At 60.9% G+C, this 230,686-nt stretch carries 203 protein-coding genes, 1 tRNA gene, 1 other RNA gene, 4 pseudogenes and 1 riboswitch (1 of these 210 running past the window's edge); of the genes and pseudogenes, 97 read left to right on the top strand and 112 right to left on the bottom strand.

Annotation, left to right across the window (positions count from 1 at the left end):
• Positions 1-24 precede the first annotated feature (24 nt).
• The 11 genes from C4J90_RS18425 to C4J90_RS18475 form a co-directional block, all read right to left on the bottom strand.
• A complete protein-coding gene (locus C4J90_RS18425) occupies positions 25-375 on the bottom strand; it encodes a flagellar protein FlaG (protein ID WP_124363788.1) in 351 nt (116 codons plus the stop codon).
• Between the two features lie 74 nt (positions 376-449).
• Positions 450-1,868, bottom strand: a complete 1,419-nt coding sequence (locus tag C4J90_RS18430; protein WP_124363789.1) for a flagellin — start codon at positions 1,866-1,868, stop codon at positions 450-452.
• A gap of 263 nt (positions 1,869-2,131) precedes the next feature.
• Positions 2,132-3,061: a ketoacyl-ACP synthase III gene (locus C4J90_RS18435; RefSeq protein ID WP_124420526.1), complete on the bottom strand. Its 930-nt coding sequence runs from the start codon at positions 3,059-3,061 to the stop codon at positions 2,132-2,134.
• 279 nt (positions 3,062-3,340) lie between these two features.
• On the bottom strand, positions 3,341-4,942 hold the full coding sequence (locus C4J90_RS18440; protein ID WP_124420527.1) for a flagellar hook-associated protein 3: 1,602 nt from the start codon (positions 4,940-4,942) through the stop codon (positions 3,341-3,343).
• Positions 4,943-4,956: 14 nt separating this feature from the next.
• Positions 4,957-7,002, bottom strand: a complete 2,046-nt coding sequence (gene flgK / locus C4J90_RS18445; protein ID WP_124420528.1) for a flagellar hook-associated protein FlgK — start codon at positions 7,000-7,002, stop codon at positions 4,957-4,959.
• 10 nt (positions 7,003-7,012) lie between these two features.
• The gene (flgJ, locus tag C4J90_RS18450) at positions 7,013-8,278 is read right to left on the bottom strand and encodes a flagellar assembly peptidoglycan hydrolase FlgJ (RefSeq protein WP_124363793.1); all 1,266 of its coding nucleotides are present in this window, start codon (positions 8,276-8,278) and stop codon (positions 7,013-7,015) included.
• A gap of 4 nt (positions 8,279-8,282) precedes the next feature.
• Entirely contained in the window at positions 8,283-9,392 is a 1,110-nt protein-coding gene (locus C4J90_RS18455) for a flagellar basal body P-ring protein FlgI (protein ID WP_372237507.1), read from the bottom strand.
• Positions 9,393-9,398: 6 nt separating this feature from the next.
• Positions 9,399-10,094 (bottom strand): flagellar basal body L-ring protein FlgH, encoded by a 696-nt coding sequence (flgH, locus tag C4J90_RS18460; protein ID WP_124363795.1) that lies wholly within the window; start codon positions 10,092-10,094, stop codon positions 9,399-9,401.
• A gap of 52 nt (positions 10,095-10,146) precedes the next feature.
• A complete protein-coding gene (gene flgG, locus C4J90_RS18465) occupies positions 10,147-10,932 on the bottom strand; it encodes a flagellar basal-body rod protein FlgG (protein WP_057721328.1) in 786 nt (261 codons plus the stop codon).
• 70 nt (positions 10,933-11,002) lie between these two features.
• Entirely contained in the window at positions 11,003-11,743 is a 741-nt protein-coding gene (locus C4J90_RS18470) for a flagellar basal body rod protein FlgF (protein WP_124363796.1), read from the bottom strand.
• A gap of 328 nt (positions 11,744-12,071) precedes the next feature.
• Positions 12,072-13,634 carry a sigma-54-dependent transcriptional regulator gene (locus tag C4J90_RS18475; protein WP_124363797.1) on the bottom strand — a complete coding sequence of 521 codons (1,563 nt, stop codon included), beginning with the start codon at positions 13,632-13,634 and terminating at the stop codon, positions 12,072-12,074.
• 257 nt (positions 13,635-13,891) lie between these two features.
• Between C4J90_RS18475 and phhA the strand changes: the two genes are divergently transcribed.
• The 3 genes from phhA (at position 13,892) to C4J90_RS18490 (ending at position 16,343) form a co-directional block, all read left to right on the top strand.
• Positions 13,892-14,710 carry a phenylalanine 4-monooxygenase gene (phhA, locus tag C4J90_RS18480; RefSeq protein WP_124420529.1) on the top strand — a complete coding sequence of 273 codons (819 nt, stop codon included), beginning with the start codon at positions 13,892-13,894 and terminating at the stop codon, positions 14,708-14,710.
• An 83-nt stretch (positions 14,711-14,793) separates the two neighbouring features.
• Complete coding sequence (locus tag C4J90_RS18485) at positions 14,794-15,150, top strand: 4a-hydroxytetrahydrobiopterin dehydratase (protein ID WP_124363799.1); 357 nt, start codon at positions 14,794-14,796, stop codon at positions 15,148-15,150.
• A complete protein-coding gene (locus tag C4J90_RS18490; RefSeq protein ID WP_124420530.1) occupies positions 15,150-16,343 on the top strand; it encodes an amino acid aminotransferase in 1,194 nt (397 codons plus the stop codon). Before C4J90_RS18485 ends, C4J90_RS18490 begins: the two co-directional genes overlap by 1 nt.
• Positions 16,344-16,469: 126 nt before the next feature.
• Here C4J90_RS18490 and C4J90_RS18495 read toward each other — a convergent pair whose 3' ends face one another.
• Entirely contained in the window at positions 16,470-17,279 is an 810-nt protein-coding gene (locus tag C4J90_RS18495) for a UDP-2,3-diacylglucosamine diphosphatase (protein WP_124363801.1), read from the bottom strand.
• Positions 17,280-17,421: 142 nt separating this feature from the next.
• Between C4J90_RS18495 and C4J90_RS18500 the strand changes: the two genes are divergently transcribed.
• On the top strand, positions 17,422-18,303 hold the full coding sequence (locus tag C4J90_RS18500) for a DMT family transporter (protein ID WP_124420531.1): 882 nt from the start codon (positions 17,422-17,424) through the stop codon (positions 18,301-18,303).
• A gap of 2 nt (positions 18,304-18,305) precedes the next feature.
• Here the strand turns inward: C4J90_RS18500 and C4J90_RS18505 are convergent, their stop codons facing one another.
• Positions 18,306-18,593, bottom strand: coding sequence for a SelT/SelW/SelH family protein (locus C4J90_RS18505; protein WP_124363804.1), 288 nt, complete (start codon positions 18,591-18,593; stop codon positions 18,306-18,308).
• 83 nt (positions 18,594-18,676) lie between these two features.
• Here C4J90_RS18505 and C4J90_RS18510 point away from each other — a divergent pair, with 83 nt between their 5' ends.
• The gene (locus C4J90_RS18510; RefSeq protein ID WP_124421234.1) at positions 18,677-20,866 is read left to right on the top strand and encodes a patatin-like phospholipase family protein; all 2,190 of its coding nucleotides are present in this window, start codon (positions 18,677-18,679) and stop codon (positions 20,864-20,866) included.
• Between the two features lie 131 nt (positions 20,867-20,997).
• Here C4J90_RS18510 and C4J90_RS18515 read toward each other — a convergent pair whose 3' ends face one another.
• Entirely contained in the window at positions 20,998-21,432 is a 435-nt protein-coding gene (locus tag C4J90_RS18515) for a MarR family transcriptional regulator (protein WP_065884521.1), read from the bottom strand.
• A 121-nt stretch (positions 21,433-21,553) separates the two neighbouring features.
• Entirely contained in the window at positions 21,554-23,680 is a 2,127-nt protein-coding gene (gene recQ, locus C4J90_RS18520) for a DNA helicase RecQ (protein WP_124363805.1), read from the bottom strand.
• A gap of 277 nt (positions 23,681-23,957) precedes the next feature.
• On the opposite strand from recQ, the gene C4J90_RS18525 reads away from it, so the two are divergent.
• The 3 genes from C4J90_RS18525 (at position 23,958) to C4J90_RS18535 (ending at position 28,537) form a co-directional block, all read left to right on the top strand.
• Positions 23,958-24,545 carry a YecA family protein gene (locus C4J90_RS18525; protein ID WP_124363806.1) on the top strand — a complete coding sequence of 196 codons (588 nt, stop codon included), beginning with the start codon at positions 23,958-23,960 and terminating at the stop codon, positions 24,543-24,545.
• Positions 24,546-24,565: 20 nt separating this feature from the next.
• Positions 24,566-24,949, top strand: a complete 384-nt coding sequence (locus tag C4J90_RS18530) for a YbaN family protein (RefSeq protein WP_124363807.1) — start codon at positions 24,566-24,568, stop codon at positions 24,947-24,949.
• 117 nt (positions 24,950-25,066) lie between these two features.
• Complete coding sequence (locus tag C4J90_RS18535; RefSeq protein WP_124420532.1) at positions 25,067-28,537, top strand: hybrid sensor histidine kinase/response regulator; 3,471 nt, start codon at positions 25,067-25,069, stop codon at positions 28,535-28,537.
• A 696-nt stretch (positions 28,538-29,233) separates the two neighbouring features.
• Here C4J90_RS18535 and rmuC read toward each other — a convergent pair.
• Together rmuC and C4J90_RS18545 are read right to left on the bottom strand one after the other, a co-directional pair.
• The gene (gene rmuC / locus C4J90_RS18540; protein ID WP_164485291.1) at positions 29,234-30,598 is read right to left on the bottom strand and encodes a DNA recombination protein RmuC; all 1,365 of its coding nucleotides are present in this window, start codon (positions 30,596-30,598) and stop codon (positions 29,234-29,236) included.
• A 175-nt stretch (positions 30,599-30,773) separates the two neighbouring features.
• Complete coding sequence (locus tag C4J90_RS18545) at positions 30,774-31,097, bottom strand: sel1 repeat family protein (RefSeq protein ID WP_124363809.1); 324 nt, start codon at positions 31,095-31,097, stop codon at positions 30,774-30,776.
• 846 nt (positions 31,098-31,943) lie between these two features.
• On the opposite strand from C4J90_RS18545, the gene C4J90_RS18555 reads away from it, so the two are divergent.
• From C4J90_RS18555 to C4J90_RS18565, 3 genes are all read left to right on the top strand, one after another.
• Entirely contained in the window at positions 31,944-32,168 is a 225-nt protein-coding gene (locus C4J90_RS18555; protein ID WP_010208698.1) for a hypothetical protein, read from the top strand.
• A 275-nt stretch (positions 32,169-32,443) separates the two neighbouring features.
• Positions 32,444-32,926 carry a hypothetical protein gene (locus C4J90_RS18560; protein ID WP_124367866.1) on the top strand — a complete coding sequence of 161 codons (483 nt, stop codon included), beginning with the start codon at positions 32,444-32,446 and terminating at the stop codon, positions 32,924-32,926.
• A 145-nt stretch (positions 32,927-33,071) separates the two neighbouring features.
• Complete coding sequence (locus C4J90_RS18565) at positions 33,072-34,349, top strand: OmpP1/FadL family transporter (RefSeq protein ID WP_124363811.1); 1,278 nt, start codon at positions 33,072-33,074, stop codon at positions 34,347-34,349.
• A gap of 65 nt (positions 34,350-34,414) precedes the next feature.
• On the opposite strand, the gene C4J90_RS18570 is transcribed toward C4J90_RS18565, so the two are convergent.
• The 13 genes from C4J90_RS18570 to cobO form a co-directional block, all read right to left on the bottom strand.
• Positions 34,415-34,966 (bottom strand): glutathione peroxidase, encoded by a 552-nt coding sequence (locus tag C4J90_RS18570; protein ID WP_124420533.1) that lies wholly within the window; start codon positions 34,964-34,966, stop codon positions 34,415-34,417.
• Positions 34,967-35,116: 150 nt separating this feature from the next.
• The gene (locus C4J90_RS18575; protein WP_124367868.1) at positions 35,117-36,325 is read right to left on the bottom strand and encodes an MFS transporter; all 1,209 of its coding nucleotides are present in this window, start codon (positions 36,323-36,325) and stop codon (positions 35,117-35,119) included.
• A gap of 54 nt (positions 36,326-36,379) precedes the next feature.
• The gene (locus C4J90_RS18580) at positions 36,380-36,784 is read right to left on the bottom strand and encodes a MarR family winged helix-turn-helix transcriptional regulator (RefSeq protein WP_124407835.1); all 405 of its coding nucleotides are present in this window, start codon (positions 36,782-36,784) and stop codon (positions 36,380-36,382) included.
• Positions 36,785-36,826: 42 nt separating this feature from the next.
• A complete protein-coding gene (locus C4J90_RS18585) occupies positions 36,827-37,555 on the bottom strand; it encodes an adenosylcobinamide-GDP ribazoletransferase (RefSeq protein ID WP_124420534.1) in 729 nt (242 codons plus the stop codon).
• Positions 37,556-37,557: 2 nt separating this feature from the next.
• The gene (gene cobC / locus C4J90_RS18590) at positions 37,558-38,133 is read right to left on the bottom strand and encodes an alpha-ribazole phosphatase family protein (RefSeq protein WP_124420535.1); all 576 of its coding nucleotides are present in this window, start codon (positions 38,131-38,133) and stop codon (positions 37,558-37,560) included.
• Positions 38,130-39,185 carry a nicotinate-nucleotide--dimethylbenzimidazole phosphoribosyltransferase gene (gene cobT, locus C4J90_RS18595; protein WP_124420536.1) on the bottom strand — a complete coding sequence of 352 codons (1,056 nt, stop codon included), beginning with the start codon at positions 39,183-39,185 and terminating at the stop codon, positions 38,130-38,132. The genes cobC and cobT overlap by 4 nt, the downstream gene beginning before the upstream one ends.
• On the bottom strand, positions 39,182-39,703 hold the full coding sequence (cobU, locus tag C4J90_RS18600; RefSeq protein ID WP_124415257.1) for a bifunctional adenosylcobinamide kinase/adenosylcobinamide-phosphate guanylyltransferase: 522 nt from the start codon (positions 39,701-39,703) through the stop codon (positions 39,182-39,184). The genes cobT and cobU overlap by 4 nt, the downstream gene beginning before the upstream one ends.
• A gap of 28 nt (positions 39,704-39,731) precedes the next feature.
• Positions 39,732-41,183 (bottom strand): cobyric acid synthase, encoded by a 1,452-nt coding sequence (locus C4J90_RS18605; RefSeq protein WP_124420537.1) that lies wholly within the window; start codon positions 41,181-41,183, stop codon positions 39,732-39,734.
• On the bottom strand, positions 41,180-42,169 hold the full coding sequence (gene cobD, locus C4J90_RS18610; RefSeq protein WP_124420538.1) for a threonine-phosphate decarboxylase CobD: 990 nt from the start codon (positions 42,167-42,169) through the stop codon (positions 41,180-41,182). Before cobD ends, C4J90_RS18605 begins: the two co-directional genes overlap by 4 nt.
• Positions 42,162-43,070 (bottom strand): adenosylcobinamide-phosphate synthase CbiB, encoded by a 909-nt coding sequence (cbiB, locus tag C4J90_RS18615; protein WP_124420539.1) that lies wholly within the window; start codon positions 43,068-43,070, stop codon positions 42,162-42,164. The genes cobD and cbiB overlap by 8 nt, the downstream gene beginning before the upstream one ends.
• Positions 43,067-43,717: a 5,6-dimethylbenzimidazole synthase gene (gene bluB / locus C4J90_RS18620; protein WP_124420540.1), complete on the bottom strand. Its 651-nt coding sequence runs from the start codon at positions 43,715-43,717 to the stop codon at positions 43,067-43,069. The genes cbiB and bluB overlap by 4 nt, the downstream gene beginning before the upstream one ends.
• Positions 43,714-45,096 (bottom strand): cobyrinate a,c-diamide synthase, encoded by a 1,383-nt coding sequence (locus tag C4J90_RS18625; protein WP_124420541.1) that lies wholly within the window; start codon positions 45,094-45,096, stop codon positions 43,714-43,716. The genes bluB and C4J90_RS18625 overlap by 4 nt, the downstream gene beginning before the upstream one ends.
• Positions 45,093-45,704, bottom strand: coding sequence for a cob(I)yrinic acid a,c-diamide adenosyltransferase (gene cobO / locus C4J90_RS18630; RefSeq protein ID WP_124363824.1), 612 nt, complete (start codon positions 45,702-45,704; stop codon positions 45,093-45,095). The genes C4J90_RS18625 and cobO overlap by 4 nt, the downstream gene beginning before the upstream one ends.
• A gap of 78 nt (positions 45,705-45,782) precedes the next feature.
• A riboswitch (cobalamin riboswitch) is annotated at positions 45,783-46,036 on the bottom strand.
• 99 nt (positions 46,037-46,135) lie between these two features.
• On the opposite strand from cobO, the gene C4J90_RS18635 reads away from it, so the two are divergent.
• Positions 46,136-47,449, top strand: coding sequence for a sorbosone dehydrogenase family protein (locus C4J90_RS18635; protein WP_124420542.1), 1,314 nt, complete (start codon positions 46,136-46,138; stop codon positions 47,447-47,449).
• Between the two features lie 134 nt (positions 47,450-47,583).
• Here C4J90_RS18635 and C4J90_RS18640 read toward each other — a convergent pair whose 3' ends face one another.
• The 5 genes from C4J90_RS18640 to C4J90_RS18660 all read right to left on the bottom strand — a co-directional run bounded on the left by C4J90_RS18640 (position 47,584) and on the right by C4J90_RS18660 (position 52,187).
• Complete coding sequence (locus C4J90_RS18640) at positions 47,584-48,123, bottom strand: C40 family peptidase (RefSeq protein ID WP_124363826.1); 540 nt, start codon at positions 48,121-48,123, stop codon at positions 47,584-47,586.
• A gap of 144 nt (positions 48,124-48,267) precedes the next feature.
• Entirely contained in the window at positions 48,268-48,897 is a 630-nt protein-coding gene (locus C4J90_RS18645; RefSeq protein ID WP_124420543.1) for a C40 family peptidase, read from the bottom strand.
• Positions 48,898-49,110: 213 nt separating this feature from the next.
• A complete protein-coding gene (hda, locus tag C4J90_RS18650; RefSeq protein WP_124363828.1) occupies positions 49,111-49,815 on the bottom strand; it encodes a DnaA regulatory inactivator Hda in 705 nt (234 codons plus the stop codon).
• Between the two features lie 205 nt (positions 49,816-50,020).
• A complete protein-coding gene (locus C4J90_RS18655; RefSeq protein ID WP_124363829.1) occupies positions 50,021-51,094 on the bottom strand; it encodes an AI-2E family transporter in 1,074 nt (357 codons plus the stop codon).
• A 52-nt stretch (positions 51,095-51,146) separates the two neighbouring features.
• Positions 51,147-52,187 carry a DUF2066 domain-containing protein gene (locus tag C4J90_RS18660; RefSeq protein ID WP_124420544.1) on the bottom strand — a complete coding sequence of 347 codons (1,041 nt, stop codon included), beginning with the start codon at positions 52,185-52,187 and terminating at the stop codon, positions 51,147-51,149.
• Between the two features lie 340 nt (positions 52,188-52,527).
• On the opposite strand from C4J90_RS18660, the gene purM reads away from it, so the two are divergent.
• The 7 genes from purM (at position 52,528) to C4J90_RS18695 (ending at position 60,951) form a co-directional block, all read left to right on the top strand.
• On the top strand, positions 52,528-53,586 hold the full coding sequence (gene purM / locus C4J90_RS18665) for a phosphoribosylformylglycinamidine cyclo-ligase (protein WP_124363831.1): 1,059 nt from the start codon (positions 52,528-52,530) through the stop codon (positions 53,584-53,586).
• The gene (gene purN, locus C4J90_RS18670) at positions 53,586-54,236 is read left to right on the top strand and encodes a phosphoribosylglycinamide formyltransferase (protein WP_124371449.1); all 651 of its coding nucleotides are present in this window, start codon (positions 53,586-53,588) and stop codon (positions 54,234-54,236) included. The genes purM and purN overlap by 1 nt, the downstream gene beginning before the upstream one ends.
• A gap of 8 nt (positions 54,237-54,244) precedes the next feature.
• Positions 54,245-54,958: a DUF3108 domain-containing protein gene (locus C4J90_RS18675; protein ID WP_124363833.1), complete on the top strand. Its 714-nt coding sequence runs from the start codon at positions 54,245-54,247 to the stop codon at positions 54,956-54,958.
• A 353-nt stretch (positions 54,959-55,311) separates the two neighbouring features.
• Positions 55,312-55,500, top strand: a complete 189-nt coding sequence (locus C4J90_RS18680) for a hypothetical protein (RefSeq protein ID WP_124420545.1) — start codon at positions 55,312-55,314, stop codon at positions 55,498-55,500.
• Positions 55,501-55,698: 198 nt separating this feature from the next.
• On the top strand, positions 55,699-57,624 hold the full coding sequence (locus C4J90_RS18685) for an IucA/IucC family siderophore biosynthesis protein (RefSeq protein ID WP_124415265.1): 1,926 nt from the start codon (positions 55,699-55,701) through the stop codon (positions 57,622-57,624).
• On the top strand, positions 57,614-58,840 hold the full coding sequence (locus C4J90_RS18690; protein WP_124404893.1) for an MFS transporter: 1,227 nt from the start codon (positions 57,614-57,616) through the stop codon (positions 58,838-58,840). The genes C4J90_RS18685 and C4J90_RS18690 overlap by 11 nt, the downstream gene beginning before the upstream one ends.
• On the top strand, positions 58,837-60,951 hold the full coding sequence (locus C4J90_RS18695) for a TonB-dependent receptor (RefSeq protein ID WP_124415267.1): 2,115 nt from the start codon (positions 58,837-58,839) through the stop codon (positions 60,949-60,951). The genes C4J90_RS18690 and C4J90_RS18695 overlap by 4 nt, the downstream gene beginning before the upstream one ends.
• A 66-nt stretch (positions 60,952-61,017) precedes the next feature.
• Here C4J90_RS18695 and C4J90_RS18700 read toward each other — a convergent pair whose 3' ends face one another.
• The 7 genes from C4J90_RS18700 to C4J90_RS18730 form a co-directional block, all read right to left on the bottom strand.
• A complete protein-coding gene (locus C4J90_RS18700) occupies positions 61,018-61,563 on the bottom strand; it encodes a DUF2058 domain-containing protein (protein ID WP_014719402.1) in 546 nt (181 codons plus the stop codon).
• A gap of 25 nt (positions 61,564-61,588) precedes the next feature.
• Positions 61,589-62,422 (bottom strand): nucleoside triphosphate pyrophosphohydrolase, encoded by an 834-nt coding sequence (gene mazG / locus C4J90_RS18705; RefSeq protein WP_124420546.1) that lies wholly within the window; start codon positions 62,420-62,422, stop codon positions 61,589-61,591.
• A gap of 154 nt (positions 62,423-62,576) precedes the next feature.
• Positions 62,577-64,820, bottom strand: coding sequence for a GTP diphosphokinase (gene relA, locus C4J90_RS18710; protein WP_124363838.1), 2,244 nt, complete (start codon positions 64,818-64,820; stop codon positions 62,577-62,579).
• A 119-nt stretch (positions 64,821-64,939) separates the two neighbouring features.
• Complete coding sequence (gene rlmD, locus C4J90_RS18715; protein ID WP_124415268.1) at positions 64,940-66,292, bottom strand: 23S rRNA (uracil(1939)-C(5))-methyltransferase RlmD; 1,353 nt, start codon at positions 66,290-66,292, stop codon at positions 64,940-64,942.
• Positions 66,292-67,194: a cysteine synthase CysM gene (gene cysM, locus C4J90_RS18720; protein WP_124371454.1), complete on the bottom strand. Its 903-nt coding sequence runs from the start codon at positions 67,192-67,194 to the stop codon at positions 66,292-66,294. Before cysM ends, rlmD begins: the two co-directional genes overlap by 1 nt.
• Before the next feature lie 236 nt (positions 67,195-67,430).
• Complete coding sequence (locus tag C4J90_RS18725) at positions 67,431-68,030, bottom strand: tRNA-uridine aminocarboxypropyltransferase (protein WP_124415269.1); 600 nt, start codon at positions 68,028-68,030, stop codon at positions 67,431-67,433.
• Positions 68,031-68,035: 5 nt separating this feature from the next.
• Positions 68,036-68,929: a LysR family transcriptional regulator gene (locus C4J90_RS18730; RefSeq protein WP_124371456.1), complete on the bottom strand. Its 894-nt coding sequence runs from the start codon at positions 68,927-68,929 to the stop codon at positions 68,036-68,038.
• Between the two features lie 152 nt (positions 68,930-69,081).
• On the opposite strand from C4J90_RS18730, the gene speB reads away from it, so the two are divergent.
• From speB to C4J90_RS18750, 4 genes are read left to right on the top strand one after another with little or no spacing between them, the layout of a single operon-like run.
• Positions 69,082-70,032 (top strand): agmatinase, encoded by a 951-nt coding sequence (gene speB / locus C4J90_RS18735; RefSeq protein WP_124420547.1) that lies wholly within the window; start codon positions 69,082-69,084, stop codon positions 70,030-70,032.
• On the top strand, positions 70,032-70,454 hold the full coding sequence (locus C4J90_RS18740; RefSeq protein WP_124415270.1) for a nuclear transport factor 2 family protein: 423 nt from the start codon (positions 70,032-70,034) through the stop codon (positions 70,452-70,454). The genes speB and C4J90_RS18740 overlap by 1 nt, the downstream gene beginning before the upstream one ends.
• A 21-nt stretch (positions 70,455-70,475) precedes the next feature.
• Positions 70,476-72,047: a cytosine permease gene (locus C4J90_RS18745; RefSeq protein WP_124415271.1), complete on the top strand. Its 1,572-nt coding sequence runs from the start codon at positions 70,476-70,478 to the stop codon at positions 72,045-72,047.
• Between the two features lie 23 nt (positions 72,048-72,070).
• A complete protein-coding gene (locus tag C4J90_RS18750; RefSeq protein ID WP_124420548.1) occupies positions 72,071-73,453 on the top strand; it encodes a sodium:solute symporter in 1,383 nt (460 codons plus the stop codon).
• A 67-nt stretch (positions 73,454-73,520) separates the two neighbouring features.
• Here C4J90_RS18750 and C4J90_RS18755 read toward each other — a convergent pair whose 3' ends face one another.
• From C4J90_RS18755 to C4J90_RS18760, 3 genes are all read right to left on the bottom strand, one after another.
• The gene (locus C4J90_RS18755; RefSeq protein WP_124420549.1) at positions 73,521-75,599 is read right to left on the bottom strand and encodes an FAD-dependent oxidoreductase; all 2,079 of its coding nucleotides are present in this window, start codon (positions 75,597-75,599) and stop codon (positions 73,521-73,523) included.
• A gap of 397 nt (positions 75,600-75,996) precedes the next feature.
• On the bottom strand, positions 75,997-76,119 hold the full coding sequence (locus C4J90_RS27195) for a PA1414 family protein (protein WP_017737772.1): 123 nt from the start codon (positions 76,117-76,119) through the stop codon (positions 75,997-75,999).
• Positions 76,120-76,262: 143 nt separating this feature from the next.
• On the bottom strand, positions 76,263-77,156 hold the full coding sequence (locus C4J90_RS18760; RefSeq protein ID WP_124363846.1) for a LysR family transcriptional regulator: 894 nt from the start codon (positions 77,154-77,156) through the stop codon (positions 76,263-76,265).
• 103 nt (positions 77,157-77,259) lie between these two features.
• Between C4J90_RS18760 and C4J90_RS18765 the strand changes: the two genes are divergently transcribed.
• Positions 77,260-78,459, top strand: a complete 1,200-nt coding sequence (locus tag C4J90_RS18765) for an MFS transporter (protein WP_124420550.1) — start codon at positions 77,260-77,262, stop codon at positions 78,457-78,459.
• Here C4J90_RS18765 and C4J90_RS18770 read toward each other — a convergent pair.
• The 3 genes from C4J90_RS18770 to C4J90_RS18780 form a co-directional block, all read right to left on the bottom strand.
• Complete coding sequence (locus tag C4J90_RS18770) at positions 78,371-79,813, bottom strand: NCS1 family nucleobase:cation symporter-1 (RefSeq protein WP_124420551.1); 1,443 nt, start codon at positions 79,811-79,813, stop codon at positions 78,371-78,373. The two genes, C4J90_RS18765 and C4J90_RS18770, sit on opposite strands and share 89 nt — an antisense overlap.
• Before the next feature lie 197 nt (positions 79,814-80,010).
• Entirely contained in the window at positions 80,011-80,409 is a 399-nt protein-coding gene (locus C4J90_RS18775) for a DUF2177 family protein (protein WP_124363849.1), read from the bottom strand.
• Between the two features lie 53 nt (positions 80,410-80,462).
• Entirely contained in the window at positions 80,463-81,299 is an 837-nt protein-coding gene (locus C4J90_RS18780; protein WP_057721276.1) for a S1 RNA-binding domain-containing protein, read from the bottom strand.
• A gap of 324 nt (positions 81,300-81,623) precedes the next feature.
• On the opposite strand from C4J90_RS18780, the gene C4J90_RS18785 reads away from it, so the two are divergent.
• The 3 genes from C4J90_RS18785 (at position 81,624) to C4J90_RS18795 (ending at position 83,668) form a co-directional block, all read left to right on the top strand.
• The gene (locus tag C4J90_RS18785; RefSeq protein ID WP_003193095.1) at positions 81,624-81,803 is read left to right on the top strand and encodes a hypothetical protein; all 180 of its coding nucleotides are present in this window, start codon (positions 81,624-81,626) and stop codon (positions 81,801-81,803) included.
• Between the two features lie 205 nt (positions 81,804-82,008).
• Positions 82,009-82,731: a TorF family putative porin gene (locus C4J90_RS18790; protein WP_124363851.1), complete on the top strand. Its 723-nt coding sequence runs from the start codon at positions 82,009-82,011 to the stop codon at positions 82,729-82,731.
• Between the two features lie 67 nt (positions 82,732-82,798).
• The gene (locus tag C4J90_RS18795; RefSeq protein WP_124420552.1) at positions 82,799-83,668 is read left to right on the top strand and encodes a DUF6279 family lipoprotein; all 870 of its coding nucleotides are present in this window, start codon (positions 82,799-82,801) and stop codon (positions 83,666-83,668) included.
• A gap of 41 nt (positions 83,669-83,709) precedes the next feature.
• Here the strand turns inward: C4J90_RS18795 and C4J90_RS18800 are convergent, their stop codons facing one another.
• A complete protein-coding gene (locus tag C4J90_RS18800; RefSeq protein WP_124363853.1) occupies positions 83,710-84,111 on the bottom strand; it encodes a transcriptional regulator in 402 nt (133 codons plus the stop codon).
• Positions 84,112-84,267: 156 nt separating this feature from the next.
• On the opposite strand from C4J90_RS18800, the gene C4J90_RS18805 reads away from it, so the two are divergent.
• Entirely contained in the window at positions 84,268-84,540 is a 273-nt protein-coding gene (locus C4J90_RS18805) for a hypothetical protein (RefSeq protein ID WP_124371465.1), read from the top strand.
• 115 nt (positions 84,541-84,655) lie between these two features.
• Here the strand turns inward: C4J90_RS18805 and C4J90_RS18810 are convergent, their stop codons facing one another.
• Positions 84,656-86,002 (bottom strand): DEAD/DEAH box helicase, encoded by a 1,347-nt coding sequence (locus C4J90_RS18810; protein ID WP_124363855.1) that lies wholly within the window; start codon positions 86,000-86,002, stop codon positions 84,656-84,658.
• A 140-nt stretch (positions 86,003-86,142) separates the two neighbouring features.
• Positions 86,143-86,904: a methyltransferase domain-containing protein gene (locus tag C4J90_RS18815; RefSeq protein WP_124420553.1), complete on the bottom strand. Its 762-nt coding sequence runs from the start codon at positions 86,902-86,904 to the stop codon at positions 86,143-86,145.
• Positions 86,905-87,011: 107 nt separating this feature from the next.
• Between C4J90_RS18815 and C4J90_RS18820 the strand changes: the two genes are divergently transcribed.
• Entirely contained in the window at positions 87,012-87,824 is an 813-nt protein-coding gene (locus C4J90_RS18820; protein ID WP_124420554.1) for a DUF1206 domain-containing protein, read from the top strand.
• A 138-nt stretch (positions 87,825-87,962) separates the two neighbouring features.
• Positions 87,963-89,024: an SDR family oxidoreductase gene (locus C4J90_RS18825; protein WP_124420555.1), complete on the top strand. Its 1,062-nt coding sequence runs from the start codon at positions 87,963-87,965 to the stop codon at positions 89,022-89,024.
• Positions 89,025-89,028: 4 nt separating this feature from the next.
• Here C4J90_RS18825 and C4J90_RS18830 read toward each other — a convergent pair whose 3' ends face one another.
• Entirely contained in the window at positions 89,029-89,394 is a 366-nt protein-coding gene (locus C4J90_RS18830) for a histone-like nucleoid-structuring protein, MvaT/MvaU family (RefSeq protein ID WP_124363859.1), read from the bottom strand.
• Positions 89,395-89,735: 341 nt separating this feature from the next.
• Between C4J90_RS18830 and C4J90_RS18835 the strand changes: the two genes are divergently transcribed.
• Positions 89,736-90,053 carry a hypothetical protein gene (locus tag C4J90_RS18835; RefSeq protein ID WP_124420556.1) on the top strand — a complete coding sequence of 106 codons (318 nt, stop codon included), beginning with the start codon at positions 89,736-89,738 and terminating at the stop codon, positions 90,051-90,053.
• Here the strand turns inward: C4J90_RS18835 and C4J90_RS18840 are convergent.
• From C4J90_RS18840 to C4J90_RS18850, 3 genes are all read right to left on the bottom strand, one after another.
• Positions 90,046-90,909, bottom strand: a complete 864-nt coding sequence (locus tag C4J90_RS18840) for a carboxylate/amino acid/amine transporter (protein ID WP_124363861.1) — start codon at positions 90,907-90,909, stop codon at positions 90,046-90,048. The two genes, C4J90_RS18835 and C4J90_RS18840, sit on opposite strands and share 8 nt — an antisense overlap.
• A 203-nt stretch (positions 90,910-91,112) precedes the next feature.
• Positions 91,113-91,712 (bottom strand): FMN-dependent NADH-azoreductase, encoded by a 600-nt coding sequence (locus C4J90_RS18845; RefSeq protein WP_124420557.1) that lies wholly within the window; start codon positions 91,710-91,712, stop codon positions 91,113-91,115.
• Positions 91,713-91,863: 151 nt separating this feature from the next.
• On the bottom strand, positions 91,864-92,178 hold the full coding sequence (locus C4J90_RS18850; protein WP_124420558.1) for a 3-phosphoglycerate kinase: 315 nt from the start codon (positions 92,176-92,178) through the stop codon (positions 91,864-91,866).
• 49 nt (positions 92,179-92,227) lie between these two features.
• Here C4J90_RS18850 and C4J90_RS18855 point away from each other — a divergent pair, with 49 nt between their 5' ends.
• The 4 genes and pseudogenes from C4J90_RS18855 (at position 92,228) to C4J90_RS18870 (ending at position 95,933) form a co-directional block, all read left to right on the top strand.
• A complete protein-coding gene (locus C4J90_RS18855; protein WP_124363864.1) occupies positions 92,228-93,151 on the top strand; it encodes a LysR family transcriptional regulator in 924 nt (307 codons plus the stop codon).
• 29 nt (positions 93,152-93,180) lie between these two features.
• Positions 93,181-93,439 (top strand): annotated as a pseudogene (locus C4J90_RS18860) (alpha/beta fold hydrolase); the annotation flags it as partial.
• A 3-nt stretch (positions 93,440-93,442) separates the two neighbouring features.
• Positions 93,443-94,006 carry a peptidylprolyl isomerase gene (locus C4J90_RS18865; protein WP_124420559.1) on the top strand — a complete coding sequence of 188 codons (564 nt, stop codon included), beginning with the start codon at positions 93,443-93,445 and terminating at the stop codon, positions 94,004-94,006.
• Between the two features lie 94 nt (positions 94,007-94,100).
• On the top strand, positions 94,101-95,933 hold the full coding sequence (locus C4J90_RS18870; RefSeq protein WP_124420560.1) for an ABC transporter ATP-binding protein: 1,833 nt from the start codon (positions 94,101-94,103) through the stop codon (positions 95,931-95,933).
• 28 nt (positions 95,934-95,961) lie between these two features.
• Here the strand turns inward: C4J90_RS18870 and C4J90_RS18875 are convergent, their stop codons facing one another.
• Positions 95,962-97,086, bottom strand: coding sequence for a GNAT family N-acetyltransferase (locus C4J90_RS18875; RefSeq protein ID WP_124420561.1), 1,125 nt, complete (start codon positions 97,084-97,086; stop codon positions 95,962-95,964).
• 282 nt (positions 97,087-97,368) lie between these two features.
• On the opposite strand from C4J90_RS18875, the gene C4J90_RS18880 reads away from it, so the two are divergent.
• A complete protein-coding gene (locus tag C4J90_RS18880) occupies positions 97,369-98,691 on the top strand; it encodes a putative porin (RefSeq protein ID WP_124363868.1) in 1,323 nt (440 codons plus the stop codon).
• A 31-nt stretch (positions 98,692-98,722) separates the two neighbouring features.
• Here C4J90_RS18880 and C4J90_RS18885 read toward each other — a convergent pair whose 3' ends face one another.
• The 5 genes from C4J90_RS18885 to C4J90_RS18905 form a co-directional block, all read right to left on the bottom strand.
• Positions 98,723-98,956, bottom strand: coding sequence for an anti-sigma factor (locus C4J90_RS18885; RefSeq protein ID WP_124363869.1), 234 nt, complete (start codon positions 98,954-98,956; stop codon positions 98,723-98,725).
• Positions 98,950-99,564 (bottom strand): RNA polymerase sigma factor, encoded by a 615-nt coding sequence (locus C4J90_RS18890; protein WP_124363870.1) that lies wholly within the window; start codon positions 99,562-99,564, stop codon positions 98,950-98,952. Before C4J90_RS18890 ends, C4J90_RS18885 begins: the two co-directional genes overlap by 7 nt.
• A 26-nt stretch (positions 99,565-99,590) precedes the next feature.
• A complete protein-coding gene (locus C4J90_RS18895; protein WP_124363871.1) occupies positions 99,591-100,712 on the bottom strand; it encodes a beta-ketoacyl-ACP synthase III in 1,122 nt (373 codons plus the stop codon).
• 296 nt (positions 100,713-101,008) lie between these two features.
• A complete protein-coding gene (gene hrpA / locus C4J90_RS18900) occupies positions 101,009-104,920 on the bottom strand; it encodes an ATP-dependent RNA helicase HrpA (RefSeq protein WP_124420562.1) in 3,912 nt (1,303 codons plus the stop codon).
• 340 nt (positions 104,921-105,260) lie between these two features.
• Positions 105,261-105,461, bottom strand: a complete 201-nt coding sequence (locus C4J90_RS18905; RefSeq protein ID WP_124420563.1) for a hypothetical protein — start codon at positions 105,459-105,461, stop codon at positions 105,261-105,263.
• Here C4J90_RS18905 and C4J90_RS18910 point away from each other — a divergent pair.
• Positions 105,429-106,490, top strand: coding sequence for a hypothetical protein (locus C4J90_RS18910; RefSeq protein ID WP_124420564.1), 1,062 nt, complete (start codon positions 105,429-105,431; stop codon positions 106,488-106,490). The two genes, C4J90_RS18905 and C4J90_RS18910, sit on opposite strands and share 33 nt — an antisense overlap.
• 133 nt (positions 106,491-106,623) lie before the next feature.
• Here the strand turns inward: C4J90_RS18910 and aceK are convergent, their stop codons facing one another.
• Complete coding sequence (gene aceK, locus C4J90_RS18915; RefSeq protein WP_124420565.1) at positions 106,624-108,354, bottom strand: bifunctional isocitrate dehydrogenase kinase/phosphatase; 1,731 nt, start codon at positions 108,352-108,354, stop codon at positions 106,624-106,626.
• Positions 108,355-108,507: 153 nt separating this feature from the next.
• Between aceK and C4J90_RS18920 the strand changes: the two genes are divergently transcribed.
• Positions 108,508-109,392 carry a DMT family transporter gene (locus C4J90_RS18920; protein WP_124363875.1) on the top strand — a complete coding sequence of 295 codons (885 nt, stop codon included), beginning with the start codon at positions 108,508-108,510 and terminating at the stop codon, positions 109,390-109,392.
• 32 nt (positions 109,393-109,424) lie between these two features.
• On the opposite strand, the gene C4J90_RS18925 is transcribed toward C4J90_RS18920, so the two are convergent.
• Positions 109,425-110,285, bottom strand: a complete 861-nt coding sequence (locus tag C4J90_RS18925; protein WP_124363876.1) for a DMT family transporter — start codon at positions 110,283-110,285, stop codon at positions 109,425-109,427.
• 423 nt (positions 110,286-110,708) lie between these two features.
• On the opposite strand from C4J90_RS18925, the gene C4J90_RS18930 reads away from it, so the two are divergent.
• Together C4J90_RS18930 and C4J90_RS18935 are read left to right on the top strand one after the other, a co-directional pair.
• Positions 110,709-111,500, top strand: a complete 792-nt coding sequence (locus C4J90_RS18930) for a CPBP family intramembrane glutamic endopeptidase (RefSeq protein ID WP_124363877.1) — start codon at positions 110,709-110,711, stop codon at positions 111,498-111,500.
• 95 nt (positions 111,501-111,595) lie between these two features.
• Positions 111,596-113,161 carry a PAS domain-containing methyl-accepting chemotaxis protein gene (locus tag C4J90_RS18935; protein ID WP_124363878.1) on the top strand — a complete coding sequence of 522 codons (1,566 nt, stop codon included), beginning with the start codon at positions 111,596-111,598 and terminating at the stop codon, positions 113,159-113,161.
• 95 nt (positions 113,162-113,256) lie between these two features.
• Here C4J90_RS18935 and C4J90_RS18940 read toward each other — a convergent pair whose 3' ends face one another.
• Positions 113,257-113,949 (bottom strand): alpha/beta family hydrolase, encoded by a 693-nt coding sequence (locus tag C4J90_RS18940; protein ID WP_124420566.1) that lies wholly within the window; start codon positions 113,947-113,949, stop codon positions 113,257-113,259.
• A gap of 79 nt (positions 113,950-114,028) precedes the next feature.
• Between C4J90_RS18940 and ccoN (C4J90_RS18945) the strand changes: the two genes are divergently transcribed.
• The 16 genes from ccoN (C4J90_RS18945) to hemN all read left to right on the top strand — a co-directional run bounded on the left by ccoN (C4J90_RS18945) (position 114,029) and on the right by hemN (position 128,758).
• The gene (gene ccoN, locus C4J90_RS18945; RefSeq protein ID WP_124363880.1) at positions 114,029-115,453 is read left to right on the top strand and encodes a cytochrome-c oxidase, cbb3-type subunit I; all 1,425 of its coding nucleotides are present in this window, start codon (positions 114,029-114,031) and stop codon (positions 115,451-115,453) included.
• 10 nt (positions 115,454-115,463) lie between these two features.
• Positions 115,464-116,072 carry a cytochrome-c oxidase, cbb3-type subunit II gene (ccoO, locus tag C4J90_RS18950; protein ID WP_124363881.1) on the top strand — a complete coding sequence of 203 codons (609 nt, stop codon included), beginning with the start codon at positions 115,464-115,466 and terminating at the stop codon, positions 116,070-116,072.
• A 3-nt stretch (positions 116,073-116,075) separates the two neighbouring features.
• Positions 116,076-116,276: a cbb3-type cytochrome c oxidase subunit 3 gene (locus C4J90_RS18955; RefSeq protein WP_124363882.1), complete on the top strand. Its 201-nt coding sequence runs from the start codon at positions 116,076-116,078 to the stop codon at positions 116,274-116,276.
• Positions 116,273-117,187 carry a cytochrome-c oxidase, cbb3-type subunit III gene (gene ccoP, locus C4J90_RS18960; RefSeq protein WP_124420567.1) on the top strand — a complete coding sequence of 305 codons (915 nt, stop codon included), beginning with the start codon at positions 116,273-116,275 and terminating at the stop codon, positions 117,185-117,187. The genes C4J90_RS18955 and ccoP (C4J90_RS18960) overlap by 4 nt, the downstream gene beginning before the upstream one ends.
• 391 nt (positions 117,188-117,578) lie before the next feature.
• A complete protein-coding gene (gene ccoN, locus C4J90_RS18965) occupies positions 117,579-119,021 on the top strand; it encodes a cytochrome-c oxidase, cbb3-type subunit I (protein ID WP_124363884.1) in 1,443 nt (480 codons plus the stop codon).
• Positions 119,021-119,629 carry a cytochrome-c oxidase, cbb3-type subunit II gene (gene ccoO, locus C4J90_RS18970; protein WP_124363885.1) on the top strand — a complete coding sequence of 203 codons (609 nt, stop codon included), beginning with the start codon at positions 119,021-119,023 and terminating at the stop codon, positions 119,627-119,629. The genes ccoN (C4J90_RS18965) and ccoO (C4J90_RS18970) overlap by 1 nt, the downstream gene beginning before the upstream one ends.
• A gap of 5 nt (positions 119,630-119,634) precedes the next feature.
• Positions 119,635-119,820: a CcoQ/FixQ family Cbb3-type cytochrome c oxidase assembly chaperone gene (locus tag C4J90_RS18975; protein ID WP_003193169.1), complete on the top strand. Its 186-nt coding sequence runs from the start codon at positions 119,635-119,637 to the stop codon at positions 119,818-119,820.
• Complete coding sequence (gene ccoP, locus C4J90_RS18980; RefSeq protein WP_124371487.1) at positions 119,817-120,794, top strand: cytochrome-c oxidase, cbb3-type subunit III; 978 nt, start codon at positions 119,817-119,819, stop codon at positions 120,792-120,794. The genes C4J90_RS18975 and ccoP (C4J90_RS18980) overlap by 4 nt, the downstream gene beginning before the upstream one ends.
• Positions 120,795-120,964: 170 nt before the next feature.
• A complete protein-coding gene (locus C4J90_RS18985; RefSeq protein WP_124363887.1) occupies positions 120,965-121,219 on the top strand; it encodes a type II toxin-antitoxin system Phd/YefM family antitoxin in 255 nt (84 codons plus the stop codon).
• Complete coding sequence (locus C4J90_RS18990; RefSeq protein ID WP_124371488.1) at positions 121,219-121,629, top strand: type II toxin-antitoxin system VapC family toxin; 411 nt, start codon at positions 121,219-121,221, stop codon at positions 121,627-121,629. Before C4J90_RS18985 ends, C4J90_RS18990 begins: the two co-directional genes overlap by 1 nt.
• Positions 121,630-121,835: 206 nt before the next feature.
• The gene (ccoG, locus tag C4J90_RS18995) at positions 121,836-123,239 is read left to right on the top strand and encodes a cytochrome c oxidase accessory protein CcoG (protein WP_124363889.1); all 1,404 of its coding nucleotides are present in this window, start codon (positions 121,836-121,838) and stop codon (positions 123,237-123,239) included.
• Between the two features lie 15 nt (positions 123,240-123,254).
• A complete protein-coding gene (locus tag C4J90_RS19000; protein WP_124415295.1) occupies positions 123,255-123,794 on the top strand; it encodes a FixH family protein in 540 nt (179 codons plus the stop codon).
• A gap of 123 nt (positions 123,795-123,917) precedes the next feature.
• A complete protein-coding gene (locus C4J90_RS19005; RefSeq protein WP_124420568.1) occupies positions 123,918-126,362 on the top strand; it encodes a heavy metal translocating P-type ATPase in 2,445 nt (814 codons plus the stop codon).
• 22 nt (positions 126,363-126,384) lie between these two features.
• The gene (ccoS, locus tag C4J90_RS19010) at positions 126,385-126,597 is read left to right on the top strand and encodes a cbb3-type cytochrome oxidase assembly protein CcoS (protein ID WP_124420569.1); all 213 of its coding nucleotides are present in this window, start codon (positions 126,385-126,387) and stop codon (positions 126,595-126,597) included.
• Entirely contained in the window at positions 126,590-127,273 is a 684-nt protein-coding gene (locus C4J90_RS19015) for a sulfite exporter TauE/SafE family protein (protein ID WP_124420570.1), read from the top strand. The genes ccoS and C4J90_RS19015 overlap by 8 nt, the downstream gene beginning before the upstream one ends.
• 102 nt (positions 127,274-127,375) lie before the next feature.
• Complete coding sequence (gene hemN, locus C4J90_RS19020; RefSeq protein ID WP_124420571.1) at positions 127,376-128,758, top strand: oxygen-independent coproporphyrinogen III oxidase; 1,383 nt, start codon at positions 127,376-127,378, stop codon at positions 128,756-128,758.
• Here the strand turns inward: hemN and C4J90_RS19025 are convergent, their stop codons facing one another.
• Positions 128,759-129,226, bottom strand: coding sequence for a hypothetical protein (locus C4J90_RS19025; RefSeq protein ID WP_124415299.1), 468 nt, complete (start codon positions 129,224-129,226; stop codon positions 128,759-128,761).
• Between the two features lie 151 nt (positions 129,227-129,377).
• Between C4J90_RS19025 and fnr the strand changes: the two genes are divergently transcribed.
• Together fnr and C4J90_RS19035 are read left to right on the top strand one after the other, a co-directional pair.
• Positions 129,378-130,112 (top strand): fumarate/nitrate reduction transcriptional regulator Fnr, encoded by a 735-nt coding sequence (gene fnr, locus C4J90_RS19030; RefSeq protein ID WP_124363895.1) that lies wholly within the window; start codon positions 129,378-129,380, stop codon positions 130,110-130,112.
• Positions 130,113-130,190: 78 nt separating this feature from the next.
• A complete protein-coding gene (locus tag C4J90_RS19035; protein WP_124363896.1) occupies positions 130,191-130,739 on the top strand; it encodes an adenine phosphoribosyltransferase in 549 nt (182 codons plus the stop codon).
• Between the two features lie 180 nt (positions 130,740-130,919).
• On the opposite strand, the gene recR is transcribed toward C4J90_RS19035, so the two are convergent.
• From recR to C4J90_RS19100, 13 genes are all read right to left on the bottom strand, one after another.
• Entirely contained in the window at positions 130,920-131,522 is a 603-nt protein-coding gene (recR, locus tag C4J90_RS19040) for a recombination mediator RecR (RefSeq protein ID WP_124363897.1), read from the bottom strand.
• Positions 131,523-131,588: 66 nt separating this feature from the next.
• Complete coding sequence (locus tag C4J90_RS19045) at positions 131,589-132,623, bottom strand: NADP-dependent oxidoreductase (RefSeq protein WP_124415300.1); 1,035 nt, start codon at positions 132,621-132,623, stop codon at positions 131,589-131,591.
• Between the two features lie 133 nt (positions 132,624-132,756).
• Positions 132,757-133,095, bottom strand: coding sequence for a YbaB/EbfC family nucleoid-associated protein (locus tag C4J90_RS19050; RefSeq protein ID WP_124363899.1), 339 nt, complete (start codon positions 133,093-133,095; stop codon positions 132,757-132,759).
• 43 nt (positions 133,096-133,138) lie between these two features.
• Positions 133,139-135,202: a DNA polymerase III subunit gamma/tau gene (gene dnaX / locus C4J90_RS19055; protein WP_124420572.1), complete on the bottom strand. Its 2,064-nt coding sequence runs from the start codon at positions 135,200-135,202 to the stop codon at positions 133,139-133,141.
• 96 nt (positions 135,203-135,298) lie between these two features.
• Entirely contained in the window at positions 135,299-135,889 is a 591-nt protein-coding gene (locus C4J90_RS19060) for a hypothetical protein (protein WP_124363901.1), read from the bottom strand.
• A gap of 1 nt (position 135,890) precedes the next feature.
• Positions 135,891-136,937 carry an N-acetylmuramidase family protein gene (locus tag C4J90_RS19065; RefSeq protein WP_124420573.1) on the bottom strand — a complete coding sequence of 349 codons (1,047 nt, stop codon included), beginning with the start codon at positions 136,935-136,937 and terminating at the stop codon, positions 135,891-135,893.
• A gap of 156 nt (positions 136,938-137,093) precedes the next feature.
• Positions 137,094-139,055 carry an AAA family ATPase gene (locus tag C4J90_RS19070; RefSeq protein WP_124420574.1) on the bottom strand — a complete coding sequence of 654 codons (1,962 nt, stop codon included), beginning with the start codon at positions 139,053-139,055 and terminating at the stop codon, positions 137,094-137,096.
• Positions 139,056-139,203: 148 nt separating this feature from the next.
• Positions 139,204-139,300: signal recognition particle sRNA small type (gene ffs, locus C4J90_RS19075), an RNA gene on the bottom strand.
• A gap of 224 nt (positions 139,301-139,524) precedes the next feature.
• Positions 139,525-140,691: a putative zinc-binding metallopeptidase gene (locus tag C4J90_RS19080; RefSeq protein ID WP_124420575.1), complete on the bottom strand. Its 1,167-nt coding sequence runs from the start codon at positions 140,689-140,691 to the stop codon at positions 139,525-139,527.
• A gap of 164 nt (positions 140,692-140,855) precedes the next feature.
• Positions 140,856-143,213, bottom strand: a complete 2,358-nt coding sequence (ligA, locus tag C4J90_RS19085) for an NAD-dependent DNA ligase LigA (RefSeq protein WP_124420576.1) — start codon at positions 143,211-143,213, stop codon at positions 140,856-140,858.
• Between the two features lie 87 nt (positions 143,214-143,300).
• Positions 143,301-144,164 carry a cell division protein ZipA gene (zipA, locus tag C4J90_RS19090; protein ID WP_124420577.1) on the bottom strand — a complete coding sequence of 288 codons (864 nt, stop codon included), beginning with the start codon at positions 144,162-144,164 and terminating at the stop codon, positions 143,301-143,303.
• Positions 144,165-144,510: 346 nt separating this feature from the next.
• A complete protein-coding gene (smc, locus tag C4J90_RS19095) occupies positions 144,511-147,999 on the bottom strand; it encodes a chromosome segregation protein SMC (RefSeq protein ID WP_124420578.1) in 3,489 nt (1,162 codons plus the stop codon).
• A gap of 2 nt (positions 148,000-148,001) precedes the next feature.
• Positions 148,002-148,661 (bottom strand): GntR family transcriptional regulator, encoded by a 660-nt coding sequence (locus tag C4J90_RS19100; protein WP_124363911.1) that lies wholly within the window; start codon positions 148,659-148,661, stop codon positions 148,002-148,004.
• 280 nt (positions 148,662-148,941) lie between these two features.
• Here C4J90_RS19100 and xdhA point away from each other — a divergent pair, with 280 nt between their 5' ends.
• The 4 genes from xdhA (at position 148,942) to guaD (ending at position 155,056) form a co-directional block, all read left to right on the top strand.
• Positions 148,942-150,390, top strand: coding sequence for a xanthine dehydrogenase small subunit (gene xdhA / locus C4J90_RS19105; RefSeq protein WP_124420579.1), 1,449 nt, complete (start codon positions 148,942-148,944; stop codon positions 150,388-150,390).
• Positions 150,383-152,773, top strand: a complete 2,391-nt coding sequence (gene xdhB / locus C4J90_RS19110; RefSeq protein ID WP_124420580.1) for a xanthine dehydrogenase molybdopterin binding subunit — start codon at positions 150,383-150,385, stop codon at positions 152,771-152,773. Before xdhA ends, xdhB begins: the two co-directional genes overlap by 8 nt.
• Positions 152,774-152,901: 128 nt before the next feature.
• Positions 152,902-153,744, top strand: a complete 843-nt coding sequence (xdhC, locus tag C4J90_RS19115; protein WP_124420581.1) for a xanthine dehydrogenase accessory protein XdhC — start codon at positions 152,902-152,904, stop codon at positions 153,742-153,744.
• Between the two features lie 7 nt (positions 153,745-153,751).
• The gene (gene guaD, locus C4J90_RS19120; protein WP_124410537.1) at positions 153,752-155,056 is read left to right on the top strand and encodes a guanine deaminase; all 1,305 of its coding nucleotides are present in this window, start codon (positions 153,752-153,754) and stop codon (positions 155,054-155,056) included.
• Positions 155,057-155,196: 140 nt separating this feature from the next.
• Here the strand turns inward: guaD and C4J90_RS19125 are convergent, their stop codons facing one another.
• Positions 155,197-155,961 carry a GntR family transcriptional regulator gene (locus tag C4J90_RS19125; protein ID WP_124415313.1) on the bottom strand — a complete coding sequence of 255 codons (765 nt, stop codon included), beginning with the start codon at positions 155,959-155,961 and terminating at the stop codon, positions 155,197-155,199.
• Between the two features lie 329 nt (positions 155,962-156,290).
• On the opposite strand from C4J90_RS19125, the gene C4J90_RS19135 reads away from it, so the two are divergent.
• The gene (locus C4J90_RS19135; RefSeq protein ID WP_124415314.1) at positions 156,291-157,481 is read left to right on the top strand and encodes a benzoate/H(+) symporter BenE family transporter; all 1,191 of its coding nucleotides are present in this window, start codon (positions 156,291-156,293) and stop codon (positions 157,479-157,481) included.
• Positions 157,482-157,518: 37 nt separating this feature from the next.
• Here the strand turns inward: C4J90_RS19135 and C4J90_RS19140 are convergent, their stop codons facing one another.
• Positions 157,519-157,863, bottom strand: a complete 345-nt coding sequence (locus C4J90_RS19140; RefSeq protein WP_010208515.1) for a YggL family protein — start codon at positions 157,861-157,863, stop codon at positions 157,519-157,521.
• 236 nt (positions 157,864-158,099) lie between these two features.
• Here C4J90_RS19140 and dacB point away from each other — a divergent pair, with 236 nt between their 5' ends.
• Positions 158,100-159,560 carry a D-alanyl-D-alanine carboxypeptidase/D-alanyl-D-alanine-endopeptidase gene (gene dacB / locus C4J90_RS19145; protein ID WP_124363919.1) on the top strand — a complete coding sequence of 487 codons (1,461 nt, stop codon included), beginning with the start codon at positions 158,100-158,102 and terminating at the stop codon, positions 159,558-159,560.
• Between the two features lie 2 nt (positions 159,561-159,562).
• On the opposite strand, the gene C4J90_RS19150 is transcribed toward dacB, so the two are convergent.
• Both C4J90_RS19150 and rlmKL read right to left on the bottom strand, forming a co-directional pair.
• Positions 159,563-161,950, bottom strand: a complete 2,388-nt coding sequence (locus C4J90_RS19150) for a GGDEF domain-containing protein (protein ID WP_124415315.1) — start codon at positions 161,948-161,950, stop codon at positions 159,563-159,565.
• Between the two features lie 131 nt (positions 161,951-162,081).
• Entirely contained in the window at positions 162,082-164,346 is a 2,265-nt protein-coding gene (gene rlmKL / locus C4J90_RS19155; protein WP_124415316.1) for a bifunctional 23S rRNA (guanine(2069)-N(7))-methyltransferase RlmK/23S rRNA (guanine(2445)-N(2))-methyltransferase RlmL, read from the bottom strand.
• A gap of 532 nt (positions 164,347-164,878) precedes the next feature.
• Here rlmKL and rmf point away from each other — a divergent pair.
• Complete coding sequence (gene rmf, locus C4J90_RS19160) at positions 164,879-165,094, top strand: ribosome modulation factor (RefSeq protein WP_002553055.1); 216 nt, start codon at positions 164,879-164,881, stop codon at positions 165,092-165,094.
• A 132-nt stretch (positions 165,095-165,226) separates the two neighbouring features.
• Here rmf and C4J90_RS19165 read toward each other — a convergent pair whose 3' ends face one another.
• The 5 genes and pseudogenes from C4J90_RS19165 to C4J90_RS19185 form a co-directional block, all read right to left on the bottom strand.
• The gene (locus C4J90_RS19165) at positions 165,227-166,246 is read right to left on the bottom strand and encodes a quinone-dependent dihydroorotate dehydrogenase (RefSeq protein ID WP_124420583.1); all 1,020 of its coding nucleotides are present in this window, start codon (positions 166,244-166,246) and stop codon (positions 165,227-165,229) included.
• A gap of 85 nt (positions 166,247-166,331) precedes the next feature.
• A complete protein-coding gene (locus tag C4J90_RS19170) occupies positions 166,332-166,766 on the bottom strand; it encodes a transglycosylase SLT domain-containing protein (RefSeq protein WP_124363923.1) in 435 nt (144 codons plus the stop codon).
• Positions 166,767-166,785: 19 nt separating this feature from the next.
• A complete protein-coding gene (locus tag C4J90_RS19175) occupies positions 166,786-167,172 on the bottom strand; it encodes a winged helix-turn-helix domain-containing protein (protein WP_124363924.1) in 387 nt (128 codons plus the stop codon).
• A 161-nt stretch (positions 167,173-167,333) separates the two neighbouring features.
• Positions 167,334-167,555: a FliM/FliN family flagellar motor switch protein gene (locus tag C4J90_RS19180; RefSeq protein ID WP_124363925.1), complete on the bottom strand. Its 222-nt coding sequence runs from the start codon at positions 167,553-167,555 to the stop codon at positions 167,334-167,336.
• 107 nt (positions 167,556-167,662) lie between these two features.
• Positions 167,663-168,499, bottom strand: a pseudogene (locus C4J90_RS19185) (secretin N-terminal domain-containing protein); the annotation flags it as partial.
• A gap of 237 nt (positions 168,500-168,736) precedes the next feature.
• On the opposite strand from C4J90_RS19185, the gene C4J90_RS19190 reads away from it, so the two are divergent.
• From C4J90_RS19190 to cobA, 8 genes are all read left to right on the top strand, one after another.
• Entirely contained in the window at positions 168,737-169,963 is a 1,227-nt protein-coding gene (locus tag C4J90_RS19190) for a CmpA/NrtA family ABC transporter substrate-binding protein (protein ID WP_124420584.1), read from the top strand.
• 13 nt (positions 169,964-169,976) lie between these two features.
• Positions 169,977-170,552, top strand: coding sequence for an ANTAR domain-containing response regulator (locus C4J90_RS19195; protein WP_057721200.1), 576 nt, complete (start codon positions 169,977-169,979; stop codon positions 170,550-170,552).
• A 144-nt stretch (positions 170,553-170,696) separates the two neighbouring features.
• Entirely contained in the window at positions 170,697-171,908 is a 1,212-nt protein-coding gene (locus tag C4J90_RS19200) for a NarK/NasA family nitrate transporter (RefSeq protein WP_124420585.1), read from the top strand.
• Positions 171,908-173,578: a bifunctional protein-serine/threonine kinase/phosphatase gene (locus tag C4J90_RS19205; protein WP_124420586.1), complete on the top strand. Its 1,671-nt coding sequence runs from the start codon at positions 171,908-171,910 to the stop codon at positions 173,576-173,578. Before C4J90_RS19200 ends, C4J90_RS19205 begins: the two co-directional genes overlap by 1 nt.
• Before the next feature lie 224 nt (positions 173,579-173,802).
• The gene (gene nirB / locus C4J90_RS19210) at positions 173,803-176,256 is read left to right on the top strand and encodes a nitrite reductase large subunit NirB (protein WP_124420587.1); all 2,454 of its coding nucleotides are present in this window, start codon (positions 173,803-173,805) and stop codon (positions 176,254-176,256) included.
• Complete coding sequence (gene nirD / locus C4J90_RS19215; RefSeq protein WP_057721197.1) at positions 176,253-176,570, top strand: nitrite reductase small subunit NirD; 318 nt, start codon at positions 176,253-176,255, stop codon at positions 176,568-176,570. The genes nirB and nirD overlap by 4 nt, the downstream gene beginning before the upstream one ends.
• Complete coding sequence (locus C4J90_RS19220; RefSeq protein ID WP_124420588.1) at positions 176,570-179,278, top strand: nitrate reductase; 2,709 nt, start codon at positions 176,570-176,572, stop codon at positions 179,276-179,278. Before nirD ends, C4J90_RS19220 begins: the two co-directional genes overlap by 1 nt.
• 9 nt (positions 179,279-179,287) lie before the next feature.
• The gene (cobA, locus tag C4J90_RS19225) at positions 179,288-180,031 is read left to right on the top strand and encodes a uroporphyrinogen-III C-methyltransferase (protein WP_124420589.1); all 744 of its coding nucleotides are present in this window, start codon (positions 179,288-179,290) and stop codon (positions 180,029-180,031) included.
• A 60-nt stretch (positions 180,032-180,091) separates the two neighbouring features.
• Here the strand turns inward: cobA and C4J90_RS19230 are convergent, their stop codons facing one another.
• The 8 genes from C4J90_RS19230 to ppsA form a co-directional block, all read right to left on the bottom strand.
• Positions 180,092-181,072, bottom strand: a complete 981-nt coding sequence (locus C4J90_RS19230; RefSeq protein WP_124371519.1) for an OmpA family protein — start codon at positions 181,070-181,072, stop codon at positions 180,092-180,094.
• 107 nt (positions 181,073-181,179) lie between these two features.
• Entirely contained in the window at positions 181,180-181,770 is a 591-nt protein-coding gene (gene sigX, locus C4J90_RS19235; RefSeq protein ID WP_003193286.1) for an RNA polymerase sigma factor SigX, read from the bottom strand.
• An 87-nt stretch (positions 181,771-181,857) separates the two neighbouring features.
• A complete protein-coding gene (locus C4J90_RS19240; RefSeq protein WP_003193288.1) occupies positions 181,858-182,682 on the bottom strand; it encodes a mechanosensitive ion channel domain-containing protein in 825 nt (274 codons plus the stop codon).
• A gap of 2 nt (positions 182,683-182,684) precedes the next feature.
• Positions 182,685-182,930, bottom strand: a complete 246-nt coding sequence (locus tag C4J90_RS19245) for a CrfX protein (protein WP_124367959.1) — start codon at positions 182,928-182,930, stop codon at positions 182,685-182,687.
• Between the two features lie 86 nt (positions 182,931-183,016).
• Entirely contained in the window at positions 183,017-184,012 is a 996-nt protein-coding gene (locus C4J90_RS19250) for a zinc transporter ZntB (RefSeq protein ID WP_124415324.1), read from the bottom strand.
• A 24-nt stretch (positions 184,013-184,036) separates the two neighbouring features.
• Positions 184,037-184,528, bottom strand: a complete 492-nt coding sequence (rraA, locus tag C4J90_RS19255; protein WP_124363934.1) for a ribonuclease E activity regulator RraA — start codon at positions 184,526-184,528, stop codon at positions 184,037-184,039.
• Positions 184,529-184,758: 230 nt separating this feature from the next.
• Positions 184,759-185,748, bottom strand: a complete 990-nt coding sequence (locus C4J90_RS19260) for an alpha/beta fold hydrolase (protein WP_124363935.1) — start codon at positions 185,746-185,748, stop codon at positions 184,759-184,761.
• Between the two features lie 106 nt (positions 185,749-185,854).
• A complete protein-coding gene (ppsA, locus tag C4J90_RS19265; RefSeq protein ID WP_124363936.1) occupies positions 185,855-188,230 on the bottom strand; it encodes a phosphoenolpyruvate synthase in 2,376 nt (791 codons plus the stop codon).
• Positions 188,231-188,408: 178 nt separating this feature from the next.
• Between ppsA and C4J90_RS19270 the strand changes: the two genes are divergently transcribed.
• Positions 188,409-189,227 carry a pyruvate, water dikinase regulatory protein gene (locus tag C4J90_RS19270; protein WP_003193298.1) on the top strand — a complete coding sequence of 273 codons (819 nt, stop codon included), beginning with the start codon at positions 188,409-188,411 and terminating at the stop codon, positions 189,225-189,227.
• Between the two features lie 110 nt (positions 189,228-189,337).
• Here C4J90_RS19270 and C4J90_RS19275 read toward each other — a convergent pair whose 3' ends face one another.
• Positions 189,338-190,762, bottom strand: coding sequence for a PLP-dependent aminotransferase family protein (locus C4J90_RS19275; RefSeq protein ID WP_124363937.1), 1,425 nt, complete (start codon positions 190,760-190,762; stop codon positions 189,338-189,340).
• 160 nt (positions 190,763-190,922) lie between these two features.
• Here C4J90_RS19275 and C4J90_RS19280 point away from each other — a divergent pair, with 160 nt between their 5' ends.
• Genes C4J90_RS19280 through C4J90_RS19300 form a run of 5 tightly spaced genes read left to right on the top strand, consistent with a single transcriptional unit; the run spans position 190,923 to position 196,395 of the window.
• The gene (locus C4J90_RS19280; protein WP_164484591.1) at positions 190,923-191,816 is read left to right on the top strand and encodes a DMT family transporter; all 894 of its coding nucleotides are present in this window, start codon (positions 190,923-190,925) and stop codon (positions 191,814-191,816) included.
• A gap of 23 nt (positions 191,817-191,839) precedes the next feature.
• Entirely contained in the window at positions 191,840-193,702 is a 1,863-nt protein-coding gene (gene moeB / locus C4J90_RS19285) for a molybdopterin-synthase adenylyltransferase MoeB (protein WP_124420590.1), read from the top strand.
• A gap of 14 nt (positions 193,703-193,716) precedes the next feature.
• Positions 193,717-194,631 (top strand): PLP-dependent cysteine synthase family protein, encoded by a 915-nt coding sequence (locus C4J90_RS19290; RefSeq protein WP_124363940.1) that lies wholly within the window; start codon positions 193,717-193,719, stop codon positions 194,629-194,631.
• Between the two features lie 37 nt (positions 194,632-194,668).
• Positions 194,669-195,661 carry a serine O-acetyltransferase gene (locus tag C4J90_RS19295; protein WP_124415328.1) on the top strand — a complete coding sequence of 331 codons (993 nt, stop codon included), beginning with the start codon at positions 194,669-194,671 and terminating at the stop codon, positions 195,659-195,661.
• A gap of 2 nt (positions 195,662-195,663) precedes the next feature.
• The gene (locus C4J90_RS19300) at positions 195,664-196,395 is read left to right on the top strand and encodes an alanyl-tRNA editing protein (RefSeq protein ID WP_124415329.1); all 732 of its coding nucleotides are present in this window, start codon (positions 195,664-195,666) and stop codon (positions 196,393-196,395) included.
• Positions 196,396-196,557: 162 nt separating this feature from the next.
• Here C4J90_RS19300 and prpD read toward each other — a convergent pair whose 3' ends face one another.
• The 6 genes from prpD to C4J90_RS19330 form a co-directional block, all read right to left on the bottom strand.
• Positions 196,558-198,042, bottom strand: coding sequence for a 2-methylcitrate dehydratase (gene prpD, locus C4J90_RS19305; RefSeq protein ID WP_124420591.1), 1,485 nt, complete (start codon positions 198,040-198,042; stop codon positions 196,558-196,560).
• Between the two features lie 199 nt (positions 198,043-198,241).
• Positions 198,242-199,432, bottom strand: a complete 1,191-nt coding sequence (gene prpF / locus C4J90_RS19310) for a 2-methylaconitate cis-trans isomerase PrpF (RefSeq protein ID WP_124420592.1) — start codon at positions 199,430-199,432, stop codon at positions 198,242-198,244.
• A 10-nt stretch (positions 199,433-199,442) separates the two neighbouring features.
• Positions 199,443-202,037 (bottom strand): Fe/S-dependent 2-methylisocitrate dehydratase AcnD, encoded by a 2,595-nt coding sequence (acnD, locus tag C4J90_RS19315; protein ID WP_124420593.1) that lies wholly within the window; start codon positions 202,035-202,037, stop codon positions 199,443-199,445.
• Positions 202,038-202,229: 192 nt separating this feature from the next.
• Complete coding sequence (prpC, locus tag C4J90_RS19320; RefSeq protein WP_124420594.1) at positions 202,230-203,357, bottom strand: 2-methylcitrate synthase; 1,128 nt, start codon at positions 203,355-203,357, stop codon at positions 202,230-202,232.
• Positions 203,358-203,399: 42 nt separating this feature from the next.
• Positions 203,400-204,293, bottom strand: a complete 894-nt coding sequence (prpB, locus tag C4J90_RS19325; protein ID WP_124363946.1) for a methylisocitrate lyase — start codon at positions 204,291-204,293, stop codon at positions 203,400-203,402.
• 13 nt (positions 204,294-204,306) lie between these two features.
• Positions 204,307-205,005, bottom strand: coding sequence for a GntR family transcriptional regulator (locus C4J90_RS19330; protein WP_124363947.1), 699 nt, complete (start codon positions 205,003-205,005; stop codon positions 204,307-204,309).
• A gap of 266 nt (positions 205,006-205,271) precedes the next feature.
• On the opposite strand from C4J90_RS19330, the gene C4J90_RS19335 reads away from it, so the two are divergent.
• The 6 genes from C4J90_RS19335 to C4J90_RS19360 all read left to right on the top strand — a co-directional run bounded on the left by C4J90_RS19335 (position 205,272) and on the right by C4J90_RS19360 (position 210,659).
• On the top strand, positions 205,272-205,808 hold the full coding sequence (locus C4J90_RS19335; protein ID WP_124363948.1) for an ATP-dependent zinc protease: 537 nt from the start codon (positions 205,272-205,274) through the stop codon (positions 205,806-205,808).
• 5 nt (positions 205,809-205,813) lie between these two features.
• Positions 205,814-207,346 (top strand): inactive transglutaminase family protein, encoded by a 1,533-nt coding sequence (locus C4J90_RS19340; protein WP_124363949.1) that lies wholly within the window; start codon positions 205,814-205,816, stop codon positions 207,344-207,346.
• Positions 207,346-208,332, top strand: a complete 987-nt coding sequence (locus C4J90_RS19345) for an alpha-L-glutamate ligase-like protein (RefSeq protein ID WP_124363950.1) — start codon at positions 207,346-207,348, stop codon at positions 208,330-208,332. Before C4J90_RS19340 ends, C4J90_RS19345 begins: the two co-directional genes overlap by 1 nt.
• A gap of 101 nt (positions 208,333-208,433) precedes the next feature.
• A complete protein-coding gene (gene pabB / locus C4J90_RS19350; protein WP_124420595.1) occupies positions 208,434-209,777 on the top strand; it encodes an aminodeoxychorismate synthase component I in 1,344 nt (447 codons plus the stop codon).
• 223 nt (positions 209,778-210,000) lie between these two features.
• Positions 210,001-210,303: a type II toxin-antitoxin system HigB family toxin gene (locus C4J90_RS19355; RefSeq protein ID WP_124420596.1), complete on the top strand. Its 303-nt coding sequence runs from the start codon at positions 210,001-210,003 to the stop codon at positions 210,301-210,303.
• Positions 210,303-210,659 (top strand): type II toxin-antitoxin system HigA family antitoxin, encoded by a 357-nt coding sequence (locus C4J90_RS19360; RefSeq protein ID WP_124415336.1) that lies wholly within the window; start codon positions 210,303-210,305, stop codon positions 210,657-210,659. The genes C4J90_RS19355 and C4J90_RS19360 overlap by 1 nt, the downstream gene beginning before the upstream one ends.
• A gap of 66 nt (positions 210,660-210,725) precedes the next feature.
• On the opposite strand, the gene thrH is transcribed toward C4J90_RS19360, so the two are convergent.
• Positions 210,726-211,343 carry a bifunctional phosphoserine phosphatase/homoserine phosphotransferase ThrH gene (thrH, locus tag C4J90_RS19365; protein WP_124363954.1) on the bottom strand — a complete coding sequence of 206 codons (618 nt, stop codon included), beginning with the start codon at positions 211,341-211,343 and terminating at the stop codon, positions 210,726-210,728.
• Positions 211,344-211,493: 150 nt separating this feature from the next.
• Between thrH and C4J90_RS19370 the strand changes: the two genes are divergently transcribed.
• From C4J90_RS19370 to C4J90_RS19380, 3 genes are all read left to right on the top strand, one after another.
• Entirely contained in the window at positions 211,494-212,234 is a 741-nt protein-coding gene (locus tag C4J90_RS19370; RefSeq protein WP_124420597.1) for a phosphoadenylyl-sulfate reductase, read from the top strand.
• Positions 212,235-212,695: 461 nt separating this feature from the next.
• Positions 212,696-214,225 carry an NCS1 family nucleobase:cation symporter-1 gene (locus tag C4J90_RS19375; protein WP_124420598.1) on the top strand — a complete coding sequence of 510 codons (1,530 nt, stop codon included), beginning with the start codon at positions 212,696-212,698 and terminating at the stop codon, positions 214,223-214,225.
• Between the two features lie 13 nt (positions 214,226-214,238).
• Complete coding sequence (locus C4J90_RS19380) at positions 214,239-214,967, top strand: aspartate/glutamate racemase family protein (RefSeq protein ID WP_124363957.1); 729 nt, start codon at positions 214,239-214,241, stop codon at positions 214,965-214,967.
• 110 nt (positions 214,968-215,077) lie between these two features.
• Here C4J90_RS19380 and C4J90_RS19385 read toward each other — a convergent pair whose 3' ends face one another.
• A complete protein-coding gene (locus C4J90_RS19385; protein ID WP_124415339.1) occupies positions 215,078-216,007 on the bottom strand; it encodes a LysR family transcriptional regulator in 930 nt (309 codons plus the stop codon).
• Between the two features lie 105 nt (positions 216,008-216,112).
• On the opposite strand from C4J90_RS19385, the gene C4J90_RS19390 reads away from it, so the two are divergent.
• Positions 216,113-216,859: a 3-oxoacyl-ACP reductase family protein gene (locus C4J90_RS19390; protein WP_124363959.1), complete on the top strand. Its 747-nt coding sequence runs from the start codon at positions 216,113-216,115 to the stop codon at positions 216,857-216,859.
• A gap of 130 nt (positions 216,860-216,989) precedes the next feature.
• Here C4J90_RS19390 and C4J90_RS19395 read toward each other — a convergent pair whose 3' ends face one another.
• Positions 216,990-217,676: an HAD-IA family hydrolase gene (locus tag C4J90_RS19395; RefSeq protein WP_124420599.1), complete on the bottom strand. Its 687-nt coding sequence runs from the start codon at positions 217,674-217,676 to the stop codon at positions 216,990-216,992.
• A gap of 226 nt (positions 217,677-217,902) precedes the next feature.
• Here C4J90_RS19395 and C4J90_RS19400 point away from each other — a divergent pair.
• The 4 genes and pseudogenes from C4J90_RS19400 to C4J90_RS19415 form a co-directional block, all read left to right on the top strand.
• Positions 217,903-218,154: pseudogene (locus C4J90_RS19400) on the top strand (type II toxin-antitoxin system RelE/ParE family toxin); the annotation flags it as partial.
• A complete protein-coding gene (locus tag C4J90_RS19405; RefSeq protein ID WP_164485268.1) occupies positions 218,108-218,464 on the top strand; it encodes a helix-turn-helix domain-containing protein in 357 nt (118 codons plus the stop codon). The pseudogene C4J90_RS19400 and the gene C4J90_RS19405, both read left to right, overlap by 47 nt.
• A gap of 100 nt (positions 218,465-218,564) precedes the next feature.
• Positions 218,565-219,143, top strand: coding sequence for a DUF4337 domain-containing protein (locus tag C4J90_RS19410; protein WP_124420601.1), 579 nt, complete (start codon positions 218,565-218,567; stop codon positions 219,141-219,143).
• A 144-nt stretch (positions 219,144-219,287) separates the two neighbouring features.
• Positions 219,288-219,623, top strand: coding sequence for a hypothetical protein (locus C4J90_RS19415; RefSeq protein WP_124363964.1), 336 nt, complete (start codon positions 219,288-219,290; stop codon positions 219,621-219,623).
• Between the two features lie 171 nt (positions 219,624-219,794).
• Here the strand turns inward: C4J90_RS19415 and C4J90_RS19420 are convergent, their stop codons facing one another.
• From C4J90_RS19420 to C4J90_RS19435, 4 genes and pseudogenes are all read right to left on the bottom strand, one after another.
• Positions 219,795-220,094, bottom strand: a complete 300-nt coding sequence (locus tag C4J90_RS19420) for an Ada metal-binding domain-containing protein (protein WP_124420602.1) — start codon at positions 220,092-220,094, stop codon at positions 219,795-219,797.
• Positions 220,091-221,235, bottom strand: a pseudogene (gene ada / locus C4J90_RS19425) (bifunctional DNA-binding transcriptional regulator/O6-methylguanine-DNA methyltransferase Ada). The gene C4J90_RS19420 and the pseudogene ada overlap by 4 nt, the downstream one beginning before the upstream one ends.
• A gap of 99 nt (positions 221,236-221,334) precedes the next feature.
• Positions 221,335-222,051, bottom strand: a complete 717-nt coding sequence (locus tag C4J90_RS19430; RefSeq protein ID WP_124365197.1) for a 2OG-Fe(II) oxygenase — start codon at positions 222,049-222,051, stop codon at positions 221,335-221,337.
• 226 nt (positions 222,052-222,277) lie between these two features.
• A tRNA-Ser gene (locus tag C4J90_RS19435) sits at positions 222,278-222,367 on the bottom strand.
• Between the two features lie 319 nt (positions 222,368-222,686).
• Between C4J90_RS19435 and C4J90_RS19440 the strand changes: the two genes are divergently transcribed.
• The 3 genes from C4J90_RS19440 to C4J90_RS19450 all read left to right on the top strand — a co-directional run bounded on the left by C4J90_RS19440 (position 222,687) and on the right by C4J90_RS19450 (position 225,438).
• The gene (locus C4J90_RS19440) at positions 222,687-223,379 is read left to right on the top strand and encodes a crotonase/enoyl-CoA hydratase family protein (protein WP_124367986.1); all 693 of its coding nucleotides are present in this window, start codon (positions 222,687-222,689) and stop codon (positions 223,377-223,379) included.
• 213 nt (positions 223,380-223,592) lie between these two features.
• Positions 223,593-224,315, top strand: a complete 723-nt coding sequence (locus C4J90_RS19445) for a 1-acyl-sn-glycerol-3-phosphate acyltransferase (RefSeq protein ID WP_124420603.1) — start codon at positions 223,593-223,595, stop codon at positions 224,313-224,315.
• Positions 224,316-224,466: 151 nt separating this feature from the next.
• On the top strand, positions 224,467-225,438 hold the full coding sequence (locus C4J90_RS19450; protein WP_124404985.1) for a magnesium and cobalt transport protein CorA: 972 nt from the start codon (positions 224,467-224,469) through the stop codon (positions 225,436-225,438).
• On the opposite strand, the gene C4J90_RS19455 is transcribed toward C4J90_RS19450, so the two are convergent.
• The 3 genes from C4J90_RS19455 to C4J90_RS19465 all read right to left on the bottom strand — a co-directional run bounded on the left by C4J90_RS19455 (position 225,416) and on the right by C4J90_RS19465 (position 229,605).
• Complete coding sequence (locus C4J90_RS19455; protein WP_124420604.1) at positions 225,416-226,147, bottom strand: amidotransferase; 732 nt, start codon at positions 226,145-226,147, stop codon at positions 225,416-225,418. The two genes, C4J90_RS19450 and C4J90_RS19455, sit on opposite strands and share 23 nt — an antisense overlap.
• An 87-nt stretch (positions 226,148-226,234) precedes the next feature.
• Complete coding sequence (locus tag C4J90_RS19460; RefSeq protein WP_124420605.1) at positions 226,235-228,382, bottom strand: 3-hydroxyacyl-CoA dehydrogenase NAD-binding domain-containing protein; 2,148 nt, start codon at positions 228,380-228,382, stop codon at positions 226,235-226,237.
• Between the two features lie 17 nt (positions 228,383-228,399).
• Positions 228,400-229,605: an acetyl-CoA C-acetyltransferase gene (locus tag C4J90_RS19465; RefSeq protein ID WP_124420606.1), complete on the bottom strand. Its 1,206-nt coding sequence runs from the start codon at positions 229,603-229,605 to the stop codon at positions 228,400-228,402.
• Between the two features lie 646 nt (positions 229,606-230,251).
• Here C4J90_RS19465 and C4J90_RS19470 point away from each other — a divergent pair.
• A protein-coding gene (locus C4J90_RS19470; RefSeq protein ID WP_124420607.1) for a cytochrome c crosses the window boundary here: on the top strand, positions 230,252-230,686 show its 5' portion. The gene runs 372 nt beyond the window's last position; only the first 435 of its 807 coding nucleotides appear in the window; its start codon is at positions 230,252-230,254; its stop codon lies beyond the right edge, outside the window.

Consider the following 230,686-nt stretch of genomic DNA (forward strand, 5'->3'; position numbering starts at 1 on the left):
GACAGCAACAAGTTTCATGCCAGCTCACGCCTTGTCGTCAAACAGCACGTGGCTGGCACTGGACAAGCTTTGCGCCAGCTTCAGGGCTGTTTCCGAAGGGATCTGGCGAATCACCTCACCGGTGTCGGTGGCAATGACCTTGACCACAACCCTGTGAGTGGAATCATCAATAGTAAAATCCAGATTGCGCTGGGCCGCTTGTACGAATTCTTTGATATCAGTGACCGCTTTTTCCAGATCGCCCGGACGGGCTGTATCCGTGGTTGGCGCGGCCGGCTCAACCTTGCTTTTGTCTTTATCTGTAACCACAGGTGCCAAGGCGCTTTGAGGCGCGAGCGGCGGATAAGACGAGTTCAAATTCACGTTCATGTCCATGCCCAATCTCCTCTGATCGGAAAAGACGAAAGGGCACGTAAACGCGCCCTTCCGTCAGTTACCAAGCGCTGTGATTACTGAAGCAGCTTCAGTACAGCCGATGGCAGCTGGTTGGCCTGCGACAGGATCGCGGTGGAAGCCGATTGCAGGGTTTGTTGCTTGGTCAGTTCAGCGGCTTCGGAAGCGAAGTCGACGTCCTGGAGCGTACTACGGGCAGCCGTGCTGTTTTTCTGAATGTTGGACAGGTTGTCTACAGTGCTGGTCAGACGGTTCTGCACAGCGCCCAGGCCCGAACGGGAGCTGGAGATGGTAGCGATGGCCTGGTCGATCACGGAAACAGCGTTCTGTGCCTTGGTGGCATCGGTCACGTCGGTCTGCGATACGGAGGTCTTGGCCGAAGCTGCCGAGGTGGCGGCACCGAACACGCCGGTTACACCAGCGCCTTCCAGGGAGTAGCCCTTGGAGGAGTTCATGTTCACCGCACCGGTGGCGATCAGGCCGTCAGCCAGGGCGACGCCTGTGCCGAAAGCGCCGGCGCCATCTTTGGTGGCGACGGTGATGGTGCCCGCAGCGGTCGAAGCGCTGAACGACAGGTTTTCACCGGTATCGGATTTAACCGACAGGGTCTGTTTGGCTTCATCGTAGTTAACGCTGATACCCAGTTTGGCGGAGTTCGACTTCAGTTGATCAGCCAGACTGGCGGTATCTTTTACGCCAACGAACGTGGTGGCTTGGCCGCCAACGGTCATGGTGAACGAAGCTGGAGCAGCCGCAGCGCCAGCGCCTACTACGAACTGAGCTTCGGTGCTGGCGGTAGCGCTCAGGCCACCGACGGCGCCGTTCAGTTGAGCGGCAATGGTTTTAGCCGCTGCGCCAGCACCCACAGTGATGCTGGAAGTCTGGCCATTACCGGTAACAGCGATTGCGCCGCCAGCGACACCTGTGGTGCTTGGGGCGATACCCAGGCTGTTGATCTGCTGCGAACCAATGTTGTTGGCTGCAACGTTCTCCAGGCTCAGGCCGATGGTTTCGTTAGCGTTGGCGCCAACCTGGATGGACTTGGTACCGTACGAACCGTCCAGCAGCTTCTGGCCACCGAAGGTAGTGGTTTGTGCGATACGGGTCAGTTCCGAAGTCAGAGCCTGGTATTCGTCGTTGTTCGACTTACGGTCGTCGTTGCTCAGGGAGCCAGTCGCCGAAGACAGAGCCAGGGTACGCATTTTTTGCAGAATGTCGGTCGAAGCCTGCATTGCGCCTTCAGCGGTCTGCGCGATGGAGATACCATCGTTGGCGTTCTTGATTGCTTGACCCAGGCCGTTGATCTGGCTGGTCATACGGGTAGCGATACCCAGGTCAGCTGCGCCGTCTTTAGCGCTGTTGATACGCAGGCCGGAAGACAGGCGCTGCATGGAAGTGGCCAGGGCGCCGCCGGCTTTGTTCAGGTTGCCCTGAGTAGTGATCGAAGCAATGTTGGTGTTTACTGTTAAAGCCATGACGAAATCCTCGATGGATGGATACTGCGGCTTCCGGCCCTGGCAACCGCCGGGTGTGGCCTGAGAACCTACGTAATAGTTATCGTCGTGGTAGCCGGTTGCTTGAGGGTTTTTTTGATTTTTTTTACTAGCCCTGTGCCAGCCCTTGCATTTCAAGGGGTTACCACTGCCCAAAACCCAGGGTTTATTGGTTTTTCTGGCGCCAAATAAAAAACGCCGATGATCTTTCGATCATCGGCGTTTTGTTATGCGCCCTTAAAGGGTCATGGGCGATAGAGAATCGCCGAGCCCCAGGACAGGCCCACGCCAAAACCGCTGATCGCCACGCGCTTCCAGGTGGCGTCCATCACGTGCTTTTCCAGCAGCAACGGAATGCTCGAGGACACGGTATTGCCGGTCTCGACCATGTCCTTGATGAACTTGTCCACCGGCGCATCTTCGAAACGCCGCGCCACGGCGTCGACAATCGCCGCACTGCCCTGGTGAATGCAGAACGCATCGATGTCATCGGCCTTGAGGTCCGACTCATCCAGCAGCTCGTGCAGATGCGCCGGCACCTTGAGCAAGGCGAAGTTGAAGACCTGGCGGCCGTTCATGAAGAACACACCATCGCTGACCTTCAGGTGCGGCGCACCGGAACCGTCGGTGCCGAACTTGGATTTGCCCAGCAACCACGGCGCGTCTTCGCCCATCCAGGTGGCGGTGGCGGCGTCGCCGAACAGCATGGTGGTGTTGCGGTCTTCCGGGTCGACGATCTTCGAATACGGGTCGGCGGTGATCAGCAGGCCGTTTTTCAGGCCGGTGGCTTCCATGAAGCCCTTCATTGCGTAGATGCCGTACACGTAACCGGAGCAGCCCAGGGAAATATCGAAGGCGGCCACGTGGGTTGGCAGGCCCAGTTTGTCCTGGACGATGGCGGCGGTGTGGGGCAGCCCTTCTTCATCGCCGTTCTGGGTGACGACAATCACAGCATCGATGGACTCGCGCTTCAAGTCCGGGTTGTTGGCAAACAACGCGTTGACCGCCTCGACACACAGATCGGAAGTTTCCTGCGTGGCTTCCTTGCGCGGCAGGAATGCCGAACCGATCTTGCCAATGATGAACTCTTCATCCTTGGCGAACCTGGCACCCTGGGCGTAGTTATCGATACCGTCCGCCGGCACGTAACTGGCGATGCTTTTTATGCCAATCATTGTGGCTTCCCAATACTAAATAGCTGGAGAACACCCCAGGGCCTGCGCCCGAAGTGCTGACAATAAAGGGGGATGCCCCCATAAAAAATTCGCTGAGCGCCGCGCAGAACGACGGCGGGGCGACTTATCCTTTTTACACAATACAGTGAAGATGCGCTTTATGACTCACAGGTCACTCAATTTTCCATGCATCGGTACGAAATCTGCAAACCCGTCAGCTGCAAAAATGACAACGGCCCAGCCCGTTTCCGGGATGAGCCGCTGATCTACCGCCTGAAATCACATCTTATTGAACAAGCTCAACTGGGAAATTTTAACGAAGGCCAGTTGCGAAGCCTGCAGCATAGTCTGCTGCAGCGTGAGGTTGATCGCCGCCTCGCCCATGTCGATGTTGGCCAGGTCACTCATGGTGCTGGTATTGGCGATACCCACACTGGCGTTTTCACTGGCCTGGATATCCAGGGCGTTTTCCCGCGCACCGATGGAGCCCCGTACGTTCGTGATCTGCGAACTCGAATTGGCGAGGTTGCTGATGGACGCATTCAGAACGTCCTTGAGCTTGATCGTCGCTGCAGGATTACCGTCCGCCGGCACCTCCAGGGCTTTGCGCAATTGACCGAGAGTATCCAGCGCATTCTGGGTTTTCTGGGTATTGGCCCCGACCGAAAACTGATCACCCGGCTGCGGTGGCCCGGCGCTGACATCAAAGGTCACTCCAGCCGCCGTCACCGCGGTACCACCGCCAGTGTCGCCGGTGGTGATTGCCTTGCTATCGGCGGTGTATGGCTGGGCGTACACCTCATAGGCGGTCGCACTGGTGAACTTGATCAGCGCCCCGCTGTTGGTGGGGAAGGTGCTGGCATAGTTGGCCTGATTAGAGACACGGGCGCCTGTCAATTGCACGGTGGACGCATTGCTCGGCGTCCGCGAGACGCTGAAGGTATCCGGTTTGGCTTCAAGGCTGAAGGACCGATCCTTGACCAGCGCATCGGAGTCGGCGCCTGGAGCGACATCCCCCAGACTCAAGGTGATGTCGAACTTCACCCCACGCAATGCCACGCTGGAGCTGCCTTCCTTGGTGGCGTCGAACGTGCCGTTGCCTGGGATCTCCGACGTCACGTCATTGCCGTTCTTATCGGCCACTTTGTATTGGGTGCTGCTGGTGAACGTCAGCTTGTATGGCTGGCCATCAGCAAACGTATTCGAATAATCGGCGCTCGACGTCACCAGCCCGGCCGACAACGCAACTTTGTTGTCGTTGACCGTCGGCGGCACCGTCTGCGGCACCGGCGCTTGCCACACGGCCTGGGTACGGCTGGAGTTGGCTGCGCCTTCCAGGAGGGTTTTACCAGTATCACCGGCGCTGACCGTCAGCGTATTGGAAACCTGCAAGCTCAGCGGGGTCTCGTCGCCCTGATAGCTGTAGGTGCCGTCATTGTTACGTGTGTACGGCGGCGTCTGGGTCTTGGAGCCGGAAAACAGGTAATTGCCCGAAGAGTCCTTGCTGTTAAGCAGGCCCAGTACCTGGTCTTCAATGGCACCTACCTCGCTGGCGATCGATCGCCGATCAGCATCGCTGACCGAACCACCGGCACGCAGGGCCAATTCAGTGGCGCGCTGCATGGCGTCATTGATCGAGCTCAGCACGCTTTCCTCGTTGGTCAGCGAGTTCTTCAAACTGGTGATGTTGCCGTTGAACTGCCCCAACATGTCTTTCTGCTGTTGCAGCAACAACAACCGCGCCGCCGCCACCGGGTCATCCGCCGCGGTTTGCACGCGCACGCCGGAGCTGGCCTGATCCTGCGCCTTGACCACGCTGGAGTAGTTATCCGAATACTTGGCGGAACTGGTTTCGAAATATTGAGCGGTAGAAATACGCATCGTCCCAGACTCCCTTAAAGACTATTGATCAGCGTGCTGAAGGTTTCTTGCGCAGCCTTGATGATCTGCGACGACGCCGTGTAGTACTGCTGGAACTTGATCATGTCGCCCGCCTCTTCATCCAGGTTGACCTGAGACACCGAGTTGCGTGCGTCCTGGTTGGCCTTGAGCAATGCTCCGGTGGCGGTGGTGTCGGTATTGGCCGAGGCAGCCTTGGCGCCCACGGTCGAGACCAGGCGGCTGTTGGCCGCCACCAGGCTCAAGCCGCCGCCAGTGCCGTCGGACAGGCCGACCGTGGTTTTGGTCTGCAGCTCAAGCAGGGCCTGGGCATTACGGTTATCCGATCTGCCCGAGGCGTTGAAGGAAAACGTGGTGCTGTCGCCATCGGCTGGCGAACCGCCGACAGTGGTGTCGAACTTGAAGCTCTTGGCCGGCACCAGCAGCGTGCCGTTGGCATCGCGCATCGGTACGTCGACGGTGATCTTGTTGCCCTGGCCCGGCACGATGGTGCCGGTACCGATCGGATTGCCCTGGGCATCGTTGAGCGTGTAGCCCTGGGTGCCGTCAGCCGCAGGCTTGCCGAACACCATCTTCACCGGCATCGAATGTTCAATGCCGGTACGCAGCTGCGCGGTGTTGGCGCCATCGTGAATATCGATCGGCAGGGTCAGGGTCGGCGGGGTAAAAGTGCCGGTGCCCTGGTTGGTCTTGCTGCCCTCGCCCAGCAATGGCCCGGCGAACGCGATTTTATTGGCGTCCGTCAACGCGGTGCCGATGTTGGCAGCGCCAGTGGCCGTTGGGCTGACTTTGAAACTGTCGCCCGCCGCGATCGGCCCCTTGCCATCCAGCGCCAGCGTGAAGCCGTCGATCACCGGTGGCGGCGTGGTCGTGGTGTCGAACGCGCCCATGGCCTTGCCGTCGGAACGCATGACGGTGTAGTTGTTGCCGCTGGTAAAGGTGACTTTATAGTCGTAGGTCGACAGCTTGCTGGTGTCGGCAATGCTCACGTTCAAATTGCCCGAGCCAGTGCCGTTGCCCATCGAGCCCTGACTGCGCTGGGCAATCGCGGCCGCGCTGTTGATGTCCTTGAACAGCGACGAACCGAAATCACCGTTCAGGTCCAGGCCCTGGCCCAGTTGGCTGTTGACCGTATCGGCGGTCGCCATGGCGATGCGCCCCAGGTCATTGATGGCCGGCATCAGGGCGTCGCTGCGGTAACGCAACAAACCGCCGATGCTGCCGCCACTGAGCACGTTGCCCAGGTCGATCGCCGTACCGCCGCCGGCATTGAGCTGGATGGTGTACTGGCTTGGATCGTTGCTGCTCGATACCGCCGAAATCGTGTTGGACTGATCGCCCAATACCAGGGATTGGCCGGTGCCGGTGCTGACGCTGAACACGCCGTTCTTTTCACTGGTGGTCACGCCGACCAGTTCATTGAGCGAACGCACTGCCTCGTTACGCGCATCCAGCAGGTTGGCCGGGGCGCTGTTGCTGGAGCCTTGGGCCAGGGTGATCTGCTTGTTGAGGGAAGCAATCGAGGAGGTCAACTGGTTGACCTGATCGCTCATGGTGCCCAACTGGCCGTTGATCGACTGTTTTTGCTCGTTCAACTGGCTGGAGATCGAGTTGAAACGGTTGCTCAGGGTCTGGGCGCTGGTCAGCAGCACTTGCCGGGCGGCCACATCGCTGGGGTTGGCCGACGCGGTCTGCACCGCGGAGAAGAACGCGCTGAGTACCGAAGACATGCCGGTGGTCTTGTCCGACAGGGTCTTGTCGATGGCGCTGGCCTGGCTGGCATACGCCTTGGCATCGTTGTTGAGCGCCGTGCTGTTCTGGTAGGCCGCGTCGAGGAATTCGTTATACACCCGGCGCACATCGGCCAGGGTCGTGCCGCTGCCGATGTACACGCCGCCGTAAGGGTTGTTGGCATTGGCATTCTGCGTGGTCTGCTGACGCGAATAACCCGAGGTGTTGGCGTTGGCGATGTTATTACTCAGGACCGACAACGATCCTTGAGCGGCATTGAGCCCTGACATCCCGATACTGAGCAAACTCATGGTTCAGACCTTATAAATGTGTGGTTGCGCCAGCGGCAGCGTAGTTCTGGTAACTGTTCATGTTTTTGGCGATCTGCGAAATCTTGCTGGCATAGGCCGGATCGGTTGCATAACCGGCCTTTTGCAACTCGCGTACAAACTGTTCCGGGTTATCGGCTGATTTCACAACTTCTTTATAGCGATCATTGCTTTGCAGCAGGGTCACGAGGTCATGGAAGCTGTCCTGATAGGAGCTGTAGGAGCGGAACTGCGCCGTCTCCTTGACCATCGCGCCGTCGCGAAACTCGCTGGTGATCGCGCGCGCCTGGCCGCCCTGCCAGCTCTGGCCGGCCTTGATGCCGAACAGGTTGTGGCTGCTGCTGCCGTCCTCGGCGCGCATCACTGATTTGCCCCAACCGGTTTCCAGGGCGGCCTGGGCCACCAGGTACTTCGGATCGATACCGATACGCGCGGCGGCGGCCTTGGCCATCGGCAGCATGGTGGCGACGAATTCATCCTGCGAGCTGAAGGCTTTTTTCGCCGGCGCCAGCGGTGGCTGGGCGATGGCGCGGCCGTAGACCTGCATCTTGCCGCTCGGCACGGCAACGCTGCGGGCGGTGCTGTTGACCACGTTGTCGTCGGCGGCACTGTTGCGCAGTGGCGCGCTGGTAGTTTGCGCAGCGACCGGCGTGCTCGGCACAATGCCGGCGAGCAGGCGATCGGTCAGCTTGCTTGGCAAGGCGATACGGCGCTGGTTCATCAGTTCCATATCGTTGGCATGCGCACTGGCGCCTTCGGGCACCGCCACGCGGTAGGCCCACAACGGGCGTTGGCCGTTGGAGCGACCCAACGGGCCTTGCGCCTGGGTGCCGGCGGCGATTTCCGTCGGCACGTCGGCTTTTTTCGCCGGGGCATCGGCTGCCGGGCCCTGCAAGGTGGCCGCCTGGGCGTCCACCGGTTTGTTCTTCTGCATCTGGCGCATCAGCACGTCGGCCAAGCCGATACCACCGCCTTCGCGGGACATCGACACTGCCAATTGCTGGTCGTACATTTCCTGGTACTGCTTGGCCGCCGGGGTGTTCATCGGGTTGTCCTTGCCCAGGGCCTCGGTGGCTGAGCGCATGGACTTGAGCATCTCACTGAGGAACAACGACTCGAACTCCTGCGCGACTTTGCGCATGTTGCCTTCGCTGTTCTTGTCGGCGCCGACCTTGAGCTGGTTAAGCCGGTTCAGGTCGGAGTAAGACCCCGAGTCCGCCGTGCTGCTGATCCCGCTCTTGCGCATATCCATGACCATGGCCTCAGATCACGATCAGGTCGGCTTGCAACGCGCCGGCCTGTTTCAGGGCTTCGAGGATCGCCATCAAGTCGCCAGGGGCCGCGCCCACTTGGTTCACCGCACGGACGATCTCGTCCAGGGTGGTACCGGGGCCGAACTTGAACATCGGCTTGGCTTCCTGCTGGGCATTGACCCGCGAACGCGGGACTACCGCCGTCTGGCCGTTGGACAGCGGCCCCGGCTGGCTGACAATCGGGTCTTCGGTAATGGTCACAGTCAGGCTGCCGTGGGTCACCGCCGCCGGCGAGACCTTGACGTTCTGGCCGATCACGATGGTGCCGGTGCGCGAGTTGATGATGACTTTGGCCACTGCCTGGCCGGGGTCGACCTCCAGGTTTTCCAGGATCGACAGGTAGTCCACGCGCTGGCTGGGATCCAGGGGCGCGGTCACGCGCACCGAACCGCCATCGATGGCCTGGGCGACGCCTGGGCCGAGCATGTCGTTGATCTTGTCGACCACGCGTTTGGCGGTGGTGAAGTCGGAACGGTTGAGGTTCAGGGTCAGGCTGTTGCCCTGGTTGAAACCACTCGGCACGGTGCGTTCAACCGTAGCGCCACCGGGAATGCGCCCGGCCGACGGTACGTTGACAGTGATCTTCGAACCGTCGCGGCCCTCGGCGTCGAACCCGCCCACCACCAGGTTGCCCTGGGCGATGGCGTAGACGTTGCCGTCGATACCTTTGAGCGGCGTCATCAGCAACGTACCGCCCCGCAGGCTCTTGGAGTTGCCCATGGACGACACGGTAATGTCCACCACCTGCCCCGGCTTGGCGAACGCCGGCAAGTCGGCACTGATCGACACCGCCGCGACGTTCTTCAACTGCACGTTGCCCGAGCCTGGCGGTACTTTGATGCCGAACTGCGACAGCATGTTGTTGAAGGTTTGCAGCGTGAACGGGGTCTGGGTGGTCTGGTCACCCGTGCCATTGAGCCCCACCACCAGGCCATAACCGATCAACTGGTTACTGCGCACGCCGGAAATGCTGGCGATGTCTTTCAGGCGTTCGGCCTGGGCGACGGCGCTCAGGCACAGCAACACGACCGCCGCCATCAACTGCTTGAAGTTCAAAATGGCCACCTAGAAAGGGAACAGCGGGCTAAGGAAGAAACGGTCGAACCAGCCCGGCTGGCTTGCATCAGCAAACGAACCTGTACCCGAGTAGGTAATCCGTGCATCGGCAATCCGCGTCGACGGCACGGTGTTGTCGGTGGAAATATCATCGGCACGCACCATGCCGGCAATGCGCACCAACTCGTCGCCGGTATTGAGGGTCATCCACTTTTCACCGCGTACGGCGATGATGCCGTTGGGCAACACGTCGGCCACGGTCACGGTGATCGAGCCGGTCAGGCTGTTGCCCTGCCCCGCCGCGCTCTTGCCGTTGGTGGCGCGGTCGCCGCTGTAGCCGGCACTGAGGCTCAGGTCACCGTCACCCAACGGGTTATTGGTGGTCAGACCACCGCCGAACAGCGACGTCAGGCCGATACCGGTCTTGCTGGTCTTGCCGATCTGAGAGTTGGCGTTCTTGCTCGCCTGGGTCTTCTCGTTCAGGGTGATGGTGATGATGTCACCGACCCGGAACGCCTTGCGGTCGCTGTACAGGTTCTGCTCGAAACCGGCCTGATAGATCGAGCCATTGTTGGCCGCCGCCGGCAACGGCGTGCGCGGCAACACCGGCGCGTAGTACGGGTCATTGGGTTTCGGCGACGGGGCGACACAGCCCGCAAGCACGGCGATCCCACTCAATGCCAGAACAGAAACAATGCGATTCATGACCCTAACCTCACGGTGTTGCAGGCGCTTTCAAGGGCGCCCCATAGACTGATTACAGATTCTGCGTTACGAACGAAAGCATCTGGTCGGCGGTGGAAATCACCTTGGAGTTCATCTCGTAGGCACGCTGGGTGGTGATCATGTTGACCATCTCCTCAACCGTGCTGACGTTGGAGGTTTCCAGGGTGCTTTGCAGCGTGGTGCCGAAACCGTTCAGGCCAGGGGTGCCGATTTGCGGCGCGCCGCTGGAAGCGGTTTCGAGGAACAGGTTGTTGCCCATGGCCTGCAGGCCGGCCGGGTTGATGAAGTCGGCGGTTTGCAGGTTGCCTATCACTTGCGACGCAGGGTTGCCGGCCACGGTGATGGACACGGTGCCGTCGTTGCCGACGGTGAAGGTCTTGGCGTCTGCCGGCACCACCACGGCTGGCTCCAGGGCAAAACCATTGGCGGTCACGATCTGGCCGTTGGAGTCCAAGTGGAAGGTACCGTCACGGGTGTAGGACGTAGTGCCATCCGGTTGCAGGATCTGGAAGAAGCCACGGCCGTTGATCGCCATGTCCAGCGGCTGGCCGGTCTGTTGCAGGTTACCGGCGCTGAAGTTTTTCTGGGTGCCGACGATCTGCACACCGGTACCCAGTTGCAGGCCCGACGGCAGTTCGCTGTCCTGGGTCGACTGGGCGCCCGGCTGGCGCTTGATCTGATAGAGCAAGTCCTGGAATTCGGCGCGATCACGTTTGAAACCCGTGGTCGACACGTTCGCCAGGTTGTTGGAAATGGTGGTCAGGTTAGTGTCCTGGGCGGACAGGCCTGTCTTGGCAACCCATAGAGCCGGAAGCATGCTGTTCTCCTTCGTGCGCCTGTTTGTTGGCGCCGTGCTGCGCTGTTTATTTAAAAGCCAATCAAGGCTGTTAGCTCATCTGCAAGACGCGGGTCATGGCCTGGTCATCTTCTTTGGCGGTGTTCATCATCTTGATGTGCAGCTCGAACTGCTTGGAGAGCGCCAGTACCGCGGTCATTTCCTCAACCGCATTGACGTTGCTCGCCTGCAGGAAGCCCGAGGTCAGCTTGACGTTCGCGTCGGCCTGGGCCGGCTGGCCATCCTTGGTGTGGATGGTGCCGTCCAAACCTTTGTTCATGTTCTTGAGGTCGGGCTGGACCAGCTTGATACGGTCCACTTCGGCCATCACCCGCGGGCCTTCGCCCATGGCGCGGATGCTGATGGTGCCGTCGGCACCCACTTCTATTTTCTGCTGGGGCGGCACGGCAATCGGGCCGCCGTTGCCCATGATCGGCATACCGTTGCCGGCCCGCAGCACACCGAGCGCATCCACGTTCATGCTGGCGCTGCGCACGTAGGCTTCGCTGCCATCCGGGGTTTGCACGGCCATCCAGCCGTCGCCGCTGACGGCCACGTCCAGGTCACGTCCGGTTTCGATCATCGCGCCGGGCGTGAAGTCGGTGGCCGGCCGTTCGGTCAGGGCAAAAGCCCGCGCCGGAAAGCTGTCACCGAACACCGGCATCGACCGCGCCTGCTCCAGGTCACGCTGGAAACCGTTGGTGGAAATGTTCGCCAGATTGTTGGCATGGGCCTTCTGCGCCAGAGCATTCTGGCTGGCGCCGGTCATTGCCACGTAAAGGTACTTGTCCACGCTCTATCCTCTTTCTGACGGACGCTTGCCGTCCACCGCTGTACTGATGAGGCTTAAGCAATTTGCGAACCAACTTTTCAAAATTGGCTAAAGCGCAGGCGGGACGGGGGTTTGCGGGTATGCGGCAAGATTTAGAGCGTGGATGAGAGTCGAAAAAACGGCGGACTACTGCCGCTCACGGCAAGCCTCGGCCTTGTAGACGACACAAATCCAATGTGGGAGGGGGCTTGCTCCCGATGGCGGTGGGTCAGTTCATCATTCTGTGGCTGACACACCGCTATCGGGAGCAAGCCCCCTCCCACAGTTTTGGACCAATTTGTGCCAGTTGTTATTTGCCAGCCTTGAGGATTTCGTAATCGCGCAGTTTGTTGGCGATGGTGGTGTGGGATACGTCCAGGCGCTTGCCCAACTGCCGGCTGCTGGGATGCTCGGCATACAGCGCTTCGAGCACGGCCTTTTCAAACCGCCCGACGATGGCGTCCAACCCGCCTTCCAGCGAGAAATCACCAAGCGGCTGGCGCACGCCGTAATCCGGCAAGCGAATATGCTCAAGCTTGACCGTCCCGCCCTCGCACAGCGAAACCGCCTGGAACAGCACGTTTTCCAACTGCCGCACATTGCCCGGCCAGTGATAGTGGCTGAGTTTGTCCATCGCGGCCGGCGCCAATTTGGGCAGTGGGCAACCGATCTGCCGACTGGCTTGATCGAGGAAGTGCTCGACCAATGGCCCGAGGCCGTCCAGGCATTCGCGCAAGGGCGGGATATGCAGCGACAGTACGTTCAAGCGGTGATACAGGTCCTGGCGAAATTCGCCACGGGCGCACAGTTCGGACAAATCGACCTGGGTCGCGCAGATCACCCGCACGTCGAGGTACACCTCTTCATCACTGCCGACGCGACGAAAGCACCCGTCCTGCAGAAAGCGCAGCAGTTTTACCTGCAGGCGTGCACTCATTTCCCCCACCCCATCGAGAAACAACGTGCCGCCCGCGGTCAGTTCCAGCAGCCCGAGCTTGCCTTCGGCCCGGGCGCCTTCGAATGCGCCCGGGCCGTAGCCGAACAGCTCGGTTTCGGCCATCGATTCAGGCAAGCCCGCACAGTTGAGCGCCATCAATGGCGACTGGCCGCGCGGGCTGGCGAGGTGACAGGCACGGGCCAGCAGTTCCTTGCCGGTTCCGGTTTCGCCTTCTATTAATAGCGGTGCATCCAGCGGCGCCATGCGCCGGGCTTCGCGCACCACGGCGGCCATCACCTTGGAACTCTGGAAGATGCTGTCGAAGCCGCGCAGTTCCTGCTTGCGCACGTTGTAGATACGCTCGCCCACCCGGTCGGCGCGGTGCAGGGTCAACACTGCGCCGGCCATGGCTTCGCTGTCATCGTGTTCGGAAGATTGCAGCGGCGCGATATCCGCCAGGAACACATCGCCCTTGACCTTGACCCGCAGCCCGTTGATCCGCGACTTGCTGGCGCGCACCAGTTCCGGCAAGTCGAAGTCTTCGGCGTAGCGCGACAGGGGAATGCCCGGCACTTCGTCCACCCGCACCCCGAGCAACTGCGCCGCCGCACGGTTGGCCGCAACGATGGAGCCGCCCATGTCGATGGACAGCACCGGAAACTCCAGGGCCCCCAGCAGCGCATTGAGTTCCATGTGCCGACGCTCGCTGGGCATCAGCCCTACCCTTTTCACGCCGAATACCCCGGCGATCGCCTCGAACTGCGGGCGCAACGCCTGGAACTGCATGTTCACCAGGTTTGGGCAGAACAGGTAGATGGCATTGCCATGCTCGCCGCCGACCTCGCCCTTGGCGACGTTCACGCCGTACTCCACCAGCAGGTTGAGGATGTCCCGCAGGATGCCGATGCGGTTCTGGCAATGCACTTTGATACGCATGAAAAGGCCCGAAAAGTGGGTAGGCGCCGCGTCTTTTTGCTGCTGGGCGCAGATAGTCGTCAAGATTATGTGACAGCTCGGGCGCTTTTCCCAGCCCAAGGCAACGACGAGCGCCGCATCCGTAACGAATAGTTTACAAAATTCGGTATTTTTTCCTACTCAAAGGCCTTTGAAGTCGCTGAAAACCTGCGCTGCGCGGGTTATCAATAGACACACAGCAGGACATAACAAGAACGAATGCCTAGCAGGAGAACCGTATGAAGCAGACGCACTACGTGGCCCGCGAGCCCGATGCGCAAGGTTTTATCCACTACCCGCCGGAAGAACACGCGGTGTGGAACACCCTTATCACACGCCAGTTGAAAGTGATCGAGGGCCGTGCCTGCCAGGAATACCTGGACGGCATCGACAAGCTTGGCCTGCCCTTGGATCGCATCCCACAGTTGGGCGAGATCAACAAAGTGCTGGCCGACACCACCGGCTGGCAAGTCGCCCGCGTGCCGGCGCTGATCCCCTTCCAGACCTTCTTCGAATTGCTTGCCAGCAAGCAGTTTCCGGTAGCGACCTTCATTCGTACCCGTGAGGAACTGGACTACCTGCAAGAGCCGGATATTTTCCACGAGATCTTTGGCCACTGCCCGCTGCTGACCAACCCCTGGTTCGCCGAATTCACCCACACCTACGGCAAGCTCGGCCTGGCGGCCACCAAGGAGCAACGGGTGTACCTGGCGCGCCTGTATTGGATGACCATCGAGTTTGGCTTGGTGGATACCCCAGAAGGCCGGCGCATCTACGGTGGCGGTATTCTGTCATCACCCAAGGAAAGCGTGTATTGCCTGTCGGACGAGCCTGAACACCAGGCCTTCGACCCGCTGGAGGCGATGCGCACGCCGTATCGCATCGACATCCTGCAGCCGCTGTACTTCGTGCTGCCCGAGCTCAAGCGCCTGTTCGACGTGGCGCAGGAAGACATCATGGGCATGGTCGAGCGCGGTATGCAGTTGGGCCTGCACGCCCCGCTCTTTACCCCAAAAGCAGCCGCCAAAGCCCAAAGCTGCGTAAACCTTACATTTTGACGCCAGGTGAGTCTGTTCCCTGGCCCCGCGTTGCTTTAGGGTGACGCCACTGACCTTCAATCATTCGAATTCAGGACACCTTCATGACCACTTTGAACCAAGCCCATTGCGAAGCCTGCCGCGCCGACGCCCCGCAAGTCAGCGATGAAGAACTGCCGGTGCTGATCAAACAGATCCCGGACTGGAACATCGAAGTGCGCGACGGTGTGATGCAATTGGAAAAGGTTTTCCTGTTCAAGAACTTCAAGTTCGCCCTGGCCTTCACTAACGCCGTGGGTGAAATCTCCGAAGCCGAAGGCCATCACCCTGGCCTGCTCACCGAATGGGGCAAAGTCACCGTGACCTGGTGGAGCCACTCCATCAAGGGCCTGCACCGCAACGACTTCATCATGGCCGCGCGCACCGATGAAGTGGCCAACAGCGCCGAGGGCCGCAAGTAATGCATTTCGATGCGATTGGCCGCGTGCCGGGCGACCCGATCCTCGGGCTGATGGACCTGTATGCCCAGGATGCCAACCCGAACAAGTTCGATTTGGGCGTGGGCGTCTACAAGGACGACCAAGGCCTGACGCCGATTCCGCACTCGGTAAAACTCGCCGAGCAACGCCTGGTCGATAGGCAAACCACCAAGACCTACATCGGCGGTCACGGCGATGCTGCGTTCGGCGCACTGATCAGCGCACTGGTGCTTGGCGCCGATTCGGCGCTGCTGCGTGAACAGCGTGCCGGCGCTACCCAGACGCCAGGTGGCACCGGGGCCCTGCGCCTGAGCGCCGATTTTATCGCCCACAACCTGCCCGGCCGTGGCGTGTGGCTGAGCGACCCGACCTGGCCGATCCATGAAACCATTTTCGCCAAAGCCGGGCTGAAGGTCAGTCACTACCCTTATGTGGGCAGCGACAATCGCCTGGATGTGGCGGCGATGCTTGCCACCCTGTCCGGCGTGCCCGAGGGCGACGTGGTCTTGCTGCACGCCTGCTGCCATAACCCGACCGGCTTCGACCTGTCCCAGGATGACTGGCGCCAGGTGCTGCAGATCGTACGCGAGCGTCAACTGCTACCGCTGATCGATTTTGCCTACCAAGGCTTTGGCGACGGCCTGGAGCAGGACGCCTGGGCGGTGCGCCTGTTCGCCGCCGAACTGCCGGAAGTGTTGATCACCAGTTCGTGCTCGAAAAACTTTGGCTTGTACCGCGACCGCGTTGGCGCCTTGATCGTGTGTGCGGCCGATGCGCAAAAGCTTACGGATGTGCGCAGTCAACTGGCCAATATCGCGCGTAATCTGTGGTCAACGCCGCCGGATCATGGCGCCGCCGTGGTCGCGACCATCCTCGGCGATGCCGAGCTGAAACAGCAGTGGAGCGATGAAGTCGAGGCAATGCGTTCGCGCATCGCGCAGTTGCGCGCCGGGCTGGTGGACGCGCTGGCACCCCACGGCCTGGCCGAGCGCTATGCGCATATCGGGACGCAGCGTGGGATGTTTTCCTATACCGGGTTGAGTGCCGAACAGGTCCAGCAACTGCGTGAAAAGCACAGTGTGTATATGGTCAGTACGGGACGGGCCAACGTGGCGGGGGTGGACGCCACGCGCTTGACGCTGCTGGCCCAGGCCATCGTCGATGTCTCCAACTGAATAAACCGGGAACTAAATGTGGGAGGGGGCTTGCCCCCGATGGCGGTGGATCAGCTAGAGATAAGCTGGCTGACATTCCGCTATCGGGAGCAAGCCCCCTCCCACATTTTGACCGAGTCAGGACCTTCAGCTCGTGACCATCTCGGCCTTCAACTGCGCGTCCCTGGCCTGCGCATCCGCCAGCCGATACAACTCGATATGCCCATCCCAGTGCTCGATCAGCGCCGTGCACGACTCCACCCAATCGCCGCAATTGAGGTAATCCACCTCCCCTACCTTGCGGATTTCGGCATGGTGAATATGCCCGCACACCACCCCGTGCAACTCCCGCTTGGTCACTTCGTGGGCGATGGCCTCTTCGAAATCGCTGATAAAACTCACGGCGGTTTTCACCTTGTGTTTCAGGTAAGCCGAGAGCGACCAATACCCGTAGCCATAGCGCGCTCGCCAGTGATTGAGCCAGCGGTTCAAGGTAAGGGTAAACTCGTAGGCCGAGTCGCCCAGGAAGGCGAGCCAGCGGTGATAACGGGTGATCACATCGAACTGATCGCCATGGATTACCAGCAGATGGCGACCGTCGGCGGTCACGTGCACGGCCTCGTCCACTAGTTGGATATTGCCCAGGATCAGCTTGGAATAACGCCTTAGAAACTCGTCATGGTTGCCGGTAACGTAGATCACCTCGGTGCCGCGTTTGGCCATGGTCAGCAGGCGGCGAATGACGTTGGTGTGGGCTTGCGGCCAATACATGCCGCCACGCATTTTCCAGCCATCGATAATGTCGCCGACCAGATACACCTTGTCGGCGTGGTAGCCCTTGAGAAAGTGCGACAAGTGCTCAGCCTGGCAATCCCGAGTGCCCAGGTGCACATCGGAAATCCACAGGGTACGCACCCGTTGCTTGCGGCTGGGCTTGGCGAATTCGGCACGGGTCATGGGGGTCCCTCGACGCTGTTTTCGCGAGCTTGCGCCCCGGCAGTGAATAGCCCATGACAGCTGTGCTTCAGTCTGATGACAGCGCATTCGCCACCAGGCGTTGTAGACTGCGCGCCTGTTACCCCTTGATTCAAGGATCGCAATGACTCCCCGCTCAGCCCTCGGCGCCCTGCATATCGGTGCATTGATGTTTGGCCTCACCGGTGTATTCGGCAAACTGGCGGCCGCCTCACCGTCCATCATCGTATTCGGGCGGGCCGCATTTGCGGTGATTGCCCTGGCGGTCTTCGCGCGCTTTGCCAGCAATGCGCCCTGGAAAAACCTGCAGATGCGCGACTGGCACCGCCTGCTGGTCAGCGGCGTGCTGCTTGCCGCGCACTGGGTGACATTCTTCATCGCGGTCAAGGTCGCCGGGGTGGCGGTGGCAACGTTGGGGTTTGCCGCCTTCCCGGCCTTCACGGTGATCCTTGAAGGGCTGATCTTCCGCGAGCGGATTCGCGCCAATGAAATGGTGCTGGTAGCGCTGGTCAGCATCGGCCTGGTTCTGGTGACCCCGGACTTCAACCTGGCCAGCGACGCCACGGGCGGCTTGCTCTGGGGCATCGCATCGGGGCTGCTGTTCGCCTTGTTGTCATTGAACAACCGCGCCAGCTCCGGACGCATTCCGGCGGTACAGGCCGCGTTGTGGCAGAACCTGGTGGTTGCCGCATGCCTGTTGCCCGTGGCGGCACCGGGGCTTGCGGACGTGCGTGCGCTGGACTGGCTGTGGATCGGCCTGCTGGGCGTGTTCTGTACCGGCCTGGCCCATAGCCTGTTTGTCGCCAGCCTCGCGGTGATCAAGGCGCGCACCGCGTCGGTGGTGTTTGCCATGGAACCGGTCTACGGCATCACGGTGGCCTGGCTGCTGTTCGCCGAGACGCCCACCTTGCGCATGCTGCTGGGCGGCGCGCTGATCATCGTCGCCATCGTGCTTTCCGGCCTGATGGGCAGCGCCAGCCAGGCCAAGCCGCCGGCCGCAGCCTGACTTCACGGCGTACGGTCGTTATGCCCAAGGTCGCGCTGCGGGTCGATCTGATCGCGCACGCGCTGCTTGAGCACCTTGGCCTCCGGGAAGCCGCCATCGGCCTTGCGCTCCCAGATCTGTACGTTGTCGCAGGTGATGCGAAACGCGCCGCCGGTTGAGGGCGCCAGGGACACCTTGGCTAAATCCTCGGCAAACGTACTCAACAATTCCTGGGCCAGCCAGGCGGCACGCAACAGCCACTGACACTGGGTGCAATAGGTGATAACGATCTCGGGTTTGCTTGCGGACATAACGTGAAAGGCTCCTGCGTGACGGCGTCAGTGGATCGCATGGCTATAATACCGGCCTTTATCGCCCAGCCTCGAGATTCATGATGCGCCGCCTGTTGTCTTGCCTGTTCCTCTGCCTGCTCCCCCTTCTTGCCGATGCCGTTGAAAGCCCACGCCCGAAAATCGGCCTGGTGCTGTCGGGCGGCGCCGCGCGTGGCCTGGCCCATATCGGTGTGCTCAAGGCTTTGGAAGAACAGGGCATCCAGGTCGATGCGATTGCCGGCACCAGCATGGGCGCGGTGATTGGCGGGCTGTATGCCTCGGGCTACAAGATCGACGAGCTGGAAAAGCTCGCCCTGAATATCGACTGGCAGCAGGCATTGTCCGACGCACCGCCCAGGGAAGACGTGCCGTTCAGGCGCAAGCAGGATGACCGCGATTTCCTGGTCAAACAGAAACTCAGCTTTCGCGACGACGGCAGCCTCGGCCTGCCGCTGGGCGTGATCCAGGGTCAGAACCTGGCATTGCTGCTGGAAAGCATGTTCGCCCACAGCAGCAACACGCGTAATTTCGACAAGCTGCCAATTCCGTTCCGGGCCGTGGCCACCGACATCACCACCGGTGAAAAAGTGGTGTTCAGCAAGGGCCACCTGCCCCAGGTGATACGCGCCAGCATGTCGATCCCCGCCGTGTTCGCCCCGGTAGAGCTGGACGGGCGCCTGCTGGTGGACGGCGGCATGACCGACAATATTCCCCTGGATGTGGCGCGGGAAATGGGCGTCGACATCGCCATCGTGGTGGACATCGGCACACCGCTGCGCTCACGCAAGCAATTGGCGACCGTGGTCGATGTGCTCAACCAGTCCATCACCTTGATGACCCGGCGTAATTCCGAGGAACAACTCAAGGCCTTGCACCCCAGGGATGTGTTGATCCAACCGTCCCTGGCAGCCTACGGCGTGACGGATTTCGGCCGCGCCAAGGACATGATCGATGCCGGCTACCGCGCCACGCGTGCCCTCGACCTACGCCTGGCGCACCTGCGCCCCGCCGAACCGGTAGACCCGCAACTGACCGCCGCGCGCACGCCCGGCGAACGCACCCCGATCATTACCGCGATCAAGGTGGAAAACGACTCCAAAGTCAGCGACGACGTGATCCGCTATTACATCCGCCAGGAGCTGGGCGAACCGCTCAACCTCGGCCGCCTGCAATCGGACATGGGCACGCTGTACGGCTTGGACTACTTCGAGCAGGTGCAATACCGCGTAGTGAAAAAAGCCAAGGACAACACCCTGGTCATCAGCGCACGCGGCAAGCGCAGCGGCACCGATTACCTGCGCCTGGGTTTGAACCTGTCGGATGACATGCGCGGCGACAGCGCCTTCAACCTTGGCGCCAGCTATCGGATGAACGGTATCAACCGCCTCGGCGCCGAATGGCTGACGCGGGTGCAAATCGGTGATCGCCAGGAGCTGTACAGCGAGTTCTACCAACCGATGGACACGGGCTCACGCTACTTCGTCGCGCCCTACATCCGTGCCCAGGCGCAGAATGTCGAGCTGATCATGGACAACGACCCCATCTCGGAATATCGGCTGGAGCGCTACGGTTTCGGCTTGAACGTCGGGCGGCAGATCGGCAACAGCGGCGAGATTCGCTTTGGCGTGGGCGAAGCCTGGGGCAAGGCGGACGTGCGTATCGGCGACCGCGACCTGCCGAGCATGAGTTTCAGTGAGGGCTTCTATGAGCTGAAATACTCGTTCGACTCTTTCGATAACGTGTACTTCCCGCACACCGGCGAAGACATCGCCCTGGCTTACCGTGAGTTCGAGCCGGGGCTGGGTTCCGACCAGCGCTACCGCCAATGGGAGTTCAAGCTGGACAAAGCCATGAGCCACGGCCCCGACACGCTGATCCTGGGCGGACGCTACGGACGCACCCTGGATAAATCCGACGTGGTGGTCTCCAGCTTCCTGCTGGGTGGCGCACGGCAATTGTCAGGCTTTCGCGAGGACGCGATCTCGGGCCAGAACGTCAGCCTGATGCGCGCGGTGTACTACCGCCGGCTGACACCGCGCTCGTACCTGCCGCTGGATTTCCCGCTGTACCTGGGAGCCTCGGTGGAACGGGGCCGGGCATGGAACAACGACAACCAGTTCGACAGCGGATATATCAACGCGGCGAGTGTTTTCCTGGGCTTCGATACACCGCTGGGCCCGCTGAATTTCAGCTATGGGTTCAATGATGACAACCAGAAAGCGGTGTACCTGAACCTCGGCCAGACGTTCTGACACAACGCAGAATAAAAAATGTGGGAGGGGGCTTGCCCCCGATAGCGGGGTGTCAGGCGCCGACATGGCACTGATACACCGCTATCGGGAGCAAGCCCCCTCCCACACTTTGATCGTTGTTGTGTCAGGAATCAGGACTTTTCCAGATTCGCCAGGATGTGCCCGTGCACGCGCATGCATACGCGCAAATCCTCTTCGTCCACCCCAACAAACAGTTCATGGCGCAACGCCGTGGCGATGGTCTCGATCTGGTCGATGAGGGGCCGAGCGGTGTCACACAACAGAATACGTTTGGCGCGGCGGTCTTCCACTACCGCCTGGCGTTGAACCAGGCCTTGGCCTTCCAGGCTGTCGAGCAGACGCGCCAGGGTCGGTCCTTCTACCCCGACACTTTGTGCCAGTTCACGCTGAGTCGGTGCTTCGGTAAAACGGGCCAGGTGCAGCAGCACCAGCCATCGCGCCTGGGACAAGCCCAGCCCCGCGAGACGGCGGTCCAGCTCGGCGCGCCAACCTCGGGACATTTGCGCCAACTGCATGCCAAATCGGTGTTGATCGGTTAACGGCATAAAAAACTCATGTTTTAGACTGAAAACAAAGTGTGGCTAATTATTAGTCAGCTAAGCATGAGCCATGCCAGTAGGCAAGGCCCCGTATGTACTGATTCGTTACATTGTCGTAATTGGCACACTAAATTTCGAATTCAGACTGCAAAGCGGCGCGTACGCAGTACAAAACGCCCTCGGGAACACGCCCGGTAAACAACGGCGCGATTTCCGCGACAGGTGGCAATTCGCCTTCCCCGTCGAGAAATGCATCCTGGATTTCACCAAGCAAATCTTCAGGCAAATCAAGAGCCTGCTCCAACGACAATTGCTGCTTGCCGATGGCTTCGGCCAGCAACGTGTACACGTTCTTTTCCGAGCATTGCAGCTGGCCGGCGATCTGGATCGGGGTCATGCCGGCGCGAGCCAGGCTGATCAGCTCGTGGCGAATATCGGCGATTTCCTTCGGTGCTTCGACCTGGCCGCCGAGTACTTCGAGGAATGCCTGGCCATAACGCTCCAGCTTGCGCGCGCCCACACCGCTGACCCTGGCCATCTCGGCCATGGTGGTGGGCTGCTCGCGAAGCATCTCCAGCAATGTGGAGTCAGGGAAGATGACATACGGCGGCACGCTGTGTTCCTGCGCCAGTTTGCGCCGCAGGGTACGCAAGGCTTCCCACTGTTCGCGCTCTTCGCCACGCACCAGCTGGCTGGCCTGGCTGGTGCTGCTCTTGGCGGTGGTCTGCGGCTTGAGGTCGCGGCGCAGCTCCAGGCTGACTTCGCCCTTGAGCAAAGGCCGGCAACTGTCGTTCAAGCGCAGGCCGCCGTAGCCTTCAATATCGATGTCGACCAGCCCGCGCGCGACCATCTGGCGGAACAGCGAGCGCCATTCGCCTTCGGCGCGGGCCTTGCCGACGCCATAGACCGAGAGTTTCTCGTGGCCAAAGCTGCGGATTTTTTCGTTGTCCTTGCCCAGCAACACATCCACCAGATGGCCCACGCCATAGCGCTGGCCGGTGCGGTAGATCGTCGACAATGCCTGGCGCGCCGGCTCGGTGGCGTCCCAGGTCTGCACACCGTCGATGCAGTTGTCGCAGTGGCCGCACGGTTGCGGCATGTCTTCGTCGAAATACGCCAGCAGCGTCTGGCGGCGGCAGCGGGTCTCTTCGCACAGCGAGAGCATGGCGTCGAGTTTGTGCTGCTCCAGGCGCTTGTGGCGCTCATCGCCTTCGGAGTTCTGCAGCATCTGCTTGAGCATCACCACATCTTGCAGGCCGTAGACCATCCAGGCATCCGCCGGCAGGCCGTCACGGCCGGCGCGGCCGGTTTCCTGGTAATAAGCCTCGAGGGACTTGGGCAGGTCCATGTGCGCCACGAAACGCACGTTGGATTTGTCGATCCCCATGCCGAAGGCGATGGTCGCCACCATGATCAGGCCTTCCTCGTTGAGAAAGCGCTTCTGGTGTGCCGAGCGCGTTTCATTGGGCAGGCCGGCGTGATAAGGCAGCGCCGGGTAGCCTTGTTCACAGAGGAACGCGGCGACTTCATCGACCTTCTTGCGTGACAGGCAATAGACGATACCCGCATCGCTGCGCCGCTCCGAGAGGAAGGCCAGCAACTGCTTGCGCGGCTGCTCCTTGGGCACGATGCGGTAGAAAATATTCGGCCGGTCGAAGCTCGACAGGAAGCGCTCGGCGTTCTGCAAATGCAGGCGCTCGACGATCTCTTCGCGGGTACGCTTGTCGGCGGTGGCGGTCAGGGCGATACGCGGCACATCAGGGAACAGCTCCGCCAGTTGGCCCAGCTGCAGGTACTCGCGGCGGAAATCGTGGCCCCACTGCGACACGCAGTGAGCTTCGTCGATGGCGAACAGGGCAATTTCCAGGCTCTGCAAGAACGCCAGCATGCGCGGCTGCACCAGCCGCTCCGGTGCCAAGTAAAGCATCTTCACTTCGCCGCGCTTGATCCGCGCAGCCAGGTCGCGCTGCTGCTCGGCACTCAGGGTGGAGTTCAAGGCAGCGGCGGCGACGCCGAGTTCTTCCAGGGTGGCGACCTGATCGTCCATCAATGCGATCAGCGGCGACACCACCACAGCCAGGCCATTGCGCAACAGCGCCGGCACCTGGAAGCACAACGATTTGCCGCCACCGGTCGGCATCAGGACCAGGGCATCGCCGCCATTGGCCACGCGCTCAATGATCGCACCCTGGCGGCCACGAAAACTGTCGTAGCCGAAGATGTCCTTGAGGACGCGTTGAGCCTGCTCGAGCATGTAAAACTCCAAAATGGTGCGCAAATCCCTCTGTACAGGCTGGCCGAAAAAACCCGCTTTCATGGAAAATAATCCGTAAGCGAAGTTTTCCCGGAGTGCTGCGTGGCCTGCAGGGGCATCACAAAACGCGGCAGTATACCCGAGCGTTCACCGGCAAAGGGCGCGACTGACGAATAGACCGCCTCTGTCTAAAACCGCGCAAAAATGCCGTGCGGCTGGCCTGGGCGCTCAAGAAAGCCTAGAATTCAGCATCGTTTATTCCCAAGGTAGCCCTTCAATGTCCTTCGCTGAGCAACTAACCCGCCTGCAAGCCTTCCTCGACGCCGATGAGCTGCATGACGAGGCGCTGGACTACGTGGCCGCCCACGGCTACCTGACCGCCCTGTCGATCTGCTCCGAAGACGTGCCCGAGCGTGAATGGATCGACGCGCTGTTCGCCGAAGAGCCTCACTACGCCGACGACGCCCAGCGCGAAGAAATCGAAGCCACCCTGCTGGCCCTCAAGGCCCACATCGGTCGCCAACTGGCCTCCGATGAAGAATTCGAGCTGCCTTGCGAGCTGGACCTGGGTGAAGACCCGGACGACTCCGACCTTCGCGGCTGGTGCATCGGTTTCATGGAAGGCGTATTCCTGCGCGAAGCCGCCTGGTTCGAAACCGCCGAGGAAGAAGTCAGCGAAATGCTGCTGCCGATCATGGTCGGTTCGGGCCTGTTCGACGACCAGCCGGAGTTTTCCGATATCGCCGCCGACGCCAACCTGATGGACGATATGATCGTGCAGATCCCCGAAGCCCTCACCGCGCTGTACCTGCTGTGCAACGCGCCTGACGAAAAACCGGCGATCCTCAAGCCACGTCATCACTGAGTCGCTTGCCCGTGGACCCCATGGGCAAGCGTTCGCCACTCCTGCGTTACGCGCTGCTGGCCATCGGCTGGCTGAGCGTAGCGCTCGGGGTGATCGGCATTTTCCTGCCAGTATTGCCGACTACACCCTTTCTCCTGCTGGCTGCCGCCTGCTTCGCTCGAAGCTCCCCGCGTTTCTACCACTGGCTGGTGGACCACCCGCGCCTGGGCCCCTGGATTCGTGATTACCTCGACGGTAACGGTATCCCGCTCAAGGGCAAGGTCTACGCCATCGGCTTGATGTGGCTGAGCATCGCCATTTCCTGCTACCTGGTGCCATTGCCGTGGGCACGCGGCTTCATGCTGACCAGCGCGGTGCTGGTGACGATTTACATCCTGCGCCAGAAAACCCTGCCCCCTCGCTGAACACACCTGCGACATTCGCCCTCACACGACCTTGGTCGACACTGACTAACCCCGGGCATCATGCGAGACTGTCCAACCGGGCCCGGAATGCCCGGTGTTCCTATGCTCGGAGTTACCATGACGCTGTCCAGCGGGCTGATCGCCGCCGTTGCCCTGGCCTATATGGCCATCATGTTCGCCATCGCCTTTTACGGTGACCGTCGCCATGCGCCGCTGCCGCCGCGCGTGCGTGCATGGGTCTATAGCCTGTCGCTCGCCGTGTATTGCACCAGCTGGACCTTCTTCGGCGCCGTAGGCCAGGCTGCCGAACAGCTCTGGGCGTTCTTGCCGATCTACCTGGGGCCGGTGCTGCTGCTGGTGCTGGCGCCCTGGGTGCTGCAGAAGATGATTCTGATCAGCAAGCAGGAAAACATCACCTCCATCGCCGACTTTATCGCCGCGCGCTACGGCAAATCCCAATCCCTGGCGGTCGTGGTCGCGTTGATCTGCCTGGTTGGCGTATTGCCCTATATCGCCCTGCAGCTCAAGGGCATCGTGCTCGGCGTGAACCTGTTGATCGGCTCCGGGCCCGACACCACGGGCACCCGGGCCCAGGACACCGCGCTGATTGTGTCGCTGGTGCTGGCGCTGTTCACCATCGTGTTTGGTACGCGCAACCTCGACGCCACCGAACACCACCGGGGCATGGTGCTGGCGATTGCCTTTGAATCCTTGGTCAAGCTGTTCGCGTTTCTGGCGGTCGGTGCGTTTGTGACCTACGGGCTGTACGACGGTTTCGGCGATCTGTTCAGCCAGGCGATGCTTGCACCGCGCCTGGAGGAATATTGGAAAGAGACCATCAATTGGCCGTCGATGGTGGTGCAGACCGGCGTCGCGATGATGGCGATCATCTGCCTGCCCCGGCAATTTCATGTGACGGTAGTGGAGAATATCGACCCGCAGGATTTGCGCCTGGCCAAATGGGTGTTCCCGGCGTATTTGATCCTCGCCGCGCTGTTCGTGGTGCCCATCGCTCTGGGCGGCAAGATGCTGTTGCCCGGTTCGGTGCTGCCGGACTCCTACGTGATCAGCCTGCCGATGGCCGAAGCTCACCCGGCCCTCGCGGTACTCGCGTTCATCGGCGGTGCCTCGGCGGCCACCGGCATGGTGATCGTGGCCAGCATCGCCTTGTCGACCATGGTCTCCAACGACATGCTGCTGCCCTGGCTGTTGCGCCGCTCCAGCGCCGAACGGCCCTTTGAAGTGTTCCGCCATTGGATGCTGTCGGTGCGCCGGGTCAGCATCGTGATCATCCTGTTGCTGGCCTATGTGAGTTACCGGCTGCTGGGCTCCACCGCAAGCCTGGCGACCATCGGCCAGATCGCCTTTGCCGCCGTGACCCAGCTGGCACCGGCGATGCTCGGCGCGCTCTACTGGAAGCAGGCCAACCGGCGCGGGGTTTTTGCGGGCTTGGCGGCGGGTACCTTCCTGTGGTTCTACACCCTGGTCCTACCGGTTACCGCGAAAAGCCTGGGCTGGTCGCTGAGCCTTTTCCCCGGCCTGACCTGGATGCACTCGCACCCGTTCGGGCTTTCCGTGACCTCACTGACCTTGGGCACCGTATTCTCGCTTGCCGGTAATTTCACGCTGTTCGTGTGGGTGTCGATGCTGTCGCGCACGCGGGTGTCCGAGCATTGGCAGGCCGGCCGCTTCATCGGCCAGGAAACCAGCCAGCGCACCAGCACCCGTTCCATGTTGTCGGTACAGATCAGCGACCTGCTCAGCCTGTCCGCGCGCTTTGTCGGCGAAGAACGGGCCCAGCAGAGCTTTATCCGTTTCGCCTATCGCCAGGGCAAAGGCTTCAACCCCAATCAGAATGCCGACAACGACTGGATCGCCCACACCGAGCGCTTGCTGGCGGGCGTGCTCGGTGCATCCTCGACGCGAGCAGTGGTGAAAGCGGCGATTGAAGGGCGGGAAATGCAGCTGGAGGACGTAGTACGCATCGCCGACGAAGCGTCCGAGGTGCTGCAGTTCAACCGCGCCCTGCTGCAAGGCGCGATCGAGAACATCACCCAGGGCATCAGCGTGGTCGACCAGTCGCTCAAGCTGGTGGCCTGGAACCGACGCTACCTGGAGCTGTTCAACTACCCCGACGGCTTGATCAGTGTCGGCCGGCCGATTGCCGACATTATTCGCTACAACGCCGAGCGCGGCCTGTGTGGCCCCGGTGAAGCCCAAGTGCATGTGGCGCGACGCCTGCACTGGATGCGCCAGGGCCGTGCGCATACCTCCGAGCGCTTGTTCCCCAACGGACGCGTGATCGAGCTGATCGGCAATCCGATGCCCGGTGGCGGTTTCGTCATGAGTTTCACCGACATCACCGCGTTCCGCGAAGCCGCACAAGCGCTGACCGAGGCCAATGAAGGCCTGGAACAACGGGTGACCGAGCGCACCCATGAACTGTCGCAACTCAACGTCGCGCTGACCGAGGCCAAGGGCGTGGCCGAGTCCGCCAGCCAGTCGAAGACCCGTTTTCTGGCGGCCGTCAGCCATGACCTGATGCAACCGTTGAACGCCGCGCGGCTGTTCTCCGCCGCCCTCTCCCACCAGCATGAAGGCCTCTCGAGCGAGGCCCGGCAACTGGTGCAGCACCTGGACAGTTCACTGCGCTCGGCCGAGGACTTGATCAGCGACTTGCTGGATATCTCGCGCCTGGAAAACGGCAAGATCAATCCCCAACGCCAGCCGTTTGTCCTCAACGAGTTATTCGACACCCTGGGCGCCGAATTCAAGGCACTCGCCCATGAACAGGGCTTGCGCTTCCGTTTGCGCGGCAGTCGCCTGCGGGTGGACAGCGACATCAAATTGTTACGACGAATCCTGCAGAATTTCCTGACCAACGCCTTCCGCTATGCCGATGGCCCGGTGCTGCTGGGCGTGCGTCGGCGCCAGGGCCATTTGTGCCTGGAGGTCTGGGACCGTGGCCCTGGCATCCCGCCGGATAAACAGAAAGTGATTTTCGAAGAGTTCAAGCGCCTCGACAGCCACCAGACCCGCGCCGAAAAAGGCCTGGGCCTGGGCTTGGCGATCGCCGACGGCCTGTGCCGCGTGCTGGGCCACCGCCTGAACGTACGCTCATGGCCGGGCAAAGGCAGCGTGTTCAGCGTGCGTGTGCCGCTGGCGCGCAGCCAGGTCAGCCCGCAGCCGAAGGCCACCGTAGAAAACGGTGTGCCCTTGAGCGGCGCACGGGTGCTGTGTGTGGACAACGAGGAAAGTATCCTGATCGGCATGCGCAGCCTGCTTACGCGCTGGGGCTGCGAAGTCTGGACCGCTACCGGCCAGGCCGAGTGCGCGGCCCTGTTGGCCGAAGGCATGCGCCCGCAACTGGCGCTGGTGGATTATCACCTGGACCACGGCGAAACCGGCACCGAACTGATGAGTTGGCTGCGGGCGCAATTGGCCGAGCCGATTCCCGGCGTGGTGATCAGTGCAGACGGGCGCCCGGAAATGGTGGCGCAGGTGCATGGAGCGGGGCTGGATTACCTGGCCAAGCCAGTGAAGCCGGCGGCATTGCGGGCGCTGCTAAGTAGGCACCTGCCTCTGTAGGCGGGATGTACTCGATAAAAAATGTGGGAGGGGGCTTGCTCCCGATGGCGGCCTGACAGCTGACCAAGATGCTGGATCAGAGCGAGTACATATCCGTTGCTGCGGTAACGGCTGCTATGGGTTCCGCCCTTACGGCGTCTCACTTTTGAAAAGCGCAAAAGTAAGCAAAACGCTCTTGCCCCACCACTCGGCACCTCGCCTAGGCTCGGTGTGCCCGTAATCCGACAGTGATTTGGGGGGCCGCCGCCACGCGCCATCCATGGCGCGGGGCGGCTAAACCGGCATCCCTGCCGGTTTACCCCCCAAATCAATATCGGATTACGGCCAGCGTGGTTTAACGGGGCGCCTAGATCAAGAGCAAGATCAAGAGCGGCTCGCTTCGCATCGTGGTTAGCGTAGGCTGCTGCTACAAAAATGTGTAGATACCTATGCCCCAATGAGGGAGTGTCAGTCATAGATGTTTCGGCTGACCCACCGCAATCGGGGGCAAGCCCCTAATGCCAGTCAGTTAAGCGTACACCGCCGTCTGTAGGAGCGAGCTTGCTCGCGAAAAACGTCAACGATAACGCGTGCTTCCTGAATAAACGCGGTGCCTGTGAGTTTTTCGCGAGCAAGGGCTAGCCGCCCGCCTCGCTCCTACAAAAAGCCTTAAATGACTGGCATTAGGGCTTGCCCCCTCCCACATTTTGATCATGTTTATTCAGGGGAATGCGCTACGCCATCCGAATCGGTCATCGCGCGTTCGAGCAAATCCGCCGGCAGGCTTTTGCTGGCACGCGCGCCCAGCAGGCGCAGTTGCTCGGTGCGGCTGACCAGATTCCCACGTCCATCGGTCAGCTTGTTACGCGCCGCGCTGTAAGCCTTGTCCAGCTGCTGCAAGCGGTTACCCACTTCGTCCAGATCCTGGATAAACAACACGAACTTGTCGTACAGCCAACCGGCGCGCTCGGCGATTTCCCGGGCGTTCTGGCTCTGGCGTTCCTGCTTCCACAGGCTGTCGATCACCCGCAGGGTGGCGAGCAAGGTGGTGGGGCTGACAATCACGATATGACGGTCGAAGGCTTCCTGGAACAGGTTCGGCTCGGCTTGCAGCGCCGCGGAAAACGCTGCCTCAATCGGCACGAACAGCAGCACGAAATCCAGACTGTGCAAACCTTCCAGGCGCTTGTAATCCTTGCCGGCCAAACCTTTGACGTGATTGCGCAAGGACAGCACATGCTGCTTCAACGCCGCCTGGCCAATCACTTCGTCATCCGCAGCAACGTACTGCTGATAGGCGGTCAGGCTGACCTTGGAGTCCACCACTACCTGTTTGTCGCCCGGCAACATGATCAACACGTCGGGCTGGAAGCGTTCGCCATCCGGGCCTTTGAGGCTGACCTGGGTCTGGTATTCGCGGCCTTTCTCCAGGCCCGCATGCTCCAGCACCCGCTCGAGGATCAGCTCGCCCCAGTTACCCTGGGTTTTCTGGCCTTTGAGGGCACGGGTCAGGTTAGTGGCTTCGTCCGACAGGCGCAGGTTCAATTGCTGCAGGCGCTCCAGCTCTTTGGCCAGGGAAAAGCGCTCGCGGGCTTCGTTCTGGTAGCTTTCTTCAACGCGCTTCTCGAAGGATTGGATGCGCTCCTTGAGCGGGTCCAGTAGCTGCCCCAGGCGCTCCTGGCTGGTTTCGGCAAAGCGTTGCTCACGCTCATCGAAAATCTTCCCGGCCAATTCGGCGAACTGCGCGCGCAGCTCGTCCCGGGAACCCTGCAGATCGGCGAGGCGTTGTTGATGGCTGTCCTGCTGTTCACGCAGCTCGGCGCGCAAGGCGGCGGCTAAGGCGTCAAGCCGGCGCAGCTCGGTTTCCTTGGCGCTGCGGTCCAGGTTCCAGGCATGGGCGGCGTCGCGGGCGTTATCGCGGTCGATCTGCAACAGCTCGACTTCGCGGCGCACCGCAGCCAGGTCGGCCTGCTTGGCGGCATTGGCGTGGCTCAGATCGCTGATCTCGTCGCGGCTGGCGTCCAGTTGGGCAGCAAGCCCTTCCTGGGCCAATTGCGCGGTCGCCAAGCGCTCTTCCAGCAGTTCCCAGCCGGTGGTGCGCGCGGTCAGCCGTCGTTGAATCTGCCAGCACAACGCCAATAACGGCAGCGCGGCGCCAGCAAGCCCCAGGGCGACACTGGTCCAGTCGAAAACCATAGCCATTTCTGCCATCACCAAAAAAGAGCAAGGTTAACTAAGCAATGCCCGGGAGGACAGCTCAGTCTTCGACCTGGCCCAGTTCGCGCTGGGCGCGACGGTCGCCGGCGCGGGCCGCCGAACGCAACAGGTCCTGGCCGATGCGTCGGTCGCGGGCATTTTCGCATTCACGGCACATCAATTGGCCCAGGCGGCTCTGCGCGGCCACCACGCCTTCGCGGGCAGGCTGCTTGAGCAGGCGGCCAGCCAGGTGCTTGACGTTGGTACTTTGTCCCAGGCGCGGGCTGTCGAGGAGCCACAAGGCGACTTTCAAAGAAAAGCGCTTGGGCACGGTAACAGTCTGGGGATTGTCGGTAACAGAAGGTGATACTGAGCGAAACTTCATAAAGCACTGTGGGACAGGACGGAAGGCGCGCCACTCTACTCTTTTTTTCGTACAGGTAAAGCTGAAAAAACCCGGCACGCCCGTTCTAGAGCAAGCGCTTGGGACAATCCACAGAAGCTGTGGATAACTCAGTGGACAACCCGCCTTTAACTCGCGCAAAGGCCCATGGCATGGGGGCCGCAGTCAAACTGACGATTTTTTCACCAATAAAAAAAAGCCAGATTTTTCATTGACTTAAATTTTGATTGCAGGCAAACGAGCAGGCTTGCGGGCTGTCGCCAGGGAAGTTACCGACGCTGCGACTAATGTGCACAAGTACCCAGCCAACGGTTATATCGCTGGCATTTTTTGATCCGACACACTCGGGAAATGTTACTGCCGGGAAGCTGGGCAGTGGACGGCTGATGGTTTTTTTGCCAAGCCACTTCCTTTCCTTGTTTCGATCCGTTACTATCCGCAGCGTTAGTACCAAGCTGAAAGTCAATTCTGGTCGACATATCCCTAGAACTTCATGGGATCGACCACCTCGATGGTTTCCAGGTATCACTTGCGACGACACTGCCTTTGAACAAGCAAAGGGTGCCGCGAAGTCTGCATACTCTGACCGAACCAACCTGCAAATTGATCAGGATCTTCACCCTGGGCCCAGAACCTTTGCCCCTGTTGTGTTGCCTGCCCTCCTAAGTACCTACCTGCCAGCCCAAGCGCGCCTAATTCAATAGCGCTTCAAACTGGCTGCTTTGTTCCAGACTAGGTTCTTTCGTTTGATCAATGGTGATCAGCGTTTCTGGAACGTTTTAACGTTGCACGGTTCTTATCCGTGTCATTTGTAGGAACACCAATAATATGAACGCTCAAATCCACACTCAGGATGCCATCCGCACCCTCACCAACGCTTTTGCCCCAATGAACTGCCTGATCATGGCCGCTCGCAAAGGCTGCTTCAGCTTCACCCTGGTCAACGAACACGGCATCGCACGTCACAGCGAACGCCTGTACCCCGATCAATACTCCAGCGCAGAACCGCTGCAGGCCGTGATCGAGCGTACCCGTCAGGCACTGATTGCCTGATCGACCCGAGTCGCTGAAACACAAAAACCCTGTCTGAAAAACAGGGTTTTTTATTGCCTGGAATTTGCTCGCGGAATTTTTTACTAAGCACGAATAGATATAAACGTTATAACCGGATAAAGAAGATGTTTTAAAAACAGTCCTTTACAGGATGAATATGACACTACACTTCAACTCAAGCGGCATGATCCGCTTGCGACGGGCCTGAGATCCGATCCACCGCTGCCAAGCCCTCCTCTCAGGCTCGTCATTCATTCCCACGGACTGAGGTTTGTATGGGTATTGCCGCCAGCGAATTGTGTCGTTATGTGATCAGGCCGACCTTGCTGTACCTCGGCCGCCATAACCCGACCGCCGAAGCCCTGCTGCTGGGCATCGCCGCCAGCCAGTCGGAACTGGGCTCGGCCCTGCATGATCGACGCGGCCATGGCCTCTACAGCATCACCGAACCACGTCATCGCGCCCTCTGGGATACCTACCTGGCACTCGACCCTGAACGTGCGAGCCTGGTGCGCGGATTGGCCAGCCAACATGCATTCCTCAGTGCGCCCCAGTTGGAACTGACGGTGAACCTGCGTTACGCCACGGCAATCGCCTGGTTGCTGGTGGAACAACACCGTCCTGCCCTGCCCGCGCCCGGCGATGTATTGGCGATGGCACGTATCTGGAAAGAAATATTTCACCCTCAAGGCCGCCTGCGAGATTTCTCACAGGCCTGGCAAAGCTGTGTCAGCCCAATGAAACAGGTGGCCTGCTGACCGGGCAAATTGCAAGATTCGCCAAAAAACCGGAAATCTGGTCGGATTGTCCTACAAAACCGCTCTATCTCCTGCATTACAGCCTATAGCGCGATGTTAAATTTATTGATACTTTCCGCAGCGGTGATCACACGGAGTTCTAATAATGAAAAAAGTAATGCTCAAGACCACACTTAGCCTCGCCGTTGCCATGGCCTCCTCCCAACTGTTCGCCAGCGGCTTCGCCCTGAACGAACAGAGTGTCAGCGGAATGGGTACTGGCTTCGCAGGTCGCTCCTCTTCTGCCGATGACGCAAGCACTGTCTACGGTAACCCTGCCGGTATGGCTCGCCTGAACGGCCAGCAGATCACCGGCGGTGTCGCAGCCATCGATGCCTCTACCGATCTCAGCGACACAAGCGGTCGCTCTCGCGGCAGCAACAAAGGCGACATGGTGCCGTTCACCGCCGTACCTTTTGGTTTCTACACCAATAAGCTCAACGACCAGTGGGCTGTCGGCTTTGGCGTGTATGCGCCGTTCGGCCTGATAACCGACTACGAAAGCGGCTTCCAGGGCCGTGGCTTTGGCAGCAAGAGCGAAGTGAAAGTCATCACCTTGCAACCAACGGTCAGCTACGCCTTCAACGATCGCGTGTCCGTCGGCTTCGGCCCGACCATCAACCGCATTGGCGGTACCCTGGAATCGGACATCACGCTGAACCCTGCCGCGCCGGACACCAATATCAAGATCAAGGGTGACGACACCGCGCTGGGTTTCAACGTCGGCGTGCTGGTACAAGCCACCGATACCACCCGCGTCGGCCTGACCTATCACTCCAAGGTCAGCTACAAGCTGGAGGGCCACACCGAAGTCACCGCGCCGACCGCGACCTCTCCGTTCCTGCGCAGCAACCGTTACGACGCTTCGCTGAAGATCGATACGCCTGAGTCCTACGACCTGTCGGTGACCCAGGACCTGACCGACGCGTGGAAACTCTATGCCGGTGCAACCTGGACCCGCTGGAGCCGCCTGAAAGACATCACCGTCAAGAACGACGGTGTCACCGGCGCAACCGGTGGCGCACTGGCCCCAGCATTGGTAAGCACCATCAAGGAAGACCAGAACTGGCACGACACCTGGGCTTACGCCCTGGGTACTTCATACCAGCTGACCAAGCAAGTGGTGCTGCGTACCGGCCTGACGTTCGATCAGTCGCCGACCAACAACACTGACCGCTCGCCGCGCATTCCTACCGGCGACCGCACCATCTTCAGTCTGGGCCTGGGCTACGAGGTCATGCCGAACATGACCATCGACGTGGCCTACTCCTACCTGAAGGAAGAGGACGTCAAGGTTGCGCGCTCCAACCAATTGGCCAGCTACAACGCCAAGTATGAAAACAGTGCCAACGGTTTCGGCCTGGGCATGACCTACCGCTTCTGATTCGTTGCGGTATAAAAAAGCCCCGCTCTCCTGTACAGGAGGCGGGGCTTTTCAATGGGCGGCGATCAGGGTTTGGACGCCAACGCCTTTTCCACTGCTTCGATCAACTCAGGACTGTCAGGCTTGGTCAGGCTGGAAAAATTGGCGATGACGTTGCCCTGGCGATCCACCACGTACTTGTAGAAGTTCCACTTCGGCGGCGCGTCGGTCTGTTGCGCCAGCACTTTGAACAAATTGACCGCGTCCGGTCCCTTGACCTTCTGCGGTTCGGTCATGGTGAAGGTCACGCCGTAGTTCACGTAGCAGACCTTGGCGGTTTCTTCGCCGGTCTTGGCTTCCTGCTTGAAGTCGTCGGACGGCACGCCAATCACCTCCAGGCCCTGGCCCTTATAGCGCTGGTACAACGCTTCGAGGCCTTTGAATTGCGGGGCGAAGCCGCAGAAGCTCGCCGTGTTGACGATGACCAGGGGCTTACCCGCGAAACGCTCGCACAGGTCAATGGATTCCTTGGCCCGCAGCTTGGGCAATTGGCCCTCCAGCAACGGCGGGCAACTGGCCGCCAGGGCCACGCTGCCAGCAGCCATCAGGATGGGTACAGCGAGCCAGCGCATCAACATGGGAAAAGTCCTTGCATGGGTTCAGACATAGAACTTAACAGATCGCCATGCCCAACTGCATCAACGCCAGGCCGCCACGCTGCCAGCCCCACCAGGCCAACAGCAACAACACCAGCCCTGCCACCAGGGCCATGCACCGCAGTGCTGCACTCATGCCGCCTCCATTTGCGCCTGCACGCGCGCCACTGGCCGTTCACGCACTGGCCAGTTCAGGGCCGCCGCGAGCAGGCTGAGCAGAATCGCCACCTGCCAGATCAAATCGTAGTTACCGGTTCGATCATAGACCACCCCACCCAACCAGCCACCGAGGAACGAACCGAGTTGATGGAACAGGAACACAATTCCGCCCAACATCGAGAGGTTGCGCACCCCGAACAAGGTCGCAACAGTGCCGTTGGTCAGCGGCACGGTAGACAGCCACAGGAACCCCATTGCCATGCCAAACAGGTAAGCCGTGACTTCGGTGACCGGCGCCCACAGGAACAACACGATCACCACCGCGCGCAACAGGTACAAGCCGGTGAGCAAACGCGGCTTGGACATGCGCCCACCCAGCCAGCCGGCCGTGTAGGTGCCGAACACATTGAACAGCCCGATCAACGCCAGCACCGTGGTGCCAGCCGTAGCCGGCAGATGCTGGTCCACCAGATACGCCGGTAAATGCACGCCGATAAACACCACCTGGAAACCGCAGACGAAAAAGCCGAAGGACAGCAGCCAGAACCCGGAATGGGAGCACGCCTCCTTCAACGCTTCGCGCAGGGTTTGCTGACCGACCGTGGTCGGCAGCGGCCGGTCCTTGAGCATGGCCACCAGCGGCAGGATCAGCGCGACCATCAAGCCCAACGCCAGCAGCGCCGCAGACCAGCCCAGCCACCCGATCAAGCCGAGAGTCCCTGGCACCATGGCGAACTGGCCAAAGGAGCCGGCGGCGCTGGCGATGCCCATGGCCATGCTGCGTTTTTCCGCTGGTACGGCGCGGCCGACCACACCGAGGATCACTGAAAACGACGTGCCGGACAGGCCAATGCCGATCAGCAACCCCGCGCTCAGCGACAATGACCACGCAGAGTCCGACATGCCCATCAGCACTAGGCCCACGGCGTACAACACGCCGCCGACGAACACCGCCTTGGTCGCGCCGAAACGGTCAGCCAGGGCCCCGGTGAACGGCTGCGCCAGGCCCCAGATCAGGTTCTGCAAGGCAATGGCAAAGGCGAACGTCTCGCGCCCCCAGCCAAATTCGCTGCTCATCGGTGCCAGGAACAGGCCAAAGCCGTGCCGCACGCCCAACGACAACGCCAGGATCAGCGCACTCCCCACAAGAACCCAGCCACTGGTGCGCCACATCGAGGTCATTTCTTATTCTCCGCTCGCGGGTATATACCCGCTTATAGTCGAACGAACCGCCGTTCAGGCGAGTTCATCCAGCAAGGCCAACAACGTTTCGCGCTTTTCGGCGCCTAGTTGATCGATCAATTTCTGTTGCGCCGCTTCCCATGCCGGCAAGGCCGCAGCCAACCGCTGCTGACCGGCCTCGGTCAACTCCACCAAGCGGTTGCGCAGGTCATCGCCTTCGACCAACCGGACCAGGCCGTCACCTTCCAGTACGCGCAGATTGCGCCCCAAGGTGCTGCGGTCCAGGCCCATGGCTTCTGCCAGGCTGGAAATGCTCGGCTGATCGAGACGTTGCAGGTTGCTCAGCAAGGAATACTGGGCAACGTTGATCCCGAAGCCGTCGAGGGCGCCGTCGTAATACCGGCTGACGCCACGGGCGGCGCGTCGCAGGTTGGTGCACAAGCATTGGGAAGCAAGCATAGAGCGTGTATATACCCGGAGTTAAGCAAATGCAAGGGAGTGTTACAGCGCCAGCCCGATCAGCACGGCCGCTTCGAGCAGTTCCAGCAGGGCGCCGGCGGTATCGCCGGTCGTACCACCCAGACGCCTGATCATTATATGGCGCAAGCCGATAAAACAGCCCGCCGCGAGCAGTACCGCTATCCCACCGCTGAAACCGCCGATCAGGATGCAGGCCAGTCCGCTGAGGATCAGCACCTGCTGGCCGACAATCCTCGGTAAATGATCCGACAACGCCTGGCCCAATCCCCCCGCACGCACATAGCGCGTGGTGAGAAACAGCGCCAGCATCGAAGCCCGGCCGATCAATGGCGCGAGAATCAGCGCGGCGCCATTATGCTGCTCGATCAAGGCCACCAGCGCGGTGAATTTGAGCAGCAACACCAGGCCCAGGGTGACCACGGCAATCGGCCCGCTGCGCGGGTCCTTCATGATGCTGAGGGTGCGTTCGCGGTCGCCGAAGCCGCCGAGCCAGGCGTCAGCACTGTCCGCCAGGCCGTCCAGGTGCAGGCCGCCGCTGAGCAGCACCCAGGCGGTCAATAGCAGCGCGGCGTGCAGCAACAGTGGCACGCCCATCAACAGGCTGTTCAGACCCCATAGCAGCAGGCCAAACAGCAAACCCACCACCGGATAAAACAGCAACGAACGCCCCAGTTCCTGAGGTTGCGGCATGCCTGGCAGGCGTATTGGCAGACTGCTCAGGAACTGCAGGGCGATCCAGAATGGCAGCATGTTCAGGCCCCTTCCTTCAACGTGCCATCGGTGGCCACTTGCAGGCTGAACAGCCCACCGTAGCCGACTTCGACATTCAGCAAGTGCTCACGCGGCAAACCGCGCGCACGCGCCAGTAACAGGCGCATGACGCCACCGTGGCTGATCAACAGCACGCGCTCACCGGTATAGGTCTGCTGTAGACGTAAGACGGCGCCCAGCACCCGTTCGGAAAACGCCTCCACCGGCTCGCCTTCTGGCGGCGTAAAGCGGTAGGGATCGGCCCAGAACAAGCCCAAACCCTCAGCGTCGGTTTCCATCAACGCCGCCGCGCTCTGCCCTTCCCAGGCGCCGAAGTGCAGCTCTTGCAGGTCTTTTTCCAGACTGACTGGAAGGTTGAGACGTTCGCCCAATTCCTGCGCAAAACGCGCGCAGCGTTGCAATGGCGAACTGATCAGCCGGTCCCACGGCCCCTGCCCCAGCACAGCCGCGCGCATCTGCTCCCAGCCCCTGGCCGTTAAGGCATCATCCAGGCTGCCGCGCAGGCCGCCGCCCAGCTCGGTTTCACCGTGGCGCAGCAGGTCCAGGTGCAAGGTCATGCAGGGCGATCCGCCACGGCGGCTTCGGCGAACGTCGCCATCTGGCCGTGCAACGCACAGGCCAGGCGCAGCAACGGCACCGCCAGCGCCGCACCGCTGCCTTCGCCCAGGCGCAAGCCCAGGTCCAGCAGCGGCTGTGCGTCGAGACTGTGCAGCACGTGACGATGGCCCGGTTCGGCACCACGATGGCCGAACACCAGCCAGTCGCGGCAGGCCGGATTCAAGCGCGTGGCCACCAGCGCGGCGACGCTGCAGATAAACCCGTCCACCAGCACCACGATGCCTGCCTGGGCGCAGGCCAGGTAGGCACCGACCAACGCGGCAATTTCAAAGCCCCCCAGGTTGAACAGCGTCTGCAACGCGTCGCCACGCTGGGCCGCGTGCAAGCTCAGCGCGCGCTCGATGACTGCCACCTTGTGGCTGACGCCTTGGGCATTCAGCCCCGTGCCCGGACCGGTCAGGTCACTCACCGGGCAATCGAGCAGCGCACACGCCAACGCGCTGGCGGCGGTGGTGTTGCCAATGCCCATTTCACCACCGATAAACAGCTGTGCGCCGTGCTCCAAAGCGCGGCGTGCGCTGTCTCGGCCGGCCTGCAAGGCCTGGCGCCCCTGCACCTGGGTCATCGCCGGGCCGTGGACAAAGTTGGCCGTGCCCGCGCCGATATTCAGGTGACGCACGCCGGGTAGATCCAGGGAGGGCGTGACCGTGCCGAGGTCAACCACTTCCAACTGCGCATCCAGCTGGCGAGCCAATACGCTGATGGCCGCGCCACCGCTGACAAAATTGTGCAGCATCTGCCCGGTCACGGCCTGGGGAAACGCCGACACACCTTCGGCGACCACGCCATGGTCGCCGGCAAAAATCGCAATCCACAGCTGCTCCACCGACGGTTTGACCCGGCCCTGCAACCCGGCCAACTGCACTGCCAGTGCTTCCAACTGGCCGAGCGAACCGGCGGGTTTGGTCAACTGCTGCTGACGCGCCAACGCCTGTGCTTGCGCAGCGGCGTCGATGGCCTTGCAGGGGTTGAGCCACCAGAAATCCGTCATAACGCAGTACCTTTCAAAGTCAGGGGCAGGCCGGCAACCGTCAGCACTACGCGCTGACACCGTTCGGCCAAGGCTTGATGCAGCCAACCGGCTTCATCCACATAACGGCGAGTCAATTCGCCCAGCGGCACGACACCCAGTCCGGTCTCGTTGCTGACAAAAATGATCTGCCCCGGCAGTGCAGCCAGGGTATCGAGCAACTGGTCGCGCTCCGAAGCAAGGCGCTCGGGATCTTCCAACATCAGCAGATTGGTCAGCCACAGGGTCAGGCAGTCCACCAGCAGGCAACGCTCGGCAGCGGCGTTGTCGCGCAACACCCGCGCCAGTTCGATGGGCTCTTCGATCAGGCCCCAGTGGTCGGGGCGACGCGCACGGTGCAGGGCAACGCGCTGGTTCATCTCACCGTCCAGCGGCTGGCTGGTGGCGATATACGTCACCGGTAAACCGCTGGCGCCGGCGAGTTTTTCAGCCAGACGGCTTTTGCCCGAACGGGCGCCGCCGAGAATCAATTGATGCATGAGCCAATCCTTTTCCAGTCAGCCGACGTCAGATTCCGCACAATCGACGCAACAATTCAGTGTCCAGATGGTTTTCCACCAGATCCGCCAAGCGCTCGATATCCCGCTCACGCAGGGCGTGATAGTCGACTGCCTGCACGTCCTGCAACCCCGCCCAGCGCAACAAAGCACTGCACGCCGCCGGTGTCTCGAACAGCCCGTGCAGATAAGTACCGAGAATCTGCCCGTCTGCACTCTGCGCGCCATCACTGCGCCCGTCGTCGAGCCGCACGGCGGCATTCTCCAGCGCCGGGCCGGACGTCACCCCCGCATGGATCTCATACCCGCTGACCTCGGCATCCTCCAGCAACAAACGCCCGCGCACATTGCGCAATTGCTTCTCTTGCTCAAGCGTCGTGCTGAACGCCAGCAGCCCCAGGCCATCGCTGGAGCCGACGGGCCCTTCCAGGCCGAGCGGGTCATGCACCTGCTCGCCGAGCATCTGCAGGCCACCACAAATCCCCAGCACCTTGCCGCCATAGCGCAAATGCCGCGCCACGGCGGTATCCCAGCCATGGGCACGCAAGTACGCCAAATCACTGCGTACACTTTTCGACCCCGGCAGGATGATCAGGTCGGCGGCCGGGATCGGCTGACCCGGCCCGACGAATTGCAGGTTCACCTGGGGATGCAGGCGCAGCGGGTCGAAATCCGTGTGGTTGCTGATGCGCGGCAGCACCGGCACCACCACGTTGAGCACCTGGGCGGCCTTGTCGGTCTGGCGCTGGTCGATGCCATCTTCGGCCTCGAGGTGCAGGTCCATCACGTAGGGCAACACGCCCACCACCGGCTTACCGGTACGCGCCTCCAACCAATCCAGCCCCGGTTGCAGCAGCGCGATATCCCCGCGAAACCGGTTGATGATAAAACCCCGGACCCGCGCCTGTTCGCTGGGGGACAACAATTCCAGCGTACCGACCAGATGGGCGAACACCCCGCCGCGATTGATATCGGCGATCAACAGCACCGGACAATCCACGGCTTCGGCGAAGCCCATATTGGCGATGTCATTGGCGCGCAGGTTGATCTCGGCCGGCGAGCCCGCGCCTTCGACCATCACCACCGGATAGGCTTGGCTCAACCGGGTGTGGGAAGCCAGCACCGCCTGCATCGCGACGGCTTTGTAGTCGTGGTAGGCAACCGCGTTCATGCTGGTCACGGCGCGGCCATGGATAATCACTTGGGAACCGGTGTCGCTGTTGGGCTTGAGCAGCACCGGGTTCATGTCGGTGTGGGGCGCCAGGTTGGCGGCCTGCGCCTGTACCGCCTGAGCGCGGCCGATCTCGCCGCCTTCAGCAGTCACCGCACTGTTGAGCGCCATGTTCTGTGGCTTGAACGGCGCCACTGCAACCCCCTGGCGCACCAGCCAGCGACACAGCGCAGTCACCAGCGTGCTTTTGCCGGCGTCGGAGGTGGTGCCCTGCACCATCAACGTAGTCATGTCGCTTCCTTGTAGGCGGCCAGTGCCGTCTCGAGACGCTGCCAATCGGCCTCGCTGTCAGGCAGACCGAAACGCACGCTGCTGTCGTGAACGAACAGGCGCAGCAGAATGCCGCGCTGGGCCATGAATTCGTGCAAGCGTTCGGCGTGCGGGGTGATCAACCACTGGAACAAGGCGCAGCCACCCTGGGGCTGAAAACCCTGGCGCTCAAGCAGGTCAGACAGGCGCTGGCCGGCCTCGATGCAACGCGTGCGCTGGCGAGCGTGCCCAGCGCTGTCGCGCAGGCATGCCTGGCCGAGTACCCGTGTCGGCCCGCTGACCGCCCAGGGCCCGACCTGTTCGGCGAGCAATTTGAGCAACCGGCGCTCGGCCAGCACAAAGCCCAGGCGCACGCCGGCCAGGCCGAAGAACTTGCCGAATGAGCGCAGCACGATCAAGCCGACTTGCTGGGTGTGGCTGGCCAGGCTCAAGTGCGGCGTCACGTCCATGAAGGCTTCGTCCACCACCAGCCAGCCGCCGCGCTGGGCCAGCCGCGTATGCCAGTCGAGCAGGCGCTCCGGGGCCAGGCTCAAGCCGGTGGGGTTATTCGGGTTGACCACCACCAGCACGTCGAGGCCGTCGAGAAAGAAGTCGACTTCCTGCTCTTGCACTTCGCGCACCACATAACCGGCACGACGCCAGGCTTCGGCGTGTTCGGCGTAGCACGGCGACAGTACGCCGACCTTGCCGGAACGGCGCAGGCGCGGCAGCAACTGGATCGCGGCCTGGGAGCCCGGCACCGGCAGCACGTGAGCCGCGCCATAGTAGTCGCAGGCGGCTTTTTCCAGGCCGTCATCGGCTTCCGGTAGCCGTGCCCAGGCGCGCAAGGGAATCTCGGGAATCGGCCATGGCCAGGGCGCCAGGCCACTGGACAAATCGAGCCAATCCGCCTCCGCGATGCCGTATTCAATTGCCGCCTTACGCAGCCGACCACCGTGTTCAAGCATAAAATTGCGCCCCCGCGCACAGGACCAGCAGCCACAACCATACGCCGCGCTGCACCAGTTGCCAGCCTCGGTCGATCGCGTCAGCGTCGGCCGGCGGGCCTTCGCCCAATGGCGGGCGCTGGCGCACCTCGCCGTGATAAATCGCCGCGCCACCCAGTTCGACGCCCAGCGCACCGGCGCCAGCGGCCATCACCGGGCCGGCGTTGGGGCTGTCCCAGGTCGGCCCCTGGGTGCGCCAGCATTTGAGCGCCAGGCGAGTCTTGCCCAGCAACGCGTAGGTCAAGGCCACCAGCCGTGCAGGAATATAGTTGAGCCCATCGTCGATCTTCGCCGCCGCCCAGCCAAAGCGTTCGAAGCGTTCGTTGCGATAGCCCCACATGGCATCAAGGGTATTGCTCAGGCGATAGAGCACCACGCCCGGCACGCCGGCGACTACGAACCAGAACAGCGCGGCGAACACGGCGTCGCTGCCGTTTTCCAGCACCGACTCGGTGGCCGCGCGAGCGACCTCGGTGCGATCCAGCTCGCTGGTCTGGCGGCTGACCAGGTAACTCACGCGCCGGCGCGCCTCTTCTAGGTCATCACTGCGCAGGGCCTGAGCGACCGGCAGCACATGCTCGCCCAGGCTGCGCATGCCCAGGGCGCAGTACAACGCCAGGATTTCCAGCACCCAACCGATGTACGGCGCCCAGGACAATGCGGTGGCCAGCAGGGTCAGCGGTACCACCGCGATAAACCACGCGGTCACCCCATGGCTGCGCCAGCCACGACCGCCTGAATTGAAACGCTGTTCGATGCGCCCGGCAAAATTGCCGAACGCCACCAGCGGATGCCAGCGCCTGGGCTCGCCCAGTAGCGCATCCAGCGCTACTGCGGCAACACACAGCAAGGCCACACTCATCGACTCACTCCCCACAGGTTTTGGTACAGCATGTCACTCAATGGCCGCGGCTCGGCCCAGCCTTCGAGCTGCAACATCGGTGCCGGATAGAACTCGGCGACCGGTCCCAGGCACAGCACCGCCAGGGGTTTGGCGCCCGCCGGCAAACCCAGCAGGTCGGCCAGGGCCTGGGGTTCGAACAGCGACACCCAGCCCATGCCCAACCCCTCGACGCGGGCCGCCAGCCACAGGTTCTGGATCGCGCAGGACAACGACGCCATGTCCATTTCCGGCAAGGTGCGACGGCCGAAGATGTGCCGCTCGCGATCGTCCATCAGCGCCGCCACCAGCACTTCGGCGCAGTCGTGGATGCCTTCGACCTTGAGCTTCATGAAGTCATCGGAGCGCTCGCCCAGGGCCTCGGCGGTGCGCAGGCGCTCTTCTTCGACCAGTTGTTGAATGCGGCCCCTAAGTTGACGGTCGCTGATACGGATAAAGCGCCACGGTTGCATCAGGCCGACGCTGGGTGCCTGGTGGGCAGCCTGGAGCAGGCGCTGCAATAACTCAGGCGCGACGCTGCCACCGCTGAAGTGGCGCATGTCACGGCGTTCGGCGATGGCGCGGTAGACGGCTTGGCGGTCGGCCTCGGGGAAGGCGTTGTCGCTCATGGCGTCATCGGGGGCAAGCCCCCTCCCACCTGCGGAATGCAATCCCCTGTGGGAGGGGACTTGCTCCCGATAGCGGTGTCGGGGCCTGGCGCGAACAGTGCAGCCACCGCCGTCGGATTGGACGGAAAGTAAAAGTGCACGTAGGAGGCTGTCATCCGTCCCTGCCGATACACCGCCTCAGCCCCGCGCCCACCATTGGGGCTCATGCCACGGGCGATCGGCTCGCATTCGGTGCTGGTCAGGGAATGGTGATAGGTGTGCCCGCGCAAGGTGCCTTCGGGCAACTCGACGCTTTGCAGCGCCAGCGCTGCCAATTTCTTTTGCATCACTGCATCGCCCTGCAGCAGGCCGAGCAGTTCGGCGCGGTTGCCGTCGACATCGGTAAGCGAGTCCAGCAGGTACAGCATGCCGCCGCATTCGGCGAGCAAGGGCTTGCCGGCTGCATGATGAGCGCGGATGGCGGCGAGCATCGGTGTGTTTTGCGACAGGGCCCGGTGATGCAGCTCCGGGTAACCGCCGGGTAGATAGAGGCTGTCGGCTTCAGGCAATGCGCCGTCATGGATCGGTGAAAAGAAACGCAACTCGGCGCCCATCGCGCGCAACAAGTCGAGGCTGGCACCGTAGGTAAACGCGAAGGCTTCGTCACGGGCCACCGCAATGCGTACCCCGGCGAGCAACGGCTCGGCGGTGATCACCTGCGGCGCGGCAAATGTCACCGGTGGCGGCACGGCGACTTCGCAACTGCTGCCCAACGCTTGGGCGGCGGCGTCCAGACGCAGGTCGAGGTCATTGAGTTCGCTGGCTTGCACCAGGCCCAGGTGACGGCTGGGCAATTCGATACCGGTTTCACGCGACAGCGCGCCGTACCAGCGCAATCCCTCGGTGAGGCTGCCTTCCAGCAACTGCGCATGGCGCAGCGTGCCGACGCGGTTGGCGAGTACGCCGGCGAATGGCAGGTCCGGCTGGTAGCGCGCCAGGCCCAACGCGAGGGCGCCAAAGGTCTGCGCCATGGCCGTGCCGTCGATCACTGCCAGCACCGGCACGCCGAAATGCCGCGCCAGGTCGGCGCTTGACGGGGTGCCGTCGAACAGGCCCATCACGCCTTCGATCAGGATCAGGTCGGCCTCCCCCGCTGCTTCCCACAACAAACGGCGACTTTCCTGCTCGCCCACCATCCACATATCCAATTGATACACCGGCGCGCCGCTGGCGCGCTCGTGAATCATCGGGTCAAGGAAATCCGGCCCGCATTTGAATACGCGTACCGTGCGCCCCAGGTTGCGGTGCAAACGCGCCAACGCTGCGGTGACGGTGGTTTTGCCCTGGCCGGACGCCGGTGCGGCGATCAAGACGGCCGGGCAATGACGGGGCTGATTCAAAGTTCGACGCCTTTCTGTGCCTTGATACCGGCCTGGAACGCGTGCTTGAGCATCCCCATTTCGGTGACGGTGTCACCCATTTCGATCAGCTCAGGCTTGGCGCCACGGCCGGTGACCACCACGTGCTGCATCGGCGGGCGCGCCTGCAGGTCGCCGAGCACCTGGTCGAGGTCAAGGTAGCCGTGCTTGAGGGCAATGTTCAGTTCGTCGAGCACGACCAGGCCGATGGAAGGGTCATTGAGCATCGCCCGGGAGACCGCCCAGGCCGCTTCGGCGGCGGCGATATCGCGCTGACGATCCTGGGTTTCCCAGGTGAAGCCTTCGCCCATCACGTGAAAGCGGACCTGCTCGGGGAAGCGGCGGAAAAACAACTCTTCGCCGGTACTGTTGCGCCCCTTGATGAACTGCACCACGCCGCACTGCATGCCATGCCCCATGGCGCGGGCCAACATGCCGAAGGCCGAACTGCTTTTGCCCTTGCCGTTGCCGGTCAGCACCAGCAGCAAACCGCATTCATTGGGCGAGTTGGCGATGCGTTCATCGATCACGGCTTTTTTGCGCAGCATGCGCGCCAGGTGGCGTTCGTCGCGGTCGGGGGTATCGGTCATGGCAGCTCTCCGTTGGGGCTGGACAAAAACGGCGGGCAGGAAAAAAGAACAACAGACAGCCAAGCATCGCCCACCGTGATGCTGTTGGATGTTTCAGGCCGGTCTCCGGGCTCATGAGTGGCGCCCTGCCTTTTGTAAAAGACATGCCAACGGCGCGCCTTCCCATATCGCCTGCGATACAGTGGCCAACAGCACCGTCTTGACTCATTTACCGTTGCGGGGGCAGCGCCGGAATTGCGGCGGCACTGTGTACAAGTGCGCTCACTCACCGGCTTCCCTGTTTCACTCTGTCGACGCATGCGCCACAGAGCACCTGGAACAAGCCGCGAAGGTTAGTGGGTTGGGGGTGGAGCGTCAATTAAAGCTGGCCCTGTACTTGAACCATCAAGGTGATGTGCTTCTCTACCCTTACAGGTATTCAGGAGAACACCATGCACAAAACCAGACTCGCCCTACTGATCATGCTCGCCGGCACCCTCGCCGCCTGCGGAGAAAGCTCTACCCTGCAGGTAGCCGATGGCACCGGGCCCTCGCCCAGGTTGCCGGAACCGAACAAGACGCTGATCCCCACCGTGAACATCGCGCCGGCTGTCGGTTGGCCCGACGGCGCCAAGCCAACGGCCGCTGCCGGCACCCAGGTCACCGCATTCGCCGAGGGCCTGGAGCATCCGCGCTGGCTCTATGTGCTGCCCAACGGCGACATCCTGGTGGCCGAGACCAATGCACCGCCCAAGCCCGATGACGCCAAAGGCGTGCGCGGCTGGGTCATGGAGAAAGTCATGGGCCGCGCGGGCGCAGGTGTGCCGAGCCCGAACCGCATCACCCTGCTGCGCGATGCCGATCACGACGGCGTCGCCGAAACGCGCACGGTGTTCCTGGAAAACCTCAACTCGCCCTTCGGCATGGCTCTGGTCGGCAACGACCTGTACGTGGCGGACTCCGACAAGTTGCTGCGTTTCCCCTATCAACCTGGGGAGACCGCGATCAAGGCGGCCGGCACCAAAGTCGTCGATTTGCCGGGTGGCAGCCTCAACCATCACTGGACTAAAAACGTGATCGCCAGCCAGGATGGCAGCAAGCTGTACGTCAGCGTCGGCTCCAACAGCAACGTCGGCGAGAATGGCCTGGAAGCCGAAGAAGGTCGGGCGGCGATCTGGGAAGTGGACCGCGCCACGGGCCAGCATCGTATTTTCGCCTCCGGCCTGCGCAACCCCAACGGCATGGCGTGGGAGCCGCAGAGCGGCAAATTGTGGACGGCGGTGAACGAGCGCGATGAAATCGGCAGCGACCTGGTGCCGGACTACATCACCTCGGTCAAGGACGGCGCGTTCTATGGCTGGCCGTTCAGCTATTACGGGCAGCATGTGGATGTGCGCGTCACCCCGCAGAACCCGCAGCTGGTCGCCAAAGCCATTGCGCCGGACTATGCGGTCGGCCCGCATACCGCGTCGTTGGGGCTGACCTTCGCCCAGGGCAACACACTCCCGGCGCAGTTCAGCAACGGTGCGTTCATCGGCCAGCATGGTTCATGGAACCGCAAGCCGTACAGTGGCTATAAGGTGATCTTCGTGCCGTTCGAGGGCGGGCAGCCGAAAGGCAAGCCGGTGGATGTGCTGACCGGGTTCCTCGATAAAGATGAGAACGCCATGGGCCGGCCGGTGGGCGTGGTGATCGATCAGCAAGGGGATTTGCTGGTGGCCGATGATGTGGGGAATAAGGTGTGGCGGGTGTCGGCGGCCAAGTAGCCCCTCTCAAGCACACCACAAAACAATGTGGGAGGGGGCTTGCTCCCGATAGCAGTGTGTCAGCCACTGGAGATAGTGATTGATACACCGCTATCGGGAGCAAGCCCCCTCCCACATTTGGTTTGGTGTTCGATTCAGGGATTGCGCGCCAAGTTTGCCGGCAACACGCGCTTGGCACTCAGGTAAGCATTCTGCCAATACGCCTTCGACAACGTATCCAGCTTCACCGTACCGCCAGTCTGCGGAGCGTGCACAAAACGGCCCTCACCCACGTAGATGCCGGCGTGGCTCACCCGCGAACCACCACCGGTGGCGAAGAACAGCAGGTCACCGGTTTGCAGGTTCTGCTCGCTGACGTCTTGGGCACGCATCACGATCAACTCGCGGGTAGTGCGCGGCAAGGTGATACCGGCCGCATCGCGGTAGACAAAGCCAATCAGGCCGCTGCAATCAAAGCCCGAGTCCGGCGTGTTGCCGCCCCAGCGATACGGCGTGCCCACCAGGCCCAGCGCGCGAAAGAGCACGTCTTCGGCGGCAGGGGAGAAATTCTGGGTGGAATAGTTGAACACCGGCTTAGGCTTGACGGCTACAGGAGCAGGCGGCGGTGGACGGCTTGCGCAGGCGCTCAGGAGTGCGGCGCAAACGAGAAGAAAGAGGCGGGCCGAGGTCGACATGGGCAGAACAATCCTGGTCTGGATGCGGCTTTCGCTGCCGAACGCTGAAAACCAGAACGCGCAAGCAAAGCTCGCGCGAACGGATTACAACAATGTCCAGGGATTCTAGCGCTTACACGTCAAACTTCAAGTATCACTTTAACTTTACTTACTGGCGGTAACCGTAGACGGGGCCATGGCGAGTGCACGCTTGGCTTCGATGAAGGTTTTGCTCCAGTAGCTGTCACCCAGGTTATCGACCCGCACACCACCGCTACGACGGCTGCTGGAGTGGATAAACTGGTTATCGCCCAAGTAGATACCAGCGTGGCTGACACGGCCGCGACCGGCTGTACTAAAGAAAAGCAGATCACCGGGCTTGAGATTGTTGCGTGCGACCAACGGTGCTTTCACGTTGATCATTTCGCGGGTGGAGCGCGGCAGATTCATGCCGGCTTCTTCACGAAACAGGTAGCCGATAAAACCGCTGCAATCGAAACCGGCTTCAGAGGTGCCGCCGAAACGGTAGCGGGTACCGATCAGGGACATGCCGCGTTCGAGAATGCTGTCGGCCAGAACGGGAAGCTGATAAGGCTTGCTGCCGGAGAAGTCGGCCAGCTCTTTTTCGGTTGCCAGCTCTTCTTCATAAACAGAAGCAGACTGTGCAGCAACGAATTTAGCCTGATTTTGAACCTGTGGTTTGGGCTGTTCTACCACCTGCTGAGGGTGGGAGGCGCAACCAAACAACAGGGTAACGAGTGCGAGAGGCACGAGGGGTGCGAAGCGATTTAGCATGGGCACGACCGTGGCTGATGTGTAAAGAAGGCGAGACTATGCCTTCTATCACATCGATTTGCAAATTCAATCGAACTCTTTGTGACTTCCTGTTTGGACCACGCCATCTAAGCCGTTAATCCCAGAGACCTGCCCTGTGCGTGGCCAAACCGGCCAAAACGCAGGTTTTCTGGCGCCTGGAATTTGCCGAAGGCCTGAAAACACAAGGCTTGGCTACCAGCCTAGGGTTTCCTTGAGGAAGGGAATGGTGAGCTTGCGCTGGGCCTGCAGCGAGGCCTGATCGAGCTGTTCGAGCAACTCGAACAACGCGCTCATGCTGCGCGTGCCACGGGTGAGGATGAAGTGCCCGACCTCGTCGGTCAGGTGCAGGCCGCGACGCGAGGCGCGCAGTTGCAGGGCACGGAGTTTGTCTTCATCGGACAAGGGCCGCATCTGGAAGATCAACGCCAGCGTCAGCCGCGACTTGAGGTCGGCCAGCTTCACCGGCAGTTCACGCGGCGACGTAGACGCGGCGATCAACAGGCGGCGGCCACTGTCGCGCAAGCGGTTGAACAGATGAAACAGCGCCTCTTCCCAGTCCGCCTTGCCCGCAATCGCCTGCAAATCGTCCAGACACACCAGTTCGTACTGTTCGAGGTTGTCGAAGATCCCCACACCATGGTCCATCAGCTCAGCCAACGGCAGGTAAACCGCCGGCTCGCCCATCTGCTCGAAACGCAGGCACGCGGCCTGCAGCAAGTGGGTACGCCCGACGCCATGCTTGCCCCACAGATAGATCAGGCTTTCAGTCCACCCGGCGTCGGCTTCGCAGAGGCGCTCGACATAGCCGAGTGCAGCGGCATTGGCGCCTGGGTAGTAGTTGATAAAGGTAGCGTCGTCACGCAGACGCACACCTAGGGGCAGCTGAATCGGTTTCATGCTGACTGAACGGCTCCCATCGAACCGTGAGTGGCCTCTGTGTAAAGTTTGCAAAGTTTATACGCGTGGCGCCGGGCGCACAATGCAGCAGACCACAAGCAAAATCAAAGGTTTGCGTTAACCTGTTGGTTTTGCGCGAATTGTTTGACGCACCCGCCACATTAAACAACAAACCCGGCCATGCGCCGGGTTCGTGATAGCGCGATTACAGATCGGGATCTTCAACGCCCGTGTACACATCCGAATCCTTGTACACATCGTGAACATGCCGCACCAGCACCATGATCACCGCCGCCACCGGCAGCGCCAGCAGGATGCCGGTAAAGCCGAATAGCTCACCGCCCGCCAGGATCGCAAAGATCACCGCCACGGGATGCAGGCCGATGCGGTCCCCCACCAGCAGCGGGGTCAATACCATGCCTTCCAGCGCCTGGCCGACCATGAACACCGCGACGATGCCCAGCATCGGATACAGGTCGCCGCCAAACTGGAACAGCCCCGCCACCAGCGCCGCGCCGATCCCGATCACGAAGCCCATGTAGGGCACGATCGCGGCCAGGCCGGCGATCAGGCCGATCAACAGGCCCAGCTCAAGGCCGATCGCCATCAAGCCGGCGGCGTAGATGATGCCCAGCGCCAGCATCACCAGCAGTTGCCCGCGCACGAACGCCCCCAGTACCTCATGACACTCGCCCGCCAGGGACACGATGCGCTCCTCGCGGTCGCGCGGCAGCAGGCTGCGGATCTTGGCCATCATGATGTCCCAGTCCCGCAGCAGGTAGAACGCCACCACCGGGATCAGCACCAGGTTGGTCAGCCAGCCGATCAGCGCAAGGCTGGAAGCGGTGGCCTGGCTGAGCACCATACTGACGATATCGGTGGTCTTGTCCATGTGTTCGCTGATCGCGGCCTTGACCTTGTCGAACTTCCAGAACCCGTCCGACAGCCCAAGCTTGGCCTGGGCCCATGGCATCGCCGTGTGCTGCAACCAGTCGAGCATCTGCGGCGCCAGTTCGTAAAGTCGATACAGCTGCTTGGCCAGCATCGGCACCAGCACCAACACCAGGGCGGTGATGATCAGGGTGAACAAGGCAAACACCGCGATCACGCCCCAGGTGCGCGACAGGCCGGCCTTCTCCAGGCGATCCACCACCGGATCGAACAGATAGGCGAGCAGCAACGCCACCAGAAATGGCGTCAGGATCGAATGCAGCAAGAACACAAAAACGCACAGCAGGACAATCCCGCCAAGCCACACCCAACGACGCGTATCCGCCATGAACCACTTCCTCTGTTATTTACTTGCCGCCTCTATATAGAAGCCAGGCCACTTACCAACGAAAACGTAACTGCGCCTGGGGCTCAGGCGCGGCAGCCGGTTGTGCGCCATCGGCCGGCGGTTGCGGGGCGGAGGCTTCACCTGCCGGCACTTCCTGCAACTTGGCCAGGCTCAACTGGGTGCGCAACTGATCGGCGCTGCCGTTGACGCGATACACAATACGAGTGCCGTCTACCCGCTGCGGCTGACCACCAAAGGGCTCGAGCAAACGACCCAGGACGGCATAGCGCTCCAGGTTCATGCCCTGCACCTCCAGCAACTGTTCGGCGCTGACTCCCGGCTTGACCGCAAAACGCGGCGCGAGCTTCTGGCTGACTGCGAGCAACACGGCATCAGCCACCGCGCCAGTGTCAGCGCCCTGGACGCTGCCCTGTTCGGTCTTGTCGCCCAGCCATAGGCGCCATTTAGCCTGCCACTGGTTGCCTTCCTGGCGCGCATGCACCGCCAATAACGCATCGGCGCCATAGCGCTCGGAGGCGGCGCGCAGCGGCGTGGCGTCGGCACTTTCCAGGTTCGGCGCGGTGGCGACCACTTGTTCGTCCAGGTCACCCAGCGGCAGGCGCAACGGCAAGCCTCGGTGCTGGGCCGCCCGGCGCAGCGCTTGAGCCACCGCCTGGCCGTCGCCGACCAGGCTGCTGCCTTCGGTAGAGTCGTTCAGCCACCAGCCGAGGATCGAGGGCCGATTGCTGCCCCAGATCGCCAGGCCAGCATCACGCAGGGCGCGATCGGTGCTGACCGGGTCGAAATCCACCTGCAGGCTTTCCGGCGGGCCGGCGTCGTAGCCGTATTGGCTGATGATTTGTTGCGGATCTTTGCGGACCGCCGCCAGGCCCGGGCCCTCGGCGGCCTTGGCATCGCCGGTCAGGCGGATGACCAGGGTCTGCACGGCGCGCTGGGTGGCCTGGTCACGCTCCTGGGGTGACTGGCTGCTGACCGGTTCGAGGACTTGATAGAGGCCATTGAGGGTTTCGGCATGACTCGCCAGGCTGACCAACGACAAACAGCCTACAAAAAAGAATTTACACAGACGCATGGAAGATTCCCGAACGACAAATTTAGCGGCTGGAACAGACCGCGTGATCTCGGTTTGGCAAGGCTGTGACACAGCGACCGGTAAAACATTCACGGGTCTCGGTAAGTTTTCATACTGTCATAACGATAGCGGATTCAAGGCTATACCTTAATACGGTGCATTACCGGGCCGATTCGGTTTTTTTTAGACTCATATGCCCTGCCCGTCGGCCCGAGGATGGCCGCTGCCCCTCAAGCCTGATAAAATCGCGCGCCTTCGCAGACCGTCAACGGCTGGGCCTTCGCCAAAAGTGCCTGCCCGCTCGGTCGTTACCCAGAAATCCCCCTTAAAGGCCTGGATCATGAGCAAGCAACCCTCCCTGAGCTACAAGGACGCCGGTGTAGACATCGACGCCGGTGAAGCATTGGTCGAACGCATCAAGAGCGTCGCCAAGCGCACTGCGCGCCCTGAAGTCATGGGTGGCCTGGGCGGTTTTGGCGCCCTCTGCGAAATCCCGGCCGGCTACAAGCAGCCTGTACTGGTTTCCGGCACCGACGGCGTAGGCACCAAGCTGCGCCTGGCACTGAACCTGAACAAGCACGACAGCATCGGCATCGACCTGGTTGCCATGTGCGTCAACGACCTGGTGGTGTGCGGCGCAGAGCCGTTGTTCTTCCTCGACTACTACGCCACCGGCAAACTCAATGTCGAGACCGCGACCCAAGTGGTCACCGGCATCGGCGCCGGCTGCGAACTGTCGGGTTGCTCCCTGGTCGGCGGCGAAACCGCTGAAATGCCAGGCATGTACGAAGGCGAAGACTACGACCTGGCCGGTTTCTGCGTCGGCGTGGTGGAAAAATCCGAAATCATCGACGGCTCCAAAGTCGCTGCCGGCGATGCCTTGCTCGCTCTGCCATCGTCCGGCCCGCACTCCAACGGCTACTCGCTGATCCGCAAGATCATTGAAGTGTCCGGCGCCGATATCGAGAACATCCAGCTCGACGGCAAGCCACTGACCGACCTGCTGATGGCTCCGACGCGCATCTACGTCAAGCCACTGCTCAAGCTGATCAAGGACACCGGCGCCGTCAAGGCCATGGCCCACATCACCGGCGGCGGCCTGCTGGACAACATCCCGCGCGTGCTGCCAAAAGGCGCCCAGGCGATTGTCGACGTGGCCAGCTGGCAGCGCCCTGCGGTCTTCGACTGGCTGCAAGAGAAAGGCAACGTCAACGAAACCGAAATGCACCGCGTGCTGAACTGCGGCGTGGGCATGGTGATCTGCGTGGCGCAAGAGCACGTTGAAACCGCGCTGAATGTACTGCGTGAAGCCGGCGAGCAGCCTTGGGTCATCGGCCAGATCGCCAGCGCTGCCGAAGGCGCGGCCCAGGTTGAACTGAAGAACCTTAAGGCGCATTGATGCCTGTCACCTGTGATGTCGTGGTGCTGCTTTCCGGCACCGGCAGTAATTTGCAGGCCCTGATCGACAGCACGCACACCGGCGACAGCCCGGTGCGCATCGCTGCGGTGATTTCCAACCGCAGCGATGCCTACGGCCTGCAACGCGCCAGGGACGCGGGTATCGAGACCCGCTCGCTGGATCACAAGGCGTTCGACGGCCGCGAGGCCTTCGACCGCGCCTTGATCGAACTGATCGACGCCTTCAACCCCAAGCTCGTCGTACTTGCCGGCTTCATGCGCATCCTCAGCGCTGATTTCGTGCGGCATTACGAAGGGCGCCTGCTCAATATCCACCCTTCCCTGCTGCCCAAGTACAAAGGCCTGCACACCCATCAACGCGCCCTCGATGCCGGCGACCGCGAGCATGGCTGCAGCGTGCACTTTGTCACCGAGGAACTCGATGGCGGGCCTCTGGTCGTACAGGCAGTGGTTCCGGTAGAGTCGGATGACTCTGCGCAGACGCTTGCGCAACGGGTTCATACCCAGGAACACAGGATTTACCCGTTGGCTGTTCGCTGGTTTGCCGAGGGTCGGTTGATTCTTGGTGAACAGGGTGCATTATTGGATGGTCAGTTACTCGCGGCCAGCGGCCACTTGATTCGAACCTAGGAGATTTTATGCGTCGCGCCCTGCTCTTCGCTTTTGCGCTGTTCGCTCTGCCTGCCGTGCAAGCGGCGGACCTTCACCCCTTCTCCGTCAGCTACACCGCCGACTGGAAACAACTGCCCATGAGTGGCTCGGCTGAACGCAGCCTGACCAAGAACGGCGACGGCACCTGGACCTTGAACTTCAAGGCCTCGATGATGATTGCCAGCCTGACCGAAACCAGCGTGATCCTGTTCGACAAGGACACCCTGCAACCCAAGAGTTACAGCTTCGAGCGCGGCGGTTTGGGCAAGGCGAAGAAGATCAACCTGGATTTCGATCAGGCGACCAAGAAGATCACCGGCTTTGAAAACAAGGACCCGGTTAACGTCACCCTCGAAAGCGGCATGCTCGACAAGTCCACCTATCAACTCGCCCTTCAGCGCGATGTGGCTGCCGGCAAGAAAAGCATGAGCTACCGAGTGGCCGAAGGTACGGATGTGGATACCTATGACTTCCGCGTCATGGGCCCGGAAAAAGTCCAGACCAAGGTAGGCTCCATCGACGCGATCAAGGTTGAACGCGTGCGTGATCCATCCCAGAGCAAGCGCATCACGCAGATGTGGTTTGCCAAGGACCAGGGCGGCATTCTGGTTGCCTTGCGCCAGGTTGAAACGGATGGCAAGGAATACAACATCATGCTGCAGGATGGCACCGTTGACGGTAAGGCTGTCAAAGGGAGCTGATTGCCCTGATGATTCGAAGAAGAGCCTCGCTGAATGCGGGGCTTTTTTTTGCCTGAATTTTTAGGGTTGAAGCTTCTACCGCCATCGGGGGCAAGCCCCCTCTCACATTTTGAAATGCGTTCCAAATGTGGGAGGGGGCTTGCCCCGTCAGTAGGTTGCCCCGAACATGAAACTTTTGTCATTTAAGTCATGCCACCAGCACCAAACGCCACGGTTTACGCGGCCTGCGGGAATGTTGCGTTTCCTGCAATGAATTGTTGCGCGCAAAATCGGTTTACTTAGCAAGCTAACAAACCATATAACAAAGGCCTGCGACGACTTGCCGCAGATCAACCAGAGATTGGAGCAAGCAGATGACTGTAAAAGTAACTGAACGCGACGATGAACATATGTCCTATGAAGCGGTAGGCCACGGGATTCACATCTGGGACGTACATCAACAAGATTTGCTGGTCGGCATGTTTCACAACGAGAGCGATGCCCACAATTATAAAAACGAACTTGAATCGCTTGAAATGAGACGCCAGGCAGAAGGCTCCTGAAACCCTGAAATCGCGTAGACGCCCCGGCCCACGCAGCCAGGGCCGCCTACAAACAGAAACCCCGCCTTTTGAGCGGGGTTTTTCGTTTTCTAAAGTGGCCGTTTTCCTAAAACGTAACAACAAATAGACAATTGGTAATGATTCTCGATAGTATCGCTCCGCTTTTCACTCGGCCCCACGAAAACGGAGTTTGACCTCATGCATGGACACCTCACCACACCGGAACAATCGCTGCTTGGCCGCTGGGGTGAAGCGCTGGCTACGCGTCAATTCCAGGCCAGGCACATCACCCTTCAGACACTGGTCGCCACCTTGGCGCCCGCCTGCGAACGTAGTTTTCAACGCCTGATCCAGGCCCTGTTTCGTGAAGGCCTGCTCGATCCCAACACCCTCAGTTATGACGAACACGACCACTGTTGGCTGGTGCTGCCCGACCAGAGCCGCCTGCGCTTTGAGCACCTGCGCCCCGGCCGCATGGCCAACTGGGATTTGCGAGGCAAGGTCAGCGTCCTGCGGGCTGGGCAGCCCGAACAGACCATCCAGTTCCCGTCGCAGTTGCTGACCTTACTGAACACCCGCCTCGAGTCGCCTGCCGCCCCAGAGGTCCTGGACCGCCTCAACACAGAGATCGACGACAGCTTCATCAACGACACCCTGTGCCTGGCCTTCCACGAGCAATGGACGCTCGAGCTGCACGCCTCGATGGACCCCGTACATCAGCACAACCTGCTCAGCTACCTCAAGCACGATCCAGAGGCTGGCAACCCGACGTCAGTGCTTGAGCAATGGGGCACGCTCGGCCATCCCTGGCACCCCAACTACAAGACCAAGCTGGGTTTGGCGACAGATCAGGTGATCGAATTCTCGCCTGAGTTCGAAGCGCGTTTCCCGGTATTGCTGTGTGCGCTGCACCGCCAGTACGCCCATGTCGAAAGCCTGGCCGGCACGGCAGATTACTGGCAGTGGTGGCAAGGGCAATTCCCGCAAGCTGCTCGCCAGTTGACGGCGCACCTGACCGCACAGGGCCTTGAGGCCCGCGATTATCTGCCGCTGCCTGCCCACCCTTGGCAAGCTCGCCAGGAGCTACCGCAGCTGTTCGCCAATGAAATCGGCGACCAGCTGTTGGTGCTCACCGATATCGTTGCATTCACGGCCCACCCAACCATGTCGTTCCGCACCGTTTTGCCTGAAGGCCGCAGCGACGCGCCCATGGTCAAGCTTCCGGTTTCGCTGCGCCTGACCAGCGTGCAGCGCACGGTGTCGCCACGCTCGGCGCGCATGGGGCCGCGGATCAGCCATCTGTTGCAGACCATCCTGGCGCGTGAGCCCGGGCTGCAGAACATCCTAAGCATCGTCCCCGAGCGCCTGGGCATGCATTTCAAGCCACAGCCGGTGAATGACGAGCACTCCCGCCACCTGGCGGTGCTTTATCGCGACAACCCGCAGAGCCTGCTCCAAACCGGCGAAATGGCCGTCCCGGTGGGCAGCCTGTTTGCCACCGACCAGCATGGGCAACCCTTGCTGAGGCAGTGGGTCCGCCTGAGCCAAGGCGCTGACGATGCGCAGGCCCTCTGTGCGTTTTTCAAGGACTACGCATCCATTGCCGTGCCGGCCCTGCTGGGCATGTACCTGCGCTATGGCGTGGCCTTCGAGGCTCATCAACAGAATTCCTTTATGGTCATGGGTGCGGACGGGCAAGTCAGCCGCCTGCTGTTGCGCGATTTCGGCGATATCCGGATCGACCGCAAAACCTTGCACGCCCAGGGTCTGGATATCGAACTGCATGATCCGAAAATGACCTTGTACGACGATGCAGGTTTCGTACGCGACAAGCTGCTGCACACGGTGTTCATGTGCCACTTGGGCGAGCTGGTATTGCTCGGCGCGCGCCACTTCGAGGTTCCCCAGGCGCTGTTGTGGGATGAACTGTCAGCGCAGGTCAGCCAGTGCTTCGATGATGTGCGCAGCGAGGTCGACCCTCAGCGCTGGCTGACCGAACGTGCCGCGCTGCTGGAACAGGACTGGCCGGCCAAGTCGTTCATGCGCATGCGACTGATGGAAAGCCATGCCGATATCGTCGGGCGCTTGCCCAACCCGCTGAGTAGCGCCGCCAATGTCGGCTAACAGCACGGCGCTGCGCTTGCTGGTGGTGATTCAGCTGGTGTCGATGGGCGCCATGGAAATGAGCGGTCCTTTCTGGCCATTGCAAATCCAGAAGCTGCTTGGCGCCGCCAACGCCCAGTACACCGGCCTGCTGTCTGCGCTGGTGTATGCCGGGCCGATGATGGCGGCGATGGTGCTCACGCCCATGTGGGGGCGCCTGGGTGATCGTACCGGGCACAAGCCGATGATCATCCGCGCGCTGCTGGCGCTGGCGGTATGCCAGGCGCTGGCCGCCATCACCTACGATCCCTGGCTGCTGGTGGCGATCCGGGTAGCGCAGGGTGCGCTGGCCGGCTTTATTGCGGCCGCGCAGGCCTATGCGCTGGCCTACTGCGGCGATGGCGGTCGCGGGCATATCCTGGCGCGGCTGCAATCCGCCACCGCCGTGGGCTCCCTGGCCGGGCCGGTGTTGGGCGGCTGGCTGATGGACATATCCGGTTTCGCATTGCTGTGCTACAGCGCCACCGCAGTCTGCCTGTTGTGCGCAATAATCAGCGCCTTCTTACCCAACGACTCACCACGATCGAGACCCGCGCGCACCTCGACGCCCGCCGCACTCCCCAAAGGCTGGCTCGGCGCGATGCTGGGGATCATCGTCTTGATCCAAGCAGCCAAGATGATGCCGCAACCGTTCTACGCCTTATATGTTGCCGATGTTCTGCATGCGCCCGCGTGGCTGATCGGCGCCAGCTATGCCGCCAGCGCATTGACCCTGGCACTGTCCGCGCCGTTGTGGGGCCGCCTGTTTGATCGACATCAACCTGCACACACGCTGCGCATCATTGAGTGGGTCACCTGGGCCTGCGCCTTCACACTGGCCTTCACGGCATTGGCGAATGAATGGTTTGGCTTCCTCGCCAGCCGGCTGCTGTGGGGGGTGTGGCAAGGCGCTTTGCTGCCGGTGGCCTACACGCTGATCGCCAACACCGTTGCACCCAGCCAGCAGGGGTTCGCCCTGGGCCTGGGCAACAGCGCCGCCAAGGCCGGCGCGTTGTGCGGCGCGCTGCTGGGTGGCATCGGCATGGCCATGGTGGGCCTGGCGCACAGCTTCTGGCTGGTCGCGCTGACGTATGCCCTGGCTGCGCTGGGCATCCGCGCCATTCGTTCGCTCACTCGCACACCTGAGACGTCCGTTTTTTCTGTCACTACTTCTAATAACTCAAAGGCAAGGTCATGAACACATCACAATGGGCCGTTCTGCTGCCCCTGCTCGGGTCGATCAGTGCGCCCGTCTGGGCCGATCAAACTGAAGAAACGCCGGCGACCAGCCTGCAACTACAGGCCACGGTGGTCTCGGCCACGCGCAGTGAGACCAGCATTGCGGCGATCCCGGGCTCGGTGCAGGTCATCAATGAAGAACAACTGCGCCAGCAGACCTCGGCAGGACGCCGGGTTGCCGATATTCTCGGGCAACTGGTTCCCGGCATCGCGCCCTCCAGCGGCGGCATGAGCAACTTCGGCCAGACGCTTCGCGGGCGCAATACGCTGATCCTGATCGACGGGGTTTCCCAGAACGCCACGCGTGACAACTTTCGGCAGCTCAACAGCGTGGCACCGGAAAGCATCGAGCGCATCGAAGTGATTTCCGGCGCCAGCAGCGTCTACGGCGCCGGCGCATCGGGCGGCATCATCAACATCATCACCAAGCGCAACAAAGGTGAAGACCTGGCTTTCAGCAGCAAGATCGGCATGACCGCCGGTGACAACCTCAGTCACAAAGGCTTTTCCTACCAGGCATTCCAGAGCGCAACAGGCCGCCAGGGCCCGCTGGACTGGTATGTGTCGGGCAACGCCGTGCAACGCAACGACCAGTTCGACGGTAACGGCAAGCGCATTCCCCAGGACACGTCCCAGGGCAGCAACATGGACACCGACACCTACGACCTGCAGGGTCGCTTCGGCTACGAGCTGGATGACGACAAAAAGCTCAGCCTGTCGCTGCAAGACTACAAAGACGAACAAGACACCCGCTACACCAAGAACCCACGCATCACCAGCGAGGCCGTCGCGGTGAAAGGCCTGGACCTGGACGACCAGCCGTCCACCCACAACCAGGCGGTCAACCTCAATTACGCCGACAAGGACTTCTACGGCCAGGGCTTGCAGGTCGAAAGTTACTGGCGCCGCGCCGATGCGCTGTTCTTCCCGGACCTGTCCCGGGGCCGAGCCGGGGTATCGGACAACAACAGCGTGCAAGATGTGTATGGCCTGCGCGCCGCCATCGACACGCAAATGCCGGACATCGGCCCGGCGACCGGCAACCTGGTCTGGGGGGCCGACTATGATCATGAAACTTCGCGCCAACGCGGCGACCAGTACCGCGTCAACGGCCTGACGTACACCAAGACGGGTACCACCTTCGAGCTGGGCCCGGACATCCAGACCACCACCAAGGCGATCTTCGGCCAGCTGTCCTATGACATCGGTGACTGGACGTTGCGCGGTGGCGTGCGCCGTGAATGGATCGAGAGCAAGGTCGACGACAGCATCGCCTATGGCGAAATCGTTCAGACCGGCAACCGCGCGACACTGCCGGGCGGCACCCTCAAGTATGACGACACCCTCTACAACCTCGGCGCGGTGTACCACCTGAGTGAAAACCAGGATGTGTTCGCCAACTTCAGCCAGGGCTTTTCCCTGCCGGATATCCAGCGCTTCCTGCGTGACGTCAACAGCACGTACAACATTCAAGACCTCAATGCCCAGGCGTTGAAGGTCAACAGCTATGAACTGGGCTGGCGTGGCAACTGGGACAAGTGGCTGGCCAATGTCACGGCGTATGAAAACACTTCGGATGTGACGCAGTTCTATGATGCCAATGACCGCGTGCTACGCCTGATCAACCAGAAAGAGCGCGTGCGCGGTATCGAAACCAGCCTGACGTACAACGTCACCGACCAGTGGTCGGTCGGCGGCACGTACGCCTATTCCAAAGGCGAGACCCAGCAGAACGGCAAGTGGATCGACCTGCCCGCCACCCGTATCTCCCCGGCCAAGACCACCGCGTTCGTCGGCTATGACCGTGGCGACTACAGCCTGCGCTTGCAGGGCATGCGCTTGGCCAACTATGACGCCGCGTTCAAGGACAACAACGGGCGCGATATCCAGGGCTACACGCTGGTAGACCTGCTGGGCTCGGTAAGGCTGCCGGTGGGTCGCCTCGAAGGTGCGGTGTACAACCTCACCAACCGCAACTACCAGAACATGTTCGCCCAGGCCAACGCCCGTGCGCCGTACCCGAATGCCGAAGGTCGTACCTTCAGCCTGAGCTACGCGGTGGATTGGTAACAGGCTGGCACGGCACGGTAAAAACACAAACCCCGCCTTTTGGCGGGGTTTGTTGTTTTCAGCGGTTTACCACATCAGGTCATCCGGGATCTGGTAGGCGGCGTACGGATCATCCTCATCCGGCACCTGGCTTTCGGTCAGGATATTGAGCTGCACGATACGCTCCGGCGCGCGCTCCTGGATCTTCAGCGCGGCTTCGCGCGGGATCACCTCGTAGCCGCCGCCGTGATGCACGATGGCCAGCGAGCCGTTGCTCAGCTTGTTACGCATCAGCGTGTTGACCGACAGGCGCTTGACCTTCTTGTCATCCACGAAGTTGTAGTAGTCCTCGGTGGTCAACTTGGGCAGGCGCGAGGTTTCGATCAATTGCTTGACCTGGGCCGTGCGGGCCTTGGCCTCGGCTTTTTCCTGCTGCTGACGGTTCAGCTCCTGGTCGCGCTTGACCTTCTCGGCGTGCGCCTCGGCTGCCAGGCGCGCCTGGGTGTCATCGACCTCGGCCTGACCCTTGTGGACCAGCCGCTGCTGTTTCTGCTTCTCTTTGCCGACCTGCTTGGCCTGCTTTTGGTTGACCAGACCTGCTTTGAGCAACTGGTCGCGAAGGGAAAGGCTCATGGTGCTTACTCACTTAGGCAACTGCTCAACCGCAGCTGGAAACATTCTTTTCCTGGCGTTTGGCTTCGCCCCACAGGGCGTCCAACGTTTCGAGGGTGCAATCTTCTATGGGTTGATGCGTCTCGCGCAATGCCTGTTCGATAAATCGGAAGCGTCGCTCGAACTTGGCATTGGCGCCACGCAACGCGGTTTCCGGGTCGACCTTGAGGTGACGGGCCAGATTGACCGCCGCAAACAGCAGGTCACCGACTTCATCGGCAATGGCTGCCGAATCGTTATCGGCCATGGCTTCGAGCACTTCATCCAGCTCTTCGCGCACGTTATCCACCACCGGCAACGCCGACGGCCAGTCGAAACCCACCTGGCTGGCGCGCTTCTGCAACTTGGCGGCACGGGACAGCGATGGCAAGGCAGTGGGCACGTCATCGAGCAGGGACAGTTGCTCGGGTGCGTCGGATTTTTCCGCGCGCTCCTCGGCCTTGATCTGCTCCCAACGCTGCTTGACCTGCTCTTCGCTCAGTTGAGGAATATCCAGCGGTGCATACAGGTCGCCGGTCGGGAACACATGGGGATGACGGCGGATCAGCTTGCGGGTGATGCTGTCGATCACCCCGGCAAATTCGAAGCGCCCTTCTTCCCGCGCCAGCTGGCTGTAATACACCACCTGGAACAACAGGTCGCCCAACTCGCCTTGCAGATGATCGAAGTCGCCACGCTCGATGGCGTCGGCCACTTCATAGGCCTCTTCCAGGGTATGCGGCACGATGGTGGCGTAGGTTTGCTTGATGTCCCATGGGCAGCCGTATTGCGGGTCGCGCAGGCGGCTCATGAGGTGCAGCAGGTCATCTAGTGAATACATCAGTCTCTTTCCGATCAGTTCAGAACGCCGCCGGTCAACTGTGGGAGGGGGCTTGCCCCCGATAGCGGTGGGTCAGTCAATACAGGTGCTGACTGATCCTCCCTCATCGGGGGCAAGCCCCCTCCCACATTTTAATCCGCGTTCATCCAGCTGTTCATGGGGTGCGATTACGCCGCGTCTCAATGATGTTCGGCAACTGCGATATCCGTCCCAGCAACCGCCCCAGCGCGTCCAGCCCCGGAATCTCGATGGTCAGGGACATCAATGCGGTGTTGTCCTCTTTATTCGAGCGGGTGTTGACCGCCAGCACGTTGATCCGCTCATTGAGCAGCACCTGCGAGACGTCGCGCAGCAGACCGGAGCGGTCGTAGGCACGGATGATGATGTCCACCGGGTACGTGAGCACCGGCACCGGGCCCCAGCTGACCTGGATGATCCGCTCCGGTTCGCGCCCGCCCAACTGCAGCACCGAGGCGCAGTCCTGGCGGTGAATGCTCACCCCGCGTCCCTGGGTGATGTAGCCGACGATGGCGTCGCCCGGCAACGGCTGGCAGCAGCCGGCCATTTGCGTCATCAGGTTGCCCACGCCCTGGATCTGGATATCGCCACGTTTGCCGGGCTTGTAGCCGGTGGCCTTGCGCGGGATCAGTTCCAGCTGTTCGTTGCCGCGCTCCGGCTCCACCAGTTGCTGGGCCAGGTTGACCAGTTGGGCCAGACGCAGATCACCGGCACCGAGGGCGGCGAACATGTCTTCGGCGATCTTCATGTTGGCCTTTTCGGCCAGCTTGTCGAAGTCCACCTGGGGCAGGCCCAGGCGCGCCAGTTCGCGTTCGAGCAGGGTCTTGCCGGCGGCGACGTTCTGGTCGCGGGCCTGCAGTTTGAACCAGTGCACGATCTTCGCCCGCGCCCGCGAGGTGGTGATGTAACCCAGGTTCGGGTTCAGCCAGTCGCGGCTCGGCGTGCCGTGCTTGCTGGTGATGATCTCGACCTGCTCACCGGTTTGCAGGCTATAGTTGAGCGGCACGATGCGCCCATTGATCTTGGCGCCGCGGCAGTTGTGGCCGATTTCGGTGTGCACGCGGTAAGCGAAGTCCAGTGGCGTGGCGCCCTTGGGCAAATCGATGGCGTGGCCGTCGGGGGTGAAGATGTAGACCCGGTCCGGTTCGATATCCACGCGCAACTGTTCGGCCAGACCGCCGATGTCGCCGAGTTCTTCGTGCCATTCCAGCACCTGGCGCAACCAGGAGATTTTCTCTTCGTACTGGTTGGAACCGGCCTTGACGTCGGTGCCCTTGTAACGCCAGTGCGCGCAAACGCCCAACTCCGCCTCTTCGTGCATGGCGTGGGTGCGGATCTGCACTTCCAACACCTTGCCTTCAGGGCCGATCACCGCCGTGTGCAGCGAGCGGTAGCCGTTTTCCTTGGGGTTGGCGATGTAGTCGTCGAACTCTTTGGGAATATGCCGCCACAGGGTATGCACGATCCCCAGCGCGGTGTAGCAATCGCGCATTTCCGGCACCAGCACACGCACGGCGCGTACGTCGTAGATCTGGCTGAACGCCAGGCCCTTGCGCTGCATTTTGCGCCAGATCGAATAGATGTGCTTGGCGCGGCCGCTGATGTCGGCATCGACGCCGGTGGCCTGCAACTCGGCGCGCAACTGGCCCATCACGTCGCTGATAAAGCGCTCGCGGTCGAGCCGCCGCTCGTGCAGCAGCGTGGCGATCTGTTTGTATTGATCGGGTTCGAGGTAGCGGAAGGACAGGTCCTCCAGCTCCCATTTGATATGACCGATACCCAGGCGGTGCGCCAGCGGCGCGTAGATGTCGAAGACCTCGCGGGCGACGCGGTTGCGCTTCTCGTCATCGGCGGTTTTCACCGCACGGATCGCGCAGGTACGTTCGGCCAGCTTGATCAGCGCGACGCGCACGTCGTCGACCATCGCTACCAGCATCTTGCGCAGGTTTTCCACCTGGCCCTGGGTACCCAGCACCATCGATTGGCGCGGGCTGAGGCTGGCACTGATGGCCGCCATGCGCAGCACGCCGTCGATCAGCTTGGCTACCACGGCGCCGAAACGCTGGCCGACGGTCGGCAACGGGATATGCCCTTCACGCACACCGCGATAGAGCACGGCGGCGATCAGCGAATCCTGGTCCAGCTTGAGATCGGCAAGGATCTCGGCGATTTCCAACCCGGTACGAAAGCTCGACGTGCCTTCCGCCCACAGGTTCTTGGCCGCATTGTCCTGTTGTTCAGACTCACGAGCGAACTCGCAGGCTGCTTTCAAGGCTTCACGGTCCAGTGCCGGGTCGACACTGACGGCATGATCCAGCCATGCCTCGAGATTGATACTGCCGTCGGTGTTGATCGGCTGGTGTGCTCTCACCTGTACCATCTTGCTTACCTTCCCTACGACGCACCTTGGATGCGCCAAAAATCATCGCCGACCTTGCTGCAGGCTCCCTGGCATTCACGGCCCTGGAGACTGCAGGCCAGTCGGATTAAACGGGCATCCTAGCCCGCTTCAAATAACGCCATGGCCTCGACATGCGCTGTCTGCGGAAACATGTCGAGGATCCCGGCACGCTTTAGCCGGTAACCTTGCTTGACCAACTCAACCGTGTCCCGCGCCAGCGTAGCGGGGTTGCAGGACACATACACCAGGCGCCTGGCTCCCAGGGCGGCCAGTTTGCGCACAACCTCCTGGGCACCATCGCGGGGTGGGTCCAAGAGTACCGCAGAAAAGCCCTGTTTGGCCCATTCCGCGTCAGTCAGAGGCTGGGACAAATCGGCCTGAAAAAACTGCGCATTATGCAAATTGTTGCTGACGGCATTCTCTGCAGCGCGCTCCACCATAGCCTGAACGCCTTCCACCGCAACGACTTCGCGTACCTGCCTGGCCAGTGGCAGGGCAAAATTGCCCAGCCCGCAAAACAGGTCCAGCACTCGCTCATCGGGTTGCGGCGCCAACCATTGCAGGGCCTGGGCGACCATCGCCTCGTTGACCCCGGCGTTGACCTGCACAAAATCTCCCGGCCGGTAAGCCAACTCCAGATCCCACGCCTCAAGGCGGAAACCAAGCGCCCTGCCCGGCTCGACCGGTTGCGGCAACCCCTCGCCCTGCAGCCACAACTGGGCGTCATGGAAGCTGCAAAATTCCTGCAGTACCTGCATGTCCGCGTCAGACAGCGGTGCCATATGCCTAAGCAACACGGCGATGGACGAGCCGCTGAACAGCTCCACATGCCCCAACGCCTGAGGTTTGCTCAAGCGGCGCAGCATGTTCGGCAGACGCTGCATGATCGGTTGCAAGGCCTGTACCAGTACCGGGCAATCGTCGATGGCGACGATGTCCTGGCTGGCCACGGCACGGAAACCCACCTCGAGTTTTTTCGCCTTGGCATCCCAGCGCACGGCCACGCGGGCGCGGCGGCGGTAGCCGAATTCCGGCCCGCTCAAGGGCGCGGCCCACTCTTGCGGTTCGACACCGGCCACGCGCGACAATTGCTCGGCGAGCATGCGCTGTTTCAGGGCAAGCTGTTCGTCGTGAGGCAAGTGCTGCACGCTGCAGCCGCCACAGCGGCCAAAGTGGACGCAGGGAGCCGGGCGGCGCAGTTCGCTGGCCTTGAACACCCGCTCGGTGCGCGCCTCGACCACCTTGCCGTGGGCGCCGAGCACCCGCGCTTCCACCTCTTCGCCGGCCAGCGCGCCGTTGACGAACCAGGTGCGGCCTTCGAAGAACACGATGCCGCGACCGTCGTTGGCCAGGCGTTCGATGGTCAGGCGCTGCTTCTTGCCCACTGGAATCTGCGGAGCCCGGCTGCCGCCCGTCGGTTGGAAGCGCAGGCCTTTCTCGTGCTTGGCCATCAGTTGGGTTCGTCGAAGATGCCGGTCGACAGGTAGCGGTCGCCTCGGTCACAGATGATCGCGACGATCACCGCGTTTTCGACTTCCCTGGACAAGCGCAACATACCGGCCACGGCGCCGCCGGACGACACGCCGCAGAAGATGCCCTCTTCACGCGCCAGGCGACGGGTGGTGTCTTCGGCTTCGCGCTGGGCCATGTCGATGATGCGGTCCACGCGCGCGGCGTTGTAGATCTTCGGCAAGTACTCTTCGGGCCAGCGCCGGATACCGGGAATGGCCGCACCTTCCATCGGTTGCAGGCCGACGATCTGAATCGCCGGGTTCTGCTCCTTGAGGTAGCGCGAATTGCCCATGATGGTGCCGGTGGTGCCCATGGAGCTGACGAAATGGGTGATGGTGCCCTGGGTCTGGCGCCAGATTTCCGGGCCGGTGCTGGTGTAGTGCGCTTCGGGGTTATCCCCGTTGGCGAATTGGTCCAGCACAACGCCACGGCCTTCGGCGGCCATGCGTTCGGCGAGGTCGCGGGCGCCTTCCATGCCTTCTTCCTGGGTGACCAGCACCAGTTCGGCGCCATAGGCGGTCATCGCCGCCTTGCGTTCGGCGCTGCCGTTGTCGGGCATGATCAGCACCATCTTGTAACCCTTGATCGCGGCGGCCATGGCCAGGGCGATCCCGGTATTACCCGAAGTGGCTTCGATCAGCGTGTCGCCCGGCTTGATCTGCCCGCGCAGTTCGGCGCGGGTGATCATCGACAACGCCGGGCGGTCCTTGACGGAACCGGCCGGGTTGTTGCCTTCAAGCTTGAGCAACAAGGTATTGCTGGTTTCACCCGCCATGCGTTGCAAGCGGACCAGGGGGGTATTGCCGACGCAATCGGCGATTGTAGGGTACTGCAAGGTCATGGCGTATTCGCAATCCAGACTGCGGGGCGCATATCATACCGGGAAAGGTCGGCGGGCCATATCACGCAAAGTGCGGTGCTTATGGCTTATAGGAATAAGGCAGAGGTGTGGTGCCTATGAGGGCGCAATCGGGGGCAAGCCCCCTCCCACAGTTGATCGCGTTCCAACATGAGAATGCGGTCGAATGTGGGAGGGGGCTTGCCCCCGATGGCTGCACCTCGATAACCGGCCGGGCTCTAATCCCTACCGCCATGATTTCTCTGAAAAACCTCTTCCCCCATCGCCACAATCTGCCCCTCGATCAATGCTTCAAAGGGTTTCAACAGCGGCTCAAAGGATGTCGGCGCTTCCAGTACCTGCAACGCTTGCACGATCGCTTCGACCGTCGACAAGGCTCCAGGCCCCGGTGCCTTGCGCAAGCGATACCGGGAGACGCCGCCGTTGGCCAGCGTCACCCGAGGCAACGCTGCCAGCAACGGGTTGAGGTGCAGCAACTTGCGCGCCTTGCGCCAGGTGCCATCGGGCACCACCAGCAGCAGCGGCTGATCACCAAGCGTATAGGCTTGCAAAGGCTGCGCATCATCGGCCGGGAACAGCAGACGCGCCTGATAACCGGGCGGGTTCAATAACGTCTCCAGATCATCGAACACCTCCCCCACCACCAATTGCGCATTGATGAGCCCCAACGCCGCCAGTCGCGCGGTATTGAGCGCATGGTTGACCTCGCTCGGGTGCTGCAACAGCAGCACGCGGGTGCGACTGTCGAGGCTGGGGATCAGCGAGCACAAACAGTGGCTGAGAGGTCTCAGGCAACGGGAACACTGGGGTCTGGACATGGTTTTCAGGCCTGGTTGAGCTGGGCTTTGAGTAAATCGCGGAAGGTCTGGATCAGCGGCTCGCGGCTTCGCCCCCGACGCATGATCATCGAAAACGGCGCCTGGTAGCCAAAGGTCGCCGGCAGCAGCACGCGCAGGTCGCCCTTGTCGGCCCAGGCTTGCGCGTAGTGCTCGGGTAAATAGCCGATGTAGGCGCCCGACAGCACCAGGATCAGTTGCGCCTCCATGCTTTCCACCGTCGCGGCGCTGTGCTTGAAGCCATGGCGCGCCAGTTCGGCCTGGCTCCAGTAGCCGCGCCCGACCATGCGTTGCTGGGTAATGACCTGCTCGGGGATGCGCCGCTCGTTGAACAACGGATGCCGGGTGCTGCAATACAGCCAGTGCTGCTCGCGGTACAACGGCATATAGATCAGCCCGCTCATGCGGTTGGAGAACGCGCCGATGGCCAGGTCCAGGCGATTGTCCTGCACCCCCAGTTGCAGTTCATAAGGGCTTAACACCGACAGATGCAAATGTACCGCCGGATGTTCGAGGCTGTATGCGCCAATCACCTCGGCGAACGGCAGGGCTTTATCGCTGACGGTGGAGTCGAGCACACCGAGCTTGAGGGTGCCGCGCAACTCGCCCTTCAACGCGGCGGCATATTGCTCGAAGCCTTCCAGCTCGGCCAATAAACGCAAGGTTTCCTGATGAAACAGCTCGCCCTTGCTGGTCAGGCTGAAGCCGCCCCGCCCGCGGTGGCACAGCACCAGGCCCAGCGCCGATTCCAGCTGGCTCATGTAGGTGCTGATGGCTGACGTCGACAGGTTGAGTTCGTGCTGGGCATTGGCGAACCCCTGGTGGCGCACGACGCTGACGAAGATGCGCAGGAGTTTCAGGTCGGGCAAGGCGTTGGCCATGGGTTCTCCGGATTCAGCTCAAGCGGCGCAGTCTACCCCAGGCTTTAGTTTAGAAAAATCTGAACTAAGTATTTGCCCGTGGCGATTCTTTCGTTTCCATGTATTTCGCAGAATCGGCCCCCAGATAACCACAACAACGATGAGGCAATCCCGTGGACAAGATTTTCCACCAACCACTGGGCGGCAACGAAATGCCGCGCTTCGCCGGCATCGCCACCATGATGCGCCTGCCCCACCTGCAAACGGCCAAGGGCCTGGACGCCGCCTTTGTCGGCGTGCCCCTGGACATCGGCACCTCGCTGCGCGCCGGTACCCGCTTCGGCCCGCGTGAAATCCGCGCTGAATCGGTGATGATCCGCCCGTACAACATGGCCACCGGTGCGGCGCCGTTCGATTCGCTGTCGGTTGCAGACATCGGCGATGTGGCGATCAACACCTTCAACCTGCTGGACGCGGTGCGCATCATCGAAGAGGCCTACGATGAAATCCTCGAGCACGACGTCATTCCCCTGACCCTGGGCGGCGACCACACCATCACCCTGCCAATCCTGCGGGCCCTGCACAAGAAACACGGCAAGGTCGGGCTGGTGCACATCGACGCCCACGCCGACGTCAACGACCATATGTTCGGCGAGAAAATCGCCCACGGCACCACCTTCCGCCGTGCCGTGGAAGAGGGTTTGCTCGATTGCGACCGCGTGGTGCAGATCGGCCTGCGCGCCCAGGGCTACACCGCCGAAGACTTCAACTGGAGCCGCAAACAGGGCTTTCGTGTGGTTCAGGCCGAAGAATGCTGGCACCACTCCCTCGCGCCGTTGATGGCCGAAGTACGCGAAAAGGTCGGCGACGGCCCGGTGTACCTGAGCTTCGACATCGACGGCATCGACCCGGCCTGGGCGCCCGGCACCGGCACCCCGGAAATCGGCGGGCTGACCACCATTCAGGCGATCGAGATTATCCGTGGCTGCCAGGGCCTGGACTTGATTGGTTGTGATTTGGTGGAAGTTTCACCGCCCTACGACACCACCGGCAATACCTCACTGCTCGGCGCCAACCTGCTGTACGAGATGCTCTGCGTACTGCCTGGCGTGGCACATCGCTGATGAGCGTGCCAGCGGTGTTAGAGGCGGCGGCCGCGCTGGTCTCGGCCTTCGCTCGCAACGACCGAGCCGCTTACTTCGGCGCGTTCACGGCCGATGCGAGTTTTGTGTTCCATACCCTCCCCCAGCCACTGCTCAGCCGCGATGCCTACCAGGCGTTGTGGGACTGCTGGCGCCGGGACGAGGGGTTCGAGGTGCTGTCGTGCACCTCAAGCAATGCCGTTGTCAGCCTGCACGGTGACGTGGCGATTTTCATGCATGACGTGGCCACCGAGCTGCGCATGAACGGGGAGCATCACTTCAGCCAGGAACGCGAGACCATCGTCTTCACACGGCAAGGGTCGCGCACAGAACAACAACAAGGCCTGTGGCTGGCCTGTCACGAACATTTGTCCGCTATGCCGGAAGGGCTGCCGCCCCCTTAGCCAATGTGATCGGAGCTGATCATGAATAATAAAAACAACCAAAACAGTATTCGCACCATAGAAACCAACGGGGTCGAACAGATCCCCGACCACGAACGCACCGCCGCCCCTAAGGATCTGTTCCGGCTGATCTTCGGCGGTGCAAATACCTTTGCCACCGCCGTGCTGGGCGCGTTCCCGGTGCTGTTCGGCCTGTCGTTCCAGGCCGGGGTCTGGGCGATTGTGCTGGGCGTGCTGGTGGGCGCAGTGATCCTGGCGCCCATGGGCCTGTTCGGGCCGATCAACGGTACCAACAACGCCGTGTCTTCCGGCGCGCATTTCGGCGTGCATGGGCGGATTGTCGGCTCGTTTCTGTCGTTGCTGACGGCGATTGCCTTCTTCTCACTGTCGGTGTGGAGTTCAGGCGATGCGCTGGTGGGTGGTGCGAAACGTCTGATCGGCCTGCCGGAATCCGACCTGACCCTGGGCCTGGCCTACGGCGTCTTCGCCCTTCTGGTGCTGACGGTGTGCATCTACGGGTTTCGCTTCATGCTGTGGGTCAACCGGATTGCGGTGTGGGCCGCGAGCCTGTTGTTCCTGCTGGGGATCTTCGCCTTTGCGCCGGCCTTCGACAGCCACTTCGCCGGCGGCGTCGCCCTCGGCCAGAGCGGCTTCTGGGCGGCATTTATCGGCGCCGCGCTGGTGGCGATGAGCAACCCGATTTCCTTCGGCGCGTTCCTCGGCGACTGGTCGCGCTACATCCCGCGCCACACCCCGAAGCGCCGGATCATGCTGGCGGTGGTCCTGGCCCAAGTTGCCACGTTGATTCCGTTCCTGTTCGGCCTGGCTACCGCGACCATCGTGGCCGTCAAGGCACCGGACTACATCGCCAGCAACAACTATGTGGGCGGCTTGCTCGCGGTGGCACCGAGCTGGTTCTTCCTGCCGGTGTGCCTGATTGCGGTAATCGGCGGCATGTCCACCGGCACCACCTCGCTGTATGGCACCGGGCTGGACATGTCCAGCGTGTTTCCACGCCTGCTGTCACGGGTCAAGGCCACGCTGCTGATCGGGGTAATGTCGATTGCCTTCATCTTTATCGGACGTTTCGCCGCCAACCTGGTGCAGAGCGTGTCGACCTTCGCCGTGCTGATCATCACCTGCACCACCCCATGGATGGTGATGATGATCATCGGCCTGATCGTACGCCGAGGCTTTTATTGCCCGGATGACCTGCAGGTGTTCACCCGTGGCGAAACCGGCGGCCGCTACTGGTTCAGCCATGGCTGGAACTGGCGCGGGCTGGGGGCCTGGATCCCGAGCGCGCTGGTGGGCCTGTGCTTCGTCAACCTGCCGGGGCAGTTCGTCGGGCCGCTGGGCAACCTGGCCGAGGGCATCGACATCAGCTTGCCGGTAACGCTGGGCCTGGCCTCGGTGGTGTACCTGAGCCTGCTGCGGCTGTTTCCGGAACCGGCTGCCGTCTATGGGCCGACGTTTGTGGCGAGGGAGCTTGCTCCCGCTGGACTGCGAAGCGGTCCTGAAAAAGCCGGCTCCAGCTTCGCTGTCGAACGGGAGCAAGCTCCCTCGCCACAGCAAGCGCCTTCTGCACAATAAAAAATAATCGGAGACTCGCCGTCATGGCTTTGGATTTATTCGTCGTACTCATCTACGCCGCCGGCATGCTCGTGCTCGGCTACTACGGCATGCGCCGCGCCAAGACCCACGAAGACTACCTGGTCGCCGGGCGCAACCTCGGCCCGTCGCTGTACATGGGCACCATGGCCGCCACGGTGCTGGGTGGTGCCTCTACCGTTGGCACCGTGCGCCTGGGATATGTGCACGGCATTTCCGGTTTTTGGCTGTGCGCCGCGCTGGGCACGGGGATCATTGCGCTGAACCTGTTCCTGGCCAAGCCGCTGTTGAAACTGAAAATCTTCACCGTCACCCAGGTCCTGGAAAAACGCTACAACCCCATGGCTCGCCAGGCTAGCGCGCTGATCATGCTGGCCTACGCGCTGATGGTCGTGGTGACCTCGATCCTGGCCATCGGCACCGTCCTGCAGGTGCTGTTCGACCTGCCGTTCTGGATCTCGGTGCTGCTGGGCGGTGGCGTGGTCGTGGTGTATTCGACGATTGGCGGCATGTGGTCGCTGACCCTGACCGATATCGTGCAGTTCGTGATCAAAACCGTCGGACTGATGTTCATCCTGCTGCCGATCTGCCTGTACCGTGTCGGCGGCTGGGACGAACTGGTGGCCAAGCTGCCGGCGTCGAGTTTCAGCTTCACTACGATCGGCTGGGACACGATCATCACCTACTTCATGATCTACTTCTTCGGCATCCTGATCGGCCAGGACATCTGGCAGCGCGTATTCACTGCCCGTGACGAAAAAGTCGCCCAGTACGCAGGCACGTTCGCCGGCTTCTATTGCATTCTTTACGGCCTGGCGTGCGCTTTGATCGGCATGGCCGCGCACGTGCTGATCCCGGACCTGGAGAACGTCAATAACGCGTTCGCCGCCATCGTCAAAGCCTCACTGCCGGACGGCATTCGTGGCTTGGTGATTGCCGCTGCCCTGGCGGCAATGATGTCAACCGCCAGCGCCGGGCTGCTCGCCGCCTCCACCGTACTAACCGAGGACTTACTGCCACGCTTGCGCGGTGGCAAACAGTCGAGCCTGGGCGTCAACCGCCTGTTCACCCTGCTGACCGGGATAGCGGTGCTGGGTATCGCACTGGTGGTGAACGATGTGATCAGCGCCCTGACCCTGGCCTACAACCTGTTGGTAGGCGGCATGCTGATCCCGCTGATCGGCGCGATTTTCTGGAAGCGTGCGACCACTTCCGGGGCGATCACCTCGATGACGCTGGGTTTCGTGACCGCATTGTTATTCATGTTCAAGGATGGGCTGGACGCAAATACCCCGATTTACTACAGCCTCGCGGTGGCGTTGGTAAGTTTTGTGCTGGTGAGTGTGTTGTCGCGTAAACCGGGGGCGGTGGCGGCGGGGGCGGTTTGAGGTAAACAGCTTTAGAGCGGTTTCTTCAGCGGGTGCGACAGCAGATGTCGCACCGGTTTTTTATCATTCACCGTTCATGCGCTCTGGCCTGAATCGTTTCCTGAACCAAAGAGGCCCACACCAACCCCTGTGTGGTGCCCCCTGCATAGGTTCCCCCGGCCGCGATTTGATGGTGGGCGGACCAATACACTATCGACAGCCCATCTGAGGTGCCCGGCCTGGCACATTCGATTATTTGCAGGTCGCCCTTTTCGACCGCATTGCGGTAGGACCGTGGAAAGTGCCGAGATACCGCGGCAAGGCACGCCTCGAGTACGTGTTCCTTGTGCTCCAACGTCGATCCAGGTGCAACCTGCCCGCCGGAGATCAGAATGTGATCCCCGTCCAGGCGGCAATTCATGACACCGATGGGTAGATCGTACTGCAGCTTGAGCCCGCACATTTCGGCCCCTTCATTCTCTTTGGCGCACAGTTTGAAAAACCAGCCAATGACCGCGATGACATTGGGTTCCTCTACGCCCATGGCAGTGACGACAAAGTGATCTTTACTCAGCTCGGCAATTTGTACCGGGTTCAGATACTGGGGCCGAAATTGAACCCCCGAACGCTGCAACAGACGCTCTAACTCCCGCGTCAGATCATTAAACGCTACCTCATAACCCGATACTTCCACGGCCCGACCGACGCCAGGGACGCCATAACTTGCCTGGAATTGCCGTTGGCTGATCTCTGCGACTTCACTTCCCGGTTTGCCGCTCGGCCAAGTCCTTCTTTGGATATCGCGTTGCTCGCGGATCGCGCCCTCTACGTCAGTGGCATCATCCCTATAGGCTCTTACAATCCGCGCGCGTGCACAGGGGGCCAGCGACGGGTTGTCGGCCAAAAGCTTTTCAAACAGTTCAATGCCTGCCCGATTGCACTCAACAGCCAAATGCTGGTTTCCTGACAGCAGGAACGGGTTATGCAGCGGTTTTGCCGTTGTCTCCGTCGCTGACAGATGACGCATGTTCACCTGCTTGTGACTGGCGCCGTCGCTCTGCCGGTTGCCGCCGTATACGTCGACCTGATAATTCGCCAGGCGAAACATCACGGCTTGGAACAGGCCGTTAATCCCTCTACCGATGATCGATACGCGTGGCGCCTGGGGGTCTATCTGTTGAGAGGGGATCGTCAATGGCTGCGCAAGTCTGCGCCTGACGAGGCCGTGCAAAGCCGTCAAGCTCAGTTGAATGGAGACCGCATAATCCAGATCGCACTGGCAGCCTTCGGTAGTTGCCGCCTGCGCAGTCAGCGTCGCCGGGTTGCGCCATGTAGAGACACTGCAACCGAGCTTTTGCGTGCGCACTCGAAACGCGTCCAGTGTTATCGGCCCATAGTCCAATACAAGCTGGATGCCCTCGGCTTGCGCCAGGGTCTGCAAAGCGTCATCGCTGAAGACGTCCGGTTTGGCGACGCAAACCAGGCGGGCCTGCGGGTGCATACAGCGAATAAGAGCGCGGTCAATGCGATGAGTAGAGTCATTCGTCAACGATAAGCAGAGGGCGACTGCACTGGCCCCTCCCACCGCATCCAACCAATCCACCACAAATGACACTCGACTGCCTTGTACTACGTTCCTGTCAGGCGCCAGACGGTATCGGCTCAATACCTTGATTTGAACTTCGGGATCTCGCTCAAGCAGTAACTTGACGAGTTCCTGACCGACATTGCCATATCCCAGTACGCAGATGTCACGGGGTAACGAGCCATCGGCAAGTGTCAGCCAGCGCACCATATAAGCCGCGACGTGCGGCGCGTTGACCCCAGGCGTGTTGACCACTTGAATGCCGCTGAATGCGCACAGATCCAGTTGCACCTTATCCAGACTCGTGCCTCTGCGTATCAGATGGAGGTTTCCGAATGGGTGGGCTGTACGCCACAGGTCTATAACGTCTGCATCCATGGCCTGGTCCCCAACAACGATCGTTGATGGACGCAAAAGCCCGATCTGTGTGAGCAATGCCTGTTTGTTTATTGTCGGGGGGAGAAACACGATGTTGTTGGGAGCGTTAGCCTTCCAGGCTCTGGACACCGGGGCGATATGTAAAATGCTTTCGAGTGTGGCGATCAGGGATGCGGCGACTGGCGGAACGGAAGAGCGCGTCATAGCGTTGTCTCCAATAACTCTGACTTAGTTACGCCTCGCAGAGAGGCTTTCTAAAGTTTGGAGTTACGGAAGCAGCCGCTTTTCTATTCCGATCGCTTTATGGGCCGTTCCATAAACGTTGCAACAGCCCATGAACCATGAGCATGGCTCCGTAACGGAATTCAACCTACGCTCATCCTAAAAAATGAGTAAGCCAGCCAATTCTGACGAACGAGTGGTCCAATTCCGACAGTTGAAAGTGAAGGAGCCAGGTGGCGTAACCGCTTTTCATACCTGCCACAAACAAATGTGGGAGCGGACTTGCTCGCGAATGCGGTAAACCAGTCAACTATCTATCGACTGACTCACCGCATCGCGAGCAAGCCCGCTCCCACAAGAATCCTGGGTTGGCTTGGGATCAGCGCCGACGAGGGCGGCGTTGCTCATCATCGGTACGAATCGGTACCGGCTGCAGCGGCGGCTCGATCAAACCCAGCGCAACGCCAAGGTCATGGAGCCAGGTTTGAATTTTCTCTTTCATGATTTGCCCCCTTTGAGGGTAATGCGAGTAGGCGCCTGTTCTGTCGCCGTTTCCTACATTGATAGTAGCGCTAAGTCTTACGTATTGCTTGTGCGAAAGCACAACGAACTATTACTGAATGGATCTGAATCCTGTCGGATCGTTCAAGCAATTTCACGCCTGTCTTGCAAGCACTCTGCCCGGTCCGACTGCTGCAGCTCGATCCATGCATTGAGGTTAGCGCCGAGCATACCCTTTCGCCACATCAACCAGGTGGTAGCAGTGGCAAAAGGCCCAGTCAGCGGATGAACGGACACGCTGTCCTTGCCTGGCAGGCTGTCGAGCATCGATTCAGACATCAACGCCACGCCGGAACCGGCGATGACACACGCGAGCATGCCTTGGTAAGACTCAATCTCGATGGCCCGGCCCATGGCCACGCGATCGTGGGAAAACCAGCTTTCCAGGCGGGTGCGATAAGCGCAGCTGCGGCGGAACGTGAATACCGAGCGGCCGGCGACGTCTTGGGGCCCGCGTACTGGCGGGTGGTCGGCTTCGCAAATGATCACCAGACGCTCTTCGCACAGCGGCACGCCGTCCAGCGTGGCCAAGGCCAGCGGGCCATCCACCAGCGCCGCATCCAGCCGTCCGGTGATCAAGCCTTCCAGCAGCTCGCCGCTCGGCGCAGATTGCACCTGCAGGTTCACCCTCGGGTAGGCCTTGTGATAACGCGCCAACAGTTTCGGCAAGTGAATCGCTGCCGTGCTGTACATGCTGCCGAGTACAAAATCACCGGCCGGTTGCCCGCCCTGCACGGCGCCGTGGGCTTCGTCGTGCAGCGCCAGTAGGCGGATGCTGTAGTCCAACAGCACTTTACCCGCAGGAGACAGCTGCAAACGCTGGCGTTCACGCACAAACAGCTCGACGCCGAGCTGTTCTTCCATCTGCTTGAGCCGGGTCGACAGGTTCGACGGCACGCGGTGCAGGCGCTCGGCGGCGCGGGTAATGGAGCCCTCCTCCGCCACCGCCTGGAAGATGCGCAGTTGACTGAACTCCATACCTTTCTCCAAAACTGAACAAGTTCATCACTATTATTCATTTTTACAGAAAGTCAATCCGCTTTAGCCTGACGGTCTTCGCTTTATTGCAGGACACCTGAACATGTCACCGCTGATTCGCTTAACCGCCAGCTTTGTCGCCTTGATGATGGCCATGGGCATCGGCCGCTTTGCCCTCACCCCTCAGATGCCGCATCTGCTCAGCGAAGGCCAGATCGACCTGACCGGCGCGGGGCTGATCGCGGCCGCCAATTACCTGGGGTACTTCGTGGGTGCCGTGGACTCGATATTCGCTCGCAGTCATCATCATATTAAGGGGCGCTTGTACGGTGGCCTGTGGCTCTGCGTGCTGCTGACCCTGGCGTCATACTGGGCCCACGGGTTCTGGCCGCACCTGTTGCTGCGTTTCGGCACCGGTGTCGCCAGCGCCTGGGCCCTGGTGATGATCACCAGCCTGAGCCAGCCACTGGCGATTGCCGCCGGCAGGCCGCGCCTGGGAGCGCTGGTATTTGCGGGGCCGGGGGTGGGAATTTTGCTGACGGGTTTGCTGGCGTTGGGCTCCAACCTGCTGGGACAAAGCTCCGCGACGCTGTGGTTGGTATATGGGGCAGTGGCACTGGTGATGCTACTGGCCATCCTGCCCTTCTTGCCGAAACCGAGCGCGTCGGTTGCACCCGCCCCCGGCACCGGCAATAACAGCAGCATTGCGCACTTAGGCTGGATCTACTTCCTGTACGGCCTGGGCTACATCATTCCGGCCACCTTCCTGTCGCAGATGGCCAGCGCGCAGTTCAAAGGCGCCTGGCAGGCCGACTTGTTCTGGCCTTGTTTCGGCCTGGCCGCCGCAACGGGCGTGGTGATTGCCAGCCTGCGCCGCAAGGACCCGAACACCACCCGGCGCTGGCTGATGACCACGCTATGGCTGCAAGCCGCTGGCGTGTTCACTTGCCTGCTGGGCAATGGCTGGGGGCTGGCGCTGGGGGTGTTACTGTGCGGTGCGCCGTTTCTGGCCTGTATGCAGTTGGTCATGGCACGCTTGCGCGAGGTAGCGCCCAATGGCTATCAACGCAACACCGGACTCTTGACCGCCAGCTTTGCGATCGGCCAATTGAGCGGCCCGCTGCTGGCTTCCGTGAGCAGCCACTGGAGCGGCAGCCTGCAACCGGCGTTGGTGATTGCCGGTTGCGGCCTGTTGGTGGCGGGCAGCGTATTGATCAGCCGGCGACCACAGGGGTCGGTACGCGAACCTTCTCGCGCCGCGTCAGCACCAAAAAAAACAGCCCGCCCAGCAAGCATCCGGTAAACCAGGCGAAATTGGCCATGCCCTGCAACGCCGGCGTGAAGGTGATCGCCACGCCCATCAGCGTCGCCGGCACCAAAGCCTTGACCGCCGTCCAGTTCACACCGCCATCGAAGTAATAGCGCCCGCTCGGGCTGTCATCGAACAGCGCATCCACGTCGATGCGCTGCTTTTTGACCAGGTAGAAATCCACCAGCAGGATGCCAAACAGTGGTCCGATAAATGCGGCGAGGATATCCAGGGTGTAATGGATCATCAGCGGGTTATTGAACAGGTTCCATGGCGTGATAAAGATCGATGCCACCGCCGCGATCATCCCCCCTGCGCGCCAACTGATTTTGCTTGGCGCAATGTTGGCGAAGTCGAACGCGGGCGAGACAAAGTTGGCGACGATATTGATACCGATGGTGGCGGTGACAAACGCAAAGGCACCCAACAGGACGGCCATGCTGTTGTCGATACGCGACACGGTGGCAATCGGGTCATGCAGCATTTCGCCAAACACCGGCAGGGTGCCCGAGACGATCACCACGGTAACCAGGGAGAACGCCAGGAAATTCACCGGCAGCCCCCAGAAATTGCCACGGCGCACGTCCTGCATGCTGCGGCAGTAGCGGCTGAAATCACCAAAATTCAAGGTCGGCCCGGAGAAGTACGACACCACCAGCGCCGTCGCCACGATCACCTGGCCGAACGCCTGCCAGCCCGACAGCGATTTTTCCGCCAGGGTAAAGCTGATATTCGCCCAGCCGGCCTTCCAGACAATCCAGCCGGCCAGGGCAAACATCACCGCGTACACCACCGGGCCGGCCCAGTCGATAAAACGGCGGATGGACTCCATGCCAGCCCAGAACACGGCGGCCTGCAATACCCACAGGCTGAGAAAGCCGAACCAGCCCAAGTAGGACAAACCCGCAAAATGCGGCTCGGCATATACGGCCATCGACGGGAAGAAGCGCAGCACCACGATGATCAAGGCACTCGACGCCAGGTACGTCTGAATTCCGTACCACGCTACCGCGATCAGGCCTCGGATCACCGCAGGAATATTCGCGCCAAACACGCCAAATGCCAGCCGGCAGATCACGGGGTAAGGCACCGCCGCTTGCTGACTCGGTTTGGCCACCAGGTTGGCGATCAGTTGCACAATGCAGATACCCGCGAGCAAGGCGATCAATACTTGCCAACTCGCCAGTCCCAGGGCAAACAGGCTGGCGGCGAAGACATAGCCGCCGACGCTGTGCACATCGCTCATCCAGAAGGCGAAGATGTTGTACCAGGTCCACTTTTGCGGCAGTGGGCCCAGATCCTGGTTGTATAACCGTGGGCTGTAGCCTTTGGGCAATTGCTCCGTCATCGCTGGACTCCTCGAAATATCGCCCTGCGCTGACGTAGCGGTATGCATACGGTCGGCTACACGGGTTGTATACGAGGCATTCAGCAGGATGCGTGCCAATGGCACACAATCCCCGTGGAACGGCGCTCCAAAGGGATTATCAAGGTTTAGCTATTATGGATATGCGCAGCAACGGTGCACGACAATCCTGTACACAATCACTGGCGCACCCGTTGTGCACACAGGTAGCCGACGGTGCAACAGATCGCTGTCAGAACCGTGCCCCACGCCATGTCCATCACCGCCAGGCCCGCAGACCAGCCTTGCAGCGTGGCCCAATTGCTCAGGTCGTAAGTGCCATAGGCGACCAACCCGAGCAAGGCGCCCAGACGCGCAGCGCGTTGCCAGCTGGCGCTGGGCAAGACCACGAACACCACGCAACCGAGGACGTACAGCAGATAAAACACGACCGCAGGTAACAGGCGCGGCTGGTCGAGCATCAGCGAGCCGAGCAGGCTTTTATAGGTGGGCCCCATGAGGACGCCTAGCCAAAGGCCGTCGAGCACAAGGAAGGCGAACAGGGTGCCAAGATAGGCAAACAGCGTTTTTTTCGACATTGGACCGGTCCACTGCAGGAGCGAGTTTGCTCCTACAGCAGAGCAAACCGCACTCAGCTTAGTTCAATGCGGTCCGCATGAATCACAATCTGCCCCTGCTTGTAGAGCGCACCAATGGCCTTTTTAAAGTTGCCTTTGCTCACGCCAAACAAGTTGCTGATGACAGCAGGATCGCTTTTATCACTGACCGGCAAGGTGCCGTTGTTGTCACGCAACTTGGCAAGAATCTTCGAGTTGAGGCTGGACGCCGCTTCCTGGCCAACCGGCTGCAGGCTCAGGCTGATGTTGCCATCGGCGCGGATCTCCTTGATAAAGCCTTTCTCTTCCTTGCCTGGGCGCAGGAACTTGAACACCTCGTTCTTGTGGATCAGGCCCCAGTGCTTGTTGTTGATGATCGCCTTGAAGCCCATGTCCGTGGCTTCGGCCACCAGCAGGTCGACTTCCTGGCCCACCTGGTAATTGGCCGGCGTTTTGTCCAGGTAGCGGTCAAGGCGCGCGGTGGCGGTGATGCGTTTGGTGTGCTTGTCGAGGTAGACATGCACTACGCAATACTCACCGGCGCTCAACTGACGCTTTTCTTCTGAGTAGGGCAGCAACAGGTCTTTTGGCAACCCCCAATCGAGGAAAACGCCGATACTGTTGACTTCCACCACTTTTAAACTGGCAAACTCGCCCACTTGAACTTTGGGTTTTTCAGTGGTGGCGATAAGTTTGTCATCGCTGTCCAGATAAATGAAAACGTTAAGCCAGTCTTCATCTTCACTGGGAATATCTTTGGGGATATACCGATTAGGCAAGAGGATTTCACCGTCCTGCGCACCATCCAGGTACAAACCAAAGTTAGTGTGTTTAACCACTTGCAAGCTGTTGTAGCGCCCGACTAAAGCCATTTCCAGATACCCTCATTGCGTGGGCGGTATTCTACCCGGTTTGTGTCAGGCACGCCCGCGCGCCTGAAAAATCCGCAGGCTGACGTGGCGCTACAATGGCACCGCCCCGCTCGTCTGATCATTCCTACAAATTTTACCGGTCGCCAACGCCCCGTCATCACAAGCTTTCGAGTTAAAACAGTAAGTTAGCTGATTAAATCATCGATCAAGTTCGGCGCGTATCCAGACGCTACGTTAATGTTTGAGGGATATTTGCCAAGCAATTGTCAAGTATTTCCTGTACGATGCCTGGCCAAGTTAATTTTCTACAGGTTAGTGGCCGCCATGCGTGTAAAAGCATCCAACAGCAAAGCAAAGCCAGCTCCCGCCGTTGAAACCAGCGAATCGATCAACAGCCAGATTGCTGCGTTTCTCAAGTCCGGTGGCGAAATCCAGCAAATTGCCAAGGGCGTAAGCGGCCAGACTTTCGGCCCGTCCAAGCAGATCAGCCTGGGCAAGAAGTAACACCTGCGCAACGCACCTGGTCCCTAAGCGTCTTGCCTTCAAGGCGCTAGGACTAGAGCCCGAAACACCCTCTGCTTCACCCTTTATTGCGCAAAAACGACGAACGGGCCTCACCTGCGCGCATTCGCCGGTATCCTTGCACACGTCTAGCACGGGCATCCGCCTGATTTTTCGTTACTGCTCCTCGCTTTTCATGGAGTGAAGCATGTTCAAACCCTGCACGTTTCTGATCGTCGCGCTAATCGCCAGTCCGCTTGCCCAAGCACAGATCTTCCAGCGCGAATTGGGCGACTTCGACCTTAAATTGGGCACCACGCCCAGCCGCAGCATGGCCCAGGGTCTGGTCAAGCCCACCGCGCCCGGCAGCGACTCGTTCCACGGTGGCCTGGACTTGAGCCACGACAGCGGCGTGTATTTCGGGCAGTTCTCGCCGAATATGGACCTGTCCTCCAAGAGCACGCTCGAAATTGATTCCTACATGGGTTTCAAACACCCTTTCGACCAGACCCTGGGCTACGAAGTCGGCCTCATCCACTACAGCTATCCCAAGCTCAGCCCCCTGGATAGCCAGGAGTTCTACGGTGGCCTGAACCTGTTGGGCAACCGCTTTGGCGCCTCCTTCAGCAACGACCCCGACCGCCAGGACAGCACGCTGTTTGCCGACCTCGGCGGTACCCAGCCTTTCGGCATTGGCGTCAGCATGAAGTACACCACCCATCAGCTGGGCACCCCGGTTTCGGTGGAAAACGGCTCCATCCGCACGTTCAGCGACTGGTCGGTACAGTTCTCCCGAGAATGGAAAGGCATTGACCTGGACTTGATCTACAGCGACTCCAGCCTCAGCGGCGGGGATTGTTCGGCCTACTCCGGACACAATTCGCAATGTGATGGGCTGTTGACCTTGAAGGCCGTGCGATCGTTTTATTGATGGGCTGAACTGTCGCCCCCGCCGCAGGTTCACATGCATTAACCTCCATCCGTGCAAGGATCCGCCCATGTTGCGTCGGCTCAAATTTCTGGCGTTATTGCTGACCCTGAGCCTGGCGCTCGCCGGCTGCAACCGCGTAGGCCTGGCCTACCGCAATCTCGATGTGATCATCCCCTGGACCCTCAACGACTACCTGGACATGAACGCCGGGCAAAAGAGCTGGTTCAACGACAGCCTCAAGCAGCACCTGGCATGGCACTGCACCACGCAATTGCCGGGTTACCTGGATTGGCTGGACCGCTCGCAAACGATGGTCGACAGCAATCAGGTCACGGACGCGGCCTTACAAACCCGTACCGTCGAAGCCAAGCAGGCCATCGACGAGATTGCGCGTGAAATCACCCCGACTGCGGTGCAATTGCTGCAAGGTCTGGATGACCAACAGGTCAAGGAGATGAACGACGCCCTGGCCAAAGACCTGCGCAAACGCCAGGACGAATACCTCAAGCCGCCACTGCCCCAGCAGATCAAGGAACGCGCCGAACGCATGAGCAAGCGCCTGGACGCCTGGATCGGCCCGCTCAGTACACGCCAGCAAAGCCGGGTGATGGCATGGTCCGTCGCGTTGGGCGATCAGAACACCGACTGGATCGGCAACCGCGCGCGCTGGCAGGCTCAATTCATCGACGCCGTGCAGCAACGCCAAAGCGCCGACTTCCCGCGCAAGATGCAGCAACTGCTGGTCGACCGTGAAAGCCTGTGGACCCCGGAGTACCGCAGCGCCTACGCACAGACGGAGGCCGCCGCGCGCAGCCTGATCGTCGACCTGATGGCTGAAAGCACCGCGCAGCAACGCCTGAAGCTGACTCAGAAAATCGACGCTGTGCGCAATGACTTCAAGGCGCTGAAGTGCCTGAAGGCCACACCTTCCCAATAAACGTGGAAGCGGGCACACCCGCTACCACTCGCGCGTGAACGCTAAATCGCACCACCAGCGATAGCCGCCTCGGACGCGACACGATCAAAGGTTTGTTCATCCAGCGCGTCGTCCTGCTGGTCCAGCACATGACGCGGGTGATTCTCCCCCGGGATTGAGCTATCAATCAGCGAGAGCAGGCTTGCACCTCGCGGGGTCAGAATGAAATTCTCACCATTGCCGCCCTCTTCCTCGGGGCGCGACTCGATAAACCCGCGCTTGAACAACAGCGCTTCATAATCGGCGGCGGTCTTCTTCAACGCATCCAGATTGCCGGTGGGCTCACCCGCCGTGGCCTTCTCGGCGGCTTCCTGCTCAGCGTATTTGCGGGGAGCAAAGCTGCCCTCGCCGTTTTGCACTTCATGCAACAGCCGCTCGATCAGATCCCAGTTGTAAGTCGTCATCCTGATTCCTCCTGCAGGCGTAGAAAAATTAGCCCGTCAGAACTAGTGACCCGCCCGCGCGCTGGCCGTTCAGCTGGATGGACGGGGCGTCATTTCCCTGAACTTTCCAGGCGTTTGCCCCCTCAACCGAACATCATAGCCAAGGAGGTCCGAACTATGAAAACCCTGATGAACCTGGCCATTGCCGCCACGCTGCTGGGCGCCCTGCCCGCCTGGGCTTGCACGCCCGAAGAGGCCACGGCCAAGCGTGAGGCGCTGGCCAAGGAAGTGAGCCGGCTCACTGAGCAGAACCCTGCCAAAGCCAAGGAGATGAATGACCAGTTGCAGAAGATGGATCTGGACACCGAAAGCGCGCAATTTCCCGACAAATGCCAGTTGATCGATGCCCGGCTCAAAGAGTTGAAGGAAGCTGCTGCCAAGACTGAATGAATGAAGAGCGGCGCGGAGCGCCACTGGCTGCGCTCCCACGCGGAGCATGGGAGCGATCAAACTGAGCGCATAAAAAAACCGGACAATGTCCGGCTTTTTTCGTCTGGCGCAGGCCTTACTCGGCAGCGGGTGCTTCCGGCTTGCGGCGCTTGAGCGGGGCCATGCCGTCCTTGCTGACGAGCGACAGGTTGTCGGTCTTCGGCCGGTTGGCGATCTTGCGCTTGGTCGGCGACTTGGCGCCGGCTTTCTTCTTGTCGCCCTTGGCGTCAGTCTTTTTCTTCTTCACGCCGACAGCCTTGCCCGACGCCTTGACCTTCTTCGGCCCAGTGTAGGTGCCTTTGACTTCCTTGATGGTGCGGCGCTCGAACGATTGCTTAAGATAGCGCTCGATGCTCGACATCAGGTTCCAGTCGCCGTGGCAGATCAGCGAGATGGCCAGGCCATCGTTGCCGGCACGCCCGGTACGGCCGATACGGTGAACGTATTCGTCGCCGCTGCGCGGCATGTCGAAGTTGATCACCAGGTCCAGGCCATCTACGTCAAGGCCGCGCGCGGCGACGTCGGTGGCGACCAGGATCTTCACGCCACCGGCCTTGAGGCGGTCGATGGCCAGCTTGCGATCCTTCTGGTCCTTTTCGCCGTGCAGCACGAACGCCTTGTATTCCTGCGCCACCAGGCGGCCGTAGATGCGGTCGGCAGCGGCCCGGGTATTGGTGAACACGATCGCCTTCTGGTAGGTCTCGTTGGCCAGCAGCCAGTTAAGGATCTGTTCCTTGTGCACGTTGTGGTCAGCAGTGACGATCTGCTGACGTGTGGTCGCGTTCAGATCGCTGACGTTGTTGACCTGCAGGTGCTCGGGATCGTTCAGGACCTTGGCGACCATCTCGCGCAGGGTCGAGCCGCCGGTGGTGGCGGAGAACAACATGGTCTGCTGGCGGTTGACGCACTCGGCCACCAGGCGTTGCACGTCATCAGCAAACCCCATGTCGAGCATGCGGTCGGCTTCGTCAAGCACCAGCACTTCGACTTCCTTGAGGTCGAGATTGCCAGCATTGAGTTGCTCGATCATGCGCCCTGGGGTGCCGATCAGGATGTCCGGCACCTTGCGCAGCATGGCGGCCTGGACCTTGAAGTCTTCACCGCCGGTGATCAGGCCGGACTTGATGAAGGTGAACTGCGAAAAGCGCTCCACTTCCTTCAAGGTCTGCTGGGCCAGCTCGCGGGTCGGCAGCAGGATCAGGGTCTTGATGCTGACGCGGACTTTGGCCGGGCCGATCAGGCGGTTGAGAATCGGCAGGACGAACGCAGCGGTCTTGCCGCTACCGGTTTGCGCCGTCACCCGCAGGTCACGCCCTTGGAGCGCGAGCGGGATGGCCGCTGCTTGCACAGGCGTAGGCTCGACAAATTTAAGCTCGGCCACGGCTTTGAGCAGGCGTTCGTGCAGGGCGAATTGGGAAAACACGGGTGCTACCTCGAAGAAATACAAAATATCAGCTGCATAGGGTACCGGTTTCGGGCGTCCAAACCGAGTTTCTTTACGCGAACAGGGCCAATCAGCTGTTTTTTATCAGCATTTTTCTCCCCGTACCGAGGTGCCTGGGATCAAGACTGCCCCGGCTTATAGGCCCACGCCCCGAACATTACGTCCCCGACGTATATCCCACCTGACTGCGTTCGCTCATCAATCAGACGTTGTTCCAGCGTTTCAATGTTGACCTCATCTGGTGTCGCAACCCCCAGCGCGACTATGCGTGGCAAGCAGGCACGTACGATGTAGCCCAGGCCGTAAGGTGTATCAGGGGTTTGTACGACGCACTCGGCACGCACATCCGCGACACGCAATCCGGCAGTGGTGAAGATACCGTGCAGGTTAAAGCCGATATGCAAGTCGGCGCCTTCGCGCGCGATCATCTGCTGTATCCAGCCTTGCGCCGCTCTGTGCAGGGTGAAGGCATCAATACTGGCTGGGGCCATCGTCGTATCATGCTCCTGGAACACCATTACCCCGCCTGGATGAAGATGCTTGGCCAGTGCGCTGACGGTGGCCACGGTATCTGCCTGGTACATGAGCACTCGTCTGCCCACGATGGCGTCGAACATGCCGATAGATTCACTAAGGTCGAGTAACCCGCTTTGAATGAAAGTGGGCACAGGGTACTTATCGGATGCCTCGCGTTTGCGCGCTGTAGCAAGCGCATTATCATCGTGATCAACCCCGACGACTTCACCCGTCTTGCCGACCAGCGTGCTTAGCAGGAAGGAAACGTCCCCCGCTCCGCATCCAACATCCAGAACACGCATGCCATCACGTATTCCTGCATCAATAAGAAGTTGTTTGGTGAAGTCACGCTTGGCAAGGTTCATGTCTTGGCTCCGAAATTCAGCCCGGAGTCTGACGGACGCTTGCTGTTAATAGAACCCCACCCAGCGAGAGGGGTCTGCTTTTGTATCAAAGCTCGGGAATACATCGAATGTCCGCACAACAAGGCCTGGTAATACTCGCTCGGGGAGGCTACGCCGCTCGGGGCGTGCTGTATTTGATCATCGGCATCTTCGCACTGCTGGCAGCACAAGATTCGACAAAGCCGAAAGACAGCCACAAGAGCCTGGAAGCACTGCTTAGCCAACCCTTCGGCTATTTTCTCGTTGGGGTTGTGGTGGCGGGCCTACTCGCATTTGCGGCTTGGCGCGTTCTGCAAGCTACGCGTGATGTGGACCATCATGGCAAAGAACTTAAGGGCTTGGTAATTCGCGCGGGTCTGTTAGCGGGAGGTATGGTTAACGGCGCTCTCGCGCTCTTTGCATTGGGCCTGCTTATTAGCGGCATTAAAAGCTCGGGTAATTCCAGCGGGCAGACCAAAGACTGGCTGGCGCATCTCTTGTCATGGGATCACTCGAATGTGTTGGTGTACCTGATCGCACTCGTTCCGCTGGGTGTGGGTATTGCTCATATCATCAAGGGGTGGAAAGCCTCGTTCGAGAAATATTTTGAGGCCGATGAAGACGTCATGCAGTACGTCCGCCCAGTGTCGCGATTCGGCCTAATTGCCCGTGGAGTAGTTTTTATAGAGATTGCGTTGCTGCTGGCAATCAGCGGTTCCACTTATCAAGCCATGAATCCACCGGGTATGAAAGAAGCCCTGGACGCGCTGCAGAATCTTCCAGCGGGATGGCTGATGTTGATGGTGATGGCCTTGGGGCTGATTGCTTTTTCGGCGTACAGCTTTTCTGAAGCCTTCTGGCGCAAGATCAATATGGATGTGCCGGGGGTGCCGAGGCCGTAGTTCCGTGCCGGCTCAGCGAAGGGTTGGGCCAGCTCTACCTTGTGCCGTGCAGCTCAATGCGGATCCGGTTCAGGTTCAGGTTCAGGTTGAACCTCTGTTGCTCAGGCGCACTCCCAAACCTAAATCCAGGAGAAACGTATGAGCCAGACAGCTTTAGTCGTGGGCGCCAGCGGAATCGTCGGCAGCGCCATCACTCAGTTACTGATCGACAACAAATGGCAGGTCGCCGCGCTGTCGAGGCATCCGTCGCAAGCGCAAGGTGTTATCCCGGTCGCGGCAGACCTTCAGGATCCAGCTTCGCTGCAACATGCGCTGGCGGATTTGAAACCCACGCATGTGTTCATTACTACATGGTCACGGCAAGCAACGGAGGCCGAGAACATTCGCGTTAATGCCGCCATGGTACGCAATGTGCTCACCGCCATTCGCCCAGCCAAGAGCGTTGAGCACGTGGCCCTGGTTACTGGCCTGAAACATTACCTCGGCCCGTTCGAAGCGTATGGTAAGGGCAGCCTTCCGCAAACACCGTTTCGCGAAGAACAGGGTCGTCTGGATATCGAAAATTTCTACTACGCCCAGGAAGACGAACTATTCGCCGCCGCTGAAAAGGACGGCTTCACATGGAGCGTTCATCGCCCGCATACCGTCACCGGGGTTGCGGTAGGCAACGCGATGAATATGGCAACCACCCTCGCCGTCTATGCCTCGATTTGCAAACAAACCCATCGCCCTTTTGTGTTTCCCGGATCAAAAGTGCAGTGGGACAGCCTCACCGATATGACGGATGCACGGCAGTTGGCGAAACAACAACTGTGGGCGGCCACCACGCCGGCTGCGGCCAATCAGGCATTCAACGTCACCAATGGCGATGTATTCCGTTGGAAATGGATGTGGGGCCGAATTGCCGACTATTTCGCCTTGCCTGCTGCCGATTATCCCGCTTCGCTCTCTCCCCTTGAGAAGCAGATGGCTGACGATCAAGCCGCATGGACGCAAATAGTCGCGGAACACGGCCTGAAAGAACCCGATATAGGTCGCCTGGTGTCCCCATGGCACACGGATGCAGACCTTGGTCGCCCCATTGAAGTTGTCACGGATATGTCAAAAAGCCGTGCCATGGGCTTTACCGCCTACCAGGCGAGCGATCAAGCATTTTTCGACGTGTTCGACAAACTACGCGATATGCACTTGATACCTTAGGTCGTCACTTCGCCAGCCAGGATTCAACAGTCGCGGAGCCATGTTCTGCTTTCCAAGCCTTTAATGTTTTGTGATTGCCGCCCTTGGTTTCGACGACTTCACCGGTATGAGGGTTTTTATAAACTTTCAACTGGCGTGGCTTGCGGCTGCCGGCTTTGAATTCGACGGCTGGAGCGCGACGCCCTGCTTGTGGATCAAGCAAGTTGATAACGTCCTTCAGGCTGTAGCTGTATTTTGCGAGTAAATCGCGCAGCTTCGTTTCGAATTCAATTTCTTTCTTGAGGCCGGCATCACCCTTCAAAGCTTCGAGGGCCTGAAGCTGTTCGGCAAGGTGTTTTTCGAGCTGGCGGAATTCTGCGAGTTTAGACATTGGAAACCTCTTCTAGATGTGTTGTTACGTTACACCAAAAAAGCCCCGAGCATGAGCTGATAGAACTGTAAGCGTACGCCCTATTAATAAATTGAATCCGAGGTAACGGACCAGGGTCATTTACTATGAGAGTAGAAGACGGCAAAGCAACGGGGGACATTTATGAGCCTTGCAATGACAATCTTCAGCATCATCGCCGCATGGATGTCGGTAGCCATTTCTATGTTGTGGGGAGTGTTGCGGATCACACGTAGGTATCACTCCCATCGTCAAAGTAACCCTGGCTGGGAGTACCAACCCAAACTGAGCCCGACAGCATAACGAGCCCCTCGGAGCCATTGATGTATCCAAAAACGCCCGATGGCCGCTATTTCGTAGTCAACGGCAAACTCTGGCGATGCAGTAATCCTTTACTACCCTCAGACGTTCGGCAGCGTTTGGTTAACGAACTGATGGACGCGCGTCGTGAAGTAAAAACCGCGAAAGCGTCAGGTGATGAGGGCCAGCTGAAAAGCGCGAGGGCGAAGGTTCAAAAGGCCAAGGTTGATCTGGGTGAGCGCGGGCCCGTCTGGTGGGATGACGGTTCACCCGACTTCAATCAATGTCAGGTGAAAAACACGCCCTATTCGGCCTGGCACACGTCTCTCGCTGCTATGTAAGCGACGCCCGTTTGATCCCCAACCGACTGACCCACACCGCCGCCAGAATCACCAGGCCGCCGAGGGCCAGTCGTCCCAGCGGCTCATGCTGGTTCCAGATCAGCAGGTTCAGCAGCAGCCCCACCGGCACATGCAGGTTGTTCACCACCGCGAGGGTGCCGCCATTGACCAGGCAGGCCCCCTTGTTCCACCAGTACATGCCCAGCGCAGTGCTGACCAGCCCCAGAAACACCAGCACGCCCCATTGCAGCGGCGCCTGGGGCAGGAAGTCCGCCTTGCCGAACAGCAGGAACGCCGGTAACACCACCACCAAGGCGCCCAGATAGAAATAGCCGAAACGCCGGTAGTGCGGCTGATCACTTGGATAGCGCGCCACCAAGTGCTTGTACATGACCTGCCCGGCGGCGTAGGTGAAGTTGGCCAGTTGCAGCAGCAAAAAGCCCATCAAGAAGTGCGGCGTGATCTGGTCGAAGCGGATTACCGCCGCGCCCGCCACCGCCACCAGCGCGGCGACCAGTGCCCAGGGATTGAAGCGCCGGTTGAGCGCGTCTTCGATCAGGGTGACGTGCAACGGTGTCAGGACAGTGAACAGCAACACCTCCGGCACCGTCAGTACGCGAAAGCTCAGGTAGAGGCACACGTAGGTCACGCCGAACTGCAGCGCACCGATGATCAGCATGCTGCGCATGAATGCCGGTTCCACCGCGCGCCAGCGGGTCAATGGAATGAAGATCAGCCCGGCCAGGACCACGCGCACCAGTACCGCGAAGTAGCTGTCGACGTGACCGGCGAGGTATTCGCCGATCAAGCTGAAGGAAAATGCCTGAATCAGGGTAACAACCAGTAAATAGCCCATGTGCGCCTCGTTTCGAATGGGCGCGACATTAAAGCTTTTCGATGTTTGAAGAAACTCGAGGCAAAAAAAACCCGACCTCGCTAAAGCGGCAGTCGGGCAGGAGCACTCAGGAGCAACAAGTGCAAAGGGAGGTTCGGTACGCGTACTTGAAGGGATTGCGTGGCGCTAGATAAACACCGGGGGATTATCTGGCGATTAAAGGATCAAGCCACTTGGGCAAGCAGTGCCTTTGCATGGTTGAGGCCTTTTTCCTGGAAGTCACCGCTCAGGTTCACGCCTTCGGCATGGATGAAGGTGACGTCATGAATCCCGATAAAGGCCATGACCTGGCGCAGGTACGGTTCCTGATGGTCCGATGCAGCGCCGGTGTGAAAGCCGCCACGGGCGGTGAGCACGATGGCGCGCTTGCCAGTCAGCAAACCTTGCGGCCCGGTGGCGGTGTACTTGAAGGTAACCCCGGCGCGCAGCACATGGTCCAGCCAGGCCTTGAGGGTGCTGGGGATGGCGAAGTTATACATCGGCGCCGCCATTACCAGGACGTCTGCAGCGAGCAATTCGTCGGTCAATGCGTTGGAGCGGTCCAGGGAGGCCTGTTCGATCGGGCTGCGCTGTTCGGTAGGCTTCATCCAGCCGCCCAGCAGGTTGGCATCGAGGTGGGGCACCGGGTTGAGCGCCACGTCGCGCACGGTGATCCGATCGCCTGGATGAGTGGCCTGCCATTGACTGATGAACTGCTGGGTCAGTTGGCGGGAAATCGAATCCTGCTGGCGAGCGCTGCTTTCGATGATCAGAACGTTGGACATGGCCATGTAGGCTCCATCGGTAAATGCTGTAAGTCGATGGAGAAAAGATTAACCAGGGCCCATTCGATTAAAAAGCACAAAAAACTGCTATAACCCATCTATAAATTTGTTTATAAGCGGAGTAATTCCTTGGGCATGCTCCGCTTTTGCTTTATTTCGGCCCGCACGTCAGGGCGATGCGCATCTTGATGATCGCGCGGTTGAACTTGACCGTGGTGTTAGTGCTTTTGCCCGCAGGTACGGTGACAGTACGACGACGCGGCGCTTCAGGGCCGTTGGTAAAGACCACCGAACACACCGCCGCTGTCGTGCCGTAGTTGTTGAGCTGAATCGAACTGATATCGCCGTCCACATCGGACGCGGTGTAATCGATGCTTACATCATCGATCTTTTTCGTCACGTCGATGGGATAGGCAAACGCGCTCATCGGCAGCAGCGCCAGCAACACACAACAGAATTTTCTCATTCGGCAGTCTCCAATAAGGACCGCCAGCTTAGGACAAGAGGAGCTCATCTTGAAAGCGCCCCGCGTTACCCTCGATCAATGGCGCACGTTGCAAGCCGTGGTCGACCATGGCGGCTTCGCCCAGGCGGCCGAAGCGCTGCACCGTTCACAGTCCTCGGTGAGCTACACCGTGGCGCGCATGCAGGACCAGCTCGGCGTGCCGCTGCTGCGCATCGACGGGCGCAAGGCGGTGCTCACCGATGCCGGTGAAGTACTGCTGCGCCGCTCGCGGCAACTGGTGAAAAACGCCAGCCAACTGGAAGACCTCGCCCATCACATGGAACAAGGCTGGGAAGCCGAGGTGCGGCTGGTCGTGGATGCGGCCTACCCCAATGCGCGCCTGGTGCGCGCCCTGACCGCATTCATGCCGCAGAGCCGAGGGTGCCGGGTGCGCTTGCGTGAGGAGGTGCTTTCCGGCGTCGAAGAGCTTCTGATAGAAGGCGTGGCCGACCTGGCGATTTGCGGGTTCAGCATCGCCGGTTATCTGGGCACGGAAATGAGCGATGTGGAATTCGTCGCCGTGGCCCACCCCGAGCATGCATTGCACCGCATGAACCGTGAGTTGAGCTTCCAGGACCTGGAAAGCCAGATGCAGGTGGTCATCCGTGACTCCGGCCGCCAGCAACCGCGCGATGTGGGTTGGCTCGGCGCCGAACAGCGCTGGACCGTCGGCAGCCTGGCCACCGCCGCCGCGTTTGTGGGCAGCGGCCTGGGTTTTGCCTGGTTGCCCCGGCACATGATCGAGCGCGAACTTGCCGAAGGCGTGCTCAAGCAACTCCCGCTGGAACAGGGCGGCAGCCGCCATCCGACGTTCTATTTGTATTCGAACAAGGACAAACCCTTGGGCCCGGCGACGCAGATCCTCGTGGAATTGTTGCGCACCTTCGATACCGCCCCGCTGGACGCGCCCTTCGCGGCCCCCCGGCAAGCCTGAAACGGAGTTCACCCATGGCCTGCGTTCAATTGTGCAAGCTCGACGCGATAGTGCACTGTGGCGGCAGGAACAACGCTCCAGAATCACCTGTCCAACCCAGGTCATCAACGCCGACCACGATTACACCCCCGTGGCGCAGAAAGAAATCTATGTAAAACTGCTGCCCAACGCGCGACTGGTGGTGATTGAAGATTCCGCCATGCCACGCCCCTGGACCAACCCGAAGTCTTTAACGCTACCCTGCTCGACTTTCTAAACTCCGTCGATGCCACTACCCAGGATCACTGACCCATGCTGAAAAAAATCGCCTTCTTTGCCGGTTCCGTTCTGTTCGCTGCCAACCTGATGGCAGCCGAGCCCGTCAAGGCGCCCCACGTCTTGATCTCCACCACCAATGGCGACATTGAAATCGAACTGGACCCGGTCAAGGCGCCGATCAGTACCAAGAATTTTCTCGCCTATGTCGATAAAGGCTTCTACACCAGCACGATTTTTCACCGTGTGATCCCAGGCTTCATGGTCCAGGGCGGCGGGTTCACCCAGCAGATGTCGCAGAAGCCGACCGAAGCACCGATCAAGAACGAAGCCAGCAACGGCCTGCATAACGTTCGCGGTACGCTGTCCATGGCTCGTACCAATGACCCGAACTCGGCCACCAGCCAATTCTTCATCAACGTGGCAGACAATGCCTTCCTCGACCCGGGCCGCGATGCCGGTTACGCCGTATTCGCCAAAGTGGTCAAGGGCATGGACGTGGTCGATGTCATCGTCAACTCCCAGACCACCACCAAGCAAGGCATGCAGAACGTGCCAATCGATCCCGTCCTGATCAAGTCGGCCAAGCGCATCGACTGAGGTCTGCGGGTAGACCTGCAAGTAGCTCCGCACGTTGCCCACAAGGCGGCGTGCGCATTTGAAAGGAGAGCCCGCACGGCGGGCGTCAAGCCTAATGCTCTATCGTCGCTTTGAACAACTGATCGACATCTTCCGCGATGCACCCAGCGCGGCCCCTCCCGAAAAAGTCCTGCCCTTCTACCTCTATTACCTGCGCCAGGTGTGGCCCTGCTTCGCCGCATTGCTGGTGGTAGGACTGGTCGGTGCGCTCATCGAAGTCGCGCTGTTCAGTTACCTGAGTCGCATCATCGACCTGGCCCAGGGCACGCCGCCGGCGGATTTCTTCCAGGTCCACAGCGCCGAGCTGATCTGGATGGCCGTGGTCGCGCTGCTGTTGCGCCCGATCTTCAACGGCCTGCACGATTTGCTGGTGCACCAGACCATCAACCCCGGCATGACCAGCCTGATTCGCTGGCAGAACCACAGCTACGTGCTCAAGCAGAGCCTGAACTTCTTCCAGAACGATTTCGCCGGGCGCATCGCCCAGCGCATCATGCAAACCGGCAACTCCCTGCGCGATTCGGCCGTGGCGACGGCGGAGGCCATCTGGCATGTGTCGATCTATGCGATCAGTTCCCTGGTGTTATTTGCCGAGGCAGACTGGCGGCTGATGGTGCCGCTGATCACCTGGATCATCTGCTACAGCCTGGCACTGCGCTACTTCGTACCACGGGTCAAAGAGCGCTCGGTGATTTCCTCCGAGGCGCGTTCCAAGTTGATGGGCCGCATCGTTGATGGCTACACCAATATCACCACGTTGAAGCTGTTCGCCCATACGCAGAATGAGCAGGAATACGCCAAGGAAGCGATCATCGAGCAAACCGAAAAAGCCCAGCTGGCCGCCCGCGTGTTGACCGGCATGGACACGGTGATCACCCTCCTGAACGGCCTGTTGATCGTCACCACCACCGGCCTGGCTTTGTGGTTGTGGACCCAGTCGCTGATTTCCGTGGGCGCGATTGCCCTGGCCACCGGCCTGGTGATTCGTATCGTCAACATGTCCGGCTGGATCATGTGGGTGGTCAATGGCATTTTCGAAAATATCGGCATGGTACAGGACGGCCTGAAAACCATCGCCCAGCCGCTGGCGGTGACAGACCGCGACAACGCCCCGCGCCTGAGCGTGCCCCATGGTCAAGTGCGCTTCGAGCAGGTGGATTTTCACTATGGCAAGCAGAGCGGGATCATTGGCGGCCTCAACCTTGAAATCAAGGCAGGGGAAAAGATCGGCCTGATCGGCCCGTCCGGCGCGGGCAAGTCGACCCTGGTCAACCTGCTGCTGCGCCTGTACGACCTGCAAGGCGGACGCATCCTGATCGACGGCCAGGACATCGCCGAAGTCGCCCAGGAAAGCCTGCGCGCACAGATCGGCATGATCACCCAGGACACTTCGCTGCTGCACCGCTCGATCCGCGACAACCTGCTGTATGGCAAGCCCGATGCAACCGACGAAGAACTCTGGGCCGCCGTGCACAAGGCCCGTGCCGACGAGTTTATCCCGCTGCTGTCGGACGCCGAAGGGCGCACCGGCCTGGATGCCCACGTGGGCGAACGCGGCGTGAAACTCTCCGGCGGGCAACGCCAACGCATCGCCATTGCCCGTGTGCTGCTCAAGGACGCGCCGATCCTGATCATGGACGAAGCCACCTCAGCGCTGGACTCGGAAGTGGAAGCGGCGATCCAGGAAAGCCTGGAAACCCTGATGCAGGGCAAGACCGTGATTGCGATTGCGCACCGCCTGTCGACCATCGCGCGAATGGACCGCCTGGTGGTGCTGGAGAAAGGCCAGATCGCCGAGAGTGGCAGCCATGCCCAATTGCTGGCACATGGCGGGCTGTATGCGCGGTTGTGGCAGCATCAGACGGGTGGGTTTGTCGGGATCGATTGAAGGCATCGACACCCAGGACAAGGAGCAGTCAGCCCTGCCGATAAGGCAGGGCCTCCCTCGCCTCTTCGGCATACGCCAGAACCCCCACCCGCTCGCGTTCGAGGAAATCCTCCACGGCGTTTTTCAACCCCGGATGGCGCAGGTAATGCCACGAACGGGTGATCACCGGTTCAAAGCCGCGAATCAATTTGTGCTCACCCTGGGCGCCCGCGTCGAAGCGTTGCAGGCCGTGGGCGATGGCGTAGTCCATGCCCTGGTAGAAACAGGTTTCGAAATGCAACCGGTCGAATTCGGCCAGGCAGCCCCAGTAGCGGCCGTAGAAACTGCCGCCACCGATCAGGCTGAACGCCATGGCTACCGGGCGTGAGCCCTGTTTGGCCAGTACTACGCGGATCGCCTCGGGCATGCGCTCGGCCAGCAGGCTGAAAAACGCCCGGGTCAGGTAGGGCGACTGGCGACGTACCGCGTAGGTGTTGGCGTAGCAGGCGTAGACGAAATCCCACTGGGCTTCGCTCAGCTCGTGCCCCTGCAGCCACTCGAACTCAATGCCCTGCCCCGCCACCTGCTCGCGTTCTTTGCGCATCTGTTTGCGCTTGCGTGAACTCAGGGCGTCGAGAAAGTCCTGGAAGTCGCGGTAGCCACGGTTCTGCCAGTGGAATTGGCAGCCCAGGCGCTGCAGCCAGCCGGGTTGCCGGGCCAGTGCGTCGTCGGCCAACGTGTCGGTGAAGTTGATATGGGCGCCGGAGAGCCCTTCGATTTCCAGGTAACCGGGCAGGCTGTTCAACAGCTCGAAGCCGTCTTCGACATTGGCGGCCAACAGTCGCGGGCCGCTGACCGGACTGAACGGCACAGCCGTCAGCAGCTTGGGGTAGTAGTCGATGCCGGCGCGCGCGCAGGCGTCAGCCCAACCGTGATCGAACACGTACTCGCCGTAGGAATGCCACTTGCGATAGCCGGGCAATGCGGCCACCAGCCGGTCACCTTCCCAATGCAGCAAATGCTCCGGCTGCCAGCCCGACTGGGGCCCCAGGCTGGCACTGTCTTCCAGCGCGCTCAGGAAGGCATGCCGCACGAACGGCTGGGCCTGCGGCACCAGGGCATCCCAGGCCTGCGGGGTGATTTCGGACAGGCTGTGCAGGCGTTGCAACGGCATCGGCATCCTCTCTGTTTCTGACGTGAAAGCCTGGCGAGTATCGCCTATCACAGCCCTATGCACATCACCAAAAATGGCCGGACACAGCTCTAAACCGATAGTTCCATCGGCAAACAAGTTGTCATGCAGATGAAATCACTTAGCCACTACTCCGTCATAAACCGCCGCGATACTGACGCCTGTTTTCAGAGCACCCGGGTTGCCGGGTGGCATTTTTTCCGTCCGTCATCGGTCGGTTGTGTCCTGGAGGGGTTGTATCCCTCCTCACTTTCGGAGATTGATATGCGTCTTGCTTCCACTAAAACTGCGGCGGCCCTATGTGGCGGCCTGATGCTGGCCCTCAGCGTTCCGGCCAGCGCTGCAGTCGACGCTAAGTTGCTCGACATGCTCAAGGCCAACGGCCAGATCACCGCTTCGCAGTACACCGAATTGCAAAACGAGTTGGCCAAAGACCAGAAAGAACAGCAGATCGCCCGGCAAGCTCAACAAGAAACCAACGAACAGATCGCCGCCACCGCGAAAAAAACCAACGAGCTGAGCAGCTTCGACCAGAAGCTGGCCTGGGCCGCCAAGACTCAGTTCAAGGGCGATGTGCGCTTTCGCCAGGAAACCATCAAGATCGATGGCGAGCCCAACAACGGTGGGCGTGACAAGGACCGTCAACGTATCCGGGCCCGCCTCGGCGCCTACACCGAAATCAACCCGCAAGTGGACACCGGTATCCGTATCGCCACGGGCGGCGGTGACGATGCGCGCTCCACCAACCAGGACCAGGATGGTTACTTCGATAAAAAATCGATCTGGCTGGACCTCGGCTACATCGACTACCACCCGGACCAGATCAAGAACCTGCACGTGATCGGCGGCAAGATGCTGCAACCGTGGGTGAGCATGGGCGATGTGATCTGGGACAGCGACATCAACCCCGAAGGCCTGGCAGTCACTTACAAATATCCATTGGGCGCCAGTGCCGAACTGTTCGGCAGCCTGGGTAACTACAACCTCAAGGACAACGTCGACGGCGACGGCGTGCAATTTCGCCACGACCTGCGCCTGACCTCCGGCCAGTTGGGCACGCGCTTCTCACTCACCGACAACCTGAAAATGACCCTGGGCGGCAGCGTCTACGCTTACCAGAACGACAAGGACAGCCGCTGCACGACCACCACCACGCCTTGCGCACTGGCGGTCAACGGCAACTCGGCCAATAATGAATTCCGCCTGTATGAAGGTTTTGCCCAGGCGGACATCGGCGGCCTGGCAGTGCCGTTGGCCTTCTACGGCCAATACGTGAAAAACAACGATGCTGTGACCGATCAGGACACCGCCTGGTTGGTGGGTGCCAAGTCCAAGGTGTTCGGTTTCAACCTCGACTATAACTACCGCGATACGCAACGCGACGCGGTCGTGGGCGCCTTCACCGATTCGGACTTCGCCAACGGCACCACCGGTTCGCGCGGTCACAAGATGAAGGTCAGCTACGACATCGACAAGAACTTCGCCCTGGGCGCCACGTACTTCCTGACCAAGGCTGACTACGCCAGCCGTACCCAGCGTGACGCCAACACCAACACGCTGCAACTGGATGCTGAAGCCAAGTTCTAACTTCACCCTGTAGGCGCGAGCTTGCTCGCGCCTACACGTCTTTACGTCGTTCGGCGGCGAGCCGTTCGGCCAGTGCGTCCGCATCTTTCACTGGCTCCTGCGGCATGATCCGCAACGTCGCCTGCATCAGGCGCATCTGGCGAATGAAACGCCGGCAGTTCGGGCAGAACATCAAGTGATGACGCACCAGCAGACGCTCACGAAAGGTCAATTGCCCATCGAGGTAGTCACTGGAACGTGCCACTTGTTCTTTACACGTCAACATTCGCCCGTTTCCTCAAAATGCTCCACGGTTGCGAAGACTTTAAGCCGTGCTCGATGCAACAGCACGCGCACATTGGAGAGTGAGAGCGTCAGAAGATTACAGATTTCTTCCAGCTCCAGGCCCTGGCGCTCGCGCAGCACCAGCACGCTGCCCTGCAACTCGGACAAGCTCAGAATCGTATGCTCCAGGCATTTACGCAATTCCTCCTCGGTCAGCAAGGCTTCCGGCGTGTCCTGGTGCCAGGCATAAGGGGCGACAGCCCAGTGGCCATCGTCCGGGGTGAAGCGGTCATCACCGATGGTGCCATGGGGGGAAGGCAGGTCGTCGAGTAGCACCTCGCGACGATTTTGCTTGTAGCGGCCCTTGGCGGCGTTCGCCGTGATGGTCAGCAGCCAGGTCTTCAGGCTGGAACGCCCTTCGAACCGGGCGAGGTTGCGGACCACCGACAACCAGGCATCCTGCACCACCTCGTCGGCATGCCGCTGCCCGACGATGGCATAGGCCACCGCCCGCATCGCACTCTGGTAAGTGGTGACCAGTTCCTTGTAGGCCCGCTGTTCGCCCTTGAGCAAGCGTTCAAGCAGGTGCGCGTCGTCCGCTGCGGCCATTCAACACCTCGATGTAAACGCGCGCATCAGCGTTTGCGCAGGATCACACTGCCGATGGAATAGCCCGCACCGAACGAGCTGAGCACCGCCACGGAGCCCTTGGGCAAGTCGTCCTGATAGGTGTGAAACGCAATCACCGAACCCGCCGAGCTGGTATTGGCGTAAGTATCGAGGATCACCGGTGCTTCTTCCACCGAGGCCTCGCGGCCGAGCAGTTTTTTCACGATCAGGTGGTTCATGCTCAGGTTGGCCTGGTGCAGCCAGAAGCGCTTCACATCGTTGACGCCCAGCTGGTTTTCCGCTAGGTGCGTAGCGATCAGCTCGGCCACCATCGGGCACACATCGCGGAACACCTTGCGGCCTTCCTGCACGAACAATTTGTCCGGCGCGCCGATGCCCTCTTCCGCCGTGCGGTTGAGAAAGCCAAAGTTATTGCGGATGTTGTTGGAGAACTGGGTCAGCAGCTTGGTGCTCACCACATCGAACTGATGCTCGGACGTCGCCAGGTCAGCCCGCTCGAGGATTACCGCCGTGGCGGCATCACCAAAGATGAAGTGGCTGTCACGATCACGGAAATTCAGGTGGCCGGTGCAGACTTCCGGATTGACCATCAGGATCGCCCGGGCCTGGCCCAGCTGGATGCTGTTGGCGGCATTCTGGATACCAAACGTGGCCGACGAACACGCCACGTTCATATCGAAACCGAAGCCCTGGATACCCAAGGCTTCCTGCACCTCAATGGCGATGGCCGGGTAGGCACGCTGCAGGTTGGAACAGGCGACGATCACGCCATCGATATCAGCGGCGGTCTTGCCCGCGCGCTGCAGGGCTTGTTCGGCGGCGCCGACGGCCATCTGGCAAAGCACCGACCATTCGTCGTTGCTGCGCTCGGGCAGGCGTGGGGCCATGCGCTGGGGGTCGAGGATGCCGTCCTTGTCCATCACGAAACGGCTCTTGATGCCCGAGGCTTTTTCGATGAACGCCGCACTGGACTCAGTCAGCGCCTGCACGTCACCGCGCTCGATGGCAGCGGCGTTTTCGCGGTTGAACTGCTGCACATAGGCATTGAAAGACTGCACCAGCTCTTCGTTGGAGATGCTGTTGGCCGGGGTGTACAGGCCAGTGCCGCTGATGACGACGTTATGCACGGTCGTTCCTCTAAATCTGTCAGGCAGAAGATATTGGTACCGTCGTACCAAACTGTGAGTCGTTCGATTCCGTCCAGCGGGCATCGAACTGGCAACGCTTTATTCATCTTGTAACCGCGAAGTTTGCCACAACGCCGGTGATTTGGCGCCATATGCCAGACAAACATCTCATTGTGGGAGGGGGCTTGCCCCCGATTGCGGTGTGTCAGAGCCAGACTCTGCAACTGACACACAGCCATCGGGGGCAAGCCCCCTCCCACATTTGACTCTGTTCAGTTCAGGAAACCGGGAATGCTTCAGGGCTCGACCTGGCTCCATTGTTTGCTCAAGCGCTTATCGGAAATCGGCACCTTGGTCCCCAGTTGTTGGGCAAACAACGACACCCGGTATTCTTCCAGCCACCAGCGATAGAGCTCCAGCTGCGGATCACGCTTGCCCTCCTGGGCGTGTTTATTCAGGCGATTCTGGTACTGCGCCCATAGGCCACTCAACTCGGCGCTCCACACACGGTCCTTCTGCACCTGGCTCGGCAGTTTTTCCAGGCGCAGCTCGATGGCCTTGAGGAAACGCGGCAACTCCTTGAACCATTGGGCCGGCGTCTCGCGCACAAACCCTGGGTACACCAAGTTGCTCAACTGCTGCTTGATATCGTTCAAGGCCACCGCCTGGGCGAGGTCGATCTTGCCTTTGAAGCGTTTTTGCAGGCCGTGCCAGAGTTTCAGTACTTCCAGGGTCAGACGCGCCAGACGCTCAGCCTGTTCGGTCCAACCGCCACGTTTGCGCTCGGCCAACGCGGCCAGCCCAGCGCCATCGCGCGGCAACGCGGCTTCGCCTTCCAATACGCAGGTATCGAGGCTGGCCAGCAGGATATCTTCCACCAGCGCCTCGACACGCCCCAGTTCGCGGTACAGCAGGCCCAACTCGGTCAGGCCCGGCAATTTGCCGCGCAGGAATTTCGCCGGTTCCGCCAGTTGCTGCATCAACAGGCGCTGCAAGGCACGCCGATGCTGGAACTCGGCCTCGGCGGCCGTGGAGAAACGCCCTTCCTTGACCGTGCCGTTTTCTTCCACCAGCGCGGGGTACACCGTCATCGACAGGCCGGCGATGTTTTGCTGGGTTTTTTCGGCCACCGGTGCAAACACCTTGGCGTGCACCGGCTGCTGGCTTTTCGCGGTTTGCGGTACCGCCAGGGCGGCCTGGCTGGCTTCGGCGAAACGCGCGGTCAGCTGTGCCAGGTCACGGCCTTCGCCGAGGAATTTGCCCTCGCCATCAACCACTTCCAGGTTCATCTTCAAATGGTTTTCCACCTGCTGCGCGGCCTCCGCCCAGGCTTCATCGCTGACCCGTGCACCGGTCATGCGCAACAGTTCGCGACCCAATGCCTGGGGCAGCGAACCCTGGCCAAACTCGATGCGCTGCAGCGCCGCCTTGACGAAATCCGGCACCGGCACGAAGTTTTTGCGCAGCGCCTTGGGCAGGTTACGCACCAGGGCGATGCACTTGGCTTCGATCACTCCCGGCACCAGCCATTCCAGGCGCTCGGCGGGCAACGCCGGCAACAGCGGCGCCGGCACGCGCAGGGTTACGCCATCGCGCGGGTGGTTGGGTTCGAAGTGGTAACTCAAGGCCAGCGCCAGGTCGCCCAGGTGCAAGGTGTCCGGGTAATGCGCGGCGGTGACTTCACTGGCTTCGCGGGCCAGCACGTCTTCTTCGCGCATGATCAGCAGTTGCGGGTCTTTCTGGCTGTTGACCTTGTACCAGCTGTCGAAGGTGGCGGTCTGGTGGATCTCTGCCGGCAAACGCGCATCGTAGAAGGCGTAGAGGGTTTCCTCGTCGGCCAGGATGTCGCGACGGCGCGCCTTGGCTTCCAGTTCGTCGAGCTGCTCCAGCAGTCGCTGGTTGGCCGTGAGGCACTTGGCTCGGGACTGGATCTCTCCACGCACCAGGCCTTCGCGAATGAACAGCTCGCGGGACACCACCGGGTCGATCGGCCCGTAATGCACCGGCCGGCGTCCAACCACGATCAGCCCGAACAGTGTGATCTGTTCAAACGCCACCACCTGGCCGCGCTTTTTCTCCCAATGGGGTTCGAAGTGGTTTTTCTTGATCAGGTGACCGGCCAGTGGCTCGATCCAGTCGGCGTCGATCTTGGCCACCATGCGCGCATACAGCTTGGTGGTTTCCACCAATTCAGCGGTCATCAGCCATTGCGGGCGCTTCTTGCCAATGCCCGAGGAAGGATGAATCCAGAAACGCCGCTGCCGGGCACCGAGGTAGTCGCCGTCCTCGGTCTTCTGGCCGATCTGGCTGAGCAAGCCGGACAGCACCGCCTTGTGCAATTTCGGGAAGTCGGCGGGTTCCTTGTTGATCGTCAGTTGCATGTCGCGACAGATCAGGCTCAACTGGCGATGGGAATCGCGCCACTCGCGCAAGCGCAGGTAGTTAAGGAAGTTTTTGCGACACCAATTACGCAGCGGGCTGGCGGTCAGTGCCTGGCGCTGTTCTTCAAAGCCGCGCCACAGGTTGACCAGACCGGCGAAGTCCGAATCCGGGTCTTTCCACTGCGCATGGGCCTGGTCGGCGGCCTGCTGACGTTCCGGCGGGCGCTCGCGCGGGTCCTGGATCGACATGGCGCTGGCCACAATCAGCACTTCCTGCAGGCTGCCGAGCTTGGCGGCTTCGAGCAGCATGCGGCCCATGCGCGGGTCCACGGGCAAGCGCGCCAGTTGGCGGCCGAGCGGCGTGAGCTGGCTGTTACGGTCCACCGCCGACAGCTCTTGCAGCAGGTTGAAACCGTCGCTGATGGCCTTGCCATCCGGCGGTTCGATAAACGGGAAGTCGGTGATTTCACCCAGGCGCAGGTGCAGCATCTGCAGGATCACGGCGGCGAGGTTGGTGCGCAGGATCTCAGGGTCGGTAAATTCCGGGCGCCCGATAAAGTCCTCTTCGCTGTACAAGCGAATGCAGATGCCCGGCTCGACCCGGCCGCAACGGCCTTTGCGCTGGTTGGCGCTGGCCTGGGAAATCGCCTCGATCGGCAGGCGTTGCACCTTGGCGCGGTAGCTGTAGCGGCTGATGCGTGCGGTGCCGCTGTCGATCACATAACGAATGCCCGGCACGGTCAGCGAGGTTTCCGCGACGTTGGTCGCCAGTACCACGCGCCGGCCTGGGTGTGATTGGAAAATGCGCTGTTGCTCGGCGGGTGACAGGCGCGCATACAGCGGCAGGATTTCAGTGTGCTTGAGCTGCGCCTTGCGCAGCATCTCGGCGGCGTCGCGAATTTCGCGTTCGCCGGGCAGGAACACCAGCACATCACCGGGGCTGCGGCGTTCGCTGCGCTCGTAGGCGGCGATTTCGTCGAGGGTGGCGAGGATTGCCTGGTCGACGGTCAAGTCATCTTCGACGCGATTGCCCTCCTCGTCCTGCTCCAGGGTCAGCGGGCGGTACCAGGTGTCCACCGGGAAGGTACGGCCTGATACCTCCACGATGGGCGCATCGTCGAAATGCTTGGAGAAACGCTCCAGGTCGATGGTCGCGGAGGTGATGATGACTTTCAGGTCCGGGCGACGCGGCAGCAGGGTCTTGAGGTAACCCAGCAGGAAGTCGATGTTCAGGCTGCGCTCATGGGCTTCGTCGACGATGATCGTGTCGTAGCGCTCCAGGTAGCGGTCGTTCTGGGTTTCCGCCAGTAGAATACCGTCGGTCATCAGTTTGATCAGCGTATTGGAGTCGCTCTGGTCCTCGAAGCGCACCTGATAGCCGACCAACGCGCCGAGCGGCGTGGCCAGCTCTTCGGCAACCCGGCTGGCAACGCTGCGCGCAGCAATCCGGCGCGGCTGGGTGTGGCCGATCAGGCCGAACTGGCCGCGGCCGATCTCCAGGCAAATCTTCGGCAACTGGGTAGTTTTACCCGAACCGGTCTCACCGGCGATGATCAGCACCTGGTGCTTGTTCAGCGCGGCCTTGATTTCATCGCGCTTGGCGGCAATCGGCAGGCTGTCGTCGTAACGAATCACCGGCAGGCTGTCCCGCCGCGCCGTGACCTGGGCGCAGGACGCCTGCATACGCGATACCCACTGCGCCAGCTTCTGCTCATCGGGCTTCTTGCGCAGCTCAAGCAACTGGCGCCGCAAGCGGTTGCGGTCGGCAAGCATGGCGTGATCGAGGGTTTTAAGCAGTTGGTCGATGGTGGGCGCTTGGTCGGTCATCAGGTACGCAAAGGTCTTTTAATGAGGCAGGTAAGCCTGCGGTGACATGATCGTAGACGGCAATTGTCGCAGATTTCTGTCCTTGTAAACGAGCCAAGCCCTTTCATCACGGCAACACGGCCGCTTCATACGCGTGAGCCGGCTATTTTTAGCTCGACGGGGTCGTGCCACCTACTCTCTCATTCGACTTTTCACGCAGGGCTATCAGAACGCGCATCTGGCCTGGTGACGATCCGGCGCGATTTACTGCGGCACGCGACCCCACCCGCACACCCACCCCACGCGGCTCGCCAAGGAAAAACCTCATGCCCACCGTACCGGAGAAACCATTATGTTCGGATCAAAACCATTGCCCGCCTACCAACCCGGCGCCACCTTGGGCAGGCTGTTCCAGCAAACCCACGCCATCCATGAAGCGGTGGTTGAAAGCCTGATAGGGCAAGGCCAGCGGCACATGCTCGATAAATGCCGGCACCTTGAACACGCATTGTTTGGCCCTATCAGTCGAATGCCCGACCGTGCCGCGCAGGAAAAAGGCCATCAGCTTCAGGCCTGGATGCACAGTTCAAGGATTGATGAAGCGCTTGCAGCCTTAGACCAGGAAAGCCACAAACACTTCGCCGTGCAACCGGATGACAAAACAAGCCTGCACGCCCTCCAGCAGCGCTACGAGCAACTGACCGCTCGCGTGGAGCGCCGCGATGCCCTGCTGGGTCGACGCGCAGCGTGGGCCGCCGCCATTGCGCCACCGTCCTGCGAACTGGACCCGATAACGGTTGCCGTGCTGCCGCCTGCACGCCTGAGCAACCAGCTGAGTGGGCACACTCTGGAACAGGCGGTCAAACATATCAACGCTTTGGAGAAGGAGATTGCTCTGCTGGACAACCACATCAGGCAAGAGCCGCAGCCTCTGTCTCACGCCGAGGAAGACATCTTTCTCAGGCAACGCAACGCCATGACCGAGTCTCGCAATGCATGGGCAACGGGCCGTTTGAAAGGCAGCAGCCAATTCAAGTCCTCCCTTGGCCTGGTCCCGGAGCGTAAACGCCTGGAGCAGAGTCTGGAGCGGCACAAGCAACTGGTACCGGTGGAACTGACACTCCACCGACTGGAACGCACAGTCGAGACCGTGCAGCGCAACGGCCTGGGGGAGAAACTCTCGGCCCAGGCGGTCGATGCCGCACGGGACGTCTTGGTGAATTTGCGCGACGCCTGGCGCAACGGCAACCTTGATGGCAGCTCGATCGAGGGCATGAACCCTGCGCTGCTGCTGACCCCGCCAAACAACCGCCGAATCAAACTGGAATTGGCCGTCATCGAAAAGGCCTTTGTACAACTGAACGCAGTGCCCCGTACGGAACAAGCTGGCATTGCCGAGGAACGTGCGCAGTTCAAGGCAGTGATTGATTCCGCAAACAGCATGCACGTCAAACACGCGGCGATCAGTCAACTTAAAGATCGCAATAAACAGCGAGCGCTGGTCGCTGAACTGAACACCGATTTGCGCACTATCTACACCGATCTGACAAACACGCTGGCCCTTCATCGCTTGACCGCTACGCAACCGTAACGCATAGCGATTTAAACAACCGTACACCAGCTTCAACCCAGCCCGGCCAAAAGAGCCCGACCACGCGCGTCAAAAACAGGCGCCCAGTGGCTGATTGCACATCGCAGTCGGCCACTGGGCCACGCTTAACTCTTCAACTCGCCAGCCCCTCTTCATCACGCGGGTCCTTGCGCCGATACGGAAACACGTCAATCACCTTCCCCGCGCGAATGGCCTCCTGCAGCCCTTTCCAATAGTCCGCGCTATACAGCTCACCATGCAGCTCATCGAACAGCTTGCGCTGGCCGGCGTCGGCGAACAGAAAAGGCGGGAATTCCTCAGGAAACACATCCAGCGGACCAATGGAGTACCACGGTTCGGAGGCCATTTCATCCTCTGGGGTACGCGGCGCGGGAATGTGGCGGAAGTGGGCCTCGGTGAGAAAGCAGATTTCATCGTAGTCATAAAACACCACCCGGCCGTGACGGGTAACGCCGAAGTTCTTGAGCAGCATGTCACCGGGAAAGATATTCGCCGCCGCCAATTGCTTGATCGCCAGCCCGTAGTCTTCCAGGGCTTCGCGTACCTGGGCGGGGTTGGCGTTTTCCAGGTAGAGGTTGAGCGGGGTCATGCGCCGTTCGGTCCAGCAGTGGCGGATCAGCACGGTGTCACCTTCCACTTCGACAGTGTCGGCGGCCACTTCCAACAACTCGGCAAGGCAGTCGGGCTCGAACTTGCTCAAGGGGAAGCGAAAGTCGGCGAACTCCTGGGTATCGGCCATGCGCCCCACGCGGTCGACACTTTTGACCAGGCGGTACTTCTCGATCACCGTGGCGCGGTTGACGTTTTTCGACGGTGAGAAACGGTCCTTGATGATCTTGAACACGGTGTTGAAGCCCGGCAGGGTAAAAACGCTCATGACCATGCCACGCACGCCCGGCGCCATGATGAACTGGTCATCGGTGGTGGCCAGGTGATTGATCAGTGCGCGGTAGAACTCCGACTTGCCGTGTTTATAGAAGCCAATGGACGTGTACAGCTCGGCGATGTGCTTGCCGGGCAGGATGCGCTTGAGAAAGTCGATGAACTCGGCAGGCACGGGCACGTCGACCATGAAATAGGAGCGCGTAAAGGAAAAGATGATCGACACCTCAGCTTCGTCGGTGATCAACGCATCGATCTGAATACCCCGCCCTTCGCGGTGCAACAATGGGATCACCAACGGCCACTGTTCGTCGCGGGTGTAGATACGCCCCACCAGGTAGGCGCCTTTATTGCGGTAGAGCACCGAGGAAAACAGCTCGACGTTCAAGTCCGGGTCTTTGCACACCCAGTCGGGCAAGTTTTCGCGCAGTTGGGCTTCCAGGCGTTGCAGGTCGGCAGGCAAGTCGGCGTAGGGTTCACTGAAGCTGTAGTCCGCAAAAATCTGCGCAAGCATCTGCGCCATGTTGCCTGCAGGCGTGTAGATGCGGGTCTGCGCCGCCCGCGCCAGACGCTGGGTGGGGCGCGTGGTGTGGATAAACATGCAGCCGTCGCTGATCAGGTCATGGCTGAACAGGCTGCAGAAGACCGAGTTGTACCAAGTTTCGGACAGCTCATCGTCAAAGCGCAGGTCGATCAGGCCGATGTAGGCGCTTTTCACCTGGGGCCACAGGTCGATGTCCTGCAACACGCCCGCCTCGAAAGCAGCCCGCAGACGCGCCGTGACCTCACCCACTTTCTCTTCATACAGGCTGATGCGCGCCGCCGAAGCGGCTTGCCCTTGCTGCCATTGGGCCTTTTCGAAACGCTCGCGAGCGCCATCGGTGATCTGGCGAAAGTGCTCACGGTAGTCGTCAAAACCGTCGAGGATCATCCGGGCGATAGCAAGGGCGGACTGCGGCATGCGGAAAACCTCGAACGGGTATCGGGAAGCCCTGAGCTTAGCCAGTGAACCCCGGCAGGAGAAGGAGGATTTTTCATCGGCCGCCGTACTTAGCGATTGTGTCGACCGGAACGCTGGGCAACACTCCCCGGCCTGATCGTGTAGGAGTTTTCCGTGAAACCTGTCGACACTCTGTACTTGCTGGGGCTGGCCGCCATCTGGGGGGCGAGCTTCCTGTTTATGCGCATCATCGCGCCGGAAATCGGCAGCGTGCCGACCGCGTTTTTCCGCGTATCAATCGCTGCCGCCGGCTTGCTGGTGATTCTGGCGATGATGGGTGTGAACTGGGACTTCCAGGGCAAGTTCAAGACCATCCTGCTGTTGGGCGTGATCAACTCCGGGATTCCGGCGACCCTGTATTCGGTAGCGGCACAGGTGTTGCCGGCGGGTTACTCGGCCATTTTCAACGCCACCACGCCCCTGATGGGCGTGCTGATTGGTGGCATGTTTTTCAGTGAACGCCTGACGCCGTCGAAAATCGCCGGCGTGTGTCTGGGCCTGTTCGGCGTGGGCGTGCTGACCCGTGCGGGGCCGGTGGCGTTTGACCTGCAATTGTTGACGGGGGCACTGGCATGTTTGCTGGCCACCACGTGCTATGGCTTTGCCGGATTTCTCGCCCGGCGCTGGCTGGATCAGCGCGGCGGGCTCGACAGCCGCCTGTCGGCCCTGGGCAGCATGCTCGGCGCCACGTTGTTTCTGCTGCCGTTGTTCGCTTACAGCGCCATCCGCCAGCCGCCGGCGAGCTGGGGTGGGTGGCAGGTGTGGATGTCGTTGCTGGGGTTGGGCCTGGTGTGTACGGCCTTTGCCTACATTCTGTACTTTCGCCTGCTGTCCTCCATCGGCCCGGTCAAGTCAATGACCGTGACCTTCATGATCCCGCCGTTCGGCGTACTGTGGGGCGCGCTGCTGCTGGATGAGCCATTGTCCATGGCCCATCTGTATGGCGGAGTATTGATTGCCGGGGCGTTGTGGTTGGTGTTGCGGCCGCAGAAACTGTAGGAGCGAATACGCTCGATCCTACAGCGCGAGCATCAGTCTTTACGGAATACGAAGACCAGGCCGACAATGATTAGCCCCATCCCCAACAGGCTCAACAATGCCAGCTGATTACCGAAGATCAGGTAATCCATCACCGCCGTCACCGCTGGCACCAGATAAAACAGGCTGGTGACGTTCACCAGATTGCCCCGGGCGATCAGGCGATACAGCAACAGCGTTGCCAGCACTGACACCACCAGCCCCATCCACAGCACCGGTAGGTAAAAGCCCGCATTGTGCTCGAAATGGAATGGCTGGAACGGCACGAACACCGCGCACAACAACAGCCCAGACAGGTATTGCAGCGGCAACGTGCCCAAAGGATTGTCGGTGATGCGCTTTTGCATGATCGAGCCAAACGTCATGCTTGCCAGCGCCAGAAGCCCGAACAGCATCCCAGTCAGGGACATTCCGGCCAGTCCGATGCCTTGGTAAACCACCATGATCAACCCGGCCAAGCCCAATCCCAGGCCGAACAATCGCCGCCAGGAGCGCTGGCGCTCCATCAGCACCACGGTGAGGATCGGCTGTACGCCCATGATGGTGGCCATCACCCCAGGGGTGACTTTGAGATCCAGGGCCAGCAGATAAAAAATCTGGTACGCCCCCAATAACACCAGACCCGTCGTTGCGGCATACCGCATGGGTTTGCCAGGACGTGGCAACTGCAACTTGAGGATCGGCACTAGCACCACTAGCCCGACCAGGGCGATGGCAAACCGGATCAGCAAAAAGGCAAAGGGTGAAGCATGAGCCAGGCCCAGCTTGGAGAAAATCGCCCCGCTGCTCCACAACAGGACAAACAGGCTCGTCGAGGCCGCCGCGGCCACGGATTGTTTCGAAAGAACAGACATGAGTTACCACCTGTGATCAGGCAAAAAAGCCGACTCGGTAAATACCGAATTTCAGTAGGTTTTTTCAGGTAGGCACAGGGCTACAGCGAACAGCTGATCAGCCCGAAATGCCAACACCCGGCGGTGATACGACTGCGTACACCGGCGTGCTACTGACAAGTGGGGGGTAGTGACTGATCTGCGCAGGCTGCTTGGCGCCGCACGGCACGACCACAGCGTTGACCGCTGAATCGACTACTGCTATGCGCTGGGAAGCTGGCATGTGCTGATCTTTTTGAAGGGATAAAGACGCGTCGACTATAACCAGCGGCAAACTTATTTGGCAATCCTTTCCCTCACAGCCTTTTGCGTGGAGGAGTTTTCATGCCCTTGAACCGGACCGCTCGCTATAATGCCGCCCGTTTTTTTTCGAAGGATTTCACAATGGCTGCCCTGCCCTGGCTGTACCTCGCGCTGCTTTCCATCGGCTATGTCGTGGCCTTGATCTACGGGCAATTGGGCGTGTTGGCGGCGGTCTCCGTGGCGCTTTTGCTGATCGCAGGATATGCCGTGCGCCAGCAACGCAACCCGTGGGCACGCTACCTCGGCCATGGTCTGTTCATCGTGCTGGCGTTGGGCCTGGCGATGCACTGGCTACCGGGTTTCTACAATGGCCGAGGCATCGCGCCTCAGCGGTTCACCGCCGATGCCGTGCCGTTCTCGATGTACCTGAACCAGGACAAACCGCTGATCGGCTTCTGGCTGCTGCTGGCCTGCCCATGGATCGTGACGCGGCGCTCATTGCGCCTGTCGATGTGCGTTACCGCCCTGGCCGTGACCCTGACGGCAATCGCAGCCTTGGGTGGCGCAGCGCTGCTGGGGATGATCAGTTGGGCACCGAAATGGCCGGACTCGGCGTGGCTGTGGGTGTTGAACAACCTACTGCTGGTGACGCTGGTGGAAGAAGCGCTGTTTCGTGGCTATATCCAGGGCGGTCTGAGCCAGCGTTTCAAACACCTGCCCTACGGCGAGAACCTCGCGCTGTTGCTGGCCTCTTTGTTATTCGGGCTGGTACACCTGGGCGCAGGTTGGCAGTGGGTGCTGCTGGCGAGTATTGCCGGCGTCGGTTACGGCCTGGCGTATCGCTTCGGCGGGTTGGGCGCGGCCATTGCCACGCACTTTGGCTTGAATCTGCTTCACTTCGGGCTGTTCACTTATCCGATGCTGGCCAGCTGAGCTGTAACCCGCTCGTCCGGATTGTTGCAAAAAATAAGTTAAATAAATGCCCGGCATGGCCGATAACCCCTGAAAGCCTTGCGGATTGAACAATCATGCGTAATAACCAACCCGTTACCCAGCGCGAACGTACCTTCCCCGCTCAGCAACGGTTGATCTCCACCACAGACGCCAAGGGTGTGATCACCTACTGCAACGACGCCTTTGTCGAAATCAGTGGGTTCACCCGCGACGAACTGACCCGTGCCCCGCACAATCTGGTGCGTCACCCGGACGTTCCGGCGGCGGTGTTCGCGCACATGTGGTCGACGCTCAAACAAGGCTTGCCATGGATGGGCATTGTCAAGAATCGCTGCAAGACCGGTGACCACTACTGGGTTAACGCCTATGTGACACCGGTCTTCGACGGCAACCAGGTGATCGGCTACGAATCGGTGCGCATCAAGCCCACCGCCGAGCAGATCCGCCGGGCCGAAGCGCTCTATCAACGCATCAACCAGGGCAAGTCGGCCGTTCCCCAGCGGGACAAGTGGCTGCCGGTGCTGCAGGACTGGCTGCCGTTTATCCTGGTCAGCCAATTGAGCTTCATGATCGGTGCCACCCTTACGTCCCAGTGGGGCTTCGCCTTGGCGGCAGCGCTGTCGGTGCCGTTGGGCCTGCTGGGCCTGAGCTGGCAACAGCGCGGCCTCAAGCGTTTGCTGCGCCTGGCCGAGCAGACCACCTCCGACCCGTTGATCGCGCAGATGTACACCGACAGCCGCGGCGCCCAGGCGCGACTGGAGATGTCGATCCTCAGCCAGGAAGCGCGTCTGAAGACCTGCCTCACCCGCCTGCAGGACACCGCCGAACACCTCAACGACCAGGCCGCGCAGTCCAACACCTTGGCGCACAACAGCTCCAGCGGCCTGGAGCGCCAGCGCGTAGAGACGGAACAGGTAGCCACTGCGGTCAATCAGATGGCAGCGACCACCCAGGAAGTCGCCAGCCATGTGCAGCGCACGGCAGATGCCACCCAGGAAGCCAATCGCCTGACCGGCCGCGGCCGCGATATCGCCGGGGAAACCCGTGAGGCGATTCAGCGCCTGTCGGTAGCGGTGGGCGAAACCGGTATCACCGTCACGCAACTGGCCAAGGACAGCGATGAAATCGGCGGCGTGGTGGATGTGATCAAAGGCATTGCCGACCAGACCAACCTGCTGGCCTTGAACGCCGCCATCGAAGCGGCGCGCGCCGGTGAGATGGGCCGTGGGTTTGCGGTGGTGGCGGATGAAGTGCGCCAGTTGGCGCAACGCACCGCCGAATCGACCGGGCAGATCCACACGCTGATCGCCAAACTGCAGCAGACGGCCGCCGCCGCCGTGCAAACCATGGACGCCGGGCATCGCCAGGCCGAAGAGGGTGTGGCACGGGTGATGGAAGCGGATCAGGCACTGGTCGGTATCAGTGAGGCGGTGGCGAATATCACCGACATGACCACGCAGATCGCCGCCGCGACTGAAGAGCAAAGCGCGGTTGCCGAAGAGATCAGCCGCAATATCAGCACCATTGCGTTGCTGGCGGACCAGACCTCGGAACAGGCGATGAATTCGGCGCAACTGAGTGAAGAGCTAACGCATACGGCCAATACCCAGTACTCGCTGGTGGAGCGGTTTAACCGGTAGACCGCTATCGGGGGCAAGCCCCCTCCCACATTTTGACCACATTCCAAATTTGGAACTCGGTCGAATGTGGGAGGGGGCTTGCCCCCGATAGGGCCCTAACAGGCACCAAGAAACCCAGCCACCTTCACCGCAGCAGCCTCCAGATGCTGTGCATGGCTAAACCCGGAAGCCTTCAACGGCTTCAAATCATGATCCCCCGCCACCAGCCACATCAATTCGATGCTAGGCGACAAGTCATACCCCTGCACCGCCGCGCGGTTACCCAGCGCATCACGCTCGCCCTGCACAATCAGCGTCGGCGTCTTCAGTCCGGCTAGGTGCTCTACCCGAGGTTTTTCCGGCTTGCCCACCGCATAGAACGGATAGCCCAGGCACACCAACCCAGCGGCGTCCAGTTCGTCGGCCAATAAACTGGCCATCCGCCCGCCCATGGATTTGCCGCCAATCGCCACCTTGCCCGCGACATGACGCCGCACCAGGGCATACACCTCCCGCCACGCCTCCAGCAGTTTCGGCGCCGGGTTCGGTGGGCGTTTGCCCCCGTCCAACCGGCGCTGGGCCATGTAGGGAAACTCGAAGCGCACGACGTTGACGCCATGCCCGGCAAGGCGCGCAGCCATGTCGTTCATGAACCCCGAGTCCATCGGCGCGCCGGCGCCGTGGGCCAGGATCAACGTGACGGGCTCGCCTGAAACCGCCTGCGCCGCGACATCCCATAACCAGCCGCGTTCACGCACACACTGCGCCCATTGATCCCCGTCAATACTGGCCTTGTGCTCTTTGCCCATGCTTGCCTCGCTTTTTAGTCTGCCTATAACTCCAGCCCAAGTGCCGCACCGGCTTGGGTTGAACCGTGGATGGGGAACCATGAACACTACTTTAAGTACCGCCTATAACTACAAGGTGGTCCGCCAATTCGCCATTATGACGGTGGTGTGGGGCATCGTCGGCATGGGCCTCGGGGTTTTTCTCGCGGCCCAATTGGTTTGGCCTGCGCTCAACTTCGATTTGCCCTGGACCAGCTTCGGTCGCCTGCGCCCGCTGCACACCAACGCCGTGATCTTTGCCTTCGGTGGCTGCGCACTGTTCGCCAGCTCCTTCTACTCGGTGCAGCGCACCTGCCAGACACAGCTGTTCGCACCGAAAATCGCCGCGTTCTGCTTCTGGGGCTGGCAGCTCGTCATCCTGTTGGCCGCGATCAGCCTGCCGCTGGGCTACACCAGTTCCAAGGAATACGCCGAGCTGGAATGGCCGATCGACATCCTGATCACCATCGTCTGGGTGGCCTATGCCATCGTGTTCTTCGGCACGATCATGAAGCGCAACACCAAGCACATCTATGTGGGTAACTGGTTTTTCGGCGCATTCATCATCACCGTGGCGATCCTGCATATCGTCAACAACCTGGAAATCCCGGTCAGCCTGACCAAGTCCTACTCGCTGTACGGCGGTGCGACGGATGCGATGGTGCAGTGGTGGTACGGGCATAACGCCGTAGGCTTTTTCCTCACCGCCGGTTTTCTCGGGATGATGTACTACTTCGTGCCCAAGCAGGCCGAACGCCCGGTGTATTCGTATCGTTTGTCCATCGTGCACTTCTGGGCGCTGATCACCCTGTATATCTGGGCCGGCCCCCACCACCTGCACTACACCGCGTTGCCGGATTGGGCACAGTCGCTGGGCATGGTGATGTCGCTGGTGCTGCTGGCACCGAGCTGGGGCGGCATGATCAACGGCATGATGACGCTCTCGGGCGCCTGGCATAAGTTGCGCAGCGACCCGATCCTGCGGTTCCTCGTGGTGTCCCTGGCGTTCTACGGCATGTCCACCTTCGAGGGCCCGATGATGGCGATCAAGACCGTCAACGCCCTCTCCCACTACACCGACTGGACCATCGGCCACGTACACGCCGGCGCACTCGGTTGGGTGGCGATGATCTCCATCGGCGCGCTGTACCACATGATCCCCAAGGTCTTCGGGCGTGAGCAGATGTACAGCCTCGGCCTGATCAACGCGCACTTCTGGCTGGCCACTATCGGCACCGTGCTCTACATCGCGTCGATGTGGGTCAACGGCATCGCCCAGGGCCTGATGTGGCGTGCGATCAATGAGGACGGCACCCTGACCTACTCCTTCGTCGAAACCCTGGTGGCCAGCCACCCGGGCTACATCGTGCGGCTGGTGGGCGGTGCGGTGTTCCTCAGCGGCATGTTCCTGATGGCTTACAACACATGGCGCACCGTGCGCGCGGTGCAGCCCGCCGACGCCGTGCCTGTCGCGCAACTGGCCTGAGGAGGTTGTGATGAAACACGAAGTCATTGAAAAAAACGTCGGCCTGCTGATGCTGCTGATGGTGCTCGCCGTGAGCATCGGCGGCCTGACCCAGATCGTCCCGTTGTTCTTCCAGGACGTGACCAACAAGCCGGTCGAAGGCATGAAACCCTACACCGCGCTGCAGCTGGAGGGCCGCGACATCTACATCCGTGAAGGCTGCGTGCAGTGCCACTCGCAGATGATCCGCCCGTTCCGCGCCGAGACCGAACGCTACGGCCATTACTCGGTGGCCGGCGAAAGCGTATGGGACCACCCGTTCCTGTGGGGCTCCAAGCGCACCGGGCCGGACCTGGCCCGCGTGGGCGCACGCTACTCGGACGACTGGCACCGCGCGCACCTGTACAACCCGCGCAACGTGGTGCCCGAGTCGAAAATGCCGGCCTATCCGTGGCTGGTGACGGCTCAGGTCGACAGCAGTCACACCGAGACCAAACTGAACGTCATGCGCACCCTGGGCGTGCCGTACACCGACGACGACATTCGTGGTGCGGTCGCCAGCCTCAAGGGCAAGACCGAAATGGACGCGCTGGTTTCCTACCTGCAAGTGCTCGGCACTGCCATCAAGAGCAAGAGGTGAGCCATGGGATTTGAATTCGACGCGGGCACCATCCGCGGCCTCGGCACGCTGGTGGTCGCCATCGCTTTCATCGGCTTGTCGCTGTGGGTGTTCAACAACCGCCGCAACGCGGACTTCGAGCAGGCGCGCCTGCTGCCGTTCGCCGATGAACCTTCTCCCTCCGACGCTCAAGAAGCGCCCGCACCAAGGAGCACTCGGCCATGACTACCTTCTGGAGTACATGGATCTGCGTACTGACCCTCGGCAGCCTGATCGGCCTGACCTGGCTGTTGATCGGCACCCGCAAGGGCGAAACCCACGGCAGCGTCGACCAAACCATGGGCCACGCCTTCGACGGCATCGAGGAATACGACAACCCGCTGCCCCAGTGGTGGTTCATGCTGTTCGTCGGCACGCTGGTGTTTGCCGTCGGCTACCTGGTCCTCTACCCGGGCCTGGGTAACTGGAAAGGCGTGTTGCCGGGCTATGAAGACGGCTGGACGTCGACCAAGGAATGGGACAAGGAGATGGCCAAGGCCGACGCCAGGTTCGGGCCGATCTACGCCAAATTCGCAGCGATGCCGGTGGAAGAAGTGGCCAAGGACCCGCAAGCCTTGAAGATGGGCGGTCGCCTGTTCGCCTCCAACTGCGCGGTGTGCCATGGCTCGGATGCCAAGGGCGCGTACGGCTTCCCCAACCTGGCAGACAGCCACTGGCGCTGGGGCGGTTCGGCCGCAGCGATCAAGGCCACCATCCTGGGCGGTCGCCACGCGGCGATGCCGGCCTGGGGTGAAGTGCTGGGCGAGGATGGGGTAAAGAATGTTGCCGCGTATGTACGCCACGACCTGGCCAAGTTGCCCTTACCGGCCGACAGCACGGCCGACCTGTCGGCGGGCCAGGCCGCATTCAACACCACCTGTGTTGCCTGCCACGGGCCGCAGGGCCACGGTGTGGAAGCCATGGGCGCGCCAAACCTGACCGAGCCTGCAGGGTTTATCTACGGCACCAGCCTGGCGCAGCTGCAACAGACCATCCGTCATGGTCGCCAGGGCCAGATGCCTGCGCAGGAAGTGCTGCAAGGCAATGACAAGGTGCACCTGCTGGCGGCTTATGTTTATAGCCTTTCCCATCAGTAACAGCAGATGAGCTGCAAGTCTTAAGCATCAAGCTGCAAGAGAAGAGCGTCCAACTCGGATCTTGCAGCTGCTTTTACTTGCAGCTTGCAGCTTGAAACTTCCCATTGCCGCTGCGCGGCTCCTTTCCCCTCCTGCCATTCGGGTCTACGCTTGCTTTCAAGCGAAGCGATTGCGGTGCACCCAACGCCCCTCGTCAAGGCTTCGATATTTTCCTGTCCACTTGATCAGCTTTCAATTAGGATTTTATCCTTACGCCAAACATGGAAAGGGCGCAGAATCTGGCGTGGAACGCATTGATACAGGTCAGTCATTGCGTTGCAATGGCCCCTCGCTTTCTACATACTTGCGGCCGATTTTACCTATAAAAAAACCTAAACCGTGGAACCTTAGAATGAGCACAGCAATCAGTCCGACTGCTTATAACTATAAGGTCGTTCGCCAGTTCGCCATCATGACGGTGGTCTGGGGGATCCTTGGCATGGGGCTCGGGGTGTTCATCGCCTCGCAACTGGTTTGGCCGCAATTGAATTTCGACCTGCCCTGGACGACCTTCGGCCGCCTGCGCCCGCTGCACACCAACCTGGTGATCTTTGCCTTCGGTGGCTGTGCGCTGTTTGCCACCTCCTACTACGTCGTGCAACGCACCTGCCAGACGCGACTGATTTCCGATGGCCTTGCCGCCTTTACCTTCTGGGGCTGGCAGGCGGTCATCGTCGGCGCCATCATCAGCCTGCCCCTGGGCTACACCACCACCAAGGAATACGCCGAGCTGGAGTGGCCGATTGCCATTTTGCTCGCCATTGTGTGGGTGACCTACGCCGTGGTGTTCTTCGGCACCATCGTCAAGCGCAAGACCAAGCACATCTATGTCGGCAACTGGTTTTACGGGGCGTTCATCCTGGTCACAGCGATGTTGCACATCGTCAACCACGCGTCCCTGCCGGTCAGCCTGTTCAAATCCTACTCGGCCTATGCCGGCGCGACGGACGCGATGATCCAGTGGTGGTACGGGCATAATGCCGTGGGCTTTTTCCTCACCACCGGCTTCCTCGGGATGATGTACTACTTCGTGCCCAAGCAGGCCGAACGTCCCATCTATTCCTACCGCCTGTCCATCGTGCACTTCTGGGCGCTGATCACCCTGTACATCTGGGCCGGTCCGCACCACCTGCACTACACCGCGCTGCCGGACTGGGCGCAGTCGTTGGGCATGGCGATGTCGATCATCCTGCTGGCGCCGAGCTGGGGCGGCATGATCAACGGCATGATGACGCTCTCGGGCGCCTGGCATAAGCTGCGCACCGACCCGATCCTGCGCTTTCTGGTGGTTTCGCTGGCGTTCTACGGCATGTCGACCTTCGAAGGCCCGATGATGGCGATCAAGACCGTCAACTCGCTCTCCCACTACACCGACTGGACCATCGGCCACGTCCACGCCGGCGCTCTGGGCTGGGTGGCGATGATCTCCATTGGCGCGCTGTACCACATGATCCCCAAGCTGTTCGGGCGTGCGCAGATGCACAGCGTCGGGCTGATCAACACGCACTTCTGGCTGGCCACTATCGGCACCGTGCTCTACATCGCCTCGATGTGGGTCAACGGCATTACCCAGGGCCTGATGTGGCGTGCGATCAACGACGACGGCACCCTCACCTACTCGTTCGTCGAAGCGCTGCAAGCCAGCCACCCGGGCTATATCGTGCGCGCCCTGGGCGGTGCGTTCTTCGCCACCGGCATGCTGTTCATGGCCTACAACGTCTGGCGCACCGTGCGTGCCTCCGACCCTGAGCAAGCTGAAGCCGCCGCCAAGATCGCTGTCGTGGGAGCCCACTGATGAAGCATGAAGTAGTCGAAAAGAATATCGGCCTGCTGGCCTTCTTCATGGTCATCGCCGTGAGCATCGGCGGCCTGACCCAGATCGTCCCGCTGTTCTTCCAGGACGTGACCAACAAGCCGGTCGAAGGCATGAAACCGCGCACCGCCCTCGAACTGGAAGGCCGCGACGTTTACATCGCCAACGGTTGCGTGGGCTGCCACTCGCAGATGATCCGCCCGTTCCGCGCCGAAACCGAACGCTATGGCCACTACTCGGTCGCCGGTGAAAGCGTGTGGGACCACCCGTTCCTGTGGGGTTCCAAGCGTACCGGCCCGGACCTGGCCCGCGTGGGCGGGCGTTACTCCGATGACTGGCACCGCGCGCACTTGTACAACCCGCGCAACGTGGTGCCGGAGTCAAAAATGCCGGCGTACCCGTTCCTGGTGGAACACAAGCTCGACGGCAAGGACACCGCGAAAAAAATGGAAGTCCTGCGCACCCTGGGCGTGCCCTACACCGACGAAGACATCGCCGGTGCGGCAGCCGCCGTCAAAGGCAAGACCGAAATGGACGCGTTGGTGGCCTACCTGCAGGGCCTTGGCACCCTCATCAAAAGCAAACGGTGACCGGCATGGATATCGGAATGATTCGTGGCCTGGGCACCGTCGTGGTGATGGTGGCCTTTATCGGCCTGGCGCTGTGGGTGTTCAGCCCACGGCGCAAATCGGAATTCGACGACGCGACCATGCTGCCTTTTGCGGATGACCCGGAAGCCATCAAGCACGTCGAGCAAGCGTCTAGGAGTAACAAAGAATGACTACGTTCTGGAGCCTGTACGTCACAGTCCTCAGTCTGGGTACCATCTTCGCCCTGACCTGGCTGCTGCTGTCGACCCGCAAGGGCCAGCGCGCCGAACAGACGGACGAGACCGTCGGCCACTCGTTCGACGGAATCGAGGAATACGACAACCCGCTGCCCAAATGGTGGTTCATGCTGTTCGTCGGCACCATCATCTTCGCCCTCGGCTACCTGGCGCTGTACCCTGGCCTGGGCAACTGGAAAGGCCTGCTGCCGGGTTACAACTACCTCGACAACGACAAGCAAACCGCGTTCGCCAACGGCCAGACCGGCTGGACCGGCGTGCACGAATGGGAAAAGGAAATGGCCAGGTCGGAGGCCAAATTCGGACCGATCTTCGCCAAATTTGCGTCAATGCCGATTGAAGAAGTGGCCAAGGACCCGCAGGCCCTGAAGATGGGCGGGCGTCTGTTCGCCTCCAACTGCTCGGTGTGCCACGGTTCCGACGCCAAGGGCGCCTACGGTTTTCCCAACCTGACCGATGCCGACTGGCGCTGGGGCGGTGACGCGGCGACCATCAAGCAAACCATCATGCAGGGCCGCCATGCGGTGATGCCAGGCTGGGCCGAAGTGATCGGCGAGCAAGGCGTGGCCGACGTAGCGGCGTTCGTGGTGACCAACCTCGATGGCCGTAAGCTGCCGGAAGGCGCCAAGGCCGACGTCGCCAACGGCGCAAAACTCTTCGCCGCCAACTGCGTGGCCTGCCACGGCCCAGCCGGTAAAGGCACCCCGGCCATGGGCGCACCGGACCTGACTCATCCGGGTGCGTTCATCTACGGTTCGAGCTTCGCCCAACTGCAGCAAACCATTCGCTATGGCCGCCAGGGCCAGATGCCAGCGCAGGAACAACTGCAGGGCAACGACAAGGTGCACTTGCTGGCGGCGTATGTGTACAGCTTGTCCCATGGGGATAAGAAGGCTGAGGAGCAGTAATTCGTCGAATACAACAAAGCCCCGCGCAGCAAAAACTGGCGGGGCTTTTTGTTTCTGGCGCTCAGAATCTGTCAAACAGGCATGGACTACCACTCGCGGCCTCGGACTTGCCGCACACAACCACAAGTAGTAACGTAACTACATCACATCCGACAAAGGGGGGCCGCCCCATGACCATCACCACCATTTCCAGCCGCGAATTCAACCAAGACACAAGTGGTGCCAAAAAAGCCGCACGCCAAGGGCCTGTTTTTATCACTGATCGCGGCAAGCCCGCCCATGTACTGCTAAGCATTGAGGACTACCAGAAATTGACAGGTCTGAATGCCGACATCGTTGACCTGCTGGTGATGCCGGAAGCGGCGGATATCGACTTCGAAACCGAGCGCGCCGTGATCATTCATCGACCCGTGGACCTTCCCTGATGTATCTACTCGACACCAATGTTATCTCCGAACTTCGTAAACCTCAGGCTGATGCAAACGTCGTTGCCTGGGCAAAAAGCGTGATAGCGCCACGCATGTTCATTTCCGCGATCACGCTCAAGGAACTGGAAACCGGAGTGCTGCGCGTTGAGCGGCGAGACCCGACTCAGGGGAAGGTGTTGAGGGCCTGGCTCAAGCGCCATGTGATGCCCGCCTTTGATGCCCGAATCCTGCCCGTTGATGCGGCGGTCGCGTTGCGTTGTGCGCACTTGCATGTTCCAGACCGGGCCAACGAGAGTGACTCGTTGATCGCCGCAACCGCTCTGGTTCATGGGCTTACCGTCGTCACGCGCAACGTCAGCGACTTCAAATCCAGTGGTGTTGCGCTGATTAATCCATGGGAGGAATGACCTGCCTACCCACAAAACCATCCATACTTCACAAGTCAATTGATCCAGATCACGTACACCATCAATTGATTTCCCCCAACGCGACCAAAGGTCGCACCCTTCACGTACCACCGGGGGCGTATCATTAGGCCACTGCAACATCCTTAATTTGACCCCGGTTGGCACGTACTGGCCGAGGCAAATCTCCACCGCCGTGGGATGCAATGATGAGCAACCAGATACCGGTACACGACGTTACCCCGCCTGCCAAAACCGTCGATCTCTATGCGTCACGAGAGAAAATCTACACCCGCGCCTTCACCGGGCTGTTCCGCAATCTGCGCATGCTCGGCGGTGCCGGCCTGTTCCTGCTGTACTTCGGCACGGTGTGGCTGAACTGGGGCGGTCACCAGGCGGTGTGGTGGAACCTGCCGGAGCGTAAGTTCTTTATTTTTGGCGCAACCTTCTGGCCTCAGGATTTCATCCTGCTGTCGGGCATCCTCATCGTCGCGGCGTTTGGCCTGTTCTTCATCACGGTTTACGCCGGCCGCGTCTGGTGCGGCTATACCTGCCCGCAAAGCGTGTGGACGTGGATCTTCATGTGGTGCGAAAAGGTTACCGAAGGCGATCGCAACCAGCGCATCAAGCTGGACAAGGCGCCCATGGGCGTCAGCAAATTCCTGCGCAAATTCAGCAAGCACACGCTGTGGCTGCTGATCGGTTTTGTCACCGGCCTGACCTTTGTCGGCTACTTCTCGCCGATCCGCGAACTGGTATTGGACTTTTTCACCGGCCAGGCCGACGGCTGGTCGTATTTCTGGGTGGGTTTCTTCACCCTTGCCACCTACGGCAACGCCGGCTGGCTGCGCGAACAGGTGTGCATCTACATGTGCCCCTATGCGCGGTTCCAGAGCGTGATGTTCGACAAGGACACGCTGATCGTTTCCTACGACCCACGCCGTGGCGAAGTGCGTGGCCCGCGCAAGAAGGGGGTCGACTACAAGGCCCAGGGCCTGGGCGATTGCATCGACTGCACGATGTGCGTGCAGGTGTGCCCCACCGGCATCGACATCCGCGACGGCCTGCAGATCGAGTGCATCGGTTGCGCTGCCTGCATCGACGCCTGCGACAACATCATGGACAAGATGGAGTACCCACGCGGCCTGATCAGCTACACCACCGAGCACAATCTGTCCGGACAGAAAACCCATAAGTTGCGCCCGCGCCTGATCGGTTACGCCTTGGTATTGCTGGCGATGATCAGCCTGCTGGTGGCCGCGTTCTTCATGCGTTCGCTGGTGGGCTTCGACGTGAGCAAGGACCGTGTGCTGTACCGCGAAAACGCCGAAGGGCGCATCGAAAACGTCTACAGCCTGAAAATCATGAACAAGGATCAGCGCGACCACACCTACGTGCTCGACGCCGCCGGCCTGCCCGACCTCAAGCTGCAAGGCCGACGCGAAATCAAGGTGGCCGCCGGCGACATCGTCAGCATGCCGGTAGAATTGTCGAGTGCGCCCGAGCAGTTGCCGTCAAGCACCAACGAGGTAACGTTCATCCTTGAGGACGCCGACGACAACAGCGTCCGCATTGAAGCCAAGAGCCGATTCATCGGCCCACAAGTCCGTTAGACAGGGAACACGAGAATGCCCGTAACCACTGCCGCAAGCCCCTGGTACAAGCACCTCTGGCCCTGGATCATCATCGCGATCCTCGCCTGCTCAGTGACCCTGACCTTGTCCATGGTGACCATCGCGGTGAACCACCCGGACAACCTGGTCAACGACAACTATTACGAGGCCGGCAAAGGCATCAACCGCTCCCTGGACCGCGAACGCCTGGCCCAGACCCTGCAACTGCGCGGCAAGCTGCACCTGGACGCGCTGACCGGTGAAGTCGATCTGCACCTCACCGGCTACAGCAACCCGAACACCCTGGAGCTGAACCTGATCTCACCGACCCAGCCGGCGAAGGATCGCAAGATCAACCTGACCCGCAGCGCCAGCGAACCGGACCGCTACATCGGCCAGGTCACCGACAAGGTCGAAGGGCGCCGCTTCGTGGAACTGCTCGGCGTGGAAGGCGACAAGACCTGGCGCCTGTTCGAAGAAGAAGAGGTCAGCCACGACACAGACTTGTTGCTGGGCGATGAGCCGTTGCAGGGTGCCGAAGACCTGAAGAAGTAACTGATCATTCCCACGCTCCGCGTGGGAATGCAGCCCGTGGCGCTCAGCGCCATAAAAGCGGACGCAGAGCGTCCAGCGAGGCGTTACCACGCAGAGCGTGGGAACGATCTGAGATCCCGAACCATGATCACCCCCTGCTACCACTGCGCCCTGCCCGTCCCCTCCGGCAGCCGGTTCACCACACAAATCCTCGGCGAGCGCCGCGAGCTCTGCTGCCCGGGTTGCCAGGCGGTGGCGGAGGCGATTGTGGCAGGCGGGCTGGAAAGCTATTACCGGCACCGCAGCGAAGCCTCGGCCAACCCCGAAGCGCTGCCGGTGCAACTGGTCGATGAACTGGCGCTGTACGATCGCGCCGATGTGCAAAAGCCTTTCGTACGCCACACCGGCGAATTCGCCGAAGCCACCCTGCTGATGGAAGGCATCAGCTGCGCGGCCTGTGGCTGGTTGATCGAGAAACACCTGCGCAGCCTGCCCGCCGTGGCCGAGGCGCGGTTGAACCTGTCCAACCACCGCCTGCACGTGCGCTGGGCCGACGGGCAGTTACCGTTGAGCCAGGTGCTCAGTGAGCTGCGCCATATCGGCTATGCCGCCCACCCCTATCAAGCGGACCGTGCCGCCGAACAACTGGCCGGCGAGAATCGCCTGGCCCTGCGTCAACTGGGCGTTGCCGGCTTACTGTGGTTCCAGGCCATGATGGCGACCATGGCCACTTGGCCTGAATTCAATATCGACCTCAGCCCCGAGTTGCATGTCATCCTGCGCTGGGTCGCGATGTTTCTGACCACCCCCATCGTGTTCTACAGCTGTGCGCCGTTTTTCAAAGGGGCGCTGCGCGACCTGCGCACCCGCCACCTGACCATGGACGTGTCGGTGTCCCTGGCCATTGGCGGGGCTTATCTGGCGGGCATCTGGACCGCGATCACCGGTGTGGGCGAGTTGTACTTCGATGCGGTCGGCATGTTCGCGCTGTTCCTGCTGGCCGGACGCTACCTGGAGCGGCGTGCCCGCGAACGCACCGCCGCCGCCACTGCGCAGTTGGTCAACCTGCTGCCCGCCTCGTGCCTGCGCCTGACCGCAAACGGGCAAAGCGAACGCATCCTGCTCGGCGAACTGACCTTGGATGATCGGGTGCTGGTCCACCCTGGCGCGGTGCTGCCAGCGGATGGCGTGATTCTCGAAGGCCAATCCAGCGTCGACGAATCCCTGCTTACCGGCGAATACCTGCCGCAGCCCCGCCAGGTCGGCGATGCCGTCACCGCCGGCACGCTCAACGTCGAAGGCGCGCTGACCGTCCAAGTGCGCGCCTTGGGCCACGACACACGCCTGTCGGCCATCGTGCGCCTGCTGGAGCGTGCCCAGGCCGAAAAACCGCGCTTGGCGCAAATCGCCGACCGCGCCGCACAGTGGTTTCTGCTGGGTTCCCTGCTGGCGGCTGCGGTAATCGGCCTGGTGTGGTGGGAGCTCGATGCCTCCAGGGCGTTCTGGATTGTATTGGCCATGTTGGTAGCGACCTGCCCGTGCGCGTTGTCCCTGGCCACCCCCACCGCCCTCACCGCCGCCACCGGCACGCTGCACACCCTTGGCTTGCTGCTGACCCGTGGCCATGTGCTGGAAGGCCTCAACCAGATCGACACGGTGATCTTCGACAAGACCGGCACGCTCACCGAAGGGCGCCTGGCGTTGAGGGCCATCCGGCCTCTGGGCGAGCTGGACAGCGAGCAGTGCCTGGGCCTCGCCGCCGCGCTGGAAAATCGCTCCGAACACCCGATTGCCCGCGCCTTCGGCCGTGCCCCCCTGGCTGCCGATGACGTCCTGAGCAGCCCCGGCCTGGGCCTGGAAGGCCGCGTGGGCGAACGCTTGATGCGCATTGGCCAAGCCGCTTTTGTCTGTGAACTCAGTGGCGCCCCCATCCCAACCTCACCAGACGAAGCCGGACAATGGCTGCTGTTGGGGGATCAACGCGGCGCGCTCGCCTGGTTCGTGCTCGACGACCGCCTGCGCAGCGATGCGCCAGCCCTGCTTGCCGCGTGCAAGGCGCGCGGCTGGCGCACGTTGCTGCTGTCGGGGGACAGCTCGCCGATGGTCGCCAGTGTCGCGTCTGAACTGGGCATCGATGAAGCCCACGGCGGCCTGCGCCCCGACGACAAGCTGCAAGTGCTGCAACGCCTGCACCGGGAAGGCCGCAAGGTGCTGATGCTCGGCGACGGTGTCAACGATGTGCCGGTACTGGCCGCTGCGGATATCAGCGTGGCGATGGGTTCGGCCACCGACCTGGCAAAAACCAGCGCCGACGCGGTGCTGTTGTCCAACCGCCTGGAGGCGTTGGTGCAGGCTTTTACCTTGGCGCGACGCACACGCCGGGTGATCATCGAAAACCTGCTGTGGGCCGGGCTGTACAATGGCCTGATGCTGCCGTTCGCGGCCCTGGGGTGGATCACTCCCATCTGGGCGGCCATCGGCATGTCCCTCAGTTCGTTGACGGTGGTGCTCAATGCCCTGCGCCTGACGCGCCTGCCCAGCGCGCAGGCCGCCAGTGCCCCCTTGATAAACCGCCCGCTGCCGGCTTGAACCGCGCGGGCATGGAGTGCAGATGCCAGCTCTATACGTGATGATTCCGGCGGCGCTGCTGTTAGTGGGCGTGGCCATCTACATCTTCTTCTGGGCCGTGGACAGCGGTCAGTACGAAGACCTCGACGGCCCCGCCCACAGCGTGCTGTTCGACGACCTGGACCCGAATCACCTGGCCGCTGTCGACGAAGCCAACCGCACCGAGCAGCCGCCCAAAGAGCCGCCCCATGCTTGAGCTGGCGCCTTTGCTGGTTTCTGCGTTGATCCTCGGCCTGCTCGGCGGAGGCCATTGCCTGGGCATGTGCGGCGGCTTGATGGGGGCGCTGACCCTGGCCATTCCCCCGGAGCAGCGCAGCCGCCGGTTCCGCCTGCTGCTGGCCTACAACCTTGGGCGAATCCTCAGTTATGCTGCGGCGGGGTTGCTGATCGGCCTCGCCGGCTGGGCCGTAGCCAACAGCCCGGGAGCGATGTTCCTGCGCGTGCTCGCGGGGTTGCTGCTGATCAGCATGGGCTTGTACCTGGCGGGTTGGTGGAGCGGCCTGACCCGTATAGAACGCCTCGGTCGCGGCCTGTGGCGGCATATCCAGCCGGTTGCCAGCCGCTTGCTGCCGGTCTCAAGCCTGCCTCGCGCATTACTGCTGGGCGCGCTGTGGGGCTGGCTGCCGTGCGGGTTGGTCTACAGCACCCTGCTGTGGGCCGCGAGCCAGGGGAATGCGCTGGACAGCGCGTTGCTGATGCTGGCGTTCGGCCTGGGCACCTGGCCGGTGTTGCTGGCGACCGGGCTGGCCGCCGAACGTGTCACTACACTATTGCGCAAGCGCAGCGTGCGCATGGCTGGTGGTGTGCTGGTGGTGGTGTTCGGCCTCTGGACCCTGCCTGGGCCGCACCAGCACTGGCTAATGGGGCACTGACACGCCTGTGGCATAGCGCCGCTCCCCGTTGATGCAAATCAACATGCCCTCCCCACCCTGCCCCTAGACTCGGCCGACTAGCCAATCCGGGGGACCGCGCGCATGCTCGACGCCATTCGTTGGGACACAGATCTGATTCACCGCTACGACCTGGCGGGGCCGCGCTACACGTCCTACCCCACCGCCGTACAATTCGACAGCCAGGTCGGCTCCTTCGACCTGCTCCATGCGCTGCGCGACAGTCGCAAGGCCATACGGCCGTTGTCGCTGTATGTGCACGTGCCGTTCTGCGCCAACATTTGCTACTACTGCGCATGCAACAAGGTGATCACCAAGGACCGTGGTCGCGCCCAGGCCTACCTGCAACGCCTGATGCAAGAGATCCAGCAGGTGGCCTGCCACCTCGACCCGAAACAGCCGGTGGAGCAACTGCATCTGGGGGGCGGCACGCCGACCTTTCTCAGCCATGACGAGCTGCGCCAGGTGATGACCCACCTGCGCCAGCACTTCAATCTGCTGGAGGACGATTCGGGCGACTACGGCATCGAAATCGACCCTCGCGAAGCCGATTGGGCAACCATGGGCCTGCTCCGTGAACTGGGCTTCAACCGCGTCAGCGTCGGCCTGCAAGACCTCGACCCCGAGGTGCAACGGGCGGTCAATCGCCTGCAGAGCCTGGAAGAAACCCGCGCGGTGATCGACGCGGCGCGTACCCTGCAATTTCGCTCGATCAATATCGACCTGATCTACGGTCTGCCCAAGCAGTCGCCACTCAATTTTGCGCGCACCGTGGAGGAAGTCATCGGCCTGCAACCAGACCGTCTGTCGGTGTTCAACTACGCGTATTTGCCGGAACGCTTCATGCCGCAGCGGCGGATCCATACCGAAGACCTGCCCTCGCCGGCAGAAAAATTACTGATGCTGCAAACCACCATCGAGCAGTTGACCCAGGCGGGTTATCGCTACATCGGCATGGATCATTTTGCGCTGCCGGATGACGAACTGGCCATCGCCCAGGAAGAAGGCACGCTGCAACGCAATTTCCAGGGCTACACCACGCACGGGCATTGCGATTTGATTGGACTGGGGGTTTCAGCGATCAGCCAGATCGGCGACCTGTATTGCCAGAACAGCAGCGACCTCAACCAGTACCAGAACGCCTTGGCCGGTGCGCAACTGGCCACCAGTCGCGGCCTGGTCTGTACCACCGACGACCGTCTGCGGCGGGACGTGATCCAGCAGTTGATCTGCCATTTCAGCCTGGAATTCGCGGGCATCGAGCAGAGGTTCAATATCGATTTTCGCGGCTATTTCGATGAGCTGTGGCCGCAGTTACAGATAATGGCTGCGGACGGCCTGATCGAGCTGGATGCCCGGGGCATCCGCGTGCTGCCGGCCGGGCGCCTGCTGGTGCGCTCGGTGTGCATGGTGTTCGATGCATACCTCGAGCACCAGAACCGGCAGCGGTTCTCGCGGGTGATCTGATTACATCGACAGCGAGGCGGCTTTCATCGAGTCTTCGGCACTCATGCCCTTCATCGACTTGGCCAGCGACGTCTGAGCGGACATCAGGCCCGCCTGCAGCGAACTGATCTCGCTCTGCAGCGCGCTGGTACGGGCGCGAGCCTCTTCAGGGGAAAGGTTATTGGCGGCGGCTACCGCCGCCAGCTCGGCTTGTTTTTCGGCAATCTGCTGCTTCAACTGGCGGATCATTTTCAGTACCTGCTTGACGTTGTCGTCCAGGCCGCTGTCATCGATGTCCGAATTGCTGCTCTTGGCCGCGCCTGCAGCCTGGAAGGCAGCAGCGGAAATAGTCACGGTTACACCTTCAACCACTTTGGTTTGCGTGGTTTTTTCAATCGCCGGGGCTTTTTCGTCGGCCTCGTTCGAAGCCTCTGCATCAGGCACAAACGGAACGCGCACAGCAGGATTGTAGGCACTGATAACAGACATGATCCAAGCTCCGTCTAATGGATGTGCCCCTGTATCGACCTCAAGCGCAGAATCTTTAGACCGCCGGCGGTTTCTCGTTGGCGCTGGCCTCGCCGCCCTCCAGTGCGTTACCCTTACGTCTTATGTGTGTTTTCCCACAAGGATTTAAGAAATGTCCGAGCCAGTTAAACAGCGCGCTCACGGCCAGGCCCACTGCAAGGATTGCAGCCTGGCCCCCCTCTGCCTGCCACTTTCATTGAATCTGGAAGACATGGATGCGCTGGACGACATCGTTAAACGCGGCCGCCCACTGAAAAAAGGCGAGTTTCTGTTTCGCCAGGGCGACAAGTTCGACTCGGTCTACGCAGTACGCTCAGGGGCGTTGAAGACGTTCAGCCTCAGCGATGGTGGCGAAGAGCAAATCACCGGTTTCCACTTGCCCAGCGAACTGGTCGGGCTGTCGGGGATGGACACTGAGATTCATCCGGTGTCGGCCCAGGCGTTGGAGACTACGTCGGTGTGTGAAATCCCCTTCGAGCGCCTGGATGAATTGGCCTTGCAACTGCCGCAATTGCGCCGTCAGTTGATGCGCGTGATGAGCCGCGAGATTCGTGACGATCAACAGATGATGCTGCTGTTGTCGAAAAAAACCGCCGACGAGCGCATCGCGACGTTCCTGGTCAACCTATCGGCGCGTTTCCGCGCCCGCGGGTTTTCGGCCAACCAGTTCCGCCTGAGCATGTCGCGCAATGAAATCGGCAATTACCTGGGTCTCGCGGTGGAAACCGTGTCCCGCGTGTTTACCCGCTTCCAGCAAAATGCGCTGATTGCCGCCGAGGGCAAGGAAGTGCATATCCTCGACCCCATCCAGCTGTGCGCGCTGGCCGGCGGTTCCCTGGAAATGTGATCCAGGGTCTGCGGCCAAGCGAACCCGCGAGGCCGCAGGTATACTTCGAGTCCGTTTTCCGCCCAGGACTCTTCGACGATGACTTTCGATTCGTTCGACATCAAATCCCTGATCCGCCCCGTCATCGACTTCCCCAAGCCTGGGGTAATCTTCCGTGACATCACGCCATTGTTCCAATCACCCCGTGCCCTGCGCCTGGTCGCCGACAGCTTTGCCCAACGCTATGTCGAAGCCGATTTCAGCCATATCGGCGCGATGGATGCACGCGGCTTCCTGATCGGCTCGATCATCGCCTATCAGCTCAACAAGCCACTGATCCTGTTTCGCAAGCAAGGCAAGCTGCCGGCCGACGTTCTGGCTGAGGGTTACCAGACCGAATATGGCGAAGCCTTCCTTGAAGTGCACGCCGACAGCCTGTGCGAAGGTGACTCGGTGCTGATGTTCGATGACTTGATCGCCACGGGCGGCACCCTGATTGCTGCGGCGAACCTGGTGCGGCGCATGGGCGCAAAAATCTTTGAAGCGGCGGCGATCATCGATTTGCCGGAGCTGGGTGGGTCGCAGCGCTTGGAAGACATGGGCATCCCGACGTTTTGCCTGACGCAGTTTGCCCTGACCGAGCGATAAGTAGTGTCCTGACTGGCCCCATCGGGAGCAAGCCCCCTCTCACACTTTTGACTGTGTCCACAAATCAAACTGTGGGAGGGGGCTTGCCCCCGATGGCTGTGTGTCAGTCAACAGATTCATTGGCTGATACACCGCTACCGGGAGCAAGCCCCCTCCCACATTGGGTATTTGCAGTGGTCGTTAGAGCGCGATCGGCTTACGGCCGGCGAAAGAGTGCGCCAAGGTGCCGCCGTCGACCAGTTCCAGCTCGCCACCCAGGGGCACACCATGGGCGATACGCGAGGTGATCAACCCTTTGTTGCTCAGCAATTGAGCGATGTAATGCGCCGTGGCTTCGCCTTCCACCGTCGGGTTGGTCGCCAGGATGATTTCGCTGAAGGTGCCCTGCTCTTCGATCCGCGCCACCAGCTGCGGGATGCCGATGGCTTCCGGCCCCAGGCCATCGAGCGGCGACAAATGGCCTTTGAGCACGAAATAACGCCCGCGGTAACCGGTTTGCTCCACCGCGTACACATCCATCGGCCCTTCCACTACGCACAGCAGGGTGTCGTCGCGACGGGGGTCGGCGCATTGCGGGCAGAGTTCTTCTTCGGTCAGGGTGCGGCATTGGCGACAGTGGCCTACACCTTCCATGGCCTGGCTCAAGGCCTGGGCCAAACGGGTGCCGCCGCTGCGATCACGCTCCAGCAGTTGCAGCGCCATGCGCTGGGCGGTTTTCTGGCCGACGCCCGGCAAGGTACGCAGGGCGTCGATCAGTTGGCGAATCAGGGGGCTGAAGCTCATGGGCGAAGGGTCCGACAAAACAACGAGACGCGGTTTATACCCGCGCCTCGGATTAGCGTCAAATGCTCAATCCTGTGCGACGCGCACCACCAACTTGCCGAAGTTGCGTCCCTCGAGCAAACCGATAAAGGCTTCAGGTGCCTGCTCCAGGCCGTCGACCACGTCTTCGCGGAACTTGATCTTGCCATCGCGCACCCAAGGCGCCATGGCGCTCAGGAACTCGGGCTGGCGATCACCGTAGTCGTCAAACACGATAAAGCCCTGGATGCGCACACGCTTGGTCAGCAAGGTGCGTTGCAGCGCCGGCAGGCGATCCGGCCCGCTTGGCGCTTCATGGGCGTTATACCCGGCGATCAGCCCGCAGAGCGGAATCCGCGCCTTGGGGTTGAGCAGCGGCAGCACGGCATCGAACACCTTGCCACCGACGTTTTCATAGTAGATGTCCACGCCGCTGGAACAGGCCTGCGCCAGCTCGTTGGCGAAATCTGCGCCCTTGTGGTCGATACAGGCATCAAAGCCCAGCTCATCCACCACGTAGCGGCACTTGTCCGCACCGCCAGCAATCCCCACCACGCGCAGGCCCTTGAGCTTGGCGACCTGGCCCACCACCGAGCCCACCGCACCGGAGGCAGCCGCCACGACCAGGGTTTCACCGGCCTTGGGCTGGCCGATGTCCATCAGGCCCATGTAAGCGGTCATGCCTGGCATGCCCAGGACCCCCAAAGCCATCGATGGGCTCGCCAAACCGTTGGGCACCGGCATCAGGTTGCGGCCATCGCTGATGCTATGGCTTTGCCAGCCGGTGGAGCCCACGACCAGGTCGCCCACTTCGAATTTCGGATGGCGTGATTGCTCGATGCGACTGACAGCGCCACCGGTCATCACCTCGTCGATTTCCACCGGCGCGGCGTAGGACGGCGCGTCGCTCATGCGTCCGCGCATGTAGGGGTCCAGGGACAGGTAGAGCGTCTTGAGTAGCACCTGGCCGTCCTCCAGCTCTGGCAGGGTTACCCGTTCGAGGCGGAAATTTTCCGGGGTTGGCGCGCCTTGAGGGCGTGAAACCAGGACGATGCGTTGGTTGAGCGTCGGTTCTTGAGGCATCAGGGGCTCCTTAGCGAATGCATGCGTATAGGGTGAAGACCCTGATTGTTGCACCAGGGTTCAGATCCAATAGGCACATACAAAAATGCCAGGCACGAGGCCTGGCATTCGGGTGCAGCGCAAAGCCGGTCAATCAGAACGGCAGCTTCATACCCGGTGGCAGTTGCATGCCAGCGGTCACGCCGCCCATTTTTTCCTGGCTGTTGGCTTCGATCTTGCGCACGGCGTCATTGACGGCAGCGGCGAACAAGTCTTCCAGCACTTCGCGGTCGTCATCGCTGACGCCCTCGAGCAGGCTGGGGTCGATGCTGACGCGCTTGATGTCGTGACGACCGGTCATCACCACGCTGACCATATCGCCACCGGCTTTACCGGTGACTTCGGCGTTGGCCAGTTCTTCCTGCATCTTGGCCATCTTTTCCTGCATCTGCTGCGCCTGCTTCATCAGGCCGGCCATGCCACCTTTCATCATGGGAATCACCTCAAAAGTACGTGGATCAAATTAGTCGCCCGGTTCATGATGCCTGGGGCGCCGGGGCTTCGACAGGTTCAATAGTATCGTGACGGACGACCGCACCGAACTGTTGCATCATTTGTTGGATAAGCGGGTCAGCCTGGATCGACGCCTCGGCGTCGCGCTGGCGGTTCAAACGCCGACGCGTCGCAGCCTGGGCCGGGGTTTCCTGCTCGGGCTTGATCAACTCGATGGCGATGGTCAGCGTGCGCCCATGGTACTGGTTGAGCGCGTCGTTGAGCCGGCGCTGCTGAGTGGCATTGAACAAGGCACTGTGGGCCGGGTCCAGGTGCAGCAGCCAGTGGTCGCCGTCGATGGTAATCAACGTGCAGTTGGCGGCGATACTGGCAGTCATGCCGGAGATCGGCAATTTTGGAAACAATTCCAGCCATTGCAGGGCCAGGCCGGTGGCCGGGGCGGCGGCAGGCTCCACCTCCGGCTCGGGGGCCGGCTCGGCGGTGTGTTCGCTGGCAAGTTCGTCCAGGTAGCTGTAGGCCGAATCCATGTCCGGCTCGATGTAGTCTTCGTCCAGCGGCGGTTCGTCGTCGAGGTCGATGCCGGGGGTGGCCGCCTCAACCTGGGCGACAGTCGGCTCGGGCACAGGCGCGGATACCCACTCCGGCGCATCCGGCACCGCGCTGTCCGGGGTTGGCGTGGGCATGGGGATCAACTCCGGCTGCTCGCCGGTGGTGTCCAGGACCGGCTCCACGGCGGGCTGTAGCTCCGGCTCGACGGGCGCTTCAACCGGGTCATTCCAGGGCAGATCGACCACCGGGGCGACTTGCGGCTCTGGCTCCGGCTCTGGCTCGATAACCGCTTCAGGCGCGGCCACCGGGGCGGCCACCACAGGCTCGGGAACCGCTGCGGGCGCAGCCACCACTGGCGCAACCGCCGCCGCGCCAGCCACTGGTTTGGCGGAATCAACTGTGGCCTGGCTGATCCCCACTGGCTTTAGCGGCTGTCTCGGCGCATCCGCCGAGTCGGCGGGCCGGAAGGCCAGCATCCGCAACAGCACCATTTCGAAGCCCCCTCGCGGGTCCGGCGCCAGGGGCAGGTCACGGCGGCCGATCAGGCCCATCTGGTAATAGAACTGCACATCTTCGGCCGGCAGCGCCTGGGCCAGCGCCAACACGCGGTCGCGGTCGCCATGGCCGTTATCGACACCCTCAGGCAATGCCTGGGCGATGGCGACGCGGTGCAGCACATTGAGGATTTCCGAGAGCACGCCGTTCCAGTCCGGGCCCTGCTCGGACAAGTGGCGCACGGCTTCGAGCAACGCCTTGGCGTCGCCCTCGATCAGCGCGTGCAGCACGTCGAATACCTGGCCGTGGTCCAGCGTGCCGAGCATGGCGCGCACATCGGCGGCCAGGACCTTGCCTTCACCAAAGGCGATGGCCTGGTCGGTGAGGCTCATGGCATCACGCATCGAGCCATCGGCAGCGCGGCCAAGCAGCCACAGCGCGTCGTCTTCGAACGGTACATTCTCGACGCCCAGCACGTGGGTCAAATGCTCGACCACCCGCTCAGGGGTCATGTTCTTCAGGGAGAACTGCAGGCACCGCGACAAAATAGTCGCAGGAAGTTTCTGCGGGTCGGTGGTGGCCAGGATGAATTTGACGTAGGGCGGGGGCTCTTCCAGGGTTTTCAACAGCGCGTTGAAGGAATGGCTGGACAGCATGTGCACTTCGTCGATCAGGTAGACCTTGAAGCGGCCACGGCTCGGCGCGTACTGCACGTTGTCGAGCAGCTCGCGGGTGTCTTCGACCTTGGTGCGGCTCGCGGCGTCGATCTCGATCAGGTCGACGAAACGCCCTTCGTCGATCTCGCGGCACACCGAACAGGTGCCGCAAGGGGTCGATGTGATACCGGTTTCACAATTCAGGCATTTGGCGATGATGCGCGCAATCGTGGTCTTGCCCACCCCGCGGGTACCGGTGAACAGGTAGGCGTGGTGCAGCCGCTGGCTGTCCAAGGCATTGATCAGAGCCTTGAGCACATGGGTCTGGCCGACCATTTCGCGGAACGAGCGCGGGCGCCATTTACGTGCAAGAACCTGATAACTCATCGAAAACCGTCGCAACTGGGAAGCGGAAGCCGGTAATGCTAGCGGAGCAGGGGGGAAATTGCATCCGGCACGCTCATAAAGTCGCCTCCCACAGGCTTAAATCTTCGGCGCCACCAAGCGTGCGTACTGTTCCTGGCTGATCCAGCCCGTGAACGAACGGTCATCGGCATTGATGAACTCGACCTGCGCCCAGCCGTCCTTGAAGGCCAGCACCCCCACCACATCATTCTTGACGATGTAAGGTCGCTTGGCGGCTTTGGCACCCGGGGCTTTCAACAGGTAAGCCTTGTCGGCCGACACCGTCACCAGGCCGATCCATTTTTTCCTGGCGGTCTGGCTCAACTCCAGGCCAGTCGCAATCTCTGGCATCAACACATTGATGCAACCTGGGTGCTGACGGCCTTGCGCCACGGTCAGGGTCACGCCGTCGGACGCCGCCGCCACGCTGCCGGGGTACGCCACATCGAGCCAGGTGGTCAGCGCTGCGGGCGTGCCCTGCAGAAAAAACCTGCAGCCCCGCGTCACGCCCTCGCCCAGGCTTTCCGAGTAGAACCCTTCGACCTGCTGCTGCGGCGTCACCGCCAGCATCAGCCCTTCGTACTTACCCGAATGCAACGCGGCCGAGCCTGCCAGGGCAGGCACCACGGCACACAGCGACAACACACCTACCGCCAGAAAACGAATCATCTTATTTCTTCCCTTCCAGTACGTCGTAGGCCTGCTTCATCAGCACGTCGTAGTTGCCATAGTCCTCACCGTTATAGTTGCGGGCCATGGCGGTAAAGTCCTTGGTTTTCATCGCACTCATCAACGCGGTATTTTTGCCGCAAAGGGCCAGGTAGGCCTTGAGCTGATTGCCGGCATTCACTTTCATTGACGCCACGAACTCAAACACCGTCTTGAACCCGCACGACGCAAAATTGAATCCCATGATCTGGAACATGCCCCACGAGGCCGACATCAACGCTGCTTCTTGGTCCAGCGCGAACGCAGTGGCCATGGTTTCCCAGGCTTTGACCTGATCCTTGTTGTTGGCCTGCCACTGCGGGCCGGCTTTTTTCTTGTAGATGTACGACAGCAGCGGGTGCGCCTGGTCGTAGATGTGCTTGGTGTACTTGCGAAATTGATGGCCTTCGAAGGCGATGATCGGCAACTTGGCCGGCCCGAAGCCCACCTTCCCGCCCGACTCCACGGTGGCGAATGCCTTGATGACATTCACCGAGATCCCATTGCCCAGCTGCTTGGCAGCGTTCTGGAAGTCCGTTTCGCTCAGCGTCGTGCCGCCATCACAGGTGGCTTGCATCATCAGCTGCCGGTTACGCCGTTCGGCCTCGATCACCGCGCGCACCTGGTTGAGATAGACATTGACCGTGGCCTGCACCGCATCGGCATTGTTATTGCCGAACGCGTTGAGAAAGCTCGGAATACGCATGCTCGGGAAGGCCTGCACCGGCACCTTCACCGCCTCTTCGATCAAGCTGTTGAACGTACGCCCGGTGGGGTCGATGACGCCATCGGGGTGGGCATATTTGAGATGACGGAACTGGTACTGGCTGATGCACTGCACCAACTGGCCGTCGCATTTGCCGTTTTCGGGCAGGGGGAAACCCATTTTGGGGATGATCAGGTTGAATAAATACTGGATGCACTGAACATCGGCAGGCAAGTTGCGAGCTTTACCGGGCGCGCCGACCGAGGCACTGATAAGACGAGGCAACCCTTGCAGGCTTTTCATGACAAACATCCTTGTGAGTTAAAGAAGTGAGAGCACTTCAATATCAATCCGCGCCGTTGGCATACGCCGAAACAAGCAGCCGGCGCACGCTAACAAGGTGGTTTGGGGTTGTCCAGAGGGGGTTTGGAAAGTTGTGAATCAGCCAGGGTAAATCACTCAGTAGCCATGCACGTCACGGGTCTTCTGGTACTGGTGGTAGTCAATCCACTCCACCACGTCATAGGGCAGATAAAGCTGCGTTGTGGCCCGGGAAATGGCGATATACACCGCGCACAGGCGCTGATCGAACGCATAGGCGTCCTTGAATTTCACATTGGTCAACAGCTCAGGCGTGAGCAACACCTGATCGAATTCCATGCCGCCAGCGTCGTGGGCCAGCATCAATAAACAGCGCTCGCCCGGATGGCCGCTCAGCCTGTTCAAGCGGGTCACGTCGGCAACGTTGAAGCCTTTCTCCAGCTCGGCCTCGACCCACAGAAATGCCTCATCGAACCGGCACGCGTCGCGCACTTGCTGCCAGTCGGCCAGATCGCTGAAAAACGGATGGGGCCCGCGGTCACTGTGCTCGCTGCCATAAAACTCTGGCTTGAACAGCGCGATGACGGTGTCCATGAAGTGCTTGAGGTCCTGCTGCGCTTCATTGTTGGGAAAGGCACAGGCACAGCGCTCTTCGCTCAGTTGAATGAGCCATTTCATGGTGTCCCAGTGGGACGCGGTCAGCACCACGCAGCCGGGTGGCGGTACGAAGCCCTGGGGATACAGCTCGATACCGACGTCAGCGTCCCGCGCACCCTCGAAGAGCACCTTGCTTTTCTCCGAGTGCTGGCTGATCAGCGGATTGACCAGGCGCTCGACGTTGCGCCCGGAACGCACGGAGTAGCTCACATCCGTGTGACGAACCTCACGGGCACGCCTGACCATCACCCCGCTGGCCTGCTGATACTCATCGCCCAGGGTAATCAGCACCTGGCGACCGCGTTCGATGATTTGCAGCAAGGGCGCCGGAATGTCCTGGCTCTCGTCAATCAGCACATGGGTGTAGCGGTCAGGCACCACGCTGCCCGCCAGGCTTGCGCGCTTGATCATCAGCAATGCTTCGAACCCGGTGTGGCTGCTCCAGGCCGCATTCGCCTCCAGGTAGCCCCATAACCGGCTGGAATATTCGACCAACGCCTGGGCATCGACAGAGGACAGCGGTTGCTTGAAATGCGGCAGATGCTTGGCCGACAGACTGTAATCCCAGGAGCGGCAGTAGCTTTCAAGCACCTTGAGGCAAACATCCAGCACCGCCTGCCCTTCCAGGCGACGAAAACCGAAGATGTTCAATTGCTGGGCCAGCGCCTGTTTGCTCGGGACGCGCACTTGCGTATTCACCGGCTGCGGCCTGGGGCCATGCAACAAAGCGTGCGCAAACGCCTGGAAGGTGTGCCCGGCTTTTCTCTCCCGCGTGCCCATCATGCGTGCGCGCAGGGTTTCCAGCTTGGCCGATGTACGTGCCAGCAGCAGCGTTTTTTCGGGGCGCAAGTGCTCCATCAGCGCCACCAGCAGGTGACTCTTGCCAATGCCGGCGTACCCTTGGACGTGCAGGTCTTCGTTCAGGTTGGCGCGAAAGGTCCTGACCAGCTTGTCCTGCTCGGCACTCAACCAGCGCTCGCGGTGCCTGGGCGTGACCATCTGCTGGCGGAACGGGTTGTTGGCCTTGAGGTGACGAACTTTGTATTCGACGTCCCATTTTCCATCGGGCAACAGGTAGGTTCGCGCCAGGACTTCATCGGCCAGCAGAAAACGCAACTTCAGGCTCTTGACCACATTCAGGCCAAAGTACAGCTTGCCTGGATCAAACAGCCGCTGCGCTTCCGACAGCAAGCTCACGGCAGCTGAATGCCTGGCATCCACCGCCCAGCCGATGAGCTTGGCCAGCACCCGTTCAGCGCCCACCGCGCTCAATTCGTTTTCCGGCATTTGCGCAAGATTCTGGATCACCAGCACCGCTGCCAGCTCTGGCTCGCTCAGGGCGACGAGCGCATTGGCAGCGTCGGCACCCAGCAAACCCGCACAGGTTTCATCCGTGATCGGCAGGAATACAGGGCTGGATAGATCAAAATGTTCCGAATGCATACAGCCTCATAGCCAGGGCAGAAACGCTTGGGAGTATGCCACTCGCGGTGAAATAGCCGTCATGAACTGTGCAACAAGCGTCACAGATGATTGGCTGGGGATATGGATTCAGAGAAGGGTACTACAGGAAGGAGCGTTATGGAGGCAACCCCACCAGCCACACCCCGGCACACAATGTTCCCGCTGTGGCTGCTGCCTTCCGGCTCTGACCAGGTTCACGGGTAATCGTTGCGGGGGGACCGATGGGGTCACCATAACGACGCTGGCCTCTCGGCAAGCGGGGCCATTGTACCGATCTCATCGGAAGTTACAACCGTAAAAAATGAGAAGCTTCAAGTACTTGCCATGGCCTTCAACAATGACGCTATCCAATGTGGGAGGGGGCTTGCTCCCGATGGCGGTGGGTCAGCCACTGATGAGTAGGCTGATACTCCGTCATCGGGGGCAAGCCCCCTCCCACACGGGCTGATCATTGTGCCTGTAGGACCTCATCGGCCCGGCCGCCCTCTTCCTGGATCACCAAGTGGATGAAGTGCAGCTTGGCGATCACCGCCGGCGGCAGCACGAAAGGGTAAAAGTCCGGCTGGCCCATGCTGCGCGACAATTCGTTGAGCATGCCGGCCAGTTCGATCCAGGCGTTGACGAAGGAGAGGAACGCCGCACCGCCAGGGTGCTCGGGGTCGTACAGCGTGGTCAGGGGGAACGGCTGGTAATCCAGGTCCATCTCGCGGGCGCTCATGCCGAAGCCCAAGGCGGTGTCGACCGCGTCCATCATATGCAGGTAATGCGCCCAGGTTTCGGCCCAATCTTCCCAAGGGTGCATGGTCGCGTAGGCGCTGACGCAGTTTTGCTGCCAGTCCGGACGTGGTCCGTTCTGGTAGTGCTGGTCGAGCGCGTCGGCGTAACTGGCGCGTTCGTCGCCGAACAGCCTGCGAAACGGCTCAAGCCAGTGGCTGCCTGCGATCAGGCGATCCCAGTAATAGTGGCCGACCTCATGGCGAAAGTGCCCGAGCAACGTGCGGTAGGGCTCGCGCATCTGCACGCGGATCTTTTCCCGATGAGCGTCGTCGGCTTCCTTGATATCAAGGGTGATCAGGCCGTTGGCGTGACCGGTGGTGGGCGTATTGCCTTGCAGGTCGACGCCGACGAAGTCGAACGCCAGGCCGGTGTCTTCGTCGACGCGTTTGGGCACCACCTGCAGGCCCAGGCTGATCAGTTGCGCCACCAGTCGACGCTTGGCGGTTTCCACCTTGCGCCAGCGCTCGGGGTTTTCCGGGACGGATAAGTCGGGGATGGTGCGGTTCAGGCTGCAGGCCACGCATAAGGGCAACGTGCTATGCGCCGGGATCAGCCAGTTGCAGGCGGCCGGGGTCTCGAGGTTGGCGCAACGGCGAAAGGCGCCGGCGTCGAGGTTGTCGTCCATCAGCCAGGTGCCGACTGCGGGGCCGGGCTGCAGTGAGGACAGGCGACTTTGCCAGGGGTGATAGCCCAGCAGCGCCGAGCAGGCCAGGCATTGGCTGTTGCGAAAGAACAACGACTGGCCGCAGCGGCATTGCCATACCTTGCTGTTACGCGAAGATCCGGCCATGAACGGTGCAGCGATACGCGAGCTGAGCTGGTCGAAGTAGCGGAACATGGCGATCTTTCCCTGGGGGCTGACTGAGACTAGATCATTTCCCTCGCAGGATCGTTCCCACGCTCAGCGTGGGAATGCATACGGTGACGCTCTGCGTCATGCCTTGGAAGAGCAGACGCGGAGCGTCCGGGGTGGCATTCCCACGCGGGGCGTGGGAACGATCGTCATACGGGTATGTTGTGCTTGGCCAGGAAGGCGACGAAGGCCTCCTCGTCCAGCACTTTAAGCCCCAGTTCGCTGGCCTTGGCCAACTTGGAACCAGCGCCGGGCCCGGCCACCACGCAATGGGTCTTGGCCGAAACGGAACCGGCCACCTTGGCGCCGAGGCTTTCCAGCTTGTCCTTGGCCACGTCGCGGCTCATCAACTCCAGGGAGCCGGTGAGCACCCAGGTGTGCCCAGCTTCCGGCAGGCCTTCGACGACCTTCTTCTCGCTCTGCCAATGCATGCCGAAGTCTTTGAGCTGCTGCTCGATGGCCAGGGCATGGCGGGCATTGTCCGGATTGTCGAAGAACTCACGCACGGCCTTGGCCTGTTTCTCGGGCAGGGCCTGGCGCATGTCCAGCCAGTCGGCCTTGATCACGCCTTCGAGGCTGCCGAACTTGTCCGCCAGTTTTTGCGCCGCGCCCGGCCCCACGGAGGGCACGTGCAGCTTGTCGAGCAGGCCGCCCAGGGTGGTGCTGGCGGCGAATTCGGCGCTCAGGTCGCCCTGTTCCTGCAATTGCAGGGCGCATTCATCGGGCGAAAGCAGCGCGCCGATCACGTCCTGGTTATGGCTGTCTTCAAAGAAGCTATGGATCTCGTGCGCCACTTCCAGGCCCACGTCCGGCAAGTATGTCAGCACTTCCGGCAATGCCTTCTGCACACGCTCGAGGGAGGCCAGGGAGCGCGCCAGCACCTTGGCGGTCTCCTCGCCCACATCGGGAATCCCCAGGGCGTAGATAAACCGCGCCAGGGTCGGCGTCTTGCTGTTTTCGATGGCGGCGATCAGCTTCTTGCTGGATATATCGGCGAAACCCTCCAGGTCGATGATCTGCTCGTACTTGAGCTTGTAGAGGTCGGCGGGCGAGCCGATGAGTTTTTCATCCACCAGTTGCTCGATGGTCTTGTCGCCCAGGCCGTCGATGTCCATGGCGCGGCGCGAGACGAAATGAATGATCGCCTGCTTGAGCTGCGCGCCACAGGCCAGGCGCCCGACGCAGCGGTACACCGCGCCCTCGCTGACGGTTTCCTTGCCCTTGCTGCGCTTGACCAGCTGCGTGCGCTCCACATGGGAACCGCATACCGGGCAGTGCTCGGGGATCTGCACGGCGCGAGCGTGCTCCGGGCGACGCTCGGCCACCACCGACACCACCTGCGGGATCACATCCCCAGCGCGGCGGATGATTACCGTGTCGCCGATCATCAGGCCCAGGCGCGCCACTTCGTCCATGTTGTGCAGGGTGGCGTTGGACACGGTCACACCCGCGACCTTGACCGGCTTCAAACGCGCCACGGGCGTGACGGCACCGGTGCGGCCGACCTGGAATTCCACGTCGAGCAACTCGGTCAGCTCTTCCATGGCCGGGAATTTATGCGCAATGGCCCAGCGCGGCTCGCGGGCGCGGAAGCCCAGTTCACGCTGGGAAGCGATGCTGTTGACCTTGAACACCACGCCGTCGATTTCATACGACAGGCTGTTGCGCCGCGCGCCGATGTCGCGGTAGTAGTCCAGGCATTCCTGAATGCCCTTGGCCAGTTTCAGCTCATGACTGATCGGCATGCCCCACTTCTGCAACTGCTTGAGGTTACCGATATGGGTGTCACTGATATCCGCCGTCACTTGGCCGATGCCATAGCAGCAGAATTCCAGCGGGCGGCTGGCGGTGATCTTCGAATCCAGTTGGCGCAGGCTGCCAGCGGCCGCATTGCGCGGGTTGGCGAAGGTTTTGCCGCCAACCTCCAGTTGCGAGGCATTCAGGCGTTCGAACCCGGCCTTGGACATGAACACTTCACCGCGCACCTCCAGGGTGGCCGGCCAGCCGCTGCCTTGCAGCTTCAACGGGATGTTACGCACGGTGCGCACATTGACGCTGATGTCTTCGCCGGTGGTACCGTCGCCTCGGGTCGCGCCGCGTACCAACTCGCCGTTCTGGTACAGCAGGCTGACCGCCAGGCCGTCCAGCTTCGGCTCGCAGCTGTATTCGACGCTGGCGAACAAGTCACCGGCCGGCAGGTCCAGCCCCTCGGTCACCCGCCGATCGAATTCGAGCATGGTCGCTTCATCGAAGGCGTTGCCCAGGCTGAGCATGGGGATCTCATGCCTGACTTGGGTGAACGCCGACAGCGCCGCACTGCCGACCCGCTGCGTCGGTGAATCACGCGTCACCAGTTCCGGATGCTCGGCCTCCAGGGCCTTGAGCTCATGGAACAAGCGGTCGTACTCGACGTCCGGAATGCTCGGCTCGTCGAGGACGTGGTAGCGGTAGTTGTGCTGATCCAGTTCAGCGCGCAGTTCGAGGATGCGGGTATGGGCGGCGGTCATGGGTGTTCTCTCATAAAGCAAAAGAGCAGCCGAAGCTGCTCAATATGTTAGTGCGCTTATTCTACTGACAACGCCGAAGCGCAATCCTCAGCGTTTCTGTGTCAGGGCGCGACGCTCGAACTCGACGATGCGCTGACGGTAATGCTCGATGGTCTGGGCGGTGAGCACGCTGCGTTGGTCGTCCTTGAGCTCGCCGTTCAGTTCCTGGGACAGCTTGCGCGCTGCAGCCACCATCACATCGAAAGCTTGTTTCGGGTGACGCGGGCCTGGCAGGCCGAGGAAGAAACTGACCGCCGGGGTGCTGAACAGGTCGATATCGTCCAGGTCGAACGTGCCCGGCTTGACCGCGTTGGCCATGGAGAACAGCACTTCGCCGTTACCCGCCATGCTTTCGTGACGGTGGAAAATATCCATCTCGCCAAAGCGCAGGCCGCTTTCAAGGATATTCTGCAACAGCGCCGGGCCTTTGAAGCCACCGGCATCGCGGCAGATCACACTGATCACCAGCACTTCTTCGGCGGCCGGCTGATCGTTGACCGATTGGCGCGGGGCGTTCTTGCCGGCGTTTTCATCCGGGAAGTCATCGTCGCGGCTGCTGAAGCTCGGGCCTTCGTCGACATCGAGGTTCAAGTCGCCCTGATGCGGCTCGGCCACGCCAGCACCGCCGCGCTTGCCACGCTTGGACGATGGTTCACGGGCTTCACGCACCGGCGCGCTCATCGACGGCAGGTCGTGCTCGTCCAGCTGCGGTTCCTTGTGGGTGTCCAGCACACGGGGAGGCCCCAGCAACTCGGCGCTGCCGTCGTCGTCGGGCAAGTTGGACAGGTTTCGGTCCAGGCGAAATTTAAGCTTGCCCTTGCCACCGCGCATGCGGCGCCAGCCATCAAAAAGAATACCGGCAATGACAATGATGCCGATGACGATCAGCCACTCGCGCAGACCGATTTCCATGTAATCCCGTGCCTCTATAAAAAATGCTGAAAAATAAGGGGTTTAGCACCGTGCAAACCGCTTTAAAACGTGGCGCCAACTCTATGTTCTGACTGACGTTTTGCCCACGCATACGAAAAATTGACATTAAACTAGCACGACCAAAGATAACTTTACACAGTTGCAGCGAAATGTGTCGAATTGCCAGCTTTTCGGCATGGTAGGTAATTTCCTACAGCCAGCTCCAACTGTGGCTACAAGCTCTGAGCTTCAAGCTTCAAGCTGCAAGCTGCAAGCCCACTCACTTGAAGCTTGGAGCTTGGAGCTTGGAGCTTGGAGCTTGGAGCTTAAAACTAACAACTCGCCGCTAGGCGTCCACCATCTTCATCGCCTCTTCCACATCCACCGCCACCAAACGCGAACAACCCGGCTCATGCATCGTCACGCCCATCAACTGATCGGCCATTTCCATGGCGATCTTGTTGTGGGTGATATAGATGAACTGCACGGTCTGGGACATCTCCTTGACCAGCCGAGCGTAGCGTCCAACGTTAGCGTCATCCAGCGGTGCGTCAACTTCGTCGAGCATGCAGAACGGTGCCGGGTTCAGCTTGAAAATGGCAAATACCAGCGCCAGCGCCGTCAGAGCCTTTTCGCCGCCGGACAACAAATGGATGGTGCTGTTCTTCTTGCCCGGAGGCCGCGCCATGATCGTTACCCCTGTATCGAGTAGATCTTCGCCCGTCAGTTCCAAGTAGGCGCTGCCACCACCGAAAACTTTTGGGAATAACGCCTGTAAACCGCCATTAATCTGATCAAAGGTATCCTTGAAGCGATTGCGGGTCTCCTTGTCGATCTTGCGGATCACGTTTTCCAGGGTGTCGAGGGCTTCGACCAGATCGGCGTCCTGGGCATCCAGATAACGTTTGCGCTCGGACTGCTGCTGGTACTCATCGATGGCCGCGAGGTTGATCGCACCGAGTCGCTGGATACGCGCGGCAATCCGCTCAAGTTCTTCTTCGGCGTCTTTTTCGTTGGCCTGGGCGGTCAGTGTGTTGAGCACGCCGTGCAGGTCATAACCGTCTTCGAGCAGTTGATCCTGTAAAGTCTTGCGGCGCACGGTCAGCGCTTGCCACTCCATACGCTGTTGTTCGAGCTGGCCGCGAATCAACTGGGACTGCTGCTCGGCCACGGTGCGGCGCTTTTCGGCGTCGCGCAGTTCGAGGTCGGCGTCTTCCAGGGCGATCTGCGCGGTCTTGAGTTCTTCGTCGACGCTCATGCGTTTGTCGAGCAGTTCTTCAAGCTTGAGGCGCAGCTCTTCAAGAGGCGCTTCGCCCTCCTCCAGGTTGAGGCTCAGTTGCTCGCGCTTTTCGGTGAGGCGTTCCGATTGCATCTCCAGGCGCTCGAGGGCCTGGCGCGTGGAATCATGTTGGGCACGCAACGAGCCCAGGCGCACCGCCAACTGGTGGGCGTGGTCTTTGTGCTGCCGGGCTTCCTGGCGCACGCGGTCGAGGCGTTCGCGCAGGCTGTCGCGCTGGGCCAGCAGCAGTTCGCGCTGCTCGGTGTCCAGGGCCATGCTGTCGAGGGCTTCCTGCAGGTGCAGGCGCGCTTCGCCGACCTGTTCATGCTCCAGGGCGCGCTGTTCGCCCATCTCGGCGACTTCTTCGTCAAGGCGGGTGCGGCGCAGGGTCAGTTGTTCGACCTTGGCCTTGCTCGCCGATAGCTGGGCTTTGAGTTCGCCTTGCTGGCGTGCCTCGTCCTGCAACAGGCGGCGCAGGTGTTCGCGGCCGGTCTCTTGCTGGCGTTGAGTAGCGCGCAGGGTTTGCAGTTCGGTTTCCAGGCTTTCCAAGGTGGCTTCGCGCTCTTCACGCTCGGCGCTCAGGTTGACGATTTCCTGGCCACGGGCCAATACGCCGCTTTCAGCTTCGCTGGCGCGTCGCACGCGCAGAAAGTGCCGGCCGACCCAGTAACCGTCGCGGCTGATCAGGCTTTCGCCGGCCGCGAACTGGCCGCGCTGGGCCAAAGCCTGCTCAAGGGTCTCCACGGGTTTGACCTGGCCCAGCCACGGCGACAGGTCAATCGCCGCCTCGACCTTGTCCAGCAGGCTGCCCGGCACGCGCGTGCCATCGGCGGCCGGGCTGAGCAGACGCAAGTCACCCTGGGCAAAACCGGCCAGGTCGAAGCCGCCAAAATCATCCACCAGCACCGCTTGCAGGTCGGCGCCCAACACGGTTTCCACCGCCAGTTCCCAACCGGCTTCTACTTTCAAACCCTCGGCCAGGCGCGGGCGTTCGGCCAGGTGCTGGTCGCGCAGCCATTCGGCGGTGCCGGTGCCAGGATCCAGCGCGGCTTGCTGCAAGGCTTCGAGCGATGCCAGCCGCCCGTTGAGCCGCTGCAAATCGCCCTGGGCCTGCTGCTGCGCCTGGCTCGCCGTGTGCAGTTGCTGGCGCAATTGCTCCAGGCGTTCCACTTGCTGCGCTTCGCTGGCCTCGAGCTCTTCCAGGGTCATTTCGCTTTCGGCCAGTTGCTCGCTCAACTGCAGGATCGCCGCGTCTTCCGGGTCGGCGGCGAGCAACACGCGCTCTTCCTGCAGACGGCGCTGACGCTCGGCCAAACGCTCCATGCTGGTTTCCAGTTGCTGGATACGCGACTGCTGCACCTCGGCCTGGCGCCGCGGTTCGGCGGATTTGAGGTTGAACGTGTCCCACTGCTCCTGCCAGCCGTGCATGCTGGTTTCGGCCTCTTCCAGCGCCGCCGCGGCTTCTTCGGCGGCGGCACTGGTGATTTCCTGCTCGGGGGTGAGCATGTCCAACTCTTCGCCCAGGGTCAGCAGCAAGGTGCGGTCGTGGCCCAGGTGCGATTCGGTCTCCAGGCGTGCGCGCTCGGCTTCCTTCAGATCGTCCTGCAACTGGCGCAGACGCTGCTGGCCGTGCTGGATGCTCTGTTCGACCCGGGCAATGTCGCCGCCCACCGAATAGAAGCGCCCCTGCACCAGATTGAAGCGTTCGGACAGCTCATGGTGCCCGTCCCGCAGGCGTTCGATACTGGCGTCGGCGTTGCGCTGCTCGGCCACCAGCGCTTCGAAGCTGACCTCCTGGGTGCCGATGATCGCCTCGCGCTGGCCGACCTGATCGTTCAACGCCTGCCAGCGCAGGGCCGACAGTTGGGCCTTGAGCTGGCGCTCTTCGCCCTTGTATTCCTGATACTTCTCGGCGGCCTGGGCCTGGCGGTGCAGGCGCTCCAGCTGGCGTTCCAGTTCTTCGCGCAGGTCGGTCAGGCGGGCGAGGTTTTCATGGGTGCGGCGGATGCGGTTTTCGGTCTCGCGGCGGCGCTCCTTGTACTTGGAGATGCCGGCCGCTTCCTCGATAAAGTTGCGCAGGTCTTCAGGCTTGGCTTCGATCAGCTTGGAGATCATGCCCTGCTCGATGATCGAGTAGCTGCGCGGGCCCAGGCCTGTGCCGAGGAAGATATCGGTGATGTCGCGTCGACGGCATTTGGTGCCGTTGAGGAAGTAACTGTTCTGGCTGTCGCGCGTGACTTTACGGCGGATGGAGATTTCGGCGTAGGCCGCGTACTCGCCGATCAGGGTGCCGTCAGAATTGTCGAACACCAGTTCGATGCTGGCCTGGCTCACCGGTTTGCGGCTGGTGGAGCCGTTGAAGATGACGTCGGTCATCGACTCGCCGCGCAGGTTTTTTGCCGAGCTCTCGCCCATCACCCAACGAACGGCGTCGATGATGTTCGACTTGCCGCAGCCATTGGGCCCGACCACCGCCGCCATATTACTGGGGAAGTTCACCGTGGTCGGGTCGACGAAGGATTTGAACCCCGCCAACTTGATGCACTTGAGCCGCACGCTTAGGCGTCCGCCAACGCTGCGATCACCAGCGTGCTGCTGCGCTGGCAGTAAGCCGACAATACCAGGCGGATCTGCGCCAGATCACGGGCCAGCACGGCAGCGAGCAGCTGTTCGAACAGCGTCAGGTACTCGCTCATTTCCGCCTTGCGCTGCTCCAGGGCCAAATAATAGGCACGGTTCATCGCCGGCTGCAGGTTCTCGACGGTTTCCTGCAGATACGGGTTATTAGCGAAGGGGTACGCGGCGCGCATCACATTGAAGCTTTCTTCGACGAAGGCGCGGATGTCCTGGCGCTCATAGCTGGCCATCAGGCGCTGCTGGATTTGCAGGAAGGGCGCCATGTCGGCCTGGGTCTGCCAGCCTTCGGCAACCGCATTGCCGAGCAGGATGTACATCTCGCCCATCAACGTACACAGGCTCTGCACTTTGTGTGCGCTGAGTTCGGTGACGTGGGCGCCACGGCGCGGCAGGATCGCGATCAGGTGCCGGCGCTCGAGGATCAGCAGGGCTTCGCGCACGGAACCACGGCTGACATTCAGCGCCAGCGTGACTTTCTGTTCCTGGATCCGCTCCCCAGGCTTGAGATCGCCGCGAATGATACGTTCGGCGAGGTGGTGAGCGATTTGCTCGGCGAGACTGTCCGGCGCCTTGAACGTCATGTTTTCCCTTCAAAATCTGCTATCGGTACAAGCGCGGCAGTGTAGCGCATTGGCCCGCTGATGGCGCTACGCCCACGGTGGCGAATTTGGCATGAAACACGCAAGCCTGGAAAGCCACAAGCCCCTGAAAACACCGGTTCCAGAAGACTGAACCATAATTGAATAGGTTGTGACCGCAGTTTCTTGACCCTCAGGTCAGAAAATCATTGACCGAAAAGTCAGACATGACTAGATTCGGCGCAAAGCGGTTAACAACAATAATGAATCTGCGAGGCCTTCCGTGATCCAGTTTTTACTTAACCAGGAACTCCGTAGCGAGCACGCCCTGGACCCCAACCTGACCGTGCTCAACTATTTGCGTGAACATGTGGGCAAATCCGGCACCAAGGAAGGCTGCGCCAGCGGCGACTGTGGTGCATGCACCGTGGTGGTCGGTGAGTTGCACCGCAACGATCAAGGCGTCGAGCAGATTCGTTATCGCAGCCTCAATTCGTGCCTGACCTTTGTCTCGTCGCTGCACGGCAAGCAACTGATCAGCGTTGAAGACCTCAAGCACCAGGGCCAACTGCACAGCGTGCAACAGGCGATGGTCGAGTGCCACGGTTCACAGTGCGGCTTCTGCACGCCGGGTTTCGTGATGTCGTTGTTTGCCCTGCAAAAGAACAGTGACGCCCCCGACAGCCAGAAAGCCCATGAAGCCCTGGCCGGCAATCTGTGCCGCTGCACCGGCTATCGCCCGATTCTGGCCGCCGCCGCACAGGCCTGCTGCAACAAGCCCCAGGACCAGTTCGACAGCCGCGAGGCCCGGACCATCGCGCAGCTCAAGGCCATTGCGCCGACACAAACCGGTGAACTCAACAGTGGCGACAAACGCTGCCTGGTGCCGTTGACCGTCAGCGACCTGGCCGACCTCTACGACGCCTATCCGCAAGCCCGCCTGCTGGCCGGCGGCACCGACCTGGCGCTGGAAGTCACCCAGTTCCATCGCACCCTGCCGGTGATGATCTACGTCGGCAATATCGAAGAAATGAAGCGCATCGAATCCTACGACGATCGCCTGGAAATCGGCGCCGCCACCGCCCTCTCCGACTGCTACGCCGCGCTGCACCACGCATACCCGGACTTCGGCGAATTGCTGCATCGCTTCGCCTCGCTGCAGATCCGCAACCAGGGCACCCTCGGCGGAAACATCGGCAACGCCTCACCGATTGGTGATTCGCCGCCGTTGCTGATCGCCCTCGGCGCACAGATTGTGCTGTGCAAGGGCAATACCCGGCGCACCCTGGCGCTGGAGGACTACTTTATCGACTACCGCGTGACCGCCCGCCAGGACAGCGAATTCATCGAGAAAATCATCGTGCCCAAGGGCCACTCACTGTTTCGCGCGTACAAGGTTTCCAAGCGCCTGGACGATGATATTTCTGCCGTGTGCGCCGCCTTCAACCTCAAGCTCGACAACGGTGTGGTCAGCGAGGCCCGCGTCGCCTTCGGCGGCATGGCCGCCATCCCCAAGCGCGCCAGGCACTGCGAGACGCAGCTGACGGGTGCTACCTGGAACGCCGCCACCGTGGAGAAAGCCTGCGCCGCCCTGGCCGAGGATTTCACCCCGCTCTCGGACTTCCGCGCCAGCAAGGAATACCGCCTGCTCAGCGCGCAGAACCTGTTGCGCAAATACTTCATCGAACTGCAAACGCCGCACATCGAGACTCGGGTGACCGCTTATGTCTAACCATCACGCCGTGGAAAAAACCCAGGCCGAACTGGCCGAACTGTTCGCCCGCGACCTGACCTCCGGGGTCGGCCGCAGCGTCAAGCATGACAGCGCCGCCAAGCATGTCAGCGGTGAGGCGCAGTACATCGACGACCGCCTCGAGTTTCCTAACCAGTTGCACCTGTATGCGCGCATGTCCGACCGCGCCCACGCGAAAATCCTCAGCATCGACACCGCGCCCTGCTACGCCTTCGACGGCGTGCGTATCGTGATCACCCACGAAGACGTACCGGGCCTGAAAGACATCGGCCCGTTGATGCCCGGCGATCCGCTGCTGGCCATCGACACCGTGCAGTTCGTCGGCCAGGTGGTACTGGCCGTGGCCGCCCGTGATCTTGAGACCGCCCGCAAAGCGGCCATGGCGGCGGTGATCGAATACCAAGACCTGGAGCCGGTACTGGACGTGGTCGAGGCGTTTCGCAACAAACACTTCGTGCTCGACAGCCACACCCACCAACGCGGTGATTCGGCCGGCGCTTTGGCAACGGCTCAACACCGCCTCCAGGGCACGCTGCACATCGGCGGCCAGGAACATTTCTACCTGGAGACCCAGATTTCCTCGGTGATGCCCACCGAAGACGGCGGGATGATTGTCTACTGCTCCACGCAGAACCCCACCGAAGTGCAGAAGCTTGTCGCCGAAGTGCTCGACGTGTCGATGAACAAGATCGTCGTCGATATGCGCCGCATGGGCGGTGGCTTCGGCGGCAAGGAAACCCAGGCCGCCAGCCCCGCCTGCCTGTGCGCGGTGGTGGCGCGCCTCACCGGCCAGCCGACCAAGATGCGCCTGCCGCGGGTCGAGGACATGCTGATGACCGGCAAGCGCCACCCCTTCTACATCGAATACGACGTGGGCTTCGACGACGCCGGCCGTTTGCACGGCATCAACCTGGACCTGGCCGGCAACTGCGGTTGTTCGCCAGACCTGTCCAACTCGATTGTCGACCGCGCGATGTTCCATGCCGATAACGCTTATTACCTGGGCGACGCGACGGTGAACGGCCATCGCTGCAAGACCAACACCGCCTCCAACACCGCTTATCGTGGCTTCGGCGGCCCGCAAGGCATGGTCGCCATCGAGGAAGTGATGGACGCCATCGCCCGCCACCTGGCGCTGGACCCGCTGGCCGTGCGCAAGGCCAACTATTATGGCAAGACCGAGCGCAACGTCACCCACTACTACCAGACCGTCGAGCACAACATGCTTGAAGAAATGACCGCCGAGCTTGAGGCCAGCAGCCAATATGCCGAGCGCCGCGAAGCGGTCCGCCTGTACAACGCCCACAGCCCGATCCTGAAAAAAGGCCTGGCGCTGACGCCGGTTAAATTCGGCATCTCGTTTACCGCCAGCTTCCTCAACCAGGCCGGTGCGCTGATCCACATCTACACCGACGGCAGCATTCACCTGAACCATGGCGGTACCGAGATGGGCCAGGGCCTGAATACCAAGGTCGCCCAGGTGGTGGCCGAAGTGTTCCAGGTGGATATCGACCGCGTGCAGATCACCGCCACCAACACCGACAAGGTGCCCAACACCTCGCCGACAGCAGCCTCCAGCGGCGCCGACCTGAACGGCAAGGCCGCGCAGAATGCCGCCGAAACCATCAAGCAGCGCCTGGTGGAATTTGCCGCGCGCAAGTACGACATCAGCGAGGCGGACGTGGAATTTCGCAACGGTCATGTGCGCGTGCGTGAACAGATCCTGAGCTTCGAGGCGCTGATCCAACAGGCGTATTTCGCTCAGGTCTCGCTGTCGAGCACCGGTTTCTACAAAACCCCGAAGATCTTCTACGACCGCAGCCAGTCACGCGGGCGACCGTTCTACTACTTCGCCTTTGGCGCGGCGTGCTGCGAAGTGATCGTCGATACCCTGACCGGCGAATACAAAATGCTGCGCACCGACATCCTGCACGACGTGGGCGCCTCGCTGAACCCGGCCATCGACATCGGCCAGGTGGAAGGCGGGTTTATCCAGGGCATGGGCTGGCTGACCATGGAAGAGCTGGTATGGAACAACAAGGGCAAGCTGCTCACCAACGGCCCGGCCAGCTACAAGATCCCGGCCGTGGCGGACATGCCGCTGGACCTGCGGGTCAAGCTGGTGGAAAACCGCAAGAACCCGGAGGACACGGTGTTCCATTCCAAGGCCGTGGGGGAACCGCCATTCATGCTCGGGATTGCCTCGTGGTGCGCGATCAAGGATGCGGTGGCGAGCCTGGGTGACTATCGTCATCAGCCCAGGATCGACGCGCCGGCCACGCCGGAGCGGGTGTTGTGGGGGTGTGAGCAGATGCGGCAGTTGCAAACAAACGCCACTCAAGCTGCAACCGAGCTGGCTTGATCGTTCCCACGCTCTGCGTGGGAATGCCGGCCTGGACGCTCTGCGTCCGCTCTGGTGACGCAGAGCGTCACGGTATGCATGCCCACGCGGAGCGTGGGAACGATCTACAGACACCACAAGAGGTGACCATGAACAACTGGATCAGCGCCCTCGCCGACCTGCAGAACCAAGGCGAACCCTGCGTGCTCGTCACCATCATCGAGGAGCTTGGCTCCACGCCGCGCAACGCCGGCTCGAAGATGGTGATCAGCGCCGCCCACACCTTCGACACCATCGGCGGCGGGCACCTGGAATACAAGGCGACGCACATCGCCCGCGACATGCTTGCCCGTGGCCAGCAGAACACCCACCTGGAGCGTTTCAGCCTCGGCGCGAGCCTGGGCCAGTGCTGCGGCGGCGTGACGGTGCTGCTGTTCGAACCCATGGGCCAGGTGCAGGCGCAGATCGCGGTGTTCGGCGCCGGCCACGTGGGGCGTGCGCTGGTGTCGTTGCTGGCGAGCCTGCCGTGCCGGGTGCGCTGGATCGACTCGCGCGAGCAGGAGTTTCCGTCACACATCCCCCAGGGCGTGCGTAAAATCGTCAGCGAAGAGCCAGTCGACGAAATCGCCGACTTGCCGGCGGGCAGTTACTGCATCGTCATGACCCACAACCACGCACTGGACCTGGAACTGACCGCCGCCCTGCTCAAGCGCAATGACTTTGCCTACTTCGGCCTGATCGGCTCCAAGACCAAACGGGTCAAGTTCGAACATCGCCTGCGCGATCGCGGCTTCGACACCGCGCACCTGCAACGCCTGCGCTGCCCGATGGGCCTCAGCGAGGTGAAGGGCAAATTGCCGGTAGAGATCGCCATTTCCATCGCCGGCGAAATCATCGCCACCTACAACGCCCAGTTCGGCCAGCACACCGCCAGCGCCGAGCCCATCGCCAAACTGCTGCCGGTGTCACGCCGCAGCCACGCCAAGAATTGAGATCAGCATGCCTTTGACCCGCAAAGCCTACCGCGCCGCCATCCTGCACAGCATCGCCGACCCCGCCGAGGTCGGCATCGACGCGTCCTATGAGTATTTCGAAGACGGCCTGCTGGTGATCGACAACGGCCGGATCAGCGCGCTTGGCCACGCCAGCGACCTGCTGCCGACCCTGCCTGCCGATATCGACGTCACGCACTATCAGGATGCGCTGATCACCCCTGGCCTGATCGACACCCATATCCACCTGCCGCAGACCGGTATGGTCGGCGCCTATGGCGAGCAGTTGCTGGACTGGCTCAACACCTACACCTTCCCGTGTGAAAGCCAGTTCGCCGACAAGGCGCACGCTGACGAAGTGGCGGATATTTTCATCAAGGAACTGCTGCGCAACGGCACCACCACCGCGCTGGTGTTCGGCAGCGTGCACCCGCAGTCGGTGAACGCCTTCTTCGAAGCCGCCGAAAAACTCGACCTGCGCATGATCGCCGGCAAGGTGATGATGGACCGTAATGCGCCGGATTATCTGACCGACACGCCGGAATCCGGCTACCAGGAAAGCAAGGCGCTGATCGAGCGCTGGCACGGCAAGGGCCGCCTGCATTATGCGGTCACGCCACGTTTCGCCCCCACCAGCACGCCGGAGCAACTGGCGTTGGCCGGGCAACTGCTGGGGGAGTATCCGGACCTGTATATGCAGACCCACATCAGTGAGAACAAGCAGGAAGTCGAATGGGTGAAGGCGTTGTTTCCAGAGCGCAACGGCTATCTGGACGTGTACGACCACTACAAACTGCTCGGCGAACGCTCGGTGTTTGCCCATGGCGTGCACCTGTGCGACGACGAATGCGCACGGCTGGCAGAAACCGGCTCGGCCGTGGCGTTCTGCCCAACGTCGAACCTTTTCCTCGGCAGTGGCCTGTTCAACCTGCCGATGGCCGAAAAGCACAAATTGAATGTGGGCCTGGGCACCGACGTGGGCGGCGGCACCAGCTTCTCGCTGCTGCAAACCTTGAATGAAGCCTACAAGGTCATGCAGTTGCAGGGCGCGCGGTTGAGCCCATTCAAGTCGCTGTACCTGGCGACCCTGGGCGGTGCGCGCGCGCTGCGCCTGGAAGACAAGATCGGCACCTTGCAGCCAGGCACGGATGCGGACTTTCTGGTACTGGACTACAACGCCACGCCGTTGCTGAGCTATCGCTTGAAGCAGGCGAATACCATTGCCGAGACGTTGTTTGTGTTGATGACCCTGGGGGATGATCGGACGGTGTTGCAGACCTACGCGGCGGGTCAGCTGGTACATCAACGCTGATTTCAGATACACCACAAAACCAATGTGGGAGGGGGCTTGCCCCCGATAGCGGTGGACCAGTCAACTGATTCAGTGACTGACACTCTGCTATCGGGGGCAAGCCCCCTCCCACATTTTTTATCCCCGGTGAGTCAGGAAAATTACAGTTTTACCGACGTACGCCCTGGCTTCTTGGTCTGCAACAAATGCGAGAACACCGCATGCAGATCATCCGACGCGCTTTCCTCATCGAGGTTGAGCTTGCTGTCGATGTGGTCCATGTGATGCATCATCAGATCCACCGCCAGTACCGCATCCCGGGCTTCGATCGCGTCGATCAATTGGGTGTGTTCATCGTAGGAACAGTGCGAGCGGTTGCCGCTTTCGTACTGGGCGATGATCAAGGAAGTCTGGGACACCAGGCTGCGCTGGAAGCTGATCAGCGGCGCATTCTTCGCCGCTTCAGCCAGCTTCAAGTGGAATTCGCCGGAGAGGCGGATGCCGGCGCCACGGTCGCCACGGGAGAAACTGTCGCGTTCGTCGTTGACCATCTGGCGCAACTGGGCCAGTTGCTCAGCGGTAGCGTGCTGCACCGCCAGCTCGGTGATCGCCCGCTCCACCAGGCGCCGCGCCATGAACACTTGGCGGGCCTCGTCGACGCTCGGGCTGGCGACGACCGCGCCACGATTGGGCCGCAGCAACACCACGCCCTCATGGGCCAGGCGCGACAACGCGCGGCGAATGATGGTGCGGCTCACGCCGAAGATTTCGCCCAGTGCCTCTTCACTCAATTTGGTGCCGGGTGCCAGGCGTTGTTCGAGGATCGCCTCGAAGATATGCGCATACACGATATCGTCCTGGGTCCCGCTGCGACCGGCCTTGCCGGCTCGCGGTTGTTTCTTGAGAGGTTGCAACTGTTCGTTCATGGGCACTCGGGTTTGGAGAACGGCGGCGAATTAACGGTAATACGGCAACAGCGGGTCGCTGGCAAGTATCACCTGAAAACAGGGCACATTGTACACAACCCACTGCGCCAACACACTGTACGGCTGTTTGCGGCGTCGGCTGTATTGCAATGAGTCGTTGCGTTTGAGTTTAGGCTTGATTCCACGATTTCCCACGCGCTCTTTGTAGGAGCGAGCTTGCTCGCGAAAAACCTGAGAACGCCACGGTTATTCAGGAAGCTCGCGTTGTTGACGTTTTTCGCGAGCAAGCTCGCTCCTACAAGAAAGCCTGACACAAGGATCATCTTTCCATGACCGACGCCACCCAAGCGCCTTTGCGCCCGCTGGCCGACACTTCACCTTCGGCCGTCGTCGCCGGTTTCATCGCCATGATGACCGGCTACACCAGCTCGCTGGTGCTGATGTTCCAGGCCGGCCAGGCCGCCGGTTTGACCACGGCGCAGATTTCTTCGTGGATCTGGGCGCTTTCCATCGGCATGGCGGTGTGCAGCATCGGCCTGTCCCTGCGCTATCGCACGCCGATCACCATTGCCTGGTCCACACCCGGCGCGGCACTGTTGATCACCAGCCTGGGCGGGGTCACCTACGGCGAGGCCATCGGCGCCTACATCACTTGCGCGGTGCTGGTGACCCTCTGCGGGCTGACCGGCAGCTTTGAAAAACTGGTCAAGCGCATCCCCGCCTCACTGGCGGCGGCGTTGCTGGCGGGGATTCTGTTCAAGATCGGCAGCGAAATCTTCGTCGCCGCGCAGCATCGCACCGGCCTGGTGCTGGGGATGTTTTTCACTTACCTGGTCATCAAGCGCCTGTCGCCGCGTTATGCCGTGCTGGCTGCACTGGTGATCGGCACCCTGCTGTCGGGCTTGATGGGGCTGCTGGACTTCAGCGGCTTTCACCTGGAAGTCGCGGCACCGGTGTGGACCACGCCGCACTTCTCACTGGCGGCGACCATCAGTATCGGCATCCCGCTCTTCGTGGTGGCGATGACCTCGCAAAACATGCCGGGTATCGCCGTGCTGCGCGCCGACGGCTACAGCGTGCCGGCCTCGCCATTGATCACCACCACCGGCCTCGCCTCACTGGTGTTGGCGCCCTTTGGCTCCCACGGTATCAACCTGGCGGCGATCAGCGCGGCGATCTGCACCGGGCCGCACGCCCATGAAGACCGCAACAAGCGCTACACCGCCGCCGTATGGTGCGGGGTGTTCTACGGGATTGCCGGGGTGTTCGGCGCCACCTTGGCGGCATTGTTCGCAGCGTTGCCCAAGGAACTGGTGCTGTCGATCGCGGCCCTGGCGTTGTTTGGCTCGATCATCAATGGCCTGAGCATCGCCATGAATGAGCCGAAGGAACGGGAAGCGGCGCTGATTACCTTCATGGTCACCGCGTCAGGCTTGACGTTGTTTTCCATCGGTTCGGCGTTCTGGGGAATTGTGGCGGGGGTGTTGACGCTGCTGATCCTGAACGGACGCAAGGCATAAAAAAACGGCGACCCTCAGGTCGCCGTTTTTTTCAGTATCACTTAGCCGCGTTGATCGGCTTTTCCGGATACCACACGTCCAGCAACGGGCTGACTTCAGCCTTGGTCAGCTCGGAACGGGTTTTCAGCCAGGCTTCGACAGCAGCACGCTGCTCTTCGGAGACCGAGCCGCGCTTCTGCAGGCAAACCAGACCGTAGTCATCGCCGCCCACATAGCCCAGACCGTTGGCTTCCATGGCTTCTTTGATGAATGCTTCGAGGAAAGCGTCGATAGCTTCTTCACTCAGGCCTTCTTTGAAGTCCAGGTTCAGTTCGAAACCCAGCTCTTGAAATTCATCAACGCACAGTTTTTTGCGCAGACGCTGGGAACGGTTAGTCGCCATTGGAACAATCCTCATAAGTAATAACGGGCGGCACTTTAGCAGTTTAAGGCGGCAATTGCCCGACTCTCTGGGACGGGCGGCGCTTAAGCGATAAAAAAACCCTAATTCCCCGCTATCGTTCAGCTACACGTAAGCTCCGCTTGGGGCATAATGCCGACACTTTCATGACCAATGAGGGATTTTCTTCCATACCCCTCGCCTTTTTCACCCTTCTCAGCAGTAGGGTTTTATTTCTTATGATCAAATCTTTACGTTCTGTTTTACTCGCCGGTGTTCTTCTGCCACTGGCCGTTTGCGCCACCGCCGCCCCCGTCAACAACACCCTGCCCCCCAGCGTTGCCCAGGCCCTCCAGAAGGCAAAATTGCAAAACACCGCATTGTCCCTGGTGATGCTGCCCTTGAACGGCCCCGGTACGCCGACCGTGTTCAATGCCGACGTGTCGGTGAACCCGGCCTCCACCATGAAACTGGTGACGACCTACGCGGCCCTGGAGATGCTCGGCCCCAACCATCAGTGGAAAACCGAGTTCTACACCGACGGCGTACTCAGCGGCGGCGTGTTGCGCGGCAACCTGTACCTCAAGGGCGGCGGCGATCCCAAGCTGAATATGGAAAAACTCTGGCTGTTGATGCGCGACCTGCGCGCCAACGGCGTACAGCAGGTCACCGGCGACCTGGTGCTGGACCGCAACTTCTTCCACCAGCCGCAATTGCCGGAGTTCAATGACGACGGCAACGACGAGAACAAGCCGTTCCTGGTCAAGCCCGATGCGCTGCTGGTCAACCTCAAAGCCCTGCGCTTCGTGACACGCAACGATGCCGGGCGGGTGATCGTGTCGGTCGAGCCGCCGATTGCGAGCATTCGCATCGACAACCAGGTGAAAGTCTCCAACGCCAAACAGTGCACTGGCGATGTGCGCTACAGCCCGATGACCGCCGCCGATGGCAGTATGACCGTGACCGTCAGTGGCCAGTTGGCGGACGGCTGCAGTTCGCAGACCTATCTGTCGCTGCTCGACCATGCCACCTACACCGCCGGCGCCGTGCGTGCGATCTGGAAGGAATTGGGCGGCACCATCCAGGGCCGCGATATCCAGGCGCCAGTGCCCAAGGATGCCAAGGTCCTGGCCCGGGCATTCTCGCCGGACCTGGCGGAAATCATCCGCGACATCAATAAATACAGTAACAACACCATGGCCCAGCAACTGTTCCTGAGCCTGGGCGCGCAGTTTCGCAACGATGCCGATGGCGACGATGCCAAGGCCGCGCAACGCGTAGTACGTCAGTGGCTGGCGAAAAAAGGCATTACCGCGCCACACCTGGTGATGGAGAACGGTTCCGGCCTGTCCCGCGCCGAACGGATCAGCGCCCGCGAAATGGCGGCCATGCTGCAAGCGGCCTGGAAAAGCCCCTACGCCGCCGAGTACATCAGCTCGCTGCCGATTGCCGGCACCGACGGCACCATGCGTAAACGCCTGAAGACCACCGCCATGCGCGGTGAAGCCCATGTGAAGACCGGAACCTTGAACACCGTGCGCGCCATCGCCGGGTTCAGCCGTGACAACAACGGCAACACCTGGGCGGTGGTGGCGATTCTTAACGACTCCAAGCCGTGGGGCGCGTCGTCGGTGCTGGACCAAGTGCTGCTGGACCTGTATCGCCAGCCGAAGGCGGTTGCAGCCGCACCAGTGCTCTAGCACTATTCAACGCCGCTGCCACACAGCTCCACCCGGTCCCTGCCCGTCTGCTTGGCGGTATACACCGCCGAGTCCGCGCGCAGCAGCAACCCGTCAATGCCTTCATCGACACGCCAGCTGGCCACCCCAAAGCTGGCGGTGACGATGCCCGCCGGCGCCATCGGCGTGCTGCGCAACGACTGCCACAACTGCGTCGCCAAGTGGTAAGCCTGGGCGCCATCGGTGTGCGGGCATAGCACCACGAATTCTTCCCCACCCAACCGACAGAACACGTCGGTGCGGCGCAAGCGTTTGCTGATTCGCCTGCACAGCTCCTGCAACACACCGTCCCCGGCGCCGTGCCCGTACTGGTCATTGACCCGCTTGAAGTGGTCGACATCCAGCATGATCACCGACAGCGCCCCCGACGTGCGGGTGTGGCGCAGCAGTTCGGCTTTCATGCGGTCCTGGAAATAGCGGCGATTGTGGATGCCCGTCAGGGAGTCAGTGATGGACAGCGTGCGCAACTCTTCTTCCACGCGCTTGAGGTCGGAAATATCCGACACATAACCGTGCCACAACGTACCGCCGCCGGGTAATTCCTCCGGCGTGGCCTCGCCACGAATCCAGCGCAGGCCGCGCTGGGGCAACTGCACGCGATACTCTTCGCGCCAATGGCTCAGTTGCAGCGCCGACAAGCGTATCGACGCGCGTACCCGCTCAAGGTCCAGGGGGTGAATGCGTTCCAGGACCTTGCCCGCATCCTGCTGCAACACGCCAAGCTCGATCTCATAGATATCGCGCATGCCTTCGCTGGCGTAAATGAAGCGCCAGCTGTTGTGGGGCTCCAGGGTGAACTGGAAAATGCCGCCAGGCACATGGGCACTGAGCTTTTTCAGCAAGCGATCGCGCGCGGCCAACGCTTCGTAGGCGCGCTTCTGCTCGGTAACATCCAGGTAAATCGCCAAGTGCCCGACCCACAGGCCATGGTCATCCAGCAACACCGTGACCAGCATATTGACGGTCAACGGGCTGCCGTCCTCGCGCACCAACGTCCACTCGCGGGCGTCCTGTTGACCGTCGGGACTTTCCACCAGCATCGCCTGGCTCGGCGCGATACGCTTGCCCAGCGACACACTCAAGCGCGTGGCGCGGGTCTCGAGCTCGGCGGCCAGGTGCAGACTTTCCAACGTCAGGCGGCCCACCACGTGCTCGCCCTTGAACCCCAGCATCCGCTCGGCCCCGGCATTGAACATGTTGATGACACCGCGCAAGTCCGTGGCAATGATTGCGACGTGCGTCGCTGCATTCAGCACGCTGCGCAATTGACCATGCGCGCCCCGTAGCTCCTGTTCACGCATGCGCAACTGAGCGGTACGCTGCTCCACCAGGGTCAACGCCCGCTGGCGTTGGCTGACCAACACATAAAGCAAGGCACTGAGCAGCACACTCAGCAGCACGCCCATAATCAGTATGGTGTTGGTCGAGGAATGGTTGGCCTTGTCGAATACCTCACTGGCACGCAGGCTCAGCGCGTAGACGTGGTCACCGAGGGTAAGACGTCGGGCGGCGACAAGGTCGCTGCCGCCCGGCGCATTGCTGGACGCATACAGCACACGCTGCTCAGTGTCGGAAGTGTCGACGATCTGCATCGCCAGGTTATCCCGGTTTGCCTTGGGCAACCCATCGGCCACCAATTGGCGCATGCTGATCACCGCCATGACGTAACCGTACGGCTGGGCATCGAGAGTCTTGCTGACCGGCGCCACCAGCAGCACCCCTGCGGCATAGGCCGGTTCCACGCCCACCAATTGCATGGGCTGGGACACCGCCACCTTGCCGCTTTTTTGCGCACGCTCCAGCACAGCGCGCCGCAGGGGTTGGGCCAGCAGATCAAACCCCAACGGCGAGCCCAACAGACTTTGGGTCTGGCTGTATAACACCGGTACATATTCATCGCGCTCGGAAGCGGGCGCCAACTCACCTGCCGAATTCAGTTCACGGATGTTGAAAGGTACGCCGCGCTGGCGCGAGATGTCCTGTTCAAACCGGCTGCGCTGATCCCGAAGCACACGCGGCGCCCAGGCATAGGCACGCGCATGCAACAACAAAGGCTGGGCGAAGCCGTCAAACTCGCTGCGAGACACTTCGCCGGAATTGACGAAGAAGCGGCGCAGGCTATCCAGGCGCAGTTCCTGGTCTTCGAAGCGCTCCTGAATCCGGCTGTAGCGCTCATTGACCAGCAACTGGAAGCGCTGGCGCACCTGCTGCTGATTGAGGTCGGCAGCGGCCCACGCGATGACCAGGGTCAGCGCGCTACCGATTGCCAGCACCACCAATGCCACCAGCCAAGCCGATGCCTGTTCACTGATAAAACCAAGGATCTTCGGGCGTACGGCTTGCATTGGCATAGGCGATACTCACAACGCCAGCGTGCGGGGGGTGTCACTTTGGCTGGACGTTAAGTTATAGCCATCGGTGGGGGGTTTGACCAGCGTAAATACCTGCGGTGGCGAGGGAGCTTGCTCCCTCGCCACACGCATCAGCGTGCGGTAATTTTCCAGGCGCGGTGGATCTTGGCGTTACGCGCGAAATCCGGGTCGATGGTCTTGTCGCTGATCTCCTCGACCGCATAGCGTTCGCTGAGGTTGTCTTCCAGCTGGAACTTGCGGAAGTTGTTCGAGAAGTACAGCACGCCGCCCGGCGCCAGGCGCGCCATGGCCAGATCGAGCAATTGCACGTGGTCACGCTGCACGTCGAAAATGCCTTCCATGCGCTTGGAGTTGGAGAAGGTCGGCGGGTCGATGAAAATCATGTCGAACTCATCGCGACTGGCTTCCAGCCACGCCATCACATCACCTTGTTCCAGGCGGTTCTTGTCGGAAAAGCCGTTGAGGGAGAAGTTGCGACGCGCCCAGTCCAGGTAGGTCTTGGACAAATCGACACTGGTGGTGCTGCGCGCGCCACCCTTGGCCGCGTGCACGCTGGCGGTGGCGGTGTAGCAATACAGGTTGAGGAAACGCTTGCCCGCCGCTTCCTTCTGAATGCGCAGGCGCATCGGGCGGTGGTCGAGGAACAGGCCGGTGTCCAGGTAGTCGGTGAGGTTGACCAGCAGCTTCACGCCACCTTCGCTGACCTCGGTGAACTTGCCCTGGGCGCTCTGACGCTCGTATTGCTTGGTGCCGCTCTGACGCTCGCGACGCTTGACCACCACGCGACTTTTGTCGACGTTCAGTGCCTGGGGAATTGCCGCGAGCGCGTCAAACATGCGCGCCGAGGCTTTTTCCGGGTCGATGGACTTCGGCGCGGCGTATTCCTGCACATGCACCCAATCGTGATACAGGTCGATAGCCATGGAGTACTCCGGCATATCGGCGTCGTACACGCGGTAGCAATCCACGCCTTCACGCTTGGCCCACTTGCCCAGCAGCTTGAGGTTCTTCTGCAGGCGGTTGGCGAACATTTGCCCGCCCTCGCTCAAGCGCGCCTGTTCGACTACCGGGGCCGGGGCTGGCTTGATCGGGTTGCCATTCTTGTTGTACTGACGCTCGACCGGTTCGGTCGGGGCCTGGTCGTAAGCCGCTTGCTCACGTTCAGCCTGGCGCTGCTCCGGGGTACGACGCTCGCCGGTGACGAACTGATCCGGGTTGACCTTGATCAGCAACAATTTGCACGGCAACGCGCCGTTCCAGAACGAATACTGTTTGTGGCTGCGGATGCCCATGCGCTTGCCCAGGTCCGGCGCGCCGGTGAACACTGCGGCTTCCCAGCCCATGCAAGCCTGGCGCAGACGCTCGCCAAGGTTCTGGTAGAGGTACAACAGACTGGCCTCGTCCCCCAAACGCTCGCCGTACGGCGGGTTGCAGATCACCAGGCCTTTCTGGTTCTGGTCCGGGCGCGGCTCAAACGTGCCGACTTCGCCCTGGTACACCTTGATCCAGTGGCTCAGGCCGGCGCGCTCGATGTTGTTGCGGGCCGGCTGGATCAGACGCGGATCGGCTTCATAGCCACGCACCCACAGCGGGGTTTTGTTCATGCCGATAGCGGCGCGTTCGGTGGCCTCGGCGTGCAGCTTCTTCCACAACGCAGGGACGTGTCCGAGCCACGTGGTGAAGCCCCACAGTTCGCGATTGAGGTTGGGCGCCATGTCGGCGGCGATCATTGCGCCTTCGACCAGGAAGGTGCCGACGCCGCACATCGGGTCGGTCAATGCGCCGCCTTCGGCAGCGATGCGCGGCCAGCCGGCGCGGATCAGGATCGCGGCCGCCAGGTTTTCCTTCAACGGCGCGGCACCCTGCTGCAGGCGGTAGCCGCGCTGGTGCAGGCTGTGGCCGGACAGGTCCAGGGACAGGATGGCTTCGCCACGGTCCAGGCGCAGGTGGATGCGCAGGTCCGGGTTGATCTTGTCGATGGACGGACGTTCGCCAGCCGGGGTGCGCAGCTTGTCGACGATTGCATCCTTGACCTTCAGCGCGCCGAAGTGGGTGTTGTCGATGCCCGAGCCGTGACCGCTGAACTCCACCGCCAGCGTACCGTCGCTGACCATGTGGTCGGCCCATTCGATATCCAGCACGCCGTGGTAGAGGTCCTCGGCGTCCTTCATCGGGAAGCGCTTGAGCACCAGCAGCACCCGGTTGGCCAGACGCGACCACAGGCACAGGCGGTAGGCGGTTTCCATGTCGGCCATGCCGCGCACGGCCGAGGTGTGCTCGCGGGCGTCCTCAAGGCCAAGCCCGACGGCTTCCTCGATCAGCAGGCCTTCGAGGCCCTTGGGGCAGGTGAGGAAGAGTTCAAAACGGTCCGACATGGGGCATTCCAGGCTTTTCAGCAATCAATGAACGGGCGACGCATCGCCGGTTCGGTTTTCAATCAAGCACTTTTCTTGAAGAGTGCTCGCGTGGCACGAATGTGCCGCTCCACCTCGTCTGACGGGCCTTTGGGCCTTTAGTGACGGGGCAGAAGAAGAATTTGAAGCAACAAAAAGAAATATTCCGACCCTTCGTCGAATAATAACCGACTGCAACAGGTGGGCATTCTCACCAAAGGATTAAACACATTCTCTTCGCAGGGCACATCATAGCTGGCTTTGCCCTGGAAAAGGGGCGAAAAGCCATCCCAGCTTATGGCTATAGCATCGTTATCGTTACGTGCTTATGACAAAACGATCATTGAATCCATGTGACCTATTGGTTAGAACTCAACACAGGTTGGCGCCGTAACGACGCCGACACATCGGCTCGCCACGCCGGCAGCGAGCCCACCAACGGCAGAAAAACTCTGCCCGGCCTCACACGAGGCCGAAGGATATCTAGACAGTCAACAAGTGAGGGAAACACCCTATGAGAAGACTTAAGCGTGATCCGTTGGAAAGAGCATTTTTACGCGGATATCAATATGGCGTTCATGGAAAATCCCGTGAGCTTTGCCCATTTACTCTACCGTCGGTGCGCCAAGCCTGGATCAATGGCTGGCGAGAAGGACGAGGCGACAACTGGGACGGTATGACTGGCACTGCGGGTATCCACAGACTCAACGAACTTCACGCCGTCGGCTAATCAGGGCACTTAATTCCGACACATTAACTTGAATATGTAGCGACTTAACCACGCACGTCCTATCCGGGCGGCGGGCTTCGGCCCAGGGGCTCCTTTATGGAGCCCTTTTTATTGCCTGGCACACAAGCGCCTTCAGCGCAGGGCGGCGATCGCGTCCACCGCTTCGCGAATCAGCGCGGGGCCTTTGTAGATGAAACCGGAGTACAGCTGCACCAGGCTTGCGCCCGCCGCGATCTTTTCAGCCGCGTGCTTGCCTTCGGTTATCCCCCCCACGGCGATGATCGGCAAGCGCCCCGCCAGTTCGGCCGCCAGCACCTTGACGATATGGGTGCTTTTGTCCCGTACCGGCGCGCCGGACAGACCGCCCGCCTCGTCACCGTGAGCGAGGCCTTCGACGCCCACACGGCTGAGGGTGGTGTTGGTCGCGATCACTGCATCCATGCCCGCGTTCATCAGGGCCTGGGCCACCAGCACGGTTTCTTCATCGCTCATATCGGGTGCGATCTTGATCGCCAATGGCACCCGCTTGCCGTGGCGCACTGCCAGGTCTTCCTGGCGCTGGCGCAATGCTTCGAGCAATTGCTTGAGGGAGTCGCCGAACTGCAGGCTGCGCAAGCCCGGGGTGTTGGGCGAGCTGACGTTGACGGTGACGTAGCTGGCATGGGCGTAGACCTTGTCCAGGCAGATCAGGTAATCGTCCACCGCGCGCTCTACCGGCGTGTCGAAATTCTTACCGATGTTGATACCGAGGATGCCCTTGTACTTCGCCGCCTGAACCCGTGACAACAAATGGTCCACACCCAGATTGTTGAAGCCCATGCGGTTGATGATCGCCTCGGCTTCCGGCAGGCGGAAGATCCGGGGCTTGGGGTTACCAGGTTGCGGCCGAGGCGTCACGGTGCCGATTTCGACGAAACCGAAACCCAACTGCGCAAACCCGTCGATTGCCGCACCGTTCTTGTCCAGGCCGGCCGCCAGCCCGACCGGATTGGGAAATTCAAGGCCCATCACCGACACCGGCACCTTCGCCGCAGACTTGCATACCAGGCCATTGAGCCCCAGGCGGCCACCCGCACCGATCAGGTCCAGGGACAGATCGTGGGAGGTTTCCGGGGAGAGTTTGAACAACAGCTGGCGGGCCAGGGTATACATGGGCGGGCTAGACTCGGATGGCGGCGAAAGGTGGCGCGATTATAGCCGGGGACACACGCTGCATGCGAGGCGTGCCGCCCAATCGTCAATTACGATGGGCCATCAGTGCCGCATAACGGGCCCAGACTTTTTCGGCGTAGCGCATGCGCAACGCGTCACGCTCCGCCCCGGCGCCCGCTCCCACATTGTAAGAACCCACCGCCGTCCAGTTATAGCCGAAACGCTGAACGAACCCCGCAAGAATCGAGGCACCGACCTCCACCGACAAACACGGCTCGCTCAACAGCCGCTCTTCGGTAATGCCCAGCTTGAGCAGGCGAGGCAAGTGACTGCTGTTGATTTGCATCAAGCCGATATCATGCGTGCCATTAGCGTTGGCATAGTTGATCGCTTCTGCGCGGTACCCCGACTCTACCGCCGCGATGGCCTGCAGCAACTCCGGCTCGAAGTCGTAACGACGCGCCACTTCATCCCAGCAGTAGGCCAGGGCCTGGTTGCTGCCCATCAGCACGCCCAGCATCAGGCCCCTGCTCCACACTTTAAACACTGCTGATCTGCCCGCACGCCGAACACACGTGCATGACGTGCTTGGGCTCGGCGTTCCGGACCTGCACAGGGCAGGTAAAACGGTAGCCCTTGCCATACACGGTCTTGATAAACCCCTTGTCGGCCTTCAAGTGTCTACGCAAGGCGTAGATGCAACGTGTCAATGACTCATCAGCCACCTCGCCCCGGGGCCAGGCAAGCGCCAACAAGCGGTCCTTGGTCATCAACGAACCGCCGGAAACCAGCAACAGTCGGAGCACGCTCCCCTCTTTGGGCGGCAGTTGAATATCGGTTTCCCTACCCGTGAGCCGACCATCTTCATGCAAGGTCCAGTGAGCGAAAACCAGGGAATTTGTCGATTCTTCAATTCCGATGTCCATAAGGCGTCCTGCACATTCGACTGCTGACATTCAAATCCTTCTTGCTGTGACGGCGCACTCGCCCGATGCCATGACTATAAAAACCTGTCTCACGTATCACGCTAGGAAAAACCCTATTCAGTCAGTGTTTTTCAGCGTCTCGTTGTAAGACAGTTCACCACTCAACCCGAACGAGGTATCCATTCCTGATACACCTCATGCAATTCAACGCCTAACCGGTCCTCCAGCTGCACCAGCTCACCCACAGCCATCAACTGCCCGTTGACCCGCACCTCCACGCAGTGGATGACCTCAGGCGCCAAAGGCAACACTTTCCCCGGCGCAAACGCAGCCAGACGCTTACGGCTGATCAATTGCTCCTGCAGCAGTATTTCCAGGTACATGGACAAACGCCTTTTATTCAGGGGGAACGCTCGCGGCCCGGCCTTACGAACGCACGTTGCACACGCTCATATTGCGCAGCCGTCAACGGCGGCGGCCCGGCCGGAGGCTTCGATTCTTCACGGCCCACATCCACCCGCCATGACGAGATTTCATTCAGTTGCTTGGGTACATCCAATTCATCTACCAGCTTCTCGATCAGGCTCACCTGTGCCGGTTTGCCTTTGATCAAGAGGCTGTTGGTGTCCGCATAGGCGATCAGCGTCAGGTTCTTGTCCGCCAGCGGGCCCTTCTGCTCACTGGCCAGCAGGCCTTGAATGATGGAGGCCATCCCCGGCACGCTGACTTTGCTCGCGCCGCTGCCATACTGCCTGTCCTCGACGTGGGTATTGAACACCTGCACCACACCGAAGGCGTGCGTGCCCACGCGCAGTTCACTGCGTTGGCGGTCCATCAATTGCGCCAGCCGCAGCACCTGGTTGACATAGCTGGGTGGCCCGGACACGTAGAAGGTACGCACCCCGCTGTCGCGCAAGGGATAGCGCGATTCATCCAGCCCCGTTCGGCGCAGGATGCCGCGCAGTCGGTTGACCGAGATGTACCGCAACGCCACCGCAGAGGTTCTCGCTTCAGTCGCGTTGTAGACGTGCACCGATTGCCCGTCGCTGTGCCAGATCAGGCCTTCACGCCGGGCCAGCGCTTCGAGGACCTGTTGGGGCGCCTCGAAATCGAACGTCCCGCTGACACGCCTGGGCGCCGCCTCCCGACTGACCACCACAGGCAGACCCAGGGGCACCGACAATGCAGTGAAAAAACTCGCCAGGCTTTCATCGCTGGCCTGATACGGCTCGCCCCAGGCAACCCGGCTGAGCAGCAATAGCACCACCCACAGCAGCGTGCTACCGAGGCAGTGGCGGTTCGTCGGAATGGGAGATTCAGCATGCACCTTGGTTTTCCTGGGGCGGTAGAACGCGAAAGAGCGGCCATACTGAGAGGCAGGCAAGGTTCAATCATGATGGAAAGCTGATGGCAGCCCCGTGGCATGTGCCTTGCTATGCACTCTCTATCAGAGCGCGCGCCAACGACGGAGCGGGCCTACGGACAAAGGCGTCGTTTCCCTGCAATGGCTGGTATCGCCATCCGAGGGAGCGACGCTTTTTTTTGAGAGAAAAGGTAGGTGTGGATGAACGATTCGGTCGGCAACAGCCCGGTGACCCCGGCGCTGGCCTGGGTAAACGGCAGTGACGCCCCGGAAAAGAGCAGTCTCGACCTGGGGTTCATGGCCTTGACTGATTGCGCCTCGCTGGTGGTCGCCGCCACCCAGGGGTTTGCGCAACCCTACGGCCTCACGCTGAACCTCAAGCGTCAAACGTCCTGGGCCAACTTGCGCGACAAACTGGTCAGCGGCGAGCTGGACGCCGCCCATAGCCTGTACGGGCTGATCTATGCCGTGCATCTGGGCATCGGCGGCGTTGCTCCGAGCCCGATGGCGGTGCTGATGGGGCTGAACCAGAACGGGCAGAGCATCAACCTGTCCCGTGGGCTGCAACAGCAAGGCGTGGTCACTCCTGAGGCATTGGAGCGTCACGTGCACCAAAGCCGCACAAAACTCACCTTCGCCCAGACTTTTCCCACCGGCACCCACGCCATGTGGCTGTATTACTGGCTGGCAAGCCAGGGCATCCACCCGCTGCGGGACGTGGACAGCGTGGTGGTCCCCCCGCCGCAAATGGTTGCGCACCTGCAAGCCGGTCGTATCGACGGCCTGTGCGTCGGTGAACCCTGGTGCGCCAGCGCCGTCAAGCAGAACCAGGGCTTCACCCTGGCGACCAGCCAGTCGATCTGGCCGAATCATCCGGAAAAGGTCCTGGGCTGTACCCAGGCCTTCGTCGACCAATACCCCAATACCGCCCGGGTGCTGGTGATGGCGATTCTCGAAGCCAGCCGTTTTATCGAAGCGAGCACGCAAAACCGTCGCTCCACCGCCCAACTGCTCAGCGCCACCCAGTACCTCGACGCACCGCTGGACTGTATCGAACCCCGCCTGCTGGGCAATTACGAAGATGGCCTGGGCAACCAGTGGCAGGACCCGCATGCGCTGCGTTTTTTCGCCGATGGTGCGGTCAACCTGCCCTACCTTTGCGACGGCATGTGGTTCATGACCCAGTTTCGCCGCTGGGGCCTGTTGCGCGAAGACCCGGATTACCTTGACGTTGCCCGCCAAGTGCAACAACTGGATGTGTACCGTCAAGCCGCCGCCGCCCTCGGCGTTCCGACAAGCACCCGGAACATGCGCAGCAGCCAGTTGATCGACGGCAAGGTCTGGGACGGCTCCGACCCCGCCGGCTATGCCCGCAGCTTCCGTCTGCACGCCATGGCGGACGACACCAGCCGCCAAGCGCTGCGCTGACAGGAGCACGACCATGCTGCGAATCCTGTTGATCAACGACACCCCGCGCAAAGTCGGTCGGCTCAAGGCCGCGTTGACCGAGGCCGGTTTTGAGGTGATCGATGAATCCGGCCTGACCATCGACTTGCCCGCGCGCGTCGAAACGGTGCGCCCCGACGTGATCCTGATCGATACCGAGTCACCCGGCCGCGATGTGATGGAGCAGGTGGTGCTGGTCAGCCGCGATCAACCCCGCCCTATCGTGATGTTTACCGACGAGCACGACCCGAATGTCATGCGCCAGGCGATCAAGTCCGGGGTCAGTGCCTACATCGTCGAAGGCATCCAGGCCCAGCGCCTGCAACCGATCCTCGATGTGGCCATGGCACGCTTCGAAAGCGACCAGGCCCTGCGCGCCCAGCTTCACGCCCGCGATCAACAGTTGGCGGAGCGCAAGCGCATCGAGCTGGCCAAAGGTCTGCTGATGAAAATGAAGGACTGCAATGAGGAAGAGGCCTACACCCTCATGCGCCGCCAGGCCATGAGCCGCCAGCAGAAACTGATCCAGGTCGCCGAACAGATTATTGCCATGAGCGAATTGCTCGGGTGATCTGGCGCGGCTCTTGCTAAAGAACCTCTACAGGTAGCCAACGGCGGTTGCCCAATCCACGACAAAGACGTCGCACACCCGGTTTGCCCTCGCGAACCCGGTGGCGGCGTTTTTTCGTTTTAGACCCAACCGTTGAGGTGCGTGATGAAATCAAGCTTCTGGAAATCCGGGCACACCCCGACCCTGTTTGCCGCGTTCCTGTATTTCGACCTGAGCTTCATGGTCTGGTACCTGCTGGGCCCGCTGGCGGTACAGATAGCCGCCGACCTGCACCTGACCACTCAACAGCGCGGCCTGGTGGTCGCCACGCCGATTCTGGCGGGCGCGGTGTTGCGCTTTCTCATGGGCATGCTGGCCGACAAGCTGTCGCCCAAGACCGCCGGGCTGATCGGCCAGGTGATTGTCATTGTCGCGTTGTTCTGCGCCTGGAAACTGGGCATTCACAGCTACGAGCAAGCCCTGCTGCTGGGCCTGTTCCTCGGCATGGCCGGAGCCTCGTTTGCCGTCGCCCTGCCGTTGGCCTCGCAGTGGTACCCGGCCGAGCACCAAGGCAAAGCCATGGGCATCGCCGGCGCCGGCAACTCCGGCACCGTGTTTGCCGCCTTGCTGGCCCCGGTACTGGCGGCGGCCTTTGGCTGGAGCAATGTGTTCGGCTTCGCGTTGATTCCGCTGATCCTGACCCTGATGGTGTTCGCCTGGCTCGCCCGCAATGCCCCGCAACGCCCGAAAGCCAAGTCGATGGCCGACTACTTCAAAGCCCTGGGTGATCGCGACAGTTGGTGGTTCATGTTTTTCTACAGCGTGACCTTTGGCGGCTTCATCGGCCTGGCCAGCGCCCTGCCCGGCTACTTCAACGACCAGTACGGCCTGAGCCCGGTGACCGCCGGCTACTACACCGCGGCCTGTGTCTTCGGTGGCAGCCTGATGCGCCCCTTGGGCGGTGCCCTGGCGGACCGTTTCGGCGGGATCAAGACCCTGCTCGGCATGTACAGCGTGGCGGTGATCTGCATCGCGGCGGTGGGTTTCAACCTGCCCAGTTCCTACGCCGCGCTGGCGCTTTTCGTCTGCACCATGCTCGGCCTTGGCGCCGGTAATGGCGCAGTGTTCCAACTGGTGCCACAGCGTTTTCGCAGTGAGATCGGCGTGATGACCGGTTTGATCGGCATGGCTGGCGGCATTGGCGGCTTTGTGCTGGCGGCCGGCATGGGTGCGATCAAGCAGAGTACCGGCAGTTACCAGGTGGCCCTTTGGCTGTTCGCCAGCCTCGGCGTGCTGGCCTGGTTTGGCCTGCACGGGGTCAAGCGTCGCTGGAGAACCACCTGGGGCTCGGCTGCCGTGACCGCCGCGCGCGTCTGATGAGCCTGCAACTGAGCGTCGCCCAGGCCAGTGCGATCGGCCCACGGGCAGAAAACCAGGACGCGCTGCGGGTGGTCACGCCCATGGCGGAACTGGCCGCGAGCAAAGGCTACCTGTGCGCGTTGGCCGACGGTGTCAGCCAATGCGCCGATGGCGGCCTGGCCGCACGCTCGACCTTGCAGGCGCTGGCCCTGGACTACTACGCCACGCCGCAGACCTGGGGCGTGGCCCAGGCGCTGGAACGTTTATTGGTCGCGCAGAATCGCTGGCTGCAGGCCAATGGCGGCGGCCAGCCGCTGCTGACCACCCTCAGCGTCCTGGTGTTTCGCGGCCAGCGTTTCACCCTGGCCCACGTCGGTGATTGCCGCGCCTATCGCTGGCTGGACGGCGAGCTGCAGCGCATCAGCGAAGACCATGTGTGGGAGCAACCGGGCATGCAGCACGTGCTCAAGCGTGCCCTCGGCCTGGACCAACATTTGGTGCTGGATTTTCTCGACGGGGAACTGCGCGCCGGCGAGTGCTTCCTGCTGCTCAGTGACGGGGTCTGGGCCACGTTGGGCGACCACAGCATCCGCGCGATTCTGCGCGAGCAAAGCGACTTGGACCTGGCGGTCAACACCCTGGTGAATGCCGCGCACTTGGCAGGAAGCCAGGACAATGCCAGCGCCTTGCTGGTGCGCGTCGACGCACTCGGCGCCGCCACGCTGGGCGACGCACTGGTGCAGTTGCAGCAGTGGCCGCTGCCGCCGCTGCTCAAGGCCGGGCAACGCTTCGAAGATTGGCAGGTGCACAGCCTGTTGGCGCAGAGCCGACAGTCATTGCTGTATCGGGTAGAGGATGATCAGCAGCGGCCCTGGTTGCTGAAAACTCTGCCGCTCAATCGCGAAGCAGACACTGACGCCGCCCAGGCCCTGCTCTCGGAAGAATGGTTTCTGCGCCGGGTCGCCGGCCGCGCGTTCCCTGAAGTGCATGCCGCCAGCGGGCGTCAGCATTTGTACTACGTGATGCGTGAATATCCGGGGCAAACCCTGGCCGAACTGTTCAAGCGCCAGGGCCCATTGCCCCTGGCTCAATGGCAGTCCATCGCCGAGCGTTTGCTGCGCGCGGTGGGCCTGCTGCATCGGCGGCAGATTTTGCACCGCGATATCAAGCCGGAAAACCTGTTGCTGGGGGATGACGGTGAACTGCGCGTGCTGGATTTCGGTCTTGCCTACTGCCCAGGGCTGTCTGAAGACCGCGCGCATGTGCTGCCCGGCACCCCGAGCTTTATCGCGCCGGAGTCGTTCAACGGCGAGCGGCCTACGGCGCAACAGGATTTGTACAGTGTTGGCGTCACGCTCTATTACCTGCTGACCGGCCACTATCCCTACGGCGAAATCGAAGCCTTCCAACGCCCGCGCTTCACTCAAGCGGTCAGCGCCAGCCGCTACCGTCCCGACTTGCCCGACTGGTTGCCCGCGAGCCTCGAACGGGCCGTGGCCGCACAACCGCAGCAACGTTATGAAACCGCCGAAGAATGGCTGCTGGTGCTGGAACAGGCCGACCGCCGTGAGCTGAGCGTGCGCGCCCGCCCCTTGCTGGAGCGTGAACCGCTCAAGGTCTGGCAAACCCTGGCGATGGCTTCGCTGCTGATCAATCTGGTGCTGCTCTACTGGCTATTGCACCACTAACGGGCAAAACCCTGCGGCATTCGCGCTAAATGCCCAATAAAACTGGGGGCATCGGCACTTGGCACAGCTGCTGCATTACCTATCCCAACAACCCACATATAGCCGCTCCTTCAACGTCGAAGGGCCGAGCTTCCCGAGAGAACGGGACCAGGACAAAGGCGTCCTCGCAAGGTAACTAGCGGGGACGCCTTTTTTTGTTTGCGCGTGATTGGTCGGAGAGCGACATGAAAAAACTCAAACTGGTGATGATCGGCAACGGCATGGCCGGGGTTCGCACCCTGGAAGAACTGCTCAAGCTCAGCAGCGACCTCTATGACATCACCGTGTTCGGCGCCGAGCCCCACACCAACTACAACCGCATCCTGCTGTCGCCGGTATTGGCCGGCGAGCAGACCTTCGAAGAGATCGTGCTCAACGACCTGGACTGGTACCTCGATAACAACGTCAAGCTGCTGCTCAACCGCAAGGTGGTGCAGATCGATCGAGTGAAGCGCCGGGTCATCGCCGAAGACGGTACCGAAGCCGAATACGATCGCCTGCTGATCGCCACCGGCTCTACGCCGTTTATCCTGCCCATTCCCGGTAACACCTTGCAGGGCGTGATCGGCTACCGCGATATCGCCGACACCCAGGCCATGATTGACACCGCCAAGACCCACAAGCACGCCGTGGTCATTGGTGGTGGGCTGCTGGGCCTTGAGGCCGCAAACGGCTTGATGCTGCGCGGCATGCAGGTGACCGTGGTGCACATCGGTGAATGGCTGCTGGAACGGCAACTGGACAAAACCAGCGGCCAACTGCTGCAAACCGAATTGGAAAGCCGTGGCCTGGTGTTCCGCCTGTGCGAACAGACCCAGGCCTTGCACGATGCCGGCAACGGCCGGGTCGGCTCGGTGCAATTCAAAAATGGCGACATCATTCCCGCCGACCTGGTGGTGATGGCCGCTGGTATCCGCCCCAACACCGAACTTGCGGAAAAGTCCGGCATCCCCTGCAACCGTGGGATTCTGGTCAACGACACGATGCAAACCTACGACCCGCGCATCTATGCCATCGGCGAATGCGCCAGCCACCGTGGGATTGCCTACGGCCTGGTGGCGCCGCTTTTCGAACAGGCCAAGGTCTGCGCCAACCATCTCGCCCAGCTGGGTTTTGCCACCTACAAAGGTTCGGTCACCTCCACCAAGCTGAAAGTCACCGGCATCGACCTGTTCTCCGCCGGAGACTTCATGGGCGGCGAAGGCACTGAAACCATCACCCTCTCCGACCCCATCGGCGGCGTGTACAAAAAACTGGTGATCAAGGACGACATCCTGGTCGGCGCCTGCCTGTACGGCGATACCGCCGATGGCGGTTGGTATTTCCGCCAGATCCGTGAGAACCACGCGATTGGCGAGATTCGTGACCATCTGATGTTTGGCGAAAATGCACTGGGCGACGTAGGCCATCAGGGCCAGGACAAAGCCATGAGCATGGCCGACAACGCCGAGGTCTGCGGCTGCAATGGCGTGTGCAAGGGCACCATCGTCAAGGCGATCCAGGAACAAGGGCTGTTCAGCGTCGATGAGGTGAAAAAGCACACCAAGGCCGCCAGCTCGTGCGGGTCTTGCGCGGGGCTGGTGGAGCAGATCCTGATCAACACCGTGGGCGGTGCCGCCGACGTCAAACCCAAGAGCGAAAAAGCCATCTGCGGTTGCAGCGACCTCAACCACGGGCAAATCCGCCAGGCCATTCGCGACCAGCACCTGCTGACCATCGCCGGCACCATGAGCTACCTTAACTGGCGCACGCCCAACGGTTGCGCCACCTGCCGCCCGGCGCTGAACTACTACCTGATTTCCACCTGGCCGGGCGAAGCCAAGGACGACCCGCAGTCGCGCCTGATCAACGAGCGCGCCCACGCGAATATCCAGAAAGACGGCACCTATTCCGTCGTCCCACGCATGTGGGGCGGCGTGACCAATCCGTCGGAGCTGCGCCGTATCGCCGATGTGGCCGACAAGTACAACGTGCCCATGGTCAAGGTGACCGGCGGCCAGCGCATCGACTTGCTCGGCATCAAGAAGCAGGACTTGCCCGGCGTCTGGAAAGACCTCGACATGCCGTCCGGGCATGCCTACGGCAAATCCATCCGTACCGTGAAGACCTGCGTGGGCAGCGAGTTCTGCCGCTTCGGTACGCAAAATTCGACGCAACTGGGCATCGAGCTGGAGCACGACCTGTTCAATATGTGGTCGCCGCACAAGGTCAAGCTGGCAGTGTCCGGCTGCCCGCGCAATTGCTCGGAAGCAGGCATCAAGGACGTGGGAATCATCGGCGTGGACTCAGGCTGGGAGATGTATATCGGCGGCAACGGCGGGATCAAAACCGAAGTCGCGGAGTTCTTCGTCAAACTCAAGACCGCCGAGCAAGTGCGCGAATACAACGGCGCATTCCTGCAGTTGTACCGCGAAGAAGCCTTCTACCTGGAGCGCACCGTGCATTACCTGCAGCGGGTGGGCATGGACCATATCAAGAATGCCGTACTCGAAGACCCGGCCCGGCGCCAGGCCCTCAACGAGCGCCTGCAGTTTTCGCTGTCGTTCGAGCAAGACCCCTGGAAAGAACGCCTGGAACAGCCGCTGCTGAAAAAGGAATTCGACGTCATCCCGGTCAAGCAATTGGAGGTGCCAGCATGAACTGGCTGGATATCTGCGCCCTGGAAGAAATCAACGCATTGGGCTCGCGCATCATCAACGGGCCCAAGGGCGACATTGCGATTTTTCGCACTAGCGACGATGAGGTCTTCGCCCTCGATGACCGTTGTCCGCACAAAGGCGGGCCACTGTCCCAAGGTTTGATCTATGGCAAGCGCGTGGCCTGCCCGCTGCACAATTGGCAGATCGATTTGGCGTCCGGCGAAGCCCAGGCGCCGGATATCGGCTGCGCCCATCATCACCTCGCCCGCGTGGAAAACGGCCGAGTGATGCTGGCCCTGCGGGACGCAGGGTGATGGACCGCCAGGTCACCGCGTCCACCTGCTGTTATTGCGGGGTGGGCTGCGGCGTGCTGATTGAGCATGACGGCACCCGGATCCTCGGCGTGCAAGGCGATCCGGACCACCCGGCCAACTTCGGCAAGCTGTGCAGCAAGGGCGCCAGCCTGCATCTGACCGGTGACCTCGACGCCCGCGCCTTGTACCCGGAATTGCGCTTGGGCAAAGACCTGGCCCGCGCCCGTACCGACTGGGATACCGCCCTGGAACATGCGGCCACGGTATTTGCCGAGACCATCGCCGCGCACGGGCCGGACAGCGTGGCCTTCTACATCTCCGGGCAATTGCTGACCGAGGACTACTACAGCTTCAACAAACTGGCGCGTGCCCTGGTCGGCACCAACAATATCGATAGCAACTCGCGGCTGTGCATGTCCTCGGCCGTCGTTGGATACAAGCGCAGCCTGGGCGCCGATGCCCCGCCCTGCAGCTATGAAGACCTGGACACCAGCGACTGCGTGATGATCGTCGGCAGTAACATGGCCTACGCTCATCCAGTGTTGTTCCGACGTCTGGAAGAAGCCAAGGCGCGCCGCCCACAGATGAAAGTGGTGGTGATCGACCCACGGCGTACCGACACCTGCGACCTGGCTGACCTGCACCTGGCGATCCTGCCGGGGACCGACGTCGCGTTGTTCCATGGGATTTTGCATCTGCTGCTGTGGGAAGACTGGATCGACCGCGAGTTTATCCAGGCACATACCGACGGCCTGGTCGAGCTGAAACGCCTGGTGCATGACTACACGCCGCAGATGGTCACGCAATTGTGCGGGATCAGTGTCGAGCAGTTACGCCTGTGCGCGCAGTGGGTGGGCACCTCCAGTAGCTTCTTGTCGTTGTGGTGCATGGGGCTGAACCAATCTACTGCGGGCAGCGCGAAAAACAGCGCGCTGATCAACCTGCACCTGGCCACCGGTACGATTGGCCGGCCAGGCTGCGGGCCGTTTTCCCTGACCGGCCAACCCAATGCCATGGGCGGGCGCGAAACCGGCAGCTTGTCGAATTTGCTGCCTGGGCATCGCGACGCCGCCAACCCCGAACACCGCGCGGAAGTCGCCGCTTATTGGGGCGTCGATCAACTGCCCGCTAGCACCGGCCTCACGGCCATCGAACTGTTCGAGCAGGTCCAGGCGGGCAAGATCAAAGCGTTGTGGATCGCCTGCACCAACCCCGCCCAATCATTGCCGGACCAGAATGCCGTGCGTGCAGCCTTGGCGACCTGTCCGTTTGTGGTGTTGCAGGAGGCGTTTCGAACCACCGAGACCGCCGCCTACGCAGACCTGCTGTTGCCCGCCGCCAGCTGGGGTGAAAAAGAAGGCACGGTGACCAACTCCGAACGGCGTATTTCCCACGTGCGACGCGCCATCAGCGCACCGGGAGAAGCGCGGCCGGATTGGGCGATTACGGTGGATTTCGCTCAACGCCTGGAGCGTCGTCTGCGGCCGGGCCTGAGCAGCCTGTTTGCCTTCGAGCAACCTGCGCAGATTTTTGACGAGTTCAAGCTGTTGACCCGGGACCGCGATCTGGACTTGTCAGGCATCAGCCATGCCCTGCTTGACCGGCTCGGTCCGCAACAGTGGCCGTTTCCAACCGGTGCACAGTCCGGGACGCCCCGACTCTATGTGGAGGGCATTTTCCCCACCGCTAATGGTCGTGCGCAGTTTGTCGCCGACCCTTACCGCGCCGCCAAAGAGCAGCGTGACGCACGCTTCCCCCTGACCCTGATCACCGGCCGCCTGCGCGACCAATGGCACGGCATGAGCCGTACCGGCACGGCGGCGCAGCTGTTCGGGCATGTCAGCGAAGCGCTGTTGAGCCTGCACCCGGACGAGTTGCGCCGTCACCGCTTCAAAGAAGGCGACCTGGTCAGCCTGAAAAGCCGTCGGGGCAATGTCATCGTCGCGGTCACCAGCGATGACAGCGTGCGCCCCGGCCAGGCGTTCCTGCCCATGCATTGGGGCGACCGTTTTCTCAAAGGCGGCGTCAACGTGCTGACCCAGCCGGCGTTCGACCCGTTATCGAAACAGCCGGAACTCAAACACAGCGGTGTGCGCCTGGAAGCCGTGCAACTGCCGTGGCAACTGTTTGCGCTGATCGAGGGCGACGTGCAGCGACATTTCGAAGCCCTGCGCCCGCTCTGTGAGGGTTTTGCCTACGTCAGCCTGAGCCTGTCCGGACGTGAGCGTCCCGCGTTGCTGGTGCGTGCAGCCCATACCGAGGCGCCAGCCCTGCAGTTGCTGAACCGCATCGACCAGTTGCTGGGGCTCAATGACGGCCCGGTGATGGCGTATGACGACCCGCGCCGCTCCATCGGTAAACGGGTGAAAATCGAAAAAGGCCGCATTACCGCGTTGCGCCTGGCCGGCGAAACCCTCGCCCGCCATTGGCTGCAGAGCCTCTGGCTGGAAGGCCGCGCCGACGATCAATTACGCCGCTGGCTATTGGCGCCGTTAAGCGCGCCACCGGGGGGTGCCGCAGCCAGCAGCAAGGTCCTGTGCAACTGCAGAAATGTCAGCGAAAACGCGGTGTGCGCCGGGATCGCCCGTGGCCTGGACCTGAATGGGCTCAAACAAGCACTGGGATGCGGCACGCAATGCGGCTCCTGCGTGCCGGAAATCAAACGTCTGTTGGCCGCCAGCCCGCAGCCAATCGCAATCAGTCTGTGAGGTAACACCATGAGCGCAAAAGTTTGGCTGGTAGGCGCCGGGCCCGGTGATCCGGAATTGCTCACCCTCAAAGCGGTAAGAGCCCTGCATGAAGCGGATGTGGTGCTGATTGACGATCTGGTCAACCCGGCCGTGCTGGAGCACTGCGCCGATGCGCGCGTGATCACCGTCGGCAAGCGTGGCGGCTGTCGTTCCACGCCGCAGGATTTTATTCACCGCCTGATGCTGCGTTACGCGCGCCAGGGCAAGTGCGTGGTGCGGCTCAAAGGGGGCGACCCGTGCATTTTCGGCCGGGGTGGCGAAGAGGCAACCTGGCTGCGCGAGCGTGGCATCGAGGTGGAGCTGGTCAATGGCATTACCTCAGGGCTGGCCGGAGCGACCAATTGCGATATCCCGTTGACGTTGCGCGGCGTAAGCCGTGGCGTGACGTTGGTCACGGCGCATACCCAGGACGACAGCAGCCTGAATTGGCGCGCACTGGCCGAGGGAGGCACGACGCTGGTGGTGTATATGGGCGTCGCCAAGCTGGAAGAGATTCGGCAACAGTTGCTGGAAGGTGGCATGGCTGCGGATATGCCAGTGGCGATGATCGAAAATGCGTCGTTGCCCGAGCAGCGCGAATGCCGTAGCGACCTCGCCGCCATGCATAAAGACGCGCAGGCGTTTGCGCTGAAGAGCCCGGCGATTCTGGTGATTGGCCGTGTTGCCAGCGCAGCCCAGATGGCTTGCATCGCGGCAGCCGCCAGCGCCTGAGGCAAATCACAGGCGAAAAAAAGCCCGGCCTAAGCCGGGCTTTTTGTGAAGCTCGGCTAATTACTTAGCTTGAGCTTCAACCGCTGCTTCTACGCGACGGTTAACAGCGCGACCAGCTTCAGTTGCGTTGTCAGCAACTGGGCGGGATTCGCCGTAACCTACGGAAGTGATGCGGCTAGGAGCTACGCCATCTTTAACCAGGACTTGCTTAACAGCGTCAGCACGACGCTGGGACAGCTTCTGGTTGTAAGCGTCTGGACCTACGGAGTCAGTGTGACCAGCAACTTCTACGTTGGTGTCTGGGTACTGAGCCATGAAGTCGGCCAGGTTTTTGACGTCGCCGTAGCTGTTAGGCTTAACAACCGACTTGTCGAAGTCGAACTTAACGTCCAGCTCAACACGAACAACCTGAGCAACCGGAGCTTCTGGCTCTGGAACTGGCTCTGGAGCTGGTGCTGGGGTAGGAGCTGGAGCAGCTGCGCCAGCGTTACCGCCGAAGTTCACACCCAGGCCAACCAGTGCGGAGTAGTCCCACTTGCCGTTGTCCAGACCGTAGTCAGCTTCAACACCAGCACGAGCGTACAGGTTGTTGGTGAAGTAGTACTTCACGCCGGTACCGATGGTAGCGAAAGTAGTCTGATCGCGACCGCTGTGACCGTCAGCTTTTACGTTGCCACGGCTCTGGTGGCCGAAACCGCCTTCAACGTATGGACGCAGGCTGTCAACGCCAGCTTGACCGAAGTGATATTGGGCAACCAGGCTGCCGGTATCACCTTTGATCTTCTGGCTACCAGTACCGTCGTTCGAACGGGTGTGGTTAGTCTTGTCGTAGGACAGGTTCAAGGACAGGTCGTCGGTCAAGAAGTAACCGATGCGAGCGCCAGGATTGAAGCCGTCTTCGATGTGCTTGACGCTATCGTTGTACTGCTTCTTGTAGAACAGCTCGCCTTCAACTGCGCCTTGGCCTTGTGCCAGAACGCCGAAAGAAGTAGCGGCAATAAGAGAACCAATGGCCAAGCCCAAGGTGTTTTTCAGTTTCATCCGTTAAATCCCCATCTGGTGATTGTAAAGCAGTCCCACAAACCGGGGGACAACTCGGCGACAAGTCTAACAGAACTTGCCTACACGTAAGAGATATTTGCTACGCACTAAGTTTCAGTCTCGCCCGCAAATTTCTCACGTAATTTATCAAGAGCACGTTTGTAACGCATTTTTGTAGCACTCAAGCCCATATGCATGATGTCAGCGATTTCCTGAAATTCCAATTCTGCGACGAAACGTAGCACCAGAATTTCACGGTCAATCGGGTTCACATGCACCAGCCAGCGATCAAGTCCGCCCTTTTCCTCGGGTGCCGGCGCCTTTTCTTCAGACGCCTCCTCAAGGGGGTCCAGACTCAAAGCGTCCATCAAGCGACGCTTTCGCCGTTCCTTCCGATACTGCGTGATGCACTCGTTGTAGGTGATGCTGTAGAGCCAGGTCTTGAACTTCGATTTGCCCTCGAAGTTCTTCAGGCCGTACAGCACCTTGAGCATCACTTCCTGACAGACATCATCGGCATCTCTATCGTTCCCCAAATACCTTGAACAAACGTTGAACAGAGTGCGTTGATACCTGCGCATCAATTCTTCGTACGCGCGTGTTACGTGAAACAGCTCCGTGTGCGACCGCGCGACCAACTCCTCATCAGAGAGCTCACGGGGGTCATAGCGCGTGGACAGCGTTTGGGCTTTATTCAAAACAAGTCGTGCCGGCAGTCAGGTCAATGTCCGCTGCAACCCGGTCAGCCGGGTTCGCGGCGGCGTACATTAGCAGGGTTTGCCGGTTTAGCGGCTACTGACCTGCTGCTCCAGGAGAATCCGGTTGGACAGCGACACCAGTTCTCCGTCATCGGTCAGCACGGTCGTCTTGACTGTGCCGATCTCCTCGATTTGCCCTTCAACCTCGCCCACACGCACTTGTTGCCCAACTTGATATAGCTCACGCACATAGATTCCCGCAAGAATCTGACCGGCAATTTCCCGGCTTCCCAACCCCATGGCCAGCGCAACGGCCAGACCAACGGTAATCAAAACGATCACAATAACGTGGTTCAGCAGGTCAGTCTTGACCTCCAATTGGCTGATCGCGACGGAAATGCTGATGATGATCACCAGCCCCTGGGCAATTCGCCCCAGGCCTGCCGCGTAATCCAGCCCGACGCCTTCAGCGGCTCCGCGCACCAGGCCATTGGCCAGTTGGGCGAGCAAAACACCTACCAGCAACACCAGCGCGCCGCCGAAAACTTTCGGCAAATACAGTGCCAGCATGTCGAGCGTAGCTGAAACTCGCTCAAGTCCAAGGGACTGAGCCGCAGAAACCAGAAAAATCAGTAGAACGAACCAATAAACGATCTTGCCGATCAGCGTAGAAATCGGCACTTGCAGCCCGGCGCGGCCCAGCAGCTTGGTCAGGCCGGTGCCGGCCATCAGGCGATCCAGCCCGAGTTTGGCGAGCAATTTGGACAGCAGGGTGTCGAGCAACTTGGCCACGACAAAGCCCAGCAATACCAGGACCAGGGCACCAAACAGGTTGGGAATGAAATTCGCCACCTTGGTCCACAATGCGGTCATCGCGGTGACCAGGCTCTGGGTCCAGAGATCAAGTTCCATATTCAGTCAGCCTTATCAGCAGTGCGAGCAAGAGGTTTACTACGGGAAACCGGTGACACATGGGCCGAACCGTTGTTCAGGGCCATCATCAATGCCGGCACCCAGCGCCCGAGCAGACCGAACAGGTCACCCGCCCCAACCTGACGGTTGGCGGTTTTCAGTACGCGACCCAGGCAAGCGTCATCATCACGGTTGGATGGCGAAGCATTGAGCATGTCACGCAAAGACTGTTCGAACGGATCGTGCATAGAGACCTCTCGCAAGTGATTTAAAAGACGAGGGTAAAATTCATCGGGTCACATCGGCCCTTTCCTACGTTCAGCTCATATTCAGCTCAAACCCAGCGCAACCGTCGAAACAACCACCATTGCCCCAGGGCCACGCAGACCATCAGCAGGCAGGCAATCATGAATCCGTAGGGGCTGCTGGAAAACGGTATCCCCCCCACATTGATGCCCAGCAGGCCGGTCAAAAAACTCATCGGCAAGAAGATGCCGGTGATGATTCCGAAACGGTACATCGTGCGGTTCATGCGCAGGCTCAAGCGCCGGTCTTCGGCCTCAAGCACAAGCCCCACGCGCTCTCTGGCCAATTCGAGCTCTTCCAGGTAACGGGTCAGGCTGTTGTGCAATTCGTTCCAGTAGTCGGCGTCGTCGTCACAAAACCACGCCAGTTTGATCCGCGTCAGCTGCGCGAAAATATCCCGTTGCGGCGCCAGAAAACGCTTGAGCCCGGCCGCTCGCCGACGGATCTGCAATACGCTGCCGTGCTCCGGGGTATACCGTTCGTCGGCATCGAGTTTTTCTTCCTCGGAATCGACGATTTCGGACAGCCCGGTGACCAGATCCTGCACTTTGTTGGTCAGGTACTGCGCCATATAAAGGATGAGTTCAGACGCAGTTCTTGGCCCCTTACCCTCGGCCAGTTGCACCAGCAGCTCATCGGTCGCGCGTAGCGGGCGCAAACGCAGGGAAATCACACGACTGGCAGCTGCGAAGATACGTACCGAAACCATGTCCTCCGGTTCCGCGCCGGGGTTGAGATTGATCCCACGCAAAAACAGCAGCAGTTCGGCATCCGGCAACGGCAGCAGCCGTGGGCGGGTGTTTTCTTCCAGCAGGAGGTCACACGCAAATTCGCTCAAACCGCTGGATTTGCGCAGCCAGGTCTGGGTTTGAGGGTGGCTGCGGTCCCAATGCAGCCACAGGCTTTCCTGAGGCTGCAGTTGCAACGCGTCAAGCTCAGTCCGGGCAATCGAACGCGCACCGCCTTTACCGTCCAGCACCAGGGCATGCACCAGCCCCCATTGCGCGTTTTCTTCCTCGAACATCCTCACCCCTTTCGGCTACTGCGTTTATTCAGGCATTTTCAGTGGGCTGGGCGAGACGATCACACCGTTGTTATCGGCATACACGTATTCGCCTGGGCGGAACGTCACGCCCGCAAAGGTCACCACCACGTTCAGGTCGCCAAGGCCGCGCTTGTCGGTTTTCATCGGATGAGAGGCCAGGGCCTGCACGCCCAGATCGGTCTGGGCAATCACATCGACGTCGCGGATGCACCCGTAGATCACCATGCCTTCCCAGCCATTTTTCGCGGCTTTCTCGGCGATCAGGTCACCCAGCAACGCACGCCGCAGCGAACCACCGCCATCGACTACCAACACCTTGCCGGTACCCGGCTGCTCGGCCTGTTCCTTGACCAGAGAGTTATCTTCGAAGCACTTGATGGTCACAATTTCGCCGCCGAAGGAATCTCGGCCACCGAAGTTGCTGAACATCGGCTCGACCACCTGTACCAGTTCCGGGTACGCGTCACACAGGTCGGGGGTCACGTAATGGTTCATCGAGAAACTCCTGTCGTCAAAAATGAGGTCGGACATCCCAGGGTGTACATCAGAAAAACGTCTTGCAACAGGCATTCTTTAAGGACTTGGCCGCGAATGCCGGCCATGATCAGACTCACCTGCGCGTAACGCAACGGCCGTTACGCGACTGAATATGACCAGAAGCGCCTGAGGCGTCATATCTTAGCCGCAACCACACAAGAGTGAAACGCCCTCGGTAGAGGGCTTCGTCAAACGACCGCAGCCACCTCGGGCCGGGTGCCGAACACAGGTGTCAGCGGGTCTTTCAACCAACGTTCCACCAACGGCCACACTTGGGCCTGTGCCGCTTTGCTGACCAGCATTTGTACATGCCCGAAATCATCGGTAAAACCCTGCCGACGCCCCAGACACAGGTATTGGCGATGTTCGCTGCCGACTTGCTCAAACAGCTTGCGACATGCCCAGTCCGGGTCTTGCCGGTCGCCCGCCGCGCTGACCGCCAACAGCGGCACGTCAACCTCTGCCAGGCCTTTCCACCAATCGCGCTCGGCGTCGCCAAAGCGGCCGAACAGGCCATTCCAACGCATCGCTTCGATTAGCACGCCGGCCGGTTCATCCTCGGGCCCGCGTTTGAATCGTGGGCCGGACACTTGGGCAAGACGCTTCAAGATAAATCGACCGCCCCATTCCACCGGTGGAATTTTCAACGGCCAATACGTGCGGCTGACCTGGCAACCAAAGATCGCCACCGAAGCCACCCACTGTGCGCCCAGGTATTGCCCGCCCAGCGCGGCAACCAACGTGGTGGCGCCGAGGGAATGCCCGATCCAGTGCGCAGCCTGCCCGCTTTGCTCGTGCACAAACGCACCAATGGCCGGCAAATCGTAACGCGCGTAATCGGCGACACGGTTGCGGGCGTAGTCGTGGTTGCGCTTGGACAGGCCATGGCCGCGCATTTCCGGGATCCATACATCAAACCCCTGGCGTGCCAAGTGAGCCCCCAGACCGATGCCCTTGGGCGAATACCAGAAGCGCCGATTGGAAAAACTGCCGTGCAAGAAAATAACCGGCGTGCCCCGGTTTTCCGGGACATCGGCCAGGCCCAGACGGGTAACCGCCAGTTCGACGGTACCGTCGGGGCTGTTACCGGGCTTGAGGCGGTACACATCTTCACTCAGGTCGCCACGACGTTCAGCGCTGATCAAGGCGACGGGAAACAGGTTGCTGCTGCTTTGCATAATCTTCTTGCACAAAAAAGGGCGGCGTCCGGTAGGAGTTCCGCCCTGTACAGATAAGAATGCCGGTCACCCTCAACGGGTGACCGGCACTTTTGACGTAGCGACGTTAAGCGGGCGCTTGGCCTTCGGCGAGGAAGAACCAGGTTTCCAGCACGGAGTCGGGGTTCAGCGAGACGCTTTCGATGCCCTGTTCCATCAGCCACTTGGCCAAGTCAGGGTGATCGGAAGGGCCCTGACCGCAGATACCGATGTACTTGCCGGCCTTGTTACACGCCTGGATGGCGTTGGCCAGCAGCTTCTTGACCGCAGGATTTCGCTCGTCGAACAGGTGAGCGATGATCCCGGAGTCGCGGTCCAGGCCCAGGGTCAGCTGGGTCAGGTCGTTGGAGCCGATGGAGAAACCGTCGAAGAACTCCAGGAACTCTTCGGCCAGGATGGCGTTGGACGGCAGCTCGCACATCATGATGACCCGCAGGCCGTTCTCGCCGCGCGTCAAACCGTTTTCAGCCAGCAGGTCGACCACCTGGCTCGCCTCGCCCAGGGTGCGCACGAACGGCACCATGATTTCGACGTTGGTCAGCCCCATCTCGTTGCGCACACGCTTGAGGGCGCGGCATTCGAGTTCGAAGCAGTCACGGAACGCTTCGCTGATATAACGCGAGGCGCCACGGAAGCCCAGCATCGGGTTTTCTTCTTCCGGCTCGTAGAGCTTGCCGCCGATCAGGTTCGCGTATTCGTTGGACTTGAAGTCCGACAGGCGCACGATGACTTTTTTCGGGTAGAACGCCGCCGCCAGGGTGCTGATGCCTTCCACCAGCTTCTCGACATAGAAGCCCACCGGGTCGTTGTAGCCGGCGATGCGCTTGTCGACGCTTTCCTTGATGTCCAGCGGCAGGCCGTCGTAGTTCAACAGGGCCTTGGGGTGCACGCCGATCATACGGTTGATGATGAACTCCAGGCGGGCCAGGCCCACACCGGCGTTCGGCAACTGCGCGAAGTCAAAGGCGCGGTCCGGGTTGCCGACGTTCATCATGATCTTGAACGGCAGGTCCGGCATGGCGTCGATGGAGTTCTGCTTGATGTCGAAGCCCAGCTCGCCTTCGAAGATGAAACCGGTGTCGCCTTCGGCGCAGGACACGGTCACACCCTGGCCATCTTTCAACAGCTGGGTGGCGTTGCCGCAACCGACGACCGCAGGAATGCCCAGCTCACGGGCGATAATCGCCGCGTGGCACGTACGCCCGCCACGGTTGGTGACGATGGCGCTGGCGCGTTTCATCACCGGTTCCCAGTCCGGGTCGGTCATGTCGGAGACCAGCACGTCGCCCGGCTGGACTTTGTCCATCTCGGACACGTCCTTGATGATGCGTACCTTGCCGGCGCCGATGCGCTGGCCAATGGCTCGGCCTTCCACCAGCACCGTGCCGGTTTCTTTCAGCAGGTAGCGTTCCATGACGTTGGCCGACGTGCGGCTCTTAACGGTCTCGGGACGGGCCTGCACGATGTACAGCTTGCCGTCGTCACCGTCCTTGGCCCATTCGATGTCCATCGGACACTTGTAGTGCTTCTCGATGATCATCGCTTGCTTGGCCAATTCGCTGACTTCAGCGTCGGAGAGGCAGAAACGCGCGCGCTCGGCCTTGTCGACGTCCACTGTTTTAACGGAACGACCGGCCTTGGCCTCGTCGCCGTAGATCATCTTGATCGCCTTGCTGCCCAGGTTGCGGCGCAGGATGGCCGGGCGGCCGGCCTCAAGGGTGTGCTTGTGCACGTAGAATTCATCCGGATTCACCGCGCCTTGTACGACGGTTTCGCCCAGGCCGTAGGCGCCGGTGATGAATACCACGTCACGGAAGCCCGATTCGGTATCGAGGGTGAACATCACGCCGGCGGTGCCGGTTTCCGAACGCACCATGCGCTGCACACCGGCAGACAAGGCCACCAGCTTGTGGTCGAAACCCTGGTGCACGCGGTAGGAAATGGCGCGGTCGTTGAACAGCGAGGCAAACACTTCCTTGGCCGCGCGGATCACGTTCTCCACGCCGCGGATGTTGAGGAAGGTCTCTTGCTGACCGGCGAACGAGGCGTCCGGCAAGTCTTCGGCGGTGGCCGAGGAGCGCACGGCGACGGCCATATCCGGGTTACCGGCGGACAAGGTGGCGAAGGCGGTGCGGATCTCTTCGTTGAGCTTCTCGGGGAACTCGGCATCCATGATCCATTGGCGGATCTGGCTGCCGGTTTTGGCCAGGGCGTTGACGTCATCGACGTCCAGGGCGTCCAGCGCGGCGTGGATCTGGGCATTGAGGCCGCTCAGCTCGAGGAAATCACGGTAAGCCTGGGCCGTGGTGGCAAAACCACCCGGCACCGAGACACCGGCGCCTGCAAGATTACTGATCATCTCGCCGAGGGATGCGTTCTTGCCCCCCACATGCTCTACATCATGGACGCCGAGCTTATCGAGGGAAACTACGTACTCTACCAAGGTGATCTCTCCACTTTCTGTGTTGGAAAAGCTCAGGACGCGGCTTGCTCAGTAGGAGCGAACGCCAGCGCTTGTGGCCTGGACCTGGAAAATAAGTGAGAATGCGGCCCACTGCGGGACGGCAAAATCGCGCCTATCATATCCAAGATTCGCCATCAGCTTAAGGCCCAGGGCTCAAATGAAACGATCTGCTTTCTTTATTTCCGATGGCACCGGCATCACGGCCGAAACACTGGGCCAGAGCCTGCTCGCGCAGTTCGAAAACATTACCTTCGCCAAATTCACACGGCCTTATATAGACAGCGTGGACAAAGCGCGGGCCATGGTACAACAAATCAATCTGGCGGCTGAAAAAGACGGCTTTCGCCCGATCATTTTCGACACCATCGTCAATCAAGACATTCGTGAGATTCTCGCAACGTCGAATGGTTTCATGATCGACATCTTCTCCACGTTCCTGGCGCCATTGGAACAGGAGCTGAGCGAACATTCCTCTTACTCCGTCGGAAAGTCCCATTCCATTGGGCATAACTCCAACTATATGGAGCGGATCGAGGCGGTGAACTTCGCCCTCGACAACGATGACGGCGCCCGCACGCACTACTACGACAAGGCCGACCTGATCCTGGTCGGCGTGTCGCGCTGCGGCAAGACACCCACCTGCCTGTACATGGCCATGCAATTCGGTATCCGCGCGGCCAACTACCCGCTGACCGAAGACGACATGGAACACCTGACGCTGCCAGCCGCGCTGCGTGCGCATTCGCACAAGCTGTTCGGGCTGACCATCGACCCGGACCGGCTCACTGCGATCCGCAATGAACGCAAGCCCAACAGCCGCTATTCCAGCTACGCCCAATGCGAATTTGAAGTGCGTGAAGTGGAAAATCTGTTCCGTCGCGAGAATATTGCGCACATCAATTCCACGCATTTTTCGGTGGAAGAGATTTCAGCGAAGATTCTGGTGGAGAAAGGTGTGGAGCGGCGGTTCAAGTAGCCTTGGGGAGGTTTGCTCCTGACGGAGGTGTGTCAGTTGGCGAATTAACCGGCTGATCCAGCGCCATCGGGGGCAAGCCCCCTCCCACATTTGGCCGGTGTACATCAGGTCTACAGGTGAAACCTGCCGCCACCCTGGCCCAGCGCGGTCGCCAGCGCATCGAAGCCCTCGCGCAACAACTGATCATCCCCCGACGTATTACAGATACTCGCCCGGATGAACTGCGGCACCGCGGTCTGCCCCACCGCAAACGCCTCGGCGGTCGCGATCAGGTAATTGTTCTGTTTGAGCTCCGCCTCGATTTCCGACGCGCGCCAGGGTTCAGGCACTTCGATCCAGAAGTGTGGGCTGTTGAGGTGAGTGCGGTAGGCCAGCCCATTCAATAAGCCTTCGACCAACGCCTTGCGCCGGCTGATCTCGTTGATCTGCTGGCGCAGCAGGTATTCGGCCGTGCCGTTTTCGATCCACTGGGTCGCCAACTCCAGGGTCACCGGGGTGGCCATCCAGCAGGTCGAACGCAACGCCGCCGAAACCCGACTGACCAGCGCCGGTGGCGCATGCACATACCCGACTCGCAGCCCAGCCGACACCGCTTTGCTCAGGCTGCTGATCAAAATCGTCCGCTCGGGCGCAAAGGCGCTCAACGGTGGCGGGCGGTCTTCCACCAAAACGCCATGGGCCTCGTCCTCGAGAATCAGCAGATTGTGTTCGCGACAGACTTTGACCAACGCCTCCCGGCGCGCCACCGATAACACCGCCGTCGTAGGATTCTGGATGGTCGGTGTGCAGTACAGCGCCGAAACCCGGTGATTACGACAGACTTCATCCAATGCGCCCGGCAACACACCTTCTTCATCCATTTCCAGCCCGATCAGCCGCACACCCAGCATGCGCGCGGCGGTGATCAGCCCTGGGTAAGTCAGTTGCTCGGTGACCACCGTGTCGCCGGCGCGCAGCAACGCCATCATCGCGCAGAGCAGGCCGTGCTGGCCGCCATTGACGCAGATGACCTGCTCGGGAATCGGATGGAAGTCGCGCTGCACCAGCCATTGCGCACCGGCCTCACGGTAGCGCGGCAGGCCTGCATCCGGGGTGTAGGCGCTGATGTCCTGGAGGAATTTGCCGTTGGTCGACAGGGTCTGAAAGCTCTGGGCCAGGAACACCGTTTCCTGCCCGGGAATATGCATGTTGCGGCTCATATCGAAGTACTGGCGTGGCTCCTCGCTGAAATTGCGAAAGCCTTCATCACGCTGGCGCTCCATCCCACGCTTGCGCACGAATGTGCCGTCACCCACACGCGCCACTACCAACCCTAGCCGCTCCAGCTCACCGTAGGCCCGGCTGATGGTGCCGATGGTGACACCCAGATTGTCGGAAAGCACCCGATGGGGCGGCAGTTTTCTTCCCGGTTCAATCGTGCCTTCGAGGATGCCCCTTTCCATGACATCGGACAGGCGCTTGTACTTCACGCCCTGACCGTTGGACAACCCCTCACGCATAATTGACACCATGTCAATATTTGTTTTGACAGTCATCATTCGCCCTAATAGTGTGCTTTTGCGGGTTCAATCACCGGATTGAATCACTTATAACAAGTTCAATATAGAGTTCAATTCCGGCTCAGGGAAGCAATAAACGATGCCAATGTCCGCCGTTCTTGAAAACACTGCAAAAACCAAAACCCAGAAACAGTGGCTGGCCGGCCTGATCACGAGCGTCATGTTCCTGATCGTGTGCCTGAGCTGGGGCACCACCTGGCTGGGCATCAAGATCGCAGTGGAAAGCGTACCGCCACTGACCTCCGCGGGCCTGCGCTTCCTGATCGCCTTCCCGTTGTTCCTGTGTTTCGCCATGGTGCGCCGCGAGCCGATTCTGTTTCCGCGCGAAAGCCGCTGGTTCTTCGTGTTCGTGACCCTGTCCTACTTCAGCATTCCCTATTACCTGCTCAACTACGGCGAGATGCATGTCTCGTCCGGCCTGACCGCCCTGCTGTTCAGCTGCATGCCGGTGTTCATCCTGATCTTCTCCGCGCTGTTCCTGCGTGAGCGCATCTACCTCTCCCAGGTGGTCGGCATCGGTATCGGGTTCGGCAGCCTCTACATGATCATCAAGAGCCAGGGCCTGCACCTGGACCATGCCGAGTTTTTTGGCGTATTGGCGATTCTGACCGCCGCGATCATGCACGCGTTGTGCTACGTGATTACCAAGCAAAAAGGCAGCGCCATCAGTGTCATCACCTACAACACGCTGCCCATCGGCATTGCCGGGCTGATGCTGTTCGTGGCCGGCCTGTGGTTCGAGACCCCGACCTTCGACGACATCACCCTGCGCTCCTGGAGCGCGCTGTTCTACCTCGGGCTGGTGGCGTCGGTGGGCGGCTTCATTGTGTATTTCATGCTGCTCAAGCGCCTGAGCCCGATCATCTTGTCCTTCGTGTTCATCATTTTTCCGGTGTTCGCGGTCATCATCGGCGCCTGGTACGAAGGCGTGGAAATTTCCCGTGACCTGATGCTGTACTCGGCGATCCTGCTGGGCGGTTTTGCGATCACCAAGTTGCCCATTGAAAAACTGCTGGCGAAGAAAAATTGACCCTCAACCCAAGCGAGAGAAACATGGACGTCCTCCGCCCAAAAGCCCTGGAACAGATCTACGCCCACGCAAGCGGCAGCTATCCCGAGGAATGCTGTGGCTTCATCTTCGCCGATGGCAGTGTGTACCTGGGCAGCAATATCCAGAACGAGTTGCACCGCAAGAACCCGCAGATGTACCCGCGCAGCGCGGCCAGCGGCTACACCTTTTCAGTCGCCGACACCTTGTTGATGAACAAGGCGTTTCGCAGCGACAACCCGGTGGTGGTGATCTACCACTCGCACCCGGATGTCGGTGCCTATTTCAGCGAGGAAGACCAGGACAAGGCGCTGTTTCTCGGCGAGCCGATCTATCCCGTCAGTTACCTGGTGGTGGATGTTCGCCAAGGCCAGGCCCTGGGGTCAAAGCTGTTTGCCTGGGATGGCAAGCATTTCGCCCTTCAACCTTTCAACGACCTGCACACGGAGTTGTCCATGAACGCTGTCTCTTTCCCCGACATTCTGGTTCGCGTGGCCAAGCTGCCGGAATCGACCCTCGAGGGCGCCGGATCGACATTGCGCGAAGTCATTGAAAACCTCTGCGACAGTCACCCACAGTTGCGCCAGCATCTGTTTCACGAGAAGAACAACCAGCTCAAGGAACACTTCCTGTTCACTGCCGAGGAAGAGCTGATCGACGCTGACGACAGCTTGCCGGCAAAGGCCCGGATCGAAGTGCTGCTCGCCACCTCAGGCGGCATCGACGTCGAGACCCTGAGCAATGAAGAAGTGCAACGCTACGTCCGCCATATCACCCTGCCCGGCGTCGGCCGTGAAGGTCAGTTGAACCTGAAAAAAGCCAAGGTGCTGATCATCGGTACCGGTGGCCTGGGCTCGCCCATCAGTCTTTACCTGGCGGCGGCCGGCATCGGTACCCTGGGGCTGGTGGACTTCGACGTGGTGGAAAGCAGCAACCTGCAACGCCAGATCGTGCATGGCAACAGCACCCTGGGCATGCCCAAGGTGGAATCCGCCAAGCAACGCCTACAGGACCTCAACCGCCACATCCAGATCAACGCGCACAACACCGCGCTCACTGCCGACAACGCCCTGGAGCTGGTGGGCGCCTATGACCTGGTGATCGACGGCACGGACAATTTCGAGACCCGCTACCTGGTCAATGACGCCTGCGTACAGTTGGGCAAACCCTTGGTGTACGGCGCCATCTACCGTTTCGACGGGCAAATCAGCGTACTCAACTATAAAGGTGGGCCTTGCTACCGCTGCCTGTTTCCCTGTGCACCGCCTGCGGAATTGGCGCCCAATTGCAACGCCGGTGGGGTGATCGGTGTGCTGCCGGGGGTGGTCGGGATGATCCAGGCGACCGAGGCGATCAAATTGCTCATCGGTATCGGTGAACCCTTGTCCGGCCGCTTGATGCGCTTCGATGCGCTGGCGATGAAATTCAGCGAGATCCGCTTCAAGCGCCGTGCCGACTGCCCGTGCTGCTCGGAACGGCGCCACAGCGAAGCCGTCGCACCGACGCTGTGCGCGGATGCGGTGCCGAGCCAACCGTCCCTCGCCGAGGAACGCTACATCAAGCCCCGCGTGCTCAAGCAAGTGATCGACAACCACCGCAGCGCCGACGTCTTGCTCGACGTGCGCGACGCCAGCGAACTGGAAGTGTGCAAATTGCCGGGGGTGGTGCACATCCCCCTGGCAGAGCTGGATGAACAGCTCGACAGCCTGAGCCGCGACAACACCCACTACCTGATCTGCTATGCCGGGACGCGTGCCGAGCAGGCCGCCAGCACCTTGCTGGCCGCAGGCTTCGCCAATACCAAGGTGCTGCAGGGCGGCATGAAGCATTGGGTGCGCGACGTCGAACCCGACATGCCGCTGTACTGATCGGGGGTCGACTGATGCTGCATAACTCCATTCTCGACGTGATCGGCCACACCCCGATCGTACGTCTGGCGCAGTTTTCCGAAGACCTCGGCATCGAGGTCTATGCCAAGCTGGAATCCCTCAACCCGGGCGGCAGCCACAAGGCGCGCATCGCCCTGGGCATGATCCTCGACGCCGAACGCCGTGGCGTGCTGATGCGCGATTCCGGGCAGACCATCATCGAACCCAGCGGTGGCAATACCGGTATCGGCCTGGCGATGGCGGGCAATGTGCTTGGCTACAAAGTGGTGCTGGTGATCCCGGACAACTACAGCCCCGAAAAACAGAAGCTGCTGCGCCTGTACGGCGCCCGGGTGGTGCTGTCGGACAGCCGCCTCGGTAACAATTCCCACGGCGAAAAGTGCATGGAGCTGCAGTTGGAAAACCCCAACTACGTGATGCTCAACCAGCAACGCAACGGCGCCAACCCGCAAACCCACCGCGACACCACCGCGCCGGAAATCATCCGCGCCTTCGGTGAGCGGCGTGTGGACTACTTCGTCAGCGGCATCGGCACCGGTGGGCATATCACCGGTATCGGCGAAACCCTCAAGGCGGCCTGGCCGGCGATCCGCGTGATGGGCGTGGAGCCGGAGGAGTGCGACCTGCTCAAGGACCAACACGCCTCGCACGCCATCCAGGGCCTGTCGATTGGGCTGATCCCGAGCATTCTCAACCTGGACGTACTGGACGGCATGCTCAAGGTGTCGCACTCGGCGTGCCTGGAGATGATCAAACGCATCATGCGCACCGACGCCATCAGCCTGGGGCTGTCCTCAGCCGCCAACATGGTCGCCATCGCCCAACTCGCCCCGGAACTGCCGCCCGAAACGGTGGTGCTGACCATGGTCTACGACAATGCCGACAGCTACCTGCCCAGTTTCGAATAACCGGTTACCCAACCAACCAGAATGCGGGGGTGCCTCCATGGGAGGCTTTATCGACATGCAACAGCTGCATGATGAGTTGCTGACCCACCTCATCCAAACCCTGACGCCTGCGCAGATGAAGCAACTGGAGCCGCACCTGGCGCCGCTGATCCAGACTGCCGCCCAGGCGGTGGCCGAGGACTTGATCGCCTACGCCTATCGCGACCCGGCCTCGCGCGGGCGCGGCGAATTGATCCTGGAATCCTACGCCTCGTTCAAGGCGGTGTTGTTCTACCGGCTTGCGCACCTGGTGTGGAATTTCCCGGAGCCCGCCCCCGGCGTCTTTACCCGCATCGCCCTCAAGCTCAGCAACCAGGGCAAGATCCTCTCCGGGGCCGAGATTCACCCGGCTGCGCGCATCGGCCGGCGCTTCGTGCTGGACCATGGCTACGGCACGGTTATCGGCGAAACCTGCGAGATCGGTAACGACTGCTACATCCTGTGTGGCGTGACCCTGGGCGCGCGCGGTATCGCCAACAACCCGGACGGCAAGCGCCATCCACGCCTGGGCAACAATGTCGAGGTCGGCGCCGGGGCACGGGTGCTGGGCTATGTGCAGATCGGCGACAACGTATTTATCAGCCCCTCCTGTGTCATTACCCAGGACGTGCCGGCGGGCACCAAGGTCAAGGTGGTCAACCAGATCCAGTTGCAGAAAAACGATGAGTCGGATCACAGCAGCTACCTTGGCGCATTCGCCCTGGATGAGCGCCTGCATGTCGTCGGCGAGGTGGATGCCGGCCATAAGGTCACGGTGCTGGACGCCGACTTCCATCCGCTGCCAGGGCTGATGCTCGAACCCACGGTGAAAGAGCGTCATCACCTGCAGTTTCGCCTGCGCCGCCTCGACACCGGCGAACAACTGCCGCGCCTGCCGCTGAACCTGAAAGTCTGCGGGCCGGCGTTCGAAATCACCCTGCTCTCTCCCCCTGGCTTGAGTGCGATGGTGCGTCACCTGTTGCAAGCCAACCCACTGATCGTCGGAGGTTGAACATGTCCGTGCATACCATGGAAACCCTGGCGCTGTTCGACAGCGCGCCCTATCAAAACGCCTTCAGCGCCCGGGTGATTGCGGTCAGCGAGCACGGCGTCGCCCTGGAGCACACGCTGTTCTACCCAACCGGCGGCGGGCAACCGGGGGACACCGGCCACCTCACCCTGGCCGACGGCACCCGCGTGGCGGTCACCGGCACGGTGCGCGACCCGGTGCTGCGCTCGATCATCTGGCATCAGGTGGAACAGTGCCCCGCGCACCTGACCGCCGGCGTCCAAGTAGACGCCGGCCTGGATTGGGAGCGGCGCTACCAGCATATGAAGATGCATACCTGCCTGCACCTGCTGTGCTCGATCATCGACGCGCCGGTGACGGGATGCAGCATCAGTGCAGACAAAGGTCGCCTGGATTTCGACCTGCCGGAAATGACCCTGGATAAAGACAGCATTACCCGCGACCTTAACGCCTTGATCGAACAGGCCCACGCGGTGAAAACCTTGTCGATGCCTGCCTCTGAGTACTCGACTCTGCTGCAGATCACCCGCACCCAGGCGGTAGCACCGCCGGTGATCCAAGGCTCGGTACGCGTGATTGAAATTCCCGGCATCGACATCCAGCCGTGCGGTGGTACCCATGTGCTCAACACCGAGGAAATCGGCCGGGTGTTCTGCGAGAAAATCGAGAAGAAGAGCAAGCACAACCGTCGGGTGATTTTGCGGTTTGAGTCATAACTGAGCCTGACTCGACAGTCATAACACTGCAAAACCAATGTGGGAGGGGGCTTGCTCCCGATAGCGGTGGATCAGCCAATGAACCTGTTGACTGACACACTGCTATCGGGAGCAAGTCGAATCGTCGCACCGCCCCTCCCACATTGGGTTGTGTGGTGTTTTTCAGATCATGAACAGGTCCATGAAGCGGTTGACGGGGGTCGCTTCCAGCCGTGCCTGGTCTTTGCACAACGCAAAGATTTCGGCACTGCGCTGCGCGGTAAACCGCGTCGCCAGGTTGGCCTTGAACTTGTCTTCCAGCAGCGGGATTCCATCCTCCCGCCGACGACGATGACCAATCGGATATTCCACCGCCACCTGCTCGGTGCAGGTGCCGTCGGTGAAGAACACCTGCACCGCATTGGCGATGGAGCGCTTGTCGGCCTGCAGATATTCGCGGCTGTAACGGGGGTCTTCGACGATCACCATTTTCGCGCGCAGCTCATCGATGATCGGATGGGCGGCATGGAATTGATCCTCATAGTGCTCGGCCACCAGGTTGCCGAAGGCCAACGGCACGGCGGTCATGTATTGCAGGCAATGGTCGCGGTCCGCAGCGTTGGCCAAGGGGCCGACTTTGGAAATGATGCGAATCGCCGACTCGTGGGTGGTGATCACGATGCGCTCGATCGCATGCAGGCGGTTCTTCACCAACGGGTGCAAGGTCACCGCCGCTTCGCAGGCCGTCTGCGCATGGAATTCAGCGGGAAAGCTGATCTTGAACAGCACGTTTTCCATCACGTAGGTACCGTAGGGCTGGGACAGGCTGAACCGGCGTTGCTCTTGAGGTTTGAGGGCCAGATCCTTGTTGGTATGGCTGAACAATACGTCGTAGAACCCCCACTGTGGCGCGCTCAGCACGCCGGGAATACCCATCTCGCCGCGCAATGCGATATCCGCCAGGCGCACCCCGCGACTCGACGCATCGCCCGCCGCCCAGGATTTACGCGAACCGGCGTTCGGCGCATGGCGGTAAGTACGCAATGCCTGCCCATCGACGAACGCATGGGATAACGCCGCGAGCAGTTGCTCACGGTCTGCGCCCATCAGCTTGGCGGTGACCGCAGTGGAGGCGACTTTCACCAGCAGCACATGGTCGAGGCCGACGCGATTGAAGGCGTTTTCCAGGGCAATCACGCCCTGGATTTCGTGGGCCATGATCATGGCTTCCAACACCGCGCGTACGGTCAGCGGTGCGTCGCCATGGGCCACGCGTTTTTGCGACAGGTGATCGGCCACCGCGAGGATGCCGCCCAGGTTGTCCGAAGGATGACCCCATTCAGCCGCGAGCCAGGTGTCGTTGTAGTCGAGCCAGCGCACGATGCAGCCGATGTCCCAGGCAGCCTTGGCCGGGTCCAACCGCAACGAAGTGCCCGGCACCCGTGCCCCGAACGGCACCACGGTGCCCTCGACGAGCGGCCCCAGGTGCTTGGTGCACTCGGGGAAACGCAAGGCCAGCAGGCCACAACCGAGAGTGTCCATCAGGCAGTTGCGGGCGGTGTCCAGTGCGGCCTCGGACTCGATCCGGTAGGTGAGGACATAGTCGGCAATATCCTGCAGGACCTGATCGTAGTCGGGGCGATTGTTCTGGTCGACGTTGGCGCTCATGGCAGTTCTCCAAAAAGGGGTTGGGGTCAGTCCTCGGCTTACGGTTATTGAAGACAGATCTTGGATGCCTGCCTTGGAATAGAGATCCCTTGTGGGAGGGGGCTTGCTCCCGATGGGGGTGGGTCAGTTGATGAATGTGTCGACTGGCACACCGCTATCGGGAGCAAGCCCCCTCCCACATAAAGCTCAGTGCCAGGTTTTAGAATGAGTCACCGGGAACGCGCACAAACCCCTCCATCAACACCCGCGCACTGCGGCTCATAATGGCTTTCTTCACCACCCATTCACCGTTCACTTGAGTCGCCTCGGCACCGACGCGCAAGGTGCCCGACGGATGCCCGAAGCGCACGGCATTGCGTTCCACGCCACCGGCCGCCTGGTTGACCAGGGTGCCGGAAATCGCCGCCGCCGTGCCGATCGCCACCGCCGCCGTGCCCATCATTGCGTGGTGCAATTTGCCCATGGACAACGCCCGCACCAGCAAATCCACATCGCCGGCCTTGATCGCCTTGCCGCTGGACGCCACGTAATCCGCAGGCTTGGCCACAAACGCCAGTTTCGGCGTGTGCTGGCGCAGGGCTGCTTCGTCCAGATGCTTGATCAGGCCCATGCGCAACGCGCCATAGGCACGCACGGTCTCGAACATCGCCAGGGCTTTCGGGTCGCCGTTGATCGCGCCTTGCAACTCAGTGCCGGTGTAGCCTAAATCTTGGGCATTGATGAAAATCGTCGGGATGCCGGCGTTGATCAGGGTGGCCTTGAAGGTGCCGACGCCGGGCACTTCCAGCTCATCGATCAGGTTGCCGGTGGGGAACATCGAACCGCCACCGCCCTCTTCTTCCGCCGCCGGGTCGATGAATTCCAGCTGCACTTCGGCAGCCGGAAAGGTCACGCCATCCAGTTCAAAATCACCGGTTTCCTGCACAGCGCCGTCGGTGATCGGCACATGGGCGATGATGGTCTTGCCGATATTGGCTTGCCATATGCGCACCACGGCCACGCCGTTGTGGGGCACACGGCCTGGGTCGACCAGGCCGGCGCTGATCGCGAACGAACCGACCGCCGCCGAGAGGTTGCCGCAGTTGCCACTCCAATCGACAAACGGCTTGTCGATGGACACCTGGCCGAACAGGTAATCCACGTCGTGCCCGGCACGCGTGCTCTTGGCCAGGATCACGGTTTTGCTGGTGCTGGACGTGGCGCCGCCCATGCCATCGATTTGCTTGTCATAGGGGTCGGGGCTGCCGATCACCCGCAACAGCAAGGCGTCGCGGGCTGCGCCCGGTACCTGCGCCGACGGCGGCAGGTCATTGAGGCTGAAGAAAACTCCCTTGCTGGTGCCGCCCCGCATATAGGTGGCGGGGATCTTGATTTGCGCTACGTGTGCCATGGTTAACCCCTCAGGCCGTCGCCGCCGATTCCAAAAAGTCCTGGGCAAAACGTTGCAACACGCCGCCCGCCTCGTAGATCGACACTTCTTCAGCGGTGTCCAGGCGGCAGGTCACCGGCACTTCGACACGCTCGCCATTCCTGCGGTTGATCACCAGGGTCAATTGCGCGCGCGGCGTGCGTTCGCCGACCACATCATAGGTTTCGCTGCCGTCGATCTTGAGGGTGTGGCGGTCGGTGCCCGGCAAGAATTCCAGGGGCAACACGCCCATGCCGACCAGGTTGGTGCGGTGGATGCGCTCGAAACCTTCGGCGGCGATCGCTTCCACACCGGCCAGGCGTACGCCCTTGGCGGCCCAATCGCGGGACGAACCCTGGCCGTAGTCGGCGCCCGCGATAATGATCAGCGGCTGCTTGCGTTCCATGTAGGTTTCAATGGCTTCCCACATGCGCGTGACCGTGCCTTCCGGCTCGATACGCGCCAGGGAGCCCTGCTTGACCTTGCCGTTTTCCTGCACCATTTCGTTGAACAGTTTCGGGTTGGCGAAGGTGGCGCGCTGTGCGGTCAGGTGGTCGCCCCGGTGAGTCGCGTAGGAGTTGAAGTCAACTTCCGGCAAGCCCATTTTCGCCAGGTACTCGCCGGCGGCGCTGCCCGGCATGATCGCGTTGGAGGGCGACAGGTGGTCGGTGGTGATGTTGTCCGGCAGCACGGCCAGCGGGCGCATGCCCTTGAGCGGACGTGCGCCGGCCAAGGCGCCTTCCCAATATGGCGGGCGGCGAATATAGGTGCTTTGCGGGCGCCAGTCGTACAGCGGGGTGACTTTAGGGCCGGTGTCTTCGTGAATCGCGAACATCGGGATGTACACGGCGCGAAACTGTTCCGGCTTGACCGAGGCCTTGACCATTGCGTCGATCTCTTCATCGCTCGGCCAGATGTCCTGCAGGCGGATTTCCTTGCCGTCGACGTCGAGCCCGAGCACGTCTTTCTCGATATCGAAACGAATGGTGCCGGCAATCGCATAGGCCACCACCAGCGGCGGCGAAGCGAGGAAGGCCTGCTTGGCGTACGGATGAATACGCCCGTCAAAGTTGCGGTTACCTGACAGCACAGCGGTGGCGTAGAGGTCGCGGTCGATGATTTCCTGCTGGATCACCGGGTCAAGCGCGCCGGACATGCCGTTGCAGGTCGTGCACGCGAAGGCCACCACGCCGAAACCAAGTTTTTCCAGCTCATGCCCCAGGCCGGCTTCTTCCAGGTACATGGCTACGGTTTTCGAACCCGGCGCCAGGGACGACTTGACCCACGGCTTGCGCGTCAGCCCGAGCCGGTTGGCGTTGCGCGCCAGCAGGCCGGCGGCGATCACGTTGCGCGGGTTGCTGGTGTTGGTGCAACTGGTGATGGCGGCAATGATCACGGCGCCGTCAGGCATTTGCCCCGGTACGTCGTCCCACTGGCCGCTGATGCCTTTGGCCGCCAGGTCACGGGTGGCGACACGGGCGTGAGGGTTGCTCGGGCCCGCCATGTTGCGCACCACGCTGGACAGGTCGAACGTCAGGCCGCGATCGTATTGCGCGCCTTTCAGCTCGTCAGCCCACAGCCCGGTGTGGCGTGCGTACTGCTCCACCAGGGCGACCTGTTCCTCTTCGCGACCGGTGAGCTTCAGGTAGGCGATCGTCTGCTGGTCGATGTAGAACATCGCTGCGGTGGCGCCGTATTCCGGGGCCATGTTGGAGATGGTCGCGCGGTCGCCCAAGGTCAGGGCCGAAGCGCCTTCACCGAAGAACTCCAGCCATGCGCCGACGACTTTCTGTTGGCGCAGGAACTCGGTCAGCGCCAGCACCATATCGGTGGCGGTGATGCCCGGCTGCAGCTTGCCGGTCAATTGCACCCCGACAATTTCCGGCAGGCGCATCCATGAGGCACGCCCGAGCATCACGCTTTCGGCTTCAAGGCCGCCGACACCGATGGCGATCACGCCCAGGGCATCCACATGCGGGGTGTGGCTGTCGGTGCCGACGCAGGTGTCCGGGAAGGCCACACCGTCGCGCACCTGAATCACCGGTGACATTTTCTCCAGGTTGATCTGGTGCATGATGCCGTTGCCGGGCGGGATCACGTCGACGTTCTTGAAGGCCTTTTTGGTCCACTCGATAAAGTGGAAGCGATCTTCGTTGCGGCGGTCTTCGATGGCGCGGTTCTTTTCGAACGCCTGCGGGTCGGCGCCACCGGCTTCGACGGCCAGGGAGTGGTCGACGATCAACTGGGTCGGCACCACCGGGTTGACCTGCGCCGGATCGCCGCCTTGCAGGGCGATGGCGTCGCGCAGGCCGGCGAGGTCTACCAGGGCGGTCTGGCCGAGGATGTCATGGCACACCACGCGGGCCGGGAACCATGGGAAATCGAGGTCACGCTTGCGCTCGATCAACTGGCTCAGGGAGGCATTGAGGCTGGCCGGGTCGCAACGACGCACCAGGTTTTCCGCGAGTACGCGGGAGGTATACGGCAAGGTGGCGTAGGCGCCGGGAGTGATTGCCTCGACAGCCGCGCGGGCGTCGAAGTAATCCAGGCGACTGCCGGGGAGCGGTTTGCGAAATTCAGTGTTCATCGTCAGGACTCGGTCACGGTAATTACAAAAGGAAGGCCGACGCGGACCTGGTGTGTAACGCAATCCAAAGGTGGGAGGGGGCTTGCCCCCGATAGCGGTGGTTCAGTGCCTGCTGTACCGCCTGACAGATTGCTATCGGGGGCAAGCCCCCTCCCACATTTGATTCGGATACCACTTCAGGATCGTCGATCTTCAGCGACGTTCGATTGGCACGAACTTGCGCTGCTCAACGCCGGTGTACTCGGCGCTTGGACGGATGATGCGGTTATTGGCGCGTTGCTCGAACACGTGCGCCGCCCAGCCGGTGAGCCGCGAACAAACGAAGATCGGCGTGAACAGCTTGGTCGGGATGCCCATGAAGTGGTACGCCGAGGCATGGTAGAAGTCGGCGTTGGGGAACAGCTTCTTCTGCTCCCACATGGTCTTGTCGATGGCTTCGGAAACCGCAAACAACACCGTGTCGCCCACTTCGTCAGCGAGTTTTTTCGACCAGCCCTTGATCACTTCGTTACGCGGGTCGCTGTCCTTGTAGATCGCGTGGCCAAAACCCATGATCTTGTCCTTGCGCGCCAGCATGCCGAGGGTGCCTTCGACGGCCTCTTCGGCCGAACCGAAACGCTCGATCATCTCCATCGCCGCTTCGTTGGCGCCGCCGTGCAGCGGGCCGCGCAGGGAACCAATGGCGGCGGTGACGCAGGAATACAGGTCGGACAAGGTCGACGCGCACACCCGGGCGGTGAAGGTAGAGGCGTTGAATTCGTGCTCGGCGTAGAGGATCAGCGACACATTCATCACTTTGACGTGCAGGTCGCTCGGCTTCTTGCCATGCAGCAGGTGCAGGAAGTGCCCGCCGATGCTGGGCTCGTCGGTGACGCAGTCGATGCGCTTGCCCTCGTGGCTGAAGCGGTACCAGTAGCACATGATCGCCGGGAACGCCGCGAGCAGGCGATCGGTGACGTCACGCTGCACGCTGAAGTCTTTTTCCGGCTCGATATTGCCCAGGAACGAGCAACCGGTGCGCATCACGTCCATCGGGTGGGCGTCGGCGGGGATGCGTTCCAGCACTTCTTTCAACGCTTGCGGCAAGTCGCGCAGCTTGCCCAGCCTGGCGCTGTAGGCCGCCAGTTCGGCCTGGGTCGGCAGTTCGCCGTACAGCAGCAGGTAGGCGACTTCTTCAAATTGCGCATCGGCGGCCAGTTCACGCACGTCATAGCCGCGATAGGTCAAGCCGGCACCGGCCTGGCCCACGGTCGACAATGCGGTCTGCCCGGCCACCTGGCCACGCAGGCCGGCGCCACTCAATACTTTTGCTTCAGCCATGGTTGTTCTCCAATTTTGTCGTTATTCAAGGAGGCGCGCTTGCTACTTCTTCGCGGCAAACAGCGCGTCGAGCTTCTGCTCGAAGGTGTGGTAGTCGATACGATCGTAAAGCTCCATGCGGGTTTGCATGGTGTCGATCACGTTCTGTTGCGTACCGTCGCGGCGGATCGCGGTGTAGACGTTCTCGGCAGCCTTGTTCATGGCGCGGAAGGCCGAGAGCGGGTACAGCACGATGGAAACATCGGCAGATTTCAACTGTTCGGTGGTAAACAGCGGGGTCGCGCCGAATTCGGTGATGTTGGCCAGGATCGGCGCTTTCACCCGCGAGGCGAACAACTTGTACATCTCAAGTTCAGTGATGGCTTCCGGGAACACCATGTCGGCACCGGCCTCGATGCACGCGGCGGCGCGCTCCAGGGCGGATTCCAAACCTTCCACGGCCAGGGCGTCGGTGCGGGCCATGATCACGAAGCTGTCATCGGTGCGTGCGTCCACGGCGGCCTTGATGCGGTCAACCATTTCCTGCAGGGACACGATCTCTTTGTTGGGCCGATGGCCGCAGCGCTTGGCGCCGACCTGATCCTCGATGTGGATGGCCGCCGCGCCGAACTTGATCATCGACTTGACGGTGCGCGCCACGTTGAACGCCGAGGAGCCGAAACCGGTGTCCACGTCCACCAGCAGCGGCAGGTCGCACACATCGGTGATACGGCGTACATCGGTCAGCACGTCATCCAGGCCGGTGATGCCCAGGTCCGGAACACCCAGGGAGCCCGCAGCCACGCCGCCACCGGACAGGTAAATCGCCTTGAAGCCGGCGCGTTTGGCCAGCAAAGCGTGGTTGGCGTTGATTGCGCCGACCACTTGCAAAGGCTGTTCACTGGCGACCGCGTCACGGAAACGCTGGCCTGGGGTGCTGTTGTTCGTGGAACTCATGACTCACCTCTATTTATTGGGGAGCGCCGTCCGGAAAGTGACGGGCGATGTTGCGTTTGGAAGCGCCGATATGCCGGCGCATCAACAGTTCGGCCAGTTCACCGTCGCGATCGGCAATCGCGTCAAGAATGCGGTGATGCTCGGCAAAGGCCTGGCGTGGACGATTGGGGGTGGCGGAAAACTGGATGCGGTACATGCGCACCAATTGGTACAGCTCGCCGCAGAGCATCTGGGTCAGGGTGCGGTTGCCGGCGCCCTGGATGATCCGGTAATGAAAATCGAAGTCGCCTTCCTGCTGGTAATAGCCGACACCGGCCTGAAACGCAGCATCCCGTTCATGGGTGTGCAATACCTGGCGCAGCTCTTCGATTTCCGCGTCGGTCATGCGCTCGGCCGCCAGCCGGCACGCCATGCCTTCCAATGACTCGCGGATTTCATAGAGCTCGACCAGCTCGGCGTGGCTCAACGACACCACGCGGGCGCCGACGTGGGGCACTCGCACCAGCAGGCGCTGGCCTTCCAGGCGGTGAATCGCCTCGCGCAGCGGGCCACGGCTGATGCCATAGGTGCGCGCCAGCTCCGGTTCGGAAATCTTGGAGCCTGGGGCGATCTCGCCCTTGACGATGGCGGCCTGGATTCGCCGGAAAACGTTTTCCGACATAGTTTGGGATTCGTCCGACAGCGCCGGCGGAGATTCCGTTTGATCCAGCATATTGTCGACACCTTTAAAAGCAATGCTGCAAAAACTAGTCAATTACCCCTGACTAGTCAAAGAATAAATCAACATTGTCGACAATCGTCTAATAACCTCCGGCGTGGATCCAAGAGCATGGCCGCCTGCCAGCGCTGGCGCCAAAAAAGCATCATGTTAGAATGCCCGCCGCATTTGCCTGACATCGCTAGATGAAATGGCGCACGAGGGAGCTTGCGCAGTAATGCCAGTCGCCTTGAATTTCGCACTGCATCGCCTCAGGAATTATGAGACTCAAGCCCTTCCCCCTACTGTTATGCCTACTGTCCCTACCGAGCCTTGGCGTTGCCGCCGAGAAGACCGTGTATGGCCTGAATGAATACGCCAAGCTGGCGGGCCTCGACCTGGAAGTCGCGGCCAAGCTCGACACAGGCGCCAAGACCGCCTCGCTGAGTGCACGCGATATCAAACGCTTCAAGCGCAACGGGGAATCCTGGGTACGCTTCTACCTGGCCATCGACGCCGCCCATTCCCACCCCATCGAACGTCCACTGGCCCGCGTCAGCAAGATCAAGCGCCGTGCCGATGATTACGACCCCGATGAGGATAAGCAGTACACCGCTCGTCCGGTGATTGCCCTGGATATCTGCATGGGCAGCGCTTTACGCAGCATCGAAGTGAACTTGACTGACCGCAGCACCTTCCAATACCCGCTGCTGATCGGCTCCGAAGCGCTCAAGCGCTTTGATGCGCTGATCGACCCCAGCCTTAAATATGCAGCAGGCAAACCTGCCTGCGCCGCCGACGCTCATACCGCCGAGTAAACCGAATGCGCTCTCTGACCCTGCACCTGAAAATCCTGATCACCATTTTGGTGGTGCTGGGTATTTCGGTCACCGCCTACCAGATCTTCGTGCTGGGCATCCCTGTCACCGAGGACGCCACCGATGACTTGTGGAACATCGACGCGAAGGTCGAGTTCGTCGCCAACCCCAAGGACCCGGTGAAGGTTTCGATGTTCGTGCCGCCGTTGAGCCGCGACTTCGTCAGCCTCAATGAGAGCTTTATTTCGAACAACTACGGGGTGAGCGTCAATCGCGCCGACGGTAACCGCAAGGTCACCTGGTCGGCGCGCCGCGCCAAGGGTAACCAGACCCTGTATTACCGCCTGGTGCTGACCAAGCGCTATAGCGGTGAAAAGGTCAAGATCAAGGGCCCGACGTTCCGCGACAGCATCGCCGTGGAAGGCCCGGAAAAAATCGCCGCCGAAGCCTTGCTCGCGCCGATTCGCCAGCACTCGGCAGACGTCGAGACCTTTATTACCGAAGCCATCAAGCGCACCAACAATCTCAACGACGATAATGTGAAATTGCTGCTGGCGGGGGACCCGTCGACGTCGCACAAGGCCAAGATCGTTGAATTGCTGCTGTCCATCGCCCACGTACCGGTGGAAAAAGTCCACACCATCCGCCTCGTCGCCGACCAGCCGCAATCTCCGGAGCTGTGGTTGCGCAGCTTCAACGGGAACGACTGGCTGTATTTCAACCCGGAAACCGGCGAACAAGGCCTGCCCGCCGACCGCCTGCTGTGGTGGACCGGCGATGAAAACCTGATCACGGTCGATGGCGGCAAGAAAGCCATGGTGACCTTCAGCCTGAACAACAGCGAAATGAACGCGATTCGCCTGGCCAAGCTGACCGACGAAAACACCGACGCCAACTTCCTCGAATACTCGCTGTACGGCCTGCCGCTGCAAACCCAGCAGACGTTCATGATCATGGTGATGATCCCGATTGGCGTGCTGGTAATCCTGATCCTGCGCAACCTGATCGGCCTGCAGACCCTTGGCACCTTTACCCCGGTGCTGATTGCCCTGGCCTTCCGCGAGACGCAACTGGGTTTCGGGATTGTGCTGTTTACAATCATCACCGCGCTGGGGCTGTCGCTCAGGTCCTACCTTGAGCACTTGAAACTGCAGATGCTGCCGAGGCTGTCGGTGGTGCTGACCTTCGTGGTGGTGCTGATTGCCGCCATCAGCCTGTTCAGCCACAAGCTGGGCCTGGAGCGGGGCCTGTCGGTAGCGCTGTTCCCGATGGTGATCCTGACCATGACCATCGAGCGCCTGTCGATCACCTGGGAAGAGCGCGGCGCCAACCACGCGCTGAAAGTGGCGATCGGCACGCTGTTCGCGGCCTCCCTGGCGCACATCATCATGAGCGTGCCGGAGCTGATCTACTTCGTGTTCACCTTCCCGGCGATCCTGCTGATCCTGGTGGGCTTCATGCTGGCCATGGGTCGTTATCGCGGCTACCGCCTGACCGAACTGGTACGTTTCAAGGCATTCCTGAAGGCTGACTCGTAATGTTCGGCTTCTGGAAGACCTGGAAGGCCCTGGAAGCGCGCGGGATCATGGGCATCAACCGGCGTAACGCCGACTACGTGCTCAAGTACAACAAGCGCAGCCTGTATCCGATCGTGGATGACAAGATCATCACCAAGGAACGGGCCATGGCGGCCGGCATCCATGTACCTGAAATGTATGGGGTAATCTCCACCGAGAAAGAAATCGACAAGCTCGACGAAATCATCGGTGGGCGCAGCGACTTCGTGATCAAGCCCGCCCAGGGCGCCGGCGGCGACGGCATCCTGGTGGTGGCGGACCGCTTTGAGGGGCGCTATCGCACGGTGTCCGGCAAGATCATCAGCCATGAAGAAATCGAGCATCAGATTTCCAGCATTCTCACCGGCCTGTACTCCCTCGGCGGCCACCGCGATCGCGCCTTGATCGAATACCGCGTGGTACCCGACCAGATCTTCAAGAGCATCAGCTACGAAGGCGTGCCGGATATCCGCATCATCGTGCTGATGGGCTACCCGGTGATGGCGATGCTGCGCTTGCCGACGCGCCAGTCCGGTGGCAAGGCCAACCTGCACCAAGGCGCGATTGGCGTGGGTGTAGACCTCGCCACCGGCCTGACCTTGCGTGGCACCTGGCTGAACAACATCATCACCAAGCACCCCGATACCACCAACGCGGTGGACGGCGTACAACTGCCCAACTGGGACGGTTTCATGAAGCTGGCGGCCGGCTGCTATGAACTGTGCGGCCTGGGCTATATCGGTGTGGACATGGTGCTGGACCAGGAAAAAGGCCCGCTGATCCTCGAGCTGAACGCGCGGCCGGGGCTGAATATCCAGATTGCCAACGACTGCGGCCTGACTCTGCGCACCCATGCGGTGGAGGCGCGACTGGAAGAACTGAAAGCCGCTGGCGTGAGCGAAACGCCGGAAGAACGGGTGAAGTTCGTGCAAGAGATGTTTGGCCATATACCGCCCGTGGAAGGCTGATCCGGCCTTCGAACTGTCTATCCCCGACATCCCCTCTAGGAGCAAATCCTGCGGGGGACTACAATCCCCTCCCCTCGCGCCACTGGCTGATTCACCCCCGCATGTCGACCTGTTCCGTTTACCCGTTGCCCTATCGGGCCAACCCCGCCGAGTATTTTGCGGCGATTCGCCATGCGCCCGGTGCGGTGCTGCTCGACAGCGGCCGCCCGGCGGCCGAGCGTGGCCGTTATGACCTGCTCAGCGCCTGGCCTGAAGCGACCTTGGCGGTTGAGCCTGACGAAAGCGGCGGCGATTTCCTGCAACGTTTGCGCAAAAGCCTGACGCACTTGGGCGAAGCGGCATTGCCCGCTGGCTTGGAGCTGCCGTTTGCCGGAGGCTTGATCGGCTATCTGAGTTACGATTTCGGCCGACACCTGGAACAGATGCCGCACCTGGCGGTAGACGACTTGCACCTGCCGGACGCGCGCTTGGGACTGTATGCCTGGGCGCTGATCAGCGATCACGCTGCGCAGTCCAGCCAACTGGTGTTCCACCCCAGCCTTGCAGACAGCGAACGGCAACGCCTGATCAGCCTGTTCAGCGCCGCCGTCGTCGACACGTCTGCGGCGTTCAAGTTGCAAGGGCCCATGGCACCGGACCTGACGGCCGAGGCCTATCGGCAGGCCATCGTGCGTATTCAGGACTATATCCAGGCCGGCGATTGCTACCAGGTCAACTTCGCCCAGCGCTTTCGCGCGCCCTGCATCGGTGATCCATGGTCCGCCTATTGCGCGCTGCGCGAGGCCTGCCCGACGCCGTTTTCCGGGTTCCAGAGCCTGCCGGAAGGTGGCGCGGTGCTGAGCCTGTCGCCGGAACGCTTCGTCAAGGTCAGCCAGCGCCAGGTTGAAACCCGCCCGATCAAAGGCACCCGCCCTCGTGGCCCGACGCCGCATGAAGACGCTGCGCACGCCGCCGAGCTCTTGGCCAGTCCCAAGGATCGCGCAGAAAACCTGATGATCGTCGACCTGCTGCGCAACGACCTCGGCCGCAGTTGCCGTATCGGCTCGGTAAAAGTACCCGAGTTGTTCAGCCTGGAAAGCTACCCCAACGTGCACCACCTGGTGAGCAGCGTCACCGGCACATTGGCAGACGATAAAGATGCCCTCGACCTCATCGCCGGCAGCTTCCCCGGCGGCTCCATCACCGGTGCGCCGAAGATCCGCGCCATGCAGATCATCGACGAACTGGAACCGACCCGCCGCGGTCTGTACTGCGGTTCGCTGATGTATCTGGACGTGCGCGGCGAAATGGACAGCTCTATCGCCATCCGCAGTTTGCTGGTCAAGGACGCACAGGTGTGCTGCTGGGGCGGCGGCGGGATCGTGGCGGACTCGCAGTGGGAGGCGGAATATCAGGAGTCGCTGACCAAGGTACAGGTGTTGTTACACACGTTGGAAGGCCTCTAGCACCCAAGCCACTCCTGCCGCTGAGGGCAGCGACTTCGGCACGAAAAAACCTGAATCAGAACGGTAATGGACCAACAGTGAGCGGCGCGATAGCGTCCGACTTCCGCCGCCCAACGGCCGTCTGTGAAGGATCACATATGCCCCTCAATCGTCAGAACTTGTTTCAGGGATTGCACGCTCATCTACTCGGCACTAATATCTCCCAATACGGGAGGAATGAGCGATGCGAATAATCGCCCTCTCAACCTTACGAAGGTTCTGGGAAAGCCACCCGGCTACTGCCGATGCAAAAACGCCCTTGGTCGAGTGGTATCGCCATATGGAAAAGACCCTTTACCCAACACCACAGGCACTCAAGGCCGAGCTCAGGACTGCAAGCATTCTCAAAAGCGGCAGGGTTGTATTCAACGTGGGCGGCAACAAGTACCGGGTGATCATGTCGATCGATTATGAGCGACAGCTTGGCTTCATCCGCTTTGTCGGCACCCACGCGCAGTACGACACAATCAATGCGGAGACCGTGTAATGAACATCAAACCTATTCACTCTCAAGAAGACCTGTCCGCTGCGCTCGCGCGCGTCGAGCAGATTTGGGGAGCGGCCATCGGCAGTGCCGAAGGTGACGAGCTGGAAATTCTTGCTGTTCTGATCGAGAAGTACGAGGCGGAACACTTTCCGATGCCGCCTTCGGACCCAGTGGAAGCGATCAAATTCCGCATGGAACAAATGGGCTTGACTGCCCGCGATCTGGAGCCATTCATCGGCCCCAGCGGGCGAGTTTCAGAAGTGTTGAACGGCAAGCGCAAGCTGAGCCTGGCGATGATCAAACGCCTGCATGAGGGATTGTGTATCCCATATGAACGGTTACTGGCGGGCATTTAGGCGCAGCTGGGAGGGCCATGTGGAGAGGGCTTGCTCCCGATGAGGCCATCAGCCGCGCCAGATAATTTACAGGCTCAACTGTCGGCTGGACGCCTTGATAAACTCCCGCTTCAAATCCTCAAACGTATGCACCGCCGGAAACTGCGGGAACTCGCGAATCACATTCTCCGGCGCGTGGAATAGAATCCCTCGGTCTGCCTCACCCAGCATGGTGGTGTCGTTATAGGAATCCCCCGCCGCAATCACTCGGTAGTACAGCGTCTTGAACGCCAATACCGACTGGCGCTTGGGATCTTTCTGGCGCAGTTGGTAGCTGACCACCCGGTCGTTTTCATCGGTAATCAGGCGATGACAGAGCAGGGTCGGAAAGCCCAGCTGGCGCATCAGCGGTTGGGAGAATTCGTAGAAGGTGTCGGAGAGGATCACCACCTGGAAGCGCTCGCGCAGCCAGTTGACGAACTCGATGGCGCCGTCCAGGGGCTTGAGGGTGGCAATCACTTCCTGGATATCGGCAAGCTTGAGCCCGTGCTCATCGAGGATACGCAGGCGCTGCTGCATCAACACGTCGTAGTCGGGAATGTCACGGGTGGTGGCGCGCAGGGATTGGATACCGGTTTTTTCGGCGAAGGCGATCCAGATTTCCGGAACCAGTACCCCTTCCAGGTCGAGACAGGCAATTTCCACAGGACACTCCGTTCGTATTATTCAAGTTGAGCGAGCAAAAGGACTGCCGAACTCTAGCGACTCAAGCACGCCGCCGCAACGCAGGGTAGATTTTGATACCATCGCCCCCTATAGAGCGCTCAGCGCCACTGACCTGTAGGAACCGTCCTGATGAACCAAGCCTTCGACGTCGTTGAACTCGCCACGACCTATGCCAACAAGTCCGCCCAGGACATCCTTAAGCTGGCGTTCAGCCAGTTCGGTGACGACCTGTGGATTTCCTTCAGCGGCGCCGAGGATGTGGTGCTGGTGGACATGGCCTGGAAGCTGAACAAGAACGTCAAGGTGTTCAGCCTCGACACCGGTCGCCTGCACCCGGAAACCTACCGGCTCATCGAACAGGTGCGTGAGTTCTACAAGATCGACATCGAACTGATCTCGCCGGACCAGAGCAAGCTGGAACCCTTCGTCAAGGAGAAGGGCCTGTTCAGCTTCTATAAGGACGGTCATGGCGAGTGCTGTGGCATACGCAAGATCGAACCGCTGCGCCGCAAACTGGCAGGCGTGCGTGCCTGGGCCACCGGCCAGCGCCGCGACCAGAGCCCGGGCACCCGCAGCCAGGTGGCCGCGCTGGAAATCGATACGGCGTTTTCTACCCCTGAACGTACCCTGTACAAGTTCAACCCGCTGGCGCAAATGACCAGCGAGGAGATCTGGGGTTATATCCGCATGCTGGAGCTGCCCTATAACAGCCTGCATGAACGCGGTTTTATCAGCATCGGCTGCGAGCCTTGCACCCGTCCTGTGCTGCCGAACCAGCATGAGCGCGAAGGTCGCTGGTGGTGGGAGGAAGCCACGCAGAAGGAATGCGGGCTGCATGCGGGGAATATCATCAGCAAGACGAAGGCCTGACACAGTTAACCTGTGGGAGGGGGCTTGCTCCCGATGGCATAGTGTCAGGCACTGTATGGGGTGACTGACCCGGCACTATCGAGGGCAAGCCCCCTCCCACATTTGTTCTGTGTTGGCGATGAAAATGTACACATAGCTGTAACCATAGGTGCCATTTATGTGTGCAATCCAATATGAATCGCACCAAAACGTAACACTTCTTTCCTCTCTATTTTTGCCCTCCTGAGTCTGCTCTCTTCCTCATAAAAATAAATAGCTGTTCAAACGGTCAATTTATATCGCTTTCAATTCAGCCAGTTATTTCAATCAGCGATAAAAACAAAATTAACCGTAGGTTTGATAGTCCCAAAACTGGCACGCATGTGGCTTAAGGTGAAATACGCTTTGTATACAATAAATACAAAACCTACATACACTTTGCCATCTGCCGCTCTGCTGCGGATGCGCTGGAGCCTGCCGGAATGCGTACAAGCCTCTCCAATGACATTGCGCTGGATCTGCCCTCCTCCGTCCTGAATCCCGACGCGGCAAGCCCCGGCCCGTTGGTACTCAGCTCACGCCTGCACAACAAGGACCTCGCCCCGACCAAGATCGAAGGCCGTCGCTGGGGGCGCTACAGCATCTTTGCGCTGTGGACCAATGACGTGCACAACATCGCCAACTATTCATTTGCCATCGGCTTGTATGCATTGGGTCTGGGCGGCTGGCAGATCCTGTTGTCCCTGGGGATCGGTGCGGCACTGGTGTACTTTTTCATGAACTTGTCGGGGTACATGGGCCAGAAGACCGGCGTGCCGTTTCCCGTGATCAGCCGTATCAGCTTCGGTATTCATGGAGCACAGATTCCGGCGTTGATCCGCGCCGTGATTGCGATTGCCTGGTTCGGTATTCAGACCTACCTGGCTTCGGTGGTTTTCCGCGTGTTGCTGACGGCGGTTCATCCAGGGTTTGCCGACTATGATCACAACGCGATCCTCGGCCTGTCATCGCTCGGCTGGGCTTGCTTCGTGGCGATCTGGCTGGTGCAACTGGTGATCCTGGCCTATGGCATGGAAATGGTACGTCGCTATGAGGGGTTTGCCGGGCCAGTGATTCTGCTCACCGTGGCCTCGCTAGCCGGCTGGATGTACTTCCAGGCAGGCGGCAACATTGCCTGGTCGATCCGCGAACCGCTGAGCGGCGGCGAGATGTGGCGCAATATCTTTGCCGGAGGTGCGCTGTGGTTGGCGATCTACGGCACGCTGATCCTTAACTTCTGCGACTTCGCCCGCTCCTCGCCCTGCCGCAGGACGATCCTGGTGGGTAATTTCTGGGGCCTGCCGGTGAATATCCTGGTGTTCGCCGCCATCACCGTGCTGCTGTGCGGCGGGCAGTTCCAGCTCAATGGCCGGGTAATTGAAAGCCCGACTGAAATCATCGCCGCCATTCCCAATACCTTCTTTCTCGTGCTCGGCTGCCTGGCCTTCCTGATCGTTACCGTGGCGGTGAATATCATGGCCAACTTCGTCGCACCAGCGTTTGTGCTGAGCAACCTGGCGCCCAAGTACCTGAACTTCCGCCGCGCGGGCCTCATCAGCGCCACCGTGGCGGTGCTGATCCTGCCGTGGAACCTCTACAACAGCCCGCTGGTGATCGTGTATTTCCTTTCCGGGCTGGGCGCGCTGCTGGGGCCGTTGTATGGGGTGATCATGGTTGACTACTGGCTGATCCGCAAAAGCCAGGTGGATGTGCCGCAGCTGTATAGCGAAGACGCGCAGGGCGTTTATTACTACAGCCGGGGCGTGAATCTGCGCGCGGTGGCGGCGTTCGTTCCGGCAGCGGTGATCGCCATTCTGTTGGCATTGTTGCCGGGGTTTGCCAGCGTCTCGCCGTTTTCCTGGCTGTTTGGCGCCGGTATTGCAGGGTTGCTGTACCTGCTGATCGCCAAGCGCCAGCCGTTCTACGCCGATGTCAGCGGCGAAAGCATTGCAGTCGATAACGTCAGTCATTAAACAAGGACCTTCCATGCGCATCCTCGTGGTCAACGTCAACACCACTGAATCCATCACACAAACCATCGCTCAGCAGGCGCGCAGTGTGGCTTCGCCGGGCACCGAGATTGTCGGGCTCACTCCCTACTTCGGCGCCGAGTCGGTGGAGGGCAACTTTGAAAGCTACCTGGCCGCCATCGCGGTAATGGATCGCGTAATGGCCTACGACCAGCCATTCGATGCGGTGATCCAGGCCGGCTACGGCGAGCATGGCCGCGAAGGCCTGCAGGAATTGCTCAACGTGCCGGTGGTGGATATCACCGAGGCCGCAGCCAGCATGGCAATGTTCCTGGGCCACGCCTATTCGGTGGTGACCACCCTGGACCGCACAGTGCCATTGATTGAAGACCGGCTGAAACTCGCCGGCCTGTACCAGCGCTGCGCCTCAGTGCGCGCCAGCGGCATGGCGGTGCTGGAGCTGGAAGCAGACCCACTGGCCGCCATGCAAGCCATCGTGCGCCAGGCGGAACTGGCCATCCTTGAGGACAAGGCAGAAGTAATCTGCCTGGGATGCGGCGGCATGGCCGGGCTGGACGAGCAGATTCGCCAGCGCACCGGGGTGCCGGTGGTGGATGGGGTGACGGCGGCGGTGACTATCGCTGAGTCGCTGGTGCGGTTGGGGTTGTCGACGTCGAAGATCAGGACCTATGCCACGCCGAGGCCGAAGAAAGTCATAGGTTGGCCCGGCAAGTTCGGCCACTGAAGATCAACTGTGGGAGGGGGCTTGCTCCCGATGCGGCGGATCAGCCAATGAATATGTTGGCTGACACACCGCAATCGGGGGCAAGCCCCCTCCCACAGTTGGAATTCTGTTTACTTTGCGACCGCACTGAATCTGCGGCTCAATTGCTGCTCGACAAACTGCTCGATCACAAAATCCACAAACGCCCGGGTCTTGCCCGGCAGTAGTTTGTGCTCGGCGTAGTAGATGGAGATATTGCCGTCGTCCACATACCAGTCCGGCAACACCCGCACCACCGCGCCGCTGTCGAGGAACGGCACAGCCATCGGCATGCTGACCAACGCAATGCCCAGCCCTTGGGCGCTGGCGCAGCAGGCGGCTTCCGAATCGCTCATGGTCATTGCGGGTTTGAGCACCAGGGGGCTGTGCTCGCGCTCGCGGTGGGTCAGTTGCCATGAGCGCACCCTGCCGGTTTGCGGTGAGCGGATCAGGATGCCATGGCAGCGCGATAAATCCTCGGGCGTACGCACCGCAGGGCGTTGCGCCAGGTAAGCCGGTGAAGCCACCAGCACCCGGTGCGCCGGCGTCAACTTGCGCGCCACCACGCCTTGAGGCAGTTCGAAGCCACCGCCAATCGCGGCGTCAAAGCCCTGGCCGATCAAGTCGACCTGGCGGTTATCGAAATGCCAATCCGGGCTGATAGCCGGGAAGCGTCGCATGAACTCACCCAGCAACGGCACCACATACCGATTGCCAAATACGGTGCCCATGCTGACCTTCAGCGTACCCACCGGCCGCCCTTCGGCGCTGGCCAGGTTGGCCACGGCGTTTTGAATCGTGGTGAGGCTGCCGCTGACCTCGTCGAGGAACAGCTTGCCGGCTTCGGTCAGGGTCAGGCGGCGGGTGCTGCGCTGAAACAGCCTGACGCCCAGGCGCGCTTCCAGCTTGGCCACGCTTTTGCCGACCGCTGCCGGCGTCAGGCTCAGGTGCCGCGCAGCCTCCGCGAAGCTGCCGCCTTCGGCGCTGCGCACAAAGCATTCGATACTGCCAAAGCTTTCCATATCGCCCACTCTAAACTTTTGGTTTACACAGACTATAGCAATCATGCTCTATCGGTATCGGCGAGGGAGGTCGATACTCGGCTCATCAACTACTTGGAGATCGACATGACCCCATCTACCCTCACTGGCAAAGTCGCCTTGGTTCAAGGCGGTTCCCGCGGCATCGGCGCAGCCATCGTCAAGCGCCTCGCCGCGCAAGGCGCCGCCGTTGCCTTTACCTACATCAACTCGGCCGCCAAGGCTGAAGCCTTGCAGAACAGCGTGATCAGCGCAGGCGGCAAAGCCTTGGCGATTCAGGCCGACAGCGCCGATGCCACGGCGATTCGCAACGCAGTCAACGTCACAGTCGACACCTTCGGGCGCCTGGATATTTTGGTGAACAATGCAGGAGTGCTGACCATCGCGCCGCTGGAAGCGTTCAAGCTGGAAGACTTCGATCAGACCCTGGCAATCAACGTGCGCAGCGTCTTTATCGCCACTCAGGAGGCCGCCAAGCACATGGGCGAAGGCGGCCGGGTGATCAATATCGGCAGCACCAATGCCGAGCGCATGCCGTTTGGCGGTGGTGGTCCGTACGCGATGAGCAAGGCGGCGTTGGTCGGTTTGACCAAAGGCCTGGCGCGCGACCTGGGGCCACGAGGTATCACCATCAATAACGTGCAGCCAGGGCCGGTGGATACCGACATGAATCCGGCGAACAGTGATTTTGCCGAGAGCTTGATTGGGCTGATGGCGGTGGGTCGGTATGGGCATGTGGAGGAAATCGCCAGCTTCGTGGCGTACCTTGCCGGGCCGGAAGCCGGATACATCACAGGCGCCAGCTTGACCATCGACGGTGGTTTCAGCGCCTGAGATTTAGCAACACGGCACAACCCATGTGGGAGGGGGCTTGCCCCCGATTGAGGTGGATCAGCTATTGATAAGTTGGCTGATACACCGCTATCGGGAGCAAGCCCCCTCCCACATTTTTTTCCGTGTTCAATCAGGACATGGGCGGCAGGCCATAGGCAGCCAAATCGAAATCCGCAAGTTTGCGGATGATCTGGTCGGCATGCTGATACTTGCTGTCGGCCATGGCCTCATCGGGCACGGCGATGGCGGTCATGTGCGCCGCTTTCGCAGCCGTCACGCCGAACGGCGAGTCCTCGAAGACCAGGCAATCCTCGGGCGCCACACCCAGGCGGCGCGCGGCAGTGAGAAAGATGTCCGGCGCAGGCTTGGCGGCACCGACTTCCGGGTCGTCGGCGGTCACGATGGTGTCGAACAGGCCAAACCACTCGCGGTGCAAGGTGGTCTTGTGGCCGAACGAGTTGCGCGACGAACTGGTGCCCACAGCAATCGGGATGTTATGCGCCTTCAAATGCCGCACCAACGCCTCGGCACCGGGCATGCCCAGAGCTTTGGGGAAACGCTCGCTCATCAGCGGTTCGCGAATCTGCAGAAACTCAGCCGGCGTGATCGGCAAGTCCAGCGCCTTGACCACATAGTCCGCCAGGTCCTGGGCACCGCGGCCAATGATGTGCTGCTTGATGCTCCAGTCATAGGTGCGGCCATAGCGTTCGGCGATGATCTGCGTGACTTCGGTGTAGATGCCTTCGGTGTCCAGCAACAACCCGTCCATATCGAAAATCACAGCCTTGATCGGGACAGCGGTATGCGGTGCGTTCATCACAACAGAACCCTGGAGGAAGGACTAAAAGGATTCAGCACAATAACGGCTCTGGTTGCTTGCGGGCAACCTTCCTGAAGCCTGGATCGGGTATTCATACCAGGCAACAGTTTTATCGACCGGCGCGCGCGGCGCACGTCTAGGGTTTGTGTGTGGCAGCGATCAGCCTTTCACCAAGGCCCGAAAATACACCTTGCAAACCTTATAAAAGACTTATTAACCTCCAATGAATTCGATCCACTGGACCCGTAAATCCGTCAAACAGCTGCTTCGGTTGCATACCTATCATCAGCAACAGGTACGCGATGCGGTGTCGGCGCTTGAGCGCATGCCCGACGCAGTCAATGTCAAGAAGCTGGTTAATTACTCCCACGGCTATCGGCTTCGGGTAGGTCATTACCGCGTAGTGTTCGACTGGGACGGGGACATCCATGTGGTCAGCATTCAAGAGGTCAAGAAACGTGACGAGCGAACCTACTGCCGTACAGATCATCCACAATACCGAGGGCAAGCCAGCCTTCGTGGTGATTCCCTATGAACACTATGTGGCCCAGCAAAACGACCCGAATCTTATTCCTCATGCTGTCGTCAGTCGCTTGGTGGATGGAGCTACGCCTATACGTGCCTGGCGCGAGCACCTGAACCTCACCCAGGAAGAAGTCGCCAAGCGACTGGGCATTTCACAATCTGCATTCGCCCAGCAAGAAGCGGTAAACAAACCGCGTCGGACCACGCGGGAAAAGATTGCCAAGGCATTTGGTATAAACGCCTGTCAACTTGAGCTATGACCTCGTGCTGTACATGCACCTGATCCGACGTTATCGACAGCGTTGAGACAGCTGCACTGGTGAAGAATCAGGCTCCCTCTGCCCCCTCGTAGACGCCGCCATGTCCGAAGCTTTCGAAGTCCCCAGCCCCCACGAAAAGCACCTCGAACACACCACCGAACATGCCCACGGCCGTGGCGACACCTTCGCCAGCCGTATCGCGGTGATGACCGCGATCATGGCCACCGTTGGCGCCATGCTCAGCTACCAGGCCGGCTCCAGCGAAAGCGAGGCGGCGATGGACAAAAACAACGCCGCGATCGTCAAGACCGAAGCCGCCAACCAATGGAATTACTATCAGGCCAAATCCAGCCGCCAGAACCTGGCGGAACTGGCCACGCATATTACCGGCGTGGATGCCGCCCACTACAACGACGAAATCCAGCGCTATAAAAGCCAGAAGGAAGAGGTGCGCAAACAGGCCGAGAAGCTTGAAGCCACCTCCCTGGAATGGGACCGCAAATCCGAAGAAGCGCTGCACCAGCACCATCGTTGGGCCCAGGCGATGACGGCGATTCAGATCGCGATCTCACTGGCGGCGATCACCTTGCTCACGCGCAAGGAATGGCTCAAGCGCATGGCGTATTCGGCCGGCGGTGTGGCCGTGGTGCTGGGTAGCCTGGCATGGCTGCATCTCTGACCGAGCGCGGGCAAATGTGGGAGGGGGCCTGACTGCCGCCACATAAAATGAAACCTTGGCGCGCTGATTTCAATCCGCCCTCTGAGCGATTAAAGTATCGCGCCTCGAGAATTGAATCTCGAGATTCAGCCCATGGAGTTACGCGTGAAGTACGTCAGTAAAGTAGTTGCAGCAGCCGTTCTTGGTTTCACCCTGGCAGGTTGCACCGGCACCGCCATGAAAACCCAGCAATACGACGCCAGCCAATACACCGTGCTCGGCCACAGCGAAGCCAGCGCCACCGGCATCATGCTGCTGGGTATTATCCCGATCGGCCAGAACAGCCGCTTCGTCCGCGCCCAGGATGCAGCCATCAAGGCCAAAGGCGGCGACGCGATGATCAACACCCAAGTGCAGGAAAAATGGTTCTGGGCCTGGGTACTGAACGGCTACACCACCAAAATTTCCGGTGATGTGGTCAAGTTGAAAACCGCGCAATAAGTAAGTTGCCGGGCGCCGAGCCTGGCAAGCGACGTTTCATGGGCCTGACTTCAGGGGATGGCCCATGAACCTCAGTAATATTTACGTAATCGTGGCTGTCCTATCACTTAACAGTACTGGCCTGCTAAGTTGCGTGCTTGATCAAGTTGAAAACGCGGATACACCGATAGTCTAAGGTTCACATTCTTCCGTTATCACACGCCCCCTTATGTGCCCTTCAATTGTCAGCTTCCACTCACGATAACTGGCGGGCATGCATCGAAAGCAGGGGCGATAGCCTGCCAATCGTGCGGTCTGTTCATCGATAAAAAACACACGATCCTTCACATACCCGCCTTTGCTCAATGCCCGCAGTGCAGCCGGGCAGTCCAGGTGCCCGTAGATCTTGCTTCCTTTATGCCCGCCAAACTGACCCGGCTTGGAACTGAGGGCGGGTTTGCCGTGGGAATCGGTGACTTTCCAACGCCTCATTCCGCACCCTCCCCCGGTCCAGTCCCTATCCGGTGCAGTTCATCCGACAACGTGTGCAGCGTGCATGCTTTCTCGCGCTCGATCAACTTGCGCTTACGCTCCACCCCCCAACGGTAGCCAGACAAGGATCCATCACTGCGCACCACGCGATGGCATGGAATCGCCACCGCGAGTTTATTGGCCCCGCATGCGTTAGCCACTGCACGGGTGGCACTGGGCATACCTATCCGCGCGGCGACCTGGGCGTATGTCTCGGTCGTTCCTGCAGGAATATCCCTCAGCGCCTGCCAAACCCGTTCCTGAAATACGGTGCCACGGATGTCCAACGGCAGCGCAAAACCGGTGCCCGGCGATTCGACATAGCCGACGACAGTGGCCACCAGCGCCTCGAACTCGGCGTCGCCGCCAATCAGGTTGGCGTTGGGGAACTGGTCCTGAAAGCTCTCCACCAGCACATTGGGGTCATCGCCCAATAAAATCGCGCAAATGCCGCGCGCGCTTCTGGCCACCAGGATCGAGCCCAGCGCGCTTTCGCCCAGTGCGAATTTGATATCCACATTGGCCCCCCTGCGCGGTACTCGGTGGGTTTCATGCCGAGGATATTTTGCGACGCCTCATAGAATCGGCTGTTGGAGTTATAGCCCGCCTCATAAAGAGCGTCGGTGATGGTGCCACTGAGCGAAAGCTGGTCTCTGACGCGCGAACGCAACGAAGCGACGCTGTAGGCTTTAGGCGTGAGGCCCGTGAGTTTCTTGAAGACTCGATGGAAGTGGAAGCTGCTCATGCCCACCTGTTCGGCCAGATCACCCAGGTTGGGAACCACGTCCGATGCATCGATAAGCCGGCAGGCTTCGGCAACAGCCGCCGCATGCTTCTGGGCGACGGCCGCCGGGTTGCTGCTGTCGCGCTTGGAGGGGCGAAACCCGGCCCTTTCGGCTTCAGCTGCGGTGTCGAAAAACACGATATTTTCTGGCCGAGGCAGCTTGGTCGGACTGAAGGGTTTGCAGTAAACCCCGGTGGTCAGCACGCCGTAGACGAAATCGAGGTCTGCATCAGCCTGGCGGTTGACGAGAATATTCCAGCGCGGATCGTCCTCGGCCCTCAGCACGGGCTGGGTGGTTTGGTCTTTAACGCATTCCATGGCAATGCCCCCATCTTCGCAATTTGCACAAGCCTATCGCTATTGAACCGCGTTAAAACTCCGAGTCTTGCTTTCATATTCGAACGTCTGGCCGTTCCATCACTGCGCATCATGGAATATTACGCCAAGGGTAAACCGCTCCCCCGCTCTGACCTCGCTCACGCCGTGGCGCGTAAATACGGAGTAGAAGCCTCTCGCCCCCTTCACGGGCCTGCGGTTGACGGCAAAAATCACTGCATCGCCCTTGCGCAGCGGCACTACGTTGACCCTGGACTGCATTCGTGGCCGCTGTTCGGTAAGCACGAATTCGCCGCCGCTAAAGTCGTCATTGGGCTCAGACAGGAGGATAGCCATCTGCACGGGAAACAGAATGTCTCCATACAGGTCGCGGTGCAGGCAATTGTAGTCTCCTGCACCGTAGCGCAGCAGCAGTGGGGTGGGGCGCTCTTGCCGGGCGTCATGACACTGGCTTAGAAAGTCTTCGTGGCGTTCGGGATAGGGAGGTTCGAGGCCAAGTTTAGTGTTCCAATAGTTGGCCAGTGGGACCATCTGCGGGTAAACACAGGATCTCAATGTGGCGATAATCGACGGCAGCGGGTAGGCAAAATATTTATATTGGCCTGAACCGAAGCCGTGCCTGCTCATATTGATACACGACCTGAAAATGTCCGGCTCGCAGTAGCTATCGATAAGACGCTGGCAGACGTCTGGGTCGAGCAGGTTCTCGATGACGGTAAAGCCGCTGGCGTTTACGCGATGCAGATGCTCACTCCAGTTTTCGCAAGCGAGCCTTGTTTCCAATGCCGTGTCGACCATTGCCATTCCCTTGTGGATTGCATGATTGTCAACATACCGCAGGCAATCCATGGGAGCCTCCGGTTTGTTGCTATCAAATTAATCCAGTGAACCAGCATGGGTTTCTTGGAGGCTGCAACTATCGCGAACGACCTGACGACAAGGACACCGTTCCAAAATCCGATTGGGGGAACAAAAACCGTAGAATGCAAAAAGGCCCCATTTATGGGGCCTTTAGGTATCAATATGGCGGTGAAGGAGAGATTCGAACTCTCGATACAATTTCTTGTATACACACTTTCCAGGCGTGCTCCTTAAGCCACTCGGACACTTCACCGTATCTCGTCAAACCAGTTCAGTCTGTCGAGGCGCGCTAATGTAGTCGAAAGCCTTTCTGATGGCAAAGGTTTTTTTCAGAATTTTCATGCGCTTAGATAGGTATGCCGGAACACGGCCTGTGCGCGGTGGTGATTGTGCCAATCTCGGGCATGGCTCGGGATGGTCTACGCTGGCTATGGTGCCCTGCCCCAGGCGCTCTGCTGTCGGGTGTGGAGCGAAAGCCTGACTGGGCAGTCAGTCACGGCGCTTTACCCGCGCGGGCGTGGTGGGTAACGTCTGCTGCATCTTCTATAACAAGTCCTACAAGGAACCGCGTCATGAGTGAGTTGATTGCCTACCACCTCGAAGACGGTATCGCGACCCTGACCCTGAGCAACGGCAAGGTGAATGCCATTTCTCCCGCCGTGGTCAGTGCGTTCAATGCGGCGCTGGACCAGGCGGAGAAGGATCGGGCGGTGGTGGTGATCACGGGCACGCCTGGGATTCTGTCGGGGGGTTATGATTTGAAGGTGATGACGGCCGGCCCTAAAGAGGCCATCGGCCTGGTCACGTCGGGCTCGACGCTGGCGCGTCGGCTGTTGGCGCATCCGTTCCCGGTGATTGTGGCGTGCCCTGGGCATGCGGTGGCCAAGGGTGCGTTCCTGCTGCTGTCGGCGGATTACCGGATTGGTGTGGAAGGCCCGTTCAGCATTGGCCTGAATGAAGTGGCGATTGGCATGACCATGCACCACGCCGGTATCGAGCTGGCGCGGGATCGTCTGCGCAAGTCGGCGTTTCATCGGTCGGTGATCAATGCCGAGATGTTTGACCCGCAAGGCGCTCTGCAAGCGGGCTTCCTCGACAAGGTGGTAGCGCCGGAAGAATTGCACGCGGCGGCACTGGAAGCGGCGCGGCAGTTGAAGAAGATCAATATGAACGCGCACAAACACACCAAGTTGAAAGTGCGCAAGGCACTGCTGGATGCGTTGGATGATGCAATCATCCAGGACCAAGGCCATAACCTGATTTAACGTCCCACACTTGCTGTACCGAAGCCCGACCTTGAGTCGGGCTTTTTCTTACAATCCATACCGAAATAACCCGGGCCGCTCTAGACAAGTGTTATCGGCGCACGTTGAAACATGCGCTTAAACATCGCCTATCTCCTACCTCTGCTGGGGCAATTGCCGAATACAGTGCACATCCGTACACTGCGCCACCTTTTGTCCCGGTGGGCCGTGTCGATGCTTTTCCTGCTACGTATGTTGTTGATGAGCATGCACTTTATAGTCGCTGGTGTAGTGGGCGTGCTATTGGGGATCTGCCGGCCGTTCAATCCGGACAACAGCCGTCTGTGCGCACGCCTTTACGCGCTGCCAGCGATGTGGATCCTGCGCCTGAACCTGAAAGCCGATGTCGACTCCCTGCGTAACAAGCCCGGCACTTGCGTGGTGATCGCCAACCACCAGTCCAACTATGATCTGTTTGTGCTCGGCACCGTGGTGCCCCACCGCACAGTATGCATCGCCAAGAAGAGCCTGAAATGGGTGCCGTTGTTCGGCCAGTTGTTCTGGCTAGCCGGCAATGTGTTGATCGACCGCGGCAATGCGCACAAGGCGCGCCGGGCCATGCTCACCACTACCCGCACCCTGCAACACGAAGACACGTCTATATGGGTGTTTCCAGAAGGCACGCGCAACCTGGGCAAAGGTTTGTTGCCGTTCAAAAAAGGCGCGTTCCACATGGCGATCGCGGCCGGTGTGCCGATCGTGCAGGTGTGTGTCAGTAACTACGTTACGCATATGCGCCTTAACCGCTGGAACGGTGGGGATGTGCTCATACGCTCGTTGGCGCCGATTCCTACTACCGGAATGACCGCGGATGACGTTCCGGCGTTGATGCAAGCGTGTCAGGCGCAGATGGATGCGTGCATTGCGCAGATGGATCGTGAGCTGCAAAGCGCTTGAACGCCTGCGGCGTGGTCTGAGGAACGCGCAGGGCGACGCGGAGCGTCACGGGGGGCATTCCCACGCAGAGCGTGGGAACGATCACTCTATGGAACGCCATTCAGGCTAAGCTGCCCAACATTTGTCCTCTTGATAAGAAGTGATCAGCACCATGGGTAGAGTCGTTGCGGCCGCCGTCTACAGCGCCGGAAAGAAAGTCACTGATATCACCCTCGACGAAGGCGCGGCCTGGGCCGCCAAACCCGGCCACTTTGTGTGGATCGGCCTGGAAGAGCCCAGTGCCCAGGAGTTGAACAACCTGCAACGCCAGTTCAACCTGCACGAACTGGCGATCGAAGACGCCATGGAAAAGCACAGCCGCCCGAAGCTGGAAACCTTCGGCGACGCGCTGTTTATCGTCACCTATTCACCGGTGCGCGAGAACGGCAAGCTGGAGTTTATCGAAACCCATATCTTCGCCGGCAATGGCTACATCATCACCGCCCGTAATGGACACTCAGCTTCCTACGGTTTTGTACGCCAGCGCTGTGAGGCGCGTCCGTTGTTGCTGGAGCATGGCGAAGATTTCGTACTCTATGCCTTGCTGGATTTCGTCACCGAAAACTACCAGCCGGTCAGCGAGGCGATCCACGCCGAGATCGATGAACTGGAGCGCAACGTGCTGTGCAGCTCCCTGAGCGAGCGCGACATCCAGAACCTTCACGGCCTGCGCCGCGACGTGTTGCGGCTCAAGCGCTATGTGGCGCCGATGGTGGAGATCAGCCAGGAACTGCAGAAGCTGAGCTTCCCGTTTATCGACAAGAACATGCGCCCATATTTCCGTGATGTGCAGATCCACGTCACGCGGCAGATGGAAGACCTGACGACCCTGCGCGATATCGCCAGCCAGACCATCGAGATCGGCGTGTTATTGGAGGCCTCGCGCCAGAGCGTGGTGCAGCGCAAGTTCGCCGCTTGGGCGGCGATCCTCGCGTTCCCCACGGCGGTCGCGGGGATTTATGGGATGAATTTCCAGAACATGCCCGAGCTGCAATGGCACTACGGTTATTTTGCAGTGCTCGGGTTGATTGCGGTGGGATGCGTCAGCCTGTGGGCAAGCTTCAAGCGTTCGGGTTGGCTTTAGGTGTGTGCGCCACAAAGCGCATCATCCACTCCGCCACGGTCGCGCCGTGGTGGTCCCGCTCCAGGCTGGCCACGCCGTTGGTGTAGACCTTTTCGCCCAGAGTTGTCTGAAGAATCTCAAGCAGTTCGCGGGAATAGTCGTGAACAAATTCCGGATGGCCCTGGAAGCACAACACCTGGTCACCAATGTGATATGCCGCGATGGGGCAAAACTCGCTCGAGGCAATGACCGTGGCATTTTCCGGCAGAGTCGTGACCTGGTCCTGGTGGCTGATCAATAGCGTCAGTTCCGGCACTTGCGGGCTCATCCAGGGTGCCTTGGCATCGAGGGTGTAGTCGTGAATGCCCATGCCCCAGCCTTGGCTGGCGCGTTCGGTCTTGCCGCCGAGCAGCAACGCAAGCAGTTGGTGGCCGAAGCAGATACCCAATAACTTGTCGCCGCGCTCGTAGCGCTGGAGCACGTAGGTCTTGAGGGTCTGGATCCACGGGTCGGTGCCGAACGAGTCGGCCTTACTGCCGGTGATCAGGTACGCGTCAAAGGCTTCGTCATCCGGCGGGTATTCACCCTGCACCACGTTGTAAACCACAAACTCGGCGGCGATCGGCTGCTTGGCAAACAGGCGCTTGAACATCTGCCCGTAACCTTGGTACTGATCGATCAGGCCTGGACGCAGGATATCGGTTTCCAGGATGCAGACGCGTAGCGACATAAAAAATACCTGACACGGCGATGGGAATATTGAACACCCAGAGCGTGCCTTGAAACACCTGTTCAAAGCAAGCCCTCCACCGCCTCATCAGCGGAACGTTTCACCCTGTGCGGCCTTCTCCAGGAGCAGCGCCGGCGGCGCAAACCGTTCGCCATACGCGTCGGCCAGATAGCGCGCCCGGGCAATGAAGTCGTTCAGGCCGTACTGGTTGATGAACTGCAACGCGCCGCCACTCCAGGCGGCAAAGCCAATGCCGAAGATCGAACCGATATTGGCGTCGGCCGTGGACATCAACACGCCCTCCTCCACGCAACGCACGGTTTCGATGGCTTGGATAAACAGCAAGCGGTCGCGCACGTCCTGGGGCGAAATCTGTTTACCGGGCTGTTCGAACCGCGCCTTGAGTTCTGGCCACAGGTGCTTCCGGGCGCCTGCTGGATAGTCATAAAAACCGCCACCGGCGGCCTTGCCCGTGCGCTTGTATTCGTTGACCAGCAGGTCGATCACCGCCGTCGCCGGGTGGGCCTTCGGCACCTCGCCTTGGGCTTGCAGGTCCTTGGCGGTTTGTTGGCGGATATGGCTCATGAGGCTCAGGGATACTTCATCCGATACCGCCAGTGGCCCGACCGGCATACCGGCCTTGCGCGCTTCGGTCTCGATCATCGGCGCGGCCACACCTTCGCCGAGCATGGCGATGCCTTCGTTGGTGAATGTGGCGAACACCCGCGAGGTGAAGAAGCCACGGCTGTCGTTGACCACAATCGGGGTTTTCTTGATTTGCAGTACGAAATCAAAACCCCGCGCCAGGGTTTCGTCGCTGGTGTGAGCGCCCTTGATGATCTCCACCAGGCGCATCTTGTCCACCGGGCTGAAGAAATGCAGGCCGATGAATTTGCCTGGGTCCGGCACCGCAGTCGCCAAACCGCTGATGGGCAAGGTCGAGGTATTGGAAGCGATCACCGCGTCGGCCCCGACCACGCGTTGCGCGGCGGACGCTACCCTGGCCTTGAGTTCGCGGTCTTCGAACACCGCTTCGATCACCAGGTCACAGCCGGCCAAGTCGGCGTCATCCTGTGTAGGGCAAATCCGCGCCAAGGTGGCTTCGCGCTGCTCGGCGGTCAATTGCTCACGGCTGACGTTCTTGTCGAGCAACGCGGCCGAATGGGCCTTGCCCTTTTCGGCCGCCGCGAGGGTGACGTCCTTGAGCACCACGTCGATCCCTGCACAGGCGCTGGCATACGCAATGCCCGCCCCCATCATGCCGGCGCCGAGTACACCGAGCTTGCGCGTCACAAAAGGCGCAAAGCCCTGTGGTCGCGAACGGCCGGCGTTGATTTCATTGAGCTGAAACCAGAACGTGCCGATCATGTTTTTCGCCACCTGCCCGGTCACCAGCTCGGTGAAATAGCGGGTTTCGATCAAGTGCGCAGTGTCGAAATCCACTTGAGCGCCTTCCACGGCAGCGCAAAGGATTTTCTCCGGCGCCGGGAAACAGCCCTGGGTCTTGCTGCGCAGAATCGACGGTGCGATGGCGAGCATCTGCGCGACTTTCGGGTTCGACGGCGTGCCGCCAGGAATCTGATAGCCCTTGTTGTCCCACGGCTGCCGGGCCTCGGGATGGGCGAGAATCCAGGCGCGGGATTTGGCCAGCAGCTCATCGCGGTCTGCCGCCATTTCATCGATCAGACCCGCCTGCAATGCCTGCGCCGGCCGCACTTTCTTGCCTTCCAGCAGATACGGCAGGGCTTTTTCCAGGCCCAGCAGGCGCACCATGCGCACCACCCCGCCGCCGCCCGGCAACAGGCCCAGGGTGACTTCAGGCAAGCCGAGCTGCACAGAGTTGTCGTCCAGCGCGATCCGGTGATGGCAGGCCAGGCAAATCTCCCAGCCACCGCCAAGGGCCGCACCGTTGATCGCGGCCACCACCGGTTTGCCAAGAGTTTCCAGGCTGCGCAGTTGCGCCTTGAGCACGCCGACGTCGTCATAGAAGTGCTTGGCGTGGGCGGTGTCGACCTGGATCAGCTCATTGAGGTCACCACCGGCAAAAAACGTCTTCTTGGCCGAGGTAATGATCACCCCGGCCAGGTCGGCCTTTTCCGCCTCCAGGCGTGCAATGGTGGCCGCCATGGCAGCACGGTACGTGGCGTTCATGGTGTTGGCGCTTTGGCCGGGCATGTCGAGGGTCAGCACCACGATCTGGTCCTGGCCTTTTTCGTAACGAATGGCGTCGGTCATGACAGTTTCCCTAAGGCTCAGAGGCGTTCGATGATGGTGGCGATGCCCATGCCACCGCCGACACACAGGGTGGCCAGGCCGTAGCGCTGCTGACGCACTTCCAGCTCATCGAGCAAGGTGCCGAGGATCGCGCAGCCGGTGGCGCCCAGCGGGTGGCCCAGAGCGATGGAGCCGCCATTGACATTGACCCGGGCGGCGTCGATGCCCATGTCCTTGATGAATTTGAGCACGACCGAAGCGAACGCCTCATTGACCTCGAACAGGTCGATGTCCTCGACGCGCAGGCCGGCCTTGGCCAACGCCTTGCGCGTGGCCGGAGCAGGACCGGTGAGCATGATGGTGGGATCGGTGCTGGTCACCGCCGTGGCGACAATCCGCGCGCGCGGCTGCAAGCCGAGCTCGCGCCCTTTGGCCTCGGAGCCAATCAACATCAAGGCAGCGCCGTCGACAATCCCGGAGCTGTTGCCGGGTGTGTGCACATGCTGGATGCGTTCCACTTGGCTGTAGACCCGCAACGCGGTGGCGTCGAAGCCCATCTGGCCGATCATTTCGAAACTCGGCTTGAGCTTGCCGAGGCCTTCGAGGGTGGAGTCGCCACGAATAAATTCGTCATGGTCCAGCAACACAATGCCGTTCTGGTCCTGCACCGCGATCAGCGACTTGTTGAAGGATCCGTCTGCTCGTGCCCTGGCGGCTTTCTGCTGGGACTGTAGGGCAAAGGTGTCCACGTCCTGGCGGGTGAAGCCTTCCAGGGTAGCGATCAGGTCGGCCCCAATGCCCTGAGGCGTGAAGTGGCTGTGCAGGTTGGTTTGCGGGTCGAGAACCCAGGCGCCCCCGTCGCTGCCCATTGGCACGCGGGACATGGACTCGACGCCGCCGACCACCACCAGGTCTTCAAAGCCGGAACGCACTTTCATCGCCCCGAGGTTGACGGCCTCCAGGCCCGAGGCGCAGAAGCGGTTGACCTGCACGCCGGCAACGCTGATATCCCAGTCCGCTACCAGCGCGGCGGTCTTGGCGATATCGGCGCCCTGGTCGCCCACCGGAGTGACGCACCCAAGCACAATGTCATCCACCTGGCGGGTGTCGAGGTCGCTGCGTTGCGCCAGCGCCCTGAGCAAACCGGCGACCAGGTTGACCGGCTTGACGCTGTACAGGGCGCCGTCGGCCTTGCCTTTGCCTCGGGGCGTGCGTATCGCATCAAAGATCAAAGCTTGGGTCATGATGGCCTCGAACCACAGTGGGTGTAGGCCCCTACCTTAAGCCCGATTGACACGGTTTCAATGACGGATGCGCTCAGTGCTTTTGACCCCCTCGCTCGGACGAACGGTAGGCAGCTACGGAAAACCCCGGGTTAATCGTTTTAGCTGTCTAGCCTCGGGGTTGGCGCCAAGATGGCACTACGCCTCATGCCGTTTTAAGCGGATAAAGTGCTTAGCTGATATGAAATGGATCTATGCGCCGAAGAACGACGGCTCTAAGGTTGAATCTGTAAGAAGCTGCTGCCGGGTTTTGCTGGAGCGGTTGTAAGAAAAGTTTCACGCCAGGTCGCGATACTGGATCAACCGGTACGCATTTGACGTTCAGGAATAACAACAAAAGGCAGTCAGCCATGTTCAAACATTCGAAAGTACGTCAGGCGGGACTTATTCTGTTCGCCACCACACTGATTCTGATCTTGCCCAATTTAACCAAGGTTATCGGGTGACGACTCGACCTAATTATTCCGTGCGCACACAGTATCGGGATTACAGCGTTTGGCAGCACCTGCCGGGGCATTGCGTATAGCCGTCCTGTTGCAGGGGCTGTCTTTTTGCGCGCAGATTTGCGCTATCGTAGTTCTCCCGTCACCTCGAAACGGCCTGCCCCTTGAAATCGATCCTCGCCTTGTTCGCGCTGTTGCTGGCCCTGCCCGCTTCGGCGGCGCAACTGACCATTGAACTGGACCACGCCAGCAAGACTTGGCAGACGGCGGAGCTACTCAAGCACCCGGATGCGCGGACGGTGCAGATCGTCGATGACGTTTCCTACAAGCGCACCATGACCTACCGGGCCGTGCCCTTGGCGAGTCTCCTACCGGGCCTGAAACCTGCGAGCCATGTGCAAGCGGTGGCCCTCGACGGTTTTGCCGCCGAACTCGCCGTCGCGCCACTGTTGGAAAACACCGGCGCTCGCGCCTGGCTGGCAGTCGAAGACCCGGCCCATCCATGGCCTGCGCTGGGAGATGGCAAACCAAGCGCGGGGCCGTTCTACCTGGTGTGGACCGATCCGCAGGCCGGGCATATCAGCCCGGAACAGTGGCCG

It is taken from the genome of Pseudomonas sp. R2-60-08W (genome assembly GCF_003852335.1).
GTDB lineage: Bacteria > Pseudomonadota > Gammaproteobacteria > Pseudomonadales > Pseudomonadaceae > Aquipseudomonas.

Coding starts and splice junctions, on each gene's coding strand:
- C4J90_RS18425 (WP_124363788.1), bottom strand. CDS start 375: ATGGACATGAACGTGAATTTGAACTCGTCTTATCCGCCGCTCGCGCCT.
- C4J90_RS18430 (WP_124363789.1), bottom strand. CDS start 1,868: ATGGCTTTAACAGTAAACACCAACATTGCTTCGATCACTACTCAGGGC.
- C4J90_RS18435 (WP_124420526.1), bottom strand. CDS start 3,061: ATGATTGGCATAAAAAGCATCGCCAGTTACGTGCCGGCGGACGGTATC.
- C4J90_RS18440 (WP_124420527.1), bottom strand. CDS start 4,942: ATGCGTATTTCTACCGCTCAATATTTCGAAACCAGTTCCGCCAAGTAT.
- flgK (WP_124420528.1), bottom strand. CDS start 7,002: ATGAGTTTGCTCAGTATCGGGATGTCAGGGCTCAATGCCGCTCAAGGA.
- flgJ (WP_124363793.1), bottom strand. CDS start 8,278: ATGGTCATGGATATGCGCAAGAGCGGGATCAGCAGCACGGCGGACTCG.
- flgH (WP_124363795.1), bottom strand. CDS start 10,094: ATGAATCGCATTGTTTCTGTTCTGGCATTGAGTGGGATCGCCGTGCTT.
- flgG (WP_057721328.1), bottom strand. CDS start 10,932: ATGCTTCCGGCTCTATGGGTTGCCAAGACAGGCCTGTCCGCCCAGGAC.
- C4J90_RS18475 (WP_124363797.1), bottom strand. CDS start 13,634: ATGCGTATCAAAGTGCATTGCCAGAACCGCATCGGCATCCTGCGGGAC.
- phhA (WP_124420529.1), top strand. CDS start 13,892: ATGAAGCAGACGCACTACGTGGCCCGCGAGCCCGATGCGCAAGGTTTT.
- C4J90_RS18485 (WP_124363799.1), top strand. CDS start 14,794: ATGACCACTTTGAACCAAGCCCATTGCGAAGCCTGCCGCGCCGACGCC.
- C4J90_RS18490 (WP_124420530.1), top strand. CDS start 15,150: ATGCATTTCGATGCGATTGGCCGCGTGCCGGGCGACCCGATCCTCGGG.
- C4J90_RS18495 (WP_124363801.1), bottom strand. CDS start 17,279: ATGACCCGTGCCGAATTCGCCAAGCCCAGCCGCAAGCAACGGGTGCGT.
- C4J90_RS18500 (WP_124420531.1), top strand. CDS start 17,422: ATGACTCCCCGCTCAGCCCTCGGCGCCCTGCATATCGGTGCATTGATG.
- C4J90_RS18505 (WP_124363804.1), bottom strand. CDS start 18,593: ATGTCCGCAAGCAAACCCGAGATCGTTATCACCTATTGCACCCAGTGT.
- C4J90_RS18510 (WP_124421234.1), top strand. CDS start 18,677: ATGCGCCGCCTGTTGTCTTGCCTGTTCCTCTGCCTGCTCCCCCTTCTT.
- C4J90_RS18515 (WP_065884521.1), bottom strand. CDS start 21,432: ATGCCGTTAACCGATCAACACCGATTTGGCATGCAGTTGGCGCAAATG.
- recQ (WP_124363805.1), bottom strand. CDS start 23,680: ATGCTCGAGCAGGCTCAACGCGTCCTCAAGGACATCTTCGGCTACGAC.
- C4J90_RS18525 (WP_124363806.1), top strand. CDS start 23,958: ATGTCCTTCGCTGAGCAACTAACCCGCCTGCAAGCCTTCCTCGACGCC.
- C4J90_RS18530 (WP_124363807.1), top strand. CDS start 24,566: ATGGGCAAGCGTTCGCCACTCCTGCGTTACGCGCTGCTGGCCATCGGC.
- C4J90_RS18535 (WP_124420532.1), top strand. CDS start 25,067: ATGACGCTGTCCAGCGGGCTGATCGCCGCCGTTGCCCTGGCCTATATG.
- C4J90_RS18545 (WP_124363809.1), bottom strand. CDS start 31,097: ATGAAGTTTCGCTCAGTATCACCTTCTGTTACCGACAATCCCCAGACT.
- C4J90_RS18555 (WP_010208698.1), top strand. CDS start 31,944: ATGAACGCTCAAATCCACACTCAGGATGCCATCCGCACCCTCACCAAC.
- C4J90_RS18560 (WP_124367866.1), top strand. CDS start 32,444: ATGGGTATTGCCGCCAGCGAATTGTGTCGTTATGTGATCAGGCCGACC.
- C4J90_RS18565 (WP_124363811.1), top strand. CDS start 33,072: ATGAAAAAAGTAATGCTCAAGACCACACTTAGCCTCGCCGTTGCCATG.
- C4J90_RS18570 (WP_124420533.1), bottom strand. CDS start 34,966: ATGTTGATGCGCTGGCTCGCTGTACCCATCCTGATGGCTGCTGGCAGC.
- C4J90_RS18575 (WP_124367868.1), bottom strand. CDS start 36,325: ATGACCTCGATGTGGCGCACCAGTGGCTGGGTTCTTGTGGGGAGTGCG.
- C4J90_RS18580 (WP_124407835.1), bottom strand. CDS start 36,784: ATGCTTGCTTCCCAATGCTTGTGCACCAACCTGCGACGCGCCGCCCGT.
- C4J90_RS18585 (WP_124420534.1), bottom strand. CDS start 37,555: ATGCTGCCATTCTGGATCGCCCTGCAGTTCCTGAGCAGTCTGCCAATA.
- cobC (WP_124420535.1), bottom strand. CDS start 38,133: ATGACCTTGCACCTGGACCTGCTGCGCCACGGTGAAACCGAGCTGGGC.
- cobT (WP_124420536.1), bottom strand. CDS start 39,185: ATGACGGATTTCTGGTGGCTCAACCCCTGCAAGGCCATCGACGCCGCT.
- cobU (WP_124415257.1), bottom strand. CDS start 39,703: ATGCATCAATTGATTCTCGGCGGCGCCCGTTCGGGCAAAAGCCGTCTG.
- C4J90_RS18605 (WP_124420537.1), bottom strand. CDS start 41,183: ATGACTACGTTGATGGTGCAGGGCACCACCTCCGACGCCGGCAAAAGC.
- cobD (WP_124420538.1), bottom strand. CDS start 42,169: ATGCTTGAACACGGTGGTCGGCTGCGTAAGGCGGCAATTGAATACGGC.
- cbiB (WP_124420539.1), bottom strand. CDS start 43,070: ATGAGTGTGGCCTTGCTGTGTGTTGCCGCAGTAGCGCTGGATGCGCTA.
- bluB (WP_124420540.1), bottom strand. CDS start 43,717: ATGAGCGACAACGCCTTCCCCGAGGCCGACCGCCAAGCCGTCTACCGC.
- cobO (WP_124363824.1), bottom strand. CDS start 45,704: ATGACCGATACCCCCGACCGCGACGAACGCCACCTGGCGCGCATGCTG.
- C4J90_RS18635 (WP_124420542.1), top strand. CDS start 46,136: ATGCACAAAACCAGACTCGCCCTACTGATCATGCTCGCCGGCACCCTC.
- C4J90_RS18640 (WP_124363826.1), bottom strand. CDS start 48,123: ATGTCGACCTCGGCCCGCCTCTTTCTTCTCGTTTGCGCCGCACTCCTG.
- C4J90_RS18645 (WP_124420543.1), bottom strand. CDS start 48,897: ATGCTAAATCGCTTCGCACCCCTCGTGCCTCTCGCACTCGTTACCCTG.
- hda (WP_124363828.1), bottom strand. CDS start 49,815: ATGAAACCGATTCAGCTGCCCCTAGGTGTGCGTCTGCGTGACGACGCT.
- C4J90_RS18655 (WP_124363829.1), bottom strand. CDS start 51,094: ATGGCGGATACGCGTCGTTGGGTGTGGCTTGGCGGGATTGTCCTGCTG.
- C4J90_RS18660 (WP_124420544.1), bottom strand. CDS start 52,187: ATGCGTCTGTGTAAATTCTTTTTTGTAGGCTGTTTGTCGTTGGTCAGC.
- purM (WP_124363831.1), top strand. CDS start 52,528: ATGAGCAAGCAACCCTCCCTGAGCTACAAGGACGCCGGTGTAGACATC.
- purN (WP_124371449.1), top strand. CDS start 53,586: ATGCCTGTCACCTGTGATGTCGTGGTGCTGCTTTCCGGCACCGGCAGT.
- C4J90_RS18675 (WP_124363833.1), top strand. CDS start 54,245: ATGCGTCGCGCCCTGCTCTTCGCTTTTGCGCTGTTCGCTCTGCCTGCC.
- C4J90_RS18680 (WP_124420545.1), top strand. CDS start 55,312: ATGACTGTAAAAGTAACTGAACGCGACGATGAACATATGTCCTATGAA.
- C4J90_RS18685 (WP_124415265.1), top strand. CDS start 55,699: ATGCATGGACACCTCACCACACCGGAACAATCGCTGCTTGGCCGCTGG.
- C4J90_RS18690 (WP_124404893.1), top strand. CDS start 57,614: ATGTCGGCTAACAGCACGGCGCTGCGCTTGCTGGTGGTGATTCAGCTG.
- C4J90_RS18695 (WP_124415267.1), top strand. CDS start 58,837: ATGAACACATCACAATGGGCCGTTCTGCTGCCCCTGCTCGGGTCGATC.
- C4J90_RS18700 (WP_014719402.1), bottom strand. CDS start 61,563: ATGAGCCTTTCCCTTCGCGACCAGTTGCTCAAAGCAGGTCTGGTCAAC.
- mazG (WP_124420546.1), bottom strand. CDS start 62,422: ATGTATTCACTAGATGACCTGCTGCACCTCATGAGCCGCCTGCGCGAC.
- relA (WP_124363838.1), bottom strand. CDS start 64,820: ATGGTACAGGTGAGAGCACACCAGCCGATCAACACCGACGGCAGTATC.
- rlmD (WP_124415268.1), bottom strand. CDS start 66,292: ATGGCCAAGCACGAGAAAGGCCTGCGCTTCCAACCGACGGGCGGCAGC.
- cysM (WP_124371454.1), bottom strand. CDS start 67,194: ATGACCTTGCAGTACCCTACAATCGCCGATTGCGTCGGCAATACCCCC.
- C4J90_RS18725 (WP_124415269.1), bottom strand. CDS start 68,030: ATGTCCAGACCCCAGTGTTCCCGTTGCCTGAGACCTCTCAGCCACTGT.
- C4J90_RS18730 (WP_124371456.1), bottom strand. CDS start 68,929: ATGGCCAACGCCTTGCCCGACCTGAAACTCCTGCGCATCTTCGTCAGC.
- C4J90_RS18740 (WP_124415270.1), top strand. CDS start 70,032: ATGAGCGTGCCAGCGGTGTTAGAGGCGGCGGCCGCGCTGGTCTCGGCC.
- C4J90_RS18745 (WP_124415271.1), top strand. CDS start 70,476: ATGAATAATAAAAACAACCAAAACAGTATTCGCACCATAGAAACCAAC.
- C4J90_RS18750 (WP_124420548.1), top strand. CDS start 72,071: ATGGCTTTGGATTTATTCGTCGTACTCATCTACGCCGCCGGCATGCTC.
- C4J90_RS18755 (WP_124420549.1), bottom strand. CDS start 75,599: ATGACGCGCTCTTCCGTTCCGCCAGTCGCCGCATCCCTGATCGCCACA.
- C4J90_RS27195 (WP_017737772.1), bottom strand. CDS start 76,119: ATGAAAGAGAAAATTCAAACCTGGCTCCATGACCTTGGCGTTGCGCTG.
- C4J90_RS18760 (WP_124363846.1), bottom strand. CDS start 77,156: ATGGAGTTCAGTCAACTGCGCATCTTCCAGGCGGTGGCGGAGGAGGGC.
- C4J90_RS18765 (WP_124420550.1), top strand. CDS start 77,260: ATGTCACCGCTGATTCGCTTAACCGCCAGCTTTGTCGCCTTGATGATG.
- C4J90_RS18770 (WP_124420551.1), bottom strand. CDS start 79,813: ATGACGGAGCAATTGCCCAAAGGCTACAGCCCACGGTTATACAACCAG.
- C4J90_RS18775 (WP_124363849.1), bottom strand. CDS start 80,409: ATGTCGAAAAAAACGCTGTTTGCCTATCTTGGCACCCTGTTCGCCTTC.
- C4J90_RS18780 (WP_057721276.1), bottom strand. CDS start 81,299: ATGGCTTTAGTCGGGCGCTACAACAGCTTGCAAGTGGTTAAACACACT.
- C4J90_RS18785 (WP_003193095.1), top strand. CDS start 81,624: ATGCGTGTAAAAGCATCCAACAGCAAAGCAAAGCCAGCTCCCGCCGTT.
- C4J90_RS18790 (WP_124363851.1), top strand. CDS start 82,009: ATGTTCAAACCCTGCACGTTTCTGATCGTCGCGCTAATCGCCAGTCCG.
- C4J90_RS18795 (WP_124420552.1), top strand. CDS start 82,799: ATGTTGCGTCGGCTCAAATTTCTGGCGTTATTGCTGACCCTGAGCCTG.
- C4J90_RS18800 (WP_124363853.1), bottom strand. CDS start 84,111: ATGACGACTTACAACTGGGATCTGATCGAGCGGCTGTTGCATGAAGTG.
- C4J90_RS18805 (WP_124371465.1), top strand. CDS start 84,268: ATGAAAACCCTGATGAACCTGGCCATTGCCGCCACGCTGCTGGGCGCC.
- C4J90_RS18815 (WP_124420553.1), bottom strand. CDS start 86,904: ATGAACCTTGCCAAGCGTGACTTCACCAAACAACTTCTTATTGATGCA.
- C4J90_RS18820 (WP_124420554.1), top strand. CDS start 87,012: ATGTCCGCACAACAAGGCCTGGTAATACTCGCTCGGGGAGGCTACGCC.
- C4J90_RS18825 (WP_124420555.1), top strand. CDS start 87,963: ATGAGCCAGACAGCTTTAGTCGTGGGCGCCAGCGGAATCGTCGGCAGC.
- C4J90_RS18830 (WP_124363859.1), bottom strand. CDS start 89,394: ATGTCTAAACTCGCAGAATTCCGCCAGCTCGAAAAACACCTTGCCGAA.
- C4J90_RS18835 (WP_124420556.1), top strand. CDS start 89,736: ATGTATCCAAAAACGCCCGATGGCCGCTATTTCGTAGTCAACGGCAAA.
- C4J90_RS18840 (WP_124363861.1), bottom strand. CDS start 90,909: ATGGGCTATTTACTGGTTGTTACCCTGATTCAGGCATTTTCCTTCAGC.
- C4J90_RS18845 (WP_124420557.1), bottom strand. CDS start 91,712: ATGTCCAACGTTCTGATCATCGAAAGCAGCGCTCGCCAGCAGGATTCG.
- C4J90_RS18850 (WP_124420558.1), bottom strand. CDS start 92,178: ATGAGAAAATTCTGTTGTGTGTTGCTGGCGCTGCTGCCGATGAGCGCG.
- C4J90_RS18865 (WP_124420559.1), top strand. CDS start 93,443: ATGCTGAAAAAAATCGCCTTCTTTGCCGGTTCCGTTCTGTTCGCTGCC.
- C4J90_RS18870 (WP_124420560.1), top strand. CDS start 94,101: ATGCTCTATCGTCGCTTTGAACAACTGATCGACATCTTCCGCGATGCA.
- C4J90_RS18875 (WP_124420561.1), bottom strand. CDS start 97,086: ATGCCGTTGCAACGCCTGCACAGCCTGTCCGAAATCACCCCGCAGGCC.
- C4J90_RS18880 (WP_124363868.1), top strand. CDS start 97,369: ATGCGTCTTGCTTCCACTAAAACTGCGGCGGCCCTATGTGGCGGCCTG.
- C4J90_RS18885 (WP_124363869.1), bottom strand. CDS start 98,956: ATGTTGACGTGTAAAGAACAAGTGGCACGTTCCAGTGACTACCTCGAT.
- C4J90_RS18890 (WP_124363870.1), bottom strand. CDS start 99,564: ATGGCCGCAGCGGACGACGCGCACCTGCTTGAACGCTTGCTCAAGGGC.
- hrpA (WP_124420562.1), bottom strand. CDS start 104,920: ATGACCGACCAAGCGCCCACCATCGACCAACTGCTTAAAACCCTCGAT.
- C4J90_RS18910 (WP_124420564.1), top strand. CDS start 105,429: ATGCCCGACCGTGCCGCGCAGGAAAAAGGCCATCAGCTTCAGGCCTGG.
- C4J90_RS18905 (WP_124420563.1), bottom strand. CDS start 105,461: ATGGCCTTTTTCCTGCGCGGCACGGTCGGGCATTCGACTGATAGGGCC.
- aceK (WP_124420565.1), bottom strand. CDS start 108,354: ATGCCGCAGTCCGCCCTTGCTATCGCCCGGATGATCCTCGACGGTTTT.
- C4J90_RS18925 (WP_124363876.1), bottom strand. CDS start 110,285: ATGTCTGTTCTTTCGAAACAATCCGTGGCCGCGGCGGCCTCGACGAGC.
- C4J90_RS18930 (WP_124363877.1), top strand. CDS start 110,709: ATGGCTGCCCTGCCCTGGCTGTACCTCGCGCTGCTTTCCATCGGCTAT.
- C4J90_RS18935 (WP_124363878.1), top strand. CDS start 111,596: ATGCGTAATAACCAACCCGTTACCCAGCGCGAACGTACCTTCCCCGCT.
- C4J90_RS18940 (WP_124420566.1), bottom strand. CDS start 113,949: ATGGGCAAAGAGCACAAGGCCAGTATTGACGGGGATCAATGGGCGCAG.
- ccoN (WP_124363880.1), top strand. CDS start 114,029: ATGAACACTACTTTAAGTACCGCCTATAACTACAAGGTGGTCCGCCAA.
- ccoO (WP_124363881.1), top strand. CDS start 115,464: ATGAAACACGAAGTCATTGAAAAAAACGTCGGCCTGCTGATGCTGCTG.
- C4J90_RS18955 (WP_124363882.1), top strand. CDS start 116,076: ATGGGATTTGAATTCGACGCGGGCACCATCCGCGGCCTCGGCACGCTG.
- ccoP (WP_124420567.1), top strand. CDS start 116,273: ATGACTACCTTCTGGAGTACATGGATCTGCGTACTGACCCTCGGCAGC.
- ccoN (WP_124363884.1), top strand. CDS start 117,579: ATGAGCACAGCAATCAGTCCGACTGCTTATAACTATAAGGTCGTTCGC.
- ccoO (WP_124363885.1), top strand. CDS start 119,021: ATGAAGCATGAAGTAGTCGAAAAGAATATCGGCCTGCTGGCCTTCTTC.
- C4J90_RS18975 (WP_003193169.1), top strand. CDS start 119,635: ATGGATATCGGAATGATTCGTGGCCTGGGCACCGTCGTGGTGATGGTG.
- ccoP (WP_124371487.1), top strand. CDS start 119,817: ATGACTACGTTCTGGAGCCTGTACGTCACAGTCCTCAGTCTGGGTACC.
- C4J90_RS18985 (WP_124363887.1), top strand. CDS start 120,965: ATGACCATCACCACCATTTCCAGCCGCGAATTCAACCAAGACACAAGT.
- C4J90_RS18990 (WP_124371488.1), top strand. CDS start 121,219: ATGTATCTACTCGACACCAATGTTATCTCCGAACTTCGTAAACCTCAG.
- ccoG (WP_124363889.1), top strand. CDS start 121,836: ATGAGCAACCAGATACCGGTACACGACGTTACCCCGCCTGCCAAAACC.
- C4J90_RS19000 (WP_124415295.1), top strand. CDS start 123,255: ATGCCCGTAACCACTGCCGCAAGCCCCTGGTACAAGCACCTCTGGCCC.
- C4J90_RS19005 (WP_124420568.1), top strand. CDS start 123,918: ATGATCACCCCCTGCTACCACTGCGCCCTGCCCGTCCCCTCCGGCAGC.
- ccoS (WP_124420569.1), top strand. CDS start 126,385: ATGCCAGCTCTATACGTGATGATTCCGGCGGCGCTGCTGTTAGTGGGC.
- C4J90_RS19015 (WP_124420570.1), top strand. CDS start 126,590: ATGCTTGAGCTGGCGCCTTTGCTGGTTTCTGCGTTGATCCTCGGCCTG.
- hemN (WP_124420571.1), top strand. CDS start 127,376: ATGCTCGACGCCATTCGTTGGGACACAGATCTGATTCACCGCTACGAC.
- C4J90_RS19025 (WP_124415299.1), bottom strand. CDS start 129,226: ATGTCTGTTATCAGTGCCTACAATCCTGCTGTGCGCGTTCCGTTTGTG.
- fnr (WP_124363895.1), top strand. CDS start 129,378: ATGTCCGAGCCAGTTAAACAGCGCGCTCACGGCCAGGCCCACTGCAAG.
- C4J90_RS19035 (WP_124363896.1), top strand. CDS start 130,191: ATGACTTTCGATTCGTTCGACATCAAATCCCTGATCCGCCCCGTCATC.
- recR (WP_124363897.1), bottom strand. CDS start 131,522: ATGAGCTTCAGCCCCCTGATTCGCCAACTGATCGACGCCCTGCGTACC.
- C4J90_RS19045 (WP_124415300.1), bottom strand. CDS start 132,623: ATGCCTCAAGAACCGACGCTCAACCAACGCATCGTCCTGGTTTCACGC.
- C4J90_RS19050 (WP_124363899.1), bottom strand. CDS start 133,095: ATGATGAAAGGTGGCATGGCCGGCCTGATGAAGCAGGCGCAGCAGATG.
- dnaX (WP_124420572.1), bottom strand. CDS start 135,202: ATGAGTTATCAGGTTCTTGCACGTAAATGGCGCCCGCGCTCGTTCCGC.
- C4J90_RS19060 (WP_124363901.1), bottom strand. CDS start 135,889: ATGATTCGTTTTCTGGCGGTAGGTGTGTTGTCGCTGTGTGCCGTGGTG.
- C4J90_RS19065 (WP_124420573.1), bottom strand. CDS start 136,937: ATGAAAAGCCTGCAAGGGTTGCCTCGTCTTATCAGTGCCTCGGTCGGC.
- C4J90_RS19070 (WP_124420574.1), bottom strand. CDS start 139,055: ATGCATTCGGAACATTTTGATCTATCCAGCCCTGTATTCCTGCCGATC.
- C4J90_RS19080 (WP_124420575.1), bottom strand. CDS start 140,691: ATGTTCCGCTACTTCGACCAGCTCAGCTCGCGTATCGCTGCACCGTTC.
- ligA (WP_124420576.1), bottom strand. CDS start 143,213: ATGACCGCCGCCCATACCCGCATCCTCGAACTGCGCGCTGAACTGGAT.
- zipA (WP_124420577.1), bottom strand. CDS start 144,164: ATGGAAATCGGTCTGCGCGAGTGGCTGATCGTCATCGGCATCATTGTC.
- C4J90_RS19100 (WP_124363911.1), bottom strand. CDS start 148,661: ATGACGTTCAAGGCGCCGGACAGTCTCGCCGAGCAAATCGCTCACCAC.
- xdhB (WP_124420580.1), top strand. CDS start 150,383: ATGTCTAACCATCACGCCGTGGAAAAAACCCAGGCCGAACTGGCCGAA.
- xdhC (WP_124420581.1), top strand. CDS start 152,902: ATGAACAACTGGATCAGCGCCCTCGCCGACCTGCAGAACCAAGGCGAA.
- guaD (WP_124410537.1), top strand. CDS start 153,752: ATGCCTTTGACCCGCAAAGCCTACCGCGCCGCCATCCTGCACAGCATC.
- C4J90_RS19125 (WP_124415313.1), bottom strand. CDS start 155,961: ATGAACGAACAGTTGCAACCTCTCAAGAAACAACCGCGAGCCGGCAAG.
- C4J90_RS19135 (WP_124415314.1), top strand. CDS start 156,291: ATGACCGACGCCACCCAAGCGCCTTTGCGCCCGCTGGCCGACACTTCA.
- C4J90_RS19140 (WP_010208515.1), bottom strand. CDS start 157,863: ATGGCGACTAACCGTTCCCAGCGTCTGCGCAAAAAACTGTGCGTTGAT.
- dacB (WP_124363919.1), top strand. CDS start 158,100: ATGATCAAATCTTTACGTTCTGTTTTACTCGCCGGTGTTCTTCTGCCA.
- C4J90_RS19150 (WP_124415315.1), bottom strand. CDS start 161,950: ATGCCAATGCAAGCCGTACGCCCGAAGATCCTTGGTTTTATCAGTGAA.
- rlmKL (WP_124415316.1), bottom strand. CDS start 164,346: ATGTCGGACCGTTTTGAACTCTTCCTCACCTGCCCCAAGGGCCTCGAA.
- rmf (WP_002553055.1), top strand. CDS start 164,879: ATGAGAAGACTTAAGCGTGATCCGTTGGAAAGAGCATTTTTACGCGGA.
- C4J90_RS19165 (WP_124420583.1), bottom strand. CDS start 166,246: ATGTATACCCTGGCCCGCCAGCTGTTGTTCAAACTCTCCCCGGAAACC.
- C4J90_RS19170 (WP_124363923.1), bottom strand. CDS start 166,766: ATGCTGGGCGTGCTGATGGGCAGCAACCAGGCCCTGGCCTACTGCTGG.
- C4J90_RS19175 (WP_124363924.1), bottom strand. CDS start 167,172: ATGGACATCGGAATTGAAGAATCGACAAATTCCCTGGTTTTCGCTCAC.
- C4J90_RS19180 (WP_124363925.1), bottom strand. CDS start 167,555: ATGTACCTGGAAATACTGCTGCAGGAGCAATTGATCAGCCGTAAGCGT.
- C4J90_RS19190 (WP_124420584.1), top strand. CDS start 168,737: ATGAACGATTCGGTCGGCAACAGCCCGGTGACCCCGGCGCTGGCCTGG.
- C4J90_RS19195 (WP_057721200.1), top strand. CDS start 169,977: ATGCTGCGAATCCTGTTGATCAACGACACCCCGCGCAAAGTCGGTCGG.
- C4J90_RS19200 (WP_124420585.1), top strand. CDS start 170,697: ATGAAATCAAGCTTCTGGAAATCCGGGCACACCCCGACCCTGTTTGCC.
- C4J90_RS19205 (WP_124420586.1), top strand. CDS start 171,908: ATGAGCCTGCAACTGAGCGTCGCCCAGGCCAGTGCGATCGGCCCACGG.
- nirB (WP_124420587.1), top strand. CDS start 173,803: ATGAAAAAACTCAAACTGGTGATGATCGGCAACGGCATGGCCGGGGTT.
- nirD (WP_057721197.1), top strand. CDS start 176,253: ATGAACTGGCTGGATATCTGCGCCCTGGAAGAAATCAACGCATTGGGC.
- C4J90_RS19220 (WP_124420588.1), top strand. CDS start 176,570: ATGGACCGCCAGGTCACCGCGTCCACCTGCTGTTATTGCGGGGTGGGC.
- cobA (WP_124420589.1), top strand. CDS start 179,288: ATGAGCGCAAAAGTTTGGCTGGTAGGCGCCGGGCCCGGTGATCCGGAA.
- C4J90_RS19230 (WP_124371519.1), bottom strand. CDS start 181,072: ATGAAACTGAAAAACACCTTGGGCTTGGCCATTGGTTCTCTTATTGCC.
- C4J90_RS19240 (WP_003193288.1), bottom strand. CDS start 182,682: ATGGAACTTGATCTCTGGACCCAGAGCCTGGTCACCGCGATGACCGCA.
- C4J90_RS19245 (WP_124367959.1), bottom strand. CDS start 182,930: ATGCACGATCCGTTCGAACAGTCTTTGCGTGACATGCTCAATGCTTCG.
- C4J90_RS19250 (WP_124415324.1), bottom strand. CDS start 184,012: ATGTTCGAGGAAGAAAACGCGCAATGGGGGCTGGTGCATGCCCTGGTG.
- rraA (WP_124363934.1), bottom strand. CDS start 184,528: ATGAACCATTACGTGACCCCCGACCTGTGTGACGCGTACCCGGAACTG.
- C4J90_RS19260 (WP_124363935.1), bottom strand. CDS start 185,748: ATGCAAAGCAGCAGCAACCTGTTTCCCGTCGCCTTGATCAGCGCTGAA.
- C4J90_RS19270 (WP_003193298.1), top strand. CDS start 188,409: ATGAAACGATCTGCTTTCTTTATTTCCGATGGCACCGGCATCACGGCC.
- C4J90_RS19275 (WP_124363937.1), bottom strand. CDS start 190,762: ATGACTGTCAAAACAAATATTGACATGGTGTCAATTATGCGTGAGGGG.
- moeB (WP_124420590.1), top strand. CDS start 191,840: ATGGACGTCCTCCGCCCAAAAGCCCTGGAACAGATCTACGCCCACGCA.
- C4J90_RS19290 (WP_124363940.1), top strand. CDS start 193,717: ATGCTGCATAACTCCATTCTCGACGTGATCGGCCACACCCCGATCGTA.
- C4J90_RS19295 (WP_124415328.1), top strand. CDS start 194,669: ATGGGAGGCTTTATCGACATGCAACAGCTGCATGATGAGTTGCTGACC.
- C4J90_RS19300 (WP_124415329.1), top strand. CDS start 195,664: ATGTCCGTGCATACCATGGAAACCCTGGCGCTGTTCGACAGCGCGCCC.
- prpD (WP_124420591.1), bottom strand. CDS start 198,042: ATGAGCGCCAACGTCGACCAGAACAATCGCCCCGACTACGATCAGGTC.
- prpF (WP_124420592.1), bottom strand. CDS start 199,432: ATGGCACACGTAGCGCAAATCAAGATCCCCGCCACCTATATGCGGGGC.
- acnD (WP_124420593.1), bottom strand. CDS start 202,037: ATGAACACTGAATTTCGCAAACCGCTCCCCGGCAGTCGCCTGGATTAC.
- prpC (WP_124420594.1), bottom strand. CDS start 203,357: ATGGCTGAAGCAAAAGTATTGAGTGGCGCCGGCCTGCGTGGCCAGGTG.
- prpB (WP_124363946.1), bottom strand. CDS start 204,293: ATGAGTTCCACGAACAACAGCACCCCAGGCCAGCGTTTCCGTGACGCG.
- C4J90_RS19330 (WP_124363947.1), bottom strand. CDS start 205,005: ATGCTGGATCAAACGGAATCTCCGCCGGCGCTGTCGGACGAATCCCAA.
- C4J90_RS19335 (WP_124363948.1), top strand. CDS start 205,272: ATGAGACTCAAGCCCTTCCCCCTACTGTTATGCCTACTGTCCCTACCG.
- C4J90_RS19340 (WP_124363949.1), top strand. CDS start 205,814: ATGCGCTCTCTGACCCTGCACCTGAAAATCCTGATCACCATTTTGGTG.
- C4J90_RS19345 (WP_124363950.1), top strand. CDS start 207,346: ATGTTCGGCTTCTGGAAGACCTGGAAGGCCCTGGAAGCGCGCGGGATC.
- pabB (WP_124420595.1), top strand. CDS start 208,434: ATGTCGACCTGTTCCGTTTACCCGTTGCCCTATCGGGCCAACCCCGCC.
- C4J90_RS19355 (WP_124420596.1), top strand. CDS start 210,001: ATGCGAATAATCGCCCTCTCAACCTTACGAAGGTTCTGGGAAAGCCAC.
- C4J90_RS19360 (WP_124415336.1), top strand. CDS start 210,303: ATGAACATCAAACCTATTCACTCTCAAGAAGACCTGTCCGCTGCGCTC.
- C4J90_RS19370 (WP_124420597.1), top strand. CDS start 211,494: ATGAACCAAGCCTTCGACGTCGTTGAACTCGCCACGACCTATGCCAAC.
- C4J90_RS19375 (WP_124420598.1), top strand. CDS start 212,696: ATGCGTACAAGCCTCTCCAATGACATTGCGCTGGATCTGCCCTCCTCC.
- C4J90_RS19380 (WP_124363957.1), top strand. CDS start 214,239: ATGCGCATCCTCGTGGTCAACGTCAACACCACTGAATCCATCACACAA.
- C4J90_RS19385 (WP_124415339.1), bottom strand. CDS start 216,007: ATGGAAAGCTTTGGCAGTATCGAATGCTTTGTGCGCAGCGCCGAAGGC.
- C4J90_RS19390 (WP_124363959.1), top strand. CDS start 216,113: ATGACCCCATCTACCCTCACTGGCAAAGTCGCCTTGGTTCAAGGCGGT.
- C4J90_RS19395 (WP_124420599.1), bottom strand. CDS start 217,676: ATGAACGCACCGCATACCGCTGTCCCGATCAAGGCTGTGATTTTCGAT.
- C4J90_RS19405 (WP_164485268.1), top strand. CDS start 218,108: ATGTGGTCAGCATTCAAGAGGTCAAGAAACGTGACGAGCGAACCTACT.
- C4J90_RS19410 (WP_124420601.1), top strand. CDS start 218,565: ATGTCCGAAGCTTTCGAAGTCCCCAGCCCCCACGAAAAGCACCTCGAA.
- C4J90_RS19420 (WP_124420602.1), bottom strand. CDS start 220,094: ATGAGGCGTTGGAAAGTCACCGATTCCCACGGCAAACCCGCCCTCAGT.
- C4J90_RS19430 (WP_124365197.1), bottom strand. CDS start 222,051: ATGGTCGACACGGCATTGGAAACAAGGCTCGCTTGCGAAAACTGGAGT.
- C4J90_RS19440 (WP_124367986.1), top strand. CDS start 222,687: ATGAGTGAGTTGATTGCCTACCACCTCGAAGACGGTATCGCGACCCTG.
- C4J90_RS19445 (WP_124420603.1), top strand. CDS start 223,593: ATGCTTTTCCTGCTACGTATGTTGTTGATGAGCATGCACTTTATAGTC.
- C4J90_RS19450 (WP_124404985.1), top strand. CDS start 224,467: ATGGGTAGAGTCGTTGCGGCCGCCGTCTACAGCGCCGGAAAGAAAGTC.
- C4J90_RS19455 (WP_124420604.1), bottom strand. CDS start 226,147: ATGTCGCTACGCGTCTGCATCCTGGAAACCGATATCCTGCGTCCAGGC.
- C4J90_RS19460 (WP_124420605.1), bottom strand. CDS start 228,382: ATGACCGACGCCATTCGTTACGAAAAAGGCCAGGACCAGATCGTGGTG.
- C4J90_RS19465 (WP_124420606.1), bottom strand. CDS start 229,605: ATGACCCAAGCTTTGATCTTTGATGCGATACGCACGCCCCGAGGCAAA.